This is a genomic window from Nocardia australiensis, from assembly GCF_020733705.1.
GTDB classification, from domain to species: Bacteria; Actinomycetota; Actinomycetes; order Mycobacteriales; family Mycobacteriaceae; genus Nocardia; species Nocardia australiensis.
On record NZ_JAJFZM010000001.1, the window covers coordinates 2,703,849 to 2,934,534 of the forward strand.

Genomic DNA, 230,686 nt, shown 5'->3' on the forward strand with positions numbered 1-230,686 from the left:
TGATGTTCAATGCGATCGCCGACGTCATGCCGAATCTGCGTCAGGTCGAGGAACCGGTGCGGCTGCGCTCGGGCTGGCTCAACGGGATCAAGCGCTGGGAGGTCGCCTACGAGTGAGGGATCGCCCCGGCGAGCGGAGCACGCACGTCCGGGGCGAAGTTCGCAGGGTGCACGGCGGGGCCGTGTCGAACCGATAGGCGAAGCCCGGCTCGGCGCGGGCGCGGAATACCCGTTCTCAGCGCTCGAACTGGGCGCGCTTGAAGTCGCCGTAGGGTTCGTCGCGCCCACGCACCGCCTCGCGGAATCCGACGGTGACGGCGCGAGTCTGGAACGCGTAACCCTCGCGAGGGTGCCGCGCGGCACCGTCGAGCACGGTGCCGATCACGGCCGAGTTGGCCACTCTGGACCAGATCGCGGCCGATTTCTGGGTCCATCCATGACGTTGTCGAAATGGATGTGCCAAGCCGATATCGACGACGGGAACAAGCCCGGAACCATGCGCAGCGAGTACGCCGAGTTGTGCGATGCCCGCCGCCGGATCCGGTTGCTGGAGCAGGAGAACGAGGTGCTGCGGTGCGCCGCAGCGTATCTGTCGCAGGCTCAGATACCGGGAAAAGGCTCTACCGCTCGTGAAAGGGCTTGCCGCCGAGGGGATCCCCGTGGTGGTGACGTGCCGGGTGCTGAAGCTCGCCCGCGAGCCCTACTACCGGTGGCTGGCCGAACCGGTCACCGCCGGCGAGGAAACCGAGGCGTGCGGATCTGCTCGACCAACCGATGGTGGAGCAAATTCGGCAAGTCACGGCGCCGCAAGAACAGCCGCGCCCTGGGGATGTCGCGCAGGTGCAGGCATAGGCGGTCGGCGATCGGGCGGTAGCTGCTGGCGTAGTCAGTACAGCCCTTCGACGGCTTCATCCCAGCGTGGCCCGATACCCAGGTCGCGGGTTCCGAGCAGGTCGGTACAGAAGTCGCACCGGTCCCAGCCGCCCGCGATGGACAGGAGTTCGCGATACTGCGGGTCCAGGCGGGAAACAAAGCGGTCCTCGGCGAAGCGGAGCTGCTGCTCGGTGGCCCCTGTTACGGGCGGTGTTAGTGGATGGCGTTCAGGGGGTCGACAGCGGCCGGGCGACGGTTTCGGCGGTATGCCGGGTTCGAACCATCAACGTCGAGTGATCGCTGGGCCGGGGCCCCAGCGATTGCCGCAGTCCCGCCTCGTCCATCGAAAAACGCCTGATAGCGATGCGTTTCGCAGAAATTCAGGAAATCCGTTGCCAAAAACCTCGACAAAGATTGAGGGCGGTACTGGAACCTACCGGCCAGTACCGCCCTCATTTGTAGCGGGGACAGGATTTGAACCTGCGACCTCTGGGTTATGAGCCCAGCGAGCTACCGAGCTGCTCCACCCCGCGTTGGGTAGACACAACCTTACGCAGGTCGGGGGTCAACAACCTAATCGCCAGGTCAGACGGCTCGATCAACCGAATTCGATGCCTTGGGCAAGTGGGAGTTGATCGGAGTAGTTGACGGTGTTGGTGGCTCGGCGCATGTATGCCTTCCAGGAATCGGAGCCGGATTCGCGCCCGCCGCCGGTGTGCTTCTCGCCGCCGAACGCGCCGCCGATTTCGGCGCCGGAGGTGCCGATATTGACGTTGGCGATACCGCAGTCGGATCCGTCGGCGGCCAGGAATCGTTCCGCCTCACGTTGGTCACCGGTGAATATGGCGGACGAAAGGCCTTGCGGCACCGCATTATGCAGCTCTATCGCGGCATCGAAGTCCTGATAGGTGAGTACGTAGAGAATCGGCGCGAAGGTTTCCTCGCGAACCACCGCCGTCTGCGCGGGCATCCGGACGATGGCGGGGCGAACGTAGTAGGCGTCGTCGCCGAATCCGTCCACTCGCTCGCCGCCGCATACCAGTTCGCCGCCGTCGGCGATCGCCCGCTCCAGCGCGATGCGCATGCCGTCGTGGGCGCGTCCATCGATGAGCGGGCCGACCAGCACGCTGTCATCGAGCGGATTGCCGACGCGCAGTCGCTCATAGGCGCCGGCCACCCGTTGCAGCAGCTGTCCGACGGCATCGTCATGCACGATGAGCCGCCGCAGCGTCGTGCACCGCTGACCGGCGGTGCCCGCGGCCGCGAAAACGATTCCGCGAGCGGCGAGTTCGATATCCGCCGACGGGGTAACGATCGCGCCGTTGTTCCCGCCCAATTCCAGTAGGCAGCGGCCGAATCGCGCGGCGACCTTCGGTGCGACGGCGCGCCCCATGCGCACCGAGCCGGTAGCGCTGAGTAGTGCGACTCGCTCGTCGTCGACCAGCCGCGCGCCGACCTCGGACCCACCTTGAATCAGTTGGTGCACTTCTGGATCCGCGCCGACATCGGCGGCGGCCCGCCGCAGCAGGGTGTGGCAGGCCAATGCCGTCAATGGCGTTGTCTCCGAAGGTTTCCACACAACGGTGTCGCCGCAGACCAACGCGACAGCGGTATTCCACGCCCACACCGCGACTGGGAAGTTGAACGCCGAAATCACTCCGATGACTCCCAATGGGTGCCAGGTTTCCATCAGTCGATGCCCGGGGCGCTCCGAGGGCATGGTCTTGCCGTAGAGCTGCCGCGACAGTCCGATGGCGAACTCGCAGATGTCGATCATCTCCTGCACCTCGCCAACGGCTTCGGCGCCGATCTTGCCCGCCTCCAGGGTGACCAGCTCGCCCAGTCGAACCTTGTGCACGGTGAGCAATTCGGCCAGCCGTCGCACCACGGCGGCGCGTTCGGGCGCGGGCACCGTGCGCCACCGGTGGAATGCCTGTGCGGCGCGGTCGATCGCCGCGTCGACCTCGTCGGTGGAATGGGAGTGCAGCGTGGTGAGCGTTCCGCCGGTGATGGGGGTTCGGGCGGGCAGTGTGCCGGTCGCGGGCAGCTCGGCGCCGAGTTCGCCCAGTAGCGTTGCCGCGCGGGCGAATAGATCCTCGGTGCGGGGGTTATCGAGCGTATGTGTCATCAGTTGTCGCTCCGCCGTGTGTCGTTGGATATCTCTGCTGAGGACTTTCGGGTCTGTGCACGATGCTGTGCTGTTGCGAGCGTGAACGAGTAGAAGCCGTTGCCACGAGCCAGGTCCGCTGGGTTAGCCTTCGCAGATGGCGGATACACCGGCAAGACCCGCACTCGATGACATCGATCGCCTGCTGATTCGTGAACTGATGGCCGACGGTCGGGCCACCCTGTCGAACCTGGCAGAGAAGGCGAGCCTATCGGTCTCCGCCGTGCAATCGCGGGTGCGCAGGTTAGAGGCGCGCGGGGTGATCCGTGGCTATACCGCGCACGTCGATCCCGAGGCGCTCGGTCAGCTGCTGTCGGCATTCGTCGCGATCACTCCTCTCGACCCGTCGCAACCCGATGATGCTCCGGCCGTGCTGCAGCATGTCCCCGGCATCGAGGCGTGCCACTCGGTGGCCGGTGACGAGAGCTACATGCTGTTGGTTCGAGTCGCATCGCCCCGGCATCTCGAGCAGTTGCTGCAGGAGATCAGGGCGACCGCGAACGTCAGGACTCGAAGCACCATCATCTTGCAGACATTCTATGACAGATAACGATTCGCCGTAATTAATACGTTCAGTTGTAGAGATTGCGTAAATATTTACGTACTCTGGCCGATGTGACCCTCGAACTGGACCACACCCGCACGGACGGTGACTCCGCACCGATCACCCCCGCGAGCCGGGTACGCGAGATCCTGTCGTCGCACATCCTTGCCGACGGCTTCGATTTGGTGCTCGACATCGGCAAATCGCGTGGCTGCCGCCTCGTCGACGAACGAGACGGCAGCTCCTACCTCGACATGTTCGGCTTTTTCGCGTCGAACGCACTGGGCATGAACCATCCCGCACTCGCCGATAACGCGGACTTCCGCGCCGAATTGACCACCGCCGCGCTCAACAAGCCGAGCAATTCCGACATCTATTCCGTCGAAATGGCCAGGTTCGTAGACACTTTCGCGCGCGTGCTCGGCGATCCACGGCTACCGCACCTGTTCTTCATCGACGGTGGCGGCCTCGCGGTGGAGAACGCGCTCAAGGTCGCGTTCGACTGGAAGAGCAGGCACAACCAATCCCACGGCCGCCCAACGGAACTCGGCACCAAGGTGCTGCACCTGACCGGTGCGTTCCACGGTCGCACCGGGTACACCATGTCGTTGACCAATACCGACCCGGTCAAGGTGGCCCGCTTCCCCAAGTTCGACTGGCCACGCATCGACGCGCCCTATCTGAGCGACGACCACGACATCGATGCCGCCGAGGCGCACGCTTTGGACCAGGCACGGCGCGCCTTCGCCGAAAACCCGTACGACATAGCGTGTTTCATCGCCGAACCGATCCAAGGCGAGGGCGGCGACCGGCACCTGCGAGCGCAGTTCCTGCAGGCCATGCAGCGGCTGTGTCACGAGAACGACGCGTTGTTCGTGCTCGACGAGGTGCAGACCGGTGTCGGTATGACCGGAACCGTCTGGGCCTACCAGCAACTCGGCCTCGAACCAGATGTCGTCGCGTTCGGGAAGAAGACTCAGGTGTGTGGCGTGATGGCGGGCGGGCGCGTCGACGAGGTACCCGACAATGTCTTCGTGGTCAGCTCCCGTCTCAATTCCACCTGGGGCGGCAACCTCACCGATATGGTGCGCTCCCGCCGGATACTCGAGGTGCTCGAACGCGACAAGCTGATCGAGCGCTCCCTTGCCCCCGGCGCGCATCTGCTACAGCGGCTGACAGAGTTCGCCGCGGCGCACCCCAGCATCACCGAACCGCGCGGACGCGGCCTGATGTGCGCGATCACGATGTCCTCGGCGCAGCTTCGCGACCAAGTCGTGACCAAGCTGCGCGAAGACGAACACGTGCTGATCCTCGGCACCGGTGAACGCGGCATTCGCTTCCGGCCGCCGCTCACCGTCACCGAGCCTGAACTCGACGCGGCTCTCGACGCGCTGGATCGGGTACTGACCGGCCTCGGCTGACTCAGTTCGAATTCGGCCGCAGCCCGAGCCCGCCCTCGACGAATCGACGGACCGAGTCCAGCCCGGACGCCAACGCCGGTTCGAAACCCGACCGGGCCCAACCGGTGACCTCGGCCGTGTCGTCTTCGGTGGGGGTGACGCCGATTTCGGCGACCAGTTCGGCGGTCGTCGGTTCGCACACCGCCCACGAATAGTGGGTTTCGTTGTCCCACTGTGCTGTTCGACGCGCGACATAGTCGGGGTCGGTGATGCCACCCTCGGCCAGCGCCGGGCGGTCATCGATACGGTCGTCGGCGCGCAGTGCGCGCAGGTACCAGGACCCCGCGTTGATCTCGACCGGTTCCATCAGTCCTCGTCCCGGCGGCGATTGCGCCTGTCATGTCCGTGCTCGTGCCGATTGCCGAATAGGAGTGCGCCCGCCAGCGGAATCGCCAGGAACCACAGCCAGCTGCCGGTGGTGAAGAACAGGATGACCGCGACGATCGGGATCACCGCCATCACCCGCTCCGGCCACTCGGCGAGAAACCCGCTGTCGGGTTTGGCCGGCGGGGTGGCCACCGTGTCGGGCTCGGGAAGATCCACGAACACCGTGTCCAGCTCGCCGCGGGTCATCGAGGCCGCGACGATCGCACTGCGCTCGTCGAATTCGGCGACGCTGAGCCTACCGGCGGCGAAATGATCGGACAGTCGCCGCATTGCCTGTTCACGCTCAGCGGTGCCGACGCGGATCTCGGGCACGTCACTCATAGCAGCCAGGCTAGCGTTCACGTAGGGGAGGTCACACTGGTCGGGTGTGGTCGGCGGGGTTAGGGTCGATGCAGGTTCGGGCAATTCGGGATCGACCGGGTTGTCGCCCCAACCCGCAGCGCCGCGGTTACCGGGAGGTCAGCGATGGGGGAGGAACAGTTCGGAAACTACCGGCTGGACCGGATGCTCGGGCGCGGTGGGATGGGGGAGGTGTGGCTCGCGCGCGACAGCGCGACCGGGCGTACGGTCGCGCTGAAGGTGTTGTCGGAGAACCTGCCCGGCGACGGCGAGTACCGGCGCCGGTTCGAGCGGGAGGCGCGGATCGGTTCGCAGCTGCGCAATCCCCATATCGTGCGTATTCACGGTTTCGGCGAACACGACGGCCGCCTCTTCATCGCCATGGAATACATCGCCGGCATCGACCTGGCCGAAATGCTCAGTCGGGTCGGCACATTGAACCCGGACGCGGCCGTGGATTTCATCGGGCAGGTCGCCTCCGGGCTGGAGGCCGCGCACCGGGCCGGGTTGATCCATCGTGACGTCAAGCCGTCGAACATTCTGGTCGGCAGCGGTGGGCACGCCTACCTGATCGACTTCGGAATCGCCAAGGGGTTGGGACAAACCGCTGTCACCGCAACCGGAATGGCGATCGGTAGCTGGCCGTACATGGCGCCGGAACGGTTCAACGGCACCGTCGACGCCCGCTCCGACATCTACTCGCTGGCCTGCGTCCTCTACGAATGCCTGACCGGCCGCCGCCCCTACGGCGACACCGACCCGCCCCGTCAGATGCACGATCACCTGATGGCGACACCGCCGAGCGCGGCCTCGGTGAACCCGGCGGTGCCCGCGGAATTGGACGCGGTCATTGCCGGCGGCATGGCCAAGGACCAGGCCCAGCGCTATCGCAGCGCCGAAGAATTCGCCGCCGCCGCGCGGGTCGCCGTCGGCTCGCCGCAACCGCCGCGGCCCTCGGCCGTTGGTCCGTGGGCAACGGCCGCTGCACCCGGGGCGCTACCTGCCACGGTGCGGGAGCCCAATCAGTCGCAACAGAACGCCCAGCAGCCACCGACACCCCACAAACCGACAAAGTTACTCCCGCAACCGAATCCGTCACCCACACCGGCGCCGCCGCAAGCACAGTCACCGGGAGCCGCTGCCGTGTCCACACCGGAACCTTTGACGCCGACGAAGGTGGCGCCGGAGTCTGGCGCGGAACCTCGGATGCCGACCAAGGTTATGCGGGAGTCCGGTTCGGGTTCGGCGGGCGAACAGTCGCGTTCGTCCGGATCGCAGCCACCGAAGTCTTATGTGCCGACCAAGGTGATGTCGGAGCCGACCCCGACCCCGACGCTGGTCGCGACTCGGATCGCGCCACCGCAGCTTTCGCCGACGCCTGCCAGAGGTGCTGTCGCGCAGCAGGGTTGGCGGGCCGCGCCGACTCGGCGACCGGGTCCGCCGCCCCCGGCGCAACGACCTGCGTACGCGAAGCGTCCACGCGCCACGGCGGCATCGAGGCGCCGGTCGCCGTTACGCGGGCGTCCATGGATCGCCCCGACCGCACCCGCGGTATCTCGTCGCGGACCGCGACGACGCGGCGGCGTGCTCACCAAGGTGATCGGGGCACTCGTGGTGGTATTCCTGACCCCGTTCGTGCTCGCCGCGGGTTGCGTCGCGCTGCTGGCCTCGGGCAGTCGGTCCGGCGCCCCTGATGACGGATCGGCCGGTCCGCCGCCGGCAGCGACAGCCGAGGAGAACCCCGTCCCCGTGGACGAACCAGATATCGTCGCGCCCGCGGGGACTCCGGTTCGTGACGGAAAGCTCGAATTCGTCGTCACCGGCGTCGATTCCGGCCTCCCCCGCATCGGATTCCAGTCCGCCCGTGGCACATTCATGATTGTCGCAATCACGGTGCGGAACATCGCCGACGGACCGAAGCGGTTCCTGCCATTCGGCCAGCGCCTCATCGACACCCAGAACCGCCGGGTCGACCACGACCCCGCCGCGACCATGTGGCAGAACACCCAACAGCGCGACAGCTACTCATTCGACCTGCGCCCAGGCGAATCCGTGACGACCCAGCTCGTCTTCGACATCGCTCCCGACGCCGCGCCGGACCATTTGGAGCTACACGACTTCCCGATATCCAACGGCGTGCGCGTCATGGTGAATTAGTACGGTCACGAACATATTTCGAGTTGCGAAACCGGTGACCGACGCTCGATGGCGGCAATCGAAGTCACGCGGTCATGCGACGCGTGCGACATCCGATAGCGCGGCGTGTACCGCGCCTCTGCCGATCTCGAGCGCCCTGGTGAGCAGATCGGTGTCGCGGGCGGCGCTATCGATGTCGGGTGAGCCCAGCGGGGGATGGATCTGCAGCACCGCGGCACCGAGATCGGCGACGCAGTGGTCCTCGACGGATTGCTGGTCCGGACGCGTCAGCCAGGCCCGGTACGCCCCGGGGGCCCGCATACGCAGATAACCGCCGCCGACGAGTTGGTGCAGACGGGAGGCGGGCGGACGCCGCTCATCGGTGCGGCGCGTGCGCAGGACGAGTGCGTGCGTGGCACCGCCACGGACCGCGGTGCGAATCGGCACGGTTTCGGCGAGACCACCGTCGAGGTACTCGGCGTCGCCGAGCGGTACCGGCGGCCCGGCGAGAATGGGCAGGCCCGCCGACGCGCGCAGGGCGATCATCAAGGTGCGCTTATCGACGATGTGACGGTTCAGGTCGACCGGGTCTCCGGTGCGGACGTCGGTGCCGATGGGGTGAAAGGTGGTGGGGTTGGCCAGGATTGCCGGGAAGTTCATCGGCTCGATGCCGTCGTACACGTGATGCACGAGGTAGTGCAGGTCGAACGCGGGGCGACCACGCAGCATGCGCGCCGGGGCGATAGTGCGGCGCATGATCGCCGGATCGGTCCAGGAGCGCATGCCGGACACCGCGCGACCACACAGCAGCCAGGCGCCGTTGATCGCGCCTGCCGAGGTGCCGTAGACGGCGTCGAAAATCGATGCGAGGCCGAGTTCTTCGAGAGCCTGCACCATGCCGCTCGAATACACGCCGCGGCTGCCACCACCCTCGATAACCAGGGCGAGCCGATGCCCGTCGGCGCGGCTCGACGACTGACGGCGGCCGCGAATGATCTCGGCGACGGCCGGTACAACGGGCGAACTGGTCACCCGAACGACGATACGACAGAGCGGGCGGTGACGTCGGTGTCGCCCGCCCGCTCCGAATCGGTTTTCGCTAGGTGTTTACTTGATCTCCGCGAGAACCGTGCCCTGGGTGATCGCGGCGCCCGCCTCGACGGCCAGGCCGGTGACCACACCCGCCTTGTGCGCGTTGACCGGATTCTCCATCTTCATGGCCTCGAGCACCACGATCAGGTCGCCCGCCTCGACGGACTGCCCCTCCTCGACAGCGACCTTGACCACGGTGCCCTGCATGGGCGCGGTGACCGAGTCACCGGACGCCGCACCGGCACCTGCGCCACCGCGCTTGCGCGGCTTGGGCTTCTTGCGGATCACGCCCGCGCCATTGCCCGCGGCGCCGGCGCCGACGGTGAAGTTGCCCGGCAGCGACACCTCGACGCGACGGCCGCCGACCTCGACGACAACCTTCTGACGGGGCAGGTCCTCGTCCTCATCGGCAGCGACAGCGCCCGCGGTGTACGGCTCGACGCTGTTGACCCACTCGGTTTCGATCCACTTGGTGTAGACGTCGAATTTTTCGCCGTCACCGATGAACGCGGGATCCTCGACGATCGCCCGGTGGAACGGGATGACCGTGGCCAGCCCGTCGACATGGAACTCGGCCAGCGCGCGGCGCGCCCGTTCCAGCGCCTGGGTGCGGTTCTCGCCGGTGACGATCAGCTTGGCCAGCATCGAGTCGAACTGTCCGCCGATCACGCTGCCCTCGACCACGCCGGAATCCACGCGCACACCGGGGCCGCAAGGCTCCTTGTACACCGACACCGGGCCCGGCGCGGGCAGGAAGCCCCGACCGGCATCCTCACCGTTGATGCGGAACTCGAAGGAGTGACCACGCGGGGTGGGATCTTCCTTGATCTCCAGCTCGTGCCCCTCGGCGATGCGGAACTGCTGACGCACCAGATCGATTCCCGCCGTCTCCTCCGTGACCGGGTGCTCGACCTGCAGCCGGGTGTTCACCTCGAGGAACGAGACGGTGTCGCCCTGCACCAGGTACTCCACGGTGCCCGCGCCGTAGTAGCCGGCCTCCTTGCAGATGGCCTTGGCCGAGGCGTGGATGCGGGCGCGCTGGTCGTCGGTGAGGAACGGTGCGGGTGCCTCCTCGACAAGTTTCTGGAAGCGACGCTGCAGCGAGCAGTCGCGGGTGCCCGCGACGACCACATTGCCGTGCTGGTCGGCGATGACCTGTGCCTCGACGTGGCGGGCCTTGTCCAGGTACTGCTCGACGAAGCACTCACCACGACCGAAGGCGGCGACCGCCTCGCGGGTGGCCGACGCGAACAGCTCAGGGATCTCCTCGATGGAATGCGCGACCTTCATACCGCGCCCGCCGCCACCGAATGCCGCCTTGATCGCGACCGGTACGCCGTACTTCTTGGCGAACTCGACGATCTCGTCGGCGTCCTTGACCGGGTCCTTGGTGCCCGCGGCCATCGGAGCCTTCGCCTTCTCGGCGATGTGGCGGGCGGTGACCTTGTCGCCGAGGTCGCGGATGGACTGGGGCGACGGGCCGATCCAGATCAGCCCGGCGTCGATGACAGCCTGGGCGAAGTCGGCGTTCTCGGAAAGGAATCCGTAGCCGGGGTGAATGGCGTCGGCGCCGGATTTGGCTGCCGCATCGAGAATCTTGTCGAACACGAGGTACGACTCGGCCGAGGTCTGGCCGCCTAGGGCGAACGCCTCGTCGGCGAGCTTCACGAATGGGGCATCGGCATCGGGTTCCGCGTACACCGCGACGCTGCCGATGCCGGCATCCTTGGCCGCCCGGATCACGCGCACGGCGATCTCGCCTCGGTTAGCTACGAGTACCTTCGATATCCGTGCGCTGGCATGGCTGGGCACTGAGCCTCCTGTGTGAAATCTTTTTGGTCGCCCCGTGGTCGACAAACTTACGTCTCGGGCGAGTGTAGGCAGTCTGCCAACAGACGCTGCACTCGGATAGCCCTACTCCACAGTAGGTCGCGGATCACACAGACTATGGCGTGTGGCGTAAGCCGCGCCGGGGCGGCGGGCTCAGCGCCCTCGGCGCGTGGCGGCGACCGGCGCCTCGCCGGGTTCGGATCCTCGGGCGATCGGCATCCGCACGGAGTTACCCCATTCGGTCCACGAACCGTCGTAGTTGCGCACCATGTCGAGTCCGAGCAGAAATGTCAGCGTGAACCAGGTATGGCTGGAGCGTTCACCGACGCGGCTGTAAACCACCACGTCGTTCTGCCCGCCGAACGCGCCGTAGACCTCGTCCAGTTCGGAGCGGGAACGGAATCGGCCGTCGGCATTGGACGCCTCGGTCCACGGAATATTCACGGCAGTGGGAATGTGCCCGCCGCGCAGCGCGGAGTCCTCCGGATTGATCGGCGGCTGGGTCAGTTCGCCGGAGTACTCCTCAGGTGCGCGCACGTCGATCAGCGGGCGGCCCAGGTGGTCGAAAACGTCATCGCGGAACGCCCGTGCGGCGGTGTCGTCACGCTGCACGGCCGGGTACTCGCCGGCGACGAAATATGGCAGGTCGAAAGTGGTGTCGCGTTCCTCGGAGATCCACGCGTCGCGACCGCCGTCGAGCAATCGCACGTCCTCGTGCCCGAACAGGGTGAACAGCCACAGTGTGTGCGCGGCCTGCGCGTTGCCCCGGTCGCCGTAGATCACCACGGTGTCGTCGCGTTCGATTCCTTTCGCCCGCATAAGGTCGGTAAAACGCGCGCCGTCGATATAGTCACGCGTGACGGGATCGTTCAGATCGCCACGCCAGTCGATTTTGGTGGCGCCCGGAACATGTCCGATGTCATAGAGAAGGATGTCCTCGTTGGACTCGACGACCTTGAGTCCGGGTGTACCGATGTTTGCCGATAGCCACTCTGTGGTTACTAGTCGGTGAGGATGTGCGTAGGAACTGAATGAGGGATGAGGGTCCGGGACAGCGGGCACGATGTGGGTCCTTCACGCGTGGTAGACGGCGGGTGCAGCGGTTGGGGTCTCACAGCGCTGGTAGGTGTGAGGCAATAGTGACTTCGTTTCAGATCACAAATCGGCTGAATGGGCGAATAAATCGCACCTACATCCGATAAAGTCTCCCGGGAGGAGGGGTAGGCTATGTCCGATTCTTGGCCGCGGCGGCGACTGCTCGCGATCCTACGTGGCGCAACCGAGCCTCTCGATGCCCAGGAACTGGCCAGAATCACCGGGCAGCATGTCACTACCGTTCGATTCCATCTAGATGTGCTGACCAAGGAATCCCTGGTACGGCAATTCCAGCAGCCACCGCGCGGCCGTGGTCGTCCACGCATCGGATACAGCGCGGTGCAGCGATCGGTCGGCTATCAGGAGCTCGCGCAGGTTCTCGCCGACCAGCTCGGTCCGGATTCGAGAAGGCGCTCCGATGCCGCCGTCGCCGCGGGCCGGTCCTGGGGGGCCGGAATCGATGTCGGTGACCACCGGATCGAAACGCTGGACGACGCCAGAGAACTAGCGATGACGGTGCTCTCGGAGCTCGGTTTCGCGCCCGAACGCGATGCGGCCATCGATAACGGCGAGCGCGCCGTTATCCGGATGACAGGTTGCCCGCTGCGTGACCTCGCGCGCACCCACTCCGACGTGGTGTGCAACGTGCATCTGGGGCTGATCAAAGAGGTGCTCGATCGCGGGGGTGCGCACGGAGACATAAACGCCCGGCTGCATCCGTTCGTCGAGCCGGAACTGTGCGTGGCTCGACTGGAGAGGGTCGCCACGCGGCGCGAGCAGGAGATGCGCCGCGAACCCGATGGCGGCCGCGAACCGGCTGTGGTCCCCGTAGGAGCGGAAGCGGGCGCGGCCGACCCGGCGATGGCCGGAAACGAGCCCATGATCGCGTCGTCAGTCGGCCGAATGGCCCCACAATTGCGCAACAGCGAGCCCAACATCGCCAAGCAGTCGGCGCAGCAGTGGTAACCCGATCCCGATAACGCTGGACGGATCACCTTCGATGCGATCGACGAACCAACCACCCATGCCGTCGAGGGTGAATGCGCCCGCTACCTGTAGCGGCTCGCCGGTCGCAATGTAGGCGTCCAGTTCTTCTGGCTCGGGTTTGGCGAAATGCACTGTGGTGGAACTGCAATCGACCGCCTCAGCGGCGACCACCCCGTCCCGCACCCGCAGTACACAATGTCCGGTGATCAGATCCGCACTGCGTCCGGCCATTTCGGCCCAACGAACTCGCGCGACCTCTGGCGTATGCGGCTTGCCCTGTAACCGGCCGTCAACCAGGAGCATGGAGTCACAGCCGACCACAACACAATCCGTGGCGAGATCGGCAATGGTGGCGGCCACCGAACGGGCCTTGGCTCTGGCCAGCTCGACCACCACGCCCTGCGGGGGTGTGCCGTCGGGCAGCGCCGCGGCGACGGCGTCCTCGTCCACATCCGACACTCGCACGACGGGGTCGATACCCGCCGAGCGGAGTACCTCGCGTCGCGCGGGCGACGCGGACGCGAGAACCAAACGGGTTGTATCAGTGGTCGGCTGGCTCACGACGGTTATCAGTCGCGCAGGTGTGACAGCTGTGGGAAGGCGTACGGCGAGAACGGCGAGGTGCCGCGGTGCATCAGGGTCGGGCGACCCCAGCCGTCGGCCGGGCCGGCCGGACCGGTCTGGCCGCCACTGTTAGCGGCTGCCGTCAGTACACATACCAACGCCGCGACGTCCTCATCGCTCGGCGCTCCCTTGATCACTTGGATGAATGGCGCTTCGCCCGTGTCGGCAGCCGGGGCGATCATGCCCACGGTTATCTCGACCTCGACGTCGACCTTTGCGATCGGGTCAACGGTGAGATCCAGTTCGGCGGCGGTCAACACATCTTCTTCTGCCACGGTCGTCACAGTGCCAGATCCTCTCTCTGACTCGATCGGGCTAACTCGATCGGGCGTGTCCTGAGTCGGTGTCGAACGGTGCGGTGATCACCCTCCGGCACCCATTCCGATTACGGTCACCGCAATCCAGTGTGCGCGACTCATGGTGGTTATCGCTCGTTCAGAGCGGGATGTTGCCGTGTTTTTTCGGCGGCAGCGTCACCATCTTGCGCTCGAGCAGACGCAGCGCGGAGACGATCTGGCCGCGCGTGTGCGAGGGCGGGATGACCGCGTCCACGTAGCCGCGCTCGGCGGCGACGTAGGGGTTCACCAAGGTGTCCTCGTATTCGTTCTGCAGCTCGAGCCGCAGCTCATCGACGTTGCCGCCGTTCTTCGCCGCCTCTTGCAGCTGCTTGCGGTAGACGAAGCCGACGGCCCCCGAAGCGCCCATTACGGCGATCTGGGCGGTGGGCCAGGCGAGGTTCACATCGGCACCCATGTGCTTGGAACCCATGACGTCGTAGGCGCCGCCATAGGCCTTACGAGTGATGATCGTGATCTTGCCCACAGTGGCCTCGCCGTAGGCGTAGAGCAGCTTCGCGCCGCGCCGGATGATGCCGTTGTATTCCTGGCCGGTGCCCGGCAGGAAGCCGGGCACATCGACCAGCGTGATGATCGGAACGTTGAACGCGTCGCAGGTGCGCACGAAGCGCGCGGCCTTCTCCGAGGCGTCGATATCCAGGCAGCCGGCGAACTGGGTGGGCTGGTTGGCCACGATGCCGACGCTGCGGCCGTCGACGCGGCCGAAGCCGCAGATGATGTTCATCGCGCGCTCGGCCTGCACCTCGAGGAATTCGTCGTCGTCAAGCAGACGACGGATGACCTCGTGCATGTCGTAGGGCTGGTTCGGCGAGTCCGGGATGATCGTATCCAGCTCGAGGTCCTCGTCGGTGAGGGAATCCTCGATGGCGCCGTTGATCGGGTCGGTGGCCGGGAAGCGCGGTGCTTCGGCGCGGTTGTTGCTCGGCAGATAGCCGAGCAGGTCCTTGACGTAGTCGAGGGCGTCCTGCTCGCCGGAGGCGACGTAGTGCGCCACACCGGATTTCGTCATGTGTGTCTGCGCGCCACCGAGGTCCTCCATGGTGACGTCCTCGCCGGTGACCGTCTTGATGACGTCCGGGCCGGTAACGAACATCTGGCTGGTGCCGTCCACCATCACCACGAAGTCGGTCAGCGCGGGGGAGTAGACGTGGCCACCCGCGGCCGGGCCCATGATCAGCGAGATCTGCGGGATCACGCCGGATGCCTGGATATTGCGGTGGAAGATCTCGCCGTAGAGGCCGAGCGAGACGACGCCCTCCTGGATGCGCGCGCCCGCGCCCTCGTTGATGCCGACCAGCGGGCGGCCGGTCTTGAGCGCCAGGTCCATTACCTTGACGATCTTCTCGCCGTAGACCTCGCCGAGGCTGCCGCCGAACACGGTGACGTCCTGGCTGAAGATGCAGACGTCGCGGCCGTCGATGGTGCCGTATCCGGTCACCACGCCGTCGCCGAGTGGCCGGTTGCCGTCCAGGCCGAAATTCACGCTGCGATGGCGGGCGAGCGCGTCGAGCTCGACGAAGGACCCCTCGTCCAGCAGTGCCAGGATGCGTTCTCGGGCGGTCATCTTGCCCTTGGCGTGCACCTTGTCGACTGCGGCCTCACCCATTGGGTGCTGTGCTTCTTCCAGCCGATTCCGCAGGTCAGCCAGTTTCCCGGCGGTGGTGTGGATATCGGGGTCGCCCGCCGATTCCGGCACGGGCTGCTGCTGGACGCTCGTCATGGCTCGGAGTGTAACGAGTGCCAGTGCCACGCACGAACCCAGTGGTCGCTACCGGTGAGTAGAAAACCGCAGCTAGATTCGCGTCGCACTATGGACGTACACAAGAAAATTCCTGGTCGAATGCCGCAACGAACGCAACCGTCGGTATGGCTTCGCCGACAGGCGAATTCGCCGTTTCGCCGGGGCGAAAATCGGTGGTGCGCGACACCTGTGCCCGATAGCCTCGGGTATCGGTTTTCGGCTCAGGGGAGGAGCGGGGCAATGTGGGCATGGGGTAGAACCGTCGCCGAACGGGCCGCCGCGGCGGCCTGGACAAGCTGGCAGTCGGTGCCGACGCGGCCGACCGTGCTCGACGCGGAAGTTCGGGCCGAGGCCGATGAGGATGATCCCGACCGCGAGGACAACCGCGGAGTCGCACCGGCGCGACATCGGGATTTCGAACTCGCCCGATAGCCGCGACGGCCTTCGGTGCGCACCGCGTAGCCTGCGGTCATGCAAAGACCACCGTTGGACGTGGAGCAGTTGCGGCGCGGTATCGACTCGCCCGGCCTGTCGTTCTTCTCCCACATCGATGTGGTGGAGTCGACCGGGTCCACCAATGCCGATCTGGTCGCACGGGCCGGTGAACCGGACATCGATCGCAGCGTGCTGCTTTCGGAGACCCAGGTGCACGGCCGTGGCAGGCATGCCCGCACCTGGGTGAGCCCGCCGCGCGCGCAGATTTCGATGTCGCTGCTCGTGCGGTTACCCGGTATCGACCCGGCACGGCTCGGGTGGCTGCCGCTGCTCACCGGCGTCGCGGTGGTGGACGCGCTGCGCGCCACCGCAGCGGTGGACGCGGTTCTCAAATGGCCCAACGATGTGCTGATCGATGGCCGCAAGGTCGCGGGCATTCTGGCCGAGGTCGCCGCGTCCGGTGCCGCACCGGCCATCGTGATCGGAGTCGGCCTGAATGTGAGCCTCACCGAGTCGGAACTGCCTGTGCCGCACGCTACTTCGCTGACGCTGTCGGGCGCCGCCGTCACCGACCGCACCGTGCTGGTCGGGTCGCTGCTTACCGAATTCGCCCGCCGGTTCACCGCATGGCGTGCAGCGGACTGGGCGACCACCGACCTGATCGCCGCGTACCGCGATCGTTGCGCCACGATCGGTGCGCGGGTGCGCGCCGAGTTGCCGGGCGGGCAGACGCTGACCGGCACCGCCACCGACATCGACTCCGCAGGACGTCTGCTGATCGGTGATCAGGCGGTGTCGGCGGGCGACGTCACGCACCTGCGCGCCGACAGCTGAAAGCCGGGATCCCTTGCTGGATCCCGGCTTTCGTCCGGATGCCGGGCTCATACCGGCTGGATGATTCCTTTCGCGGCTTCCCGCGCGAACATGCGATCGCGCTGTTCCTCGAACTTCAGCACGTCAGCGGACAACTTCACCAGGAAGGTGTCGAGATTCTCCCGTGCGGCCTCACCGCGTGGCCCGAAGTCGTTGCGCTCGAAGATGTTCCACTTCTTCAGTACTGGTTGCACCACTTCTTCGAGATGCTGGCGGAGATCGTAGATACCGTACTTGGCCATCATCGCGCCGTTGCGGCGGAAGTTCGGCATACCGTAACCGGGCATCACGAAGTTGGTCAGGATCATGGTGATCGCCTCCATCGCCTGATCGGGGACGAGGTCGAGCCCGGCGGCGCACAGATTCCGGTAGAAGATCATGTGCAGGTTTTCGTCGGCGGCGACACGCTGCAACATGCGGTCGGCGACCGGGTCGTTGCAGACCCGGCCGGTATTGCGGTGGCTGACGCGGGTAGCGAGCTCCTGAAAGGTCACGTACGCGACATTGATCAGAAATCCGCCCCAGTTGTCGGGTGAGTGGGCGCCCCTGGTCATGTGGATCATCCTGGCCTCTTCGAGAGCGACCGGGTCGACACCGCGGGTGACCACCAGGTAGTCGCGCATGACGATGCCGTGCCGGTTCTCCTCGGCGGTCCAGCGACCGACCCAGGTGCCCCAGGCGCCACTGGAAGAGAAGTTCTCCGAGATCTCCCGGTGGTAGGAGGGCAGATTGTCCTCGGTGAGCAGGTTGGTGATCATCGCCGCCTTGGCGACCTCGTTCAGCCTCGACTGTTCCGGAGCCCAGTCGGCACCACCCATCGCCGCGAAATTGCGGCCCTGGTCCCAAGGGACGTAGTCGTGTGGGTGCCAGTCTTTCACCATCGAGAGGTGCCTGTTCAGATTCTGTTCGGCCACCGGTTCGAGTTCGGTCAGGATTTCGAGCTGAGTCAGATCCTTGGTCACTTACGCCTCCACGGTCGTAATCGACATTTTGTCTAGCAGGACATGGTATTTCCGCAGGTAGAGCGTTCGTCGCTACGTCGAGCGGACAGAAACAGCATGCGGGTGAAAATCAGGTGCGCGAAACGTCTGCGCGAGGTGACGATTGTGCAGCACGCCGTGCCCTGGTGTCCAGAATCCGGCGTCCGCACGCGGTAGGGTTCGGGCATGGGTTATCCGGAGGAGGTGCTCGCGCCGGACGAGCAATTGATACTCCATCGTCATCCGCATTGGAAAATGCTGTTCTGGCCGGTTGTCACGCTCATCGTCGCCACCGCGCTCGCCGGTTTCCTCGGGGGGCTCGCTTGGCGGAACGCGGAGGAGACCACTCGGTCGATTCTGCTTGTGGTGATCCTCGTCGTTTGGCTTGCCATCCTCGGATGGCGTTGTGTCGCACCGGTTATCAGTTGGAAGTCGACGCATTTCATCGTGACCGACCGTCGGGTGCTCATCCGGCAGGGCGTGGTTACCCACACCGGGATCGATATCCCGATGAGTCGCATCTCGAGTGTGCAGTTCCGCCACGGTCTGTTCGACCGCCTGCTCGGTACCGGCACGCTGATCATCGGTTCGTCTTCGGATGAACCTCTCGAATACGACGACATCCCACAGGTCCAGCAGGTTCATTCGCTGCTGTATCGCCAGGTGTTCGAGCAATCGCAGGGTAATGGCGATCCGCGCTGGGACGACCGCGGTCGTCCGGGCGCCCCCAGCGGCGGCTACCGATGACCTGCCAGGTGGCGGGCGCCCGGATCCGTAATCTGAGGCTATGACCGCAGTACTACTGGCCGAAGACGACGAGGCCATCGCCGCGCCGCTGTCCCGAGCCCTGGGGCGGGAGGGGTATTCGGTGACGGTGGAGCGCATCGGACCGGCCGTGCTGCGCCGCGCGCTCGAGGGCAATCACGATCTGTTGATTCTCGATCTCGGACTGCCGGGCATGGACGGGTTGGAAGTGTGCCGCCAGGTGCGGGCGCGTGGTGCCGACCTGGCCGTGCTGATGCTGACCGCGCGAACCGACGAGGTGGACTTCGTGGTCGGGCTCGATGCGGGCGCCGACGATTACGTCGGCAAACCCTTCCGGCTTGCGGAATTGCTGGCCCGGGTGCGAGCCTTGTTGCGGCGCAGCGGAATCGGTGATGACGTCGTAGAGGTCGGCGGTATCCGGCTCGAACCCGCCGCCCGCCGGGTGCTGGTCAACGGCGTCGAAATCGGTTTGGCCAACAAGGAATACGAACTGCTGAAGGTACTGATCGATCGTGCGGGGCAGGTGGTGGCGCGCGAGACGATTCTGCGCGAGGTGTGGGGGGACGCCGAATTGCGCGGTTCCAAAACCTTGGACATGCATATGTCGTGGCTGCGTCGCAAGATCGGGGACGAGGGGCCGATGGCCGAGCGGCGCATCGTCACCGTCCGCGGGGTCGGCTTCCGGCTGAACACGGACTGACGTGCGCCGCAGAATTCTGCGCTCCATCCTCGCCGTGCTGACCATCACCACGGTGGTGCTCGGCGTGCCCCTCATCTACACCGCCTGGCTGTGGGTCGAAGACATCACCCGCAAAGATCTGGAGAGCAGGCTGGAGCGAATCGCGTCGGAGATCATCTCCCAGGAAGACAGCGATGGAATCGTGCTCGGTGAACTCGATACCCGATCCTTTCGGCCGTTGATACCCGAGGACGGCAAGCTCACCATCATCTACCCGGCTCCGCGTGACAATGCCTCACGTCTCGACATCGGTGCGGACCAGGTGCGGGATCCGTTGGTGGAGTCGCTGTCGATGGGTACCGAGGGATCTTTACGTCTCGAGGTGCCCTCGGGACCGATGCATCTGCGGCAGCAGCAGGCTGTCGGCGTTGTCGGTTTCGCCGTCCTCGCCTCGCTCGGTGCCGCGGTCTCGGTGGCGATGATCACCGCCCGCCGGGTGGCCGATCCGCTGCGCGATGTCGCCGCGAGGGCAGCGCGGCTCGCGATGGGCGATTTTCGGCCGGACCCACGCAGGCATGGCATCTCCGAATTGGATCGAGTCTCGGACGTACTCGATTCGGCGACGGTGGAAATCTCGGGCCGCTTACAGCGCGAACACGCACTCGTCGCCGATGTATCGCATCAACTGCGCAGCAGGCTGACCGCGGTGCGGCTGCGGCTCGACGAATTGTCCACCCACTCCGACCCGGCTGTGGTGCACGAAGCCGAGGAGGCGATGGCGCAGGTCGACCGGTTGACCGACGCGATCGACGATCTGGTCCGCGCCTCCCGGGACGAGGACGCCGCCGATCGCGACCCGGTACCGGTGATGGAGGAATTGCGCGGCGTCGTCGACGAGTGGACGCACCCGTTCACCGAGGCCGGGCGGATACTTCGGCTGGTTGGTGACGACTCGTTGCGCGCGCCGATCACCGGTTCGAGGCTGCGTGAGGCGGCGGCGGTGCTGGTCGACAATGCGCTCATGCACGGTGGTGGCACCTGCACGGTTTCGGTTCGCACCGTGCGCACCGTGAGCGACAGGCAGCCGTTGGTGGTGGTGGAGATCGCCGACGAGGGCGAAGGCGTGCGCGATGAGCTCGCCCCGCACATCTTCGATCGAGGCTTCTCCGCCGGCGGATCGACCGGTGTCGGTTTGGCCTTGGCGAGGGCGTTGATAGAGGCTGATGGTGGCCGGTTGGAACTGCAACGGCGCCGGCCCGCGTTGTTCGCGATGTTCCTCGGATCGAGCGCGTCGTCGCGGCCGTCAAATGGCGCGCAGGTCCCGGAGCCGCGCTGAGATCCGGTTCGGCCGGTGACGTTTCGGTTCAGGTGTGTCCCAGTCGCTCTTCACCGATCAGATCCTCGAATTCCTCGACGATCTGAGTCATTTCGTCCGGGAACACCCAGCGGCGCATCGACCAGAAGCGGAATGCCATCTGCAGGAGATTGCCGATAATGAACGCGCTGACGAAGTCGGCGATGTTCTCGACGGAGAAGCTCACATTCGGCTGCCGCAGATCGAAGACATAACTCGACACCCACAGCGGCACGAAGGCGAGGACCACGCCGATACCGCTGACCACGAAGAACAGCAATGCCTCGTGATGACGCTCCCGGCCGCCGCGATTCTTGAACGACCATTCGCGGTTGAGGATGTAGGACGCGATCACGGCGATAACGCCGGAAATGATCTTGGCCGTAACCGGTTTCGTGTCCAGCACCGTCCACTTCAGGCCGTAGAAAATCCCGCTGTCGATGATGAACGTGGTCGCGCCGACGATGGCGAATTTGATCAGTTCATGGTGCCGGTATGCGATTTCCCGCATCGGCTGGGGCAGGACGCTGACCACGTCGTCGACGAATGACACAAGGTCAGAGTGTACCGGTACCAATGTTTGCCACCCGACATGACAAGATTGCACGACGTGAGGTCCTTCGATCCGTCAGTTATGCCAACCGTCACCATGGTCGGTGGTGGCCAACTCGCGCGGATGACGCACCAGGCGGCTATCGCGCTCGGTCAGCGGCTGCGGGTGCTCGCCGAGAACCCCGACGATCCGGCCGCGCAGGTCAGCCCCGAGGTAGTGCTCGGCAGTCACAGCGACCTGACCGCGTTGCGCAAGGCGGCTGTCGGATCGCATGCGCTGACCTTCGACCACGAGCACGTGCCTACCGAGCACCTGCGGGCGCTGGTCGCCGAGGGCGTGAACGTGCAGCCGCCGCCGCAGGCGCTGATCTATGCGCAGGACAAGCTCGCCATGCGCACGAAGCTGTCGGAGCTCGGACTGCCGGTGCCCGCCTTCACCCAGGTGACGGCACCGGCCGACGCGGTGGCATTCGGTGCCGAGCACGGCTGGCCGATCGTGCTCAAGGCGGTGCGGGGCGGCTACGACGGACGTGGCGTCTGGATGCCGGAGTCCGCGGCCGAGGCCGAGGAGATCGTGACCGATCAACTCGCGCACGGCGTCGCACTGCTCGCCGAGGCGAAGGTGGATTTGCAGCGGGAACTGTCGGCGATGGTGGCCCGCTCGCCCTACGGTCAGGCCGCGACCTGGCCGGTGGTGGAGACGGTGCAGCGCAACGGCCAGTGCGCGGTGGTGATCGCGCCCGCGCCCGGACTATCGGAGAATCTTGCCACCCAGGCCGAAACAATGGCTTTGAACCTGGCGAATGGATTGGGCGTCGTCGGTGCGATGGCCGTGGAACTGTTCGAGACCCACGACGGCACCCTGTTGGTGAACGAACTGGCGATGCGCCCGCACAACTCCGGACACTGGGGCATGGACGGCGCGCGCACCGGTCAGTTCGAACAGCACCTGCGCGCCGTGCTCGACTATCCCCTCGGCGATACCACTCCGCTGGTCCCGGTCACCGTGATGGCGAATATTCTCGGCGCCGCCGAGGCGCCCGCCATGTCGATGGACGAGCGGCTACACCACCTCTTCGCCAGAATTCCCGACGCGAAGGTGCACCTATACGGCAAGAGCGAACGCCCGAACCGCAAGATCGGGCATATCAACGTGCTCGGCGACGATGTCGCTGTGGTGCGGGAAAAGGCTGAGCGTGCGGCACATTGGATGTCGTGCGCGGTATGGACCGACGGATGGGATCCCCACGGTGAGTAACCCGTTAGTAGGCTTGATCATGGGCAGCGATTCCGATTGGCCGACCATGGAGGCCGCCGCGGAAGCCTTGGCGGAGTTCGGGATTCGCTTCGAGGTGGGTGTCGTCTCCGCCCATCGGACCCCGCAGCGCATGCTCGATTACGCGCGCGAGGCCGCGGGCCGCGGCCTGCGGGTGATCATCGCGGGCGCGGGTGGCGCCGCACATCTGCCCGGCATGGTCGCCTCGGCCACCGCCCTGCCGGTCATCGGCGTCCCCGTTCCCCTCAAATACCTCGACGGCATGGACTCGCTGCTGTCCATTGTGCAAATGCCCGCAGGCGTCCCGGTGGCGACAGTCTCCATCGGTGGCGCCCGCAACGCCGGTCTCCTCGCGGTCCGGATCCTCGCCGCCGCCGACCCGGACCTGCGCACGCGCATGGAAAAGTTCCAGGCCGGTCTGGAGGAGATGGTGCGGGAAAAGGACAACGCACTGCGCGCCAAGCTGCTGGGCTAGTCCCGTGGCTCACGATGCGGATGACGCGGCGCGGTTCCGGCTGACCGTGGTGGATCAGGCGCTGCGCTTATTCGCCGAACAGGGGTACGAAGCGACGAGTGTCGATGAGATCGCCGAGGCTGCCGGGATTTCGCGGCGGACGTTCTTTCGGCAGTTCCGGTCGAAAGAGGATGTGATCTTCGCCGATCACGAGTTCCAGTTGGCGCTGGCCGCGGAGTTCTTGACGCAGGCGCGGGGGGATCCGTGGGAGGTCGTGTGCGCCGCGGTGGTGCAGGTGTTCGAGCGGTTCACGCAGTTGCGTGAGATCGCGCAGCGGCGGTATCGGGTGGTGCGGCAGGTGCCCGCGCTGCGGGAGCGCGAGATCGTGACGGTGTTCCGCTACGAGCGGCTGTTCACCGACTATCTGCGCGATCGGCTGCCCGACGCGCCGGATTTGGCGCGGGTGCAGTTCACCGCGACGGTGACCGCGACGCACAACTATTTGTTGCGACGGATGGTGCGCGGTGAATCCGATGCGGGGGCGGCGGACCTGCGGGTCGAGCTGGCCGCGATACCGCGCGGCGCCGCCGGCGGGTCCGGCGCGGATGAATTGGTGGTCGCGGTTTTCCCGAGGGACATGCCGCCGCGACAGATCGCCGATCTTGTGACGCAGCGGCTGGGTAGTCTGTGAACGCCGCCAGCGTGGTGACACTCGGTGCCATGGTGTAACTGCACTTGACGTCGATAGTTGCGCGTATACTCGAAGTCGATCTGGCACTGAGTGCCGACGTGCTGACAGTTCTGGCGAACGCAGCGATCACGACCCGACGACCAGGAGCGTGCCCCATGGCGGGAAACCCCGATTTCAAACTGTTCCAACTCGAGGACTTCCACGACGAACTGCGTGCGGCTATCCGCGGGCTGGCGGAGAAAGAGATCGCTCCGCACGCGAAGGACGTCGACGGCAGCGCTCGCTTCCCCGACGAGGCGGTCGCCGCGCTGACCGCCGCGGGCTTCAATGCGGTGCACGTGCCGGAGGCGTACGGCGGTCAGGGTGCGGACTCGGTAGCCACCTGCATCGTCATCGAGGAGGTCGCGCGTGTCTGCGGTTCGTCTTCGCTGATCCCAGCGGTCAACAAGCTCGGCACCATGGGCCTGATCCTCAACGGCTCCGAGGAGCTCAAGAAGAAGGTGCTGGCGGACATCGTCAACGGCGAAATGGCGTCCTACGCACTGTCCGAGCGGGAGGCGGGCTCCGACGCCGCGAGCATGCGCACTCGCGCCAAACGCGACGGCGACGACTGGGTCCTCAACGGCTCCAAGTGCTGGATCACCAACGGTGGCAAGTCTTCCTGGTACACCGTCATGGCGGTATCCGACGCCGAGAAGGGCGCCAACGGCATCTCGGCGTTCCTGGTACACAAGGACGACGAGGGCTTCGTGGTCGGCCCGCTGGAGCATAAGCTCGGCATCAAGGGATCGCCCACCGCGGAGCTGTACTTCGAGAACTGTCGCATCCCGGGTGATCGCATCGTCGGCGAGCCGGGGACCGGCTTCAAGACGGCGCTACAAACCCTCGACCACACCCGCCCGACCATCGGTGCGCAGGCTGTGGGTATCGCGCAGGGCGCGCTGGACGCCGCGATCGCCTACACCAAGGACCGCAAACAGTTCGGCACCGCGATCGCCGACTTCCAGAACACCCAGTTCATGCTCGCCGATATGGCGATGAAGATCGAGGCCGCCCGCCTCATGGTCTACACCTCGGCCGCCCGCGCCGAGCGTGGTGAGAAGAACCTCGGCTTCATCTCCGCCGCCGCCAAGTGCTTCGCCTCCGACGTGGCCATGGAGGTCACCACCAATGCCGTCCAGCTCTTCGGCGGCGCGGGCTATACCACCGACTTCCCGGTCGAGCGGATGATGCGTGACGCCAAAATTACCCAGATCTACGAGGGCACCAACCAGATCCAGCGTGTCGTGATGTCGCGCGCGCTGCTCAGAGGCTGAGTACCCAAAACCGACGGGTGGTCCGGAAAATCCCCCGGACCACCCTATTTTTTTGGGACCGGACAAACGTTCCTAAGAGATTCAAATCCGTTCGGTTGTTCTATTGTGTCCAAATTGATGCACTTCGGGCATGCGGCTAACAATTGGTAACGCAAATTATGGGGCCGCCAGTTTTGTCAGTGAAGATGGGTAAATGAGTACCGGATTGCCCGAGTGATTCGACATCAGTGATGAGTCAACGCTCTTGAGCTACCTTATCTGGGCTTGACCTGGTCTTATGCATTTCTGTGCTCGAAGATTGAAATTTGTACTCGGATTATTGAACCATTGCCCCGGTGATGCACGTAGCTCATTGCGTATAGGAATCGATGCTACGAGGGTAGATACTTGAACCTCGAGCGTAATGAGGTGAGTTTATGTCCAAGATCATTATTGGACCACAGTCAGGGCTCAAATGGATCCCACTGTCCACTTCTGAAATACCCTGTCCGGATACGAAGGCCACAGTGCACGCGGTCCGGAAGTGGGTCGAGGAGTACCTCACCGCGCCGAGTTCGGACCTTGGGCGCGATGGACCGGTCTGTCCATATTCGGGGCCTTCGATGCGAAAAGACCTGATGTGGGTCGGCCGCATACCCGGTGCGAAACCATGGCCCGACTTCGTCCGGCTCGTAGTCGACGACGCTCTGAACGCGTTGCTCACCCTGGAACCGGTCGAAGGTAACGCGTCCTTGCTGCGCGTCCTGATGACCACGCTGCCCGACTTGCGGGACTACGACCTGATCGACGAACTGCACGCGGAACTCAAGACCAAGTTCGTCGAGCGTGGCGCCATGCTCGGGCAGTTCTATCCGGGATGCGGCCAACCCGGGTTGTGGAATGACAACTTCCATCCGCTTGACGCGCCGATCCCGATGCTGGTCGTGCGAACCATGATGACCAGCGATTTCCCGTTTCTGGTTGGTCGGCCCGAGTGGATGTCTGCCTACATCAAGAAGTTCGCGCCGACGCTGCCCGCGCACATCCGGCGCGAGGTGGTCGGCCGGTTGACCGTCGACGCGACACACGACGCACAGATCGCGAGCGAGCCAATGCCTGCGGGGCGGCACACCTTTGGCTGAACCGGCGGGATCGGTTTATGACACAACGACTTTCGACTGATTCTTTTCCGCTGTCACCGGCCCAGCTCGGCGCGCTGCGGTTCGGATACGCCACCGACCTGTTGGTATCGGCGACATTGACCGCGCCGCTGATCCCCGGCGAACCCATCGGACTCGGAGCACCGCTGCCGGGAACCCCGCTCGCCGAGCGTGCCGCCGAACTCCTGCAAGCCGAGGGCGGCACCTTCGCGGCCATGACCGCCACCGACCTGGAACACCTCTACGCCGACTACCTGCAACTGGTGCGCCAGGTAGCCGACTACCGCGCGGTCCGATCCTGGCAGCGCGCCTGCGGGCGTACTAGGCGACGAGGTCGGCGTATTCACGATGCTCGGCGATGTACTTCTCGACGTACCAGCAGGTGGGGACGACCGTGAAGCCCTCGGCGCGTGACTCGTTGAGCGCGTACTCGACCACCTGGCCTGCCACGCCGAGGCCACGGAACTCGGGGAAGGTCATGGTGTGGTGGAAATCGCGGACCTTTCGGTCCTCGGCCTCGGCGTAATCGGCGTACCCGGCGAGGGTGTCGTCGATATAGATCTCGAAGCGGGTATCGGCGATGTTGTGCTCGAGCCTGGTGGTCATAGTCCGGTGAAACTCCTTCTCGGCCGGGAATGTTCCAGCAGTGTCGGTGCGGTTGTGCCTGGTCTACAGAATCGAGCCAGGATTGAGGATGCTGTGCGGGTCGAGCGCGTCCTTGATACGTCGGGTCAGCGCCATCACGTCGGGGCCGAGCTGATCGGGCAGCCAGGCCTTCTTCAACCTGCCGACGCCGTGTTCGCCGGTGATGGTGCCGCCCAGCGCGATTGCCAAATCCATGATCTCACCGAAGGCCGCGTGCGCGCGTTCGGTCATCGCGGCGTCGGTCGGGTCGTGCACGATCAGCGGGTGGGTATTGCCGTCACCCGCGTGCGCGATGACCGAGACGATCACATCATTTCGTTCGGCGATCGCGGCGACGCCGGTGATCAGATCGCCGAGGCGGGGCAGTGGCACGCCGACGTCCTCGAGCAGCAGCGTGCCGAGTTTCTCCACTGCCGGAATGGCGAATCGCCGTGCCGCGGTGAATGCCGCACCTTCCTCGGGATCCTCGGTGTGGAAGACCTCTGTGGCACCTTCCCGCTGGCATACGGCGACCATGATTTCGGCTTCCCGCCTGGCGAATTCGCCAGGCGCGTCGGAGCGGGCGACCAGCAGGCCGGCGGCTTCGCGGTCCAAGCCCATGCGCATCTCGTCCTCGACGGCGTTGATCGCCACCGCGTCCATGAATTCGAGCATGGACGGCCGCAGCGTCCCGGTGATGGCGAGGATGGCCGTGGTGGCGTCGGTCAGCGTCGCGAACGACGCGACGACGGTGCTCTGCGGCGGTTGCGCGGGTAGCAGTCGCAATGTCAGCTCGGTGATTACCCCGAGGGTGCCCTCGCTACCGACGAACAGTTTGGTCAGCGACAGACCGGCGGAGTCCTTGAGCCGGGGCCCGCCGAGGCGCACCACCGTTCCGTCGGCCAGCACCACTTCCATGCCGAGCACGTAATCGGCTGTCACGCCGTACTTCACGCAGCACAGGCCGCCCGCGTTGGTGGCCGCGTTGCCGCCGATCGAGCAAATCTCGAACGACGAGGGGTCCGGCGGATACCACAGCCCATGCTCGGCAACCGCGCGTTTGACCTCGGCGTTGAGCAGACCCGGCTGGACCACTGCGGTGCGGGTGATGGGATCCACCGTGATGGCGCGCATCCGCTCGGTGCTCAGCACAATTCCGCCGTCGACGGCGGTGGCACCGCCGGACAGTCCGGATCCGGCGCCACGCGGCACGACGGCGATCCGGTGCTGGTTCGCCCAGCGCAGCGTCGCGGCGACATCGGCGGTGCCGGATGCGCGAACGACAGCAAGAGGATTGCCCGCGCCTGGGTCGCGCGCCCAGTCCTGGCGGTATCCGTACAGCAGGTCGGGGTCGGTGATGACCGAGCCGCCGGGCAGCCGGTCGATGAGGTCGCGCACATCCACAGAACTCACGCTACAGCGTGAGGTTCGCCCGTTAAGGCTGGTAGATCGATGGTGTGGATCGCGTCGCAGCGGCTGGTGCCCGCACCGCTTCGGGGGAGACAATGCCACAGCAGGGGGCTTGCTATTCGGGGGCGAGCCGTTTATTGGTCGTACCACAGCTAAGGGGTTGATCGGATGCACGTTGAATCGCACAGCCGCAGGGAATTGGTCGCGGCCATGTTCTCCGGCGATTTCATCGCGGGCGGCATCGATCCCGGCGTGCTGTCTCGCGTTCACGCGGGGGAGCACACCGAATGGCTCACCGCATTGGATCGATCGGGAATGTTCGACAAGCAGACCCTTGCCGAACTGGCCGAGCAGTGGCGTCGCGATCCACGAGTACTACTGGACGCATTGCTGACCGACGCCGACGATGTGACCGTGCGCCGTTGCCTGGCCGGTTGGTCGGCACTCGACCGCAAGCCGCCACGCACCCAACTCGGCTGATCCGACTTGGCTGGCTAGCCCCATCTGACCAGCCGGTTTGCCCGGTGATCACCTGGCGGACACCTGCCGCTGCCATGCTTGCGCCGTGCCCGGCCTCCCGACCACCACCGATACTGTGGCGGACCGATTCACTCGCTGGTGTGAGGCCGTTGTCGCGCGTCTGCCCTGGGGGCTGAATCGTCTTGTCGCGCCGAGTTTCCTCGGCTTCGCGCTGATCAACGGATTCACCTTCGGTGTTGATCTCACTCTGTTGACCATGTGCCACGGCTGGTGGGGACTTCCGGTCTGGTTGTCGGTGACGGTGGCGTATGTTTGCGCGTTCGGATTGAGCTTCGTGCTCAACCGCACCTTCAACTTTCACTCGCACGCGCCGGTCGGTAAGCAGGCCGTGGTGTATGTCGTGGTGGTCGCGATCAACTACGTCGTATTTATCCTCGGTGTCGGCAGCGGGCTGACCGCGCTGGGGCTGGAGTATCACCTCGCGCGGCTGCTGGCCGGTGCCTGCGAGGCGGTCTACATCTACAGCGCGATGCGGTGGGTGGTGTTCCGGCGCGGGGACGCCCAGCTTTCGTGAACCGAATAGGTCTTGCGGCGGCTAGCGCAGAACCTGGACTTCGCCCTCGTCGACCACGATCACCTGGTCGTCGGTGAGCGCCCAATGGGGTGTGCCCTCGGCGCGGTAGCGGGCGGCGAGGCGGTTGCCGTAGCCGTCGGGGTCGGTGGCGGAGTCGATATGCGGAACGATCGCGCGATCGACCAAACCCAGCCCGTCCCACTGTGGTTCGACACCGCAGGTCGGCGCGACCTCGGCGGGGTCGTCCATGTCGTCGAGGCCGTGTAGGTCGGGTGTCATGACGCAGGCGCCCGCGCTATAGCCCGCGTACACCAGTGCGTCGGCGGCCAGTAGTTTCTTCAGTACGAGATCGGCTCCGCTGCGGGCGAATTGGGCGCGCAGCACGAAAGTATTGCCACCGCGCACCCACACCAGCGGGAATTCGGCGAGTGTGCGTTCCAATTCCGTTGTCCGGCCGATGAACTCACGCAGGTCGAGCGTTTCAGGGGTGTAGCCGAGCTGATGCAGCGGCACCGTATCGCTGGTGACAGCGCCCGCCCGAGCGGCGGGCCAAGCGTCACACGCGTTGGGAATCACCGCGACTCGGCCGGGGGTGCCGACCAATGCCGCGAGCCGATCGTAATGCGCGCCGAATCGGTAGCTGGACAGGAATAGTCGCACCGCGACTCAGATCGTGAAGGCCAGATTGCGCACCAATTGATGGCCGAGCTGTTCGTCACCGGTGACGGCGATGTCGTCGAGGTGCTCCTCGGCCGCGGTACGGCCACCGCCGAGGCGAACGAAAAGCCCCGAGTCCAGGCGTATTTCGACGGTGGCGGGCTCGTCGAACGCCTCGACATAGCCCGCGCGGCCTGTCACCTGGATGTGCAGTGTCCGCGCCAGCGGACCGGTCAGCTCGAAGGTGATCCGGGCGCCGTCCGGCGCCTTGCCGCCCTTGACGACCACGCGGGGAATCGACGCAGCGAGTTCGGCGAAGGCCAGCTCGCCACGCCTGCCGCCCTCGTCGACGTGGACGCCGAGGGCATCGGCGATATCGAACTCGTGCATCCAGCAGTCGAACAGTCGCACCCGCATGAACCGGCCGTAGGCGACCTGCCCGATGGGTGAGGGCGTTTCGGCCTGCCATTCGGCATCGCCCATGGCCGCGAGGGCTTTGCGCCTGCGATCGGTGACGTCGCGATAGAGCTCGAGCAGCCGGGCGCCGGGCAGCGGCCGCAACCGGTCGACCCAGATCTCATTGAGTACAGCGGTTTCGTTCCGCACGTGTGCGAGCGTGCGCACGTCGACCTTCTCCCGCGCCGGATCGTGCGCGGGCGGACGCTCGCCGAGCAGCCATGATTCGGTGCCGATGACATGGGCGACGACGTCGAACACCGTCCAGTCGGGCAGCGTGGATGGTGTGTGCCAGCGGTTTTCGTCGATATCCGAGACCAGCGCCGCGATCGCGTCCCACTGTTGCGACAGTGCGGTGGTCAGCTCGGTGCGGTCCAGCGTTGGATCGGTCATCGCTGTCTTCCTTCCTGGGTGTCCAGCGGGCTGCCCGCTCTGAAGGCGCACAGGGGGTCGTCCTCCTGGACCTTCGTCGCCGGAGCCTCACCTGCTGCGACGCGGCAGAAGACGCAGTCGTTCACATCGCCGACCATACGGCGTACGAGCAGGGCGGCGTATCCGGAATCGGCCAGGAAACGGAAATTCCGGCGCAATCCGGCGTGAATGTGTGACGGGCATCTCAGCTAGGCTCACCGCCAGCCGGGTACAGTTGCGAGGATTTGGGAGAACTTACTCTGAAGTAACATCGTCCGGCCATTGACCGGTTGCTTGAAGCTCACCACGAGAAGGAAGTCTGACAAGTGGAGACAACGCAGAGCGTAGGCGATCAGCCGCCGCGCGGAGCGCGTGTCGGAGTCGTTCGCGAGTCTAACGCGGGCGAGCGGCGTGTCGCATTGGTGCCCAAGATCATCCCGAGTCTGCGCAAGCATGGCGTGGAAGTGGTGGTCGAAGCGGGTGCTGGTGGGGGTGCGCTCATTCCTGACGCGGCCTATGTCGAGGCAGGCGCGACGATCGGCGACCCGTGGTCGTCCGATGTGGTGGTGAAGGTCGCCGCGCCGAGTGACGTGGAGGTGGCGAAGATGTCGAGCGGGCAGACCCTGATCGGCTTCCTCGCCCCGCGTAATGCCGATAATCAGATCGGAGCGCTGAAATCCGCTGGGGTGCAAGCCTTTGCGGTGGAGGCGATTCCGCGAATTTCGCGTGCGCAGGTGATGGACGCGTTGTCCTCGCAGGCCAATGTCTCGGGGTATAAGGCGGTTTTGCTGGCCGCGTCGGAATCGACACGGTTCTTCCCGATGCTGACCACGGCGGCGGGCACCGTGAAGCCGGCGACTGTGCTGGTGCTCGGTGTCGGTGTCGCCGGACTGCAGGCGCTGGCCACGGCCAAGCGCCTCGGTGGCCGCACCACCGGTTATGACGTGCGGCCGGAGGTCGCCGATCAGGTGCGTTCGGTGGGTGCGCAGTGGCTGGATCTTGGTATCGACGCCGCCGGGGAGGGTGGGTACGCGCGTGAGCTCACCGATGCGGAGAAGGCCGAGCAGCAGCAGGCCTTGGAGGACGCGATCAAGGGCTTCGACGTGGTGATCACCACCGCGCTGGTGCCGGGTCGTCCCGCACCGCGGCTGGTTACCGCCGCCGCGGTCGAGGGCATGAGGCCGGGCAGCGTGATCGTGGATCTGGCCGGTGAGACCGGTGGTAACTGCGAGCTGACCGAACCCGGTGAGACCGTGGTGAAGCACGGCGTCACGATTGCCTCGCCGCTGAATCTGCCCGCGACGATGCCCGAGCATGCCAGTGAGCTGTACTCGAAAAACATTGCCGCGTTACTGGAACTGATGCTGGTCGACGGGAAGCTCGCACCCGATTTCAATGACCAGGTGCTCGCCGATTCCTGTGTGACACGTGAGGTGGATGCCTGATGTACACCGAACTTCTCGCGAACATCGCGATCCTGGTGCTGTCCGGGTTCGTCGGGTTCGCGGTTATCTCCAAGGTCCCCAATACTCTGCACACGCCACTGATGTCGGGCACCAACGCGATTCACGGCATCGTGGTGCTCGGTGCGCTGGTCACCCTCGGCAACGTGCAGGATCCGTCGGTGCTGACGCAGATCATTCTGTTCGTCGCGGTGGTGTTCGGAACGCTGAATGTCATCGGTGGTTTCGTGGTGACCGACCGGATGCTGGGCATGTTCAAGGGCAAGAAGGCCGCACCGGTGAAGGCGGACAAGTGATGCATACCTTCGACAATGTGACCTACCTGGTCAATGGCCTCTACATCGTCGCGTTCGGCATGTTCATTTACGGCCTGATGGGCCTGACCGGGCCGAAAACCGCGGTGCGCGGCAACCTGATCGCCGCGGTCGGTATGTTCATCGCCGTGGTCGCGACCTTGATTTCGGTGCGCCACACCAGCAACTGGATCCTGATCATCGCCGGGCTCGTGGTCGGTATCGCGCTGGGCGTGCCGCCGGCGAAGTTCACCAAGATGACCGCCATGCCACAGTTGGTCGCCGCGTTCAATGGTGTCGGCGGTGGCACGGTCGCGCTGATCGCCTGGTCGGAATTCATCAATTCCCAGGGCTTTTCGCACTTCGATGAAGAACCGACCGTGCACATCGTGGTCGGCTCGTTGTTCGCGGCGATCATCGGTTCGGTGTCGTTCTGGGGATCGTTGGTCGCGTTCGGCAAGCTGCAGGAGATCCTGCCAGGTCGTCCGATCGGCCTGGGAAGGCTGCAGCAACCGTTGAACCTGCTGCTGCTCGTCGGCGCCATCGCGGCGGCGGTGGTGATCGGCGTCGGCGCGACGAATGACGGTGTGTCACAGGTGTGGATGATCGCGGTGCTCGTGCTGGCCGGTGTGCTCGGTCTCGCGGTCGTGCTGCCCATCGGTGGTGCGGATATGCCCGTGGTGATCTCACTGCTCAACGCGTTGACCGGTTTGTCGGCAGCGGCGGCTGGTTTGGCGTTGAACAACACCGCGATGATCGTGGCGGGCATGATCGTCGGAGCGTCCGGCACCATCCTCACCAACCTCATGGCCAAAGCGATGAACCGGTCCATCCCGGCGATCGTGGCCGGTGGATTCGGTGGCGGTGGCACGGCGCCCGGCGCGGGTGGTGACGGCGAGGCCAAGCAGGCCAAGGCGACCAGCGCGGCGGACGCGGCGATCCAGATGGCCTACGCCAACCAGGTCATCGTGGTGCCCGGCTACGGCATGGCCGTCGCTCAGGCCCAGCACGCGGTCAAGGAAATGGCCGCCCTGCTGGAAGCAAAGGGCGTCGAGGTCAAATACGCCATTCACCCGGTCGCCGGTCGCATGCCCGGTCACATGAATGTGCTGCTGGCCGAGGCCGAGGTCTCCTACGACGCGCTCAAGGAAATGGACGACATCAACGGCGAATTCAGCCGCACCGATGTGGCCCTGGTGATCGGCGCCAACGACGTCACCAACCCTGCCGCCCGCGAGGACGCCAGCAGCCCGATCTACGGTATGCCCGTCCTCAACGTTGACCAGGCCAAGAGCGTCATCGTCTTGAAACGCTCCATGAACAGCGGCTTCGCCGGTATCGATAACCCACTGTTCTACGCCGACCACACCTCCATGCTCTTCGGTGATGCCAAGAAGTCCGTCGGCGCGGTCACCGAAGAACTGAAAGCGCTGTAACAAGCGAGAACGGCCGGTGCGCGGTAGCGTTCGAGCCGCTCACAATCCCCCGGCGCACGAGCTCTCTCAGGCCCGCACCGGGGTTGCCGAAGCCCGCTTCCGTTCGTGGAAGCGGGCTTTCGGCGGGCAAAGCGCCTGCGCGACGCGATCGGCGACAGCTTCACCATGGACTTCACCACGCTGGCGGTAAACGCAGCGCGAACCAGCACCGATCTGAGCGGGTGGATGGTGGAGGACGAGTAAGTCCGAAGCCTGGTCAGCTCTAGCGGATGTGGTGTTCGCGCGACTCGATCGCTTCCTTCGCTTCTCGCAGGCCGGCGGTGGGGTCCAGTTCGCGATAGAGCTTGATCGCCTGAATCTTCTTGCCCTGCTGGATGAGTTCGTCGATTTCGGCGTGTCCGAAGGTCGCGCTCGGGTCGGTAATGCCGAGGTGTTTGATGACCAGGTCGAGCTTGCGCTCGAGGCGTTCGATCTTGCGCTCGAGTCTGTTGTTATCAAACATCTGTCGAACATACCGATAGTTTCGGGGCACCGCGGTGTCCCGCGCGGATGCCGCCGGTGCTCAGCGCTGTTGCGGGGCAACCACACTGGCGTAGCGGCTGCACAACAGCACCGCGACAAGCGGAACGCTCATGGCCGCGGTGAGCGGGATGACGGCGGTGAGCCAGCCGATCACGGCGGGGCCGGCGAGCAATCCGAGGTAGCCGAGCCCGACGACTCGGGACATATCTGTCGCGGGCCGGTCGGAGCCGAGATTGCCTGCGGCGGTGAATATTTGCGGGATGCCACCGGAAAGGCCGAGCCCGGCCAATGCCCAGCCGAGCAGGCTCAGCGGTAACCAGCCGGACACGATGATCAGCCCGATCCCAAGCGCCGCCATCGCGTTGCCGTAGCGGACCACCGCGACGCGCCCGACCGCACCGCTGAGCCGATCGGCCGCGAACCGGCCCGCGGTCATGGTGACGGAGAAGGCGCTGAACGCCAGCGCCGCGGTGGCCTCGGCGACACCGAGGTGCTCACGCATCTGTAGCGTGCTCCAGTCATTGGCGACGCCCTCGGCGAGCAGCATGGCGAAGGCGATAGCAGCCAGCGCCAGCACTTTTCGATTCCGCTTCGAACGCGCGGGTGTCACGGCGGACACCGCCGATTCGTCGGGCACTTCCGAATCGGAGCGGGCGTCGCGCAATAGCCGTGGCACCACGACAAACGTGACGACGAGTCCCACGATCGACGCCAGCGTCAACGTCAATCGAACGTCCCAGCCGGCCCGCAATGTCGCCGCGCCGATCAGCGAGCCGAGTAGACCGCCACCGGAGAACAGGGCGTGGAACGCTCCCATGATCGGGCGTCGATAGGCCCGTTCGACATGTACCGCTTGGGTATTCATCGAAACGTCCAACGCGCCGTTGCCGAAGCCGAAGCAGGCCAACGCGACCGCGAGCGTGATCGCGCCGGTGGCCAGGCCCGGCCCGAGCACGGCGAGCGAGACGATGCCGGCCGCCGCGCCGACCAGCGTCCGACTGCCGAGCCGATCGGCGAGCGGTCCCGCGATCCGCATACCGATAATGCCCGCACCGGCCATCAGCAGAATGAACATGCCGAGTGTGGATTTCGAGACGCCGGTGCGGTCGGTGATGGCCGGGATGTGCACCACCCACATGGACAGCAGGAATCCGTTCAGGGCGAAGACGACGAACACCGCAGCGCGGGCGACGCGGACCTTGGGGGCGACCGTCGAGATTGTCACCGTTCGACGGTACCGACGATCGTTGCCGGACGCGTCGGTCCGCGTATTTTCATCACCCGTCGATGTGCCACCCGCCGGTGGCGGCGCTCTCGCGTGCGGATATTCTGCGAAATCCTTTGGCTCGCAGCCGAGTGTGCGCCGGACCCCGTCGGCGGTCTCGGAGTTCCAGGCTGAGACGGAACATGGTTCAGCGTCTCACCGGCATGTGCATTCGTCTAGTGTCGTGGAGTGGATGTGCTCGCCAGTCTGCTTGAAGGTCCACGCGCCCGTGGTGCGTTCGTAATGTGCTCGCTGCTGGATCCGCCGTGGTCGCTGCGCATCCAGGACGAGGCCGCGCTCACGGTGGTGTCGATGATCCGCGGTACCGGCTGGATCATCGCCGAGCCGGGCGCGCGGGCGGCAGCGCCACGGCGGCTGAACACGGGTGACCTCGCCATCGTGCGCGGACCCGATCCGTACATCGTCGCCGACGAACCCGGTACCGAACCGCGGATCATCATCGATCCCGGCAATGTGACGAAGACTCCGGACGGTGAAATCCTCTGTGAGACACTCGATCTCGGCGTGCGTCAATGGGGCACCGATCCGAACGGCGCGACCATGATGGTTACCGGCACCTACGAAGGCGTCGGTGCGGTCAGCCAGCGGCTTTTACGTGCGCTGCCACCGGTCGCCGTGCTGGCGCGCGGTGATCTCGACACTCGGTTGCTCGACCTGCTCGTTGACGAGGCCACGAAAGACGAGCCAGCGCAGAGCGCGGTGCTCGACCGGCTACTGGACTTGCTACTCATCACGGCGTTGCGCGCCTGGTTTGCCCGCGATGACGCGCCCGCTTGGTATCACGCCTACCGCGATCCGCTGGTCGGCAAGGCGCTGCGCCTGCTGCAGCACAACCCGGCGCACGGCTGGACGGTGGCGAGCCTGGGCGCGGCGGTCGGAGTGTCCAGGGCGGCGCTGGCCCGCCGGTTCACCGATCTGGTCGGGGAGTCGCCGATGGCCTTCCTTACCGAATGGCGGCTCGCACTGGCCGCCGATCTGCTCGCCGAGTCCGACGCGACCGTGGAATCCATTGCGCGGCAGGTCGGTTATGGGAGCGCCTTCGCGCTGAGTACCGCGTTCAAACGGCACTTCGGGGTCAGCCCGCGCGACCACCGCCACGGCGTCACCCCCCGCTGAGCTATCGTCGGCCGGGTGACGCAGCAGTATCCAGTGCTCTGGCCGGTACCGACGCGGTGGGCCGATAACGACCACTACGGCCACGTGAACAACGTGACGTACTACTCGTACTTCGACACCGCCGTCAACGCGTGGCTGATGCGGGCCACCGGCACCGACATCCGGGAACTGCCCGCACTCGGCGTGGTCGCCCAGACCTCCTGCCAGTATCTCGGCTCGCTGAGCTTCCCCGACCAACTCCAGGTCGGCCTGCGCGTCTCCCGCCTCGGCCGCTCCAGCATCACTTATGACCTGGCGATCTTCCGTGAAGACGGCACCACCCTCGAGCTGGCCGCCACCGGCACCTTCGTCCACGTCTACGTCGACACCGAAACCCGCGAACCCATCGAGATCCCCGAGATCATCCGCACCGCCGCCGCCACACTGATCACGGACTGACGCAGCTCGAGGTAGATGTAGCCAGCCAGGGCCAGACGATCGACGAGGCGCCGAGCGATCCGTGAGAGGCGGTTGCGTTGCTCCATCCGGGTGGCCGTGGCTAGTTTCGCAGGGCAGCCTGGAAACGGCGCATGCCGTTGAGCCAGCGGTCGTAGTCGCCGCTCTTGTGACGGTACATTTCGAGGACCTCCGGGTGCGGCAGGATCAGGAAGTGTTCGGCGGACACGCCTTCGATGACGATGTCGGCGACCTGTTCTGGGGCGAGGACCGCGCCCGCGGTGGTGACGGCTTTGATTGCCAGTTCGGCGGCGGCGGTCTCCTCGGGGATTATGCCGCCGCGAAGCAGTTGCGTGTCGACGCCCATCGGGCATACGCAGCTGACGCGAATTCCTTTGTCTCCGTAGGTGACCGACAGCCACTCGGCAAAGCCGACGGCGGCATGTTTGGTGACCGAGTAGGGGGCGGAGCCGATCTGGGTGAGCAGCCCGGCGGCCGACGCGGTGGTGATGAAGTAGCCGCTGCCACGCTCGAGCCAGCTCGGCACGAGGAGCCGGGCGGCGCGTACGTGGGCGAGGACATTGACCTCCAGCGCGGCCGACCATTGTGCCTCGGTGCTGTCGAGCCCGGGGCCACCCCCGATCCCCGCATTGGCGAAATACAGGTCGACCGGACCGAATTCGGCCTCGGCGCGATCGATGAGCCCTTGAATCACCTTCTCGTCCACGACATCGCCGCCGATCCCTATGGCGTCAGCGCCGAGGGAATCGGCAACCGCGGCAACGGCATTCGAATCGAGGTCGGCGAGGACCACTCGCGCTCCGCCGGTGACGAGCCGTCGCGCGAGCGCCGCCCCGATCCCCGCTCCGGCCCCAGTGACGATCGCAACCTTGCCCGAAATCTCCATGTCCGCACCCTAATGGGCGCTGTCGGAAATGGATGTTGCCGGACGTCATCCGGTCAGTGTGAACGTGTGCCGGAATCCGGCGGCCTACTCTAGTTCGATCGAGACAGTCGGTCGAGCAGTGGCGCGGTGCGCGGGCCGACCAGTTGGCGCATGACCAGCGCCATATTGGTGCGTTCCACACCGGGAATCTTCAGGATCTGCCCGGCGATTCGGTACAGGTCATCGGCGTCCCTGGCGACTACCCGGACCGTCAGATCGGTCGAGCCGGTCATACCGCACACCTCGGTCACCTCGGGCACCTCGGCGAGTTCGTCGACCGCCGAATCGAGTTGATGCTGGTCGACGACGACGGCGACGAACGCCGACAGGGGGTAGCCCAACGCGCGGGGTTCGACTCGCCTCTCGAACCCGCCGAGCGCCCCGTTCGCCTCCCAGCGCGACAGCCGAGCCTGCACGGTATTGCGCGACAGGCCGAGCCGGGCGGCCAGCTCTACGCCGGTCGCGCGCGGGTTGGTGGCCAGTTCCAGCAACAATCGCGCGTCGGTGCTGTCCAAGCTGGCATCGACGGGTTCTCCACTAGACATACAACGCAGTATGGCATCGAGTGGCTCTGCCCAATTGGGCATTCTGCTCATTCTCATATTGCGCACTTGCGCAGTCAGCTTTCAGGTGGATGCTGAGTGATGTAGGACACATGCGCCCGGCGTCGCAGCTGAGGAGGCGATCACCGATGTCAGATAGGTCTGACTATCCGGTTCAATTGATCCAGCCCGACGGTCGCCGTGTGTTCGACCGTGAGCACGCCGCCGTGGTCGCCGACATCGGACCCGAACAACTGCGTGCGCTGTATGAAGATCTGGTCGTGACCCGCCGGATCGACGTCGAGGCAACCGCCCTGCAACGCCAGGGGCAACTCGGATTGTGGGCCCCGATGCTCGGACAGGAGGCCACCCAGGTCGGGTCCGCGCGAGCGCTGCACGCCGATGACTACGTTTTCTGTAGCTACCGCGAGCATGCCGTCGCCTACTGCCGCGGCGTCCAACCGGCCGAGCTCACCAGAATGTGGCGCGGGGTCGCGCACTCCAACTGGGATCCCGGCGCGGTGAACATGACCAACCCGAACATCGTCGTCGGCTCGCAGGGCCTGCACGCCACCGGATACGCATACGCCGCACATCTCGACGGCGCCGAGATCGCGACCATCGCCTACTTCGGCGACGGCGCCACCAGCCAGGGCGATATCGCCGAGGCGCTCGGATTCGCCGCGAGTTGGAGCGCTCCGGTGGTGTTCCTGTGCCAGAACAACCACTGGGCGATCAGTTCGCCGGTCCGGGTGCAGAGCGCCACTCCGATCGTGCGTCGCGCCTACGGCTACGGCATCCCCGGTGTTCAGGTCGACGGCAATGATGTGCTCGGGGTACTCGCCGTGACCAGGCAGGCCGTCGCGCGGGCGCGTTGCGGCGGTGGTCCGTCGTTCATCGAGGCGCTGACCTACCGGATCGGCCCGCACACCACCGCCGACGATCCCACCCGCTACCGTAGCGCCGCCGAAACCGAACAGTGGCAGCGCCGCGACCCGATCGACCGGGTGCGCAAGCTGCTGGAGCGAGAGTCGTTGTGGGACAAGGAGTTCGAGCGCAGTGTCGGCGCGCACGCCGACGAGGTAGCCAACCAGCTGCGCCGCGCGACGATCGACATGCCGGATCCAGCGCCGTCACAGCTGTTCGATCACGTCTACGCCACCCCGCATCCGCTGATCACGCAGGAACGCGGGGACTACGCGGAGTACTCGGCCGGTGATCCCGGCGAGTCCGCCGCGCGACTGGAAGGAGTCCGCACATGACCACCACCTACGCGGCCGCGCTCAATATCGGGCTGCGCCGGGCAATGGAGGACGACCCGAAGGTCGTACTGATGGGTGAGGACATCGGTCGCCTCGGCGGGGTATTCCGGGTGACCGACACGCTGCAGAAGGATTTCGGTGACAATCGCGTCATCGATACCCCGCTGGCCGAATCCGGCATTATCGGAACGGCTTTCGGCATGGCACTGCGCGGCTATCGGCCGGTATGTGAGATCCAGTTCGACGGATTCGTATACCCGGCGTTCGACCAGATCGTTTCGCAGGTGGCCAAGGTTCACTACCGCACGCAGGGAAAGGTGCTGGTGCCCATCACTATTCGCATTCCCTTCGGTGGCGGGATCGGATCGGTGGAGCACCATTCTGAATCGCCGGAGGCGTACTTCGCGCATACCGCCGGGTTGCGGGTGGTGACGCCGAGTAATCCGGCGGACGCGTATCTCATGATCCGCCAGGCGATCGCGCTCGACGACCCGGTCATCTTTTTCGAACCCAAGCGGCGTTATTGGGACAAGGCCGATGTCGACTTCGGTGCGCCCGATGAGCCGGCGTTGGACAAGGCGAGAGTGTGTGTCACCGGCGACGATGCCACCGTCGTCGCGTATGGCGGCACCGTGGCCACCGCGCTGACGGCCGCGAAAATTGCTGCCGAGGAAGGTCATTCGCTCGAGGTGATCGACCTGCGCAGTCTTTCGCCGATCGATTTCGACACCATCGAGGAATCGGTCGCCAAGACCGGCAGGCTGGTTGTGGTGCACGAGGCGCCGGTGTTCGCCGGGCTCGGCGCCGAGATCGCCGCCCGGATCACCGAGCGCTGCTTCTATCAGCTGGAGGCGCCGGTGCTGCGTGTCGGTGGGTTCGATATTCCGTATCCCCCGGCTAAGCTCGAACGCCACCACCTGCCCGACGCCGACCGTATCCTCGCGGCGCTCGACCGCTCGCTTGCCGCCTGACCGCTCTGTACGAGGTTCCTGTGGAAGATTCTGCGCCCGTGGACGATTCGGGTCACATCCTGGAATTACGGCTGCCCGATCTCGGAGAAGGACTCAGCGATGCCGAGCTGGTGTCGTGGTCGGTGGGCGTCGGCGACCCGGTGGAGTTGAATCAGACGATCGCGGAGGTGGAGACGGCCAAAGCTGTGGTGGCACTGCCATCGCCGTTCTCGGGGACGGTGGTCGAACTGCTCGCCCAGCCCGGCGACACTGTACCGGTGGGCGCGCCGCTGATCCGGGTACGCGCCGAGCAGGACATCGCGACGACGGCCGAGGTCACGACACCGCAGGACGGAGCCGGGCATGCCTCCGTGCTGGTCGGCTATGGGCCCGAAGGGGAATTCGTCTCGCGCAGGAGTCGACCGGTGTCATCGGAACCCGTTTCTGTACAGGCGAATACAGAGGCCGGCGAACCGCAGACCAGTCGGGTGGCGGCGACTCCGGCGGCACGCAAACTCGCCCGCGAACTGGGTATCGACCTCTGGTACGTCGCGGGGTCCGGGCCCGATGGCGCGGTGACCGTCGACGATGTGCGTGGCGCGGTCCCGCTCTCACAACCGCGAGCCGACGCCACCCGTACCGCAGCCGCCGCGCCGACCAGTGCCGGCGCGCCCGGCGGCATCGTAGCGCCCACCGACCGCGAAGAGCGCACCCCGATCCACGGCATCCGCAAACGCGCCGCGGCGGCCATGGTCGCCAGCGCCCGCACCATCCCGCAGGCCAGCACGTTCGTCACTCTCGATTGCACCGCGTCGATGGAGCTGCTCGACCACTTGCGCGCCACCAAGTCGTTCACTGGTCTCACGCTGACGCCGCTGTCGTTGGTCGCCAAGGCCGTCCTCGCCGGGCTCACGGAATTTCCCGCCATCAATGCCTATTGGGATGAAGCGAATCAGCAGATCGTCACCAAGCGGTATGTGAACCTTGGCATCGCGGTCGCCACCGACCGCGGCCTGCTGGTGCCCAATCTCAAGGAAGCGCAGGCGTTGAGCCTGCGTGAGTTGTGCCGGGAGATCGGGTGGCTCGCCGACACCGCGCGCTCGGGCAATGCCACACCTACCGACCTGCGCGGCGGTAGCTTCACCATCACCAATGTGGGAGTCTTCGGTGTCGACATCGGGGTGCCGTTGGTCAATCCGGGCGAGGCGGCCATTCTGTGCCTCGGTTCGATCCGCAAGCTGCCCTGGGTATTTCGCGACGAACTGGCCATCCGCTGGGTCACCACCCTCGGCATCAGCTTCGACCACCGCATGATCGACGGCGAACTCGCCGCGCGCTTCCTCGCCACGGTGGCGGGTCTGCTCGAAGATCCACTTACCCTGCTGAGCCGCGTCTGACCTGTATGACGGCCGCATCGCTCAGGCGGCGTTGAGCGGTCTTCCCAATGGTCAGTCCTTTCGGTACGCAAGCACCTGGCGGACGACCAATCCGGCGAGCAGAGCCCAGAAGGCGGCACCGATGCCGACGAAGCCGACGCCGGATGCGGCGATCAGGAAGGTGACCGCGGCCGCCTCGCGGTGCTGTTCGGATTTCATGGCGCCGGTCAACGCCGCCGCGAGAGTCGCTAAAAGGGCCAGGCCCGCAACTGTTTCCAGGGTGCCGCTCGGTGCGGTGGCGATGAGTGTGACCACCGCGGCCGAGCCGAGTGCCACGATCAGATAGGTGGCGCCCGCGGTGAAGGTGGCGATCCAGCGGCGCTTCGGATCCGGGTGCGCGGCGGGTGCCGCGGAAAGAGCGGCGCTGATGGCGGCCAGGTTGATCGCGTGACCACCGGCGGGAGCGCTGAGCATGGTGCCGATCCCGGTGACCGTCATCGACGCACGCCACGGCACCCGATATCCGAAGGAACTCATTACCGCGGTCCCGGGAATGTTCTGTGAGGCCATGGTGACGACGTACAGCGGGATCGCGACACCGATGATCGCCTGCCAATTCCAGTGCGGCAGCGTTAGTTCGAGCGAGGGCGTCATCGCCGCGAGATCCAGATGTTTGTGTTGCACGGCGATGCTGATCCCGGCGCCGATCGCGGCGGTGGCGAACGCGGCGATTACCGCCCAGCGTTTGGCCACGCGCTGCAACACCAGCCAGACAACGATCACCGGCACCACCACCGCCGGACTGGTCTGCACCGCTTTCACCGGTGCCAGGCACAGGGGCAGCAGTACTCCGGCCAGCATGGCCTGTGCGATCTCCACTGGGATGGCGGCGACGAGCCCGCCGAGCCGCTGCCACAATCCGGTGATCACGATCAGCACGCCGGTGATGGCGAACGCACCGACCGCCGCCGCCCAACCGCCCGCCACCGCACCCGTACTCGCGAGCAGCGCGGCGCCCGGCGTCGACCAGGCCAAAGTGATCGGCATCCGATACCGATAGCTCAGCAGCATCATGCCGACGGCTGGGATCACGCACAAGGCGAGCAGCCCGGAGGCGGCCTGGGCCGATGTCGCGCCGACTGCGGTCAAACCGCTCAGGACGACTGCGAACGAGCTGGTGAATCCGACTAGCGCGGTGACGACGCCCGCGCCCAACGGGTGCGCGAGCCCGACCTTCGATGGTGTTTCGATATCAGATGTTGACGGCCCAAGGGGTGCTTGCTCGGCTTCGGGCGCGGTAGGCACAGCGGGCACCGGAGAAACCTGAGACATTCCCCGGATATTGCCGTGGCCAGTTGCGGATGTCACCAGCCAGTGCCCCGAAACTGGTCTGAATTCCCCGCCTCGGTGCGTAGGGTGGTGACGTCGATGATCGAGGTGGGAGACTCTGAGGCGAGGAGCTGTGGTGAGCGCGGTACTTATCTCGGCAGGGGGGTTGCGGGAAGCCTTGGCGGACAATCGTTTCCGACTGCTCGATGTCCGCTGGGCACTGGGCGACCCGGACGGTCCGCAGCACTATCTCGACGGTCATATCCCCGGCGCGGTGTTCGTCGATCTGGAGACCGAACTGGCCGCGCCACCGTCACCGACGCGCGGCCGTCATCCCATGCCCGAGCTGGCGCAGCTGGAGAAGTGTGCGCGCAGCTGGGGTATCCGAAACGGCGATCCGGTCGCCGTCTACGACGCCACCGGCGGTATGGCGGCGGCGCGCGCATGGTGGTTGCTGCGCTGGGCCGGTATCGCGGACGTGCGAATCCTCGACGGCGGCCTGCCAGGGTGGACGAACGCGGGCGGCGAGCTCGCTACCGGCACCGAGTCCGACCCCGAAACGGGTGATGTCGAACTCAGCCCGGGCCACCTACCGACCATCGATGCCGACGCCGCGGCGAAGTGGGACGGCGTTCTGCTCGACGCGCGCGCGGGGGAGCGCTATCGCGGTGAGACCGAGCCGATCGATCCGCGCGCCGGCCACATACCCGGTGCCCACAGCGCACCGACCGCGGCGAACCTCGGCACCGACGGCCGATTCCTCGCCGCGAAAGAACTCCGCACCCGTTTCGCCGAATTCGGATCCGGTCCGGTAGCGGTGTACTGCGGCTCCGGCGTCACCGCGGCCCATCAGGTCGCGGCGCTCGCCATCGCGGGCGTGCCCGCCGCGCTCTACCCAGGTTCCTGGTCGCAGTGGTCGAACGACCCGAAACGACCGGTCGCAACCGGCGCCTGAGCGGTCTCACAACCAGGCGCGCGCCAACAGATCATCTTCGGCGACCGTATTCGCGTGTGGCGGGAATCTGGTGGCCGCGATTGATTCGGTGTGCTCGCCGTCATGCCCGATCAGCCATGATCCGCCGCGTTCCTCGCACTCGGCGATCTTGGCGAAGGTGGTGAGTAGGAACGTGATCGCCTCACGAGGATCCATGGTGCGGGCCAAGCGTTGTGATTCACCGGGACGAGTCTGGTCCAGCCACACGTCGCACAGACCGTCCAACCGCATTCCGACGATCGTGGCGGTATTGATAAAGGTGAATTTGCGTCGTTCCCACGGCGTTGTCGGTGTGAAGCTCTGCTCGAGTACCTGGAGCAGAATCGTCATGCTGCTGCCCTCCGTTTCTCGGCCTTCCATTGCAATGACCAGGGGATATCCAAGTATGTTCCGAAATCGCCCACATCGCCAGTTCCTCTCACTTTCGAACCGGCCTATCGCGAGCGGCACATGGTCGAGGGGGCACTCGACGTTTGCCGCATCCAGGTACCGCTCGGCCGCCGGAATCGGGGTGTCGGCGGTGCCTGATTGGATGGGGTGATGCTGCACGGGTTATGGACGCTGGAATCGGGGTTGCTGCTGTGGCAGGAGCCGCCGGTTGTCGCGGTGCCCGAACCGTTGGGCGGGATTCTGGCGGGTTCGCGGTTCCGGCATCGGGCCGATGTGCTTGGTGCCGGGACGACTACCGAGCGGGTGCGTGCGCATGCGATGGCGCCTGCGGCCGCCGCTGTGGCATTGCGGCAACGGTTGCCGGTGGAGACGGTGTCGGGGGACTTGCGGTTTCTCGCTCATGTCGCGCACGGTGTCGAACGCTGGGTGCGGGCGGGGCGGATCGTGCCTGAGCTGCGTCGGGATGACGGTCAGTGGTGGGTGCGATGGCGGCTCGTCGGCGGGGAGCGACAGCGTGCCTGGCTCGCCGAATTGGCGGTCGCCATGCCCGCCGCGCTGCGCGTCGCGGGCAGGCCCGGCGCACTGCTGGACGATATGGTCGGCGAGCTCACCGATCCCATCGCCAGGCAACTGCTGGATCCGCCGCCCACGTCACATCCATTGATCGTGGCGCTGGTCGATGACGCCGCGCTCGACGGCGCGAGCTACCAACTGGCCGAGACGCTGGAGCGCTGGCGAGCAACGCTGACCGGCGACGAGCCGGAATTGGTGCTGCGGCTGCTCGAGCCGGACGGCGAGCTCGGCATCGAGGACGGATCGGTGGCCTTGTGGCGGCTGGAGGTGTGCCTGCAATCCGAGGGAGAGGCTCCGAATCCCGTTCCACTACACGGTGATTCGAGTCTTGTCCGCACTGCGGTGGAGAAGCTCGGTGCGGCGCAGCGCGCATATCCGCGGCTACGTGATCTCCCGGCCGACCCGCGTGCTCTCGACCTGCTGCTGCCGACCGAGGTTGTCGCCGACCTGGTCGCACACGGTGCGTACGCGCTGCGGTCGGAGGGGATTCGGCTGCTGCTGCCGCGAGCCTGGAACATCGCCGCCCCGACCATGCGCATGCGGGTCGACAGCGCCGTGCCCGCCGCCGAAAGCACCGTCGGGATGCGCGGACTCGTCTCCTACCGTTGGGAGCTCGCACTCGGCGACACAGTGCTTACCGCCGCCGAGATGCAGCGGCTGATCACCTCGAAATCCGATCTCGTGCGGTTGCGAGGCGAATGGGTGCAGGCCGACCACAAGGTGCTCGCCGCCGCCGCCCGCTACGTCGCCGCCCACACCGACGACACCGAACTCACCTTCGCCGACCTGATCGGCGAACTCGGCGCCGGCCACGTCGCGAAGGTGCCGATCACCGAGGTCACCGCGACCGGCTGGGCCGCCGAACTCCTCGATCACGCTCGCGAACCCGAGCCGGTGGCCGCGCCGATCGGGCTGAAAGCTCAGCTACGCCCCTACCAGGAACGAGGCCTGTCCTGGCTGGCCACCATGAGCCGATTGGGTTGCGGCGCAATCCTCGCCGACGATATGGGCCTCGGCAAAACCGTGCAGGTGCTCGCCCTCCTCGTGCATGAGCGCGAAGCCGGGGCCCTCTCACATCGTGAACCGGGCGACGACCGCGGCCAACCAAGTGTTATCGGGCCGACGTTATTGGTGTGTCCGATGTCGGTGGTGGGGAACTGGCAGCGAGAGACGGAGCGGTTTGCGCCGGATCTTCGGGTATGGGTTCATCATGGGGTCGGGCGGCTGGCGGGGCAGGAGTTGGATGCCGCGATCGCGGCGGCGGATCTGGTCATCACCACGTACGCGCTGCTGGCCAGGGACGCGGTCGAGCTGGGGCGCCAGCGGTGGGATCGCGTCGTGCTGGACGAGGCGCAGCACATCAAGAACGCGTCAACCAGGCAGGCGCGCGCGGCGCGATCATTGCCGGCGCGACATCGCTTGGCGCTCACCGGAACTCCGGTGGAGAATCGGCTGGAGGAATTGCGGTCGATCATGGATTACGCCAATCCGAAGCTGCTCGGCACGCCCCAGACCTTCCGTGCGCGTTTCGTGGTGCCCATCGAGCGCGAGCGCGACGAAAACGCCATCAGCCGCTTGCGGATGATCACCCAGCCGTTCGTGCTTCGCCGGGTGAAGACCGATCCCACCGTGATCAATGACCTGCCGGAGAAATTCGAAATGACGGTCCGGGCCAACCTGACCGTGGAGCAGGCCGCGCTGTATCAGGCGGTGGTCGACGACATGATGAATAAGATCAAGGATGCGAAAGGCATGGCACGCAAGGGTGCCGTGCTCGGCGCGCTGACCCGGCTGAAGCAGGTATGCAACCATCCGGTGCACTTCCTCGGGGATGGCTCCGGCGTGCTGCATCGCGGCAGCCATCGTTCCGGCAAGCTGGCGCTGGTGGAGGATGTGCTCGATTCGGTACTCGCAGACGGTGAAAAAGCCCTGCTGTTCACCCAGTTTCGGGAATTCGGCGATCTCATCGCACCGTACCTGATCGAGCGCTTCGGCACGCCGATTCCATTCCTGCACGGCGGCGTGCCCAAGAAGCGACGCGACGCCATGGTCACCGGTTTCCAAGAATCGGACGGACCGCCGCTAATGTTGTTGTCGCTCAAGGCAGGTGGCACCGGGCTCAACCTCACGGCCGCCAATCATGTTGTGCACCTGGATCGCTGGTGGAATCCGGCCGTGGAGAACCAGGCCACCGACCGTGCCTTTCGAATCGGGCAGCAGCGCAATGTGCAGGTGCGCAAACTGGTCTGCGTCGACACCATCGAGGAGCGGATCGACGAAATGATCAGCGGTAAAAGGCAGCTCGCCGATCTGGCGGTCGAGGCGGGCGAGAATTGGATCACCGAACTGAGCACCGACGACCTGCGCGAACTGTTCACCCTCGGTGCCGAGGCGGTGGGAGATTGAGCGCGTACACCGATTACAGCAAATTCGGCAAACGTCGCCCGGTGGCCGGCGGCGTCGAAGCACGCAGCCGCCGTGGTGGATTCGGGCGCACCTGGTGGGGTAAAGCGCTGATCGAGGCCGTGGAGGCCATGTCGGAGCCGGGCCGGTTGGCTCGCGGCCGCACCTATGCCAGGTCGGGACAGGTTGTCAGCTACCGGATCGTGCCGGGTGCGGCGACCGCGGAAGTACAGGGCAGCCAGCCGCGCCCGTTTACGGCGGTCTTCACCGTTCGGCCACTGCGCGACGAGGAACTGGCCCTGCTCATCGAGACCATCCGCACCGCCCCCGGCATGCTGGCCGAGATCGCCTCCGGTGCCCTGCCGACCGGGCTCGGACCGCATCTGCTGCCGACCACCGCGGCGGATCTGGATTTCACCTGCACCTGCCCGGACCCCGGCTGGCCGTGCAAGCATGTCGCCGCGTTGTGCTATCTACTGGCCGAACGTCTCGACGAGCGCCCCCGCGAAATCCTGACCCTGCGCGGCCTTGATCTCGACACGCTCATCGCTGGTATCGAACGCGACCCCAACCCCACCGAATCCGACGATCCCTACGGCGACCGAACCGAGCTGCCAAAACTTCCCAAGGTCGAATTCCATTCGGCGATGGATGATTTGGACCCTGTACTGCTGCGACGCGCATTACGGATGATTGCCGAGGACGAAACCATCGCCGCCACCGGGCTCCGGGAGCTCCGGGCCCTCTTCGAGGCGCTCGCGCCATGATCATGCGTAGTAGGCAGGCGATGGTGACCGACGATCTCGGCGCGCCCGTCGCGATCGGCAGGCCGCCGCGCCGGGTGGTCTCGCTGGTGCCGTCGTTGACCGAATCCGTGGCGGCTACCTGTCCGGAAATCCTTGTCGCCGTGACAGATTGGTGTACTCACCCGGATGATCTCGACTGCGAGCGCATTCGCGGGACGAAGAACCCGAACGTGCGCCGCATAATCGAGCTTGCCCCCGACCTGGTGCTGTGCAACCAGGAGGAGAACCGACGTATCGATGTCGAACGGCTGCGAAAGGCCGGAGTACCGGTGTGGGTCACCCGCATCGAAACGGTTCCCGAGGCCATTGCCTCGCTGACGCGCCTGTTCACCGAGGCGCTCGATGTCGATCCGCCGAAGTGGCTACGCGAAGCCGAATCCGCCTGGGCCGCCCCGCCGCCCGGGCGAACCCGCAATGCCGTCATTCCTATTTGGCGCAATCCGTGGATGGTGGTCGGCCGCAATACCTTTACCGAAGATCTTGCCGCTCGCCTCGGCCTGCGCCTGGTGCACGCGGACCGCCCCGACCGATATCCCCGGGTCACCGAGGCCGACCTGGTAACCGACGTCGAGGTGGCGGTCCTGCCCGATGAGCCATACGTTTTCACCGAAACCGACGGACCCGACGCCTTCCCCGGCATCCCTGTCGCCCTCGTCGAAGGACGCGCACTCACCTGGTACGGGCCCTCGCTGGCCACAGCCCGCGCCCAACTCACCGAGCAATTGAATCGCGCCCGCTAGGGTCGGCTCCATCCCATAACTTAACGGGACGTCCGCGACGACCGGTTCGGGTCACCGGTCCCGGTGATGCCCGTGAGGTCGCCGGTTCCGCTGGACGGGACGATGACGAAAGAAGGCGGTGGACCGGTCCGCGCCCGTCGCGGTGGCCGAATGGGCGCGCGCCTGGCTCGAAAATGGCTGCGCGACAACACTTCTCGGCGTCCTCGATTCCTGGGAGATCAGACGTTCCGGCGGTATTGCCCCCCGACCGCGAAAAACGCATCGGTGATCTGTTGCAGGGTGCAGACCCTGGCGGCATCCATGAGAACCTCGAAAATATTCGCGTCCGTGCGGGATACGGCATCAAGGCGGGCCAGCGCGGCGTGCGCCTCGTCATGGTGGCGGGCCTGGAAATCGCGGACGCGACGCAGCTGCGACTTCTTTTCCTCCTCGGTGCCGCGCGCGAGTTCGAGTTCGCGATGTGGTTCGCCGTGTGGATTGCGAAAGGTGTTGACTCCCACTATCGGCAGCGATCCGTCGTGCTTGCGACGCTCGTAGAGCATCGATTCGTCTTGAATACGACCGCGCTGGTACCCCGTTTCCATGGCGCCGAGCACGCCGCCGCGTTCACTTATTCGCTCGAACTCGGTGAGTACCGCCTCCTCCACCAAATCGGTGAGTTCGTCGATGATGAAGCTGCCCTGTAACGGGTTTTCGTTCATCGCGAGGCCCCACTCGCGATTGATGATCAGCTGGATTGCCAGCGCGCGGCGTACGGATTCCTCGGTGGGGGTGGTGACCGCCTCGTCGTATGCGTTGGTGTGCAGGCTATTGCAGTTGTCGTAGATGGCGATCAAAGCCTGGAGGGTGGTGCGAATGTCGTTGAAGTTCATCTCCTGTGCGTGCAGGGACCGTCCCGAGGTCTGAATGTGGTACTTCAGCTTCTGCGACCGGTCACCGGCACCGTAGCGGTCGCGCATGGCAATGGCCCAAATGCGCCGGGCGACGCGCCCGATCACCGAGTATTCGGGGTCCATACCGTTGGAGAAGAAGAACGACAGGTTCGGTGCGAATTCGTCGATGGCCATGCCGCGCGCGAGATATGCCTCCACATAGGTGAATCCGTTGGCAAGGGTGAAGGCCAGCTGGCTGATCGGATTCGCACCCGCCTCGGCGATGTGATAGCCGGAAATCGATACCGAGTAGAAGTTGCGAACGCCGTTGCGCACAAACCACTCTTGGATATCGGCCATCATGCGCAGGCTGAATTCGGTAGAGAAGATGCAGGTGTTCTGGCCCTGATCCTCCTTCAAGATATCGGCCTGCACGGTGCCACGGACCGTGGCGAGCGTCCGCGCACGGATCTCGGTGGCCTCGTTCTCGGTGGGCTCGCGACCCTCGGCCGCCGAGAAACGTTCCAGTGCTTTGTCGATCGCGGTATTGAGGAAGTACGCGAGCAGGGTCGGAGCGGGTCCATTGATGGTCATCGATACCGACGTGGTCGGCGCCGTGAGATCGAATCCGTCATACAGCGCCTTCATATCGTCCAGCGAGGCGATCGATACTCCGGAGGTGCCGACCTTGCCGTAAACGTCGGGTCGTTCGTCGGGGTCGCGTCCGTAGAGGGTGACCGAGTCGAAGGCGGTCGAAAGCCGTTTTGCCTCGGCGTGTTCGGAGAGCACCTTGAATCGCCGGTTGGTGCGGAACGGGTCACCCTCGCCCGCGAACATGCGTGCGGGATCCTCGTTATCGCGTTTGAACGCGAACACACCGGCGGTGAATGGAAAGTGACCGGGCAGATTCTCGGCGCGCAGAAACCGAAGCAGCTCACCGTGATCGGTGAATCGCGGCAGCGCCACTCGCGGAATACGGCTGCCCGACAACGATTCCCGGCGCAGCGCGGTGCGGATCTCGCGATCTCGCACTCGCACCACCCGCTCCGCACCCCGGTATCCTTCGGCGACGCCGGGCCAGTCGGCGAGCAGCGTGGCGTTCTGCGCGGTCAGTTCGGTGCGCGCCTGACCGAGCAGGTTCGCCACCGCGGCATCGTCGGGGATTTCGGCGAGGACCTGCTCGAAACGCTGAACTCGTTGCGCGGCAAGGGTTTGGCGTTCGGTATCGGCGTGATAAACACGCACTGTTTCGGCGATTTCGGCCAGGTAGCGCACCCGGGCAGGCGGGATGATCTGGGCGAACCGGGTGGAGGCCCGGGTGTCGACATGCGGCAGCGCGCCGCGTTCCAGCCGCAGACCCCGTGCGCCGAGCGACTCGGTGAGATGTTGATACAGCGCGGTTACGCCGTCGTCGTTGAATGTCGCCGCGCTGGTCCCGAATATCGGCATGTCTTCCGGACTGGCGCCGAACGCTTCGCGATTGCGCAACAGCTGACGCGCGACATCGCGCATAGCATCCGCGCCGCCGCGGCGTTCGAACTTATTGATCGCCACCACATCCGCGAAATCGAGCATGTCGATCTTCTCGAGTTGGGAGGCCGCGCCGAATTCGGGTGTCATCACATACATCGACACATCCACGTGGTCGACGATCGCCGCGTCGCCCTGGCCGATGCCGGGTGTCTCCAGCACCACCAGGTCATAGCCCGCAGCCTGGCAGGCCGCGATCATGACGTCGATGTTCTGTGGCAGTTCATGATTGCCACGGGTGGCCAGCGAGCGGAAGAAGATGTGATCGCCGTCCAGGGCGTTCATCCGGATGCGGTCGCCGAGCAGCGCACCGCCACCTCGGCGTCGGGTCGGATCGACCGCGAGAATCGCCACCCGCACCTTGTCCTGCTGATCCGACCGCAGGCGGCGCACCAATTCATCGGTGAGCGAAGACTTTCCGGAGCCACCGGTGCCGGTGATGCCGAGCACCGGCACCGATCGGGTCGCCGCCGCGGCGGTAAGGGTGTCGCGATCGGCGGCGGGCAAGTTGTCCGATTGCAGGCAGGTGATGGCCCTTGCCAGCGCGGTCCGGTCGCCCGCGAGGAGCGCGTCGGTCGGCGGAGGATCGGTCGACAGATCGACATCGCACGCGCGCACCAGCTCGTTGATCATGCCCGGCAGCCCGAGTCGCTGTCCGTCCTCGGGCGAGAAGATGGTAACGCCGGATTCGGCGAGCCGCGCGATCTCCTCGGCGACGATAACGCCGCCACCGCCGCCGAAAATGCGGACCTGCCCGGCTCCGGCCGCACGCAGCGCGGTGGCCAGATATTCGAAGTACTCGATGTGCCCGCCCTGATACGAGCTGATCGCCACCCCTTGTGCGTCCTCCTCGACCACAGCGTCGACCACCTCATGCACCGAGCGGTTGTGACCGAGATGAATCACCTCCGCACCCTGGGATTGCAGAATGCGGCGCATGATGTTGATCGCGGCGTCGTGCCCGTCGAACAGAGCGGCCGAGGTTACCAAGCGAACGGGATGGACGGGCGTATGAAGCGCGATGCGATCGGCCACGAGATCCTCCGAGAGTCCTTCTGGCGCCCGATACTAGGACGTCAAACTAATCTTACGGTGATCCCGGTCACACCGCCAGGATTCTCTCGGCCTTTCGGCGGCTGCGTTTCCGTTTGCGCACGCGGATTCCGCCCCGCTCAACGGCCTGTTCGCGGTTGCGTCGGGTGTCCGCGTGAATGGGGCGGTCTCCGGCGGCTTTCTTTCGGGCGATCCTGCTGACCGATGATGCGGGAGTGCGAACGCCGCTCGATCTCGTGCACGCGTCCCGGAGCGGTGGTCGAATCGCGTCCCCAACTCTGGGCGGGTTTCTCGGCAGTGGTGTGCGCCACACCTTTGTCTGTGTCATGGATTTACTTGGACATCCAACTATAGGATGACCGTAAATCGAGCGTGGAGTTCCACGCCGCCGCTGTCGACACCTGAGGACTGGCATGGTTCGCGAACTCACACATTTCATCGGGGGACAACACGTCGCAGGCGGCTCCGGCAAGTTCGGCGACGTTTTCGATCCCAACCTCGGCGAGGTGCAGGCGCGGGTGCCGCTGGCCAGCAAAACCGAGGTCGAGGCGGTCATCGCGAACGCCGCCGAGGCGCAGCAGGTGTGGGCGGCGTTCAACCCGCAGAAGCGGGCACGGGTGCTGATGAAGTTCCTGAGCCTGGTACAGGACGAGATGGATTCGCTGGCGGCGCTGCTTTCGAGCGAACACGGCAAGACCATCCCGGACGCCAAGGGCGACATCCAGCGCGGCCTCGAGGTGATCGAATTCGCCACCGGCATCCCGCACCTGCTCAAGGGTGAGTACACCGAGGGCGCGGGCACCGGCATCGACGTCTACTCGATGCGGCAGCCGCTCGGCGTCGTCGCGGGTATCACCCCTTTCAACTTCCCAGCGATGATCCCGTTGTGGAAGGCCGGTCCGGCACTGGCATGCGGAAACGCGTTCGTGCTCAAGCCTTCCGAACGCGACCCATCAGTGCCGCTGCGGCTGGCCGAGCTGTTCCTGGAAGCCGGGCTGCCCGCCGGTGTGTTCAATGTGGTCAACGGCGACAAGGAAGCAGTCGACACGCTGCTGCACGACCCGCGCGTCAAGGCGATCGGGTTCGTCGGGTCGACCCCGATCGCGCAGTACATCTACGAGACCGCGACGGCGAATGGCAAGCGCGCCCAGTGTTTCGGTGGCGCCAAAAACCACGCGATCGTGATGCCGGACGCGGACCTCGACGATGTCGCCGACCAGTTGATCGGTGCCGGTTACGGTTCGGCGGGCGAGCGCTGCATGGCGATCTCGGTCGCGGTCCCGATCGGTGCGGAGACCGCCGATCGGCTGGTCGCCAAGCTCACCGAGCGGGTGCACAAGCTCAATATCGGTCGCTCCGATGACCCGGGCGTCGACCTCGGGCCGCTGGTCGGCCAGGACGGCGTGAACCGCGTCAACAACTACGTTCAGATCGGCGTCGATGAGGGGGCCGATCTGGTGGTGGACGGGCGCGGCCTGACCGTCGAAGGTGCCGAGAACGGCTACTTCGTCGGCGCATCGCTGTTCGACAATGTGACGGCGGAGATGCGGATCTATCAGGAAGAGATCTTCGGCCCGGTCCTCAGCGTGGTCCGCGCCAAGGACTATGAAGAGGGTCTGCGCCTGGCCAATGAGCACGAATACGGCAATGGTGTAGCGATTTTCACGCGCGACGGCGACACCGCCCGCGACTTCGCCGCCCGCGTCCAGGTCGGCATGATCGGCATCAATGTGCCGATCCCGGTGCCGATCGCGTACTACACCTTCGGCGGCTGGAAGCGTTCCGGCTTCGGCGACCTCAACCAGCACGGCCCCGACTCGATCCGCTTCTACACCAAGACCAAGACGGTGACGCAGCGCTGGCCTTCGGGCTTGAAAGAGAGCAATGCGTTCGTCATCCCCACGATGGACTGAGGCCGCGACCATGTTCACACTCGACGACGACGAACGGGCGATAGCCGACACCGCCCGCTCCTTTGCCGACGAGCTATTGGCCCCCAACGCCCTCGAATGGGATGAGCAGAAGCACTTTCCGGTCGATGCGGTGCGCAAGGCGGGCTCGCTCGGTATGGGCGGCATCTATGTAGGTGAAGACGTGGGCGGCTCCGGGCTACGCAGGCTCGACGCGGTGCGCATCTTCGAGCAGCTGTCCACCGGCTGCCCGGCCATCGCGGCCTACATCTCCATCCACAACATGGTGTCGTGGATGATCGATAGCTACGGCAATGAGGAGCAACGCAACCACTGGTTGCCTCGGCTCACCTCGATGGAGTGGCTCGGCAGTTACGCGTTGACCGAGCCCGGTGTCGGATCCGACGCGGCCGCGTTGAGTACCAAGGCAATTCGCGACGGTGATGACTACCTGCTCACCGGGGTGAAACAATTCATCTCCGGCGCGGGCAGCACCGATGTGTATGTGGTGATGGCGCGCACCGGCGATGCGGGTGCCCGTGGCATCTCGGCGTTCATCGTGCCGGCCGACGCGCCGGGAATCTCCTTCGGCGCCAACGAGAAGAAGATGGGCTGGAACGCGCAGCCCACCCGTCAGGTGATCCTGGACGCGGTCCGGGTGCCAGCCGCCAATCGACTCGGTGTGGAGGGCAACGGTTTTCGAATCGCTATGAACGGGCTCAACGGTGGACGTCTGAATATCGCGGCCTGCTCGCTCGGCGGTGGCCAGGCGGCACTGGACAAAACGGTGTCCTACCTGGGGGAGCGCAAGGCGTTCGGCGCGCGGTTGCTGGACAACACCGCACTGCAATTCCAGCTCGCCGATATGCGCACCTCCCTGGAGGCGGCACGGACCCTGCTGTGGCGGGCCGCGGCGGCACTGGATGCGAACGCCGATGACAAGGTCGAACTGTGTGCCATGGCAAAGCGATTCGCGACCGACGCCGGATTCGAGGTGGCCAACAAGGCGCTGCAACTGCATGGCGGCTACGGCTACCTGGCCGAATACGGCGTCGAGAAGATCGTCCGTGATCTGCGGGTACATCAGATTCTCGAAGGAACAAACGAGATCATGCGGGTGGTCGTCGCCCGCGCGGTGGTAGGAGCGGCATGAGCAGCGAACCCGGCATCCTGATCGACAAACGCGACGGGCTCGGCCTGATCACGCTGAACCGGCCCAAGGCGATCAACGCGCTCAATCATGAGATGGCCCTTGCCATATTGGGTGCCCTGCGCGAGTGGGCGCACGACGATGACGTGCGCACGGTAGTGGTCACCGGGGCGGGTGAGCGCGGACTGTGCGCAGGCGGCGACATCGTCGCGATACACGACGACGCCAAGAACGGTGGCGACGGCGCCGGTTGCGCGACCGCCGCGTTCTGGCGCGACGAATACATCCTCAACGCGCTGATCGGCCGCTACACCAAGCCCTATGTCGTGGTGATGGACGGCATCGTGATGGGCGGCGGTGTCGGCATTTCCGGGCACGGCAGCCACCGCATCGTCACCGAGCGTTCCAAGATCGGCATGCCCGAGGTTGGCATCGGCTTCGTTCCCGACGTGGGCGGCACCTATCTGCTGGCCCACACCCCCGGCGAACTCGGCACGCACGTCGCGCTGACCACGGCCCGGATGAGCGCGGGAGACGCCATCGCCGCGGGCTTCGCCGACTATTACGTGCCCTCGGAAAGCATTCCGGCACTGCTGGATACGCTGCGCACCGAGACCGCCGATATCGCGATCGCCAAATTCGCCACCGATGCGCCGGGATCCGAGCTCCTGGCCAATCAGAACTGGATCGACGCCTGCTACAGCGCGGATTCGGTCGAGGAGATCATCGCGCGCCTACAGGCGAACCCGGCGCCGGAGGCGGCCAAGGCGGCGACCGATGTGCTCGGCAAATCGCCTGTCGCGCTGAAGGTTACGCTGCGGTCGCTGCGTGCGGCCCGCGCCGCTTCGAGCCTGGAGGCGGTGCTGAACGAGGAGTACCGGGTTTCGGTTGCCGCCCTGAGCTCGCATGATCTGGTCGAGGGGATTCGCGCACAGGTCATCGACAAGGACCGCAACCCGCAGTGGTCTCCGGCGACACTTGCCGAGGTCACCGCGGCGCGGGTTGACGCGTACTTCGCCGAATTAGGCGAGCGCGAACTGGGTTTGACGATTCCGGAGGAGCAGCAGTGAGTAAGAAGATCGGATTCCTCGGCCTCGGACATATGGGCGGGCCGATGGCAGCGAACCTGATACGGGCGGGCCATGACGTCCTCGCCTTCGATCCCGTGCCCGCCGCGCGGGAACAGGCGCGCGAGGACGGCGCCACGATCGTCGACACCGCCGCCGCTGCCGCGATCGACCGCGATGTCGTCATCACCATGCTGCCCAACGGCAAACTCGTCCTCGATGTCTACGCCGAGTTGCTCCCGGCCGCCGCTCCGGAAACATTGTTCATCGACTGCTCCACCATCGACGTTGCCGACGCGAAGGCTGCCGCCGAACTGGCGGTGGGCGCGGGCCACCGGCCGCTGGACGCCCCGGTCTCCGGTGGTGTCGCCGGTGCGGCGGCGGGCACGTTGACGTTCATGGTCGGCGGTGGCGAGGCCGAGTTCGCCGACGCGCTCGACGTGCTCGAGGTGATGGGCGGCAAAGTCGTGCACTGCGGCGGGGCCGGGGTTGGCCAGGCCGCGAAGATTTGCAACAACATGCTGCTCGGCGTCTCGATGGTCGCGTTGTCCGAGGCGCTGGTGCTCGGTGAGAAGCTGGGCCTGAGCCACCAGTCGTTCTTCGATGTGGTCTCCACCGCCTCGGGGCAGAGTTGGGCGCTGACCAGTTACTGTCCGGTGCCGGGCCCGGTGCCCACGAGCCCCGCCAACAACGACTATCAGCCCGGTTTCGCCACCGCGCTGATGAACAAGGACCTCGGCCTTGCCGCGAACGCATTGCGCGACAATGGCGTTGACGGACGTTTCGGCCTGCTGGCCGCGGAGACCTACAGCCGCTTCAACCAGACGGACGCGGCCCGGGACTTCTCCGCTATCGTCACCGATATCCGTAACCGTTCCGACCAAGAGGGTGCTTAAAGATGGACGCATCGCGAAGCGATTCCGTGGAGGGTGGCGGTCAGGTGACGGGAGAGCCGGACTTCGAGACGATTCTGCTGGAGCGCGAAGGCCGGGTCGGCTGGATCACGCTGAACCGTCCGAAGGCGCTCAACGCGCTGAACGCGCAGGTCCTCGACGATGTCATCGCCGCGCTTGACGAACTGGAGCGCGACGACGCGATCGGCGCCGTCGTCATCACCGGTTCGGAGCGCGCTTTCGCGGCGGGCGCCGATATCAAGGAGATGCAGCCCAAGTCGTACATGGACATGTTCATGAACGACTACTTCGCGCGCTGGGACCGACTCGCCGAGTTCCGCAAGCCCACCATTGCCGCGGTCGCCGGGTACGCGCTCGGCGGTGGTTGTGAGCTCGCCATGATCTGCGACATCCTGCTCGCCGCGGACAACGCCAAGTTCGGCCAGCCGGAGATCAAGCTGGGTGTCATCCCCGGCATCGGCGGTTCGCAGCGCCTCACCCGCGCGATCGGTAAGGCCAAGGCTATGGACATGGTACTGACCGGCCGCAATATGGACGCCGAGGAAGCCGAGCGCGCGGGGCTGGTCTCGCGCATCGTCCCCGCCGCCGACTTGCTCGCCACCGCACTCGAGGTCGCCGAAACCATCGCCGCCCTGTCGCTGCCGGTCACCATGATCGCCAAGGAAGCAGTAAACCGCTCCTTCGAAACCACCCTCGCCGAGGGCCTGCGCTTCGAACGCCGAGTCTTCCACTCCCTCTTCGCGATCAACGACCAAAAAGAAGGCATGGCCGCCTTCGTCGAAAAGCGCCCGCCGAACTTCACCAACCGCTGACACCGCCCCGATCATCGTCGACCGAGCGGCGCGCGGCTATCCCCGCGCCGGACAGGAGGTCGACGCGATCGGGTAGCCGACCATCGGTGGCGCGGCGGGGCTCCATCATCGGCCCCACAGAACTCCGTCCAGTCCGCCCCGCCCGCGCTCGGGATACGGTGGTGCGCATCGCGCGACGTCCGGTAGTGCCGGCGAGCGTACGTTTGCAGCACTCGAACACATACAGGATCTGTTGTCGGTCAACGGTTCTCAGAATGACCGGCGTGCACGTGCGCGCGGATCCCTTGCACGCCGAACAGGATGAGTAGCTCGACTACTCCGCCGTCGGCGCTGCCCAGCCAGTGTGGCACGGACGTATCGAACTCCGCGGCCTCGCCGGGCGGCACTGTGAGGTCGCGCTCGCCGAGCACCAGCCGCAGGCGGCCGTTGAGCACGTACAGCCATTCGAAGCCGTCGTGAGTCTGCGGCGTCGGTTCTAGGGTTTCCGGGTGGGCGGGAATGATCATCTTGAACGCCTGCACCCCACCCGGCCGCCGGGACAGCGGCACGAAGATCATCCCGGACCGCCGAATCGCCTTCAAATGGATCCGGGGGTCACCGGTGCGCGGGGCGCCGACGAGATCGTCCAGCGGAACGTCGTAGGTGCGGGCGAGCGGCAGCAGCAGCTCGAGGGTCGCCCGGCGCTGCCCGCTCTCCAGCCGGGACAGCGTGCTTTCCGACACCCCGGTCCGCACTGCGAGGTCGGCGAGGGTGATCCCGCGGGCGCGCCGCAGCGCACGCAGCCGCGACCCCACCGCATCGAGCACATCGTCGGTTTCGCGGTCCATGAGCTCATCTTGCCAAAACCGCAAGTTTGCGTGCCAGGGCGTGCTGGGTTCGGAAAGACTGAGTGCGTCCCGACCAAAGGAGCCTCGATGAGCACCGCCGATGCGGTCACGTTCTGGGACGGCGTCTACGCCGCCCGACCGGCGGCCACCAACCCACGGCCGAATTACCTTCTCACCGAAACGGTTTCGAGACTGTCCCCCGGCGACGCGTTGGACCTCGGATGCGGCGATGGTGGCGACGCGCTGTGGCTGGCCCGCCGGGGCTGGCACGTCACCGCCGTCGACATCTCGGCCGTGGCGGTCGCGCGGCTCGCCGACCTCGCCCGCTCACACGGCGTGGGCGACCAGGTTGTCGCCGAGCGGCACGACCTGAGCGAGTCCTTCCCACTGGGCGGGTTCGATTTGATCTGCGCCCACTACCTGCACACTCCCGTGGATTTGGACAAGGCCACCGTTCTGCGCCTGGCCGCGCACGCGCTGCGGCCGGGTGGGCGGCTGTTGGTCGTCGACCATGGCTCGACCGCGCCGTGGTCGTGGAACCAGGATCTTGACGTCGAGTACCCGACCCCACGGGAGGTCGCCGCGGATCTGGCTCTGGAACCGGCGACATGGCGGGTTGAGCGGGTCGACGCGCCCCGCCGGATCGCGACGGGGCCGGATGGGCGCACCGCCGAGGTCACCGACCACGTCCTGCTCATCCACCGCACCGCTCGAGCCGCCCCGACGACGGAGAACACTGTGTCCACCATCCCGCTTCGCAAGCGCCGCGACGATACCCCGCCGCCCCGGACCGGGAGCAGCGAGACCGAAACCCTACGCGCATTCCTCGACTACTTGCGGACCTCGATCGCCGCGAAGGTCGACGGTGCCCCCGAGCCACAGGTGCGAACAGCCGCAGTGCCCTCGGGCACGAACCTGCTCGGCCTGTTGAATCACCTGACCTTCGTCGAGCGCTCGATGTTCCTCGGGGACCCCGTGACCGACTGGCAGGCGACGTTCCAGGCACCACCGGCGGACAGCGTGGCCGTGGTCGTCGGCCGCTACCGCGCCACGGTCGAGCGCGCGAACGACTTCCTCGACGGATGCACCGACCTCAACGCACCGGTCCCTCGAGCGCGGCCGGGTCGCCCCGCTCCTAGCGTCCGCTGGGCACTGACCCACCTGATCGAGGAGACCGGCCGCCATGCCGGCCACGCGGACATCCTGCGCGAATTGATCGACGGTACGACGGGCCGCTGAATCCAATCACCTTCTCCAAGACAGGAATACATGATTACCGCAGCCCGGCCGTCGTCGCGCCGCTTCCTCCGATCCGCGCGTGCGGTGGCGACCGTCACGCTCACCCTCCTGCTCACGATCGGCACCGCGGCCTGCTCAACTCCAGCGACGGACCACCTCGCTCCTTACGCCGCATCAACTCAGGGTGACCCCCGGTTCGCGAGCACCTTTCGACACGAGTTCACCGACGTCGACGGCGTCCGGATGCACTACGTGACCGGCGGCAGCGGCTCGCCTGTGGTGCTGTTGCACGGTTGGCCACAAACCTGGTTCGGCTGGTGGCCGATCATGCCGGCGCTCGCCGAGCACCACACCGTCTACGCGGTCGATCTCCCTGGGCTGGGCGACAGCACCGGCTCTCCGACCGGCTACGACAAGGCCACGCTGGCGCGGTACGTGCACACCCTGATCGCCGATCGGCTCGGGGTGCACGACGCCCGGGTAGTGGGCCACGACTTCGGCGCCGCGGTGGCATTCCAGTACGCCGCTCAGTTTCCCGCGGACACCGAACGCCTCGGCTACCTCGATCTGCCGCTCCCCGGGCCCGCGATCGATGCGTCCACCTATCGCACACTGAGCTGGCACATCACCTTCCACTCCCAACGACGGATCCCCGAGGCGGTGGTCAGCGACCACGTCCGCCAGTACCTGGCCCTGTTCTACCCACAAGTCTCGTTCGGCGGAACGGCTTTCGGCGGCACCTCGGACCGATCCCCGTTCACCGATCCCGAGATCAACGAGTACGCACGGACCTACAGCCGCCCCGAGGCACTGTCGGGCGGCTTCGAGCTCTACCGCGCCCTCGACAAGGACGTCCGCGACACCCTGGCGGCAGCACCGGTCCGCGTCCCAACCCTGCTCATGACCGCCCAGGGACAACTCGACCAGATCCGAGCCACCGTGGTCCCACGCATGACCAACATCGTGCGTGCGGTGGACGTACCGAGTGCGGGGCATTGGCTCGTCGAGGAGAACCCGCGGTTCGTCACCGCGGAGTTATTGTCCTTCCTCGACCGATGATGCTGATCTCGGCCGTCAACCCGGGTCCGCGGACCGCGGTTGCCTCGAGCCGAAAACTCCTCCACCGTCGGAGTTTTCGGCATCACGATCGATATCAGCCGAAAGGGGTTGCTGGGATGCCCGCTACCTCTACGGAACTCGGCGCGGTTCCCCTTTCGGGGGACTGCGCCGAATTGTTGTTCATGGTGAGCAGTCCGGCGATGGTGGCGCCGAGTGCCGCGGTAACCGCTGCTGCGGCGATGAGTTTCCTGCGGCCGATGGTGTCGGAAGTGAAGGCGGCGGGTAGTGATGCGCCGGAACGTATTCGGGCCATGTGGATATCGCCTGCGGGGCGTTCGGCCGCGAGCAGGACGGCGCCGCGCGCGGAGACGTATTCCGGTTCCGAGTCGTAGATGACTGGGAGCTCGGTCATCTCGCCGAGCGCCTCGCGGATATTGGGGTTGCGGGCGCAGCCACCGAGTAACACCAAGGCTTCCGGCGCTACGCCGCTCTCCTCGATGAGCTGGCGGACGAACGATGCCGAATGATGAAGGCTCGCGGCACACAGTTCGGCGAGATCACTTCGAGTGACCACGGCCCGGTCACCGGTGGTGGGATCGGTCGCGGTCACCACCCTGGTGCTGCTGAGCGCTTCCCGATGCCCCCGGCTGGTCAATTTGTCGGTGAGTACGTTCCCGCGGGCGAGTTTCCAGCGCAGCAGCGCGTCGTAGCCGTCGCCGCACAGGACCGTGCTGCGTTTGCTGGACAGGCTGGTGTCGGTGCGGCAGTCGACGTGCGTGATGGTCAGGCCGGAACTGCCGAGGTCATAGAGGATTACCGAGCCGCTCTGGGGGAGTTGACCGGTGAAGCGCAGGTAGCGCAGCTGAGCCAGCGGCTCGTCGACGATCGTCAACCTGCTGCGTCCCGCCGCCGCCCGAATGGACTCGGCGTCCACCGGACATCGGCAGGTCACGGCGGTACTGGTGATCAGTTCGTCACGGCGTTCGGCGGACACGCTCATCTGGCGAATCGCCGCGAAAACGGGTTCATCGACACCGCTGCCGGCGCGTCGTGGTGCCCGGCAGCGGTCGATCGGAGGGAGATGTGGCTGGTCGGAGTGGGTGAGCACCGCACGAGCACCGCCAGCGCCCGCCGATACCCCCAAGACCAGCACCATGGACTCCATGGTGAACCTATTGCGCGCCGCTGCCAAGGCGACGGGGCGGAAGATGTGCTATCTGGATGCCGTACCGTTACCGAAAATTCGCTCAAGAGGAGTACAAACCGACCGGTTCGCGACGAGGGTCAGTATTCGTTCGCCATCCACTGTGCCGTGTTGTCGCCGGCGTCGAAGTCGCCCGCCGCATGCCGGAATTCCGCGAGCAACTGCAGCAGCGTGTGTAGTCGATCTGGGGCGAGCCCGGGTAGCGCGAATACCTTCGCGTTCAGCTGCTCGGTCGCCTGAGCAACCAATTCCCTTCCCGCATCGGTGATTTCGATCAAAGTCGCCCTGCGGTCACTCGGGTGCGGCATGCGCTGAACCAGTTTCGCCGCCTCCAGTCGATCCACGGTATTGGTGACGCTGGTCGGGTGCACCTGCAGCCGCGCACTCGCCTTTGCCATCGGCAGCGCGCCCGTTTTGCTGAAGTTGAGCAGCATGAGCAGTTCGTAGCGCGAGAAGGTCAAACCGGTTGGTTTCAGCGCCTCGTCGACACGGGCCATCACGATTTGCTGGGCCCGCACGAGCGAGGTCACGGCGGCCATGCCATCCGCGACGTCACCCCAGCCGTGGCCGACCCACTGGCGATGGGCCTCCTCGATCGGGTCCTGCGGGAGCGGGCGTGGCCGAGACATGACCTCGATCATTCCATGTCCGCGGCCGACTCTCGGACACATCGGCCGGGGCCGGGCCACGGCAGCGCCTGCACATCTTCGCGCCGACCTGAGAATTGGGCCCGCGCGTTGGGATCGGGCTGTGCGTCGGTTCTGCGCTGGGATCGGGCCGCGCTTTTGAATCGTGCTGAGCGCAACCGTGGCCCTGGCCGACCCCGCGCGGCACTATCCAAGGCGAGGCGGGCGTGGCTGAGTGGTTTAGGCAACGGTCTGCAAAGCCGTTTACGCGGGTTCGACTCCCGCCGCTCGCTCTGTGCAATCAGTGGGCGTCTGCCCGAAATGTCCGACCCGGCGAACGTCACCGCCGGGTCGGGCATTTCGGATCAGGCGGCCGCTTCGAAGGCGACCGCGGTGCCGATCATGTCCAATCGCACGCGCTCGCCCATTGTCGGTGCCGCGACGCTGGCGCGGCGCACCCGTACCGGCTCGTTGTCGCCGTCCAGAGCGATGGTCAGCATGATGTCGGCGCCACGGAATTCCACGTCGCGCACGACGCCGCTACCCTGATCATTATCCGAAACCACCTGGGCGACAAGCTGTTCGGGTCGCATCATGATGGTCGCCTGGCCCGACGGCGCGGATTTCTGCACCGGTACCCGGCCGAGCACGCATTTGGCAACCGCGCCTTCGATCACCGCGTCGAGCAGTACACAGTCACCGAGGAAGCGGGCGGTGAAAAGGTCGGTGGGGGTCGCGTAGACCTCTTCGGGCGCACCGACCTGGGTGAACTTGCCCTGCCGCATCACCGCGACCTGCTCGGCGAACGACAGTGCCTCCTCCTGGTCATGGGTGACCAGGATGCTGGTCATGCCCGCGGCCCGCAGGGTTTCGGCGACGGCCTGGCGGGTAGTGGCGCGCAGTCCGGCGTCCAGGGCGCTGAACGGTTCGTCCAGCAGCATGATATCGGGCTTACGGGCCAGCGCGCGGGCGAGGGCGACGCGCTGTTGCTGGCCGCCGGAGAGCTGGTGCGGACGCCGCTGTGCGTAGGACGCGTCCAGCGACACCATATCCAGCAGTTCGCACACCCGCTGCTTGTCGCCGCGCGGGCCGCGCCAGCCACGGCGCAGTCCGTAGGCGATATTCTGGCCCACGGTCAGATGCGGGAACAGCGCACCATCCTGCGCGACATATCCGACATTGCGTCGCTGTGGGGGTACCGAAAAACGTTCGCGGGTAACGGTTTCCGTACCGATGGATACCGAACCCGAGTCCGGCGACTCGAAACCGGCGATCACCCGCAGTAGCGTGGTCTTACCGCATCCCGACGAGCCGACCACGGCCGTGGAACTGCCATCGGGCACCTCTAGGGTGATGCCGCCGAGTACCCGAGTGTGGCCGAACGTCTTCGAAACGTCGTCCACGACAAGTTGACTCATACGCCCGCCGCCTTCCTGGACTGGCTGAACAATAGGTAGGTCACCGGCACCGCGGCGACGATCATGATCAGTGCGTAGGGTGCTGCCGCCGCGTAATCCAGTTCGCCCGACAGTGACCAGAACCGCATGGCGAGTGTGCGAGTTCCGCTGGGCGCCAAGAGCAATGTCGCGGTGAGTTCGGTGCCGACCGCGACGAAAACCAGCGCGCCGGCGGAGGCGGCGGCGGGTGCGGTGAGCCGCAATGTGACTCGCAGGAAGGTGATCACTCCCGACTGGCCGAGGGATCGCGAGACCTCCTCCAGTCCGATCGGCACCTGCGCAAGTCCGGCTCGCACACTCACCAGCGCGCGAGGCAGGAACATCAGCACATACGCGGCCACCACCATCGTCACCGTTTGGTACAGCGGCGGCGCCCATCGAATGGTGACCGTCACCATGGCCAGCGCTATCACAATGCCGGGCAGTGAGCTGGTGATGTAGTTGGCGCCCTCCACGATTCGCGCGAACGTGGAGGTCGAGCGAACCGCGATCCAAGCCACCGGAAAGGCGCACAGCGTCGCGATCACGGCCGCCATCGCGGCAAGCGCCACGGTCTGCCCGAGTGCTTCGCCGATCTCGCCCAGATCCCATACTTCCGCACCGCCGATGCGCAGCCAGCGCACGATCGTCCACAGCGGCACCCCCAGCGCGCCGACGACGACTGCGGCCAGTACGGCGAGTACCGGAATTGTGCTCGGCCCCAATCGCGCTCGGTTCGCCGCACGCGGTGCGCCGCTGCCGATCCTGGCATAGCGCGCATTGCCGCGGGTGGCCGCCTCGGCCGCGAGCAGCACCAGACAGCACAGCACCAGCACCCCGGCGAGCATGCTGCCTGCCGGGCCGGCGAAGCTGGACTGGTACTGCTCGAAGATGGCGGTGGTGAAGGTGTCGAATCTGATCATCACGAACGCGCCGTACTCGGCGAGCAGATGCAATGAAATCAGCAGTCCGCCACCGAGAATCGCCAGCCGCAACTGTGGCAGCACGACGCGCACGAACACCTCGAACGGTCCGGAGCCCAGCGCGCGCGCGGATTCCTCCACCGAAGGATCCAGGCGGCGCAGCGTAGCCGCCGCGGGCAGGTACACCAGCGGAAAATACGACATGGTCGAGATCACGACACCGGCCGGCAGTCCGTGCATCGTGGGGAAGAGGCTGACCCACCCGTAGCTGTTGACGAACGCGGGAACCGCGAGCGGCGCCGCGAATACCGGTCCCCACCAGGCCGCCCCGGGCACCGCCGTACGTTCGACCACCCAGGCCAGCCCGACTCCGAGTATCACGCAGATCGGCACCGTGATCACTACCAGCCCGGCCGTATTTCGCAGCAGCTCACCAACTCTTGGCCGAAAAACCAAATCGATCGCCTCGCCGAGGCCGGTGGAGAAGACCGTGGAGACGATATAGCCCAGCGGCACGAACGTCGCCGCGACCAGCAGTAGGGCGACGGTCGTGACCAGTGGCCCGGGTCGGCCGACCCGAGACGAAACGACGGCGATCGTGGCAGCCATGGTTAGAGCAGACCCGCCTGGGTCATCAACTCGGTCACCTTCTTGGCGTCGAGCTTGCTCGGATCGACGGCCGGGGCCTGCAGGTCGGCCAGCGGCGGCAGCGCCGGGTTGGCCGCGACATCGCTCGCCACCGGGTATTCCATCGAATCACCGTCGCGCAGGACCTCCTGGCCGGACTTGGCGGTTATGAAGGCGAGGAACTTCTGCGCCGATTCCTGCTTCTTGCTCGACTTCAGCACGCCGCCACCGGACACGCTGATGAAGGCGCCCGGATCCTGGTTCTTGAAGTAGTGCAGCGCGGTGTGGCTGCTGCTCTCCTTGGTCTTGGCCTGGTCGCGGTACCAGTAGTAGTGGTAGATCACGCCGCCGTCAGGCTGGCCGGAGTCGACTGCCTTCATGGTGGCGACATTGTTCGGGAACGCGGTCGCGTTCGCCTTCATCCCGGCCAGCCACGCCTTGGTGGCGTCCTCACCCTTCAGTGCGAGCAGGCCCGCGACGATGGCCTGGAAGTCGGCGCCCGAAACGCCCGCACCCCAGCGGCCCTTCCACTGCGGCTGTGCCAGATCCAGCAGCGACGCGGGCACCTGATCGGTCGGGATCTTGTCCTTGTTGTAAACGAAAACTGTTGAGCGGGCGGCGATTCCGGTCCATTTTCCGGTGGAGGGACGGAACTGTGCCGGCACCTGATCCAGGGTCGTCTTGTCGACGTCGGCGAACAGCCCGGCGTTCTCCACCAGTGCCATGGCGGGGGAGTTCTCGGTGAGGAAGACATCGGCGGGGGATGCGGCGCCCTCGGCGATCAGCTGGTTGCCGAGCGCGGTGTCACCACCCTGACGCAGGGTGACCTTGATGCCGGTTTCCTTGGTGAACGCGTCCACCCACTCCTTGGTGAGGGATTCGTGCTGCGCGTTGTAGACCGTGATCTCATTGGCGTCGTCGGAGGAACTCGAGCAGGCCGTGAGGCCGAGTGTGGCAACTGTAACTGCTAGCCCCGCGGATATCGACTTCCATCTGACCGACACCATTTCTGTCCTTCCAACACGCACATATGATGAGCCTTACCTAAGCAAGGTACAGCGTCCGGCGTGCGCGGATGGGATCGGTCCTGCCGCGACCGGCCAACGATTCGGAGGTCGTGCGCGGCCGATTATCCGAGTCCTGAAAAGTCGCGTAGCACAACGTGATTGCGATCGGCCGAGGTGCCGAGGGTGTAATCCGGGAATAGTCCGAAGTACTCGCCCCTGGTCGTTGCGCTCCAGCGGCGGGCGGCCTCGGTGCGGGTTTTGTAGAAGTTGACCATGTACCCGCCCTCATACAATCGCAGCAGGCTGTAGCCGCCCGGGTACTCCTTCACCGCGGCCACCTCCAGGAATTCCACGGCGCAATTCGCGTCGGGGCGGGTCCGCCGGTTGCGGTGGGTATGCCCGCTGTGCTGCAGAAAAACCCCGGGGGCACGTTCGTAGAGCGCCTGCAACTCGGCGCTATCAGCGCGATTGAGCACAAACCCCGGCCCGGCGGTGTTGGTCAGACCGGACTCGACGGTCACCGGATGGTGGCCGAAGACCAGCGTGGGCCGATCGGGATCGGCGCGCAGCAGTTCGGTGAGCCGGTCGAATTGCGGACGCTCGATGCTGCCGCCGGAGCCATCGAGTTCGCTGGTGTCCAGCCCGATCAGTCGCAGCCCACCCAGTTGGTGCTCGATCAACTGCTGGCGCGGGCTGAATTCCTCGGCCCAGCAATCACGATGGTCCTCGGCCACCACTTCGCAACCCTGATAGTCGACTCCGATATGCGGCCGATCATGGTTGCCGCGCGTGACGAGATAGTCGCTGCCGAACGCGCCCCAGCCGTCCAAACGGGCACGGACCGCACGGGATTGCGTCGCCGTCGCCTCGCTGGTGAGGTCGCCCGCCAGCAGTAGCCGGTCGGCGCCGCGGTCGGGACGGCGCAGATCCTCCAGCATGGCGTCGAGCATCACCTCGGTATACGCCGGCAGGCCGGGGCTTTGGCGGAAACCCGGAGGCAGGTTACCGATGACGAGCCCGCTCACTTCCTCGCCGTAGTGCACATCGTTGGCGAGCGCGAGGGTGTGCAGCGGCCGGCCGGGTGGCGGGACCAGGGTGGTGAATTCGCCGGTGAGCTCCGGACTTCCGGGAGCCAGCGTGGTCAGCGACAGTGCCGGGGTGGCCCGGACGCCATCCGACCACGCCTCGAATCGGTACGTGCGACCCGGCTCGAGGCCATCGAATTCGGCATAGTGGAAAGGGGTGCGCTCAACGCTCGCGTAGACCGTCGCCGGTGCGCGCGGGGAATCAGCGGGGCCGACCCGCAGCTCCGCGCCGGCAGCCACCGGGAGCAGCTGCCCGCCCACATCCGGCGCGACCGAAGTCCAGGTTACGATCACCGACCGATCGGTGATCGTAACCACTTCCAGATCGGTAGCGACCAGCGAATTCGTTTGTGCTCCAGCGGAGCTCGATCGACCGAACATGGTAGACGGCAGCAGCGCGGCAAGCCCGATGGCGCCGAGGACGTTCCGGCGCGACGGTCCGCAGCAGCTCATTCGGCGAGGTTACGGCACGATCGTTTCGGTCTCCCGCAGGGCATCGGCGGCGCGGCGAATGGCACCCGTCAGTTCTCGTCCGATACTGACGCGCACACCTTCCACGTGCCGTCTTCTTTCTTCAGGCGCTCTTCGGTGCTGTTGTCGGTCTGGGCGTCCTCGCCGGCGACCGACATCGTGAACTTGCCGTCGATGTGCGCGGTTGCCCGGTCGCCGTTGATGACGACATTGTCAACCTTGTTGATGGTCACCGAGATATCGGCCGAGTCGTAGGTGGACTTCCCCTCTTGATTCATCGCCTCGAAATCGGCCTTGTCGGCCGCGCACGCTACCGCCGAGGCCGCCGCGAACCCGTCATTGCTGAGGGTGTCGTAGAAATCGCGGATCGCCACCTCGATCTTTTTCTCGTCGGAGGCCAGCGGTGTCCTGCCCTGCACCGTCAATACGACACCCGCGGTGATGGCACCGGCAACGACGAGCACCAGCACCACCAACCCGATGATCAGCCCGGTCCGCTTCTTCTCGGGAGGCTGTGGATTCCCCTGCGATGTATAGCCGGGGGGTGGATAGCCGTGACCACCCTGCGGGGGATACCCGTACGGCTGACCCGGTTGCTGCGGATACCCGGGTTGCCCTGGAACTTGCGGCTGTCCGTATGGCGGTTGCCCGCCCGGCGGATAAGTCATCTCGCGTCTTCCCTGTCCCATGGTGTAGAAGATTGCGGCAGGCCGCACTCCAGCGACGGTAACAAGCCGCCACCCGTGCTGCCCGGCTGGTGCGCGGACGCGCCGCTCGCGGCACGGGTGATGCGAGCGGCCAGCTCGCGGGTGTATTCGATGAGTTCGGCCGGCGCCTCGACGATGTACGGCACACCGACCGCGGCCAGCCTGACCGACAGCCATTCCCAGGAATCGACGCCCGAGACATACCGGCAGCTGGTGTCGTCGATCGCTTCGAGCGCACCTGCTTCGGCGGTCAGCCGCTCGGAAACGACTGCGATCGGTGCGGCGAAATGCACGACGGCGCACCGGCCGGTTATCGGGAGCCGGGCGCGGTCTTGGACGAAGCTCACCGCATCGTCGGTGGGCAATGCGCGGGGAATGAAAGTGGTCCCCGCAGTGGTGATGGCGCCGATTCGGTCGATGCGGTAGGTGCGCCAGTCGGCACGATCACGGTCCCAACCGAGCAGATACCAGCGGTGCCCGAGCACGACCTGCCGATAGGGCTGGACACGGCGTTCGGAGGGGCCGCCGCCGGTGCTGGTGGTGTATTCGAACCACACGTCCTGATGGGTGTACGTCGCGGTGGCCAGCGTCTGCAAAGTTCTCAGGTCCAGGGTTCGGGCGCTGCGGGAGCGGGCTTCGGTGGCGGCAGTGAGCGCCCGTATGCGGGAACGCAGCCGGGTGGGTACCACGCGCTCGAGCTTGCGCAGGGCGCCGTCGGCGGCGTCGGTAGCCCCATTCATTTGCGTGAGGGCGGCAATCCGCAGGCCGACGACCAGAGCAACAGCCTCGTCGTCGGAGAAAAGCAGCGGTGGCATCGCGCGCCCCGCTACCAGCTGGTAGCCGCCGTCCGGTCCGCGTGTCGAGGAAACCGGGTAGCCGAGGGTGCGTAGCCGGTCGAGGTCACGGCGCAACGTCCGAGGTGAGGTGTCCAGGCGGGCCGCCAGTTCGCTCCCCGAACGAATCCGCCCGTTTTGTAGCAGTGACAGCAGCTCCAGCATCCGCGTACCCGGATCCATCATTGCGCCCAACCTACTCGCGATTGCGGTCAGGATCTGGCCACAACCAGCACTAGCGTCCCTCGTATGGCCAACGAGAACACGCGCAGGAAGATTGTCGTCACCACACCCACGGGGCATGTGGGTTCCCGGGTCGTACGCCTGTTGCTACAGGCAGGTATCCGGCCGACGCTGTTGTTACGAGACCCAACCAAGATCGATGCGGCGATACGAGACCGCGTCGATGTGGTGCAGGGCGATCAGGGCGACGCCGACCTGGTAGTGCGTGCGACACGCAACGCGGATGGGCTCTTCTGGGTCGATCCGCCAGCCACGACAGACGGCGACCCGGTTGCGCATTACGCCGAGATGGGCGCCAATGCGGCGCGCGCGGTGATGGAGAACACCGTCACGCGCACCGTGTTTCTCAGCAGTGTCGGTGCGGAAAAACGACACGGCGCCGGCGAGATCGACGGTCTGGCCCGCACGGAGGAGCTGCTGAACGACACGGCGGCGAATGTGCTGCATCTGCGCTGCGGCTATTTCTTCACCAACCTGTTCATGAGTCTGCCCGAACTGCGCGCCGGGGTGTTGTCGACTCCGTGGCCGGTGGATCACCCGATGGCGTGGGTCGATCCCCGAGACATCGGTGAGATTGTGGTCGCTCGGCTGCTATCGGACTGGTCGGGAACCCACGTCCAGGCCGTGCACGGTCCGGAGGATCTGACGTTTTCAGGAGTCGCCGAGATACTGAGCCAGGTAATGGGTCTTCGGATCCGTGCCGAGAGGATCTCCGACGACGCTTTTCGCGGCTCCTTGCGTTCGGCCGGACTCAGCGACGAACAGGTCGAAGGCATCGTTGGGATGTCGGTAGGTCTGCGCGAGAACTTTGTCGCAGCAGACGAGCGCAGCGTCGTCACCACAACACCCACCACCCTTGCCGCGTGGGCATACGCACACCTGCGGCCGGCACGGTAACGAGCCACCGCTGATGCTGCCCGGCCGGTGCGGTCGGGCCTCGTCGACCGCGTGGCTCACCGGCCACCTGCCAGCAGACTGTGATGCGATGGTCGGGTGACTCTGAACCCGCCCCCCGGTTTCCGGATCAAGCGCGTTTACGACGACCCGACCCCCGAGGATGGGACTCGAATCCTGGTGGATCGGCTCTGGCCGCGAGGTGTCAGTAAGCAACGGGCCCACATCGACGAATGGGACACCGGCATCACGCCATCGAACGAGCTGCGACACTGGTTCCATGAGGATCCCTCGGCTCGATACCACGATTTCGAGCACCGATTTCGCGCCGAGTTGGACGCTCCGACCGCACAGGCGGCCCTGGCGCGGCTACGAACACGCGCACAAGCGGGGCCGGTCACCTTGGTGACAGCGGTGCGGGATCTCGAACACAGCCACATCCCGGTTCTGCTGGAAGAGCTGTGTGGTTGAGTGGCAAAAAAAGGAGGCTCTGTCCCAGCTGTGCTGGGACAGAGCCTCCTCTTGTGGTGCCCTCGGCAGGAATCGAACCTGCGGCCTTCTGCTCCGGAGGCAGACGCTCTATCCCCTGAGCTACGAGGGCGGGATAGGACTCGATCGGATCCGGGGGTGGCCGGTCGATCGGGCGGGGAAAGCGTATCGCATCGGACGCGCTGCGCCAAAAGGTGCGCCGGGCCGGGAGGTTTCGCGGATCCGACGCACCCGGCCCTAGGTCAGCGGCAGAGGTGTGGCGCCGCGGGCGGCAAGCATGGTGGTCATCAACTCGGCCTCGCCCTGCTGAGTGGTCTCCATCGTGCTCGCCAGGGTGCGCACCGCGGTGGTCTCGGCGTGCGCGGCGGCGTACTGGAGCATCGAGAGGCCACCCTGGTGATGACGCAGCATCAGCTGTAGAAACAGTGTGTCCAGCGCGGGGCCGGTGGTTTGGCGCAGGGCGGTCATCTCCGCGTTGGTCGCCATACCCGGCATGGTCGACATCGGGCCGGACATGGCGTGCGTCGGCGCCGTGCCGGAGTGGTCGTGCCCGCCGGCCGGGTCGTCGGTCATCCAGCCCATGTAGCCGTCGACGTCCTGCATCGGCTTGCCCCACATCTGCAACCAGCCCTCCATTCGGCCGGCCTGGTTCTGCTGAGTGGTCAGGATGTCGTAGGCGAGCCGTCGCACTTCGTTGTCGGTGGAGCCGATGAGTACGACGCCGGCCATATCGACCGCTTGCGCGTGATGGGCCGACATGTCCTGATTGAAACCGACGTCGACCGCGCTCGGATCGGGTTCGACGTTGTTGTTCAACGGAATCCGGGCCAGCACTCCGATCGCGAAACCGATCAGGAGAATCCCGATCGCGCCGAGCACCACCAGCGAGGTGCGCTGGCGGCGCAACTGGCCGCCCAGTCCCGATTCGGTGTCGTCGTCGGCTTCCGGCAAGGTGTCAGCCGACATCACTGCCCCGCAGCCGGCTGCTGCCCCGGTGCGGGCTGAGTCGGGAGCTCGATGCCGCCGGCGCCGGGCAGACTCGGAACACCGGGTACTCCGGGGAGGCCGCCGGGCAGACCGGGCATGCCGCCCGGGAGACCGGGCATGCCGCCCGGGAGACCGGGCATGCCGCCGGGCAGACCGGATCCGCCGCCGAGTTCGCTCAGGTCCGGTTGCAGCCCCTTACCGTCCATCGGCACCGCGTCCGGTCCGGGCGGAGTCGGGTCGTAGGGCAGCGGGTTGTTGGCGTCGAAGCTCGGGTTGGAGCAACTCGCGCCCACCTCCGGGTAGGCGTACGGGTTGCCGCGCAGCGCGGTGAGGAACTGGTTGACCCGCTTGTCATCCACGTTGTCCAGCTTCAGCTCGTGACCCCACGACTGCAGCGATATCGCCGACGGCAGGCCCGGGTACGGCGACATCATCGTCTGCTGTTTGCCCTCGACCTTCTGCTTCAGCGAGTCGATTCCCGCGGAATCCACTTTGTCCGGGTTGTAGGTGACCCAGACCGCGCCGTGTTCGAGCGAGTGCACCGCGTTCTCCAGCCGGATCGGCTTGCTGTACACCACGCCGGTGCAGTTAGCCCACGCCTGATCGTGCGGACCACCGAAAGGCGGGCTCTGGTCGTAGGCCACCCGCTGAGGCTCCGTCACGTGCAGACCGGCCGGGTAGTCCTTCTTGGTCACACCCTCGATCTGGTCGGACGGGTCCTTCTTCTCCGCGCTCGGCGTGAATTTCTCGAGGTCGGCCTTGTCGATGTACTTCGGCACCAGGCTGTAGGCGAGAACGCCGACCAGCGCGAGGACCACCACGACGGCGCCGATCGCAAGCCAAGGTACCTGGCGTTTCTTCTGCAGTGGGTTCTTGCCGCCCCGCTGGCGGGACGACGATGACTTTCCTGCGGCCTTGACGGTCTTGGCCGATTTGGCGCTGGTCGGGCTCGGCATCGCTCGATGTGCTCTTTCGACGTAACGGATCCGCTGGCGGAGCGGGTGCCCACTCGAGGCGTACACCTGCCCAGACCATAGGATAGAGACTCGTGACTCCAGCTGACCTTGCAGATCTCCTTCGCGCAACTGCGGCGAAGGTGCTTGTCGAACGTGGACTGGACCCTGCGGTCCTGCCTGACGAGGTCAATGTGGAGCGCCCCCGCAATCCTGAACACGGTGACTATGCCACGAATGTAGCAATGCAGGTTGGCAAGAAGGCAGGTACCAATCCGCGCGAGCTGGCGACCTGGCTGGCCGAGACGCTCGCGGCGGCCGATGGCATCGAGTCCGCGGATGTGGCGGGACCCGGCTTCCTCAATATTCGGCTCGCCGCGTCTGCGCAGGGTGCGATCGTCGAGCACGTGCTCGCGGCCGGTATCGGTTACGGCACGTCGGACACCCTGAGCGGGACTCGGATCAATCTGGAGTTCGTCTCGGCCAACCCGACCGGCCCGGTGCACCTCGGTGGTACCCGCTGGGCGGCGGTCGGCGACGCACTCGGCCGCGTGCTCGCCGCGCAGGGCGCCGAGGTGACCCGCGAGTACTACTTCAACGATCACGGCGCGCAGATCGACCGGTTCGCCAAATCGCTGGTTGCCGCCGCTACCGGCGCCCCGACTCCCGAGAACGGCTACGCGGGCGCCTATATCGGTGAGATCGCCGACCAGATCGTGGCCGCGCATCCCGACGCGCCGACGCTGCCGGAGGATCGGCGACTCGAGCTGTTCCGTGCCGAGGGCGTCGAGCTGATGTTCGCCCAGATCCGCCAGTCACTGCACGACTTCGGCACCGACTTCGACGTGTACTTCAACGAGAGCTCGCTGTTCGAGTCCGGCGCGGTCGAGCAGGCCGTAACGCAGCTCAAGGATTCCGGCGACCTGTACTCCAAAGATGGCGCCTGGTGGATCGCCAGCTCGGAATACGGTGACGATCAGGACCGCGTCGTCATCAAGAGCGACGGCAACGCCGCCTACATCGCGGGCGATATCGCCTACTTCCAGAACAAGCGGTCCCGCGGTTTCGACCTGTGCATCTACATGCTCGGCGCCGATCATCATGGCTATATCGGTCGGCTGAAGGCCGCCGCCGCCGCGTTCGGCGACGATCCGGCCACCGTCGAGGTGCTCATCGGGCAGATGGTGAATCTGGTCAAGGATGGTGCCGCGGTGAAGATGAGCAAGCGCGCCGGGACCGTGGTGACCCTCGACGACCTGGTCGAGGCGATCGGCGTCGACGCGTCGCGCTACGTGCTTGTGCGCAGCTCGGTGAACTCGAGCATCGACATCGATCTGGACCTGTGGACCAGCCAGAACAATGAAAACCCCGTCTACTACGTGCAATACGCGCACGCGCGGCTGTGCTCGCTGGCTCGCAACGCCGCCGATCTCGGCGTCAGCGCCGAAGACCCTGACCTCGGACTACTCACCACCGAGCACGAGGGGGAACTCATTCGCACCATCGGCGAATACCCACGGGTGATCGCCAGTGCCGCGACCCTGCGTGAACCGCACCGTATCGCCCGCTACCTCGAGGAGCTGGCCGGCGCCTACCACCGGTTCTACGGCGCCTGCCAGGTGCTGCCCAAGGGCGACGAAACAGCGACTCCGCTGCACACCGCCCGCCTGGCCCTGTGTGAAGCCACCCGTCAGGTCCTCGCCAACGGCCTCGGTCTGCTCGGCGTCAGCGCACCGGAGCGCATGTGAACGGGCCGGAGGGAGTTCCAGACGAGCAGTGTGAGGAAGGAAGGGACAGCGTGAGTGAGCGTAGCGAGGCAACCATTGGCGCAGCCGCCTGCGCGGTCGCGACGGAGCGCAGCGGCAGCGAGGTGCAGTCGTGAGTGTGCACCCGGCTGGTCCCCGGCACGCCGAAATCCCGCACGCACCGAATCTGCCCGAGCGGCCGCGTAATCCGGCGCAGCTGATCGATCTGCCTGCGAATGTCTGGCCGCGCAACGCCACTCGCGCCGCCGACGGTGTGGTGCGGTTGGCCGGTGTGTCGGTGACCGATCTCGCGGAGCAGTTCGGCACACCGCTGTTCGTGGTGGACGAGGACGACTTCCGTTCCCGCTGCCGCGATATGGTTCGCGCGTTCGGCTCGAATGCGCGAGTTCACTACGCGTCCAAGGCATTTCTGTGCGGGGAGATCGCGCGCTGGATCCGCGACGAGGGGCTTTCGCTGGACGTGTGCTCCGGTGGCGAGCTGGCTGTCGCGCTGCACGCCGACTTCCCTGCCGAGCGAATCGCGTTGCACGGCAACAATAAATCCGTGGTCGAGTTGGAGGCCGCCGTTGCCGCCGGGGTCGGCCATGTGGTCGTCGACTCGCTGATCGAGATCGATCGCCTGGAGGCCGTCGCTGGTCGCGCCGGGGTGGTGCAGGACGTGCTCGTCCGCGTCACCGTCGGGGTGGAAGCCCATACGCACGAATATATTTCGACCGCGCACGAGGATCAGAAGTTCGGCTTCTCGATCGCGGGTGGTGACGCGATGGCGGCGCTGGCCCGCGTCTTCGAGGCCGACAATCTCCGTCTGGTCGGACTGCACAGCCACATCGGTTCGCAGATCTTCGAACTCGACGGGTTCGAGATCGCCGCGCGCCGGATGCTCGGGCTGTTGCGCGCCGCCGTCGACAAGTTCGGTGTCGAACGCACCACCCAGATCGCAACGCTGGATCTCGGTGGCGGCCTTGGTATTTCTTACCTACCGAACGATGACCCGCCCCCGCTGGACGAGTTCGCGACCAGCCTGCGCAAGCTGGTCGGTGCGGAAGCGGCGCGTGCCGGTCTGCCCGAGCCGACCATTGCGGTGGAGCCGGGTCGCGCCATCGCCGGACCGGGCACCGTCACCCTCTATGAGGTCGGCACCATCAAGGACGTCTCGCTGGACGGCGGCCTGAGCAGGCGCTATGTCAGCGTCGATGGTGGCATGAGCGACAACATTCGCCCGGCGCTGTATCAGGCCGACTACGACTGCCGCCTGGTCTCGCGTTCCTCCGCCGCCGGTCCCGTGGTTGCTCGCGTGGTCGGGAAGCACTGTGAGAGTGGCGATATCGTCATTCGTGATACCTGGATGCCCGCCGACGTCGGCCCCGATGATCTGATCGCGGTGGCGGCCACCGGCGCGTATTGCTATTCGATGTCGAGCCGATACAACCAGCTGACCCGTCCCGCGGTCGTCGCGGTGCGTGACGGCGTGCCGCGCCTGGTGCTGCGCCGCGAAACGGTGGCAGACCTGCTCAGCCTGGAGGTGTGATGAGCCGAGCGACTGCACTGCCGCTCATCGGGACCGGCCCGATCCGGGTGTCTCGCAAGGAAACTGAGGTGGAATCATGACCAATGCCGCGAACCGAGGCGCCTGGGGAACCGATCATCCGATCGGAGTCGCGGTCCTAGGTATGGGCAACGTCGGCACCGAGGTTGTGCGGATTCTGCGTGACCACGCCGAGGACCTGCAATCCCGAGTCGGAGCGCCGGTCGTGCTGCGCGGTGTCGCGGTGCGCAATCTGGACACCGACCGCGGTATTCCCGCCGAACTGCTGACTACCGACGCGGATTCGCTCGTCGCTCGTGACGACGTCGACCTAGTGGTCGAGGTGATCGGCGGTATCGATCCGCCGCGTCACCTGATCCTCGCCGCGCTGAACGCGGGCAAATCCGTGGTGACCGCGAACAAGGCGCTGCTTGCCGACTACACCGGCGAGCTCGCCGCGGCCGCCGAACGCAGCCGCGCCGACCTGTACTTCGAGGCCGCCGTAGCGGGCGCCATTCCGGTCGTTCGCCCGCTGATCCAGTCGCTGGCGGGCGATCGGGTGAACAAGGTCGTCGGCATCGTCAACGGCACCACTAATTTCATCCTCTCCGGGATGGACGAGACCGGCGCCGACTACAGCGAAACCCTGGCCGAGGCCACCCGGCTCGGGTACGCGGAGGCCGACCCGACCGCCGACGTCGAGGGTTACGACGCCGCCGCCAAGGCCGCGATCCTGGCCTCGCTGGCCTTCCATACCCGTGTCACCGCCGCTGACGTGTACCGCGAGGGCATTTCCAAGATCTCGGCGGAGGATCTGGAAACCGCGTCCGCGGTGAACTGCACCGTCAAGCTGCTCGCCATTTGCGAGCGGGTGAGCGCTGGGCCCGGCGAACCGGGACTCGATGAGGGCGGCAAGGAACGCGTCTCGGTGCGCGTCTACCCGGCCCTCATCCCCCGCAGGCACCCGCTCGCCGCCGTCAGTGGCGCGTTCAACGCGGTGGTCGTGGAGGCGGAGAACTCCGGACGACTGATGTTCTACGGACAAGGGGCCGGTGGTGCTCCGACCGCGTCCGCGGTACTCGGTGATCTGGTCATGGCCGCGCGAAATAAGTTCTACGGTGGTCGCGCACCGGGCGAATCGGTTTATGCTGAGCTACCGATTGCGCCGATCGGCGATACACCCACCCGCTACCACGTGAACCTGCAGGTCGAAGACCGTCCCGGGGTCCTGGCGAAGGTCGCGGGCGAATTCGCCAAGCATGAGGTGAGCATCTCGACCGTCCGCCAGGAAGGGCACGGCAATGGTGCGCGCCTGGTCGTGATCACCCACCAGGCGGTGGAGTCGGCGCTCGCAGACACCGTGACCGCCCTGGCGGAGATGGAGTCCGTCACATCCGTGACCAGTGTTCTGAGATTGGAAGGCACCGAAGAATGAGTACGAATGTGCGGACAGCCGCCGACATTCGAGGCGATATGCCTACAGGTTTCCGGCGCGCACATGCTCCCGGTCCGACGCAGGGAGCGCTGGCATGAATACCGCAGGCGTCGCGCCACAGGCAGGGGTGCATTCCCGCTGGCCAGGTCTGATCGCGGCCTATCGCGATCGACTCGCGGGCGCGGCCGATTGGGAGCCGGTCACCCTGTTCGAGGGTGGTACCCCGCTGGTGCCCGCACCGCACCTGTCCGAGCTGACCGGGTGTGATGTCTATCTCAAGGTCGAGGGTTTGAATCCGACCGGTTCATTCAAGGACCGTGGGATGACGATGGCGATCACTGACGCCAAATACCGCGGGCAGACCGCCGTACTGTGTGCCTCTACCGGCAACACCTCGGCATCGGCCGCCGCCTACGCGACGCGCGCGGGCATGACCTGCGCCGTACTGATCCCGCAGGGCAAGATCGCGATGGGCAAGCTGGCTCAGGCGGTCATGTTGGGCGCGAAGATCATTCAGGTCGAGGGCAACTTCGACGACTGTCTGGAACTGGCGCGCAAGGTGACCTCGGATTTTCCCAGTATCGGACTGGTGAATTCGGTGAACCCGGCCCGTATCGAGGGCCAGAAGACCGCTTCGTTCGAGATCTGCGATGTGCTCGGCAAGGCCCCCGATGTGCACGCGCTTCCGGTCGGCAACGCGGGCAACATCACGGCCTATTGGCGCGGTTACCGTGAGTACTACGCCGACGGCATCACCACGGTGCTGCCGCGCATGCTCGGTGTGCAGGCGGCGGGTGCCGCGCCGCTGGTCAACGGTGCTCCTGTGCAGGACCCGGAGACCATCGCGACGGCCATCCGGATCGGTGCGCCCGCGTCATGGAATGGCGCCATGGAGGCCAAGGAGCAGTCCGGTGGCGTCTTCCGCGCCGCCACCGACGAGGAAATTCTGGAGGCGTACCGGTTGGTCGCCGCCAACGAGGGTGTCTTCGTCGAGCCGGCATCTGCGGCCGGCATCGCCGGCCTGCTCGCCGCCCGCAGGGAGGGTTGGCTGGATTCCGGACTGACGGTGGTCTGCACCGTCACCGGAAACGGGCTCAAGGATCCCGACACGGCGTTGTCGGGGATGCCGCAGGTACAGGCGATCGCGGTCGACCCGGTCGCGGTCGCCGCCGAACTCGAGCTGGCCTGAGTTGGGTTCGCGCGAAAGCCAGTTGATGACCAGGACGCTGCCCGCGGGTATGTCGGTGACCGCGCGGGTCCCAGCGTCCAGCGCCAACCTGGGGCCCGGCTTCGACTCGCTCGGTGTGGCTTTGGGCATCTACGACGAGATCGAGGTGCGCACTACCGATTCCGGCCTGACGATCCGGGTGGAGGGTGAGGGCGCCGACGACGTGCCATGGGGCCCTTCACATCTCGTGGTGCGTGCGATCGAGCGCGGACTGGAATCGGCGGGCGTCTGGGCGGACGGCCTTGATGTGGTGTGCCGCAACGTGATTCCGCATTCGCGTGGTCTCGGATCCTCGGCCTCGGCGGTGGTCGGGGGATTGGCCGCGGGCTGCGCGCTCGCGGCGAAACTCGACCCCCGGTTGGCCACCGACACCGACCAATTGGTCCAGCTGGCTTCGGAATTCGAGGGTCATCCCGACAATGCTGCCGCCAGCGTGCTCGGCGGTGTGGTGGTGTCGTGGACCGAAACCGATCGGCCCGCTGACACGGGTGCGGACGGCACCGCGGCACCCGCGCCGACCCGCGTCTATCGCGCGGTCCGTCTCGACCCGCATCCGGCGCTGCGTGCGGTGGTGCTTATTCCCGAGGAACGCTCGTCGACCGCGCATACCCGTGGACTGCTGCCCGAGGTCGTCGCGCACGGTGACGCCGCGTTCAACGTCAGCCGGGCCGCGCTGGCGGTCGTCGCGCTGACCCAGCGTCCCGATTTACTGCTGCCCGCGACTGCGGATCGGCTGCACCAGCCCCAGCGTGCTCCCGCGCTACCACTGACCACCGCCTGGATCCACCGCTTGCGCGCGGCCGGTATCGCGGCGACGGTTTCCGGCGCGGGCCCCACCGTGTTGGCCCTCAGTACCAGCGAATTCCCCCGGGAACTCCGCGAACTGGCGATCGCAGACGGGCTGCGGGTGGTCGAGCCGGGGCTCGCGGAAGGCGTCTGGACGGACTGACGGCGAGTCCGTCTTGCCGAGGTTCACGGTTGCCAGCTATCCTGGGCAGGTCCGTACATCGTGCGCATCAGACGCCGGTGCTTCATCAGGGCAATCGCTCCAGCAGGCTCCAGGCTCGAGCCTCCAGGCCATGGAGGTGCTGCGTAGCTGCGCAACTGGAATGATCTCTCCCACCTTTCACCATCGGTGGCGAAGCCGCCGGTCCGGCGGGGCAGGTGATACGGCACCATCCGAGTCCGGCAGAGTGCCCGGACTGCGGAACGAACCCTCGAAATAGCACACGGCGCTCGAGGGAAGGAAAGGATTTCCGTGACAGATACGGACCTGCTCGCGACACCCGGGGTGGAATCCAACCCAACGTCCCCGGGCGACCGCGAAAGTGACTCCGGACAAATTTCGAAGATGAGCGAACAAACCGACGTCGCACGATCGGGGCTGACTGGAATGTTGTTGCCGCAGTTGCGCGCGCTCGCGGGGGAGCTCGGTATCCGAGGAACCTCCGGAATGCGCAAAGGCGATTTGATCGCCGCTATCAAAGAAAATCAGGCCGGAAAGTCGGCCAAGGCCGAAAAATCCGCGCGTGGCGAGGTGAAGTCCGACGCGGACACCGCCAAGGCGGTGCAGGCAGGCGGCGAGCAGGCGACCCTGGACGTGACGGCCGCGGCCACCGCCCCGGCGAAAGAGGCTTCCGCTCCGGCGAAAGAGGCTTCCGCTCCGGCGAAAGAGGCTTCCGCTCCATCGAATCAGGCTGCCGCCGGGGCGCCCGCTGTCGCGTCGAGCGAGACGCAGGCTGCTCCGTCGAAGTCCAGTCGCTCCGATCGGACTCGGTCCGACAAAGCCCGGTCTGACAAGCCGCGCGTCGAAAGCGCTCGCGCCGAGAACGCGCAGGGTGATTCGGCGCCGGCCGAAGCCGCGCCGAGCGAGACCACTGAGGAATCGGGTCGCGAGCCAGGTCAGCGTGGACGCGGTAGGCAGCGTCGCAGTCGTGACCAGGGCCGGGCCGGTGGTGAATCCGGATCGTCCGAATCGCGAGGTGACGAGCCCAAGCAGGATCAGGACCAGGGCGAGCGCCGTCGCGAGCGCAATCAGTCCGAGCGTGGCAACCAGAACGGCAGCGGCGGCAGCAGCAGTGGTGGCCGTGACGGCGGCCGGGGTGGCGACAGCACCCGCGGCGGCGACGAGGACGAGGGCGGTCGCGGACGGCGCGGACGGCGCTTCCGGGAACGCCGCCGAGGTCGTGACCGCGATGGCGGCGCGGGCACCGGCGAGGCTCGCGAGCTCGAGCTCCGCGACGACGACGTTTTGCAGCCGGTCGCCGGCATCCTCGATGTGCTGGACAATTACGCCTTCGTGCGCACCTCGGGTTATCTGGCCGGACCGAACGACGTCTATGTCTCTATGAACCTGGTGCGCAAGAACGGCCTGCGCCGCGGTGACGCGATCACCGGTGCGGTGCGTGCCCCGCGCGACGGTGAGCAGAGCAATCAGCGGCAGAAGTTCGATCCGCTGGTGCGCCTGGACACCGTCAACGGTGGCGATGTCGATGCGGCCAAGCGGCGTCCGGAGTTCAGCAAGCTCACCCCGCTCTACCCGAACCAGCGACTGCGGCTCGAGACCACGCAGAACAAGCTGACCACGCGTGTGATCGATCTGATCATGCCGATCGGCAAGGGCCAGCGTGCGCTGATCGTTTCCCCGCCCAAGGCGGGCAAGACCACGATCATGCAGGACATCGCCAACGCCATCGCCATCAACAACCCCGAGGTCTACCTCATGGTTGTGCTGGTCGACGAGCGACCTGAAGAGGTCACCGATATGCAGCGTTCGGTGAAGGGTGAGGTCATCGCCTCCACCTTCGACCGTCCGCCCTCAGACCACACCTCGGTTGCCGAGTTGGCCATCGAGCGGGCCAAGCGCCTGGTCGAAATGGGCAAAGATGTTGTGGTGCTGCTCGATTCGATCACTCGGCTGGGTCGTGCGTACAACAACTCCTCGCCCGCCTCGGGTCGAATCCTGTCCGGTGGTGTCGATTCCACCGCGCTGTACCCGCCCAAGCGGTTCCTCGGCGCGGCGCGCAATATCGAAAACGGTGGCTCGCTGACGATCATCGCCACCGCCATGGTGGAAACCGGCTCGACCGGTGACACGGTGATCTTCGAGGAGTTCAAGGGCACCGGCAACGCCGAGCTCAAGCTGGACCGCAAGATCGCGGAACGGCGGGTGTTCCCCGCAGTGGACGTCAACCCGTCCGGTACCCGTAAGGACGAGCTACTGCTCAGCCCAGACGAGGCCGCGGTGCTGCACAAGTTGCGCCGCGTACTCACCGGTCTCGACTCGCATCAGGCGATCGATCTGCTGATCGACCGACTAAAGAAGAGCAAGAACAACCTCGAGTTCCTGATGCAGGTGAGCAAGACCGCGCCTGGCGCGCTCGACGAGTGAGCTGACCAGCCCTCCGGCGAATTCAACAGCGTACTCAGGGGCTCCGTGCACACGGAGCCCCTGAGTGCTCCCGTGGGCCGGGAACAAACCGGTAGCGGGATGCGTTTTGGGAGCGTAGCGGCAGTTCTGGCATACTGAACGGTCGTTGCGTCTGCTCGGCTGAGTAGACCTCCCGCCTAAGTCGGCTCCGGTTCACGTTCTCCGATTTGTGAGAGCGACCCGGCGGCCAATATCGAGAGGACACCCATGAAGGCAGGAATTCACCCGACGTATGTCGACACCACGGTCGTCTGTGGTTGCGGCAACACGTTCCAGACTCGCAGCACCAAGGAGTCGGGACACATCACCGTCGAGGTTTGCTCGCAGTGCCACCCGTTCTACACCGGCAAGCAGAAGATCCTCGACACCGGCGGCCGCGTGGCTCGCTTCGAGGCTCGCTACGGCAAGCGCGCCACCAAGAAGCCGGCCGAAGCAGACACCAAGTAGCTTCCTCGCCAACGCCCGGTCCTGCCCTCGGCAGGCCGGGCGTTGTTTATTGGCCTCGCGGGTGCATCCCAACAGCTTTGCGTCGAAAGTCTGTGCCGCCCAACGGTGGTCACCAGGGCCACGCCCGCCGCGCCCGCGCGACCGACAACACAAGTAGGAGTTCATCAAATGGCCGAGCGGACTGCCCCATCCGCCATCGACGACATCCTGGCCGAATACGCCGGGCTGGAATCGCAACTGGCCGATCCGTCGCTGCACAACGATGCGGGCGCGGCGCGCCGGGTCGGTAAGCGATTCGCCGAGTTGGCGCCGGTGATGACGACCCATCGCAAGCTGGAGACCGCCCTGGACGACCTCGACGCTGCTCGGGAACTCGCCGCGGATGATTCGGCCTTCGCCGCTGAGGTTCCGGGACTCGAAGCGCAGGTCGAAGAGCTCGAGCAGACTCTCGCGGACCTGCTCGCGCCGCGCGACCCGCACGACGGCGACGATGTAGTGCTCGAAGTGAAATCCGGCGAAGGCGGCGAGGAATCGGCCCTTTTCGCTGCCGATCTGGCCCGCATGTACATCCGTTATGCCGAGCGTCGCGGCTGGAAAGTCGAGACCCTCGACGTCGCCTACTCGGATCTGGGCGGGTACAAGGAAGCGACGCTATCGATCAAGAGCAAAGACGCCACCCGCGATGGTGTCTGGTCGCGCTTCAAATTCGAGGGTGGCGTGCATCGGGTGCAGCGCGTCCCGGTGACCGAATCGCAGGGGCGAATCCACACCTCGGCGGCAGGCGTGCTCATCTATCCCGAACCCGATGAGGTGGAAGAGGTGCAGATCGACGAATCCGATCTGCGCATCGATGTCTACCGCTCCTCGGGTAAGGGCGGTCAGGGTGTCAATACCACCGATTCGGCGGTTCGCATTACCCACCTGCCGTCGGGCATCGTGGTGACCTGCCAGAACGAACGCTCGCAGTTGCAGAACAAGGCGCGCGCCATGCAGGTTCTCGCGGCGCGTCTGCAGGCGCTGGCCGAGGAACAGGCCGACCAGGAGGCCGCGGCGGGCCGGGCCAGCCAGATCCGGACCGTCGATCGTTCCGAGCGCATCCGCACCTATAACTTTCCGGAAAACCGCATCGCCGATCACCGCATCGGTTTCAAGGCCCACAACCTGGACGCCGTGCTCGACGGTGACATGGACGCATTGCTGGATGCGCTCGGCAAGGCGGATCGCGAAGCCAGAATGGCCGCGGAATAACCGAAATTCCGGCAGAGTCGCCTCTATGAGCCGTGAACCATTGCGTCCAGCCATCAATGCGGCCGTCGAGGCCCTGGCGGCGGCGGGTGTGCACAGCCCGAGAGCCGATGCCGAGCATCTCGCGGCCCACCTGCTCGGCGTCGAGCGCACCCGGCTGGCGATGACGCCGCTGGTCGAGCCCGGCCAACTCGAAGCCTATCGCGTGCTGGTGGCCCGGCGTGCGGAACGAATTCCCTTGCAGCACTTGACCGGTACCGCCTCGATAGGCGAGATCGATCTCGAGGTCGGGCCCGGCGTGTTCATCCCCCGCCCGGAAACCGAGCTGCTTTTCGCCTGGGCGCTCGGTCAGCTGGAAGCCCTGCCGCACGACCACACACCCATCGTGGTCGACCTGTGTACCGGCTCCGGTGCGCTCGCGCTCGCCATCGCGCAGGCCCGTCCCGACGCCGACGTGCACGCGGTCGAGATCGACCAGGCGGCGCTGCAGTGGGCGCGGCGTAATGCCGATCTCCGCATTGCCGCAGGCGATACTCCCATCACTCTGTACGCCGACGACGTCACCGATCCGGACCTGCTGACCGAGTTCGATGGGCGCGTCGATCTGGTGCTATCCAATCCGCCCTATATCCCTGACAGTGCCGAACTCGAACCCGAAGTCGCCGAGCACGACCCGCGCATCGCTCTATTCGGCGGACCGGACGGCCTCGATGTCATCCGCGCGATGATTCCCACCATCGCCCGCCTACTGCGCCCCCGCGGTGTCACCGCAATCGAACACGATGACTCCAACGGATCCGACCTCGCCGCTCTGCTGGCAAAACAGGGCGAATTCACCGACATTGCCGAGCACCCCGACCTGGCGGGCAAACCCCGTTTTGTCGCGGCGACTCGCACCTGACGCCGACAGGGGAGCGGGTGGTGGCCGCACTGTCCGTGCGTGACAGGATGGTCGGTGTGAGTACCGTCTACGCCTGCGCGGATCCTGACTCGCGCGCCGCCGGACTGGCCGCGGCAACCAGCACCCTGAAATCTGGACGGCTGGTCGTGCTGCCCACCGACACGCTCTACGGCCTTGCCGCCGACGCGTTCGATTCGTCGGCGGTCAGTTCGTTACTCGCGGCCAAACGGCGCGGTAGGGACATGCCGGTGCCGGTGTTGGTCGGTTCGTGGCACACCATCGATGGATTGGTCTTCTCGGTGCGTCCGCAGGCGCGTGAATTGATTCGCGCATTCTGGCCCGGCGGGCTGAGTCTTGTTGTGCAGCAGGCGCCTTCGCTCGCCTGGGATCTCGGCGATACCCGTGGCACGGTGATGTTGCGGATGCCGCTGCAGCCAGTTGCGCTGGAGTTGTTGCGTGAGGTCGGCCCACTGGCGGTCTCCAGTGCCAACGTCTCCGGACAGTCGCCCGCCACGACGGCAGCCGAGGCTCGTGATCAGCTCGGCGATCTGGTCGGGGTGTACCTCGACGGCGGTCCGGCCGAACATGCCGTTGCTTCCACCATCGTCGACCTCACCGCCGACCAGCCGCGGATTCTGCGCGAGGGCGCGGTGACAGTCGCCGATATCGCGGATGTGCTCGGAATGTCGCCGGAGGCTCTGACCAGTGCCATCGCACGGTGATCGGGGTCTCGCGATGATCGGACGGTGTGATCGTATGGCGGATCAGATAATCGGATGAGTTCCGTAGTTCCTTTGCGCGAGCTGCTGCTCGTGTTGCTTATTTCGGCGACGGTGACCTTCCTTGCCACCGGCGGAATTCGGGTGCTGGCCATCGCTTTCGGCGCTGTCGCGGTACCGCGTGAACGCGATGTGCACGTCAAGCCGGTTCCGCGTATGGGTGGTGTCGGCATGTACATCGGTGTGGTCGCGGCGGTGTTGTTCGCCCACCAACTGCCGGCGCTGCGCCGTGGCTTCGACTATGCGCCGGACATTCCCGCGGTGTTGATCGCGGCCACGCTCATCGTGCTCGTCGGCATCGTCGACGACCGCTGGGGCTTGGACGCGCTCACCAAATTCGCAGGTCAGGTGACCGCGGCGGGGGTGATGGCCGTGATGGGCTTGAGTTGGTACGTCATCTACGACCCGTTCAACGACACCACCGTCGTGCTCGACGCCCTGCAGGGCGGTCTGGTGACCGTGGCGATCACTGTCACTCTGATCAACGCGATGAATTTCGTCGACGGATTGGATGGGCTCGCCGCCGGGCTGGGGTTGATCTGTGCGGGCGCGGTCTTCGTTTTCTCGGTCGGGCTGCTCTACGACCAGGGCGGTTCGGTCGACACTTATCCGCCCGCACTGCTGGCCGCCGCGTTGGCGGGTGCCTGCCTCGGTTTCCTGCCGCACAATTTTCAGCCCGCCAGAATATTCATGGGCGATTCCGGTTCGATGCTGATCGGGTTGATGCTGGCTGCGGTGTCGACCGGTGCTTCCGGCCGAATTCCGTTGAATGGCTATGGACCTCGCGACATCGTCGGTCTGCTGTCGCCGCTGCTGCTGGTCGGCGCGGTGATGTTCATTCCGGTGCTCGATCTGTTGCTGGCGATTGTGCGACGCGTGCGCGCGGGCGTGAGCTTCTCGACTCCGGATAAAATGCACTTGCATCATCGTTTGCTGCAGATCGGGCATTCGCATCGCCGGGTGGTGTTGCTGATCTACTTGTGGGTCGGTGTGCTCGCCTTCGGCGCCGTCGGTACCGCATTGATGGATCGGCGACTTGTCGTGCTGTTGATGGCGGGTGGCCTGGTTTTCGCCCTGGTGGTGACCGCCATCCCCGGCCTGCGCCGCAAGGAGCCCGTCGATCCCTGATATCGGCCCAGGTAAAGTCGCTACCGTGACTTTCGAACCAACACCCATTCCCGGTCCCGACGCACCGCTCAAGGCCGCGCTGCGCTACGGCGTCATCGGGTTGATCGTGCTGGTGGTGCTGTCGGTGGCCATTGCATCGGCCGCCGCGGGCGTGCCCGGGCTGTGGGGTGCGCTGATCGGTGCGGCCATCGGTGGCGGGTTCATTCTGACCACGGCCGCGGTGGTGTTGTTCGGCGCGAAACTCCCGCCGAGCACCGCGGGCCTGGTCATGCTGGTCAGCTGGGTGGGCAAGCTGCTGGTCGCCTTGGTGGTGGTCGCGGTGCTGCAGCGTTTCGATTTCTACGACCGGATGGCGCTGTTCCTCACGGTCGTCGGCGCCCTGCTCATCGTGCTCGGCGCGGAGACGTATGGCATTCTGCGCCAGAAGGTTCCATACGTGACGGTGCCCGACAAGGAGCCCGAATCGCACTCTGCGCAGGAATAAATCCCACCCACCTACACACTGTCGTAGATAACTTGGTAAAGTCTTGGTAAGCAAGCTACCAAGCGAGGGGGGATCACCTCGATCCCACTGAGCGCCGCTATGCTTACTGCCGTGCCGGGCTCCGAGGGGTTCCGGTCCTGCATGTCGACGATGTCGCCGACACACGTACAGACGCCAGGCGGAATCCGCCGCACAGCTGCTGACGAAATTCGAGCCGACCTGAGTCGACCATTGATCGTCAATGTCCGATCGAACCGTGGGTACGACCGAACCTACGGCCCGAACACGGGAGAGAACGCTGAGCGTCACCACTTTGGCGGGCGAGTTCCACGCGCCATCGCTGTCCGACTTCTTCCCTCCAGCAGTGCTGTTCGAGGGTACGCCGTTCGAACTCGATCGACTGATGCTGATCCGTCTGATCATGACGGCAGTTCTCGTCATTGTCATGGTGCTGGCATTCCGGAGTCCCCGCATAATCCCGCGCGGTCTGCAGAACGTCGCGGAAACCGGTCTGGTCTTCGTGAAGGAACAGATTTGCGACGAGGTACTCGGTAAGGAAACCGGCCGTAAGTACTTCCCATTGATCGCAACGATCTTCTTCGCGGTCCTCTTTCTGAACTTCTCCGGCATCATTCCGGGGTTGAACATCTCGTCGAACGCCCGAATCGGCATGCCGCTGGTGTTGGCCGTCGTTGCATACATCGCGTTCAACTACGTGGGTATCAAGAAGTACGGATTCCTCACCTACATGCGCAGCAGCATCGTGGTTCCGAATGTTCCGCCCGCACTGCATGTATTGCTGATTCCGATCGAGTTCGTCTCGACGTTCATACTCCGCCCGTTCACGTTGACGGTCCGACTCATGGCGAACATGCTGGCAGGCCACATCATGCTGGTGCTGTTCTTCAGCGCCACCTGGTTCTTCCTGTTCGACGCCGCCGCGTGGATGAAGGTGTTTTCGCCCTTCGCGCTGCTCGCCGGCTTCGGGTTCACCCTCTTCGAGATCTTGGTCATCTTCCTGCAGGCATACGTGTTTGCGCTGCTGACCGCCGTTTATATCGGACTCGCACAACACGCGGATTCGCACTGACCCGCAACAACTACCGGTAAACCTGCTACATCACGCCGACCGGCGGGTGAGCAACAGAAAGGGAATGGAACTCATGAGCCTCGCGTACCTGGCCCAGGAAGCCGCAACCACACCTGAAAAGTTCAAGGGCTTCGGCGCCATCGGCTACGGTCTGGCCGCCATCGGCCCGGGCATCGGCGTCGGCATCGTCGTTGGTAAGGCGATCGAGGGCATGGCCCGTCAGCCCGAGATGATGGGCACGATCCGCACCAACATGTTCCTTGGTATCGCGTTCACCGAGGCGCTCGCGCTGATCGGCCTCGTCGCCGGCTTCATTTTCTGAGATTGCGATGACCACGCTTACAGTGCTCGCCGCGGATACGGGGGAAGATGTCAACCCCCTTATCCCCGAGACGTACGACATCGTGTGGTCGGTGGTCTGTGTCGCGATCATCGGCTTCGTTTTCTACAAGTACGTAGTTCCGCGCCTGATGAAGGTGCTGGACGAACGTGCCGACAAGATCGAGGGTGGAATCAAGCGGGCCGAGGCCGCGCAGGAAGAAGCCCAGCTGACCTTGCAGCAGTACCAGCAGCAGCTGGCCGACGCCCGGCTCGAGGCCGCGCGCATCCGCGAGGACGCACGCACCCAGGGCCAGCAGATCCTCGCTCAGATGCGGGTGGAAGCGCAGACCGAAAGCGACCGTATCGTCGCCGCCGGCCACAGCCAGCTCGAAGCGCAGCGTCAGCAGATCCTCACGGAACTGCGCGCTGAGGTCGGTCAGACGGCCGTCGATCTGGCGGAAAAGATTATCGGACAGTCGGTTTCGGACGAGGCCAAGCAAGCGGCTTCGATCGAGCGGTTCCTGACCGAGCTCGACAGGTCGAATGCCGGCATCGGGGTCGGAAGGTAGCGACGCGAAAGTGAGAAGCATGTACGCAGCGAGCCGCGAGGCAAGCTCCCGGTCCCGGGAGGCGCTTCGGGCCGCTCTGACCGGAAGCGACAGTGTTGCCGCCACGACGGGGTCGGAACTGTTCGCCGTTGTCGCCGTGCTGGACGACCAGCGTTCGCTGCGTGTGGCGCTCGCGGACGTATCGGTATCCGGTTCGGCGCGCGCCGAGCTCAGTGAGCGGGTCTTCAGCGGCAAGGTCAGCGCTGCCACGCTGGCGGTGCTGACCACCGCGGTGGCCCAGAACTGGTCGCGCACGGCGGACCTGGTCGACACGTTGGTGTTGCTCGGGCAGGAAGCGCTGCTGGAGTCGGCCGCCGACAGTGGCCGGATCGGGGCGGTCGAGGATGAACTGTTCCGAATCGGCCGGATCATCGCCGACAATCCCGAGCTGGAACAGGCTTTGTCGGATCGCGCGAAGCCCATCGAGGCCAAGCGTGAACTGATCGACCGGCTGCTCGCGGGCAAGACCGAGCCCATCACCCAGACCCTCGCGGGCCAGGTGGTGAGCCGGACCACGTCGGGCATCGGCGCGGCGTTCGACGAGTTGTCCGATCTCGCGGCCGCCCGCCGCGAACAGATCGTCGCGCATGTTCATGCGGCGATCGCGTTGACAGACCCGCAGCGCGACCACCTCGCGGCGTCATTGCAGCGCATCTACGGCAAGCCGGTCACGGTGCACGTTCAGGTCGACACGAGTCTGCTGACCGGCGTCGTCGTGCGCGTGGGCGAAGACGTGATCGACGGCAGTGCCACCGGCCGGTTGGAACGGCTGCGCCGGGCATTGGCTTGACGACTCGGCTTGACGCCTCCTAAAACCCCCGACATTCGAGACCAGACAGCGAGAGCAGGAAGACTATGGCGGAGCTGACGATCTCCACCGATGAGATCCGTAGCGCGATCGAGAGCTACACCCAGAGCTACACCCCGGAAACCTCCATCGAAGAAGTCGGTGTCGTCACCGACACCAGTGACGGTATCGCGCACGTCAGCGGCCTGCCTTCGGCGATGGCCAATGAGTTGCTCGAGTTCCCCGGTGGCGTGCTCGGCGTCGCGTTGAACCTCGAGGACCGCGAAATCGGTGCGGTTATCCTCGGCGAGTTCGCCAGCCTCGAAGAGGGCCAGGAAGTTCGCCGCACCGGCGACGTGCTCTCGGTGCCGGTGGGCGACAAGTTCCTCGGCCGCGTGGTCAACCCGCTCGGTCAGCCGATCGACGGCCTCGGTGTTATCGAGGCCGAAGAGCAGCGCGTGCTCGAACTGCAGGCCGCGACGGTGCTGGAGCGCCAGCCGGTCGAGGAGCCGATGGCCACCGGTATCACCGCCATCGACGCGCTGACCGCGATCGGCCGTGGTCAGCGTCAGCTGATCATCGGCGACCGCAAGACCGGCAAGACCGCGGTCTGCATCGACGCGATCCTGAACCAGAAGGCCAACTGGGAGTCGGGCGATCCGACCAAGCAGATGCGCTGCATCTACGTCGCGATCGGCCAGAAGGGCTCCACCATCGCGGGCGTCAAGACCGCGCTGGAGGCGCACGGTGCGATGGAGTACACCACCATCGTCGCTGCCCCCGCGTCGGACTCCGCCGGCTTCAAATGGCTTGCGCCCTACACCGGTTCGGCGCTGGGCCAGCACTGGATGTACCAGGGCAAGCACGTTCTGATCGTGTTCGACGACCTGACCAAGCAGGCCGAGGCGTACCGCTCGATCTCGCTGCTGCTGCGCCGCCCGCCGGGCCGCGAGGCGTACCCGGGTGACGTCTTCTACCTGCACTCCCGTCTGCTCGAGCGTTGTGCGAAGCTGTCCGACGCGATGGGCGCGGGCTCGATGACCGGTCTGCCGATCATCGAGACCAAGGCCAACGACATCTCGGCCTTCATTCCGACCAACGTCATCTCCATCACCGACGGCCAGGTCTTCCTCGAGTCCGACCTGTTCAACAAGGGTGTCCGCCCTGCGATCAACGTCGGTACCTCGGTCTCCCGCGTCGGTGGCGCCGCCCAGACCAAGGGCATGAAGAAGGTCGCCGGTTCGCTGCGTCTGGAAATGGCGCAGTACCGCGAGCTCGAGGCGTTCTCCGCCTTCGCCTCCGACCTGGACGCGGCCTCGCTGGCGCAGCTGGAGCGTGGCGCCCGCTGGGTGGAGTTGCTCAAGCAGGACCAGTACTCGCCGGTCGCCGTCGAAGACCAGATCGTTTCGATCTTCCTGGTCGACGCCGGTTACTACGAGTCGGTCCCGGTTGCCGACATTCGTCGCTTCAACACCGAGCTGATCGAGGACCTGCACCGCACCGCATCCGAGGCGTTCGAGTCGATCACCGGCGGCAAGGTGCTGGCCGGCGATGCGGCCGACGCGATCAAGGTGGCGACCGAGAAGTTCAAGCAGGGTTTCCTTGCTTCTGACGGCACCCGTGTGGTGAACGAGGCGGGCGCGGGCGATCTCGACCACGAAGAGGTCGAGTCGCTGTCGGTGACCCGCAAGCACGTCGAGAAGTAGCGCGGGGCAATCCATGCGTTATGCCGCCAATCAGACATCGCGAATGAAGGGAGAGTGAACCGCTGATGGCAAACCTGCGTGAATTGCGCTCCCGCATTCGTGGTGTGAATTCGATCAAGAAGATCACCAAGGCCCAGGAGCTGATCGCGACCTCGCGTATCACCAAGGCTCAGGCCAGGGTCGCGGCGGCCAAGCCGTACGCGGAGGAGATCACCAAGGTTCTCGGCGAGCTCGCGAGCGCTTCCAAGAGCCTGTCGCATCCCCTGTTGACCGAGCGGGAAAACCCGCGTCGCGCCGCGATCCTGGTGATTACCAGTGACAGCGGTATGTGTGGTGGCTACAACTCGAACGTGCTCAAGCGCGCCGAGGAGCTCATGACCACGCTGCGTGGCGAGGGTAAAGAGCCCGTGGTGTACGCGATGGGCAATAAGGGCCTCATCTACTACACCTTCCGCAACCGGGCGCCGCTCGCGTCGTGGACCGGGTTCTCCCAGCAGCCGAAGTACACCGATGCCTCGGCCGCGTGCCGTCACCTGGTGGACAGCTTCATGGCCGGCTCCGACGGTGTAGTACCGGCCCCGAACGGGACCGGTGACATCGCGGGGGTCGACGAACTGCATATCGTCTACACCCGTTTCGTCTCGATGCTGACGCAGACCCCGGAGGTGCGCCGCTTGGCGCCCATCCAGGTGAGCTATGTCGACGAGAACTTCGACCTGGGTGAGGACAGTCTGTCCGATTCGGCCACCGCCGATGTGCAGGCTCAGTACGAGTTCGAGCCCGACGCCGATGTGCTGCTGGCAGCGCTGCTGCCCAAGTACGTCAACACGCGTATCTACTCATCGTTGCTCGAGGCAGCGGCATCCGAGTCCGCGGCTCGGCGCACCGCAATGAAGGCCGCCACCGATAACGCCAACGAACTTTCGAATGTCCTTACCAGGCAGGCGAATTCGGCACGGCAGGCCCAGATTACGCAGGAAATCTCAGAAATCGTGGGCGGCGTGAACGCGCTGGCTTCGAGCTCGGACCGCGACTAAGCGCAGCGGCATGAGAAACAGGCCCGAAGGAGGCAGCTTGCGTAACCACGAAGGGCCCCTCGAATGCCGCAAATCGACACGGAGAGAAATATGACCGCAGCAGTCACCCAAGAAAGCCGGACGGGCGCGAAAACAGGCCGCGTCGTCCGTGTTATCGGCCCCGTCGTGGACGTCGAGTTCCCCCGGGGTTCGATCCCTGAGCTGTTCAACGCCCTGCACGCCAAGATCGAACTGGCGGCCGTGGCGAAGACCCTGACCCTCGAGGTTGCCCAGCATCTCGGTGACAACATCGTGCGCACCATCTCGATGCAGCCGACCGACGGCCTGGTCCGCGGGGCCACCGTGTCCGACACCGGCAAGCCGATCTCGGTGCCCGTCGGTGACATCGTCAAGGGCCACGTGTTCAACGCCCTCGGCGATTGCCTCGACGCTCCCGGCCTCGGCCGCGACGGCGAGCAGTGGGGCATCCACCGCAAGCCCCCGTCATTCGACCAGCTCGAGGGCAAGACCGAGATCCTCGAGACCGGTGTGAAGGTCATCGACCTGCTGACCCCGTATGTAAAGGGCGGCAAGATCGGTCTGTTCGGTGGCGCCGGTGTCGGCAAGACCGTGCTGATCCAGGAGATGATCACCCGTATCGCGCGCGAATTCTCCGGTACGTCGGTGTTCGCCGGCGTCGGTGAGCGCACCCGTGAGGGCACCGACCTGCACCTGGAAATGGCCGAGATGGGCGTCCTTCCGGACACCGCCCTTGTCTTCGGCCAGATGGACGAGCCGCCGGGCACCCGTATGCGCGTCGCGCTCTCGGCCTTGACCATGGCCGAGTACTTCCGCGACGTGCAGCACCAGGACGTGCTGCTGTTCATCGACAACATCTTCCGGTTCACCCAGGCCGGTTCCGAGGTGTCGACGCTGCTCGGCCGTATGCCCTCCGCCGTCGGTTACCAGCCCACGCTGGCCGACGAGATGGGTGAGCTGCAGGAGCGCATCACCTCGACCCGTGGTCGGTCGATCACGTCGCTGCAGGCCATCTACGTGCCCGCCGATGACTACACCGACCCGGCCCCGGCGACCACCTTCGCCCACCTCGATGCGACGACCGAGCTTTCCCGCCCGATTTCGCAGAAGGGCATCTACCCGGCCGTCGACCCGCTGACCTCGACCTCCCGCATCCTGGAGGCCTCGATCGTCGGTGCCGAACATTTCCGGGTCGCCAACGAGGTCAAGCGGATCCTCCAGAAGTACAAGGAACTGCAGGACATCATCGCCATCCTCGGCATGGACGAACTTTCCGAGGAGGACAAGGTCCTCGTCGGCCGTGCCCGTCGCCTGGAGAAGTTCCTCGGCCAGAACTTCATTGTCGCCGAGAAGTTCACCGGCCAGCAGGGTTCGGTGGTGCCGCTGTCCGACACCATCGAGGCGTTCGATCGCGTCTGCAAGGGCGAGTTCGACCACTTCCCGGAGCAGGCGTTCAACAGCTGCGGTGGACTCGACGACGTCGAGGCCGCCGCGAAGAAGATCGCCGGAAAGTAGTCACCGATGGCGGATATGTCAGTTGATCTGGTCGCGGTCGAGCGACTGCTCTGGTCCGGCCAGGCGTCGTTCGTCGGCGCGCAGACCACCGAGGGACAGATCGGCATCATGGCCGGCCATGAGCCGCTGCTCGGCCAGCTGATCGAGGGCGGCACCGTGACGATCGTCGATACCGACGGTCAGCGGATTGTTGCCGCGGTGCACGGCGGATTCTTCTCGGTCACCGCGACGAGCGTGCGGGTGCTTGCCGAATCGGCGGAGTTCGCTACCGAGGTTGATATCGAGGCCGCACGGCGGGTCCTGGCCGATGGGGAGGCCACCGAGGTAGAGCAACGGGCGGCCCAGGCTCGGGTGCGCGCGGTCGAGCAGAACGCGCACGTTTAGTCACACCCGCACCACCAGTAAGACGTCACTGTCGGCGGCGATACCATTCGCCGCCGACAGTGTTGTTTGTAAAACACGGCCGCCCCAATTTGTAAGATCGGGTCCATGGTTGAATGACGCCAAGTGGTGTGAGCCACGGGCCGGTGGCGGCAGCATCCGCAACCACGGACGGCCCGCTGATACCACTGATCGAATACCGTGTCGCCGACACGGCGGTTGAGCGAAGGGACGTACGGCATTGCAGACCGGGATGGTTCTCCTGATCATTCTGGTGTTGGTGCTCGTTTCCGTGGCATTGGCCTCGACCTACCGCCTGATCATGCTTCGTCGCGGCGGTACCGCCGCGATTCTTCGGGTATTGCCCGCACAAGGCGGACAGGGGTGGCGGCACGGCCTGATCCGATACGACGAGGATCGCCTGGTTTTCTACAAGCTCTCCAGTCTCAAACTCGGCCCCGATTCGACAATTCGGCGTCAGGGCATCGAGATCGGCGATCGTCGCAGCCCACGCGGCGACGAGTTCGACATCATGACCGAAGAAATCCTGGTCACCTCGGTGTCGGGTTCCCAAGGCCACTACGAACTCGCTCTCGACCGCGGTTCGATGGCGGCCTTTCTCTCCTGGGTCGAATCCCGCCCCTCCGACCGCACCCGACGTCTGCCAGGGCTCTGAGCCGCTCGTTACGAAATCGGCGTTTATGAGTCATCCGATGGTGGGACGGGCGTTCTGGGCCGTACAAACATCTAAGGTGGTCGTGTGAGCGTGCACTTGACGCGGATATACACGCGGACCGGGGATGATGGGACCACCGGTCTCAGCGATTTCTCGCGGGTCGCCAAGACCGATCCACGCCTGGTCGCCTACGCCGACTGCGATGAGGCCAACGCCGCCATCGGGGTTGCGCTCGCGCTGGGCAGTCCGGCACCGGAATTGCTCGCGGTGCTGCGTCAGGTGCAGAACGATCTGTTCGACGCGGGCGCCGATCTTTCGACCCCCACTGTGGCGGAACCGAAGCACCCACCGCTGCGGGTTACCCAGCCCTACATCGACCGGCTCGAATCCTGGTGCGATGAGTTCAATGCCGAATTGGCGCCGCTGAATTCGTTCATTCTGCCCGGTGGCACACCGTTGGCCGCGCTGCTTCATACCGCGCGTACTGTCGCTCGCCGCGCCGAACGCTCGGCATGGGCCGCGATCGAAGCACACCCGGACGACACGAGCGTGCTGCCCGCCAAGTATTTGAACCGTCTGTCCGATCTGCTGTTTATCCTGAGCCGGGTCGCCAATCCTGGCGGTGATGTGCTCTGGAAGCCGGGCGGCGACCAGGCGGGTGCATCATGATGGACGCGAGCGCGGACATAACGGGCTCGACTTGTCGCGGCTGAGCCAGGCACCTACCGCCGGCCCGCAACGTAACTATCGTGACACTGAATATTGCGCTGAATACCCGGAGAGGCGGGACTGAGAGGCGGCATGGAACGGTTTTTGGTTACCGGCGGGAATCGACTCGTCGGTGAGGTCGCGGTTGGGGGTGCCAAGAACAGCGTCCTCAAGCTGATGGCGGCTGCCCTGCTGGCCGAGGGCACGACCACCATTACGAACTGCCCGGACATCCTCGATGTCCCACTGATGGGAGATGTACTGCGCGGCCTCGGCTGTGACGTGACGATCGACGGTTCGGTCGTCACTATCAATACGCCCGCCGAGCCGAAGTACCACGCGGATTTCCCCGCCGTGACGCAGTTCCGTGCGTCGGTCTGTGTGCTCGGCCCACTCATGGCCCGGTGCAAACGCGCCGTCGTCGCGTTGCCGGGTGGCGACGCGATCGGCTCGCGTCCGCTGGACATGCACCAGGCGGGCTTGCGTCTGCTCGGTGCGACCAGCGAAATCGAGCACGGTTGCGTCGTCGCGCGCGCGGACGAACTGCAGGGCGCGCGAATCAGGCTGGATTTTCCGTCGGTCGGGGCGACCGAGAACATCCTCATGGCGGCGGTGCTGGCCGAGGGGGAGACCGTCATCGACAACGCCGCACGCGAACCCGACATCGTCGACCTGTGCAACATGCTGGTCCAGATGGGTGCCCGGATCAGCGGTGCGGGCACATCGGTATTGACCATCCAGGGCGTCGAGCGGTTGTCGCCGACGACGCATCGGGTGATCGGCGACCGAATCGTGGCCGCCACCTGGGGTATCGCCGCGGCGATGACCATGGGCGATGTCCGAGTCACCGGCGTCAACCCGAAGCACCTTTCGCTGGTGCTGGACAAGCTACGTTCGGCCGGCGCGCGAATCTCGTTCGAACCCGACGGATTCCGCGTCATCCAGGCCGACCGCCCCCGTGCGGTCAACTTCGCGACGCTGCCCTTTCCCGGTTTCCCGACCGACCTGCAGCCGATGGCCATCGGCCTGGCCGCGATCGCCGACGGCACGTCGATGATCACCGAGAACGTCTTCGAGGCGCGCTTCCGATTCGTCGAGGAGATGATCCGGCTCGGCGCCGACGCCAGGACCGATGGCCACCACGCCGTGGTGCGCGGGATTCCGCGTTTGTCGAGTGCGCCGGTGTGGTCATCGGATATTCGAGCCGGTGCCGGTCTGGTACTTGCGGGACTGGTTGCCGATGGCGTCACCGAGGTACACGATGTCTTCCATATCGACCGCGGCTACCCGAACTTCGTCGAGCAGTTGCAAGCACTGGGCGGTCAGGTGGAGCGGGTCGGTGCGGCGGAATGACCATGTGTCCTCGAAAACCGTTACTGACCAGGCGATTTGACATCGTGTACGTAGCCACGTAACTTTATTCGAGTCAGAGCGACACGGACACCGACCCGGGGCCGAGAAGCTGAGCGGAAACGCTGAGCGAAGGACCAGGGAAACGAGGTAGGACGTCGAGCGCCTGGCGATCACACTGGCTTGATTAGAACCCCGGTTTGCGCTTGGGTTTGCGACTGAGCTAAGCTTGAAAAGTTGCCTCACCGGTCAATCAGAGTTTTCTGGGCGATGGTTTGTGCGTGTGTTCTTTGAGAACTCAATAGTGTGTCGATGAATGTCAGTGCCAATTTTTATTGGTTCCGGCTCCTCAAACCCCCGTTTGGGTGGGTCGGACATTTAGTCAGCAAAGTTTTTTGCTGGCGTTTTGTTTTGCTGGGTTTTCGGACTCTAGTTTAGATATTTCTGATTCGCTCCTTTTGGGGTGTTTCGAGAGTCTTCAACGGAGAGTTTGATCCTGGCTCAGGACGAACGCTGGCGGCGTGCTTAACACATGCAAGTCGAGCGGTAAGGCCTTTCGGGGTACACGAGCGGCGAACGGGTGAGTAACACGTGGGTGATCTGCCTCGCACTTCGGGATAAGCTTGGGAAACTGGGTCTAATACCGGATATGACCACGGATCGCATGGTTTGTGGTGGAAAGATTTATCGGTGTGAGATGGGCCCGCGGCCTATCAGCTTGTTGGTGGGGTAATGGCCTACCAAGGCGACGACGGGTAGCCGACCTGAGAGGGTGACCGGCCACACTGGGACTGAGACACGGCCCAGACTCCTACGGGAGGCAGCAGTGGGGAATATTGCACAATGGGCGAAAGCCTGATGCAGCGACGCCGCGTGAGGGATGACGGCCTTCGGGTTGTAAACCTCTTTCGACAGGGACGAAGCGTGAGTGACGGTACCTGTAGAAGAAGCACCGGCCAACTACGTGCCAGCAGCCGCGGTAATACGTAGGGTGCGAGCGTTGTCCGGAATTACTGGGCGTAAAGAGCTTGTAGGCGGTTTGTCGCGTCGTCCGTGAAAACTTGGGGCTCAACCCCAAGCTTGCGGGCGATACGGGCAGACTTGAGTACTTCAGGGGAGACTGGAATTCCTGGTGTAGCGGTGAAATGCGCAGATATCAGGAGGAACACCGGTGGCGAAGGCGGGTCTCTGGGAAGTAACTGACGCTGAGAAGCGAAAGCGTGGGTAGCGAACAGGATTAGATACCCTGGTAGTCCACGCCGTAAACGGTGGGTACTAGGTGTGGGTTTCCTTCCACGGGATCCGTGCCGTAGCTAACGCATTAAGTACCCCGCCTGGGGAGTACGGCCGCAAGGCTAAAACTCAAAGGAATTGACGGGGGCCCGCACAAGCGGCGGAGCATGTGGATTAATTCGATGCAACGCGAAGAACCTTACCTGGGTTTGACATACACCAGAAACACCTAGAGATAGGTGCCCCCTTGTGGTTGGTGTACAGGTGGTGCATGGCTGTCGTCAGCTCGTGTCGTGAGATGTTGGGTTAAGTCCCGCAACGAGCGCAACCCTTATCTTATGTTGCCAGCGCGTAATGGCGGGGACTCGTGAGAGACTGCCGGGGTCAACTCGGAGGAAGGTGGGGACGACGTCAAGTCATCATGCCCCTTATGTCCAGGGCTTCACACATGCTACAATGGCCAGTACAGAGGGCTGCGAGACCGTGAGGTGGAGCGAATCCCTTAAAGCTGGTCTCAGTTCGGATCGGGGTCTGCAACTCGACCCCGTGAAGTTGGAGTCGCTAGTAATCGCAGATCAGCAACGCTGCGGTGAATACGTTCCCGGGCCTTGTACACACCGCCCGTCACGTCATGAAAGTCGGTAACACCCGAAGCCGGTGGCCTAACCCTTGTGGAGGGAGCCGTCGAAGGTGGGATTGGCGATTGGGACGAAGTCGTAACAAGGTAGCCGTACCGGAAGGTGCGGCTGGATCACCTCCTTTCTAAGGAGCACATCTCCATGACGCCTCACATAGGTGAGTGTGGTTGTGGCAGAGACCGTTTAGTTCTCATTCGTAGGACTGCGGACGCTCATGGGTGGAACACTGACAAGTTTCTCGTATTCGGGGCGGTTACATGACCGGCTCGCGAGGATATATCGGCACACTGTTGGGTCCTGAAAGAACACGCGAGTGTTTCTTTCGAGGTAATACGACGATCCGCTCGGATTTTCTGTTCATACCGGGGAGGCTGGAAGGTCTTCTGCTGGTGCAGGTGTGAGGTTTGAGTGGGTGTGTTGTTTGAGAACTGCACAGTGGACGCGAGCATCTTTGTTAGTAAGTGTTTAAGAGCGTACGGTGGATGCCTTGGCACCAGGAGCCGATGAAGGACGTAGGAGGCTGCGATAAGCCTCGGGGAGCTGTCAACCGAGCTGAGATCCGAGGATTTCCGAATGGGGAAACCCAGCACGAGTGATGTCGTGTTACCCGCATCTGAATATATAGGGTGTGTGGAGGGAACGTGGGGAAGTGAAACATCTCAGTACCCACAGGAAGAGAAAACAATAGTGATTCCGTGAGTAGTGGCGAGCGAAAGCGGAAGAGGCTAAACCAGGAGCGTGTGATAGCCGGCAGGCGTTGCGTTTTTGGGGTTGTGGGGCTCATTTTCTTGGTTCTGCCGGACTGAGCGGGAGTCAGAAAAGAATGCGTTAGTCGAAGTGGTCTGGGATGGCCTGCCGTAGACGGTGAGAGTCCGGTAGACGAAAACGTGTTCTCTCTTGTAGTGAGTACCCGAGTAGCAGCGGGCCCGTGAAATCTGCTGTGAATCTGCCGGGACCACCCGGTAAGCCTGAATACTCCCTGGTGACCGATAGCGGACTAGTACCGTGAGGGAAAGGTGAAAAGTACCCCGGGAGGGGAGTGAAATAGTACCTGAAACCGTGCGCTTACAATCCGTCAGAGCTTGTGCACAGTTTACTGTGGTGGGTGATGGCGTGCCTTTTGAAGAATGAGCCTGCGAGTTAGTGGCATGTGGCGAGGTTAACCCGTGTGGGGTAGCCGTAGCGAAAGCGAGTCCGAATAGGGCGTTTTCAGTCGCGTGTTCTAGACCCGAAGCGGAGTGATCTACCCATGGCCAGGGTGAAGCGACGGTAAGACGTCGTGGAGGCCCGAACCCACTTAGGTTGAAAACTGAGGGGATGAGTTGTGGGTAGGGGTGAAAGGCCAATCAAACTCCGTGATAGCTGGTTCTCCCCGAAATGCATTTAGGTGCAGCGTCACGTGTTTCACGCCGGAGGTAGAGCTACTGGATGGTCTAGGGGGCCTACAAGCTTACCGAAATCAGCCAAACTCCGAATGCCGGTGTGTGAGAGCGTGGCAGTGAGACTGCGGGGGATAAGCTTCGTAGTCGAGAGGGAAACAGCCCAGATCGCCGGCTAAGGCCCCTAAGCGTGTACTAAGTGGAAAAGGATGTGGGGTCGCGAAGACAACCAGGAGGTTGGCTTAGAAGCAGCCACCCTTGAAAGAGTGCGTAATAGCTCACTGGTCAAGTGATCCTGCGCCGACAATGTAGCGGGGCTCAAGTACACCGCCGAAGCCGCGGCATTCACGCGTAACACCGATTTTCTTCTGCGGGAGATTATCCAGTGGTGTGGATGGGTAGGGGAGCGTCGTGTAGCCAGGGAAGCGGCGGAGTGATCCAGTCGTGGAGGCTATGCGAGTGAGAATGCAGGCATGAGTAGCGAAAGACGAGTGAGAAACTCGTCCGCCGAATGACCAAGGGTTCCTGGGCCAGGTTAATCCGCCCAGGGTGAGTCGGGACCTAAGGCGAGGCCGACAGGCGTAGTCGATGGACAACGGGTTGATATTCCCGTACCCGTGTATCCGCGCCCATGATGAATCAGTTGTGCTAATTGTCCTGAACCTCCGAGAAGACCTTCGGGTCTCGGGTGAGGGGATGCACGAGACCCCGGCTGGTAGTAGTCAAGCGATGGGGTGACGCAGGAAGGTAGCTGGGCCAGTCAGTGGTTGTACTGGTGTAAGCCTGTAGGGCGCAACATAGGTAAATCCGTGTTGCATAAGCCTGAGAGGTGATGCGTAGCCGATTGAGGCGAATTCAGTGATCCTATGCTGCCGAGAAAAGCCTCTAGTGAGTTGGTGCACGGCCCGTACCCCAAACCGACACAGGTGGTCAGGTAGAGAATACTAAGGCGATCGAGAGAACTGTGGTTAAGGAACTCGGCAAAATGCCCCCGTAACTTCGGGAGAAGGGGGACCCGATCTGGTGATGGAATTTACTTCTGGAGCTGGGTTGGGTCGCAGAGACCAGAGAGAAGCGACTGTTTACTAAAAACACAGGTCCGTGCGAAGTCGTAAGACGATGTATACGGACTGACGCCTGCCCGGTGCCGGAAGGTTAAGAGGACCGGTTAGCTGCCCTTGGGTGGCGAAGCTGAGAATTTAAGCCCCGGTAAACGGCGGTGGTAACTATAACCATCCTAAGGTAGCGAAATTCCTTGTCGGGTAAGTTCCGACCTGCACGAATGGCGTAACGACTTCTCTGCTGTCTCAACCACAGACTCGGCGAAATTGCATTACGAGTAAAGATGCTCGTTACGCGCGGCAGGACGAAAAGACCCCGGGACCTTCACTATAGCTTGGTATTGGTGTTCGGTACGGTTTGTGTAGGATAGGTGGGAGACTGTGAAGCATGCACGCTAGTGTGTGTGGAGTCGTCGTTGAAATACCACTCTGATCGTATTGGACCTCTAACCTCGGACCATGATCTGGTTCAGGGACAGTGCCTGGTGGGTAGTTTAACTGGGGCGGTTGCCTCCTAAAATGTAACGGAGGCGCCCAAAGGTTCCCTCAGCCTGGTTGGCAATCAGGTGTCGAGTGCAAGTGCACAAGGGAGCTTGACTGTGAGAGCGACAGCTCGAGCAGGGACGAAAGTCGGGACTAGTGATCCGGCACCGGCAAGTGGAAGCGGTGTCGCTCAACGGATAAAAGGTACCCCGGGGATAACAGGCTGATCTTCCCCAAGAGTCCATATCGACGGGATGGTTTGGCACCTCGATGTCGGCTCGTCGCATCCTGGGGCTGGAGTAGGTCCCAAGGGTTGGGCTGTTCGCCCATTAAAGCGGCACGCGAGCTGGGTTTAGAACGTCGTGAGACAGTTCGGTCTCTATCCGCCGCGCGCGTTAAGAAACTTGAGGAAGGCTGTCCCTAGTACGAGAGGACCGGGACGGACGAACCTCTGGTGTGCCAGTTGTTCCGCCAGGAGCACTGCTGGTTAGCTACGTTCGGAAGGGATAACCGCTGAAAGCATCTAAGCGGGAAGCCTGTTCCAAGATGAGGTTTCTCACCACCTTCGAGTGGTTAAGGCCCCCCACAGACCATGGGGTTGATAGGCCAGAACTGGAAGCCCGGTAACGGGTGTAGGTGACTGGTACTAATCGGCCGAGGACTTACCAACAAAGAAGCTACGCGTCCACTGTGCAGTATCTGAAACAACACACAGACACTGCAGTATCAAGTTGATCCTTCCGATAGAGGAATCTATCGGGGTGGGGTACTGATGCTGCGGGTGTGGATAGTTTCATAGAGTTACGGCGGCCATAGCGGCAGGGAAACGCCCGGTCCCATTCCGAACCCGGAAGCTAAGCCTGCCAGCGCCGATGGTACTGCACTCGACAGGGTGTGGGAGAGTAGGACACCGCCGGAACATCATTCGCGAAAGCCCCCAACACTGTTGGGGGCTTTCCGCGTATCCAGGACTACACTGACCACACCGCGCGAACTGGTTTCGCAGCAATTTCGCAGAGAACAATCAGAGTACGCAGAGCCTCGGCGGTGATCATGGAGACTGACACCATGGAGTAGGAAATACTCAGTGCTGTCGACGCCGAGACAATGGAGGTGTTCGTGGTCGTTGCGACTACGCCGGTCGACGAGGGATCGGTTGATCCCGGCTCGCCGACCCGTTCCCGATGGTGGTGGCCGCGGTTGCCGGCAACCTCCGGGTATCTGAGCGTTCTCGTCATCGTCACGGCGGTCTTCACCGCGGTAGGGGAATCCACTCGGTCCAGGGTGGTGTTGGATGCCAGTACGAACCTGAACAACCTGCTGGACGGCCGCCTAGGCACACTTTTCGCGAGTGCTCTGGTGATCGGTGATGTCGGCGTCGCGTGGATGATCATTCCACTGTTGGGATGCCTACTTGCCTTGGCGGAACTGCGGTTCGGCGCGATGCGATTGATGCATGTGTTTCTGGCGGGGCATATCGGCGCGACCTTGCTTGTCGCCGCTGGGCTTTGGGTGGCTGTGACCGCAGGATGGCTGCCCGCGAGCATCAGCTGGGCAGAGGACGTCGGGATCAGCTACGGCGCGATGGCGCTGGTGGGTGCGCTCATTGCCGCCATGCCGCCCCGGTGGCGAATCGGTTGGGCGGGGGCGTGGTTCGTTGTCGGGGCCGGGGGCATCGTGCTGGGACAGACCTTCACCAATGTCGGACATCTTTTGTCGCTGTGTATCGGGTTGACCGCCGGGTACGGGATGATCCGAGCCAAGGCGGCGTCGCCACGGAGACTTACTCGGGTGGAATGGGCATTGCTCGCCACCAGCATTGTTCTTGCTGGTGCGGTGTTACTGGGCTGAAGACAGCGCGACCCGGCGCTCGGCTGTTGTGTTCGCTCACCTACAGTGCTGTGGTGCGCCTAGTGATTGCTCGCTGTCAGGTCGACTACGTGGGGCGACTCACCGCCCATCTGCCGATGGCTCGTCGGTTGCTATTGATCAAGGCCGACGGTTCGGTCCTTGTGCATTCCGACGGCGGTTCGTACAAGCCGTTGAACTGGATGAGCCCGCCGTGCTGGCTGGAGGAGCGCAGCGGTGAGGTTGCTGCCGCGAGGGCCGATTCCGCGTTACCCGACGGAGCCAAGGCGCTGTGGGTAGTCACCAATAAGGCAGGCGAAGAGCTCCGCATCACCATCGAGGATGTCGAGCACGACACCTCGCATGAGCTCGGTGTCGATCCGGGTTTGGTGAAAGATGGTGTCGAAGCCCATCTTCAGGAACTCCTCGCTGAACACGTGCAGACCCTCGGGGCCGGTTACACACTCATCCGCCGCGAGTATATGACTGCGATCGGACCGGTTGATCTGCTGTGCCGGGACGCCGACGGCGCCACTGTCGCGGTCGAGATCAAACGACGCGGTGAGATCGACGGCGTCGAACAGTTGACTCGCTATCTCGAACTGCTGAACCGCGACCCTTTGCTGGCCCCGGTCGCTGGCGTGTTTGCCGCTCAGCAAATCAAGCCGCAGGCACGGACCCTGGCTGAGGATCGTGGGATTCGTTGCCTGGTCCTCGACTACAACGCTCTACGTGGCACGGAGAGCAGCGAATTCCGCCTCTTCTAAGGGGGACCTCTGGCTCGACACCGAACTGGCCGAGCGGCCTAGGAGATCGGCCGCAGCTCGGCCCAAATGGCGGTGAGCTGGGCAGCCTAACCGTCTCGCCGAGTGATTGCCTTGCCGATGCGTGGCCGTACGCCTGGTATAGGGAGTACGGGTGCTCGGCCTACTGTGGCCTGTGTGCGGGCGCGGCCGAGTGCTGTCGTGTGCGCATATAGGCTGGTGAGTATGCCTCGTCGGAAGCCGCGTGCCGATCGCCGGGCGGGTCCGTCCGCAGGCGGCGGTTTCGGTGACGTGTTCGGTCGTACCGAACCGGGCCCCGACAGTGACGACCTGTACACGGTTCGGACGATTCCCGGTAGTCGCGCAATCAAGACCTATCGCTGCCCGGGTTGTGATCACGAGATTTCGCCGGGCGTAGCCCATATCGTCGCGTGGCCGGCGTACGGCGGTGAAGATGAACGAAGGCACTGGCATCGCGGCTGCTGGAACGGCCGCCAAACCCGCAGAATTACCCGTCGTTGGTCATGAATACTGTGCGTAAGCCCGAGACCCAGTGAGCGCTTCATTGGGCACCCGCTGACTACTGTTCAGATCGGATGCGCGACTTGCGAATTGGACTTGGAATGAATTGTGGCTCGTCGGGTAACGCGGGTTAGATGGGGTGCGCGGTTCGTGACGCTGGTTCTGGAGCGCGCGTTGCCGTGACCTGACAGTTGATTTCCTAAGTGTGCAGTTAGATCTCGATCAAGACGGATTCTCCGTACGCGCTGTCAGGTTTTTGTGATTGCTTGCGGCAATTTCGGCATTCGTGAAGTGCAGTGGTATCAAGAGCGCAAATCGGCTGTGTAGCAATAGCTTTCGTTGTTTCAGTTGGCTTTCCTGGTCGCTGCACGACATCAGTGCAGGTGGGTCGTCACCGGATGTCTGGGCAGCAACGGCGTATATCAAGGCGTGGCAACTGATTTCGTGAGCACATGGGTTACTCGCCGGGTGCGCACAAAACTCAACCGCCATTTCACGTGGGACCTAGACGCGGATTTCTCGACACCCAACTTGTATGGCCTGAATACGCGGAGAGGTAGGTGGGTGTGGCAATAGAGAAGGCCGCCCCGGATGGGGCGGCCTCTGGTGTGCATTTTGTTGTTTCGAGCCGCGTGTCGCCGCGTAGCCCGAGGTCAGTTCGTGCTGTCGGCGTTCTCGCGTTCCTCGTCGACGATGTCGTCGTCTTCGGTGGCAGCCTCGGGGATGGCCTTGGTGCGGGAGCCGGTCACGGACTTGGTGTTGTTGCCGATCGACTTCCGCTGCTGATCCGGAACCCCGTCCAGCAGTTCGCTTTCGCGGTTGACGGCCGCCAGCATGGCGGGCACGGAGTCGAGCTGGCCGCGGATGCCGAGCAACTGGGCGAGGACCCGGCCGCGCAGTACGCGCATCTCCTCCGCCAGTTCCTTCGCGTGCGCGATCTTGCGCTCGGAGGTCTGGGTGGCGGAGGTGATGAGGCGGTTGGACTCGTCGGTCGCGTCCTTGATCCGCTGTGCGGCCTCGGCGCGGCTGGTGGCCTCCAGCTCTTCCATGGCGCGGGTGAGCTTGGTTCGGCGCTCGGCCATGGTGACCTCGAAGTCCTGCTGGGTCGCCTTGCGCTTGGCGTCGGCTTCCTTGCCGAGGCGATCAGCCTCGGCCTGGGCGGCTTCGATGATCTTCGCGGACTCGGTACGCGCGTTCGCCAGGGTCTGCTCGAACTCGATCTCGAGTGCTTCGCGCTTTTCCTTGGTCTCGGCCAGCAACGACTCGTACTTGCCACGCATTTCGGTGGCCTGCTGCTCCGCGATCGACACCATTTCCGCGGCCTCGGCCTGCGCCAGGGCGCGGACCTCGGATGCCTCGTCGGAGGCCAGCCGGAGCATGCGGGAAATGCGGTCGGACATGCCTTCCGCGGTGGTCGGCGGAACCGAGAGCCGGTCGACCTCCTTGCGGAGTTCGTCGATCTCGTCCCGCGCGTCCTCCAACTGGCTCGCGAGGTTACGGGCTTGTGCCGCAGCAGCATCGCGGTCAGTGGCGGTGACCCTCAGCTCTGCATCGAAGCGGTCGAAGTAGTTGCGTACCTCGTCTTGCGCGTAACCCTTGCGCACAACGGTGAAGGGCAGTGCAACGAAGCGATTGCGATCGGACTCAGGTGACGACATGGCCAACAAACTACAGCCTACCGGGACGTCATGGTGACTCGACTGGGAATGTGATTCAGCCGAGACTTTTCGACCCGATCTCGGGCCTAGTGCGCAACTTCCGCGTTCGGTTCGACCAACTCGACTAGCACACCGCCAGCATCCTTCGGGTGGATGAAATTGATGCGGGAATCGGCCGTTCCGTGCCTGGGGGCTTCGTACAGCAAACGGACGCCGCGATCACGTAGAAACGTTGAGACGGCATCGATGTCGGTGACGCGGTAGGCCAGCTGCTGCAGACCGGGTCCGCTGCGGTCGATGAATTTGGCGATCGTCGAGTCGGCGTTGAGGGGCGCCAGCAACTGCAGGGCAGTCGCACCGTCCGGTGCACCGGGCAGCGACAGCATGGCCTCGTGCACGCCCTGGCTGTCGTTGACCTCGCGATGGGTCTCGATCATGCCGAGATTCTCTGCGTACCAGGCGATTGCGGCATCCAGGTCGGGCACGGCGATGCCGACGTGGTCGATGGCGACGACGTAGTCACCGGGGATGAATTTCGAAGGATCCATAACATTGCTCACCACTCGAACGTAGCGCGTGTACCTGGCAGCGGTCGCCCGAGCCGGACAAGCTACCGTGGAGCACATGACTTGGCGTCGCGTCGGGGCTTCGTGAGATGACCCGATCGCTGGCGATCAACGCATGTTGCTCGAGGAAAGAGGGCTCGTCGTGACCACATCCGTGATCGTTTCCGGTGCGCGTACCCCGGTTGGCAGGCTGCTCGGGGGACTCAAGGGGTTCAGCGGGTCCGACCTGGGCGGTTTCGCGATCAAGGCGGCACTCGAGAAGGGTGGTGTCGCGCCCGAAAAGGTCGATTACGTAATCATGGGCCAGGTGCTGACCGCGGGTGCGGGGCAGATCCCGGCGCGGCAGGCCGCGACGGCCGCGGGCATTCCGATGGATGTTCCCGCGCTGACGGTGAACAAGGTGTGCCTCTCGGGCATCAATGCGATCGCGCTCGCCGATCAGCTCATTCGTGCGGGGGAGTACGAGATCGTCGTCGCAGGCGGTCAGGAATCGATGAGCCAGGCGCCGCATCTACTCGAAAAGAGCAGGGAGGGCTTCAAATACGGCGATGTGACGATGCGGGACTCGATGGCCTACGACGGGCTGTACGACATCTTCACCGATCAGCCGATGGGCGCGCTCACCGAGCAGCGCAACGACACCGAACCGGTGAGCCGTGCGGATCAGGACGCGTTTGCCGCCGCGTCGCATCAGCGTGCGGCGCAAGCGTGGAAGAACGGGCTGTTCGACGACGAAGTGGTTCCGGTCGCGGTTGCGCAACGCAAGGGTGACCCGGTGCTGGTGAGTGCCGACGAGGGGATTCGTGCCGAAACCACCGCCGAGTCGCTGGCCAACCTGCGCCCGGCCTTCCGTAAGGACGGCACCATCACGGCGGGTACCGCCTCACAGATTTCCGACGGTGCCGCCGCTGTCGTGGTGATGAGCAAGGCCAAGGCGCAGGAGCTCGGGTTGAGCTGGATCGCCGAGATCGGCGCGGCGGGTGTTGTCGCGGGCCCGGATTCGTCGCTGCAGGATCAGCCTGCGAATGCGATCGCGAAGGCCTGTGCGCGCGAAGGTATTTCGCCCGCCGAGCTGGATCTGGTCGAGATCAACGAGGCGTTCGCCGCGGTCGGTATCGCGTCCACCCGCAAGCTGGGCATTGACCCGGAGAAGGTCAACGTCAACGGTGGCGCGATCGCGCTCGGGCATCCGCTCGGCATGTCCGGCGCGCGCATTCTGCTGCACCTCGCACTGGAGCTGAAGCGGCGCGGTGGTGGTATCGGAGCCGCTGCCCTGTGCGGTGGCGGCGGTCAGGGTGACGCGCTGATCGTCAAGGTCTAGGCGGCGGCCTCGCCTCCGCTCGGGCCGGCGCTTCCTGCGGCGGTGTCGCCTCTGCTCGGGCCGGCGCTTCCTTCGGCTGCGTCGCCGCCGGTTGCGCGGGGCGTCGTTGGAACTGTCCCAAGTGTGACGGGTTCAACTACGGTCCGTCGTAGGCGTCCGGCACAATGGTTGCTATGGGCAACTTCTTCGACCTGAGCACCGTCGCCAAGCGTTTCCGCTTCATTGCCGTCCTGGAGGCCATTTCCTGGGCCTTCCTGATCGTCGGCATGGTGTTCAAGCGCCTACCGGAGCCGGTGACCTGGCCGGTCCGGGTATTCGGGATGACGCACGGCATCATTTTCGTGGTGTTCGTGATCGTCGCACTGCTGGCGGCACGTGAGCTGGGCTGGAACGTGAAGACCGCGGCGCTGGCCCTGGTGTCGAGCATCCCGCCGTTCTGCACGGTGCTGTTCGAGATGTGGGCGGTGCGTTCGGGCAAGCTCGGTGAGCTCAGTGCCGCCGGTTCCATCGACGCCGGGGCACCCGCGTCCGCCACGTCGTGACAAACTGGAAACTGTGACTCGACCTGCTGCCCGCCGTCCTTCGCCCGCCGTCGCTGCCGCAATGTCCGGCGCGGTGGATTTGTCCAGCCTGAAGCAGCCGCCGGCAGGCGCGCCCAGCGCGCCCGGTGGCGATTACGCGGTGAACGAGACGGATTTCGAGACGAAGGTGCTACGCCGCTCGATCGCCGTCCCGGTGGTCGTCGCGCTGTACTCGCAGCGCAGCCCCGGCAGCATCGAGCTGGTCAAGCTGCTGGAGCGGCTTGTCGCCGAAGACGGTGACAGCTGGGTGCTGGCGACCGTCGAGGCCGAGAGCAATATACGGATCGCGCAGGCGTTCGGGGTGCAGGGCATTCCAACCGTGATCGCGGTCGCGGGTGGTCAGCCGCTCGCGGACTTCCAGGGCGCGCAGCCGGAATCTCAGGTTCGGCAGTGGCTCAACGCGGTCATCGACGCGGTGTCGGGCAAGCTTGAAGGTGGCGAACAGCAGCCGCAGCCCGCCGAGGACCCCCGGTTCACCGCCGCCGAGTCCGCGTTGGAGAACGGCGATCTGGCGGGGGCCGAGGCCGCCTACGAGGCGATCATTGCCGCCGAGCCGGGTAACGAGGAGGCCAAGAGCGCCTTGCGTCAGCTGCGCTTCCTGGCTCGCGCCCAGGAGATCCCGGACTCCGTGATCGCGACCGCCGCCGCCGACCCCACCGATGTGGCTGCCGCCCTAGATGCCGCTGATCTGGAAATGCTCAATCAGCGGCCGGAGGCATCCTTCGACCGCCTGATCGCACTGATCAAGCGCACGGCGGGCGATGACCGGACGACCGCGCGCACGCGGCTGTTGGAACTGTTCGAACTGTTCGACCCAGCCGAGCCGTTCGTCATCGCTGCCCGGCGCAAGCTTGCCGCCGCGCTTTACTAGACGCTAACCGGCGCGGCTGAGTCGGCGGCATGGATACGGTGCGCCGGGCGGGCACAGCTCGAACTGCTGCCTTCCCGGAGCGCGGCGTGGTCGCCGATACGAACCGACTATTCCGGCGCGAGCCAGATCGCACAGTTCGGTGGGAGGGTGACGACTGCGGAAGCTGGACGGCCATGCCAGGATTCGGAGGTGGCGATGACCGATCCGAGGTTGCCGATACCTGACCCGCCGTACTCGATCGCGTCGGTATTGAGGATTTCGCGCCAGCGACCGGTAGCGGGCAGGCCGATTCGGTATTCGCCATGTACCGCGCCCGAGAAGTTGTAGACGCAGGCGACGATCGAGCCGTCGGAGCCGTAGCGCAGGAAGGCGAGGACATTATTGGTCCGGTCGTCTGCCTCTATCCAGGAGTAGCCGCCGGGAGCGGTGTCCTGTGTCCACAGCGCGGGGTGCGCGCGGTAGACCGTGTTGAGGGCGCGAACAGCGACCGAGATGCCCTTGTGCAGGGGGTTGTCCAGCTCCTGCCAGTCCAGGCCACGGTCGTGTGACCATTCGCGGAACTGGCCGAAGTCTTGTCCCATGAACAGCAATTGTTTGCCGGGATGGGCCCACATATAGGCCAGCAGTGCGCGCACGCCCGAGGCCTTGGCGAAATCATCACCGGGCATCCGGGTCCACAGTGTGCCCTTGCCGTGCACGACCTCGTCGTGACTGATGGGCAGCACATAGTTTTCGCTCCACGCGTAGACCAGCGAGAAGGTGATCTCGTTGTGGTGCCAGGACCGGTGGATCGGGTCTCGGCCGAGGAAGCCGAGGGTGTCGTGCATCCAGCCCATATTCCATTTCATGGTGAATCCGAGCCCGCCGACATCGGTGCTCCTGGTGACGCCGGGCCAGCTGGTCGATTCCTCGGCGATCGTCACCGCGCCGGGATGGTGGCGGTGCACCGCGGCGTTGAGATCACGGAGGAACTCGACGGCTTCCAGATTTTCCCGGCCGCCGTGCACGTTCGGTTCCCAGCCCCCTTCGGGGCGTGAGTAATCCAGATACAGCATGGAGGCGACGGCGTCGACGCGCAGGCCGTCGATGTGGAATTCCTCGATCCAATACCGGGCGTTGGCGACCAGGAAGTTGCGGACCTCGTTGCGGCCGAAATCGAAAACGTAGGTGCCCCAGTCGAGTTGCTCGCCGCGGCGCGGGTCGGCGTGTTCGTAGAGTGCGGTGCCGTCGAAGCGAGCGAGTGCCCATTCGTCGCGCGGGAAGTGGGCGGGTACCCAGTCCAGTAGTACGCCGATTCCCGCGTCGTGCAGGTGGTCGACGAAAGCGCGGAAGTCGTCAGGGGAGCCGAAGCGAGCGGTGGGCGCGTAGTACGAGGTGACCTGGTAGCCCCACGAGCCGCCGAAGGGATGCTCGGCGATGGGTAACAGTTCGATGTGGGTGAAACCGGCCTCGCGCACGTAATCGGCGAGCTGACTCGCCATTTCGCGGTAGTTCAGGCCGGGTCGCCAGGAACCGAGATGCACTTCGTAGACGCTCATCGGCGCTCGGGTGGGGTCGGTGCGCTCGCGGTGCTCCACCCAGGCGAGATCGCGCCAGCGGTACCGACTCTCGGTTACCACCGAGGCGGTGGCGGGCGGTGTTTCGGTCGCGAAGGCGAGTGGATCGGCGTGATCGACGGTCCGTCCGTCGGCACCGTGGACCCGGTATTTGTATTTGGTGCCGACGCCGACGCCTGGCACGAATACTTCCCATACACCGGCGCTCCCGAGCGCGCGCATCGGCGCGGAGTTCCCGCTCCAGGAGTCGAAATCGCCTATGACGGTGACGCCGCGGGCATTCGGCGCCCACACCGCGAACGAGGTGCCGTCCACGTCCCCGTCGAGGGTGGTGTAGTGGCGCGGGTGCGCGCCGAGCACGTCCCACAACCGTTCGTGGCGGCCCTCACCGATCAGGTGCAGGTCGAGTTCGCCGACAGTCGGCAGGAAGCGGTAGCCGTCGGCGATGATGATGGTCTGCCCGCCGGGGTAGGTGGTCACCAGCCGGTAGTCCATCAGGTCCGGATAGGGCAGTACCGCACCGAATATGCCGTGCCCCAGGGATTTCAGTGGATGATCGACACCGCCGACGCGCGCCGAGACGGTGTCCGCGTGTGGCCGCAGGGCGCGGACCGCGGTGCCGTCGGGGTGCGGATGCGCGCCGAGCACGGTGTGCGGATCGCTGTGGGTGCCCGCTGCGAGCAGGAGCAGGTCGCGACGTTGGATGCCGGTGACTTCGCTCATCGGAACGTTTTCCGGTATGACAGTTCGGCCCGCACCCGCTGCGGCACCGGGGGCAGCGTCAGGATATGAGCGACCGCCCTCGACGGGTCCAGGCGCACGTAATTGGTTTGGGCCCAGTGGTATTCCTCGCCGGTGACCTCGTCGTACACGACGGGGTGGTCATGCCATTCGCGTCCGATGGCGGGCAGGTCGAGTGAAACCATGCCCTGTTCGGCCCCGAAGGGGTTGAGATTCAACACGATCAGCACCGCGTCGCCGCTGAGTGGGTCGATCTTCGAGTAGGCGATCAGCGCGTCGTTGTCGACGTGATGGAAGTGGATGCATCGCAGTTGCCGCAGCGCGGGGTGTGCACGGCGGATCTCGTTGAGGCGAGTGATCCACGGCTCCAACGATTCTCCGCGGGCCAGCGCCTCGGCGAATGGGCGGGGACGCAGTTCGTACTTCTCCGAATCGAGGTACTCCTCGCTGCCGGAGCGCACCGCCTGATGTTCGAACAGCTCGAATCCGGAGTAGATGCCCCAGGTCGGGGCGAGGGTGGCGGCAAGGGTCGCACGGATGGCGAACATGCCCGGCCCGCCGTGCTGCAGGCTCTCGTGCAGGATGTCGGGGGTGTTGGTGAACAGGTTGGGCCGGGCCTCGTCGGCCTTGGCGGCCAGCTCGTCGCCGAACTCGGTGAGCTCCCATTTGGCAACGCGCCAGGTGAAATACGTGTAGGACTGGCTGAATCCGCGCCGGGCCAGACCGTACAGCCGGGCGGGGCGGGTGAATGCCTCGGATAGGAAGATCACGTCGGGGTCGGTGTGCCGCACAGTCGCGATCAGCCACTCCCAGAAGTCGGCCGGCTTGGTGTGCGGGTTGTCGACCCGGAATATCTTGACGCCCAAGGTGATCCAGTGCCGCACCACCCGCAGCACTTCCGCGTACAGGCCATCGGGGTCATTGTCGAAATTGACCGGATAAATGTCCTGATACTTCTTCGGCGGGTTCTCGGCGTAGGCGATGGTGCCGTCCGGCAGGGTGGTGAACCACTCCGGATGCGCGCGCACCCAAGGATGGTCCGGCGCGCATTGCAAGGCCAGATCGAGCGCGACCTCGAGGCCGAGTTCGGCTGCGGCGGAGACGAAGTCGGTGAAGTCGGATTCGGTGCCCAGCTCCGGGGCGATGGCGTCGTGCCCGCCGTCTTTCGACCCGATCGCCCAGGGTGAGCCGACATCGTCGGGTTCGGCGACCAGCGAATTGTTGCGGCCCTTGCGATTGATCTCGCCGATGGGGTGGACGGGTGGCAGATAGACCACGTCGAAACCCATGGCAGCAATGCGGGGCAGCTCTTTTGCCGCCGTAGCGAAGGTGCCGTGAATCGGTCGGCCCTCGCTGTCGCGGCCGCCGGTCGAGCGGGGAAAGAACTCGTACCAGGAACCATAGAGCGCGCGGTGCCGCTCTACGTGCACGGTGTGCTGTTGGCCGCGGGTGAGCATGTCGCGCAGCGGGGTGTTGCGCAGGATCTCGGCGACGTCTTCAGCGAAGGCGGGCGCGACGCGGGCGGGCAGTTGTTCGCTGCCGCGCAGTGCGGCGGCGACTGCTCTGAGTCGCTCGAACTGCTGCTTCGGGACGGCCTGCGCGGCACGCTCGAAGAGTCGGGCGCCGATTTCGAGGTCATTGGCGAGGTCGTCGGCGCTCTGTCCGACCGACAACTTCGCTTCGACAGCCGCCCGCCAGGTGGCGATCGGATCGCTCCAGCCCTCGATGCGGTATGTCCACGCGCCGGGCAGGTTCGCGACGAACGTCGCATTGAAGACATCGGGCTCGAAGTCCGCGGCCATCCGGATTCGCGTCAGCCGCGACGATCCCGGCGCGCGGATCGCCAGGGTCGCTGCCACGGCGTCGTGCCCTTCGCACCAGACGACGGCCCGCACTGGGAAGACCTCGCCGACGACGGCCTTGGCGGGCCGACCGCCTGCGATGGACGGGGCAGTGTCATCGATAGCGATGCGGCCGGTCACGGAACCAACCGTACCGTTATGACACGCCGAAACGGTGATCGGCGGGGCGACCCTGGTGGTTCAGTCGAGCCCGAAGTATCGGGTGATCGCCGCGTCGAGTCGGGTCATGTCCGCATACGAGAGATGTCCCACCGGCTCGCCTTTGAGGTACTCCACGTCGATGGACCTGATCTGCTCGATAAGCAATCGTGTCGGTACACCCTCGATTTCGATGTCAACTCGTGACGGTGACGGTGCGGCCCCGGTGGAGGTCGGGACGATCGTCACGATGTTCCAGTCCGTGCGGGACAGGATGACACCGTAGCGGTGACCGCGCTGTTCGTGCCCGCGATCGGCATCACCGAGATCGACCCGGTGAACCAGGCCCCGGATCACCAAGAGTCCGGTTCATCAGCAAGGTTTTCGCCGCTGGTGACGATTCGATCGGCGGCGGCCTGCATTTCGTCGTGCCAGCGTTCACGCTCGAGGACTCGTAGGGCGCGACGCAGGACATCGGATGCGGTCTCGCCGGGCTCGGCAAGTTGCTGAACCAGGTTCCGGTCGGCGTCGGTGGCCCGGAAGGCGATCGTACTCATGACGCCAAGTTTAACAATTGTTAAACGCCCTTGATCGGGGTTGGAGATGGCCGTGTAAGTTCTACGTGGTGAAGGCACTTCGTCGATTCACCGTCCGTGCCCATCTGCCTGAGCGTTTGGCGGCGCTGGGTGAGTTGTCTACGAATCTGCGCTGGTCGTGGCATTGGCCGACGCAGGATTTGTTCGCGGCGCTGGATCCGGAGTTGTGGGCTGTGCTCGGCCATGATCCGGTCCGGATGCTGGGGGAGGTGCCCGCGGCGCGGTTGGACGCGTTCGCCGCGGATGCTGACTATGTCGCGCGGGTGGATGCCGCGGCGGCGGACCTGCGCGATTATGTGTCGCGGCCGGGCTGGTTCCAGCGGCAGACCGATGAGCTCGGGGTGCGCGGCATCGCGTATTTCTCGATGGAGTTCGGTGTCACCGAGGTGCTGCCGAACTATTCCGGTGGACTCGGCATCCTCGCGGGCGATCACCTCAAGTCCGCATCGGATCTGGGGCTGCCGCTGATCGGTGTCGGTCTGCTGTATCGGTCCGGGTATTTCCGGCAGTCGCTGTCCGCGGATGGCTGGCAGACCGAGCATTATCCGGCGCTCGATCCGCAGGGGCTGCCGCTGCGGCTGCTGACCGTCGACGGGGCGCCGGTACTCATCCATGTGGCCATGCCCGATCAGCGGGTGTTGCGCGCCCGGGTCTGGATCGCGCAGGTCGGGCGGGTGCCGCTGCTGTTGCTCGACTCCGATATCGCGGACAACGATCCGGAACTGCGCGCGGTCACCGACCGGCTCTACGGCGGCGATCAGGACCACCGGATCAAGCAGGAGATTCTGGCCGGCATCGGTGGGGTGCGTGCCGTGCGGGCCTATACCCACGCGTCCGGGTTGCCCGATCCGGACGTTTTCCACATGAACGAGGGGCACGCCGGGTTCCTCGGTGTCGAACGAATTCGCGAATTCATTTCGGCCGGACTGGATTTCGATACCGCACTGGCGGCGGTGCGGGCCGGGACGGTTTTCACCACGCACACGCCGGTGCCCGCGGGCATCGACCGGTTCCCGATGCCATTGGTGCGCAGGTACTTCGGCGGCGCGCACGGCGAATCAGAATCCGCGATGCTGCCCGGACTTTCGGTGGATCGCATCGTCGCGCTCGGCCGGGAGGCCGACCCGGCCGTGTTCAATATGGCGCATATGGGTCTGCGTTTGGCACAGCGAGCCAACGGCGTCTCCAAACTGCACGGTGAGGTCAGTCGCGAGATGTTCGCGCCGCTGTGGCCGGGTTTCGATGCGACCGAGGTGCCGATCGGTTCGGTCACGAACGGGGTGCACGCCCCGACCTGGGCCGCGCGCGAATGGTTCGACAAGGCTCGTGAGCATATCGGTCCCGAACTGGTCGAGGAGGCGCGCGGCTGGGAAAAGCTGCGCGATGTCGATCTCGGTGAGCTGTGGTCGACCCGAAACTCCTTGCGCGCCACCCTCGTTGCCGAGGTACGCCGCCGAGTGCGGGCGTCGTGGCTGGATCGTGGCGCGGCATCGGCCGAATTGGATTGGGTCGATCACGTTTTCGATCCGGACGTACTCACGGTGGGATTCGCCCGCCGGGTGCCGACCTACAAACGGCTGACCCTGATGCTGCGCGATCCGCAACGGCTGCGTTCGCTCCTGCTGGATCCACAGCGGCCCATGCAGTTGGTGGTGGCGGGTAAGAGTCATCCCGCCGATGACGGCGGCAAGGCGCTTATCCAGCAGGTCGTTCGCTTCGCCGATGATCAGGACGTGCGCCACCGCATCGTCTTCCTGCCCGACTACGACATGTCGATGGCCCGCTACCTGTATTGGGGTTGCGATGTGTGGCTGAACAATCCCCTGCGGCCCCTCGAAGCGTGCGGTACCTCGGGGATGAAGTCGGCCCTCAACGGTGGTCTCAACCTGTCCATCCGCGACGGCTGGTGGGACGAGATGTACGACGGGGAAAACGGCTGGGCCATCCCGACCGCCGACGGCGTCAGCGATGAACACCGTCGCGACGACCTCGAGGCCGCCGCCCTCTATGACCTGTTCGAACGATCCGTGCGCCCGCGCTTCTACGATCGCGGCGCGGACGGCATCCCGGTGCGCTGGGTCGAGATGGTGCGCCACACCCTACAGACGCTGGGCCCGAAGGTACTGGCGTCGCGTATGGTTCGCGATTACGCCGTCGAGTACTACACCCCGGCCGCGGCCGCGTACCAGCGGGTCAGCGCCGACGAATTCGCCGACGCCCGCGCAAGCGCCGAATATCGGCGCCGGGTAGAGGCCGCTTGGCCGTCGGTGAAGGTGATCCAGGTCGACAGTGCCGGTCTGCCCGACACCCCCGTGATCGGCGCCGAGCTGTCACTGTCGGCCCGCGTCGACCTGGGCGGCCTGACTCCCGGCGAGGTAGTCGTGCAGGCCGTCCTCGGCCGTGTCTCCACCGCCGACGACCTGTCCGACGTAACAGCCATCCCGATGACACACGTCGGAACCGATTCCGGCGCAGAACTTTTCACCGTAGACACCCCCGTCGCGATCTCCGGCGCAGTCGGCTACACCGTGCGTGTCCTGCCACACAACGACCTACTGGCCTCCGACACCGAACTCGGCTTGATCGCCGTACCGAGCGCCTGATAAGCGCGGCAAATAACGAGGTGGCCACCTGATGGACCGCCGAACCTTCGGCTAACCTGCCAGCGAATCGCTATTCGACTGGAGAGGGCATATGGCCGCCGACGTACTGACCCGTGCCCGAGGTCGCATCGACACCTACTTCGGAATCAGCTCGAATGGGTCGACGATGAAGCGGGAATTGATGGCGGGGACGATCACGTTCCTGGCGATGTCCTATGTGCTCGCGGTGAATCCGTCGGTGCTCGGCGATGCGGGGCCGCTCGGGGACAAGGGCATTCCCATGCAGGCGGTATTCACCGCGACGGCCGTGGCGGCGGTGTTCGGCACGCTGGTCATGGGGCTGTGGGCCAAGTATCCGATCGCGCTCGCGCCGGGTATGGGGCTCAACGCGTTCTTCGCCTATTCGGTGGTGCTCGGAATGGGGATCCCGTGGCAGGTGGCATTGTCGGGGACCTTCCTGTCGGGTGTGATTTTCTTCGTGCTCGCGATCACCAAGGTGCGCGAACGGATACTCGATGCGATTCCGATGCAGATGAAACTGGCCGTCGGCGCGGGTATCGGGATGTTCGTGGCGTTTCTCGGATTGAAAAATGCCGGCATCGTCGTCAATAGCGACGCCACCCTTGTCATGCTCGGTGATTTCACCAAGGGCACCACGTTGCTCGCGCTGTTCGGTCTCGTGGTGACCATCGTGTTCCTGGTGATCGGCTGGCACGGTGCGGTGCTGTACGGCATCGTGCTCACGGCACTGGTTGGCGTTATCAGCGGTTTGGTCGATCTGCCCGACAGCGTGGTGGAAATGCCGAAGGGGCTCGAGCACACCTTCGGCCAGGCGATCATTCATCTACCCGACGCGTTCACCGGGCAGATGGCGGTCGTCATTCTCACCATGCTTTTCGTCGATTTTTTCGACTGCTCCGGCACCTTGATCGGAGTGGCGAATCAGGCCGGACTGCTGGACAAGGACGGCAAGCTGCCGCGTGCGGCGAGCGCGCTGGCCGCGGACTCGGTTGGCACCATGGCCGGCGCGGTCATCGGCACCTCCACCACCACCGCCTATGTCGAATCCACGGCGGGCGTCTCCGCGGGTGGCCGAACCGGAATGACCGCGGTGACCACGGCCGGCTGGTTCTTGCTCGCCATGTTCTGCTACCCGATCTTCGCGGTGGTCGCGGGCTCCGCGTCGATTACCGCGCCCGCGTTGATCGTGGTCGGCGTGCTGATGTCGCGCGCGCTCGGGGCGATCGACTGGAACAGGCTGGAGTATTCGATCCCGGCCTTCATCACCGTCATCATGATGCCGCTGACGTACTCGATCGCGAATGGGCTCGCCATGGGGATGCTGTTCTATCCGATCGTCATGGTTGCCAAAGGGCGCGTCAAAGAGGTGCATCCGGCGATGTGGGCGCTGATGGTGATGTTCCTCGGGTACTTCTTCTTCCTCGCGGACTGAGTCCGGAAGCGAGCCGGCACGACCACTCAAGTGGGTGTTGTGACGAGCCGCTCCAGCGCCTTCGTCACCACCTCTGGGTCGGAGGTCTCCCAGTACGGCGGCAGTGAGGCACGTAGGTAACCCCCGTAGCGGGCGGTGGCCAGCCGGGAATCCAGGATCGCCACCACGCCGCGATCATCGACGCTGCGCAACAATCTGCCGGTGCCCTGGGCCAGCAGCAGCGCCGCGTGGTTGGCCGCGACGGTCATGAAGCCATTGCCGCCGCGTGATTCGACCGCCCGCTGCCGCGCGGTCAGCAGCGGATCGTCGGGGCGGGGGAAGGGAATGCGATCGAGGATCACCAGGCTCAGCGACGGACCGGGCACGTCGACGCCTTGCCACAGCGACAGCGTGCCGAACAGCGAGGTCTCCGGATCGTCGGCGAACTTTCGCACCAGAGCACCGGTCGAGTCGTCCCCCTGGCACAGCACCGGTGTGTCGAGACGGTCGCGTAGCGCCTCGGTGGCGGCCTTGGCGGCGCGCATCGAGGAGAACAGTCCGAGTGTGCGACCACCAGCGGCCCGGATCAGTCGCTCGATTTCATCGAGATACGAACCGGCGAGCCCGTCGCGGCCGGGCGCGGGCAGGTGTTTGGCGACATAGAGGATGCCGGACTTGGCGTGGTCGAACGGCGATCCGACATCCAATGAGCTCCAGCGCACGGTCTCGTTGTCCGACGGTGCCTCGGCGCCGTTCGCGGTCGCGGTGTCGGTGCGTCCCGCCGACTGCGCGGGCAGTCCCCAGGTGATCGCGAGTCCGTCGAAGGAACCCCCGATCTGTAGCGTCGCGGAGGTCAGCACGACGGTGGCGGTGCCGAAAAGCCTGCTGCGCAACAATCCGCCGACCGATAGCGGCGCCATGCGCAGTGTGCGCCGGACGGTGCCGCGCATCTCGTCGGCCGCGAGCCAGATGACATCGCGTCGCGCCGCCGGATCCGGTTCGTCGAACGCGGTCAGGGCGCGTACCGCGCTGTCGTGCACCTCATCGATCGCGGCGAGCGCCTGAGTGCGCGCGACGGCGGACTCAGGGTCGCCCTGGGCTGTCGTGCCGCCCTGTGGCGCCAACGCGGTGCGGGCATTCCATGCGGCGTCGCGGACCAGGGCGAGGACCGGGGCGACACCATCGGGCAGGGCGTCCCAGCGTGCGCCGGGCAGGTCGTCGAGCACGTTGTGCCAGGCTTCGGACGCGCCCTCCAGGCGGTCGACTTCTTTTTCATCGATGAGTTTCGCGCAGCGCCGTGCGGCGGCGCTGATCGCCGAAGGGGCCAGTTCGGCGGTGGCCACACCGGTGACCCGGTCGACCAGTTCGTGTGCCTCGTCGATGACGACCACATCGTGTTCGGGCAACACCTGAATGCCGCTGATCGCGTCGATCGCCAGTAGCGCGTGGTTGGTCACCACCACATCCGCCTGTGCCGATTCGGCCCTGGCTCGTTCGGCGAAACAATCCTGGCCGAAGGGGCAGCGCGACTTGCCGAGGCATTCCCGCGACGACACGCTGACCTGACGCCAGGCCCGATCGGTGACGCCGGGTGCGAGCTCATCGCGATCCCCGGTCTCGGTGTCGGAGGCCCACTCGTTGAGTCGCTGCACCTCCCTGCCGAGCCGGGAGACGGCGAACGCGTCGAACAGTTCCGCCTCGGCGGGCTCGTCCGGGATCACGCTATTGATCTTGTTCAGGCACAGATAGTTGTTGCGGCCCTTGAGAATCGCGAACTTCGCCGCCCGCCCCAATGGCTTGCTCAGCGCGTCGGCCAGCCGTGGCAGATCCCGATCCACCAATTGTCGCTGCAACGCGATCGTCGCGGTCGACACCACCACGGTCCGCCCCGTCCGCACCGCGTGCCGCAAACTCGGCACCAAGTACGCCAGGGACTTACCGGTTCCCGTCCCGGCCTGCACCGCCAGATGCTCATTGGTATCGATCGCGTGGTCGACGGCCGCCGCCATGGTCACCTGCCCGCCCCGCTCCTTGCCGCCGAGCGCCTGCACGGCAGTGGCCAAAAGATCGGAAGTCGGTGGGAGTTCGGGCACCCGCAGAGCCTACTTGTCGGCACCGACAACACCACACGGTCGTCGGCTTCCGCGACTACCCCGCGACAACGCCCTCGAGTTCGACGCCGGCCGCGCGCAGGCGCTCCAGCGCGGTTGCGGTGGTCGCGGGGGAGACACCGGCGGTGAGTCCGAGCAGGACACGGGTGTCGAAACCCTCGGACTCGGCGTCGAGCGCGGTGGCTCGGACACAGTGATCGGTGGCGATGCCGACGACGTCCACCGCATCGATGTCGCGGGAGCGCAGCCACTCGGCGAGGGGGGTGCCGTCGGAGGCGGCACCTTCGAAACCTGAATAGGCAGCGGCGTATTCACCTTTGGAGAAGGTCTCCTGGATCGGTGTCAGCTCCAGGTTCGGGTGGAATTCGGCGCCGGGGGTGCCGACGCGGCAGTGCGGCGGCCAGGTGTCGAGGAAATCCGGGTTTTCGGAGAAGTGTGCCCCCGGATCGATGTGGTAGTCGCGGGTGGCGACGATCGCGGCGTAGTCGCTGGCGGCCAGGTGGTCGCTGATGCGGGTGGCGACCGCGGCGCCGCCGCTGACGGCGAGCGATCCGCCCTCACAGAAATCGTTCTGTACGTCGACGATGATCAACGCGCGGTTCATGTCGAGCTCCTGTGGGCGAGGATGCGAAGCGGACTGTTCACCGATTACATTCTGCCGCCGATCAGCCTGCCGCCGATCAGCCGAGGAATGTCGTCGGGATTGCTGGGTCGCCACCGGAGAGCTTCAGCCCCTCCCATGGCAGGCTGACCAGTCCGAGCGAGACCAGTGTGCGACTTTCGGCGAGCGTCGGCAACCCGTCGACGACCTTGCCGTCGCGCACCAGTGGGGCCAATAACTCGCGAACCTCGAATCCGTTTGCGACGGGCACGGTTTCAGTGGACGGGTAGACGATCTCCTCGACAATCGTGCCGGTGGACCTGGCCAACCGGACCGCCTTCTTGGTGCCGCCGCGCGATTGTTTATGGCTGCTGCGTTTGGCCACCGGCACGCCGTCGACCTCGACCAGCTTGTACACCATGCCCGCGGTGGGTGCGCCGGATCCGGTCACCAGCGAGGTGCCGACGCCGTAGACGTCGACCGGTTCGGCGCGCAGCGCGGCAATGGCGTATTCGTCGAGATCGCCGGACACCACGATGCGGGTCTCGGTAGCGCCGAGTCCGTCGAGTTGGTCGCGCACCTGTCTGGCCAGCACACCGAGATCACCGGAATCGATGCGCACACCGCCCAGTTCGGGTCCGGCCACCTCGATGGCCGTCGCGACACCCCGGGTGATGTCGAAGGTGTCGACCAGCAGTGTCGTGCCGACTCCGAGCGCGGCGATCTGGCCGCGGAACGCCGCCGCTTCGTGCGCGCCGTCGGCGGCGCTGTGCAGCAGCGTGAACGCGTGCGCGCTGGTGCCCGCGCCGGGGACGCCGTAGCTACGCACGGCCTCCAGATTCGAGGTGGCATCGAAACCGGCCAGGTAGGCGGCGCGGGAGCTGGCCGGCGCGGCGAGTTCGTGGGTGCGTCGCGAGCCCATTTCGATCATCCGGCGCCCTGCGGCGGCGCTCACCATCCGGGCCGCGGCGGAAGCGATCGCGCTGTCGTGATTGAGGATCGATAGCGCCAGCGTCTCCAGCATGACGCACTCGGCGAAGCTGCCGCGCACCGAGAGGATCGGAGAGCCGGGGAAATACAACTCACCTTCGGGGTAGCCGTCGATGTCGCCGCTGAACCGATACTCGCGCAGCCAATCGACGGTCTTCGCGTCCAGGAATCCGGCGGCGATCCGCAGTTCGGGCTCGCCGAAACGGAAGTTCGACAGTGCCTCGAGCAGTCGGCCGGTGCCTGCGACCACGCCGTAGCGGCGGCCGTGTGGTAACCGCCGGGCGAATGCCTCGAAGGTGCACTGCCGATGCGCTGAACCGTCGGCGAGCGCCGCCGCGAGCATGGTCAGTTCGTACTGGTCGGTCAGCAGAGCGGTGCTGCTGACGCCGTCGCGGATGTCCACGTTTGTCACTCTAGACACGAGCGCCGGGCATGATAGCCACGCGTTCGTGGGATGGCCTGGGGAATGGCGAAATTCCGGTGCGCGGGTGTTGTGTATTCGAGGGCGAGTCGTACCCTGAGAGTCATGGGCTTGTGCGAGATGAACGCGACACAGTCGGCGGCACAGGCGACTCCGGAGGCGGTCGAGTACACCGAAGTCCTGGAGGCCGAGGACCGTCCGTGGGTCACGGTGGTCTGGGACGACCCGGTAAACCTGATGCACTACGTCGCCTACATTTTCCAGAAGCTTTTCGGCTACAGCAAGGCAAAGGCGAACGAGTTGATGCTCAAGGTGCACAACGAGGGTAAGGCTGTGGTGTCCTCGGGTTCGCGGGACAAGATGGAGCAGGACGTGCGCAGGCTGCACGCGGCGGGGCTCTGGGCAACCATGCAACGGGACGACTGACCGGTTCGACTACGCTGACGTCAGTGCGAAAGTGGAGCCGAAAGAACTCGCTGAGCGGCCTCAAATTGCGATCCGAGATGGACGCGCGTGAGGCGAGCGTGTTGCGTTCGCTGGTCGGCTCGGTCTCGGGCCTGCTGACCGAACGGGCTAATTCCGCCCCTGAGGACGATCTTGCGGCGCTGACCGGATTGCGCACCGGCAACACCACACCGCCCGACGACCCTCGGTTGCATAGGTTGCTGCCGGACTTTCACCGCAGCGAACCGGGATCCCCGGACGCCGACCGCGCCAACCTCAACAGCGCGCTACGTGGCCTGCACGAGCCGGAGATCATCGACGCGAAGGTGGCCGCCGGTTCGGTGGTGCTCGAGACGGTGCCCGTCGACGGTGGCCGAATCCTGTTGACCCCGGAACAGGCGGACGCGTGGCTGACCGCGCTCACCGACGTACGGCTAGCACTCGGCACGGTCCTCGGTATCGACGCCGAGACACCGGATGAGCTGGAACCGGGCGATCCGCGCGGCCCGCATCTGGATGTGTACCACTGGCTGACCTGGATGCAGGATTCTCTGTTGCAGGCGTTGGCGCCCTGAGCGACATCCGCTGCTGCCGGCGGTCGTGTTCGCACTGAGCCGCACTCGGCAAATACGGCCGGCGCCGTACCCGGCAGACTGGAGTAAGTGTATGAATGCCCGAGCCGGACAACGTAATTCGCTCACCGACGTGCCCGGGCTATTGGTTGGGCACCATCATGTGCTCGATCCGGACGCCGTGCTCGGCGCGGGCGGTGCGACGGGATGCACCGTCGTGCGCGCGCCCGGCGGCGCGATCGCCGCGGTGGATGTGCGCGGTGGCGGGCCCGGTACCAGGGAAACCGATGTGCTCGATCCGGCGAACACGGTGCGTCAGGTGCATTCGATCCTGCTCACCGGCGGCAGCGCGTACGGACTCGCGGCGGCCGAGGGCGTGATGCGCTGGCTGGAGGAGCAGGGCGAGGGCGTCCCGATGGATCCGGCCGACGCGAGCCGGGTGGTTCCGATCGTGCCCGGCGCGGTGATCTTCGATCTTCCGGTGGGGGACTGGGACATTCGACCCACCGCCGAGTTCGGATACCGGGCTGCCGCCGATGCTTCGGTCGAGTTCGCGCGCGGCTGCGTGGGGGCCGGAGTCGGTGCGCGCGCCGGTTCTATCAAGGGTGGCGTCGGCAGCGCGAGCATTGTGCTCGGTCCGGGGCCGGCGGAGGGCGTCACGGTGGCCGCGCTGATCGTCGCCAATCCGGTTGGGTCGGTATTCGATCCGCGCACGGGGTTGCCGTGGGGGACCGGCACCGATGGCCCGGCGTATTTCGGCTTGGCCCAGCCGAGTCCGGAGCAGCTGGCCGGCGCGAACGCGCTTCCGGTGAAGGGGTCGGTCCTCAATACGACGATCGGCGTGGTCGCCACCGACGCACCGCTCGACCCGTCGGGCTGCCGCCGCATGGCGATGACCGCGCACGACGGCCTCGCCCGCGCGATCCGTCCCGCCCATTCCCCGCTGGATGGGGACACACTGTTCGCGCTGGCCACCGGCACGTCCTCGGCCGCTGGGAACATTCCGATGCCACCGGCGTTCCCGCAGGACCTGCTACTGCTCGACCAGGTGTGCACCGCCGCCGCGGTCTGTGTGGAACGCGCGATCGTCGACGCGATTCTCACCGCGCGGACCGTCGCCGGCATTCCCGCCTATTCGGACCTGTTCGCAGCGCCGGGGGAATAGCCGAATACCCTGGCTCGTTGTCGAGGGCGGTAGGTCGGCACAGCGGTGCCGAATTGCGGAAGGGTTTGACTCGTGCTGGTGATCAGGACCGAACTTGTCGAGGCGATGGTGGCGCATGCTCGCGCCGATCACCCCGACGAGGCGTGTGGCGTGATCGCCGGACCGGAGGGGTCCGATCGTCCGGAGCGCTATGTGGCCATGGTCAATGCTGAGCGCTCGCCCACCTTCTACCGGTTCGATTCCGGTGAGCAGCTGAAGGTGTGGCGGGAAATGGATGATGCCGATGAGGAGCCGGTGGTCATCTATCACTCGCATACCGCGACCGAGGCGTACCCCAGCCGTACCGACGTGTCCTACGCCTCCGAGCCGCACGCGCATTACGTGCTGATCTCCACCCGCGATCCTGAGCAGCACGAGCTGCGCAGTTATCGGATCGTCGACGGCGAGGTCACCGAGGAGCCCGTGCGAATCGTCGACGGGTACCAGCCCGTTTAGCGGTGTCCGCCCGAGAACAGCCCCCACGTTTGTCGAAATCGAGGAGTCCCCATGTCGGTAACCGTATCCATCCCGACGATCATGCGTGGCCTGACCGGCGGCGAGAAGCGCGTCGCGGGCAGCGGCGCCACGCTGTCCGCACTGATCGATGATCTCGAGGTCAACCATCCCGGCCTGGCCGAGCGGCTGCTCAAAGATGGCAAGCTGAACCGCTACGTCAATATCTACGTCGACGACGAGGATGTGCGTTTCTCCGGTGGCCTCGCGGCCGAGGTGCCCGAGGGGGCGACCGTGACCATCCTGCCCGCCGTCGCTGGCGGTTGAGCTACCCGTGGCACGTTATGAATCGCTGATCGCGACACTGGGCAACACCCCGCTGGTCGGGCTGCGCAACCTGTCGCCGCGATGGGATGGCGAAAATCCGGTGCGGCTGTGGGCCAAGCTGGAGGACCGCAACCCGACCGGGTCCATCAAGGACCGGCCCGCGCTGCGCATGATCGAACAGGCCGAGGCCGACGGCCTGCTGACGCCCGGTTGCACGATTCTGGAACCCACCAGCGGCAATACCGGAATCTCGCTGGCGATGGCGGCCAAGCTCAAGGGGTACCGGCTGGTGTGCGTGATGCCGGAGAACACCTCGGTGGAGCGTCGGCAGCTGCTGACCATGTTCGGTGCCGAGATCATCGATTCGCCGGCCGCGGGTGGTTCGAATCAGGCCGTGGCCAAGGCCAAGCAGATCGCGGCGGAGCATCCGGACTGGGTGATGCTCTACCAGTACGGCAATCCCGCGAACGCGCTGGCACATTACGAGACGACCGGTCCGGAGATCTTCGCCGACCTGCCCGAGATCACCCACTTCGTCGCTGGGCTCGGCACCACCGGAACGCTGATGGGGACCGGCCGCTACCTGCGCGAGAAAGTGCCCGGCATCGAGATCGTCGCCGCCGAACCGCGCTACGGCGAACTCGTCTATGGATTGCGCAATATCGACGAGGGCTTCATCCCGGAGCTTTACGACGAGTCGGTGTTGACGACCAGGTTCTCGGTCGGACCGTACGACGCGGTCAAGCGCACGCGCGAATTGGTCTTGGAGGAAGGCATTTTCGCCGGTATCTCGACCGGTGCGATCCTGCACGCGGCACTCGGTGTGGCGCGTAAGGCGCTGAAGGCGGGTGACAGGGCCGATATCGCGTTCGTGGTCGCCGATGGTGGCTGGAAATACCTGTCCACCGGTGCCTACGACGGCACTCTCGAAGAGGCGGAAGAACGGCTCGACGGCCAACTCTGGGCCTGAGGACTGCTCGACCCCCGGTACCCTCGAACAGACAGGGGCGTGCGCGCAACCGAAGGAACACCCGTGCGATGCCCTGCTCGACGAGGAGGTTGCGATGACCGGTGGTGCGGGAATCGGGTCGCCGTTCGACCCGGATCGGATCGCCGCGCTACGAGCGCAGCTGGGAAACCCGGTCGGGACGACACCACCGAGCGTACCGCCCGGACCGACACCGCCCGGCGCGCCGAGCCCGGCCAAGAGGTCCGACAACCTCGGCGCCGTCAAGCAACTCTGGATGCGCGCCGGGATTCTGATCGCCGGGTTCGTCGCGCTGCTCTATGGCATCGAAGGCGTCGACACCGTCAGCGATCACGACCTCGATCGAGCAGGCATCGAGCCGCGCCAGGCCGACGGGCTGTGGGGAATCCTGTGGGCGCCGGTACTGCACGCGAACTGGGAACACCTGATCGGCAATACCGTCCCGGTGCTGGTGCTGGGGTTCATGGCACTGCTGGCAGGCATCGGGCGCGGGCTGGCCGCCACCGCGATCATCTGGGTTGTCGCCGGCCTCGGTACCTGGCTCACCGGAGCCTCCGGCTCGGTGCATCTCGGTGCGTCCTCACTGGTATTCGGCTGGCTGACGTTCCTGATCTCGCGCGGATGGTTCGCCCGCAATATCACCCAGATCGTCATCGGGCTGGTGGTTTTGGCCGTGTACGGGTCGTTGCTGTGGGGTGTATTGCCCGGCCAAGCTGGAATCTCTTGGCAGGGACACCTTTTCGGGGCGGTGGGTGGAGTGCTCGCGGGCTGGGTACTCTCTGGTGATGAACGACGGAACCGCCGCGAGAATCGCGCCGGAATCAGTGCGTCACCACGGTAATCGTGCGGCCAGTCGAGAGATGGGGGGATCCTTTCTTGAGCGAGAAATCTTCGTGGCAGCATGAGGGAATGCGCCTTACCGTCCTCGGGTGCTCGGGCAGTGTGTCCGGCCCGGACTCCCCAGCGTCGGGATACCTGTTGACCGGACCGGATATGACGCCGGTGGTCATCGATTTCGGACCGGGCGTGCTCGGCGCATTGCAGCACCACGCCGACCCCGGTGAGGTCGATATCTTCCTGACCCACCTGCACGCCGATCACTGCCTCGATCTGCCCGGACTGCTGGTGTGGCGGCGCTACCATCCGTCGCCACCTGTCGGTCGGGCGATCGTGCGCGGTCCCTCCGACAGCGCGCAACGCATCGGCAATGCCTCCGCCGAGGTCGGTGGCGAATGTGACGATTGGTCGGACGTAATCGATCACCGTGTGTGGGGTGAGGGCGAGCAGATCGAATTCGGTCCGGGGCATACGGTGGCGGCGCGGCGGATGTTCCACCCGCCGGAGTCCTATGGGCTGCGCATCGTCACCGCCGCGGGACGGACCTTCGTCTACACCGGCGACACGGCGATGTGCGATGCCGTGCAGGAACTGGCGGACGGTGCTGACATTCTCATGGCCGAGGCGTCCTGGACCCACGATCCGGCGAATCGTCCTCCCGGGATTCATCTTTCGGGCACGGAGGCGGGCACCATCGCGGCCCGGGCCGGGGTGAAGGAACTGCTGCTCACCCACATTCCGCCGTGGACCTCGCGCGAGGATGTCATCGCCGAGGCGAAGGCACAGTTCTCCGGCCCGGTACATGCCGTAGCACCGGGTGAAACCTTCGACATCTGACCGGTCCACTAGGCTGTGCCCCGTGTCAAGACGAGCCGATGGCAGGGCGGACGATGAACTCCGCGAGGTACGGATCACCCGTGGATTCACCGGGCATCCAGCCGGTTCCGTGCTGGTGGAGTTCGGTCAGACCCGCGTGATGTGCACCGCGAGCGTCACCGAGGGCGTGCCGCCGTGGCGGCGCGACTCCGGACTCGGTTGGCTCACCGCCGAATACGCGATGCTGCCCGCGGCAACGCACACCCGCAGCGGGCGCGAGTCGGTGAAGGGCAAGGTCGGTGGCCGGACCCAGGAGATCAGCAGGCTGGTCGGCCGGTCGCTGCGCGCCTGCATCGACCTGGCGGCCCTCGGTGAGAACACCATTGCGATCGACTGCGATGTCCTGCAAGCCGATGGCGGCACCAGGACCGCCGCGATCACCGGCGCCTACGTCGCGCTTTCGGACGCGGTGACGTATCTGGCCGCGGCAGGCAGGCTCAACGATCCGCAGCCGATCTCGTGCGTGATCGCCGCGGTGAGTGTCGGCGTGGTGGACGGTCGAGTACGGCTCGATCTGCCCTACGAAGAGGATTCACGCGCCGAGGTCGATATGAATGTGGTCGCCACCGACACCGGCACCCTGGTGGAGATCCAGGGCACCGGCGAGGGCGCCACCTTCCCGCGCTCTACTCTGGACAAGATGCTGGATTCGGCGCTGGCCGGCTGCGAGCAATTGTTCGTGGTGCAGAAAGAGGCACTGGCACTGCCGTATCCCGGTTCGCTGCCCGAGCCCGCCGAATCGTCGAAGCGCAAATAATGGCGCGTCGAGTTCTGGTCGCGAGCCGTAATGCGAAAAAGCTGAACGAGCTGCGGCGCATTCTCGATGACGCCGGTATCGCGGGCATCGAGATCATCGGCCTCGATGATGTGCCCGCCTACGACGAGGCGCCCGAGACCGGTGCGACATTCGAGGAGAACGCGCTGGCCAAGGCGCGTGATGGCGCGGCGGCTACCGGGTTGGCTTGTGTCGCGGACGATTCCGGTATTTCCGTGGACGCCTTGAACGGCATGCCGGGCGTGCTGTCGGCACGCTGGGCTGGTCGCCATGGTGCTGACGAGGCCAACAATGTGCTGTTGCTGGCTCAGCTCGGCGATGTGCCCGATGAGCGGCGCGGGGCACAGTTCGTTTCGGCGTGCGCCCTGGTGGTGCCGGGTGGTGCCGAGACGGTGGTGCGCGGTGAATGGCCCGGCGCGATCGCGCGCAAGCCCGTCGGCGAGGGCGGTTTCGGTTATGACCCGCTGTTCGTTCCCGACGGCGGCGAGGTTTCCGCCGCGCAGTTGACGCCCGCCGAGAAGAACGCGGTCTCCCATCGCGGGCGCGCACTGACGCGGTTGGTTCCGGTACTCGCCGCGCTCACGGACTGAGACCGCGTCCGGTCAGATGCTGAAGTCCTGTTTGACCTTCTTCGCATTGACATGCTCGACGAAGAAGGACAGCAACGGGATGGTGCCCGCGATCAGGGTGCCGACGGTACGCAGCACCGGCCAGCGAACCTTGACCGCGAGGTCCGCGGTGACCAGCAGGTAGACGAAGTACACCCAGCCGTGCACGACCGCGATCCAGCCCGGGGTGTGTACACCGAAGCCGTACTTGGCGATGATTTCGGCGGTCAGCAGCAGCAGCCACAGGCCGGTGAACCACGCGAGTGCCCGGTAGCGCTGCAGGGCTCCGGTGATCTTGCTCAGGTCGGTCGGAGGCTTGGCGGGCTGGGCCTGCGTTGCGTCGGTGGATGTCTCGGTCGAGTTCTCGCTGGTGGTCAACCGGCGCTCCGTTCGGTGTGGCGGGCGGGCAGACCCGCGGTGCGGATTTGCTCGTCGAGGTCGTTGGCGTGCAGCTGGGCAAGATAGCTGTTGTACTCGGCGAGCACGGGGTCGTCGTGTCGGACGGCCTTCGGGCGCTCGGGCAGCAAGCCTTCCGGTATCTCGCGCAGCGCAACGGTTTTCGCGGAGCGTTCCGGCTTCGCGGTGTTGTGCTCCGCACGGTCGTTGTCCTCGGACTCGCGTTCCAGGCGCACGAATCGGAAATACGCGAACACCGCGAAAGCCGCGAACAGCGGCCACTGCAGGGCATAGCCCAGATTTTGGCCAGTGCCGCTGGAGGACTCGAACCGCTGCCACTGCCACCAGCTGAGCGCCAGGCAGCCGAGGGCAGCGACAATCACCAGCGCGATGAGGGCCGGGCGATTGTGTGCCGGGCGGTGAGGTGGAGCGGACACGGCTACCACGGTACCCGTCTACTACACGTCACGTAGGAGCAGGTCCGAACGCACAACCATCGCGACCCGGCAGACCACGGCCAGGTGACGAGATCATCGGACATCGGCGAAGACGCCACCCGAGGCGATCTTCGAGAGGAAAATGATCTCATCGGGCAGCTCGACGAGCAGCTGGGAGGCAGCCGATGAGTTCCGATAGTGGCGTCCTCGTCGAGGGCATCGAGAAGTCGTTCGGCGCCGTCACCGCGCTGCGCGGTGTCGATTTCGCGGCGGCACCGGGGGAGGTGCTCGGCATTCTCGGCCCGAATGGGGCGGGCAAGACGACGATGGTGAATATCTTGTCGACCCTGATCGCTCCGGATCGGGGGCGGGCGTCGGTCGCGGGACACGATGTCGTCGCCGACGCGGCGGCGGTGCGCCGGTGCATCATGCTGACCGGGCAGTTCGCCGCGCTCGACGATATGCTCACCGGCTCCGAGAATCTGGTGCTGTTCGGCCGGTTGATGGGGCTGGGCAAGAGCGTCGCCAGGGCGCGGGCGGGCGAACTGCTCACCGAATTCGACCTCCTCGATGTGGCGGGACGCCGGGTCGGTACCTACTCGGGTGGTATGCGAAGGCGCATCGATATCGCGTGCGGCCTGGTGGTGCGGCCGGATGTGGTGTTCCTGGACGAGCCGACCACGGGTCTGGATCCGCGCAGCAGGCAGGGGGTATGGGACCTGGTGGACAGTTTCGGGCGTAATGGCATCACCACCCTGCTCACCACACAGTATCTGGAGGAGGCCGACGCGCTCTGCGACCGTGTGGTCGTAATCGATCGCGGTGTGGTGATCGCGCACGGCACCGCCGACGAGCTGAAGTCGCGCACCGGTGGTAGTTACTGCGAGATAGTGCCGCTGGATCTGAAGGATCTCGCCGCCGTCGCGTCGGCGCTGGACTCACTGCTGCCCGCCGACATCCGCACCGCGCTCACGCCCGATTCCGATCGCATCACCATCCCCGCCCCCGACGGCGCCAAGACCCTCGCCGAGGCACTGCGCCGGCTGGACGCCGCGGATATCGAAATGGTCGAAATCGCACTACGCAGACCTTCGCTCGACGACGTATTCCTCCAGATCACCGGCCATCTGGCCGCGGCGGATGGTGCGCGGGCGACATGAGCGCGGGCACCTGGCTCAGCACCGCACGCGCCGCACCGGCGAGCGTGCGACAGTGGTGGGTGCTCACCTCGCGGCTGATCGTGCCGTCGCTGAAGACCGGCGAGATACTCAGCTCGGTGGTCGCTCCCGCGGCATTCACCGCCAGCTTCTACCTTCCGCTGAAGAACGTAATGACCTTCTCCGGCAACGGTTTCAGCAGCTACGCGCAGTACATGATGCCGTTGGTGATCCTGCAGGCGGCGTCGTTCACCGCGATCGCGGCCGCGTTCCGGTCCGCGACCGATGCCGTCGCCGGGCTCGATCGGCGCTTCGGCGCGATGCCTATCGCCGTGCTGATACCCGTCGCGGCCCGCATGTCCGGCAATGTCTTCCGACTGGGTATCGCGCTGGCCGCCGCCATCATGTGTGGCCACATCATCGGCTTCCGGTTCCGGCTCGACGCCGTGCATACGCTCGGTTTCCTGGCTTTCTCGATCGTGGTCGGCATCGGTCTGACGCTCGGCGCGGATGTGATCGGAATGCTGGCGAAGAGCCCCGAGACGGTGACGCAGATGCTGATACTGCCGCCGTTGATATTCGGCCTGCTGTCGACGGGGCTGGCTCCGGCCAGCCAATTCCCGCACTGGGTACAGCCGTTCGTGCGCAACCAGCCGGTCTCGCAGTTCGCGATCGCGCTACGGGCCTTGGCGGGGGACACCAAGGGCAACGCGGGCGAAGTGACATGGTCACTGATGGGACCGCCGCTGCTGTGGGCGCTCGGGCCGCTGGTTCTCTTCGTGCTGCTGGCCTTTCGGCTTGGTTCGAGGAGGGCGTGATGACCTTGTTCGTTTCGCCTGCGATTCGCGATTCGGAGACATCGACTGCCGTGCTGGTGCGCCACACTCTGTTGCAGACTCAACGGCTGTTGTTGCGTTCGGCGCGCAACCCGGTCGCTCTGCTGGAGACGTTGATCGTCCCCTGTCTGCTGCTGGTGATGCTCGATACCGTCATCGGTGGTCAGATCCAAAAGTTCACCGGCGGCGACGCGCTCTATGGTTCCGTGCCGATGGTGGCCATCGTCGGTGCGCTCTCGGGTGCGGTGGCCAGTGGTGTCATGCTCGGCCGCGAACGCGAGGCCGGGTTGCTCGCCCGATTCTGGGTGCTTCCGGTGCACCGGGCCTCCGGTCTGGCGGCCAGAATTCTCGCCGAGGGCTGTCGCATCCTCGCGGGAACAGTCACGGTTGTCCTGGTCGGCTTCCTACTCGGCTTCCGATTCGAGAACGGTGTCTTCGCCGCAGTCGTATTCTTGTTGCTGCCAGTGCTTTTCGGACTCGCCTTCGCGACCTTTGTCACCGCGATCGCCGTCTTCACCGCGAAAGTGACCCTAGTGGAAGCCATTGCGGTCCTCACCCCATTGCTGATGTTCTTCAGCACTGGCTTCGTACCGCTGGCCGCCTACCCCACCTGGATCCAGCCGGTCGTGCGCAACCAGCCGCTCTCGATCGCGGTCGATGCGATGCACGCCCTCGCACTGGGCGGCCCGCTGGCACATTCGCTCATCCTGACCGTCATCTGGGCACTCGGCGCGATCGTCGTGTTCGCCGTCCCCGCCGCGGTCGGCTACCGTCGCGCGAGCCGCGGATAACACCTGCGGCGGCGCCGTTGCGGGCAGAACTCGCTTCCGGTCAGAACTTGTAGGAGATCCCAGTCATCCGCTCGGATTCTTCCCAGAGCCGCCGCTGCAATTCTCGGTTCTTCGACAATTTGGTGGACGGTGCGGCCTTGACCGGTCCCCGGCTCTGAAATAAGCGGGTCGGGCCCCAGTAGGTGTCAGGGTCGGCATCGGGCATCGTCGCCGCGAACAGCATGGAGTGGGCGGCCTTGGCGGGCGCGTGGCCGATCAGCCGGATGAACGGCTTACTGATTCGATCGATCGGGGTTTCGGTCCTGGCGAACAGGTCGGTCGCCGAGACGCCAGGGTGTACCCCGTAGGAGCGCTTGCCGGAACCGGATTCGGCCAGCCGGTGTTGGAGTTCCCTTGCGAACATCAGGTTGGCCAGCTTGGACTGGGCGTAGGCCATATTTCGCTGGTAGCGGCGGTTTTCGTAGTTGAGATCATCGATCCACAGCTTGGGGGTCTGCTTGTGGGCGATGCTGGAGATGGATATCACCCGGTCACGCATGCGGTCGAGTAGCAGGCCGGTCAGCGCGAAGTGTCCGAGATGGTTGACGCCGAACTGTGTTTCGAACCCGTCCTTGGTACGCGAGAACGGAATGTTCATCAGCCCGGCGTTATTGATCAGCACATCGAACTCACCGGTGGCGTCGGCGAACGTGCGCACCGATGCCAGATCCGCGAGATCCAGCGACGCGACGCGGACGTCACCGTAGATCCCGGCAGCGATCGTCTCGGCCTTCTCCGCATTGCGGCAGGCCATGATCACCGTGGCGCCCTTGGCCGCCAGCATCGTGGTGGTCTCGACGCCGAGACCGCCATTGGCTCCGGTGACGATGAAGATGCGCCCACTCTGATCGGGAATTTCTGTCGGTTTCCACGCCATGAGCCGACCTTACTCTTGGGTAAGTTTGCTGGGAAGAGTGAATGACAGTTTGGCTCTGGATCGTTTCAGACGCAAAAATTCATTGCGCCGATTGTGCGGCCCGGCTGTTTGCTGACGCGGCGATACAGGTGCGTCAGGTGAGCATGCCCACTAGCGTCCGAGTGCGGGAAGGTCGCCGCAGCTCGCCCAGACCCTTGGCCTCGATCTGTCTGCCCCGGGATGATCGCGGGCAGCCAGATGGTTAGCCTCAGATTTGCCATGCTATCCGTGTCGCACGCGACCCGTGCACGGAATCGACACATACTGGCCAGATGACCGGTGTAGTTGCTGTCGCCGAGAAGCCCGGGCCCGCACCATTGAGTCGAGCGCGGACCAACATCGTGTTCGGCACCATCGTGCTGGGCATGCTGATGGCGGCCCTCGATCAGACCATCGTCTCCACCGCATTGCCCACGATCGTCGCCGATCTCGGCGGCGCCGGGCATATGGCCTGGGTGATTACCTCCTACTTACTCGCCGAGGCGGTGGCGACGGCACTGGCGGGCAAGCTCGGCGACCTGTTCGGTCGCAAGCTGGTGTTCCAGCTCAGCGCGTTGATTTTCATCGCGGGCTCGATGGTCGCGGACTGGCCAATGGCATGCTGCTGCTGATCATCGCGCGAGCCGTGCAAGGTGTCGGCGCGGGCGGGTTGATGGTCACGGCGATGGCCCTGATCGCCGACATCATTCCGCTACGCGAGCGCGGCAAATACCAGGGTGCGCTCGGCGCCGTCTTCGGCGTCACCACGGTGATCGGCCCGACGCTCGGCGGATTGTTCACCGACCACGCGAGCTGGCGCTGGCGGGTTTGCTGGTGACGTCGATCATTTCCGGACAGGTCGTCGGTAAGACCGGCCACTACCGGTACTTTCCGATCGCGGGTACGGCGGTGATGGCGATCGGGCTCGGCCTGATGTCCACGATGGGGCGCGGCACCAGCATCTGGCTCGAGTCGTTGTACATGCTGATACTCGGTCTCGGCATCGGCCTGGCCATGCAGGTGCTGACCATCGTTGTGCAGAACACCGTGCCATACGCGCAATTGGGTACGGCCACTTCGGGAGTCACCTTCTTCCGTACCCTCGGCAGCGCCTTCGGGACCGCGATATTCGGCACGCTCTACACCAACCAGCTCGCCCCGAACCTGACCGCCGCGCTGACCGAGACGAAGGTGGTCCCGCCCGAGGTCGCGGCGAATCCGCAGGCGCTGCGATCGCTGCCGCCGGAGCTGGCCGCCCCGATCATCGACGCTTACGCGAAGACCATCGACCATGTCTTCCTGTGGGTGGTGCCCGTTGCGCTGGCCGGCTTCGTGATCGCCTGGTTCTTGCAGGAAGTACCACTTCGCGACAGCATCCGTCCCGCGGCTTCCGATGTGGGCGAGGGCTTTTCGGTGCCGGATTCGCCGGACCGGGTCGTGCTGCTGGAGCGGGCGGTGTCGGCGGCGATGCGTAAGGCGCGCGCTGAGGGGCCGGTCGGGCCGCGCATTGTCGCGGAGTCGGGGACCCAGCTGAGCGACGGTCAAGCCTGGGCGCTGGGTCAGGTGTACGTGCATAGCCGGGGCGGTGGCGTGGCCACGCTGGATGCCATCGCGTACGCGCACAAGGTCCCCACCGAGGTGATCGGTCCGGTATTCGATCGGCTGATCATCGACGGCTACCTCACCGAAGATCCGAGACGACTGGAACTTACCGATTCGGGCCGTATCGAGGTCGACCGGATCAAGGCCGCCTGGCGGCGCTGGCTCGACAGCCGCATAGACGACTGGGATTCCGATGACCCCGCCGATCGTGCGTTGTTGTCGCGCGCCCTGGAGAACATCGCGACCAAGCTGCTCGACGAGGACGCCCGGGAGCGCGAACCTGTTCACGCCTGACCCCTTGTGCCCCGATACTCGTAGACGTATATTCGTATACGAGTAATCGGAGGTGGTTATGGCGACGAAGCGCAAGGTGAACAACCTGCTCGCGCTGGCGGTGCTATCGGTGATGATCGAACGGCCGATGCATCGCTACGAGATCGCCTCGACGTTGAAGTCGCACGGCAAAGACCGCGACATGGACATCAAATGGGGTTCGCTCTACACCGTCGTGCAGAACATGGCGAAAGCCGGATTCCTCGAGGTCGTCGGCAGTGAACGCGACGGCGCCCGCCCGGAGCGGACCGTCTACCGGATCACCGATGCCGGTCGCGCCGAAATGGCGGACTGGACAAGGGAATTGATCGCCACGCCGGAGCCCGAACATCATCGGTTCGTCGCCGGGCTCTCGGTACTTTCGGTGTTGCCTCCCGATGAGGTGGTCGAGTTGCTCGGTCGGCGCATCGAAGCCCTGAATCAGACCATCGAAGCCACGCGCCGAGAATTCGGCAAACTCATCACTACCGGATTGCCACGACTGTTCGTCATCGAGGCCGAATACGGTTTGGCGATGGCCGAAGCCGAGGCCGCGTGGGCGCGTTCATTCCGCGACGAAATCGCCTCCGGAAGTTTTCCCGGCGTCGATTGGTGGCGACAGATCCATACCGACGGCATCGAGGTCGCCGAGGTCATCAAGCAGGTAGAAGGGGGGATGACGCCGGATTCGACACCTTCGTCGGATACCGGATCCCGGCGACCGCCGGGCTGAGATAACGAACGCTGAGGTAACAAACGCTGAGATAACGAACATCGAGACCGGGCCCGGTGCGGTGCTGCAACACCGCCACCGAGCCCGATGTAACCGTCTCGAACCGTGCCCGCGCAAGCGCACCCGGCCACGAGGTTGGCAACCACAGGATAACTGGGTGAGCGGTAGGCGAGTCGGTTCGGGGATCGAACACCAATCCGCATCGCATAAACCTGGAGACACCCATGTCCACAACACGCACGGCACTCGTCATCGGCGGCGGCATCGCCGGTCCCGTTACCGCGACCGCGCTGCACAAGGCGGGCATCGAAGCCCGCGTCTACGAGGCGTACCCCGGCCCCACCTTCGGTATCGGCAGTGGGCTCGCGCTCGCACCGAACGGTGTTGCCGCCCTTGATGTCATCGGCGCGGGTGACCGCATTCGCGAGATGGCCGCCACCATAACGGCCATGGAAATGTCGGTCGGCGACAAGAAGTTGAATATGCCGGGATTGCCTGACGCGGTGCTGCAACTTGTCGACCGCAACGAGCTGCATCAGGCATTGCACGACCACGCGGTCGTCGCGGGCATCCCCTTCGAATACAACAAGCGCCTGATCGGGGTCGACGAGCACGCCGAAGGCATCACCGCGCATTTCGCCGACGGCAGCTCGGCGACCGCCGACGTGCTCATCGGCGCCGACGGTATTCGATCGACCGTGCGCAGTCTCATCGACTCGAACGCGCCGGGACCGGAGTACACCGGCATGCTCGGCTTCGGCGCCATGATCGACAGCGATCTCGATATTGCCCCGGGGACAATGACTTTCGCCTTCGGCAAGCGGGCGTACTACCTGTACGGGGCGACCGAACCCGGCCGGATCATGTGGGGCGCCAATCTCCCGCACCCGGAATACCTGTCACTGTCCGAGGCGCGGGCAATCCCGGCCGAACACTGGTTGCGGGTACTGCGTGAGACCTACGCCGAGGACACCCCTGGCGGCGAATTCGCCCGCAACACCACTGCGGACGCCCTCGAAACTACTGGCGCACTGCACATTATGCCGCCGGTGCCGCACTGGTATCGGGGTCGGATGGTACTGGTCGGCGATTCGGTGCACGCGCCGTCGAACAGTTCCGGCCAAGGCGCGTCGCTGGCCATCGAGAGCGGTATCCAACTGGCACGCTGCCTGCGTGATCTGCCTGCCGTCCCGGCTGGCGACGACCCGTCCGCCTTCGCCGTCTACGAACAATTGCGCCGAACACGAGTGCAGGGCATCGCGGCCCGCGCCGCGAAAGTCAATCACAGCAAAACCCCCGGCCCGGTGGCGCGCAAGATAATGCCGCTGATGATGCGCCTGATGGTCCGGTTCATGGATATGGAGAAGACCATGGGCGCCGAGCAGCGATACCGAATCGACTGGGACGCAACGGTTCAACGAGAGTTGGCGGCGGCTTAGATTGTTCGGCCGGGTCGTGATTGATGATCGCGCCCGGCCGGCGTCGCCTTTGGTCGACGGCGCCACGAGCTGACGTGGATGGATGGCCGACCCGCTACCAGCTGTCTTCTTCCGCCTCGCGGAGGCGTTGGGTGACGCGGTCTATCCAGGTGGTGAATTGGGTGGTGAGGTCGGTGGGGGCGGTGGGGCGGACGGTGATGTGCTGGCCGCGTAGTTCGGTGTAGCGGCCGTCATTGGTGATGTCGTGCCATTGCACGGTGGTCAAGGGGTCGGCGAGGGTGTTGACGCCGCCGGTGTAGAGCAGGGCGGAGCCGCCGCCGTCGGCGGGGCGGTGCAGTAGGCGTTGGTAGCGTTCGCGGGGGGAATTGTGGGTGACGCTTTCCATGTGGCCGTTGCGGTTTCCGTATACGTCTTCGGGGTGGAAGGTGCTGGATGGTTGATTGCCCGGCTTGCAGCGAGGCAGGGAGTTGACCAGCTCGGATGGAAGATGCGCGACGGGGAACAGTCGGCAGCGGATGGGGCCATTGGTGTCGGCGAAGGTGGCTTGGGCCAATGACACTGCGTGATAGTCGGTGCGTGCGCCGACAATGCGATAGCTGCGAGTGCCGCCGTTTGAATTCTTGTGTTGGGTTGTGCCGCCGAATATTTCGATGCGCATGGTCGATTCGGACAGGGTGTTGAGGGCGAGCTGGATTTCTTCGAGCTCGTCATGGGAGTAGCGCTCGCGCATGGTTACCCGGTGTAGCTCGAAGTCGTCGCGGTAGGCGAAACGGCTGGTGAAGCGGAGTGGATTGGGGAACCGGTCGTTCGCCGGACTGAACCATAGTGCGGCGAAATCGTCGGGCTCCCAATTCCATTCAGCCATCAGGGGGTATCCAATCGGGTTGTGCTGGGTGGGTCGTGTGGTCCGAGCGAGGTGCGTGGCGGGTTCGCCCGTCGCGGACAGGTGCTATCCATGACGATGCTCGGTTGCCGAGATGGTAACTGCGACATGCGTTTTGCCGATGCGACGACCGGCCGCATCCATGCGCCGTGGCGTCAGCCGCGGGCCGGTGGCGGCATAGGTTCGGGTTCCTCGCCGATCACGCCGCCCGGGACGGTGCGCGGCATTTCACCGAGCAACTCTTCGGTGTTGGCGGCGTTGATGAGGTAATCCGGTATCTCGTGGGTGCCTTCCTCGGGCTTGCCCTTACCCGCCCCAGCACCCATTCCGCCCATACCCGGCATACCGGATCGGCCACTGCCGCTCGCGGCGGCATTGGTAGCCGCCGCTGCCGCCCCGACCCCTGCGGGAATGCCGGTGACGCTCTTACCCGGAGTAGGCGAGCCCGACCCGCCTGGCGAACCGGATCCGCTCGGTGATCCCGATCCGCTGGGCAAGCCCGATCCACTCGGAGACCCGGAGCCAGCTGGGGTGGTGGGGGAGTCCGGCGTGGACGAGCTGGGTGTGGTCGGTGTGGAGGAGCTGCTCGGATTGGTCGAGTCCGAGGAGGTCGGCTGATCGTTCGACGTGTCGGAGGAATCGTTCGAGGTGGGGTCCTCGGTGGTCGGGGTGGTCGGCTCCTCGGTCGAATCGCCGCCATTTCCGGTGTCGTTGCCGGACCCGTTGCCGGACCCGTTGCCGCCCTTGCCGTTACCGCCGTCGTCTTCGCCGTTACCGCCACCGATCGGCCCGGGGATATCCAAGGGATTCGTCGGATTGAGCCCTGTTGGCAGGACGGGCACGTTTCCATCGAAGGAGGCGAATTTGTTCACATAGTTTTCGAGCATGGCGTTGCGGGCGCCGGCGGTGGCTTCGTTGCGGGTGCGTTCTTCTTCGGAGGCGCGAGGGGGCCAGACGTTCGCGGTCCAGGAGTGGTGATTGGCTTCGGGGACTGAGTCGGCGACTTTGCGGACTGAGTCGGCGGCGGCCTGCATGTCGTTGGATATCTGTGTGATCAGAGGCGTCAGGGTGTGGGCGTCAGTCACGTAGCGGGTGATCGCATTTTTGGCGCTTTCCGCGGCCGAACCTTCCCATGACTCGGCGATCGAGCCTTGAACCGAACGAGCGAAGGTCTCCAGCCCTTGATCCCAGTAGGTTGCCGCGTTGGAATAGCTCGCGGCGGCGGAGTGCGCGTTCTTGGGATCGAGTGGCTTGAACGCATCTTCGATGTCGGTGCGTTCCCAGCTGAATACGTTCTCCCCGTGCGGGGGAATTTGGGTGGACTCGTTGCCGGTCAACTGATCGCCCTTTCTTACAGACCTGGCCAGGAGAAGATCTTTGCCGTGGCAGGTGCCTGCTGCGGCAAGGTCGACTCCAACTGGGTGTAGCGGGCCGCTTGGTCGGCGTCGACGCTGGTTATGCGCTCGCGGACGGTGCGGAACAAGGTCTGGAAGTCTTCGATGATCTTGTAGTGGGACTCCATCACCGCGTAGACGCTGTTGTCCGAGCCCTGAGACTTCTCGCGCCAGCGTTTGACCATCGTCTTGCTCGACACTAGATCCCGGCTGTCTTGTGGTTGGAATGTCTCACCCAAACCCCAATCCTGCATGGCAGAGATATCGGTCATGGTTCCTTGAATCAGACGGATGACACCTTTGAAGTACTCACAGTCGCGGTCAACATAGACGAATTTTTCGAGGTCCATTCGCACTGATAGTCGGCCCCCATGGGCTTCAGTGATCAGATTCGCTAGCGGGCCCGCTGCCGCCGTGTCGTCGGTTGCCATATGTGTCCTCCCCAGACTGGTCTGTGATGTTGCGGTCAGGCGTTGGCAGGCAGGGTTGGAGTGACCTTTTCCGCTAAGCCGCGAGCGAATACACAGGAGTCGGTACTGCCGGTGTCGCGATTCGACGGGGGATTGTTCAGATTGAACTCGAGGCTGCCGCCCTTCATTTCGACGTTCACCGTGCATGCCTCGTTTATGAAGGGGCCGTCGAACTGACGTGTCGAGATCGCCCGCCTGCCGCCGATGGTGAACTCGGTGGTCTCGGGGTAGTTGCGGCTGCGGATTAGGTCGATGGTGAGGTTCGTTGTCCGGATACCTACCGAGTATCCGTTTGGTCGAACCCATCGACAGCCGCGCCACTGGACCCCGCCGGTGGCATCTCCATCAGCGGAAATGTGCATACCCAAATTTTCGGAGTCCAGCACACTTTGCGGAACGTCTTTGCACGGCGCATAGCTGTTTGGTGCTGCAGCCGCCAACGTCGCCCCCGCACTCGTCGTACTCCCCGCAGGCTTGGCATCCCCATCGGTCGACGACCCACACCCGCCCACCAACACGACAGCACCGATCGCGAAAACCGCACCACGCACCGCGTTCCCCCTGCTGGCCATGTGGTTCCTTCCGATCGTCGACTGCTGTCGAGGTTATCGAATCGGGCCGGCCCGGCTCCCGCCCCCTGTACAGCTCGGCTCGACGCTACCGGCCGGTTGACCAGCACGCAAGCGTTCGCCGAGCTGGCGCCCATTGACCAATCAGGTCCTTGGACATGGGTTTTCGACATTTGGAAACGTGTCGCGATCGAGCCGTCTTCTCAGCAGCAGCCGCGTCAACCAGGGCCGGATCGAGAGCCAGTTCTATGCAGGCGTGTCGTATTGCCGTCGACCCGCGAACTCAGCTCGACACCGAGCCGGCGCAGATCATCGATCTGCGCACAGGTCAACGTGCCCGACCGATACCCCACTCGGCATGAACTGATCCACGAACCGAGCCGCAATCCCTCTGGCGTCACATACCTTTGAGCAGGGTTGGCATGCCCGTACTCCGCACGGAAGGCGGCGAGATCCTCGAGGTGCCGACGCCACCGCCGCTCAACCCAGCGCTGTTCATCGAGATCGACACCTGCGGTGGCTAATTCGGTGATCTGTTCAATGGGCAATGTTCCGGCGCGTAACCCCGCGCGCCGACGCCACAGCCACTTACCGAGCCGGAACCCGTCGGGCCCGATATATCCGGTCGGCACATTCGTATCGCCGTATGCCGCCCGGTAGGTATCGAGTGCGCTCATCGCCGTTCTCCATCGCGTCGTACGACGACTTCGGGCCGGATCCCATTCGACGCCAAGCGATTCCATCATGGCGACCCGCGCCGCCGACAACGTGCCTGCCTGATATTGCTCGCGCCGTTTGCGCAGCCAGCGCCCCAGTTCGAAGCCATCGGCGGTCACATGTGAGACCGTGACACATCCATGCCCGCGAGCGGCGTGGAACTCGCGCAATGCCGTGATCCCGCGCTCCCATCTGGTGGCGGGCGAATCCCATTCGACCCCAACGGTTTCCAGCTCGTCCACTTGTGAGGCGGGCAGCGTCCGGGCGCGATACCGACTGCGGCACTGCGTCAACCACTCACCCAGCCGATAACCGTCCGGCGCTCGGTAGCCGGAGGCGACGTGCGCGTCGCCGTGTTCGGCTCGGTATCGGCGCAGTGCGGCGATGCCCGCCGCCCATCTGGTCGCGTCCGGATCCCATTCCACACCAAGAGCTTCCAGCTTGGCGACCCGGTCGGAACGCAGTGTCGCGGCCCGATATTCGCGTCGGCAACGCCCAAGCCACTGACCCAATGGATAGCCCTCGGGAGTGCGATAGCCGTGGCTGACCCGGGTGTGTCCGTGCTCGGCGTGAAAGGCCACCAGGGCGCCGTAATGCTCCCACCATGGTGAGGTGGTCGTCGCCACCGTGCGCAGCAGGATCGCGCGATGGAACTCGTCACTGATGCGCGCGGGTGCGCCGTTGACGTGCAGCCAGGCGGGCGGGTAGCCGCTCGCCCCGCAGGGTGTGTCGGTCGGCGGCCGGCGTCGCTGGTCGAGGTAGTCGGCGATCCGTTCGTCGTGCGCACGTAATGCCCGGACTATCCGCCAAACGGTGTCGAAGTCCGAACCATCGAGCGCCGCAATCGGATTCTCCCCTTCGGCGAGGAAGATCGGCACGATGATCGTCGCGACTTTCCCTGTCTCGCCGCCGCGCCGCAGGGCCCGCCCGACAGCCTGCACCACGTCGGTGGCCGAGCCGCGTGGATCGGCGAACATCACCGCGTCCAGGGCCGGAACATCTACGCCCTCGGCAAGCACCCGCGCGTTCGACACCACGACAGTGGCATTGCCGGGTCGTCGTAACGCGGCCAGCGCCGCACGACGGTGTCGTGGTGCCGTATCCCCGCTGACCCAGTGGGCGCGCACCTCCCGTTGCGGCCTGTCATCCTCGGACAGCAACTCGATCGCGGCCGCGAGTCCGGTGGCGAAGCGGGTCGCCGCGAGGACCCGGCCGTGATAGGTGATCACACGGCGTAACCCGTAGTCGCGCACGGCTTTAGCCAACGCGACCTGCATGGCGAGCGTGCGCGCCGATACCGCGCGCCCATCGACACTCACCATCTTGTGGGTGGCGGCCAGCTTCGCCACCTCGCCGTCGGTAATCGTCACAACCGCAACGCGATAGTCGGCGAGCAACCCGGACTCGATCGCGGTCGCGAATGGCAGGTGGAAGACATGTCGGCCGAATACGCGCGGGTCGTCCATGCTCACGCTGTCGGCGCCACCAACGGTCATGATCCGCGGTGTCGCGGTCAGATACAGTCGCCGCGCGGCAGGCACCAGCCGATCGTCGTGGATCTGCGCCCACCGGCGCCGCATTCCGGCGGTGCGATGGGCCTCGTCCACAATGACCAAACCCCAACGCGCCAGCCCATTCTGAGCGTGCGCGGCCACTATGACCGGCAGACTCGCATAGGTGGCGAACACCGTGACCCGCCCGCCGCGCCCAGTGAAGCCGGCGACCTCGACAGGGTCGGTACTGACCGGCACGTGTAGACCGGACATATCCGCCCGCAGTCCGGCCACCGAATCCGTCGCCTGTTTGTCGCCGCACACCGCCGCGATCGCACCGGCCGCGGAACCGAGATGATGTGCATAGGAACGCGCGGTCTGCGCCAACAACTCCAGGGTCGGCACCACGATGAGTACCGAGCCATCGGGAACCAGGCGTGTGGAGCACTCCGCACCGATCAGTGTCTTTCCGGTCCCGCACGCGGCGACCGCTGTGGCCCGGCCTCTTTCGCTCAACTCGGCGCAGATCTTCTCGACAGCCTCGAGCTGGTGCGGCCACAAATCGTTGCCCGGCAGTTCATCCGGCAACGAAGTCCCCGACGGCGCCCCCATCACGACCTCAGCCAGGCATCGATCTGTTCCAGGCTGCCGCTGTAGATGCGCTCGTCGTCCTCGGCGTCCAACAGAATCCAGCCATAGGGCGGCTGTTGGTTTCGGACGAGTCGATATCCGGCGCGCTCGGCGCGGGCCTCGAGGAAACGCGCTTGTGCCGCAATCGAATCCGGATGTCGCGGACGACTTTCGTTGTCGTTCACCATGGCTCTCCCCACAGGCGGTGTCGGCGTGCGGAATCGGGGTGGATGCGTCCGGCCGCCACCAGTGCGTCGAACGCGGCGCGCTTTCGGGCGCAGTCGTGGTCGCGGTGCAGTTGCATCGCCTGATGGGCGTCGGCGAGGGTGAACGGCCGACCAGGTGGGCCGCATGTCCACGCCGGCGGCCACTCGACCGGTCGTAGCGGGCAGCGAGATGTGACGGGCCGGTTCCGGCGTGGTTGATTCATCGGCCACACGCACGCCACCCCGGCGACGGCGACCGCGCCGCCACCGAGAACCGCGAGGACACCGTGCACCATTTGCCATGCGCCCATGGGCTTTTCACCTCCCGATGCCCTCGCCCGGATAGATCGGCGATTGCGCTAGTTGCGCGAGCCCATCGAGCACCTGCTGGAAGGTACGGAGTTCGGATCCGCACGCGGCTCGGCTGTGGGCGGAGTCGGTCGGGAAGTAGACACCGCGCCGATGTGCGCGCTCGCGCGGGCTCAATCGCTGCGGTGCGATCCGGCCGTGATGCACCAGCGTGTAATAGGCCACCCACTTCCACGCGCACCGCTCGATCCCGCACCGGCGGTGTCGCCGCATCTGCCGGTGCGCCAACTCGATTTCGGCGGCATCGCAGATAGTCGGCGGGGTGATCAGGGTGTCTTCGCACCTCATGCGGCCCCCGTATCGAGGCGGTGGACAGGCTGTGCTGAACGTGCCCACTTGCCGGGCGGGCAAACGGTTTCCAGATCGAACCCCGCGTCGCAGATCAACGCGGGACGGCAGTTCACCTGCTCGAGGCCGAATACGACGATAGTTTCGACGCCGAGCCCAGCCGCGATGGCGAGGGTGTATCCGATCGAGTCGTCGATGCCGTCGGGCGGCCGCACCGTGTAGAGGTACTGATAGCCGAGCGTGCGCGCGTGCCGCTGCACCGCAGTGGCGTGCCGCTCGGCGTCGAGGCCGGATACGTCATTGCGGACGAGCCCAATGGCTTTCGGTCTCGCGCTCGTCACGACCGAAGGCGGTGGGTCGATGGTGCGGGTGTTCATGATCCTCCCCAGAAAATTGTCGGTGTGCTGGTTTACAGTGCGTTCTGGTGACCGGCGAAAACGATCGCTATGTTTGGTCACAGGGGTGGGGTCCGATCCCACCGATGCGCATAGCTGAAGTTGTTGTGGTTGCGGCAGTTCGACGAGGCTTCGAGGCTTCGACCTGCGATGTCACCCGAACGTGCGACCTAGAAAACCACGAGATCAGGTAGTGACTGGGCCATTCGCACGGCCCAAAGCCCATTCGTGCAAACACCCAGGAAACGGTTCGCAGACGGCGCGCAATTCGGTTCGCGTTCGATGCTCGATTCGATCCGCTTTTGCAGAGGATGAAACAACTATGACCAGCGACGATAAACCATCGACCCTGCCCCGGCGGCAACTCGGGCGCTTCCTGCGCGAGGAACGCGAGGGGAGCGGCCTGTCTCTCGACAGGGCCGCTCATCTCGTGCAACTGAGCAAAGCGGCGCTACAACGCATCGAGACCGGCGGTGTGAAGAAGTACCGCGTCCGCGACATACAGGCGCTCTGCGAACTCTACGAGGTGGACGCCGAAGACACCGCCCGCGCACTCGAGCTTGCGAAGCAGGCGCGAGTTACGTCGTGGTACACGGCCTTTGGCGGGCTGTATAGCGATGCGACATTCAATATGTATGTCGAGTTGGCACCGGCCGCACGTCGGCTGATTGCCTATCATGAGATCGTGCTTGGCCTGCTCCAGACCGCCGACTACGCGCGGGCACTGATCGGCGCGTTCTACTGCGATAGCACTCCGGAAGACATCGACCGTCGGGTCGAACTGCGACTGAAGCGGCAAACTATCGTCACACGCAAGGCAGATCCAGTGAAACTCGAACTGCTGCTGCATGAATCGGCGCTACACCGCGTTGTCGGCGGACCCCGTGTGATGGCAGCGCAGTTGCGGCACTTGGCCGAGATCGGCAAGCTGCCGAACATCTCGCTGCGCGTGCATCCGCTCCAGGCTGGATGCGTCTGGGGAGTGCTGCATGGACCGTTCGAGATTCTTGATTTCGGCACCGACGCCAGGGGGCGCGTGGTGGAGCCTCCCCTGGCCTATTTCGAGGGAAATGGTAAGCCTGACTTGTATCTCGAGCATGCCGATGACGTGCGGCGCTACCATGAGATTGCATCGGCTATACGGAGTGCAGCACTGGATGAGACGCAAACGCGAGATCTGCTCAGACGGGCAGCAAGGAGTTACGCATCATGAGTAATGAACTGTCCAGATTGAATTGGTTCAAGAGTAGCTACAGTGGCGGTCAGACCTCTTGTGTCGAGGTTGCGTGGGTCGAAGGCGGCGTTGTGGGCGTGCGTGACTCGAAGAACCCGACCGGGCCCGCTCTGGTGTTTTCGCCGAGTGCGTGGGATGCGTTCACCGCTGGCGTAGTGGGCGGGGACTTCAAACAACAAGCCTGACTTGTCGCAACCGAATTGGCATAACGTCTGCCCCGGCGGCATATGCCAGTTCGGATTGCGATCTCGTGGTCAAGCGTTGTCGGCCCGGCTGGGCGCAACCTTCCCCGCAAGCTCACGAGCATCGACCCTGCCGGAACCCGGTAGGTCGGCTCGATCTGCGGCCCGCTCGGGTCGTTGGGCCGATCAGCGGCACCGCCCGCGCCTACACCCGGCGCACCCCGTCGAAGGGCACTAGCCGGTCCCGGTGCGTCTGTTGTGTAGTCGCTCAGCAGAGTTCATTTCAATGCGAACTCGTCGTGCGTCCTCCGCTCTGATCTCACGCTCACGAGAAAGTGAGGCCGAAACGTGCGCCCAGACGGTTGAGTGCTTCCGGATTCCCGAAAATGGCTTCGCCATTGAGGTCCTCGTCGCATGGATCAACGTCACAGAAACGCTCGGATGGGCTTGCGGCCAATCCGGACAGGTATGAGGCGAAGGTGAGTGAGGCTTCGAAATGCTCATCCGGGTCGCCGGCGGATACCGGCCACGATATGGTCTCCTGGTTCCAGTCGAAATGGAGCGCCCATTCCGCGTCGATCTCGACCAATCGCACGTTGGTGACCGTTACCAAGCCTCGGGTGCAGGAGGCGATGGACTCCAACTCGTCCTGATACCACCGCAGCCGGTCATCGTGGTCGGCGTCGCCGATGCCACGGAATGTCTTGTAATCCAATGTGTATCGGATCTCGAGCTCGCTGAGGAGTGCGAGCACGGCCTCGTGGGCGGTAAAACCGTAGTAGCTCAGCGGCTCGTCGAGTTCGTCCGGCTCCAGCTTCTGTCCGGGTGTCGATGGGTCAACAAGACCTAGTTCGACGATCAAGTCCACCACCTCGCCGATGGTGCATTCGGAACCCAAAACTCTCCTCCGGCTTCATCTTCGAGCAACCGCTGCTGGCGGAGCGTACCGAAATATCGAGGTACTTTCCTGCTCGAACCTGTGCCCATCGCTGGGGGCATATTCGCCTCGGCTTCGAACGGCTCGAGCAAGACGTCCCCGATTTTGGGCTCAGGCGGCGAGGAAGTTGCGGATCTTGCCGCTGATCGCCGGCCAGTCTTGGCCGAGCCAGATGAAGTGGCTGTCGGCCTGACTCTCGACAAGGCTGCTGTGTTGGATCGCGGAGGCGAGGGCCTCGGCGTGGTCGAACGGCACGGAACCATCGTTGCGGCTGGCGATCACAAGGGTGGGCTGGGTGACCTCGCCAGCACTGCCCGCAACAGCGGCGAGGTCGTTGCGGAAACCGCGACCGGACCGCATTCTCGAGAACAGCTCGATCAACAGCCGGCGGTTTTCGGCGGACAACGCGGCCACGACCTGCCGGGCAGGGAGAGCGGCGAGATCACCCAGCAGCATTCGCAGGCCGAGGTCCGGGGCGGTACGCATGATCACGCGTACTGCCGACCACGTAATGCGCTCGGTCGCGGCGGCGAATACGAGCCGAGCGGCCATGCGGGTCCGTTCGTCAGGCCATGGAAGCGGGCCGACCGCGCTTTGGAAGATGACTCGCTCCACCAGGTCCGGGTGGCGAGCGGCGGTCGCCATCGCGGTAGGTCCCCCTGCCGAAATGCCGACGACGGCAGCGACACGGGTGATACCGAGATGGTCACACAGCGATCGGGTGACATCTGCGAATCCGTCGGCCGTCATGCCGGTCGACAGCGGTGTGCGACCGTAGCCGGGCCGCGAGGGCACCAGCACCGAGTATCCGGCGTCGACGAACACGTCCTCACCGAGTGCGAGTCCGGCGTTCATATGCCCGCCGTGGAACACCACAACTGTGGTACTGCCGCGCTGGTCGAACCGATACTCGACCACGCCGCAATCCAATTCGGCGGTCATGGTGGAACGGGCAACACTGGTCATGCCCATCATGATGGTCCACAGGCACCCCGACGATCCAGCCGGCTGGCGTCCGCGCTGCCCCATCGTGTGCATCTCCGCGATCAGCTGGTCGGATCACTGCGTTATCGGTTGGCGGATAATGATCGGCAGCTCAACCAGCTTGGATTGCGCGCGGAGCTTCCGCTCCGCTCTGCGCCGCACCGCAGCAACAACGACTGGACTCGGAATGCCAGCGTTCGGCTCCATCTCCGGAAGAACCTCTGCCCCATGAAAATTAAGTTCAGTGAAGGGCTGCGGCGTGGCCATCGAACAAGATCGACAATAGCTTCGACGAAGCGTGTATCAAACACCCTTCAGAACACGATCAAGTGCCGCCCGGCCTGCGGGTCCCCAGTGCGGCTTGCCGCCGCGAAGTCCCCGATCTCCGTTCTGCCCCATGAGCATCAGGAAGAGGCTCTTCATAGCGGCCAACCCGCGAGCGCGCCGGATCGCCGCCTCGTCCGCATACGCGTACATGTCGAAAAACCGTGAGGCCGTGCCCGCGGGTAGCAGCACCCATGCGGCGGCGAGGTCCCACGTCGGATCGCCGGCGAACATGTCACCGAAATCAACGATGCCCGAGAGCGTTCCGTCCGAGACGACGACGTTCGCGGGATGGAGGTCGCCGTGCACCCACACCGGCGGACCCTCCCATCCCTGCGCCGCAACGGCGTCAGCCCAGACGGCCCGGACGTCGGCAGCGATGTCGTCGGGAGCGATGTCGTCGGAAGCGACGGCCTGGAGGATGTTCTCGAAGCCGTCCGTGCAGTTCCTGGGATGGGCTCCGCGGTCCGTGGCGGTCGGCGCCTCGGCGGGTGCCTCCACATGGAGCGCCCTGAGGAAACCCGCCAGTGTGTCGGCCGCGTGGGCGCCGCGGCTGATCGAGCTTTGGTCAAGCGGCTTGCCGGGAACCCACGTCATCACGGTCCAGTGTTTGGGGAAGCGCTCGGACGGTTCGCCGAACCGCACCGGGGTCGGCACCGGGAGCGGCAGGAGCGGGGCAAGCACAGGTAGCCACCGCCGTTCCTTGAGCTGGAGCTCTGGAGTGGGGTCCATGTGCTGCATTCGCACGGCCAAGTCGTTCCCGAGACGCCACATTTGGTTGCCCCAACCGCCCGCCACCTCGCGGATGGCCAGCCCGGCAAGGTCTGGATGTTGGTCCCGCAGCAGGCCGCGGACCAGGTCTGCGGTGATCTCGATCTCGGTGTCGGCCATACGAAGTCACAGTACCGAGGCGGCAGACCGCGCGGACGCCTCGTCTCTCACTACGTGGAGTCGTCGCGTGGAGATTGTGACGTAGAGTGCGGTTCCGGGGGACAAGCCGGGACAGCCGTCGGGTGCGGTCCCGGACCGACCTCCTGCCCGCTCCGGAGGCCGCCGGCACGACCGCGTGGTCATGGCTGAATCGAGGTCGGCGCCCGCATGAAGGCCGCAGCGAATTCCCTTGACGCAGTGACGTCCTGTTCACCTGACGCGCCGACGACCCGCGACATGTCGCGCTCGGCGCGCCTGCACGTCCACAGCGCCGTCTCCACAGCCCTGGCGCTGCACAGCGATCACGCGTTGCGCGAGCTCGTGGACGCGGCCGCACCGCTCGGCGCCGGTATCGGCGGGAAGTCGGCGCTGCTGCAGGTCGCCGGAACCCCGGTCTTCGTGAAGCGAGTACCCCTCACCGACCTGGAACGGCAGCCGCAGCACGTCCGGTCCACGGCGAACCTGTTCGACCTGCCGCAGTTCTGCCACTATGGCGTCGGCCTCATCGGCGGGCCGGGCTTCGGGGCCTGGCGCGAGCTCGCCGCGCACATCATGACGACGAATTGGGTGCTGGCCGCCGAAGGTGAGGGCTTCCCGCTGATGTACCACTGGCGGGTGTTGCCGGACACGACGCCGCTGCCGAAGGAGCTCGCCGACATCGACCGCGCCGTCGCCTACTGGGACGGCCGACCGCAGGTACGCCACCGGATCGAGGCGCTGCGGGACTGTTCTGCGAGCATCGCGCTGTTCCTGGAGTACATCCCGCAGAACCTGCACGAGTGGCTGAACGTCCAGATCGAGGCGGGCGAGGAGGCCACCGACCGTGCCTGCGCCACGGTGGAGCGGGAACTGGCGGCCGGCACCGCGTTCATGAACAGCCGTGGGCTGCTGCACCTCGACGCGCACTTCGAGAACATCCTGACCGACGGTCAACGCTTCTATTTCGGCGACTACGGCCTCGCGCTCTCCTGCGGGTTCGACCTCTCGCCGGCCGAGGCCGCGTTCTTCGGCCGGAACCAGAGCTACGACCGCGGCTACACCGCCACCTACCTGGTGAACTGGCTGCTCACCGCCCTGTACGGGCTCCGGCGCGAGGACCGGGAGACACGCGCGGCGATGGTGCGCGCCATCGCCGAGGGCAAACCGCCGGAGGGCATCCCCGAGGAGGCCACCGCGCTCCTCACCCGGCACGCACCGATCGCCGCGGCGATGTCCGCATTCACGCGTGCGTTCCAGCAGAAGAGCCGGAGCACCCCATATCCGGACCATGAGATCCGCCGCCTGCTGGACGGCCAGGCCATTCGGAGCCCCGACGTTAGGTGACCCACCGCATCCTCGGTGCCACTTGACGCCGCGAGAACACCGCTACGCAACGCCGCGGATCACACATCGCCCGCCGCCGCGCTACCCGACCCAGCGAGGAATACCGCACACCCACCGACACCGAATGGGATGCCTTCCTCGCCCACTTCGAAAAACGCAAGGTCTCGGTCGGAACCTGCGCCCGAGCATTCGCCACGGCCTGCGTCCATGAGCACGCCTGTGTCAGATGCTCGCTCCTCAGGCCGGACCCCGCCCAGCGGCCCCGGCTCGAAGAGATCCACGACAACCTCGAAGCCCGCATCGTCGAAGCCAAACGCGAAGGCTGGCTCGGCGTAGTTCGGCGCACCTCGATCGGCGTTGAAAGCGACTGTGGCCGTTTCGAACCGCACACTGTGCGGCATTGCAGGACGGGATTTCCGTCGACATCCTCGATCTTGTGTCACCGTTCGCAGTGGACTTCTTCGCGTACCCGCTCAGATCGGTCAACGGCGCACCCGATAGCGCAGGTGAAGCACCCGGTTACCCTGAATAACCACGTCAGGATCCTCCAACAGGTGCTGCGCGTGGACCGACCCGAAGTAGCGCTTGCCGGACCCGAACACGACGGGTACGACGTCCATGCGCACCTCGTCGATCAGGCCCGCGGCAAGCACCTGGCCGCCGACGTCGCCAGCGGCGACCTCGACCATGCGGTCACCCGCAAGCTCCTGCGCCTTGGCCACGGCTGCCTCGACGCCGTCGACGAAGTGAAACGGCGCCTCGGGGTCCCAGCCCTCGGGCTCCGGCCGGTGCGTCACGACGACCACGTGGTCGATCCCGCCCGGAGGCTTCCCGTCCCAGCCGTCCGTCATGTCGAAGACGTGGCGGCCGACGAGTGTCGCCCCGATCTGGTCCCAGTACAGCCGGGTGTAGTCGTAGGACGTCTGCGACACCTTCACCTCGCCGCTCTCGTCCAACGGGACGTCACCGCTGGACAACCAGTCGAACAGCGGTCCGGGCTGGTCATTCTCGTCCGCGACGAAGCCGTCCACCGACACCGAGCTGTACATGACCACCTTGCCCACGGGGCTCTCCTCTGCTTTGGGGTGCCCCCAAATTAGCGTGTCGTGAGCTGTCGCTCTTGTAAGAAATCAATCGGCAGGCAGCGGCCAGCCGTCCAGCGCGTTGCCGGGATGTTCGCGCACGAACCGCCGCCGGACTTCGACGTACCGGGTCGGCGTGAGCCCGGTGAACGCCCGGAACTCGTGGCCGAAGTGGGCCTGGTCGAAGTAGCCTGCGCCACCGGCGAGGTCGCCCCAGTCGATCGGTCCGGCGGGGTTGATCGCGAACACGGTGGCGGTGAAGCGGTAGGTGCGGGCCAGCCGCTTCGGCGTGACGCCGATGAGCTCCTTGAACCGCTGTGCCAGATGAGTGCTGCTGACACCGGCTGCCACGCTCAGGTCGCCGATCGCCACCGCCCCGCTGGTCGCCGCGATGACGCTGCTCGTATGGCAGACCAGCCCCAGGCCGGCGGTCTCGCACAGCCGTCGCATTAGCTCCTCCTCGAGCAGCGTCAGCATCTCGTGCGGTCCGTCCGCCGTGGCCAGCCGGTCTCGCAGCTCAGCAATGGCGGGCCGGCCCCAAACCTGCTCTACCGTCACCGGCCGGTCACACAGCTCGGCCGCGGGCATCGGCAGGAACGGCGCCAGCCCCCACGGCTTGAAGTGCACGCCGACGGACCGGGTCCGGAGTGGGTAGCCGAACTCCAACGCGCGGGTGGGCATGGTAACCACGCAGCCGTCGGCGTACTCGGCCGTCTCGATGTCGGTACCGGCGCGGATGCGGAACGGCGCCCCGAGGTTGACGATGAGCAACGCCGACGGCATCGGCGGCAGCGTCAGCCGGGCGTACGGCGGCGCACCCTCCAGGTAGTAAAGGTCGTCGATCAGCCCGTCCAGCGGCGGTCGCGGCACTCTGGACACGTACTCCACGCCCACAGCATCGTCGACGCCCCGCCGGCATCGCGCGCCGGGATGGTCCAGCCGCGCTGACGCCAGCATCGAGCCGGCGCCGATCCCGGACGAGCGCCCGGCCGCGGACATTTGCGTGGGATACGCGTGCTGCGTGAGAGATGGAGGATTCTCGGCTTTCCAGTGTCGCCCTGCATGAGGGAGGCGCTAAACCACCCTCTGCTGCGTTACCGTGCCCTGCTACGCGGCCCGCAAACACCCTGAACTCGGCAGAAGGGTCCGTTCGGGCGACGCGGGGATGGGCATGGCCAGTTAGTTCAGAGAAGCAGACGTGTTCGGCAGAGCGGGCCGTCTGGGTTCGGCGGCTGACGGAGCGGCGGCAACCGCAGCCGATACAGGTCTTCAGGTTCGCCGGGGCGGTGATGAAGCAGTTGGCGCAAACCGGCCTGCGGTGCTCATCGCGTGTCACCGGTTCACGGCGGGCCCGGCCGCGTGCATACGCTCGATGAACCGCGAAATAACCCGCAACGGCGCGCGGGGCCCGCACCGGTCAGCAGGGGCAGCGGAGGGGTGTTCCCACCACATCCTCCCGTGCACGTAGTCCCAGACGAGGGCAGGGACGCATCAATCCGGCTGAGTGGACATGGGGCGCCCACCGATGGCGTTTCTGTCGAATCACAATGGGTGTCAACCGGATTCGCTGTCGGGCGGGTGGTGTTGGTGTGTGAGGTATTCGTCGGGGTGGTGGTAGTGGTTGATGCGGGCTCGTTGGTTGGGGTCGATGGTTTTTGGTGGGATCCATTGGGTGCGGCCGGGTTTCGGGCATGTAGTGGGGGTTGCGGTGGTAGTCCAGTGGCGGGGGCCTTTGCCGATGAGGTGGTGGTGGGGTTCGCAGGTGAAGGTGAGTTGGTCGGTGTCGGTGGTGCCGCCGTTGGACCATTGGTTGTGGTGGTGGGTTTGGCATAGGTAGCCGGGTTTGGTGCAGCCGGGAAAAGTGCACCCGATGTCGCGGGCATGCAACATGATGCGTTGGTCGGCTGAGGCGATGCGTTTGGTGCGGCCGAGGTAGAGGGGGCGTCCGGTGGTGTTGTCGAACAGGGCGAGGTAGTGGTGGGCGTGGGCGGCCATTCGGATGAGGTCGTGGATCGGTAGGAGGCTGCCGCCGCCGGTGACGACTGGTGGCCCGGATGCGGTCAGTCGGCCCGAATGTGTTTGCTCGACAGCGTTTTGCAGCTGTTGAATGGTGGCGGTCGCGATCACTGTGACGGGTAGTCCTCGGTGCTGTCCGAGGTCACCGGAGGTGAGCATCGCGCGTGCCAGCGTTTTCAGGGCGTCGTGTTGACGTTGCCCAATGTTGCGGTCATCCCGCTCGACTGCGTCGGGATCGGGTTCGCCTGCTACACGTACTGGGGCGGGGCCGGGTTCGCTTGTCACTTGTGTCGGGGTGGGGTTGTCGGGGTTGTTGATGCCGGGTTTGGCGAGTTTCGCGAAGCAGGCTTCGAGGTAGGCGCGTAGTTCGGGGTCGGCGATGAGGGTGCATTTACTCATCAGGTCGGGGCCTTGGCGACCCATGGTGAACGAGCGGCGGCGGGCGCGGTCGGTGTCGTCGAAGGTGCCGTCGGGGTTGATGTAGGCGTCGAGGCGTTGGGTGACTTTGCGGAGTTGGTCGGGGCGTAGTTGGCGTGCGTGCCCGGCTAATTCGGTTTCGGCGCGCTGGCGGGTGGGGGTGTCCACACACGATGGGAGGTGGCGGAAGAATTGTTGCACCACCTGTACGTGGGCGACTCCGATCGCGCCTTCGCGTTGCGCGGCGGCGGTCGCGGGGAGTTCGGGTTCGAGTATGTCTCCGTCGAGTCTGGGGCGGTGTGCCAGCTCGAGCGCTGATCGGTAGCGTGCTCGTGCTTCTGCTGGGCTGATCCGCAATCCTGTCGCGAGGGTTTCGGACATGTTGTGGGTGGCGAAATCCTGGTTGCTCCATTGCGCGTCGATTTGCGCGATCAACTCCAACCCCAAACCCGGTAGTGCGCGCGTGATTGATTCGATCCGCTGCAATACCCGCAACCGGTCCCGATTCGACAAGCAGTCGGTGCGCACTTTCATCACCTGGGCGAGCCCCGCCTCCGCGCTGCACAGTGCCGCCTCCACCGACGGATCGGCAACGGGGGCGGGGTTCGAAGGCATGTTCGAATTCTATCGTCGAATCTATTGTTGGACACCCCTTTTCACATTCGAGAAGCAGGCGGCCAAGTTTGGGCCTGAGTAGGCTTTCAGCGCGCCGCCCGGTTATCTGAGCGGGAGTGTGAGCATGAGAAAATCGGTCCGACCGATTTTGTCCCTCACATATTCGGCGCCGGAATATTCCGGCGTGCGTTGCTGGTTTATCCGTTATCGATAGGAGTGAAACGGCGTACAAAATAATAGATGTGAGCGATATGGTTGCGAACACCGCGCAGTAAACCGCCATTTCACTGCCCTCGCCGTGAAAGCTGTTGTCTTTACAGCCCGTAACGTAACCACAACCAGTCGACCACGCTGGAAGCTGTGTGCCTGCTTACCCAGGCTGCGGAAGACCAAGCCGGGTACCCCCCTCGACGTGCCCAGCACTGCCCGGTACAACCCCGGCAGGCAAACCACACTGGAAGTCTCCCAAGCACATCCACACACATGCACCCCGCTCAGCACCCTCCCCGGAACGCCGCACTGCACCCTCCCGGAACGCGGCACGGCCCCCATCCAACGAGGAGCCCGGTTCAACGACAACAATGGCGAAACCCAGAACCCATTCCGCTGCCACCGGCTACTGCCCGCAACGCAACCCGCTGCCAGTCGACCACGCCCAGAACCGGCGAGCAGTCGCCGACATCGACTGCCGCCCCAAGAATCCTCCACCCGCGATCCCTGATGTCCGTACCCTTACCAGCATGATCGGTGGCAGCCACCGTCCAAGTAACGCCGTCAGCTCGCCAAGCGGCTACGCCTCGAACACCAACGCATTCCCGGCCGCGTCACGCGCTCCGATACCGGATTCGATTGCCTTGGCAAGCTCGGCGACCTTGGTCCAAGTCCGTGGGGCTTCGGCGTCGAAGTTGCCGATGGTGTACCAGGTTTCGGTGCCGCGATAGCGGACCAGGCCTTTGCCGGTGTCGTCGATGGACACGTCGAGCTCGCCGGATACCGTCCCTTCCTCTTCGGTCAGGACGGCTGCCTTGGCGGAAATCTCGATGATGTCGCTTATTTGAACTCTCCTCGACGGACGCAGTCATCGACTGCGTTGCGCAGTGCGGTGTGTTCGGCGGGATCAACGGTCAGTGCGTATTTTATCTTGATCTTGACGTATCGATCGAGATAGCCACACCGGTAATTTCCCGGCGGCAGATAGGTCGCGACGTCCTGGTCACCCTTGGACCTATTGGCGGACGGGTCGGAAGCGACCAGGTTGACGGCATCGTTGGCGATGTGGCGGCGAGTATCGTTGTCGAACTTGTCGGCACCCGAGCGCCATGCTTCGGCCAGGGCGACGATGTGGTCGGCGTCGACGCCAGACGGATCGGTCATCCATTTGTATGGCTTGAGTTGCCCGGTTTTGGAGTCGATGAATCCGTATTGGTCTTGCCAGCCGCCATCTTTACCGACCGTGAATTTGCAGGTCCTCGGGTCGAGGGTCACGTTGCCGGTGGCATCGCGCAACATCATGGCGTCGCGGCTGGTGCAGCGGCTGTACTGCGCGTAGTCGTCGCCGAAACCATGGTCGGGCTTGTTGGTGTCCCAATGCGGGAACTTTTCGCGGCTGTAGCCGGTCATCGGCGATTCGGGTGCTTCGGTGAGCTTCCCGACCAGGTCGCTGACGTCCTTGCCGGAAACCGTTGCGGCGTTGGCCGTGCCCGGTCCCTTCCCGCCCGCGCCGGGCAGATCGTCGACGTACTCGTAGACGATGGCAACGACCACGGCGAGCAGGATCGGCGCGCCGACGGCGAACACCCGGCGGGTGCCGCGCGAGGAGAACAATTTCGCAAGTGTCGAGAACTGCACCGAACTTCCTAACGTCAACGCCAACGCTGAACCGAACGGGCGTCAAGCTACCTGCTCTCGGTGTGAACGGAAGTCATTGCCGATTATGACATTCGGCACATTCGCGAACGTAAACCAACCCCCGAGTCGCCGTGCCGGCGCCGACTCGGGGGTTGGCCGATCACGATCGAGCCGATCCATGTTTCGTGCGACGTGCGCGGTTCGGTTGTCCAGACCGGGGTGCCGCGTCGGGCATTCGAAGCCGATGAGGGAGGCCTCGACTGCCGTGTCGCACGGGTGGCTCGCCGTGACGATTACGGGTAGGACGCGCGATGTCGAGTATTGGCCGTTGGCGACCGGGCTCGAAACCCCCCACTTCCTACGTGACAAGATAGTAGATGGAGAACTATCTCTATGCAAATACGTTACTTGGCATACGGATTCGCTAATGCCAGCTCTGGGAAGTTGAAATTCATACTGCTCCAGTACGGAGTGATGCGCATCACGATATGACGCGCGGAGAAATGCTACATCGACCTCGGTACCGGCGCGGACCCGGTCGGGTTCCGGCACGGCGACCCCACCTCATCGCACCTATGGCGCAACGTGATTCCGCACGTCGTCGACGGAAATCGGGTGCTGGCACCGGATTTGATCGGCATGGGGGCGTCCGGAAAGTGACGGTGCGTGCCGATTCACCGACCACGTCCACCATCTGGATGCCTGGTTCGACGCGCTCGACCTCGATGAGGTTGTCATCGTCGGACACTACCGAGGCGGCGCACTCGGTATGGATTGGGTCGCACGCCATCGGTGTCAATTGCCTGCTGAACCCGCGCAGGCGAACCCCGCAGGAAGCGGCGCGGCTCAGTCTCGACGCCTACGGGGAAGTCGAGTTGCTGACGGCCGAAGTGCGTCTCAATTGCAGCCAAGCCATGTTGCGATACCGCGATTTTCATCGCTGGACTGAGGGTGGCGATCCTCGGTCAACGTATTCACGCGGCTGCTCGTGCTGGGCGCAGGAGGTTGCCGGTGAGTACGCCGCGGGCGGTGTTCGTCGCGACCAGCAACCAGGCACCGACCAATAGGAGGTACAGCGCCACCGCGGAAACCGCGAAAAGGTATGCGCCGGTGTGGGTGTAGAGCACGGTGCTGCCGGTGACGCAGGTGCCGACGGGGAAGGTGAACCCCCACCAGGTGAGGTTGAACTTCAGCTCACGCGCGCGGGCGGTCCGGATGGTGACGGCGAGGGCGAGTGCCAGCCACAGCATGGCGAAACCCCAGGTGGCGACGCCGTAGATGACGGAGAACACGGTGAGTCCGTTGACATAGTTGTCCGGCAGTGCGCCGGGCGCGGCGTCGGCCAGTAGACCCGCGGCGGTGACGGACTGGCCGAGCGGGCCCAGCACCAGCCACAGCGTCGGTACTTTGCCCGCCTCGGGGATGCCGTGGTGCACCAGTCGCGACCAGATCATGGTGGTGATGATCAGGGCGGCGATCAGGCTCACGCCGAACATGGCCAAGCACAGCAGCATCATGGTCAAACGCGGCTGGCCCTCGGGCAGATGGGGGATAAGAAGCGCGCCGAGCGCCGCCGAAACCATGGGAGGTACGACGGGCATGAGCCAACCACCGAAGGCGGCGTCGGGATCGACCCGGTGGCGGGTGAACATGCGGTAGGGGATGGTGAACGCGGTGAGCAGCCCGAGTGCGCTGCCCACCGACCACAGCACCCAGTCCACCGCCAGCGCGGCAGGCAGGCCGATCACGTCGCGGCCGAGCAGCATCGCCCCCGCGCCGACGGTCAGCATCGCCATTGGCACGGCGCCGAAGAACTGCGACATCACCGGGTGCCCGCGGTGCTCGCGCGCGGTCTCCGGATAGCGCATCCAATGCAGCGCCCATGCCACGCTCAGCACGACCAGCAGCAGCGCGGCCAGCGCCCACATCACGGTGGCCGCGGCGCGCAGTCCGGGGAACTGCAACGGCAGAGTGGCCGCCGCGTTCGCGACAATGCCGGTGCCCATGACTGCCGCGAACCAGTTGGGTCCGAGCAGGCGCAGCGTCGAGCGGGGTATGTCCACGTCCCCGGGCGCGGTGGTGTGATCGCGTCCGGCGAATAGACGCCGCGCACCGGTGGGGCGGGTATTCAGTGTGGCGGCCATGTCTCCAGCATTGTCCCGGTGCGGCATGTCGAGTAGGCACCTATTTCCTATGTGTGCATAGACTCGTTCTATGCCCCTATCGCCGCGTGTTCCCGATCTGGCCGCCCTCGACCTGCTGCTGTCGGTGATCGAACTCGGCAGCCTCGGTCGCGCGGCGCAGGCGCACGGCATCAGTCAGCCCTCGGCGTCCTCACGTATTCGCTATTTGGAGAAGCTGGTCGGGCTGCCGGTGCTGGAGCGGACCACACTCGGTTCGCGGCCGACACCCGCCGGTTCGCTGATCGCGGTGTGGGCTCGCGCGGTAGTCGATGCCGCCGGGCAATTGGACGCGGGCATCGATACATTGCGCGCCGAGCGTAATTCGCATCTACGTGTCGCCGCCAGTCAGACCATTGCCGAATACCTGTTTCCCGGCTGGTTGATGGCACTGCGCACCGCGGCGCCCGACACCGCTATCGCGCTGGAATCCGGTAATTCGGTCGAGGTGGTCGACGCCGTGCGCGATGGTAGGGCCGCCATTGGATTCATCGAGAGTCCGCGCGTATTCCACGGCGTCGAAAGCCATGTCGTGGCGCGTGATCGGCTCGTCGTGGTGGTGGCGCCGGAGCATCAATGGGCCCGGCACGGCAGCGTCGACCTCGGAGAACTCGCCGAAACACCGCTGATCCAACGCGAAATCGGGTCCGGCACCCGCACCTGGTTCGAGCACGCGGTATCCAAGGCCATGTCGGACTGGCGCCCAGCCGTCGCCCTGGAGCTGTCCTCGACCACCGCGATCAAAACCGCGGTCGCCTCCGGTGTCGGTCCAGCGGTGCTCAGCTCCCTCGCGGTTGCCGCCGAGATCGCCGCGGGCACCCTCGTCTCACCGGCGGTGACCGGTCTCGACCTCGATCGGACACTGCGCGCGATCTGGCCCACCGCCGCCCGCCTCCCAGGGCCGGCACGGGACCTCTACACCATTGCCTGTCGCACGCGATAGGACAGGCATCCCGAATGGTGCGGGCGTCGGCGAATCTTGGTCAGCTGCGGGCTATTCGGCGTCGCTCGATTGCGCGGTGGGCGGAATTCCGGTGTCCAGGAAGCGAATCAGCTGATCGATCCGGCCGGTGTGGTCGACACAGCGTTCCAGGTTGTTGCCGACCAGAGCGATATCGATCGATTGGTCGGTGGGGTGGGTCCAGCTGGGGGCGGCGAGGGCCGAATGTAGTTGCTGGTGTAGCTGTTGCATGGAGATCGCGCTGGAGTCCTGTTGTTCGACCGGCTGATGCCCGGTGGCGACGGCCTGGCCCGCGATGGCCGTGTAATGCGCGGTGAGGCGTCCCATCGCGACGAGAAGTTCCATGATCGGCTGGGGCGCAACGGGTTCGGGGTGGGATTTGTATACCTGGTCGGCGGCGCGGCTGATCGAGGTCGTGATCCGGGACAGCTCGCCCGCGATCTGGATGGCGGTGACCACGTGGCGCAGGTCGCGGGCGACGGGCGCCTGTAGTGCGAGTAGTACGACGGTGCGAGCCTCGCAGGCGCTGTACATCTTCTGCAACTGCTCATCGAGGGCGAAGACCTCGTATGTCGCGGTGAGGTCGGCATCGACGAGCGCGTCGGTGACTCGCTCGGCGGCATCGCGGGCGAGCGTGCACATCAGCGTCAGGTCATTGGTCAACGCGACGAGCTCGCGAGTGAACTGGGTCCGCACCGGCAAATTGTCGCCTATCGGTGCGACATCGAGTGCACTAATCCCGTCTCGACCGCCCGTCTCGGCCGGAACCCGCAGGCCACGGCGGCGAGGTCGTCGTCAACACCATGCGCGTGCACGCGGCCGTCGACCGATGGCAACGGCAGGGATCGAGTCTCGCTCTTCTAGAGCATGACGGCGGTCGTTCGGTGCTATTGTCGGCGGGTGCCGAACAAGCGCGATATCCAGCATCGAGCTGTGACGACATTGCAGCATTGGGTTGTCAACCCGCTGCGACGTCGCAGGCCCACGCAGCAGTTGTTGGAGACGGTGGGGCGGGTCAGCGGGGAACCGCGCGTCACACCGATCGGCGGACGCCGCATCGGCAACGAATTCTGGCTTGTCTCCGAATTCGGTGATCGTTCGCAGTACATTCGAAATATCAAGGCGAACAACCGGGTTCGGTTGCGTCTGGACGGTACCTGGCTCACCGGCACCGCGCACCCGCTGCCCGATGATGACGCGCATGCCCGGCTGCGGACCCTGCCCAAGGGCAATAGCGCGGTGGTCCGGCTGGCCGGGACCGACCTCATGACCGTCCGTATCGACCTGGACAACTGAACCAGGGACCTCGGTGCGTGTAACCGTCAAGTAGTCGGCAGCAAATATTCGGCACTCCTCTTATGGTGGCTTTCACCTGCGCTGACGCGTTCGGTGAAAGATCATCTTTCGTTGCGCAACCTTCGGTAGCCTGCCCTTGGGGCGAGCAATTTCGTGGCGGTCTACTCGAACGGAGGCGGTGCGATGGTGGATTCCGGCGGTGCTCCGCCACCCGATCGCGGTCCCGACAACACTCGTATTCTCGCTATTTCGGCCGTGCTCGTCTCCGTGCTGACGCTGGTGGTGGCGATCGGGCTCATCCTGCGTTCGAACCAATCGACCGACAATGACAAGCTGCCGCCGTCGTCGTCGTCGACTACCTCGACCGCCCCGTCCACCGCGACGAGCGAGCGGCGGACCACGCAGGGCCACTCGGTCCCGCCGTCGGTGTCACAGCCGATCCGCTCGCCGAGTCCGGTGCCGCCACCATCGCAGCCCGCGCACACGGTCGGTGCGGACTGTTCGTACGGCAATGTCGTCGCCCGATGGGACCTGCGCGATAGGCAGTGGGTGTGCGTGCCGCAGGAACGGGGCGGCGCGGAGACGACGACCGTGCCGGGACCGGCAACGCCCCACGCGCCATAGATGCTCGAGCTCGGGTGAATGTCCTCGAAATTCGTTGGACAGTGCTGAGATGCTCGAGCGGTGATCGTTGTTCCGGAATTCTTCGCCCAACGTCTCGTCACGATGGAATCCGCTGCTGCCGACTGGGTGGATCGATTGCCCGAACAAGCCGCCGAATACGCCCAGCGGTGGCGGCTGCGCATCGTCGGTGACCCGATGCATGGGTATGCCGGTCTGGTACTTCCCGTCATCCGGCACGATGGCATCCCCGCCGTGCTGAAACTGAGTTATCTCACCCCCGAGACGCGCGACGAGCCCGTCGCGCTCGCCGCCTGGCAGGGCCGCGGCGCGGCCCTACTGCTCGACAGTGACATCGAATGTGGTGTCCTGCTGCTGGAACGTCTGGACCCGGGCCGGTCGCTGGTCGACGAACCGATCGCGCAGGCCGTTTCGACGATCGCCACCCTGCTGCGTCGCCTCGCCATCCCGGCTCCGCCTGGCATCTCACGCGACCTGCGCGATGAATCCGAACGGTGGATCGAGGAACTGCCGAAGGACTGGGAGCGCCTGGGGTCGCCGTTCCCGCGCCGGATGCTCGACGCGGCCGTTGACGTGTGCCGCCAATTCGGCCCGAGCGCGGACCGCCTGCTGGTGAACGAGGATCTGCATTTCGAGAATGTGTTGCGCGGCACTCGGGAACCGTGGCAGGTCATCGACCCGCAGCCGTTGATCGGCGATCTCGAGTTCACCATGCTGTCGATGCTGTGGAACCGGCGTAGCGAATCCGCCCTCGACGACCGCTTCGCCGCCGTGGTCGATATCGCGGGCCTCGATGCCGAACGGGCCCGCGCCTGGACGCTGGTTCGTGCCGTCCAGAACTGGCTCTGGTTCGTCGAGGACGAAGAAACCCAGGATTTCGGCTGGCCCGCCGTCCAAGCCATCGCGCCGTGGGCACTGGGCTGATTCGCTGTTATGAAGCGCAGAATGTCCCGGCATAAAACCCGCCCCGCGCCCGCGCCGTCCCGAAATCGTCGGCGGGCCAAGGCGATAGTGACCAGACCACCCGACCGGCCCACTGCCCGCCGCCGGTTCTGGTGAACCCGGCCACTTCCCGCCCGAGTCGCTCACTGCCGGAAGGACAGGATCTCGGCCTCACTCGCTGGTTACTCAGAACCCGGCGATCCCGGCGAACTGACCGATGCCGTAGGTGATGGCCATGGCCAGCGCGCCACCGATGACCACCCGCAATACCGCCCGGCCGCGACGACTACCACCGAGTCCCGCGCTCACCGAGCCGGTGAGCGCCAAGGCCACCAGCACCGCCGCGAAGGTCACCGGAATGCGAGCGGTGGTCGGCGGCAACAGGATTGCCAATAGCGGCAGCAGCGCACCGAGGGTGAACGAGACCGCCGAGGAGAATGCGGCCTGCCAGGGGTTGGTCAGTTCGTGCGGATTCAGGCCGAGCTCGGCCTCGGCGTGCGCGGTGAAGGCGTCGTGTGCGGTCAGTTCGGCGGCGACCTGGCGTGCGGTGGTCTCGGACAGTCCCTTCGCACGGTAGATATCGGTCAGTTCGGCCAGTTCGTAATCCGGTTCGTCGCGAAGTTCCCTGCGCTCCTTGGCCAGCAGCGCCCGTTCCGAGTCACGCTGGGTGCTGACCGAAACGTATTCGCCGACCGCCATGGAGATCGCGCCCGCGGTCAATCCCGCGATGCCGGCGGTGAAGATCGCCGACGAGTCGGTCGTCGCCGCGGCCACCCCGACCACCAGTCCGGCCGTAGAGACGATGCCGTCGTTCGCGCCGAGCACGCCTGCCCGCAGCCAGTTCAGGCGGGACGCGAATCCGCCGCCGTGCGGCTCGTTCGGATGCGGTTGGATGGTCGAGTCGTCCATGAGCCGCACAATATGTCAAAGTCGGGACTCATTCTTATCCCGTGCCGCGGTGGCGGCGGGCGGTGTCAGCAGCGCGAGCATCGCCACGATGAGTGTGATGCCCGCGGCGACGATCAGCGCGGCGTGGTAGCCGTGGACCAGTGCGCGCGGCGCACTGTCGTCGGTGCGGGTCGTGATCGTGCCCGCGACGGTTGTGAGGGCTGCCAGGCCGATGGCGCCACCGACCTGGCGTGCCGTATTGACCAATCCGGAGGCGAGCCCGGCCGATTCGGGCTCGATACCGGCGGTGGCGATATCGGTGACGGGCAGGCTCATGACGCTGATGCCGCATGCCCACAGCACGGTCGGGCCGAGGATCTGTGCGAGGTAGTCGGCTTCTGCGGGCAGTGCCGCCATCCAGAGCAGTCCGACTGTCGTCAGCGCGGCCCCGCTGACCAGTAGTTTTCGGGCTCCGAGCCTCGGTAACAGCGTTTTCGAGGTGATCGCGCCGATGACGATGACGACGCTCATCGGTAATAGCGCCAGGCCGGTGCGTAGCGGGCTGTAGCCGAGAACCTGCTGTTGGTATATCGAGAGGAAGAACATGGTCGCGGTCATGATTGTGCCGAGCAACGCCATGATCGTGTTCGCGATGACGATATTGCGGCGCCGGAAGATGGCCAGCGGGATGAGCGGTGCCCGACTCCGTGTTTCCACGACGACGAACATGCCCACAAATACGGCGGCGGCGAGTAGGGCGATGACAACCGGTGCCGATCCCCACCCGTGTTCGGTGGCTTGTGAAATGCCGTAGACGAGCGACCCGATGCCGAGAGTTACCGTGATCGCGCCGGGAAGGTCGAGGCCGGTTCGTCCGGTGGGCGGTGCCGATCGCAAGGACCAGCCCGCCGCCACGAACAGGATCACGCCGATAGGGACGTTGATGAACAGCACCCATCGCCATCCAAGCGTGTCGGTGATTATTCCGCCGATTACCAGGCCGATGGCGCCGGCCGAACCCGAGGTGGCAGCCCAGATGGCCAGCGCGTGCCTGCGCTGGTGTGTCTCGGTGTGCGTCGAGGTGATCAAGCTCAGGCTGCTCGGTGCCAGGGCTGCGGCACCCACGCCCTGAACAGCGCGCGCGACCAGCAGCAGCCAACCATCCTCAGCGAAACCGCCGATCAGACTGGCCAGGGTGAATACCGCGAGACCGGACGAGAACATCCGCCGGTGGCCGACCAGGTCGGCCGCACGCGCCGCGAACAGGAGCAATCCGCCGAATGCGATCAGGTACGCGTTGACGATCCACTGCTGGCCGGCCACCGACAGCCCTAGCTCCGACTTCATGTCCGGTAGCGCCACATTCACGATGAGGCTGTCCAGGACAACCATGAACTGTGCCCCGCACGCCACCGCGAGGATGAAACCTAACGGCGCTGGGCGTTTGGCGACTTTCCGTTGGTAAACAATGTTCACCACATGGACGCTAGAGCCTGGTTCGCGCTCTCGTCAACCCGACATTCCGAACCCGGGCCGCCCGCCCCGGAAAAGGTCGAGGCTAGGCTCGTATTCGATGGTCAAACGCGGATTGAGCCCGGACCGGCTGGTAGCGATCGCTCACGAATACGTCTCGGCCAACGGGCTGGACGCGCTCACCATGCGCCGGTTGGCGGCGGCGGCAGGGGTGACACCCGGTGCGTTGTACAAACATCTGCGCGACAAGAAGGATCTCCAGCGGGCGATGGCCGACGCGATCTTCGCCACGATCGACCTCGCCGACATCGACCTCGCTGACCCGACCGTCGATCAGGTGATCACCTGCTGTCAGCGAATGCGCGACGCGATGCTGCGATTCCGCGACGGCGGGCGCATAATCGCGGGCTCATACTCGCCGTTCGCCGCGACCTTGAAACTGTCGGGCACGCTGCGCACGCTACTGCGGGCGGTCCTGCTGCCCTCGTTCGACCCTGGCGTAACCGCTTTCGTATTACGTTCCTACGCAACCGGTTTCGTGATCGATGAACAGGCATACCTGGCGCTGGAGAGTGCCGACGAGTGGGAGCCCCTGGTGCGTGCCATCTCCGCGAGTGGCGCCACCCGGGTGGCGGGCACCGCCGACGTCGCCGCCATCATGACCGGCGACCGCGATCAGCAATTCACCGCGGGAATCATGACAATTCTGGCCGGAACCATTCGCGTCGATGACTGAAATATTGCCCGTGCGTCATTCGGCACCACGGATGCTCTCCGAACTCCGCCACCGTGGCCAGGAGAGTCGCGTAGTCCTGCGGGGCGAATCACCGACATGTCGCCAAGACATCAAATACATGTCGCGCAAAGTCAAGAATCTGCCTGGAAACCGTCCCACACTGGAACCATGACCGAGACCGCCGCAGCTCCGGAGTACCTCGACGTCGTGATCGTCGGCGCGGGTCTATCCGGCATCGGCGCCGCCTACCGGCTGCAAACAGAGTGCCCGGGTAAGACCTACGCGGTGCTGGAGGCGCGCGCCGCATTGGGCGGCACCTGGGATCTGTTCCGCTACCCCGGGATTCGCTCGGACTCGGACATGTTCACCCTCGGTTACCCGTTCAAACCGTGGCGCGACGCCAAGTCGATCGCCGACGGACCGTCGATCCTGCGCTACGTCCAGGAAACCGCGACGGAGTTCGGCATCGACCGTCACATCCGCTACGGCACCAAGGTGGTCAGGGCCGATTGGTCCACCGATACCGCCCGCTGGACGCTCACCCTCGAGCATCGCGCCGCCTCCGGTGCGGCCGAACAACGCACGCTGACCTGTGGCTTCCTCTACAGCTGCGCCGGCTACTACAACTACGACCATGGGCATGCCCCGGACTTCCCCGGCATCGACGCATTCTCCGGTACGGTCGCGCATCCGCAGTTCTGGCCCGAGAATCTTGACTACGTCGGCAAACGGGTCGTCGTGATCGGCAGCGGCGCGACGGCGGTCACCCTGGTGCCCGCGATGGCCGAGCAGGCGGAATTGGTGACGATGCTGCAGCGCTCGCCGACCTGGATCAGCCCCGTCCCCGGCCGCGACAAGCAAGCCGACAAGATTCGTGAGTTGCTGCCGCCGAAGCTGGCGCACCGGCTGATCCGAACCAAGAACATCCTGTTCAATATCGGCTTCTATCAGTACTGCCGCCGCCGCCCCGAGTCCGCCCGCAAGCTGCTCACCGGCCTGACGACTCGGATACTGAAGGATGAGAACACCGTCGCCGAGCACTTCACGCCGACCTACAACCCATGGGATCAGCGACTATGCGCCGTTCCCGACGCCGATTTCTTCAAGGCCATGAAGAAAGGCAATGTCGAGGTTGTCACGGATCATATCGAAACCTTTGTGCCCGAAGGGATTCGGCTGAAGTCCGGTCGAATCCTCGCGGCGGATGTCGTCATTACCGCGACGGGCCTGCAACTGCTTGCCTTCGGTGGTATCGCTCCGAGCGTCGACGGGCAGCCGGTGAACCTGACGGACCAATTCGTCTGGCAGGGGGCAATGCTCACCGGTATCCCCAATTTCGCGGTCTGCATCGGATATACCAACGCCTCATGGACGCTGCGTGCGGATCTGACCTCGCGACTGGTCTGCAAGGTGTTGAATCACTTGGACCGCAACGACTATGCCGCCGTGGTGCCGAAGCCGGGCGGCAAGTTGGAGCAGCGACCGCTGCTGGATCTGGCCTCCGGCTACATCCAACGCTCGATCGCCGATTTCCCCCGCCAGGGTGACCGGCATCCATGGAAGGTGCGACAGAACTATCTGCTGGATTCCGTGACGACCATGCGAACCAGCCTGCGCAAGTACCTGGCGCCGACCCCGAAATCGGCGGTGCGACAGCGTGATCTGACGCGGACCGGCTGATAGGGCAGATCGACGACTCAGTGCGGTTGATTTGCGATCCGGGGCCCCGCCGGCACCCCGATGGTTATCAACTCATCCAGCTGCTCCCGCCGCAACGACGCCGCTCGCCGCACCCCTCCGCGATATAGCCACGCAATCGATCGGCGTGGGCTGCATGCGACGCATGTCCCGATATGTAAAGAAGTATGTCCCTGTGGGGTAAGAAATTCTCGTTGCGCACACCTACTGTTGGTTGCATCACAGGGAGTTGGTCTCGGAAGGAGGGCTTGCAGTGGGTTCTCACGCTCGCCTCGATTTTCCCCGACGCTCGCTTCGTGCAGGCAAAGCACCGATGGTCACGTCAGTGGTCGATGTTTCGCACGTGCACATGCTGCCCGATGTCTCGGTTGATGTGCCGAGCGGGCCGCGAACCCAGTCGTTCCATGGGCCGATTCTCGGTCCTGATACATGAGGAGATGTTCTGTGGCACAAGCTGTTCGCTTCTACGAGGTAGGCGCTCCCGAGGTTATGCGCTGGGAGGACGTCGAGGTCGGTGATCCGGGTCCGGGTCAGGTTCGGATCCGCCATGAGGCGGTGGGTTTGAACTTCGCCGACACCTATTTCCGGACGGGGCTGTATCCGGCGCCGTTGCCTGCGGGTATGGGCGTGGAGGCGGCAGGAGTCATCGAGGCGGTCGGGCCCGGAGTCACCGGTTTCACCGATGGGGATCGGGTCACCTATACGGGCAGCCCGCTGGGTGCCTACAGTACGGAACGAGTAATGGGGGCCGAACATCTGATTCGGTTGCCGGAAGAGATCGCCTTCGATACCGCGGCCGCGATGACTATGCGTGGTCTGACGACCGCATATCTACTGCGGCGAATCCATGAGCTGCGGCCGGGCGATACGGTGCTGCTGCATGCGGCCGCCGGCGGCGTCGGGCTGATTTTCACCCAGTGGGCAAAACTGTTGGGTATCAACGTGATCGGTACGGTCTCGACCGATGTGAAGGCCGAAATCGCCCGTGCCCATGGTTGCGATCATGTGGTGATCTATACCCGCGAGAATGTGGCGGAACGCGTTCGTGAGATCACCGACGGCGCCGGTGTCGTCGTGGCGTACGACAGTATCGGCAAAACGACGTTCGAATCATCACTGAACTCGCTGGCGCGGCGCGGATTGCTGGTGTGCTTCGGAACGGCCTCTGGTCCGATACCTCCCATCGACGCAATGCAATTGGCGGTCAAGGGATCGGTATTCGTGACCCGTCCCGCACTGGCCGATTACATTGCCGATCCGGTCGAACGCGCCGATCTTGCCGGTGAGTTGTTCTCGCACGTGGCGGCGGGACGGATTCAAATCGAGATCAACCAGCGCTATGAGCTTGCGGATGCGGTTGCCGCGCACCGTGATCTGGAGAAGGGCACAAGCGTCGGCTCCTCCGTATTCACCGTGTGAGACTCGGCGTCCATTTCGCGGCGCCTTCTCACCATCTCCCGAGAGAGGATTCTCATGACAAGCGTTCTTCCCGTGGACATCTCGACGAGATCCGGGACTTTCGATGTGCAGCCGCTCACCTGCTCGATCGGAGCCGAACTGCACGGTGTCGATCTGGGCGAGGTCTCGCGCAGCGACGAACTGTTCGCCGGGCTGAAGGAACTGTTGCTCGAGCACAAGGTGCTGTTCTTTCGGGATCAGGACATCACCCGCGCCGAACATGTCGCTCTCGCACGACGTTTCGGTCCGCTCGAGGACCACCCGGTGCTCGGCAGTGATCCGGACCATCCGGGTTTGGTTCGCATCTACAAAGATCTCGACAGTGCTCCAGAGCACTATGAGAACGCCTACCACTGCGATGCGACCTGGCGGGAGTCGCCTCCGCTGGGGTGTGTGCTGCGGTGCGTGGAAACGCCTGCGATAGGCGGCGACACGATCTGGGTGAATATGGCCGAGGCCTATCGCCGGCTGCCGGAATCGGTGCGGGAACAGATCGCGGGATTGCGCGCGCGGCATTCGATCGAAGCCAGCTTCGGTGCGATGCGGTCGGTAGAGGAGCGTCATCGCTTGCAGGCGCAATTTCCGGATGCGGAACATCCGGTGGTGCGCACCCATCCGGACACCGGTGAAGAGATCCTGTTCGTCAATGCGTTCACCACGCACTTCGTCAATTATCACACCCCGGAGAACGTGCGGTTCGGCATCGATTACGCGCCCGGTGCCTCCGAATTGCTCAACTATCTGATTCGTCAGGCGAGTGTGCCCGAGTATCAGGTGCGGTGGCGCTGGAGCAAGAACAGCTTCGCTATCTGGGATAACCGTTGCACGCAGCACTATGCGGTCCAGGATTATTTCCCCGATGTTCGCAAAATGGAGCGTGCGGGCATCATCGGTGACAAACCGTTCTAATTCCTTATTCTGTAATGTAATTCGATTCCGATTGGAGTAGATTCATGATTTTTCACGATGATGCGTTGTTCCCGGAGAACCAGGAGAAACTGGTAATCACGTGCGCGCCGTACGGGCCCGAGTGGGAGCCGGACGACTTCCGCGAGGATCTGCCGCTGACGATGGAGGAGCACATCCAGCAGGCGGTCGACTGCTACGAGGCCGGTGCCACCGTCCTGCACATCCATGTGCGTGAGCTCGACGGTAAGGGCTCCAAGCGGCTGTCGAAGTTCAACGAGTTGCTCGCCGGGCTGCGTAAGGCCGTTCCCGAGATGATCCTGCAGGTCGGCGGATCGATCTCGTTCGCACCGGAAGGTGAAGGCGCCGACGCGAAATGGCTGTCCGACGACACCCGCCACATGCTGGCCGACCTCGATCCGAAGCCGGACCAGGTGACCATCGCGATCAACACCAGCCAGATGAACATCATGGAGTTGATGACCGCCGACGATATCGCCGGTACATCGATGCTGCGTCCGGAACTGGCTGATGCTTACCGGGAAATGACCGTGCCCGCCGGCCCGGCGTGGGTCCAGGAGCACCTGCGTCGTCTGCAGGCTTCCGGTATCCAACCGCACTTCCAGCTGTCGAGCATCCCGCAGCTCGAGACCGTCGAGCGGTTGATCCGCCGCGGTGTGTACACCGGCCCGCTGAACCTGACCTGGGTCGGCATCGGTGGCGGGTTCGACGGTCCCAACCCGTACAACATCATGAACTTCATCAATCGTGTGCCCGATGGCGCCTGCCTGACCCTCGAAACCCTTATGCGGTCGGTCCTGCCGGTCAACACCATGGCGATCGCCATGGGCCTGCACCCGCGCTGCGGCAACGAGGACACCATCTGGGGTCGCAAGGGCGAGAAGATGACCTCGGTCAAGCAGATTCAGCAGCTGGTCCGCATCGCCGGCGAACTCGGCCGTGAGGTCGCCACGGGCAAGGAGGCCCACGAGATCTATCGAATCGGCGAAACCTACGCGAACGCCGACGAGACCCTCGCCAAGCTCGGCTACGCACCCAATCGGAAACCGGGTCAGGTCGGGTTCACCCACCACGCCTGATAACCGCACCGACTGAACCCGCAGCCGGGCCGATCGCATGGGTGGTGGCCGGGTGTACTCAGCCCAAACTCACTGAAGGAGTTGCCGCACAGTGGAATCCGCCATCGAACCGACAGTAGTGATCGTGCCCGGACTGCGGGACCATGTCCCAGACCATTGGCAGACCGTGCTTGCCGCAGAACTCGACCGGGTGCGTGTCGTGCCCCCGCTCGAGCGCGACAAGCTCAGTCTTGCCGCCCGGATCGCCGCCCTCGACAAGGTGGTAACCGAAACGGACGGTCCGATCGTGCTGGTCGCCCACAGCGCCGGTGTGATGATCTCCGTGCAGTGGGCACAGCAGGCGACGCGGGCCGTGCACAGTGCTCTGCTTGCCACCCCGGCGGACGTCGAAAATCCCTTCCCGCCAGGGTATCCGACTACCGAGGAATTGGATCTGCACGGCTGGAATCCGATTCCCCGGCGTCGGTTGCCCTTCCCGAGCATCGTGGCGGCGAGCACCACCGATCCGCTGGCCTCGTTCCGGCGCGTGGCCGGTTTGGCGGAGGCGTGGGGAAGCAGGCTCGTCGACCTGGGCGATGTCGGGCATCTCAATCCCGCGTCGGGCTACGGTCCCTGGCCGCAAGCGCAGAGCCTGCTGCGCGAGGCTATCGACATGACCGCTCGCTCGGCCGATGCCGTAGAGGGCGCGCGATGAACAAGGTGTTCGAATCCGCGACGGCCGCGGTCGCCGACGTGGCCTCCGGATCTTCACTTGCTGTCGGTGGATTCGGATTATGCGGTATCCCCGACGCATTGATCGAGGCGCTCGCCGCCGCCGGACCCGACAACCTCCAGATCGTCTCCAACAACTGTGGAACCGACAAGCATGGTTTGGGAATCCTGCTGGCCGACAAGAGGATCCGACGGGTCATCGCCTCCTATGTCGGGGAGAACGCCGAGTTCGCTCGGCAATATCTTTCGGGCGAGCTCGAGGTCGAACTCACTCCGCAGGGGACGCTCGCGGAGCGGCTGCGGGCCGGGGGAGCGGGTATCGCGGCCTTCTACACACCCGCCGGAGTGGGTACACCGGTATCTGATGGCGGGATGCCGTGGCGTTTCGGTGCGGACGGCACCACGGCGCTGGCGTCTCCGCGGAAGGAGGTGCGAACCTTTCCAGGGCATTCCGGGCTGAAACGCTATGTGCTGGAAGAGGCGATCACCACCGACTACGCGCTGGTTCACGCGCTCGTCGGTGACACCGAGGGCAATCTGGTTTTCAACAAGTCGGCTCGCAATTTCAATCCGCTGGCCGCAACGGCCGGAAGAATCTGCATTGCCGAGGTCGAAACACTGGTTCCCGCAGGCGATCTCGATCCCGACCGGGTTCATTTACCTGGAATATTCGTCGACCGTGTCGTGCACACGGGGCGAGGGCCCGAGCTGATCGAGAAACGCACTGTGCGTATTCCGGAGGAGTCGAAATGAGCACCGCACCGACGCGGCCAGGCTGGACCAGGTCGGCGATGGCCGCCCGTGCGGCGCGGGAGCTGCATTCGGGCGAATACGTCAACCTCGGTATCGGCTTGCCCACCCTGATCCCCAATTATCTGCCCGCCGACATCCGAGTCACGCTGCATTCGGAGAACGGGATCCTCGGTACCGGTCCCTATCCCACCGAGGACCGCGTCGACCCGGACCTGATCAATGCGGGCAAGGAGACCGTGACGGTGCTCGCGGGTGCGTCGTACTTCGACTCCGCGGCGAGCTTCGCGATGATTCGAGGCGGTCATATCGACACCGCGGTACTCGGTGGAATGCAGGTGTCCGCGACCGGAGATCTCGCCAACTGGATGGTTCCCGGGCACATGGTCAAGGGCATGGGCGGGGCGATGGATCTCGTGCACGGCGCCCGCCGGGTGATCGTGCTGATGGAGCACACCGACAAGTCCGGTGCGCCGAAAGTCCTGAGCCGCTGCACATTACCGCTGACCGGCGAAGGCGTGGTGCATCGGATCATCACCGACCTCGCCGTGCTCGATGTGACCGAACTCGGACTGGTGCTACGCGAATGCGCACCGGGTGTGACCGAGGAACATGTACTGGCCGCGACAGACGCGCCGGTTATCACTGAACGCTAAGGACAAGACAGTGCTCAATCTTGCGATGCTGCTGGAGGATTCCGCGCGACGCTATCCCGATGTCGACGCCGTGCGGCTGGGCGGTGAACGAATGACATACGCGGAGCTCGACGCTCGCGCCAACCAGGTCGCGAACCTGCTGGTCGCGTATGGCGTGGAACCCGGCGACGCCGTGGCACTGTCATGTCCGAATGTCCCTGAATTTCCCGCTGTCTACTACGGGATCCTCAAGGCCGGTGCGATCGCTGTGCCGCTCAACATCCTGCTCAAATCCTCCGAGATCGCTTATCACCTAGCCGATTCCGAAGCCGAGGTGTACTTCTGTTTCGAAGGCGTCGCCGGACTACCGATGAGTGAGCACGGATTCGACGCTTTCACCGATACCCCCGGGTGCCGTGAGATGTTCGTCATCACCACCGATCCCACCGCGCCGTCACCGCACGGCGGTGTCGAGACACTCGACCGTGCCCTGGCGGCTCAGCCGCAGACCTTCGACACCGTCGCCCGGCAACCCGACCACACCGCGGTCATCCTCTACACCAGCGGTACTACGGGAAAGCCCAAGGGCGCCGAGCTGACTCACGCCAATATGGTCCTGAACGCGCTGACCGCGAATCGACTGTTCGACAGCAAGCCGGAACGACGCGATATCCATCTGGTAGCGCTACCGCTGTTTCACACGTTCGGGCAGACCATCGATATGAACTCCGGTCTGTCCACCGGGGCGACGTTGGTGATGATGCCACGCTTCGACGCCGCCACCGCGCTACGGCTGATGGTCGAGGAACAGGTCACGTTCTTCGCCGGTGTGCCGACCATGTATTGGGGTCTGCTCCACGCGATCGGAGATGGGGTCGACGCGGGCCGGATCGCCGCGACGCTGCGGCGGGCCGTATCGGGCGGCGCCGCGCTACCGGTGGAGATCCTGTCGCGCTTCGTGGAGAGTTTCGGGGTACAGATACTCGAAGGCTATGGCATGTCGGAGACCTCGCCGTTGGCGATCTTCGCGGATCCGGAACGTGAGCCTCGGCCGGGATCGATCGGTGTGCCGGTGTGGGGGATCGAAGCCCGGCTCATCGACCAGGAGTGGAATACCGTCACCGGAATCGGAACCGTCGGGGAGATCGCGATACGGGGCCACAATGTGATGAAGGGCTACCTCAACCGACCGAAAGAAACCATGGAGACGATCCGCGGCGGATGGCTGCGCACCGGGGATCTGGCCAGACGTGACGCGGACGGTTTCTATTACATCGTGGACCGAGCCAAGGACATGATCGTTCGTGGCGGATTCAACGTCTACCCCCGCGAAATCGAGGAAATATTGTTGACCTACCCCGGCGTCTCGTTGGTCGCGGTAGTCGGTGTACCCGACGATCACTACGGCGAGGAAGTCGCGGCATTCGTTGTGCCCGAGAAGAATTCGCAGCTCGATGCTGACGAAGTAATCAGCTGGTGCCGGGAACGAATGGCCGCATACAAGTATCCGCGCCGGATCGAGTTCACCGACGCACTTCCCATGACGGCGAGCGGAAAGATCCTCAAACGCGAACTTCGGGTGGACGACGCCGCTCACCGTCGTGCGGGTGCTTCCGGCATACCCAGTCGCTGATCGGCCGCTACGCCTGTCGATCCTCATGCGGGTTCGGTATTTGCTGTCCAGCAGCGTCTTTCGCGGCCGCGCGTCGCCATTGACTCGGGCTGCACCCGTGCTGTGCGCGGAACCAGCGCGTGAAGCTGGCCGGGCTGGAGAAGCCGAGTAGTTCGGCTATCTCGGTCAGCGAACGCCCCTGATTCGCCACCACCCGTCGTGCCAGGTCCGCTCGGGTCGTGTCGACGATTTCGGTATACGTGCAACCTTCGGCGGCTAGCTTGCGGTGGACCGTGCGACGGTCTATGCCGAGGCTACGGGCGACTTGGTCGGCCGAGCATCGACCAGTGGGGAGCAGCAGCTCGACAAGTTCCTGGACCCGATCCCGCACCGTGGCTTCGTGTGCGGTGTCCACCGAATCGAGAAGATGCTGAGTGTAAGAACGCAGTAGCGGGTCCGACATCGGGTTAGGGGTGTCGAGATCTGTTGTGTAGAGCGTCATTCCAGTGAATCTGTGATCGAATTTCAAGTGGGTTCCGAACAGCCTCAGGTGCGTGCTGCGATCCCGTGGAGCGGAATGGATGAAGGTGGTCTCGACCGGCTGCCAGCCGGCGCCGAGGAAACCGCGCAGGATCCCGTGCAGCGCGCCGGCCGCGAGCTCGGTGGCTTGCCGGGTGCTGCGGAGTTCCCCGGTATCCAGATGCAGGCGAACCGTGGCGACGCCGTTGCGTTCGGCCAGCCGGATATGCAGGGATTCGTTATAGGTGTGTTGGTGGCGAACCATCAGTTTGAGTGCGCTGCGGACGTCCGGTTCTTCGCGGATGACCAGACTGAGCGGGCCCAGGTTGGACAGTCGTCTCCGTTCGGCGAGCAGTAGCCCGAAATCCTGGCGGCCCGATTCCACGGCGGATCGTTCCAGTAGCTCGGTGATGGCCGAGGCGGGTACCCAGCGATCCTGCAGACTCAAACTGGCTGGATCGAGGCCGGTTTGGCGGACCAATCGGCCCGGGTCGAGGCCGAGGGACTGTCCGAGGTCGATGTAGTCGTTCAGTGCCGCATACCGCGCCAAAGGCTTCATGAGCACCCTTCTACGTCCCAAATTGTGCATTATTATGTCCCGTCAAGTAAAGCATGGGACATTGTTCAGCCCTACTGTTGTCTCCATCACATCGACCTCATCGGAAGGAGCGTCGTAACCGGTGAAACCACCCGGCCGAGTTGCCTTCCGAATACTTTGTTCCCGGTAGGCGGGTACGCGCTCCAGAGCCGGTGACCCCCGGTCTCGGGCGAACACGGTCGATGGGCCGCATCCCGGAAGTTCCGAGTAGCTATTCGGGCCGGGCGCGCCGTTACGAAATGCCGGCCGGTTTCGAGCTTGGCAGAAAGGAAGAAAGAACTTATCATCGCTCCGGCTCGCGGTTTCACCCGTCGGCCGGGTTCGTAGGAGCGCCAATGCAATTGAATACAACCGTCGGCAGCGTAGCGGCGGATAGCTCGACAGGCAGGCCGGAAGGAAAGAACGGACGTTCGCGGAATTATCCCTGGCTGGTCTTTGCCCTCGCCTTCGGGCTGTTGCTTGCCGACTACATGTCTCGTCAGGTGCTCAGTGCGATATTCCCTTTTCTGAAGACCGAATGGGGTCTGTCGGATTCAAAACTCGGCTCACTCAATAGTGTGGTGGCGCTGATGGTGGGCCTGCTGACGTTGCCGCTGTCACTGTTGGCGGATCGGTGGGGGCGCGTTAAAAGCCTGGTTCTGATGGCCACGCTCTGGAGTATCGCGACGTTGTTGTGTGCGATCGCATCCAATTACCAGGAGATGCTTGCTGCCCGCTTTCTCGTCGGCGTTGGAGAGGCCGCCTACGGCAGTGTCGGAATCGCGGTGGTGCTGGGCGTATTCGCGCCCCGGGTCCACGCGGCACTGAGCGGTGCGTTCATGGCAGGTGGCTCCTTCGGCTCGGTACTCGGTGTCGCTGCAGGCGGTGCGATCGCCGTTCACCTCGGCTGGCGTTGGTCGTTCGTGGCCATGGCGGTGGCCGGCCTGCTGCTGGCTGCGCTGTTCCGGGTTCTGGTCACCGAGGCAAAGCTTGCCCGGCACGCCGACGCGCCACCGCCGCAACAGCGGCTGTCTCCCACCTTTCGCGCACCGGTGTCGACCTTGTTCACCAACCCGGCCGTACTGTGCGCGTACGTAGGTGGCGGAGTGCAGTTGTTCGCTGCCGCAGTACTGCTGGCGTGGACGCCGAGTTTCTTCAATCGCGAATACGGTCTGGCTCCGGACAAAGCCGCGGTTGCCGCATCGGGCATCGTGCTACTGGTCGGTACCGGAATGGTGTGCTGCGGCATCATCACCGACCGGATCGGGCGCCGTGATCTGTCCCGCAAGTGGCTGACCGCAATGGTCTACTGTGCGATCTCGCTGGTATTTCTCACTCTCGGATTCAGCATCGAACATGGTGCGGCGCAGCTGATCCTGATCGGTATCGGCGCGTTCTTCTCCGGCGGGGCGTCGGGCCCGACTGCCGCGATGGTCGCAAATCTCACCCACCCTTCGGTGCGTGCCTCGGCTATGGGCACGCTCACGCTGGCCAACAGCCTGCTCGGTATGGCGCTGGGTCCGTTCCTTGTCGGTTTGCTCGCCGATCACTACGGTCTGACGACGGCACTACGTTTGGCGCCGCTGGCCTACCTCGTGGCGATCACCGCGCTGGGGTTGGGTATGCGCCTGTATCCGGCTGGACTGCGCAAGCTTGCCACGGTCGGTCCCGCATCGACCCAATCCGATCCGCTCTGAAAGCAGTCGCTGCCCGCATCAGGGCAGTCAAAGCTTCCGGCGCCAACGGGGCGCCGGATTCGGGATTGTAGGAGTTTCCATGTTCAGCTCACCAGAGTCTTTGTCTACACCGACCGTCGATCACATGCGTGCCAGCGGAAGCTGGAATCCGTTGTGGGATCAGCTCTGCGAATGGGATCCGGAATGGACAGAGCGGTTCATGGCGATGAACGCCACCCCGATCAGAAGGGAAATATTTCCACCGCAGTTTGTCGAGCTACTGAGCATCGCCATCGATGCCGCGTGTACCCATATGTATTCCCCAGGGGTTCGACGGCACATTCGGGCCGCACTCGAGCTGGGAGTTACGCCGAAAGAAATTGTTACTGTCCTGGAAATGGTCAGTGTTCTCGGAATACATGCCTGCAATATGGGCATTCCCGTTCTTGCGGAGGAACTCGAGGAGTTCACACGGAGGTCGCAGAATCGGTCGGGCGGTATGACGGAGAGTGGGTCGGGGGATGCGACAGCGGGCGCCTGACGGTCGTTTGGGCTTCGCAATGTCATAGGGGCTTCTGCGGAATTCTGTTCAGGGGCGATGGACCGGCCCGTGGGAATCGGCGCAATGCAGGTCCGCGGACGCTGGATCCGCGTCTGAGCTGTGGTCGACCTGCAGGGTGGTGTGTGCCAGTCCGAATTCGTCGTGCAAGCTCGACTCGATGGTCGAACGGAGTGCGTGGCAGTCGGCCGAGTCGGCGACGAGGATGTGCGCCGACAGTGAGGGTTGACCCGAGGTGATCTGCCAGACATGCAGGTCGTGCACCTCGTTGACCTGGGGGATGGCGACGATTCGGGCGCCGATGGCGTCGGGGTTCAGGTGTGCGGGCGCGGCCTCGAGGAAAATCCGTCCGGACTCGCGGACCAGTGACCAGCCTGCCTTGGCCATCAGGACGGCCACGAGCAGGGCGGCGATCGCGTCTGCGCGGGCAAACCCGGTCAGCCACACCACCGCACCCGCGACGGCGGTGCCGATGAACGCGTAGAGGTCATTGAGGATGTGCTGGAAGGCGCCTTCGATATTGAGGCTGGTGCGGTTGGCGCGACTGATGCTCCAGGCGGCGACGATATTGACCGCGATACCGACCAGTGCGGTGATCAGCACCAGCGGGCCGGAGACATCCGGCGGTTCGATCAAACGGCGGATGCCCTCGTACACGAACCACACGGCGAGTAGCAGCAGGGTGATGCCGTTGGCCTGGGCCGAGAGGATCTCGACGCGCTTGAACCCGTAGGTGAACCGTCCCTGCGCGGGGCGGCGGGCCAGTCGGATCGCGATCATGGCCAGCACGATCGAGGCGGCGTCGGTGAGCATGTGCCCGGCATCGGTGATCAGGGCCAGCGAATGCGCCAGCACGCCGACGATCACCTCGACAGCCATGAAGGTGAGGATCAAACCGAGCGCGATGGACAGCCAACGCGGGTCCGAATTCGCCGAAACGCCATGGTCGTGGCCGTGTGAATCGTCATGGGAACGGCCGTGCTCGATTGCCGTGCCATGGTCGTGGTCGGTATGGACGACCGCCGCGACCGACCTGTCCGGTGACACGCACTGTTCTCCCACAGTCCAACGCCCCTTCCGTTTGGTATGTCTTCCGCAGCACAGCGTAGCCTACTTTGCATACATGCGCATGTATGAATGCATAGAACTCGACGTCCCGGCTACTATGCGGGCAGCACCGTTCGGGTGATCACCACAACAGCACCCGGATGGGGCGGGCCGGCGCGGAGTCGGGCGGGTCCGACAGTGAGCACAGAGGGGTATTCGATGGAGAGGCCGTCATGGGCGCCCGAGGGCGTGGATATGCGACAAGTGAGCCCGGCGCGAATGTATGACGCCCTGCTCGGTGGTTCGCACAACTTCGAGATCGACCGCGAGGCCGCCGAGATGGGTAAGCGATTGGTGCCGGATCTGCCCCGGCTCGCGCTGAGCAACCGCGCCTTCCTGCGGCGGGCCGTGCGATTCCTGGCCGACTCGGGCATCAGGCAGTTCCTCGATATCGGTTCGGGAATTCCGACCGCGGGCAACGTGCACGAGGCCGCGCAGGCTATCGACCCGGCGTGTCGAGTGCTTTACGCGGACATCGATCCGGTCGCCGTCGAGCACGCGCGGGTCATCCTGCATGGGAATGACAACGCCGCCGCCATCGAGGCGGACCTGCGTAAACCGGATGAACTGCTGGCCAGGGTCCGCGATACCGGCATGATCGACTTCGACCAGCCGGTCGGCCTGTTACTGGTCGCGGTGCTGCATCTGCTCTCCGACGACGACCGGCCCGCCGAGATGGTCGCCGCCATGCGTGCGGCCGTTCCTATCGGCAGTTATGTCGCAATCTCGCACCTCACCTCCGCGCTGCGCCCCGAGGACGCAGGCAAGCTGGGCACGAACGCCGCCGACGTGTCGCGAGTGGGTATCCAATTCCGCTCCCGGGAGGGCATCAGGACTATGTTCGACGGATGGGAGCTGGTCGAACCGGGCGTGGTCGAGTTGCCAGCGTGGCGGCCGGAGTCCGAACGCGACTTGCACGAGGCGCCGGGCCGATCGCTCGGTCTGGCCGGCGTTGGTCTGAAAGTCTGACAGGGCGAACAAAACCGGCAGGGGGTTAGCGGCGTGGGGTTGCGTGAGCTGGCGGTGCGATGGGCCGATGCGCTCGACGGCGTCGTGGCGCCCACGCTCACGCGAGGTGAGATCGAGGATATGCTCAGCGGCCTCACCGCGACCATGGTCGCGGCGGTTCAAGGGACGCTCGATGTCGCTGTCGCTTACGATGCCGCCGCAGCGCTGGTCGCCGCCAATTACCGAGGCGCGGCGGCCGTCAGCCGCTCGATCCGATGGATCTGCTATGACCTGGCCGACGAACTCGGCCCCGTTGGTGCGCCGGAGCACGAGCAGGTGCGCGATCGCACCGTCGCTATCGCCGCCGAGTTCGCCGCGGGCTTCACCGCGGCCTTGCGCAACGCCGCGCTCGGTGAACACGAAACCACGCTGGCCGCCGCGCTGGCCGCGGCGCACGATGCCGAGATACGCAGGCAGTTGTCGGAGGCGAGGTTCGAGGCGGTCTTCGCGGGCGCTTCGGTTGGTATCGGAACCGTTGATACCACGGGCAAGGTGCTCGACGTGAATGCCGCGATGGCCGACATGCTCGGCCTCGACGCCGACACCATGGTCGGTCGGTCGGTCGCCGAGTTGCTCGGTCCGGCGAATACTGGTGCCGCGTACACCGAGCTACAGCGACTGATCAGCGGCGATTCCGACCGATTCCGGATCGAGACCGACAACGTGCGCGGAGACGGCACGGTCACCAATATCGATCTGTCGATGTCGGCGGTGCGCGACAGCGACGGGCGGGTCCAGTTCCTGATCGGCGTCGCGGTCGATGTGACCGAACGAAAGAAGCTCGCCGATCGGCTGTGGTACGACGCGAACCACGACAGCCTCACCGGGTTACCGAACCGGGTGCTGTTCTTCGACAAACTCGCCAATGCCGTTCCGCCCGTGGGTGTTTGCTATCTGGACCTGGACGGATTCAAGGAGGTCAACGATGTCTGGGGGCACACCGTCGGCGACCGGGTGCTGCGCGATGTGGCCCAGCGTCTGGAGTCTTCGGTGGCGGCGGTCGGCGGACTTGTCGCGCGTATCGGTGGCGACGAATTCATCGTCCTCGTCGAGAAGTGTTCAGGTACAGAGAAATTGGTGACGATCACCGATCTCTTGCTGCAGGCGCTGGACGCGCCGATCGAGGTTGCCGGACAGCCGGTCGTGGTCGGCGCGAGCATCGGCACCGTCCTGGTCGAGGACCGGCCGACCGAGGTGGACGAGCTGATGCAGGCTGTGGACACCGCGATGTACCGGAACAAGGCGGCCGGGGGAGCCCGGTCGTCGCGAGAGCATCCGATACCGCCCGACCGGGAGTGAGCGTGTTGCGTCAGTGCTTCGGAAGTGCGACCGGCACACCGTGTTCCAGTTCAATCGATTCGGTCAGCGTGCTCGATCCGGCGGTAGCGATCACGGATCCGAGCTCGCTGACCAACCATTGACCGCACACGCAGCGCAGGTAGTGAACGGAGCCGTGCGACGACACGAGAGTGGGCGAGGGCCAGGAGCAGGACGGGCAGGTGGCGATCATGTCTCCAGCCTGATGTAATGGGTTAGTGCATTTCAACCCTTACGGAGGCGCGGCCGCCGAACTCGCGGCCAGACTGGTGAACGCGGGCCCCGATCAGGATCTGCTCGCATTGCTCGACGCGTCCGGCTACCAGCCGCTCAACAGCCCCGATGCCGAGCAAACGGCCGAATTGCGGCGCTGGATCATCCGGCTCGGCCAAGTCTTCACCGCCCCCAGTGTGGAACTGCTCAACGACCTACTGGCCGCGACAACGAGCCAGCCCTACATCTCCACCCACGACGGCAGGCAGCCGCACCTACACTACGCACGGGAGACCGCCCCGCTCGATGAACGAGTCAAGGCATACACCGCGGCGGGCCTGGCACAACTGTTCTGTGAGGACCCGAATCGAATCGGCCGCTGCGCCCGGGATGGCTGCGGCCTCGTCTTCGTGGATACCTCCCGCAATGGCAGGCGCCGCTTCTGCTCGACGCGCTGCTCGAATCGCGTGCACGTCGCCGAACACCGAACTCGACGCTGCGCCTGAGGACCCGGCCCGGCAATGACAGCTGCCCCGGTCGCGGTAGTGCGACCGGGGCGGCTGCGGGTTCGGCTGCTCGGTTCGGATCAGGTGGCGGAGATGATTCCGCTGTAGACCGAGAAGCTGTGGCCCTTGGACTCACAGGTGAAGCTGCCGTGGAAGCCGGATTCGCACTTGGCTCCGGCGTGCTCGAGGATCGATCCCCACGTCCCCGTGCCGGTCTTGACGTCGGACAAAGCGGGGTTTCCGCCCGGCAGCATGTGTGGCATGCCCGAGGAGAAAGTGGGGTGCGCGGGCAGCCACTGCTGGTCGATCGCGATATCGCGCACCGGGAAGAGGAACGGCATGAATGTGTAGCTGATCTTCATCGAATCGGTCAGATCACAGCCGATATTGCCGCCGCCGTCGATCGAGCACTGCATGAGGCCGTTGCTGAAATGCACGGTGTCGCCGTCGTCGGCGTGTGCGGTACCGGCCATTAGAACCGGCACCACGCCCACTGCTGCCAACACGCCGGCGAACTTCTTGATGATCTTGTTCATGCACGCTCCTCGATGTTTCGACATTGGGGACCAACGAACCCTCGCCGGCTTGTCGGTCCGACCGAGGTATCCGTTTCAACCGATCGCCGCACATTAGCGCTACCCAAGAGTTGCGCCCGCTGCCGGGGCTGGGTCGGGAGCCATAGTGCGGGCTGGGTTTCCGCCCGGGGGCGCGCATGTCGGCGCAATCGGCTCGACGGCCGCGGTCGGATCGATGTTGTCGAATTGTGACGTCTACTCCGCCCCTGGTGTCGCGCATCGGCATATGTTGTTGCCCACAACATATTAGCGCGACGCGGTGCCGGAGTCTTCCGACAAGGTCGTCGGTTGTTCCAGGAAGGTTCCTCCAGATGTGGACGAAAAGCCAGCACTCGCCGGGAAATATCGGGCACGGACGGGTGCGGATCGGGATCCGTCACGCAGGAATGGCAGTCGGTTTGGTGGGGGTGCTCGCGCTGAGCGCGTGTGGGGCGAACTCCTCGCGTGACGACGGCGGGAGTGCGGGCAGCGGCGGCGGTGGGAAGAACGGGACAATCGGGGTGATCCTGCCGGAGACCGCAACCTCGGCGCGGTGGGAGGGCTTCGACAAGCCGATGCTCGAAAAGGCATTGGGAGCAGCTGGTTTCGATGCCGACGTGCAGAATGCGCAGGGCGAGGTGCAGAAGTTCACGACCTTGGCGGACGGGATGATCGCCAAGAACGTGAAGGTGCTGATCATCGCGGCCATCAACAGCGAGGTCGGCGGGGCGGTGGCGGCCAAGGCGAAGAAGGCGGGCATTCCGACCATCGACTACGACCGGCTCAACCTCGGTGGGTCCTCCGACTACTACGTCTCGTTCGACAACGTTCGGGTCGGCCAGTTGCAGGGCCAAGGGGTCGCGGACGCGCTGAAGGACAAGCAGGGCGGGCAGGTGGTCGAGATCGAGGGAGCGCCGACCGATAACAACGCCACGCTATTCCACGACGGACAGCGCAAAGTGCTACAGCCCCTGTATGACTCGGGCGCGCTGAAGTTGGTGCAGAGCCAGCCGATCGAGGGGTGGAACAACCAGAAGGGCGGCACCACCTTCGAGCAGATCCTCACCACGAACGCGGGCAAGGTCGATGGCGTGGTCGCCGCGAATGACGGACTCGCGGGCGCGGTGATCACCGTGCTGAAGAAGAACGGGCTCAACGGCAAGGTTCCGGTCACCGGTCAGGACGCGACCGCAGAGGGATTGAAGGCGATTCTGCGTGGCGATCAGTACATGACGGTATTCAAGCCGATTCAGCAGGAAGCCGAAGCGGTGACCAAACTCGCTGTGGCGCTGGCCAATGGCGACAAGGCGGCGGCGGACGCGCTCGCTACCGGTACGAGTCAGGACTCGAAGGGCAATCGCGAGGTCAAATCCGTTCTGCTGGAGCCGTATTCGGTGACCAGGTTCGACGTCAAGCGGGTCGTCGCCGAGGGGTACGTGCCCGCGCGCGAGATCTGTGGCGGCGACCTGGCCGCGGCCTGCACCGAACTCGGCATCTCCTGAAGGCGCGCCGAATATGAGTGAGCCGCTACTTCAGATCACCGGTCTCAATAAGAGTTTCGGGCCGGTGCATGTCCTGCACGATGTGAACTTCACCGCGCCTGCCGGGGAGGTCACCGCACTCGTCGGTGACAACGGCGCCGGAAAGTCCACGCTGGTGAAATGCATTGCGGGCATTCATGGTTTCGATTCCGGGACGGTGAATTACCGGGGTGCGCCGGTGCATATTCGTGGTCCGAAGGACGCGGCCGAGCTCGGTATCGAGGTGGTGTATCAGGATCTCGCGCTGGCCGACAATCTCGACATCGTGCAGAACATGTTCCTCGGCCGGGAACGTGGACGCCCGTGGCTGCTCGATGAGGCAAGCATGGAGGAGGCGGCGCGGCAAACCCTGGCCTCGCTGTCGGTGCGCACCGTGAAGTCGGTGCGCACCCCGGTTTCGGCTTTGTCGGGCGGGCAACGGCAGACGGTGGCCATCGCGAAATCCGTGCTGTGGAACAGCAATCTGGTGCTGCTCGACGAGCCGACCGCCGCGTTGGGCGTCGCGCAGACCAGGCAGGTGCTCGATCTGGTCCGGCGCCTGGCCGAGCAGGGCCTCGGCGTGGTGCTGATCAGCCACAATATGGCCGACGTCTTCGAGGTCGCCGACCGGATTTCGGTGTTGTATCTCGGGCGGATGGCGGCTGAGGTGCACACCAAGGACGTCACCCACAGTCAGGTCGTCGAGCTGATCACCGCGGGCCGCAGCGGCGATCTCGGGCTGGCGCGACCGGAATCGGCCGTGCTGTGAGTAATAAGGCCGTGAACGAGAAAGACGTTGCGATGACCAATATTTCGGCCGCCCCGGTGCCGACGGCGGTCGCCGATTTCGGGATCGACACCACAACCCAATCCACCGCGGATGCGGCACGCGAGTATCTCGCTCGGCTGCGAGGGGGCGATATCGGCTCGCTACCAGCGCTGTTGGGTCTGGTGGCGCTGGTCGTCATGTTCTCGTCGCTGTCGGATGTGTTCTTCTCGCTCAACAACATCGCGAATCTGCTGGCGCAGGGGGCCGGGCAGACAATCATCGCGATCGGCATCGTTTTCGTGCTGCTGATCGGGGAGATCGACCTGTCGGCGGGCACGGCGTCCGGCGTCGCGGGCGCGGTGCTGGCCCTACACTACGTCGAGAACGGAAACCTCCTCGCGGGCATGGGTTCCACGGTGTTCATCGTCTTCGTCGCGATGCTGGTATTGGCCGCTGTGCTCGCCGGATTACTGCGGATCTGGCCCGGTGTCGCGATGTCGCTGCTCGGGCTGGCGCTGACAGTGTCTGGGCTGGAGGCGAATCCGTGGATCGAGATGCTGCTCGCGGTGTGTGTCGGCACCGCGATCGGCTGCATCACCGGGTTCCTCATCGCCAAAATCGGCATGCCGTCGTTCGTGGTGACGCTGGCCCTGTTCCTGGCTTGGCAGGGCGTCATTCTGCAGCTCATCGGTGAGGGCGGAGTGCTCGGGATCAGTTCCTCGAGGGTGCTCGACCGAGTGGCCAACGGGAATCTGTCGACGGTGGGCAGCTGGGTGCTTTTCGTCGTCGGGGCCGGGGGATACGCGGCGCTCACGATCGGAAGGCACGTGCTGCGACTGCGGCGAGGTCTGGTCGCGCAGCCGACACCGCTTGTGGTGGTGAAGGTTTCGGTGCTCATGGTGCTGGCCGCCGTCGCGACCGCGTTGCTCACCGTGAACAGGTCGCGCAATGACGCGATCGAAATACGCGGCGTCCCTTATGTTGTGCCTATCGTGCTGGTGCTGCTCGTCTTCGGAACCTACGTGCTCAATCGCACCAGCTACGGCAGACACATCTACGCGGTCGGCGGTAATCGCGAGGCCGCCCGGCGCGCCGGCATCAACGTCACCCGGATTCGGGCGAGCGTTTTCGTGGTGTGCTCCTCGTGTGCCGCCGTCGGCGCTATCGTCTACTCCTCGAAGGTCGGCTCCGTCGATCCACAGGCGGGTGGGCTCAATACGCTGCTGTTCGCCGTCGGTGCGGCGGTAATCGGTGGCACCTCGCTGTTCGGCGGTAAGGGCCGGGTCGCGGACGCGGTCATCGGCGGCACCGTGCTTGCCGTCGTCGCCAACGGACTCGGATTGCTCGAACAACCCGCCGCGGTCGTCGCCATAGTCACCGGTTTGGTGCTGTTGCTGGCGGCCACGGTGGATGCGCTGACCCGCCGTCGAGCGGCCGCGGCGGCGGGCTGAGCGCGGGTGATGGTATCCCTGAGGGCATGACCAGCCCAGCAGTCGCCCGCCCGGACGAATTGCGTCGATTCAACCGGGCGAGCCTGCTGCGCCGATTGCACGCGGGTGGTCCGGCGACCAGAGCCACATTGGCGACCGAGCTCGGCCTCAACCGCTCCACCATAAAAATGTTGGTGGACGGGCTGGCCGCGACCGGGGTGGTCGAGGAGCGGGTGCCGCGCCTCGCGCGCGGTGCGGGCAGGCCGTCGCTGCTGGTGCTGCCGCAGGCGCAGGCGGTGGTGGTGCTGGCGGTGGACGTGCAGGTCGAGCATGTCGGGATCGCGTTGACCGGACTCGGCGGACAGATCCTCGGACGTGACAGCTGGAATCTACGCGGTAGGCAGCGCCACGCCGACGAGGTCCTCACCCACGTCGCGGAATCCGCGGCACTACTCGCCGGAGACCTCGGATTGCGACCGGCCGCCGCCGGAGTCTCGGTGCCGGGGGTGGTCCGACGATCCGACGGACATGTGCACGACGCCACCAATCTCGGGTGGCGCGACGTCGCACTCGGCGAGCGGATGCGCACGCTACTGGGGATTCCCGTGGTCGTCGGCAACGACGCGGAGTTCGGTGCGTTGGCCGAACATCTGCGCGGCGTCGGCCGGGGAGTATCGGACGCGGTGTTCGTTTCCGCGGATATCGGAGTCGGCGGGGGACTGATCGCCCAGGGCGCGCTGCTGCGTGGCGCGGCGGGATATCTCGGCGAGATCGGGCACATGACCATCCGGCCGGGCGGGCGAAAATGCCACTGCGGTAACGAGGGTTGTTGGGAGACCGAGATCGGCGAGGCGGCACTGACTCGCGCACTCGGCCTCGCCGCCGACAGCCCGCGCGGTGCGATCGTCGCGGAATTGCGGGAGCTGGAAAGAAATTCGAATGCGATCGATCGGCTCGGCGAGTATATCGATTGGCTCGCAGTCGGTTTGGTGAATGTGGTCAATATTCTCGGGCCCGAGCTCGTCGTGCTCGGTGACCTGCTGACCGCCCTTCCCGATGCCGTGGTCGTACGGGCCGCGGATGAGGTGCGCCGACGGAGCATGGTAAGTCGGGCATTCGGCGGGGTCCGGGTCGAAAAGTCCTCGCTCGGTGCCGATTTGAAACTGCTAGGCGCCGCCGAAGCGGCATTCGAGGGTGTACTCGAGACGGTGTGAGCCCATCGGCCAGAGCGGACGCTTGGGTTGGTTGACCTGCGTCTTTACTGGAGCCGAGATTCGTGTCATGCTTGCGCGATTCGATCGCGGGGGTCGCGGTCAGGGGTGAGGGGGTTGGTTGATGGACAGACATCGCGTTGGTTTGTCGCGGGCGCCGAGGACTGAGCCGCCATTGCGGCCCTGTCACCCGACACGGCACCGGGGACAACCCGAATCCGAGCCGCCCGCGTCACGGATCTGCCGCACCGGTCGGACCGGCACGACAAGGCCGCCGGCCGATCGGCACACCGCAGCGGATTCGGCCGCACAGCAATTCGCCGAACGGGCGCTGCGACTGGCACTCGAGATATTCGACCATCGTCGTCCGGTCACCCATCTCGCCGCTCTCGCCGAGCCCACGGTGGTTTCTCGGGTCCGCACGCTCGTCCGAGCCGATCTTGCGCCGGGACGCAAAATAGGCGCGGCAACGCTGGCGCGCGTCCACGTGGTCGCGACCGACGCGTCGAACGCCGAGGTATGCGCCTCGTATGTCCGTGCCGACCGGCATTTCGCCGTGGCCGCCCACATCGTTCACACTCGGGTGAAGGGATGGCGGTTGAGCGCATTGCGACTGTTCTGAAGGTAACCACGCGGGCGCATGTCGCTTACTGGAACCTCTGGGGCAGGTCGCCGACAGCTCAGCTCAGCGCGCTGCCCTCGAGCCACTGATCCCACGGCAGACCCCAGTCACCGTTCTGCCAGACATCGAGCGGGGCGCCGCCGGTATTGCGGACCTCGACCACATCGCCTGGGACGGCGAAGTTGAAGAACCACTGGGCATTCGCCGGGCTGAGGTTGAGACAGCCGTGTGAGGTGTTCGTATTGCCCTGGGCCCACACACTCGAGGCCAGTTCGTGCAGGTAGATGCCGTCGGTGCTGATCTTGGTCGCCCAGTTGATGGTTTCCTTGTAGCCCAGGCGAGAGTTGACCGGCAGGCCGAAGGTCGAGGAGTCCATGATCACCGGGTTGGCCTTGTCCATGACCGTGTAGATGCCGGGCTGGGTCCAGAAGGAAATGGTCTTACCCGCGACGGACTCGCTGCCTCCCATGCCCATCGAGGTCGGCATGGTGCGGATCAGGTTGCCGTTCTCGAAGACCTGCACCTGCTTGGTGTTGTCATCGGCTATCGACACGTGCGAGGGGCCGATGGTGAAGGAAGTCTTGCTGTCCTCCTGACCGAACAGGCCCTCGCCCAGCTCGGCGCCGAAGATATTGGCCGCGACGCTCACCTTGGTGCCCGGCGCGAAGTATTGCTGCGGACGCCAATGCGCATTGCGGTCGTCGAGCCAGTACCACGAGCCCTCGACGGGCGGGTTGGTCGTTACGACCAGCCGCTTCTCGGCGGCGGCCTGATCGGGAATGTCCTCATCGAAGTGGGCGACGATGACAGTGCCGACGCCGAAGGTGCCGCCGTCGGTCAGCGAGTTGCCCGCGGTGGTCGTGAAATATGCCTTCGTCTGGTTGGGCGGGGTCAACGTGGAGAAGGTCGCGGTCGTCGGGCCGGTGCGGCCGGTGACGGTGAGGCCATCGGCGGACACCGTGTAGGTGTGCCCGTATCCGAGCGATTCGGCCGGTTTCCATGCCGTCTTATCCGGGGTCAGGATGCCCTCGACCGACTTGCCCTGCTCGTTGGTCATGCTCACCGAGGTCAGGATCCCGTCGTTCGCGGTCACGTTCACCGGACCGAGCGGATCGACATTGTTCCCCGCTCCGGGGCTGATGGAAATCGCGGGCGTCGCCGGTCCGGCGGACCCGGCCGCCGGTTTCGGCGTCGACGAAGAGCAGGCTGCGACGACCAAAACCGTCACAAGCGCACAACCCGCGGCAATGCTCGACCGGAAGCGGCGACTCGACATGGATCTCCTATGTTTCGCCGTGCGTTCCCAGCGGCGCGCAAACTCGTGATGTCCCGTCGGATAGTTTACCGGCCGTATGGCACTGCCTTAACCGTCAACGCCTGACCCGCGTAAATGATCTAGTTCACACAGGGCACGGTGCTGCCGATGGTGGTGGCGACCGGTTTGCCCGAGTCGGGGACCGGCATATCCGGTGCGGTTGTCGGCGATGTCGATGTCGAGGTGGGGGACAGTTCGGTGGGCATGGTGAAGTCGCCGCCGATCACGACAGTGATGTGCCCCGGCTGGGTCGCGCTCGACGCGGTAGCGGTGAGCCCGAGCGCCTCGGCCAGTTGGGCGGCGTCGGCGTCGGCACCCGGCCCGTAACTGACGGTGGACGCGGAGCCATCGGCGTAGGTGCCGTTGCCGACCGCGCCGGGACGGTAACCGCGGGTGGCGAGCGCGGCGGAGAGCTTGGCGGCCTGACCCGTCTGACCGCCCGCATTGTGGACGTCGACCGTGCTGGTCGGGATGTGGACCGAGGCGGGCTGGGATGCCTCGAAGCCGAAGGCCGCCCGGACCTCCTTCTTGATGGCCGCCGGATCGACGATATTGACGTCCTGTCCGTCGACATTGTCGTAGCGCAGCACCGGCAGGGTCCGGAACTCCACCGACATCGCGCCCGCCGAACCGAGGTTGCGGGCGAAGTCGAGCAGGTTCCAGTTATCCGACAGCACCACGTCGCGGTGTGCCACATCCATCAACTGCGAGAGCTTGCCGATGTTGGTCAGCGTGCCGGTGTCCTTGAGTGATTTGGCGACCGAGGTAAGAAATGCCTGCTGCCGATGGGTGCGATCGAGGTCGCCGTTCTCCAGGCCGTGTCGTTGCCGTACGAAGGCCAACGCGTCGGAGCCGTCGAGGTGTTGCGGTCCGGCCGGGAAGGACGCGCCTGAGTAGTAGCTGTCGTCGACCGCGTGATTGAGACAGACATCGACACCGCCGAGCGCGGTCGCGAGGTCGTAGAAACCGGCGAGCGAGATTTCGGCGAAGCGGTCGATCGGCACACCCACCAGATTGCGGACGGTCTGCACGATCGAGGCTCGGCCGGCTTCGCGGCCCTGATGTTCGAGTGTGACCTGGTCTGTTTCCCCGTTGCTTATCAGCTTGGCTTGTGTGGCGGCCTTCTTCAGCCCGTAGGACTCCTTGATCTTGGCGTGGTCGTAGCCGGGTATGCCGGATACCGCGACATAGTCGTCGCGCGGAACGGAGAACGCGACGATCTTCTGCATATCCGCCGGAATATGCAGCAGGATCAGCGAATTCGCGTTGTACCCGCCCTCTTCGCCGTCACCCGCGTGCAATTGGTCGAGGATTGCCTTCGGCAGGTCGTTGCCGTCCTGATCTTTGCGGCTGTCCAGGCCGATCAGCAGGATATTCATATCGCCGCCGAGCGAGTGTGGCGCGTCGGCACCGATCGCGTCGGTGCGGGTGAAGCCATGATCGAAGTCGCTCTTGGCCGACCAGGCGAAGCCGGTTCCGGTCAGCACGGCGATCGCGGTCGTGGCGACCACCAGCCGGGTTGCCAGCCGCGCGGCACGACGTTTCGGTGACGGGTCGGTGCGGCGCCGAGTGGTGGTCGGCTCGCGCCATTGTTTCGGCGAGGGAGCCGCCGCCCGTCGGTGCCGAGCTCGCGGCGCACTGTCGGAGTCACGCGGTGCACGATCGGCATCATGTGGTGAACGATCGGACCTGCGTCGGCGCTCGGGATGACGGCCGTCGATTCGCCGCAGCGGAGTGGTGTCGTCGTCCATTATCTGTTGTCAATCATCGTCTGTTGTCAATCATCGAGGCAGCCTTCAGCCCGCATCATTCCTTGCCGCCTCATTCTCTCGACTCGAGTCGTCGTCGACACTGCCCACCAGCGGTCCGCCCGCCGTACCCATGGTTGCCACATCCAGTCGCTCCAGTGATACCGCGCGCACGGACAGCTGGCAAGAATCGGACACGAACCCGCCGGGCGCGACGACCGCTCCCGTCCTCGAGGTGTTCTCGGGAAGGACCTGTGTGGCGGCCTTCGTCGCGGACATCGGCGTCCGGGGCTGACCAGGGCCACCAGCGCAAGGGCCAGGCCCTGCCCGGAATGCGCGGTCTGAAAGAATGGCCACCGAAGACTCGGGCGACGCGTCAGGAAACCGGTGTGAATCCGGTACGGTCCCGCCACTGTGACCGGGCTGCAGCAGCCCGGAAGCCAGACACTGCCGCGCCGCCTTCTCATGCAACCCAGGGGACGAGGACATCCCCCGGAAAGGCTCGGCCATGCCCCACATCCGCCATGTACTACTCGCGCTCATACCGCTGCTCCTGCTGCCGCTCACCGGCTGCGGCTCCGGCACAGACGGCGAGGACGAGGCAGAGGCCGCACCGGCCGCCGACGGTTTCCCCTACACGGTCACCAACTGCGGTACGAGGACGACCTTCGACGCCCCGCCGAAGCGGGCCGTCACCATGAACCAGCACGCCACCGAGGTCATGCTGGCACTCGGGCTCCAGGACCGGCTGGCCGGGACGGCCTACCTGGACGACAGCATCCTGCCGAAGTACCGGTCCGCATACGCCGAGACCAAAGTGCTCGCGAAGGAGTACCCCTCCAAGGAGGTGCTGCTCGGTGCCAATCCCGACTTCGTATACGGCGGGTACAACAGCGCCTTTGACAAGGCCAAGGGCCAGGACCGGGCGGGGCTCCAGAAGGACGGCATCAACACCCGGCTGAACATCGAGAACTGCACCAAGGGCAACGTCGGGATCGAACAGCTCGCCACCGAGATCACCCAGGTCGCCCGAACCTTTGGCGTACCGGAGCGGGGCGAGAAGCTGATAGACGAGGAGCGACAGAAGATCGCGACGGTCGAGGCAGAGCTCGAGGGCTCCGCACTTCCCTCGGTGTTCGTGTACGACTCCGGCGACAGCTCCGCGTTCACAGCGGGCGGCAACGGCATCGGCAACGAGATCGTCCGGCTCGCCGGGGGCAGGAACGTCTTCACGGACCTCGACGCCACCTTCGGCCACGTGTCCTGGGAGCAGGTCATCAAGCGCAAGCCCGAGGTGGTCGTGATCTACGACTACGGAGGCACCACGGTGGAGGCCAAGAAGAACCGGCTGCTGAACGATCCGGCACTCGCGGACGTGCCAGCGATCAAGAACAAGAAGTTCGCGGTACTCCCGCTGTCCTCGGCCGTGCTCGGTGTCCGGGTCGCCGACGCCGTGCAGGACCTGGCCAGGCAGCTGCACCCCGGCACTCCGTGAGCGCGGAGTCCGCCAGCCCCGGCCCGAAGTCCATCCTCCGCTCGACCCCCGTCGTGATCGGCGTCCTCACGGTGCTGCTGCTCGCGGCGGCGGTGGCAGGCCTGGTGCTCGGCCCGGTACGGATTCCGCCGGTCGATGTATTGAGTACGGTCCTGGGCGGTGAACGCACCGGTGCGTACCCGACGATCGTGTGGGAGGTACGACTGCCCAGGGTGCTGCTCGGGGGCGTTGTCGGCGCCGGGCTGGCCCTGTCGGGCACGGTGCTCCAGGCACTGGTGCGTAACCCGTTGGCTGATCCGTTCCTGCTGGGCGCCTCGTCCGGGGCATCAGCGGGTGCCGCCGTCGTCGTCGTGCTGGGGGTCGGCGCCGGGGCGGCCACCGACGTGGCGTTGCCCATTGCCGCGTTCGCCGGGTCCATGGCCGCGCTGGTCGCCGTCTACGCGATGGCCCGGCGCGGTGGCACTATGACAACGGGCCGACTGATTCTGGCCGGTGTGGCGATCCAGTACGTGCTGTCCGCGTTCACCAGCCTGATCCTGGTGCTGTCTTCCCGGGCCGAACATGTGCGGGCGATCCTGTTCTGGACCCTGGGCGGCCTGGGCGGCGCCCGCTGGGACCAACTGGCGCTGCCCGCCGTGGTACTGGGCATCGGGATCGTGCTCCTGATCAGCCTGGCCCGTCCGCTGGATCTGCTGCTGACCGGAGAGGAAGGGGCCCGCAGCCTCGGCCTGGACCCCGGGCGCTTCCGGGGAGGAGTCTTCGTGCTGGTGTCACTGATCATCGGCGTGCTGGTCGCCTACAGCGGGGCGATCGGCTTCATCGGCCTGATGATTCCGCACGCCGCCAGGCTGGTCGTCGGCGCGTCCCACCGCAGACTGCTGCCGGTGACCGCGCTCGGCGGGGCCGTCTTCCTGCTGCTGGCCGATCTGCTGGCGCGGACCGTGGCAGTCCCGGAAGAGATTCCCGCCGGGGTGATCACTGCCCTGGTGGGCGGCCCCTTCTTCCTCTGGCTGCTGCGCCGCTCCAGCCGTACCGAAGGGATCACCGGATGAGCCAGGCACCGTCCCCGACGGCGCTCGCCGCCGACGGGATCAGCTACGAGGTGGCCGGCCGTACCCTGCTCGACGGGGTCTCGCTGGAGGCCGCCCCCGGCGAGACGGTCGGCCTGGTCGGGCCGAACGGCAGCGGCAAGACCACCTTTCTCCGCTGTGTATACGGCGCGCTGCGCCCCGCAGCGGGTCGGGTCCTACTGGACGGAGCGGACACCGCGGCCCTCGGTGTGAAGGAACGGGCCCGCCGCGTCGCCGTCGTACCGCAGGACAGCCCCGGCACCTTCGGCCTGACCGTGCGCCAGGTCGTGGCGATGGGCCGAAGCCCGCACAAACGGTTCTGGGAGCAGGACGACGCCGACGACGCCCGCCGCATCGACCAGTCGCTCCAGCGCGTCGGCGCGGCGCCCCTGGCGGACCGGCGGTTCGAAGAACTGTCCGGCGGTGAACGGCAACGGGCCCTGATCGCCCGTGCCCTGGTCCAGGAACCGGGGCTGCTGGCGCTCGACGAACCCACGAACCATCTGGACATCCGCTACCAGTTGGAGATCCTCGGCCTGGTGAGGACACTGGGCACCACCAATCTGCTGGTGTTGCACGACCTCAACCTGGCCGCTTCTTACTGCGATCGGCTGTTCGTCCTCAGCGCTGGACGGGTGGTGGCGTCCGGCTCCCCGCACGCGGTACTGACGGAAGAACTGCTGGCCGAGGTCTACGGGGTGCGGTCCCGGATCGGCGCCCACCCGGTCACCGGCTCTCCCAACGTCGTCTACCTCCCGCTGCCGTGAGCGATAACACGTCCCCTGCCTGGACGCCCCTGCCGCACGGGCCACGCTGGCAGGTCACCGAGGGCGAACCGTCCGCAGGCGAAGCAGGACCGTGGCTGGCAGCCGAACGACTGGCCGACTCGGCGGGCGCGGAGCTGTCCAGGCTGCTGGAGAGTGAGCGCGCAGGCAGCGGCCACCGCACCGGCCATGCGACCGCGCTGACCCTGATGGCGGTGTACGCGGGCTGGGTCACCGCTGCCGCCATGCTCCACTGGGCGCTGTACGACGAGGTCCCTGACATGCGGTCCGGTAATGTCCTGGTGCGCCCCGCCACGCACGGGATCGGCGGAGTCAGGGTGCGCAGAGCCCGGCTGCTGGTGCCCCGGGCCGGGGAGGACCCCGTACGGCTGCTGCACCGCGCCGTGCTCGACGAACATCTGCTGCCCATCGCCGATGCGCTGCACCGCCATACCCGCGCCGGGGCCAGGCAGTTGCGCGGCGGTATCGCCCATGGCTGCGCCACGGCGCTGTGCGCGTACGGCGCACAGGCGGATCTGCTGGCCGCCCGCTGGCGGCAGTTCGCCGACATCGCCCCCGGAGGACTCGCGACGCTGGGCGAGGTGGTACGGCTCCGACAGGCGCCGGACGGCCAGGAGCGGCTGGTCTATCTGCGCAACACCTGCTGTCTGTACTACACAAGTGCAGAGGCGGTGCGCTGTGCGAGCTGTTGCCTGACAAGCCGCGAGGAGCGACTGCGGGCTTACATGAGGTCGAAGTAGAACCAGCGGGCTCTCCGGGGAGCCCGCCGCCTCCAGCGAAAAACGGCGCGCGGACCCGCCGGACGACCACCGGCTACCGCATCCACGCCGACTCCTGGGACGGCGGCCGGTGGCTGGCCCGAGCGGTCGTCGGTGGGCTGAGTCAGCCTTGCAGACCGACCTCGATTTCGAGGGTGAGGGTGATCTTGTCGCCGATTACGGCGCCGCCGTCGGGCAGGGGCATATCGATGGTGATGCCGAAGTCTCGGCGGTTGATGACGGTTTTGGCTTCGAAACCGGCGACCGGGCCCTGGCCCATGCCAGGGTTGGCGCCGAGGAACTCGACATCCAGCGAGACCGGCTTGGTGGTGCCGCGGATGGTGAAGTCGCCGTCGACGACGAAGTCTTCGCCGTTCACCCGGAATCCGGTGGACTTGAAGGTGGCGACGGGGAACTCTTCGGCGTGGAAGAAATCCGCGGTGCGCAGATGGTTGTCGCGCTGCTCGTTGTCGGTGGTTACCGAGTCGACCCGGATTTCCACCTCGGCCTGTGCGGTGCCGTCCGCATTGATGACGAGTTTGCCGGAGAAGTCGGCGAACCGTCCGCGAACTTTGCTCACCATGAGGTGGCGCACGGAAAAGCCGAGGGTGGAGTGAGCCGGATCGATGGCCCAGGTACCTGCGGTCAATGCGTTGGCGGTGCTGGCGGACATTGGCGTCTCCTCAAAGGGTTGTTGATGAAGGGGTTGTTGATGCTTCCGAATCGTGGGCCGCGACGAGCGCCGCGTGCGTGGGTCCGTCGGGAACATGCGCCGGGCGCAGTGCGTCGAACTCCTTACGCAGTACCGGGATTACCTCCTCGCCGAGTAGATCCAGCTGCTCGAGCACCGTCGTCAACGGCAGGCCCGCGTGGTCGAGCAGGAACAGTTGTCGCTGATAGTCGCCGAAAGATTCGCGGAAGGTCAGGGTCTTGTCGATGACTTGCTGCGGGCTGCCGACGCTCAGCGGCGTCTGGTCGGTGAAGTCCTCGAGTGACGGGCCGTGCCCGTAGACCGGTGCGTTGTCGAAGTAGGGGCGGAACTCGCGCACCGCGTCCTGGGAGTTCTTGCGTATGAACAGCTGTCCGCCCAGGCCGACGATCGCCTGGTCGGCGCTACCGTGACCGTAGTGCTCGAAGCGGCGCCTATACAGCTCGACCAGCTGCTGGAAGTGTTCGGTCGGCCAGAAGATGTGGTTGGCGAAGAAGCCGTCGCCGTAGAAGGCTGCCTGCTCGGCGATTTCGGGGCTGCGGATCGAGCCGTGCCAGACGAACGGCGCAACATCGTCGAGGGGGCGCGGCGTCGAGGTGAACGATTGCAGCGGCGTACGGAATTTGCCCTCCCAGTCGACCACGTCTTCGCGCCAGAGTCGGTGCAGCAGATGGTAATTCTCGATAGCCAGCGGGATGCCGTCGCGAATGTCCTTGCCGAACCAGGGGTAGACGGGAGCGGTATTGCCGCGTCCGAGCATCAGATCGACCCGGCCGTCGGCCAGATGTTGCAGCATCGCGAAGTCCTCGGCGATCTTCACCGGATCATTGGTGGTGATCAGGGTCGTCGAGGTCGACAGCAGCAACCGCTCGGTCTGTGCGGCGATATAGCCGAGCATTGTCGTAGGGGACGACGGTACGAACGGTGGATTGTGATGCTCACCGGTGGCGAAGACATCGAGGCCGACCTCTTCGGCCTTGCGCGCGATCGTCACCATCGCCTTGATGCGCTCGTGTTCGGTCGGAGTCCGACCGTTGGTCGGATCGGTGGTCACGTCCCCGACCGTGAAGATTCCGAACTGCACGACACCTCCTGTGGCCAAGTCTGACATCCATTTGGTGGATGTGGCAACCAATGGAACGGGTGGAGTCGCCGTTCTATTCCGGGGCCCGCCGGAGGCGGTGCTTACGCGCCCGACGCCTCGCGCCGTACCTGCCTCGACGGCTGGGTGCTGGGTGGACTCGGATGCTGTGCCGGTCCGGCCCGTAGTCGCGACTCGAGACCGTCCATGACGCACAGCAGCCCGAAGTCGAATGCCACGGCGCGACCGCTGGAAAGGTCGGCCGGAATCGCCTTGCGGTATTCGTCGAGCATCTCGGGGTATTCGTCGCGGTAGGGCTCCATCATCTGCATCAGGTAGTCGATGTCGTAGTCGTCGTCGTTGTAGACCTTTGCCAGGGTTATTTCCGGAACGACCTGGCCGAGTACATAGCTGGTCACCGTGCCGGCGGCAAGGTAGACATCCACGCCGGTGAAGCCCGCCTGGGTGAGGGTGCGGCGCAGGCGGTCCGACAGCCGGAATGCGTTGGGTCCCATGCTCGGCAACTGCCCGGATAGGATTGCCGCCCACGGGTGCGCCAGGAGGGTCGCTCGGAGGTTGTAGCCGTAGGTCGTCACGACCTCTCGCCAGGACGCTTCCGCTGGATCGGGGGTCTCGACAAGGCCCCAGATCTCGTCCAGCGTCAATTCCAGCAGTTCGTCCTTATTCGCGACGTACCAGTAGATGCTGGTCGCGCCCGCACCGAGTTTGGCGCCGAGTTTGCGCATGCTCAACGCGTCCAGACCCTCGGCGTCGAGTAATTCGACCGCGGCGGCGACGATCTGCTCGAGACGGAGGCCGGTCGTTTTGGGCTGGCGCGGCTCACGCGTCCATACCGAGGTGAACTGCTTGGTCATCGGACTACTGTAAATCCCTCGCACACTGTTCTATTCTATCGTACGGTGTGCGAGTGAAATCTGACGTCGTCGTACGCGACCCTCGCCGCTGGTGGATCCTGGGGGTCCTCTGCCTGTCCTTGCTGGTGCTGATGATCGACGGCACCGTGCTAAATATCGCCATCCCGTCCCTGATCCGGGAGCTCGGCGCGAGCCCGTCGGACGTGCAATGGATCCTGGACGCCTACGTCCTGGTCTTCGCCGGACTATTGCTCACCTCCGGCAGTCTGTCGGACCGATTCGGCAGGCGGCGCATGCTCATTGTCGGCCTGGCCGTGTTCGGTGCCGCGTCGCTGCTGGCCGTCCTGGCCAGCGAACCATGGCAGGTGGTCGGCGCCCGTGCGGCCATGGGCGTCGGCGGTGCACTGCTCATGCCTTCGACCCTGTCCATCCTGATGACCACGTTCGACGAGGATGAGCGGCGCAAGGCGATGGCGGCCTGGGCCACCGTCTCGATGGTCGGTATCGTGCTCGGGCCGACGCTGGGCGGCTTTCTGCTGCAGCACTATTGGTGGGGATCGGTGTTCCTGCTCAATATCCCGGTCGCACTGATCGCGATCGTGGCAGCGCTGGTGCTGATGCCCGAATCGAAGGGGGAACAGCGTCCGGTCGACCTCGTCGGCGTGCTGTTGTCCATTACCGCGCTAGGTTCGACGGTTTACGTGATCATCGAGCGCGAGTGGAATATCGGGATGATCGTGCTCGCGGTGGCGGCGTTCATCGGGTTCGCCTTCTGGGAGAGCCGATCCGAACATCCGATGCTGCCGCTGGCGGTGTTCCGCAATCGTGACTTCAGCGGCACCGCGCTCACGCTGTTGCTGATGGTGTTCGGAATGGGCGCGCTGATGCTCATGCTCACCCAGTACCTGCAGTTCGTGCTCGGCTACGGGCCGATGAAGGCAGGTCTCGCGCTGCTGCCGTATGCCGTCGCCGCGGCCGTATTCAATGGTCTCGGTGCGACATTGGGGAAAAAGCTCAGCAATAAGACGCTGATTGTCACCGGTCTGTTCGTCATGGGTGTCGCCTTCGCCATCCTCGCCCTCGGCACCGGTTATCTCACGGTGCTGATCAGCATGCTGGTGATGGGAGTCGGTGGCGGCCTGGCCGGGCCCGCCGCCTATGCCGCGATCATGAGCGCCATACCGCTCGAGCACGCGGGTGTCGGATCGGCGATGAACGACACCCTGCAGCAGGTCGGTATGGCAATCAGCATCGCGCTGCTCGGCAGTGTGCTGGCGGGTGTGTTCACCTCGAACATGCCCGATGACGCGCCCGAGGCCGCACGCGAATCCATCGGTGCCGCCTTCCAACTCGGCTATATCGAACCCGCCAAGACGGCGTTCACCACCGCTATGTCCACCGGCGCTTGGATCAGTTCGGGCTTCAGCATCGCCGCAGCGCTGCTCGGGCTGGTCCTGCTGCGTTCACGCAAACCGGCCGAGGAAGACAACCAGGTGGAGGTACCGGTCGCCTAACGGCACCACGTGCGCTCGACCGCGCATGTCAGGGTGGCCGCACGCTATTTGTGCGGCCACCTCGCGGTCGGCATCGCCTCGGGTGTCGCGCGTCGCGGGTGCTTCTGCTCACCACTACGTGCTGTGGTTCCCGAAAGCGGTTGCGTCACAACAGCAAGAGTCGCATAGGCGGTGGCGAGTGCGGTGCGGCTGGGTTGACCGAGTTGCATACATCGAACCTAGCGAGCGTCCGATCAGCGCGCGCTCGCGCGGCCACTGACGCTGCCGCACGTACCCTGAACTCCATGTCGGAACACGTGCGACCGGAGGCGGACCTCAACCGGCTGCTCGAGCTGCTGCGCGGCCACCGGCTGGCAGTGCTGACGGGCGCCGGTGTCTCGACCGACAGCGGTATCCCCGACTATCGCGGCCCCGGGTCGCCGCCCCGCAACCCCATGACCTACCAGCAGTTCGTCGGCGATTCAGCCTTCCGGCAGCGGTACTGGGCGCGCAATCACATCGGCTGGCGTGCCATGGACGGGGCGCGTCCCAACTCGGCGCATCGCGCTCTCGCCCGGCTGGAATCGATGGGCATCGTGACTGGCTTGATCACTCAGAACGTCGATCTGCTGCACACGAAGGCGGGTCACCGGCGGGTTATCGATCTACACGGCACTTATGCCCGGGTGCGCTGTCTGGGCTGTGAAACGCTCATCTCGCGCATGACGCTTGCCGAACGGTTGGAGGCCGCGAACCCGGGTTTCGCGGCCGACGCGAGGGCCAGCGGGGTTGAGGTGGCGCCCGACGCCGATGCCGTAATCGCCGATACCGGCAGTTTCCGCATGGTCGATTGTGCTCGGTGCGGCGGCATGCTCAAGCCGGACATCGTCTACTTCGGTGAGAGCGTCCCGAAGGATCGTGTCGCCGCCGCGTTCGACCTGGTCGACAGTGCCGACGCACTACTTGTCGTCGGATCATCCCTGACTGTCATGTCGGGCCTGCGTTTCGTCCGGCACGCCGCGAAACACGCACGGCCCGTGGTGATTATCAATCGCGGCCGAACCCGGGGCGACGAATTGGCCACCCTCACCGTCGATGCCGGATGCGGTGGGGTGCTCGCGGCGCTGACCGACGCACTCGCCGCGCCCGTTGCGGCCCGGTAGCACGGCCGGATCGTTGTCGCCGAAGCGGCGATCTCGGCGAACACGCCCGTATGTCGGTGCGTTAGCGTCGATGGTATGCGGCTTCACGTGGGATGTGCGATGTGGACGCACGCGGCTTGGCGCGATCGGCAACCCGTCGCGGCGGCGCGACTGCGATCGTATGCCGAGTGGTGCAATGCGGTGGAGGGCAACACCACGTTCTATGCGACGCCGCAGCGGAGCACGGTGCAGGCATGGGCCGCGCAGACCACACCCGAATTCCGGTTCGTCGTCAAACTACCCAAACCGATAACGCATGAGTACCGACTGGCCGGTGGCGAGGCGGAACTCCGCGCATTTCTGAGCGCCATCGAACCGCTCGGCCCACGCACGCACGCATTGTGGGTGCAACTGCCGGGCTCCTTCGGGCCGGCCGATCTCGGCGCGCTAGCGAGATTTCTGCGCCGGCTGCCGACCTCATACCGTGCCGGCGTCGAAGTCAGGCATCCCGCCTTCTTCGAGGATGAGCGAACCGCGCAGCAACTGGACAGCGTGCTCGGCCGGGTCGGTGCCGAGTGGATACCTTTCGACACGACAATACTTTTCGACGGACCGTCGAGCAGCTCGGCCGAGGCCGAGGCCCGGTCGAAGAAACCACGGCTGCCGCGCCGAACCCGTGCCCTTACGGAGTTTCCAATCGTTCGCTACCACGGCCGTGACGCGGCCGAGCGCACGATCGAGGGCTGGCGGCCGTGGCTGGATACGGTTACACAATGGCTGCACGAGGGCCGATCGCCGACCGTATTCATCCATACCCCCGATAACGCGGGCTCCTTGGATCTCGCGCGCCGCTTCCATGATGAGGTCCGGGCACGAGTTCCCGAACTGGAGCCACTGCCCGAACCGCTGCCGACCGAGCCGATGACGCTGTTCTAGCTGGCGCGCGCAATATTCGATCCAGGTGGCACCGAGGGCTTGGACGCTGCGGTCAACGCCTACCGGTTCGACACCACGGACGCCGAACCGGTCGCGTCACATTCAGGGCTTCGGATCGCCCAGACAGAACGTGGTCTTAGGGTCCGTGAGGGTGATCACCTTGTCGGCATCCTCGCCGCACAACTGCTCGTCGGACTGGCCGTCGATACGCTGTGTCACGCGGAAGTCCGCTTCGGACGCGGCGCAATCCACGTACTTGTAGCCGGTCATCATGCCGTCGTTATAGCAGCTGCCCTGCTTGAAATTCGGCGCGAGGCACAGGAACGCTCGGGTGCCGCCGTTGAGGGTCTCCTCGTAGGAGGTGTAGTCCTCATGGCAGTCGGCCTTCTCGTCGAAGACCTGCGCCACCTTGTACACGGCTTTTTCCGATGAGCAGTCGACCGGCTCGGTCTCGGAGTTCACCACCGATGCCGAGATGACATTGATGCAGTCACCGACCTTCGCGCGGGCGGTATCGGACTTGCCCGCGTCCTGGACGGCCTGGGTGCCCTTGTCCACTGCTTCCTCGACGGCCGAACAGCCGACCACACTCAGCGCGGCTACTGCCATGAGCGCCATCGGAAGGCGCGAGAACAGCTTGGTGCCAACGAAACTCATTAGAATCAACTTTCTGTCACTACTGGCCGCAGACACGGCGAAGCCAGATCGGCCACCTCGAGAGGTCGGGTTACCGACGTCGAACACCCAACCGCAGAAACGGACATACAGCATCCGGGAAACCACGGGATTTGCGAGTGATCCCGTGCGGCGCGTTACCCTCCAACGGGTCGTTCGCGGCCTATTCGCTGGTGCATGAGGTGCGGAGGGACATGTTCGAGCGCTCATTCGTGGGACGTGGCGACGACCTGCGCGCTTTGCGCAGCACCTGCGGCGAGGCCGACCCGCCGTGGGTGTTGCTGGTGGAGGGACCGGCCGGTATCGGCAAGTCGCGTCTCGCCGACGAGTTCGCCCGCGAGATCGGCGAGCGCGGCATCCGGGTGGTTTCGGTCACCGCCACCGAATACGAGCAAGCCGAGCCGCTGCATCTGGTCGGAGACATTGTCGAGCGCCTGTCCGACATCGACGCCGACGTGGCCGACGAGGTGTTGGCCGACGGGGATGTCACCGAGTTGGGGCGGCAACTGCGCCGCAGATTCGCCACCACTGAAACCCTGTTGGTCGTCGATGACGTGCACTGGGCCGATACGGAGTCGCTGCGGATCCTGGAGTACCTGATCAGGAATCGTCCCGGCGGCTCCCTGCGGCTGCTGCTGTCCTACCGTGAAGGGCAGTGCCCGGCCTCGATCGCGCGGCAGTTGCGGGCGACCAGGGCGCAGACACTGCACCTACGGGTGCCGCCGTTCACCGAATCCGATGTTGCCGATCTGCTGCCCGATACCGCGCCGGAGCGCCGCGACCGCCTGCTGAGTGCGTCGCACGGCAATCCGCTGTATCTGCTATTGCTGGCCGAGCTTTCCGAGCCCGAGTTGGAGCGCGCCGTGCGCGGCGAGAATCCGGAACCATCGTCGAACGATTACGCCGCGCTCGATCGCACCATTCGCGCCGAATTGGCGCAGTTGCCGCGGCGGGAGCGCCTTGTCGCGCAGGCCGCCGCCGTGTGCGGGGTACACGCCGACGTGGAGTTGCTTTGTGCCACTGCGCAATTGCCGGGCACGGCGGTGACCGCCGCGCTCGACGATCTGGCCGGACGTGGAGTGCTGACGGTCAGCGGTGGCGCGGTGGCGTTCGGTCATCCGCTGCTGCGCACCGCCGCCTACCGGCTCGCCGGGCACGGCTGGCGGGCCGAGACCCATCGGCGTGCCGCCGAGGTCTTGCGAAAACGTGAGGCGCCGTTGCCGATTCGGGCACGCCATCTCGAAAGCGCCCTGCTCGGAACCGATGAGATCGCCGCGCGGGAGTTGATGCGCGCGGCCGAGCAGGTCCTGGCATCGGCGCCCGCCACCAGCGTTCGCTGGATCTGCGCGGCCATGCGCGCGGCGCCGGGCCGATCGTCCGCCGACCCGGTGGATGGTGGTAGGTCGGAATCCGGCGCTGCCCTGGACGGCGGCCCCTCGGCGGCTGCCGGCCGCACTAGCGACGCGCTGCTGCTCGGCCGGGCGCTGCTGCTGTCGGGCTCCGCGGAGCGAGCGGGCGAGGTGCTCGGGTCGGTGAGTGCGCAATCCGGCCCGCACCGGCTGGAGGCACTGCTGTTGTCGGCGCGCTGCGAGCGCATTCTCGGCAGGGTCGACACCGCTCGAACACTGCTGGCGACCGCCGCGTCGCTGCCTCGACGGCCCGGGGACGGACCGGTTCAGCTGGAATTGGCCATCCTCGAAATGCAGGACCACCGGGACGCGGAGGGCGGCGCGCGGCTGAACACGCTGTTCGCCTCCGACGCGATCGATGATCCCGCCGTCCGGGTCGCCGCCACCGCACTGCGCTGCCTGAGCCTGGTCGCCGACCTGCGGATCACCGAGGCGATAACGAGCTATCGACAGGCCGAACGCGATTTCGGGCTGCTCACCGATGTGCAGTTGCGTGAGGTCGTGCACGCGGTCCCGGCGCTCGGGTGGGCGGCGTTCTTCCTCGACGATGATCGCAAGGGCGTCGCGCACCTGGAACGTGCCATGCGGGTGAGCCGTCGGTTCGGCCGCAGTTACGCACTACCGGAATTGCAGACCGTGCGCGCGTATTCGCTCGCAAAACTCGGCAGGCTCGCCGATGCGGTCGCCGCCGCGGAAGACGCCGACGAGTCGGCGCGCCAATTCGGGTACGGCGACCTGCTTTCTTTCGCCGGTGCCGTCAAACTGCGGACCTTGCAGTCGATGTCGTCGCGTGCGGAGGTACTCGAGCAATGGCATGCGGTGGCGGCCTTGCCCCGGCCGGTCATGGGGTGGTGGCGTGAGGTTGTCGAAACGACGCTGTCGGATGTCGGTGGATGGTTGGGCGTCGCCGAAGCCGACCACGCGCGCTCGCCCATCGATGATCGCCCGGGCCCCTTGCACGCCACGCAGCTCGGACGGTTTGCCCACATGGCGCTGGCTGATGGGGATCTCCCGGTCGCACTCGACGCGGTGACGGCGGCCGAAGCCGCCGCCGAACTGATCGGAAGGCCTGGCCAACAGGCCGCTGCGGCGTTGGCACGAGCCGAATATGCCTGCGCGACTGATGATTTGATCGCGGCCGAGTCGGCCGTGCTGATGTGCATCGAGAAATTCGGTGCCGCAGGCATGCCGGTGAACCGGGCGCAGGGGGTCCTGCTCGCGGCAACCATCGCCGGACGACGCGGCGCTTTCACACTGGCAACCGCCCGGCTCTCCGAGGCGCGTGCGGTTTTCGCCGACGTAGGCGCCCACGCATTGCTGAGCGAGACCACCACGATCCAGCGGCGGCTCGCGGGCAGCCAGACGGTGCGCGGCGCGACCGCACTGACTCGACGCGAACGCGAAGTTGCTGAACTAGCGGCATTGGGCTGCGCGAACAAGGAAATCGCCGCCCGACTGTATGTCAGCCCGCGCACCGTCGAGGATCACCTCAGTCGCATCCTGCGTAAGCTCGGTCTGTCCAGTCGCGCGGGCATTGCCCGCCGGCTCGCCGAACTCGACGCGGGGAGCCGGGCCGGTGACGATGCGGTTGTGACGGGGATCGGCTGGATGGAGGAAGCATTGTGCGGGACGAAAGGATGGACGAGTCAGCGATGAGGCGATACGACTTGCGGCGGACTACCGAATACACCCCGAATTCTGATACCGCGGTGATCGTTTCGTAGTTGAGCTGTGCTGAATTCACGTCCACTGGAGCTGGCGCGTAGCTACCGGACCCCACTCGTACTTGCCATAACCGCTGTGCTGGCGGTAGTGCTCGTTTTCACTACTGTCGATCCCTGGCTGAACAGAGCGGGCATTCTGGCCGGCGGTCTCGACGTACATATCTACCGGGACGGCGCCTGGCGAATCCTGCATCATCAACCCCTCTACACCGAGTCGACCGTGCTCGGGCTGCTGTATACCTACACGCCGTTCTCCACGCTCGCGTTCATACCGCTGGCGATGTTGGCCTGGTCGTGGGTCACGAATACGTGGCTGGTGTTGAACCTCATCGTGCTCTTCGGCTGTGTACTGATGTCGTGGCGGCTACTCGGCTACCGCATCAACGCCCGGCTGCTCGCGGTCAGCGCGCTACTGGCCACCACCTGCGGTTTCATCGAACCCGTCCGCACCACGCTGTTCTATGGACAGATCAACCTGGTGCTCATGCTGCTGGTGCTGTGGGATTTCTCCCGGCCCGAGTCGAGCAGGTCGCGAGGGATAGGTGTCGGCTTGGCCGCCGGTATCAAACTCGTCCCGCTCTATTTTGTCGTCCAGTTCGCCGCGCTGCGACAATGGCGTTCGGCCGTTACCGCGGCACTGGTCTTCGCGACGACCATCATTGTCAGCTGGGTCCTACTGCCCGTCGATTCCCGTGAATACTGGACCTCGACGTTCTTTCAGTCCAATCGGATTTCCGACGATATGCACCCGTCCAACCAATCCATTCGCGGCGTTATCGCGCATCTGATGCACGGGCCGGCGCCGGTGTGGCTGTGGGTACTCATCGCGGGCGCTGTCGCGCTTGTGAGTTTGGTTGTCACCGTGGGGTTGTACCGGCACGGCGAACGTCTGCTCGCCATCACACTGGCCGGACTCACCTCGTGTGCGGTATCGCCGTATTCGTGGGGACACCACTGGGTGTGGTTCATCCCGCTGCTGGTTTATCTCGTGCACAAGGCCCAAACCAGCCCACGCTGGTGGTTCGGGGCGGCGGCGCTGTGGTTGTGGATCGGCGCGTGGGCTTATCACTACAGCGAGAGCTATGTCTCCATCGGGCTTTTTCTGCTGCCACCGTGGTGGCTGGTCGCACCACTGCTGATCAACGGTTATGTCATCGCGTACGGCATTGTCCTGGTCGGAGCGTTCGTGGTGCTGGCAGGTCTGCGTCGCGACGACGGTACGGCACGGATCAGGCAGCCCTGATTGCCGTAGCCTCGGGCGCGCGTGCTGCCGACGTCGGTCGGTAACGCTGCTTTCGCCTCGCCCGAGGCTCGGACGAGGTAGGTCTGCTAGTCGGATGTCAGATTACGGGGTGGCGTAACCGATGAGGGCGCCGATGCCCGCACCGATCGGGACCGTGACGAGGGCCCCGACACCGCCGAGGAAGAAGCCGATTACCGCGCCGATTCCGGCGCCGACGATGGCGCCGATCCCGGCGTTGTGCTGCTTGCGGGCCAAGGTGTCTGCCGCCTCGTCGACAAACTGCGTGCCCTGCTGGTTGTCGACGGCCGCGACCGGTGTCAGCGTCAAACTGCGCCCCGCATCACCGATCTGCGGTGTCAGCCCGAAACTCTGTCCCGAAACCTGCACCGCCAATGGAAGTGTCACCACCACATTGCCCGCCGCGTCACTGAGTGTCACCGCATCCGCGGCGCTGGTCAACGCGAAGCTTCCCGCATCGACAGTGGTGATCACCCCACGACCATCGGCCGCGGGCGCGGCCACATACCCGACGCCCTGCTCCACCCCGCGCACACCAACCTCGGCAGCGGGCGCCGGTTGCGCATTCACAACCCCCGCACCGACTCCCGTAGCCCCGATCGCGAGTAGTGCAGTAATCGCAAACTGATTGAGTCTCATCATGCTTCCCCACTTCTGCATTCGGCCTGTTCAGCCGATACGTCCCCAAGGACCGGATCTCGGCCACGTCCATTTTCGCCTGGTTACGGGTTCGGCGCTACAGTTTGGCCTTTCCGGTGCCGCGGCGGCGCGCCTGGACCTGCCTGGCACACAAGGGGTTCCGCAGCCTCATGATCCACAGGGCTCGACTTATCCACAGGCGGGCTGTTTGTACTGCTGATGCGAGGGGTGGGCGATGGGGGACACGGGATGCTGTGGCTATGCGACCAGGGTTGAAGCAGGTGCGGGACAGTCAATTCGGTGCGTTCACCGCATGGCAGGTGGCGTGTGAGTACAGCCGTGCCGAGATGCGAGCTCGGATCGATCGGGGGGAGTGGGTGCGGGTTTTCCATGGTGTTTATCGGGAGGCGAATACGCCGTTGTCGCCGGTACTGCGGGTCGAGGCGGCACGGTTGTCGATCGGGGCGATGTCGCTGGCCGCCGGATATCACACCGCCGCGGAGCTGCATGGCTTCGCTGTTCTCGACGGGCAGGCGACACATGTGCTCGGCATGCAGCATTCGCGGTCGAAACAGATTGTGGTGCACCGTGATCGGGTCGAACCGGCGGAACTGGAGGTGGTCGGCGGTGTCCTCGCGACGGATGCGGCCCGGACCGCGGTTGACGTGGCTCGGGTAGCGAGCCGAGTGGACGCATTGGCGACTCTGGATTCGGCGATCTGTACGGGGTTGACGAGGGAGGCATTGGTTGCCGAGGTCAGCAGGCACATGGGGCGGCGCGGCTATCAGCAGGCCACTGAGTTGATCGAATTGGCAGACGGCCGAGCCGTATCCCCGATGGATTCGCGAGCCGGAGCACGCTGTATCGACACCCATTTCACTGCGCTCGCGAGCAAACCGGCGTCAGCGCGTCGCGCGCGATGTGCTCGGTCTCCTCGACATACGGCCAGTTCCGGAGGATGAACGCGTCTACACCTGGGTTCGTTTATCGACGGTGGCGGATATCTGTGCGACGAGTTGCCACGGACGGCCGGTATCGGTTGTCGCTTTGCCACTGGTCAGGATCGCGCCGGACAGCCCACGTGCCGGATCGGCCCAGCCGTACTGTGTCGTCAATCCGCTACGGCCGAAGTGTGACTGGGTGTTCCGGCCGAACTTCGACCGCTGCCCGCCGAGCTCGAAGCCGCCGCGGCTGACCCGCCCGGCCAGTCCGGGAATACGGTTCGCGGGCTGCACCGCGCGCCGCAACGTGTCCGGTTCGATAATCCGGATGCCGTCCAATTCGCCACCCCTGGCGAGGATTTCGTAGAACCGCGACAGCTCGTAGGCGGTCGTGACCAAATTGCCCGAAGGCAGTTCGGCGGTGAGGAACGACTCGTTCGCGGATTTGGACACCGATCCATCTATCCGTCCGCCGAGTGCCTTGCGCGCCAAGAACATCGATAAGCGCGACGGCGGCGGCCCGGTCTTTACGCTCGGCACGACCTTATCGACATCAGCCGGGTCGACGCCGAAGTTGGTCCAGCGGAATCCCAATGGTTCGAGCACCTGCTTCGACAGATGTTCACGCATCGGTGCTCCGGTCGCCCGCCGAACCAGCAGTCGTTGAATCAGCCCACTGGTCAACGCGTGATAGACCCGGAACCGGCCCGGACGCCAACTCGGCACCAGGTCGGTCAACGCTCGCACGGCCAATTCTTCGTCGACCACTACCTCGAAACCCCGGTACGGCGGCGTCATGAACGGCACACCCGCCGAATGCGACAGCACATCGCCGATCGATATCGTTTCCTTGCCGTTGGCGGCGAACTCCGGGATGTATTGGCACACAGGATCATTCAGATCGAATGCGCCCTGCTCGATCAGCATGAAAAGCACGGTCGTCGCCACGCCCTTGGCCGTCGAAAACCCACAGAACGGCGTCTGCGGCGTCGCGAGCACCTTGACGGCGTCCGGTTGATCACCCGGTGCATTCCCCCAACCGTGCCCGATGGTCCGGTTCAACACGATCTTCCCGTTACGCCGCAGGCACGTCTGAATCGCCGGGGTCGTTCCCATCCGATACCAATCCCGCACCGACCCCCACAGCCGCTCGACATCGCCGCGCGTCAGCCCGGCATCCGATGGATCATCCTCATGTCCGAGGGTCGTCACCGCGTCCAGATCCTCGGCGATCGTTACCAACGTGCCAGGAAGTACTTTCATTCGGCCCAGCGTATCGGCCCTAACTGATAGTCCGCTGAGCTGCGGAGCAGGCTCGATACCGCGGCCGATCGTGATGCCGATGTGCCAGCGCCGATCAGCTCGGCGAACCCGCCCGCGACTGGCTTCGCCGAGCTGTGTGGCGCCGGTTTTCAGACCTTCGATGCGACGGGCTGCGGCTGCTCGACTGTGGCCGCGACAGCTCGCCGGGCCGGAATGGTCAATGTGATGAGTGCCGCAACCAGTGCGACGCCGCAGCCTAGGAGCAGGCCGGTGCGGAAGCCATTCTCGGTGGGCAGGGTGTGGCCGCCGAATTGAACGCTCATCTGGGCAAGCACGACGCCGACGACGGCGGCCGATATCGAGGTGCCGATGGAGCGCATCAGGGTGTTGAAGCTATTGGCGGCGGCGGTTTCCGATTGCGGCACCGCGCCCATGATCAACGCCGGCATGGAGCCGTAGGCCAGGCCGACACCACCACTGCAGATGCAGGTCAATACGAGCAGGCCCCAGGTCGAACCGAGCAGCACTGTCGAGGACGCGTAACCAAGCGCGATAACAAGACTGCCGACAAACAGCGTCACTTTCGGGCCACGTGCCGCCGACAGGCGCGCGCCGATCGGCGACACGACCATCATCATCAGCCCGCCCGGCGCCATCCACAGCCCCATGGCGAGCATCGATTGGCCGAGGCCGTATCCGGTCTCCTTCGGCAGCTGCATCAGCTGCGGAATGATCAGCGCCTGGGCGTACATCGCGAAACCGATCACCACCGAGGCCGCGTTGGTCAGCAACACTTGCGGTCGCGCGGTAACCCGAAGATCGACAAGCGGATTGGTGATACGCAGCTCCCACCAGCCCCAGGCGGCGAACGCGGCGACGGCGGCGGCGAACAGACCGAGCGTGGTGCCGCTCGCCCAGCCCCAGTCCGCGCCCTTGGATACCGCGAGCAGCAGGCATACCAATCCCGCGCCGAGTCCGAGCGCGCCGAGGAAGTCGAAAGAGCCTGTCGCGCCGGAGCGTGGTGTGGCTGGGATGAACAGCCAGATCAGTGCCGCGACCGCGGCACTCAGCACCGCGGCGCCCCAGAACAGCACATGCCAGCTGGTGTTTTCGGCGACCGCGGCGGCAATGGGCAGCCCTAGGGCGCCGCCGATGCCCATGGATGAACTCATCAGCGCGATGGACGAACCGAGCCGCTGGGGTGGCAGCAGATCGCGCAGTGCGCTGATGCCGAGTGGCACGATGCCCATCCCCATGCCTTGCAGGCCGCGACCGATGATCATCGGGGCGACGGAGGTGGCAAGCGCGCAGACCACTGAACCCGCGATGAGTGGCACTGTCGATGCCAGCAGCATGGTCCGCTTGCCGTAGAGATCGCCGAGTCGTCCGGCGATCGGAGTGGTGACGGCCGCCGCGAGCAGGGTGGCGGTCACCGCCCATATGGCATTCGAGGCCGTGGTGTCGAGCAGTCGCGGTAGGTCGCCGATCAGCGGAACCACCAGGGTTTGCATGAGTGCCGCGACGATGCCGGCTGCTGCCAGTACGCCGAGGACGCCATTGGGACGGACAGTCGATGTCGACGGGTCCACGGGTCTCCATTCGTTGTGCAAGAGCTGAGCGTGTGTAGTACACGGCATGTGTACGATACACATCACGGGTACCGTACATGCAACGTGCGTGATACACGCTGTGGTATATCTACTGGCAATGGAGAAGCCCATACGTTCGATCGAATTCGAGACCATGCTGCTGTTGCGCTACAGCCTCGCGTCTCGATCCCGGCGTGGGGGTATCCGTCTCGATCGCAGCGCGTACACGCTGCTCAGCAGACTTCAGGGTGAGGGGCCGATGTCGATCGGCCAGCTCAGCGACGCACTGGTGCTGGAGGCGTCGACGCTGCGTCGTCAGACCGCGGCCATGCGCGGCGCCGGACTTGTCGAGCGGATCCCGGACCCGGACGGCGGCATCGCGCGCCGTTTCCGTATTACCGCCGAGGGCGAACGACGGCTCGATGAAGAACGCACCGACAGCGTGGCGGCTCTCGATGCGATCATGGCGGACTGGACGGCTGACGAGGTCGCCGCCTTCGCCGCGTTTCTCGAACGCTTCAACAGCGACATCGAGCGCTTCCACGGCCGTCCGTGGCCGCGCCCTTCGTGTCTACCCGACGCGTAACCAGTTGAACTGTGGCACAGCGGATTCCGACGGCCCTCCGCGCGGCGAGTCGGTAGCGATTCGGATGTTGCGGCCAGCGGTGTCGTTCATCAGGCCGGTGCGCCGACCCAGGTGGTAAGCGCTTCGGTCAGACCGGCGTTGCCGGGTTCGTCGCTCACCCACGCGGCGTAACCGTCGGGGCGCAGCAGGACGGCGGCGGGGGCCGGAATGTCTCCCACGCCAGGGATATTCCAGAGCTCGGCCGCGCTCGCGGCGCGCACGATATCGATTCGGTCATGCCACTGCGGCACCAGAGGGGCGTCGTTGCCGTTGAGTACCAAGAGGATCGGTCGTGCCGTGCGCAGCAGTTCGCACACTCGGGCGTCGCCGCCAGGGGTGGTGAGCGCGATGTCGGGAACTCGGCGGCCGGCCAGCGGGTGATCGCTCTTGGTGTCGTAGCGGATATCGAGTGCGGTGATCATGAGGCCGAGGCGGTGACGCACCTGGTCGGTGTCGATCAGGTCGCTCATGATGTCGCGTAGCGCGTCGGTGTGTGGCCCAGGGCGCGATATCGCCGTCTGCGCCCGGGTGTTGTGCAGGACGCGGGCCGCGATCGGATGGCGCTCGGTTTCGTAACTGTCGAGCAGGTCGTCGGATGCGGTGCCGCGCACGGTGGCGGCGAGCTTCCAGCCCAGGTTGACCGCGTCCTGTACGCCCAGATTCAGTCCTTGGCCACCGGCGGGGTAGTGGATGTGGGCGGCGTCCCCGGCCAGCAGTACCCGGCCGACGCGGTAGCGGTCGGCCTGGCGGGCGGCGTCGCTGTAGTGGGTCACCCAGCGCGGGCTGTGCATACCGAAATCGGTGCCCGCGAGCTCATGGAAGTTATCGCGGAAGTCCTCGAAGGTCAGGTTGCTGCCACGCTCGAGGACCCGGTCGTGGCGCTGCACGATCAGCCGGTACCAGCCGGGCTCGAATTGCCAGACCGAGAAGTCGCCCGCGTCGCTGCGGTGTCCGAAGAAGGGCTGTGCGGGCGGATCGGTCAGTTCGACATCAGCGAGCATTCCGGTCACGGTGGCATCCGTCCCGGCGAAGTCGATGCCGGTGAGCTTGCGCACCGCGCTGCGTCCGCCGTCGCAGCCGACCAGGTAGGCGGCGCGGATCCGGCGGGTGCCGTGCGGCTCCCCGACCTCGACCTCCACCCCCGCGTCATCCTGCCTGATCTCGGTGATCGGCGACGACCACTGCACAGGAGCACCCAATTCTGTTGCGCGCCTGTCTAGTTCGCGCTCGATCACCGACTGTAGGACCGCCAGTGCGTAGGGGTAGCGGGTGTTCAAATCGCTGAAGTCGAGGCGGAGCCCGCCGAAGTGTCCGGCCTGTACGGGGCGTCCGAGGGGAAGCAGGTTTTCGAGCAGTCCGCGCTGGTCGAAGATTTCCATGGTTCGGGCGTGAATACCACCCGCCCTCGATTCGCCGGTGCGCGCGGGCAGGCCGTCGAGCAAAGTGGCCCTGACACCGGCCAGGCGCAGTTCGCAGGCCAGCATCAGTCCGGTCGGTCCGCCGCCGGCGATCACTACGTCTGTCTTCTCCATGACGGTCTCCTTAACAACGTTAAAGTACTTAACGATGTTAAGGAGACCAGAACGTTGTTAAACTGTCAAATAGGTCGAACGTGAGGAGACGTCAGTGAAGCTTGATGCCGAGGTCATCGCCGATGCCGCGCTTGGATTGCTCGACGAGGTCGGCCTCGACGGGCTGACCATGCGCAAGGTGGCCGCGGCTCTGAATGTGCAAGCGCCCGCACTGTATTGGCATGTCAAGAACAAGCGCGAGCTGCTCGACGCGATGGCGCGGGCGGTGTTCGTCTCCGCGGTCGTCGGAGTCGAGGCGCCTCGGCGCGGGGAACTGTGGCAGGACTGGATCATCGCGCTGGCCGGGCGGCTGCGCCGGGCCATGCTGCATTACCGGGACGGGGCGAAGGTGCTGGCGGGCACCTACACAAATGACGAATCAGTGTGGCGCACAGTGGAATTGACCTTGCGCACACTCGAGGACGCGGGCTTTTCGGACGCCGAGGCGGAGCGAGTTTTCCCGATCGTGCTGCATTACACCGTTGGCTTCGTTATCGAGGAGCAGTCCCGCTCCGCCGCCGAATACGCCGACGATAATCCCTACCGGACCGAGCGTATCGAGCGCGCGGTCGACGCAGAACGCTATCCGCGAACCGCGCGACTGGTGGTCGGCATCTTCGCCGCCGACATCGACGCGCAGTTCGACCACGGCTTACGCGTAATCCTCGCCGGCATCCTCGCCACCCGAGCCGGGTCGTCCTGACAATTGATCGCTGAACCGGTCAGTCGGGGAGTTGGCGCATCTCCAGCAGCGTCAGGCCGAGGTTATCGAAACGGGCGAGTATGCCGCGCATGGCGGTCGGGTCGGGCACCGGCCCGAACAGGGTGGTGGTCCCGCTGATGGGCAGCTTGGCGCGCAGTTCGGGGAAGGCGGCCAGCGCGCGCTCGGACAGTTCGCCGTCGATAGTGAACTGGTATCGGGTTGTGACCGGCACAATCTCCTCCCTACCGTGATTGCGGGACTGCGTTCGGATGGTGGTGCGAGACCGCATCAGATCGAGTATGCCCAGAGCGTGTGGGCGGCGTCCTCATTCGGTTCGGGTGAAGCCGGTCGACTCCCCGCCCGGTCTCAGAGCAGTCCGATATGCCTCGCCTCGGTCAGCGCGTTGTTTCTGGAATTCGTGCCGAGTTTCGAGTAGATACCGCGCAGATGGGTCTTGACGGTATTGACTGATACGCCGAGATCCGTGGCGATCTGCTGGGCCGTCCGTCCGGACGGGAGTTGTTTGAGGACGGTCAGTTCGGTTCCGGTCAGCGTTGGCTGGGAGGTGCGGTGATGGGCCGCGGGATGGTTGCGGATCTTATCGGCGAAAGCGTCATCGTGACCGAACCGTCCGGCATACGAGTCGAGTAATCGAATTCCGTCCGGAACATCGAGGAAGGGTCGAATCAAGCTGTCCGGCGCGGCTATTCGCAAAGCGTTTGCCAAACTTCGCGTCGTCTTGACGGCCGAGCCGTCTCTGTCTTGCTCGGCCGCAAGCAGCAACCATCCGGTAATCGCGGTGACGGGATGCAGTGTGCCCGCATCGGTGAGCATCGGTTCGACCAACGCCCGCGCGGCCCTCGGCTTGTTCGCGTCCAGCGCGAGGGCAGCCTGAGCGAGAATCAGATCCGAGTTTGTGTCACCTAGAGCCCGCTGCGCGAGGTTGACCAGCAGTCGCGCGGTGTGGTGCTCGCGAACCCGCAACAGCGCCCAGATGACATGCGGGATGAGCCCGCCGGTCGTCGCGGCAACGGGGTGCTGCTCCAGCAGCTCTACCATGCTGCTGCGCAGCGCGTCGGTGGCGGCGTACTTGTCGGTGCTGGCATCGCAGGCGAGTAGGCGGCCGACGACATGGGAGTGCCAACCCGCGGTGGGGCTGGTCGAACCGTCGCGGTCGAGGTGACCGATCAGCATGTCGGTGACCTGTTCGACATCCCATTCCTCGCCCTTCAGGTACGCGGCCATCGCGGCCATCGCGACCGCTTGCCCGGTATCGGGTGACTGATATAGACCGTGTTCGGCGGCTACCTCGAGCGCCCTTTCGGCCCGCCCGCGCATCGAGGTAATAGTTCCGCTGATGCCGGCCGCGATGGCCAGACGAGTGATCGCCCGCAGGCTGAGGCGCGGATGGCCCACGTGTTCGGCCAGCGCGAGGGCGCTGCGAAGTTGTTCTTCGCCGCGGACGACGTCACCGCGAACAACGATTGCCGTCGCGGTCTGAATGGCCGTGTAGCAGTCGATGTCCGGTTGACCGGTGGCCGGAATCTGGTCTGGAATGACCAGCTCACCGAGTGTGACACCGGTTGTCACTGCGGTATCGGCTGTCACGGCGAGCAGCAGCGATCGCAGCCAGGTGCCCGGAACAAACGATTCGGCCTCGGTGTAGCGGGCGCCGATGAGATCGAGATAGGCAAGCGCATCGGTCATGTCGCCGTGGATCAGCGCGTTCACCGCGCGCAGCAGCCAGATGAACGGGTCATCGGAAATGTTCGGTGCGTCTCGGGTGATCTGGTTCAGCAATGCTGTGCCGTCACCGGCGAGGACGATGGCCGGTCCAGTGTCGCGAAGGAATTCGAGCAGATGGCTGCGGTCGGGGCCGATCAACAGATGCGGTAGCGCGGCTAGTGCCCGGCCCGCGCCGCAATACCAACGGGCGCTGCGTAGGTGCAGTTCGGCCATCAGGTCGCCGTCGAGCCGCTCGGCCTCGGCCAGCAGATATGAGCGCAGCAGCGGGTGGTAGCCGAACCACAGGTTTTCGCCGTCGGTCGTGTAGTCGATGGGGAAGCTGAGTCGTTCGAGGTCGTCCAGGGCGACGGTGGCATCGGGGCCGGCCAGCTCCTGCGCCAGCTCCACGGTGAAGGAGGCCGGAACGCTGGTTCGCCGCAGGAACCGGCACGTGGATTCGGAGACGGCGGCGATGAGTTCACCGACGAGGAAATCCGTCACCGCGTGCGATGGCCGGGCCAGCCCGGCGATCGCGGCGGCCCGATCGTGCTGATGGGCCGCCAGATAGGTGGCCGCGATCCGGACCAGAACCGCCCAGCCTCGGGTGAGGTCCATGAGCGCGTCGAGTTCGGTGTCGGTCAGTTCGCAGCCATGCTGCGCGCACAGCATCGCTGTCTGTGCCCGGTCCAGGGCCAGCTCGGCGGCACCGATTCGGATGAGGCTTTCGCCCAGATCCAGCGTGTGCCAGCGCACGGGCGGGTCGAAACGTCCCGAAATCACGACGCTGACGTTCGGCGGGGCATAGTGCAGGAATTCTTCGAGCCCGGCCAATGCGAACTGGTCGGTGACGAGATGAGCGTCGTCGATGACGAGAACCGTCGGTATCTTGGCGGTCGACAAAGCCCGCGCCAGGTCGGCGGCCTTGGCCATGGGTGTCGAGAGTCCGTCGCGGCCCACCGTTGTGACGCCGAGTTCGGCGCTGAGCTCGGCCCACATCGTGGCAGCGTCGTCGACGCCGTCGATGGCGGTGTGCCAGGCAATCCGGACGCGGGGAAGAGTCCGGCTGACGTGTCGGCGCACCCAGTCGGCTAGTAGCACGGTCTTCCCGCTTCCGGCGGGCGCGCACACCAACAACACGCGAGGGCGGCGTGGCCTGCGGGTCGCGTCGAGGCGGCTATATATTTCCGGCCGTGGAATCGGAGGAAACGGCAGCTCGGGTATTCGGGAAGATGTCGCCGTTTCCCGCGTTGTGGTGGAGCGAACTTCGTAACTACCTGAGGTGGTCACCGTGCCTCCTCTTACCGTGTGCAATCACGTCACTACCGCGCTGACTTATCGACAGCTCGAGCTCTGGGACAGCCGGGTACTCGAAAGCTCTGTATCTGGAACTCCGGTAGTTGGAAAACTACCGGATAATCCGTCCGAATCGGAGTGCCCTGTCACGTTTGCTGCTGGACAGAGATCCCCACGCCCCGTTGGTTGACAGCTCGAAGTCATCCCTTTCGGATGAAGCGCAGCGAAGGTAAAGGGAGGAGATTCGTCGCGACCCATCCCATAAGAAAGGGTTCATGATGACGACTCCGGATACCGGACACCCGGTGCGCCAGGGATTCGCGTTCGGCATCACTTTCGGCGCCGCGATCCTGTTGCTCACAGTCGGCGTGCTCTCGATCCTGCAGGGCATCTCCGCTGTAGCCGAAGACAACATATTCGTTGTCGGCCTCGAATACACCTACAAATTCGACACCACCGCATGGGGTTGGATCCACATCGTGCTCGGCATCCTGCTCGCGATTTGCGCGGTCGGCCTGATGCTGGGATCGGCCTGGGGCCGGGCCGGCGCCGTCATCTTTGCCGCGCTATCGATCATCGCGAACTTCCTGTGGCTGCCCTACTATCCGGCGTGGTCGATCCTGGTCATCGTGCTGGATGTCGTCGTTATCTGGGCGGTCTCTACATGGCATCCGAAGACCATCTGAGCGCTGGAATCCGTTGCGCCGAGTCGCGACTTCACCCCTGACGGATGACGACGTTGTTGCGCGGTCGCGACATGCTCGCACCGAATCCGAGTCGAAAGGTCAGTCGCCGATATGTCTCTTGATTACACCGATCGCACGGATTTCGATGATGCCGAGCGCGGATTTGTTGCCGCGTTATCGCCCGCGATCATCACCGGCGCGAGTGGAGCGGTGGTATTCGACGCGGACGCCTTCGGCTTTCTGCAAGAGCAGGCGCCGCCCACCGCGAACCCCAGCCTGTGGCGGCAGGGACAGCTGTGTGCGAAACACGGTCTGTTCGAGGTGACCTCGGGGATCTACCAGATTCGCGGTATGGATATATCGAATATGACGATTGTCGAGGGCGATAGCGGCATCGTCGTCATCGATCCGCTGATTTCGATCGAGACGGCGGCGGCCGGGCTGGCGCTGTATCGCGAGCATCGCGGCGACCGCCCGGTCACCGGTGTGATCTACACCCATTCACATGGCGACCATTTCGGTGGCGCGCGTGGGGTGCTCCCGCATGGTCACACCCCGGTACCGATACTCGCTCCTGTCGGTTTCCTCGAGCATGCCGTCAGCGAGAACGTGTACGCGGGTGGCGCGATGACTCGTCGTGGCCAGTACATGTATGGCGCTTCATTGCCGAAGAGCCCGACCGGGAGCATCGGTTGCGGCCTCGGGATCGCGACGTCCTCGGGCACGATCTCACTGATCCCGCCGACCGTGGACATTACGCGGACCGGTCAGGAGGAAGTGATCGACGGCGTCCGGATCGTCTTTCAGCTGACACCCGGCACCGAGGCGCCCGCCGAGATGAACTTCCTGTTCCCCGACCGCCGCGCGCTGTGCATGGCGGAGAACGCGACCCACAATCTGCACAATGTGCTCACCCTGCGGGGGGCGCTGGTGCGCGACAGCCGAATCTGGGCGCGCTATCTCGACGAGGCGATCGCGATGTTCTCCGATAACGCCGATGTCGCCTTCGCCTCGCACCACTGGCCGACGTGGGGTCGGGAGAACTACGTCGCGCTGCTGGCCGCGCAACGAGATATGTACGCCTACCTGAACGACCAGACTTTGCGACTGGCCAACCAGGGCTACACGGGGGCCGAGATCGCCGAGGAATTGGAACTGCCGCCCGCGTTGGCGGACCTGTGGGCCAACCGTGGCTACTACGGCTCGGTCAGTCACAACATCAAGGCCGTCTACCAGCGGTATATGGGTTGGTACGACGGTAACCCCGCGCACCTGTGGGAGCATCCGCCGGTTGAGATGGCGCAGCGTTACGTCGCGGACTATGGCGGCCTCGACGCAATCGTCGCCAAGGGACGCAGCTATGCCCACGCCGGCGATCTGCGTTTCGCCGCGACACTGCTCAATCACGCCGTCTTCGCCGAACCCGGCAGTTCGACGGCGAAGGAGGCGCTGGCCGAGGTGTACGAACGGCTCGGTTACGGCGCCGAGAACGCGACATGGCGCAATTTCTATCTGACCGGTGCGCACGAACTGCGCGGTGGCCCTCCGTCCTCGATGTTCGATATGACCAATCCGGAAATGGCGACAGCATTGACTGTCGAGATGATCATCGATTCCCTGGCCGTACGTATCGACGGCCCGAAGGCCGCCGACCAGGGGATGGTCATGGATTGGAAGCTCACCGACGAGAACCGGGTGGTCCGGCTGACCCTCTCCAACGGCGCGCTCACCCATCGGACGGCCACCCCGGCGGCGCCACATCTCGGCGCGGCCGATCTCACGATCACCCTCACCAAGCCACAGCTACTCGAAATGCTTGTCGGACATGGGCTTACGGGCATCGACATCGATGGCGACCCGCACGTGCTCTCGACACTGATCGGGCTGCTGGACGCCCCGAACCCGAATTTCCCCATCGTGACCCCCTAGGTGCCCCGTTCAGTCCGGCTGCTCGAATTGGGTGCGCTTCCAGTCGCCGAACGGTTCGCGCCCTGATCAGCGCCCTGCTCAGCGCAAATCCGGCGCAGGCTGCCCGTGCGGGGCGCTGGAGCTTATGTCGAATGCGAGCGATGCCATGCCGAATTACGTAGCAGGCGTAAGCCATTGAGGCCGACGATAATGGTGGAACCTTCATGTCCGGCCACTCCGAGGGGCAGCGGGAGGTGTCCGACGAGGTCCCAGGTGGCCAGGCCGGTAATGAAGGCGCCTGCGATGACCAGGTTCGCCAGCACCACGCGCCGCGCCCGCCGCGACAATGCGATGACGGCGGGAACCGTGGTCAGATCATCGCGGACCACGACGGCGTCGGCGCTCCGCAAGGTCAGGTCCGCGCCTGCCCTGCCCATCGCTATTCCGGTGTGAGCGACGGCGAGTGCCGGCGCGTCGTTGATGCCGTCGCCGACGACGGTGACCCGTGCGCCACCGGTTTCCAGATCCCGAACCGCGGCGACCTTGTCCTCGGGCAGCAGCCCGGCGCGGACTTCCTCGATGCCGACCCGTGCCGCCAAACCGGTTGCGGCAGCATGGTTGTCGCCGGTCAGCAGCACCGGATCGGCGCCGGTCAACCGCCGGGCTTCGGCGACAGCCTCGACGGCTTCGGGACGGATCTGGTCGGTAATGCCGAGCACGCCGATCGCGCGATCGTCGCGCCACACCACGACGGCGGTCTGCCCGCGCTGCTCGAACGCCTCGGCGGCCGTCGCCGCCGCGGTCTCGTCGTCGGCGTGCCGCAGCGTCACGGGGGACTCGACTCGGACGCGGTGGCCATCGACTCGGGCAACTACTCCGCGACCGGGTTGGGCCGAAAAGTCCTCGGCGACAGTGATTTCGAGGCCACGTGCATGCGCGGCGCGCACGATCGCGGCAGCTAGGGGGTGCTCGCTCGGATACTCGGCGGCGGCGGCCAGTCGCAGTATCTCGTCATCTCGGTCCGTGTCCGCGAGGACGTGGATGTGCGCGAGTTCGGGTGCGCCTTTGGTGAGGGTTCCGGTTTTGTCGAACGCGACCAAGGTGGTGGCGCCGAGTCGTTCCATCACCACGGCGGACTTCACCAGGACGCCGTGACGTCCGGCATTGGCGATCGCCGCCAGCAGCGGCGGCATCGTGGCAAGCACCACCGCGCATGGGGACGCGACGATCATGAACGTCATGGCGCGCAAGAGTGAGTCGTCGAGGGTGTCGCCGTAGAGCAGCGGAATCACGAACAGCGCGAGCGTGGCGGCGACCATCCCGATCGAGTAGCGCTGTTCGATCTTTTCGATGAACAGCTGGGTGCGGGCCTTGGTCTGGGCGGCCTGCGCCACGAGTGCCGCGATCCGGGCGACAACCGAATCCTCGGCGCGGCGCCCGACGCGTACCCGCAGCGAACCGGTGCCGTTGATCGTGCCCGCGAATACCTCGTCGCCCACGGTTTTGTCGGCAGGCAGCGGTTCCCCGGTGATCGTGGCCTGGTCGACCTCGCTCGCGCCCGCGGTCACCGTGCCGTCGGCCGCAACACGCTCGCCCGGCCGGATCAGGATTGTGTCCCCGATTTCGAGGTCGCGGGCTCGGATGGTCCGAAAGTCATCGTCCGCGGCGAGCACGGTCGCGGTTTCCGGGGCAATGTCGAGCAGCCCTCGAATCGAGTCCTCGGTCCGTGCCGTAGCCAATGCTTCCAATGCTCCGGAAGCGGCGAAGATGACGATCAACAGCGCGCCGTCGGTGACCTGTCCGATCGTGGCCGCACCGATCGCGGCGACCACCATGAGTAGATCGACATCGAGGGTCTTCGCACGCAGCGCTCGCAGCCCCGCCCATGCCGGCTCCCAGCCTCCGGTGGCATAGCAGGCCAGATACAGCGCCCACCACAGCCAGGAGGGGCCGCCGAGTAGCCGGGTGATCGTTCCGAGCAGGAATAGCGCCAATGCCGCTGCAGCCCAGCGCATCTCGGGCAAGGCGAACATCTTGCCCCGGCGCGCCGACGCATCGATCGAGCGGGCGAGGTCGGGACGGGCGAGGTCGGGGCGGGCGGGCGTAGCAGTGGACGAGGCCACTTGTACCTCCGGGTCGGGAATGGATAGCCCGACAATAACAGAACAAATGAACACATATTCATGCGTGGGTGGGAGTCTAGAATCCGGCTATGGGACATGGGGTGCAGGGTCGTGATCGGCCCGTCGCGCGGCTGGACGCCGAGGCCGCCGCGCATGTGGCGACGACTTTGCAGGCGTTGGCGACCCCCAGTCGGCTGCTGATTCTGACCGAGTTGCGGCAAGGTCCTCGTCCGGTCACGGAATTGGCCGAAGCCGTGCGGATGGAGCAGTCGGCGGTCTCACACCAACTGCGTCTATTACGCAATCTGGGCCTGGTCACCGGAATCCGCTCGGGTCGCAGCATCGTCTACAGCCTTTACGACAGTCACGTTGCCCAGCTGCTGGACGAAGCCGTCTACCACAGCGAACACCTGCGCCTCGGTTTGGCCGACGGTGAGGCGAACGCGTGAAGCGGCTCCGTGATATCGGGTAGCGGAGGCCGCGCCGCGCGGTGATTCGCGCGGGACCTCGACGGGCTATCGTGGGGTTGTGGGCGTTATCGGTGAACTCTTCTCGGATAAGAAGCTGACCGACGAGAGCGGCCAGGACAGTGACGGTCAGCCGCACCGGCCGCGCGTCGAACTCGATCTGGACGCCGGCGTGGTTCGGCTGTCGAGTCCGGCCGAACGGCCTACCGACGAATCGGCCGAGTGATCACGCGGATGTGATCGCCGCACAGCTCAATCGCGTGCCGGGATCGCACATCCGTCCGGCCCGCACACATCGGCTCCGCCGATCGTCTGGATAGCGGGCTCGCGTTCGGTCCGCGAGCACGGCGCGCACCTGTATTTCATCGAGTCCGGCGTCGATGGCGAGTCCGACGAGCCGCTCATACAGGTAGCCGACTACTCGCGACTTTCTATCGACGCAACAGCAGAATCGGACCTCGACAAGCGGAAACTGTTGCCGGTGATGGGAGTCTGGATGTCGAGTTCCCGAAGGGTCTTGTCTTTCGCCGCGCCGGGCGAGCCGCCATTGCGGGGTTGCCGGTCGGCGCGCTGTGGATCGGGTCGGTGTGCCGCATCGGACTCGATTACGCGGGGCGCGCGCCGTTGCTGTCGATGTGGTGGTGGGAGACGCGGAAACAGTCGAGCGACACCTCCGGACTGAGACGGTTCTGGGCGCTGCGTCATGGAGGCTCGTGGCGACGCCGGTTACGTCAGTTCGTCGCGGGACCGTTTGATCGTGTTCGTGCGCGGACGAATTCGCTACCTGGCAGAGCGATACGCGAGATCTACCTCAGGGATTCGCTAACTCGGCGGTCTCTGCTTTGCGCGCCGGTAGCACCTGGCGGTTCGCGGCGAACCAGGTCGTGTAAAACGTGAAGGCCACCGCCGCGAGGGTGCCGAGGATCGTAATGCCGAACGGGAACGGGTATTTCGCCATCGAGACGGCACAGTAGCGGGTGCACAGGAGTATCCCGGTGAACGAGGTGATCCCCAGGGCCACCATTCGGACTCGGGCAATGTCCCAGCCGCGATCGGGTTCACGCAGCACCGACTCGATTGTCATGCACAGGATCGCGCCGACGACGAGGTCGATGCCGTAATGGGCGCCGAGACCGAGCGTCGCGGTGACGGTGCATACCAGCCAGAACACCCCGCCCCAACGCAACCAGCGCGGCCCGCGCCGCGAGTGGATGAACAGTGACAATGCCCAGGCCGTATGCAGTGACGGCATACAGTTGCGCGGTGTGATGGTGTCGAAAGGCATCGATTGGACCGAGGATGGCAGTGCCGGAACGACATTCGGCCACACGTCGGCGATTTCGAAGCCGTGCCCCTGCGGACCGAACGCCAGCACCGGACCGACCACCGGGAAGATCACGTACCAGATCGGTCCGATGAGGCCGAGCGCCAGGAAGGTTCGCACCAGGTGGTGCCGCGGCCAGGCTCCCGTGGTCACGCCGCGCAGTTGCCAGATCGCTACCACGATGGCCGCGACCGGAAGTTCGAAATACACCCAGCGCACCAGCCCCAAAGGCGCGGGTCCCGCCACATCCAGGGCATGGCCGACCAGCCATGCCGGGTTGCCGAGCGCCCGATCGGCCAGTTGCACATACGGATCGAGGACCTGCGGGCATGACCACGCGGTGATGTCCAGCCAGATCTCGCCGACCTTCGTCGCGAGAATCAGCAGCGCTCCGAGCGCGGCGGTGCGCAATGCCGTCTCGCGACGTACGCCGGTCCAGCGCACAGCCACGACCACCGCGAGCACGGTCAGCACAATGGTCGGTCCATTGCCGACCGTGAACGGCCGGCCGTCGATCGTTCGGACGGCCACGAAGATCAGGTCAAGGGCGATCGCGGCGGCGAGGGCCCGCACACGTATGCGGGCCGTGACGCCGACCAGCGCGAGCAGAAAGCCCGCCCACGGTGTGGTCGCGGACTTGGGGGTTCCCGCGTAGTCGCGGAAAAGGCTGGTCAGCGGTCCGAGGGCGTCGATGTGGTAGGCCATGAGCTCGCCAGCGACGAGGACGAACACCGCGGCGGCAATACCGGACCATACGACGACCGGCCGAAAGCGACGCTCCTGGACCTCAGCCGCACCCACTAGCTCGCCAGGTGAGGCCGAACTTCCTTGCGCGTCGATAAGCATTCGGACATCGTAAACACCATATGAACGCGACCATACGGGCCGATTATGGGAAGACGACGCCGTGGGCGCGGTGAAAAACCAGGGCCCGTCCGCACTTTCGGGCATGCCGGGACCCGCTCGCTTCGCCGCCGAGCGTGGACTACGTATCGAAACACCGGTCGACCTGCCCGTCACCAGGGTTGGGGCGGCGGCAGTGTGAGATTGCGGCCAGGATCTGGGGTGGCGGCCGGCTCGCCGCTGGTGATGGTGGTGTCCGCCAACGGGTTACTCGGAATGTCGGCAAGCGAGATATGACACCGGGTCGGTGTCGGCAATATCACTCCCCGGAATCCAGTAGCCCCACCACTTTTCGCGAATGGTGCGAGAGCGTGCTCGCGCCGGCCATTTTCGCCGGAGTTCGCTGAGCGGTTCGAGCGACCGGCGCGGACGCTGCGGATTCCGGCATGACGGGCCTGCCGCACCATATCCGAGGTATGTGAACCGGTTTCGCCTGACGGAAACTGTTCGGCCGGATAGGGGTTCGGATTAGAATCGGCACGATGAGGCGGGACCAGTTGGTGGGATGGTCGAAGATGCTGCGTCTCGCCGTGATCGTCAGTGTCGCAATCGTTGTCGTGGTGTTCGCGATAACGGTGTTCGCGGGCGGCGGGTGGTGGCGCGGCGACTCCGCTGACAGCAGCGTCGCCAGCGGCTCGACCGGTACTCCGGCTCTCCGTCCGGCGGACACGACTCCCGTCGCGGCGGTCTGGGCCGTTCCGAAAGTCTTTCTGGGCGAATGGAAAGTAATCGCCGCCGATCCCGTCTCATTCGACGTTTCGCTCACCATCCGCTCCGGCAAGAACGCGGAAGAGGTCGCGTTCTCCTCCTACACCGACAGTGTCTCCGGCGCCCGCTGCGAACGCGCCGAACGCCTGGTCGCCGCCACCGAAACCGAGCTCACCCTCGCCGCCCGGCTGACCGGCGGCCTACGTTGCGCCGACCCTGCCACATCATCGACGGTCGAGCTTCGGCCGGACGGCTCCATCACCTACGTCGTCGACCGCCCGGGCGGTGCTATCACCAGCACTCTGCGAAAGTCCTAGTCGCACGTTCTGCCGAGTCCGAAGCCCGAATTCTGTACTGTGCCAGACACATTCGGTTGTTACTCCAGGTCGTACCCGTGCGCCAGAATGCTGAGATCACATATCAGGCGGCGCATCTGGAATCGAAATCCGCTTCAACAGCAACAGTTCCGGATCCCTTGCACGACGCAAGGCCGTCGGCGTCGACCGGCCGTCCCTCAACGGAGGTTGATATCCCGCCTAATGGCAGCCGCCGCGCGAGATACTGCCAGCGCCCATCTTCCCGCAGCAACCACAGATCGCCGACGAGAACCTCACGCTGTGGCGCCTATATACAAGACCTCGATCGGCCACAGCCGTACGGTCGGGGAAGTCGACCAATGGGAGTGAAATTCAAATGACTGGATACGTGGCCACCGCGGAAACCGACATCAGCGCCTCACCGGAACAGGTTTGGGCCGTGCTGATCGACCCCGAGCAGATTCGCCGATTCATGTTCGGGGCCGAGGTGCGGACCGATTGGCAGCCGGGTAGCCCGATTGTCTGGAAAGGCGAATACGAGGGGCGGTCATACGAGGACAAAGGCGAGATTCTTGCCTTCGAGCCGGGCCGGTTGCTGAAGGTGACCCACTACAGCCCGCTCAGCGGTCAGCCGGACATGCCGGAGAACTACCACACGCTCACCTACGAGCTGACCGGAACCGCGGCGACGACCCACCTTTCGCTCAGTCAGGACAACAATGCGAGCGAAGATGAGGCCGAACATTCCCGGGGTATGTGGGAGGTGCACGTCAGTGGCATCAAGGAGGCAGTTGAACGCGGTTAGGGCCGCCACTGACACCCGCGCCCGGGTCGATGATGCCGCGCGCGATCCATGTTTCGTACCCGTCCTGGGCCCGGTATTCACCGGCCGCCGGTAGGCAGACGCGCTCCAATTCGACGTGCACCGGGACTCGGTATTGCACAGCTGACGGTTCCCGGTTCGGAACAGGGCTCTCACCTTGATCGGCGGGGTAACCATCGGGTTACCCCGGAAAGCTCTTTGCGCCATCCCTTGAATCTTGTAGACGCATCGTATACAACTGGTACACCGCCCCTTGGTGATCGGCCTCACAGCCGGCGCCGGGGCGGAGAACTGAAGCGGCTCGGTGGTTGCGCCAACAACCACCGAGCCCGGCAGCACCATCCGCATAACCGTTAAGCAGCGCTCTACGTCCAGGTAGAACGCGGGGCATGTGGATCGTCAAGCAGCGACGATGCGACCAGGAGTCGACATGGCAACCGCCACGGATAAATCTATCAATCGCAGATCCCATACGAGTCTGCCCGTTATCGCAGGATCGAGTCTCGCCGGTACCGCCGTCGAGTGGTACGACTTTTTCCTGTACGGAACAGCCGCCGCGCTGGTCTTCAACAAGCTCTTCTTCCCGGCGAGCGATCCGCTGGTCGGGACCATGCTCGCGTTTGCGACATACGCTGTCGGGTTTCTTGCCCGGCCGCTCGGTGCCGCGGTTCTCGGCCACTTCGGTGACGTGAAAGGGCGTCGAGCGACGCTCATCGCGAGTCTACTGCTGATGGGCGTCGCGACATCGCTCATCGCACTGCTCCCCACCTACGCCACGATTGGGGTCGCCGCGCCGATCATGCTGGTGCTTTTGCGTCTGGTGCAAGGTTTCGCACTCGGCGGCGAATGGGGCGGCGCTGTCCTGCTCGTCTCCGAGCACGGAGACGCCAAGCGCCGCGCGTTCTGGTCAGCGTGGCCGAATC

General features: G+C 65.1%; 215 protein-coding genes, 3 tRNA genes, 3 rRNA genes, 4 pseudogenes and 1 riboswitch (2 of these 226 only partly in view). Of the genes and pseudogenes, 137 read left to right on the top strand and 88 right to left on the bottom strand.

Translation table 11 applies throughout. The features are described from left to right. Positions 1–116, top strand: partial view of a cytochrome P450 gene (locus LKE06_RS12170; protein ID WP_227998721.1) — the end only. 1,111 nt of this gene lie to the left of the window's left edge; the window shows 116 of its 1,227 coding nt (coding positions 1,112–1,227); the start codon falls outside the window, past its left edge; its stop codon occupies positions 114–116. Positions 117–234: 118 nt separating this feature from the next. Here the strand turns inward: LKE06_RS12170 and LKE06_RS12175 are convergent. The 3 genes and pseudogenes from LKE06_RS12175 to amaB form a co-directional block, all read right to left on the bottom strand. Further along, positions 235–402 (bottom strand): annotated as a pseudogene (locus LKE06_RS12175) (crotonase/enoyl-CoA hydratase family protein); the annotation flags it as partial. 929 nt (positions 403–1,331) lie between these two features. Further along, positions 1,332–1,405, bottom strand: a tRNA-Met gene (locus LKE06_RS12180). A 65-nt stretch (positions 1,406–1,470) separates the two neighbouring features. After that, positions 1,471–3,000 carry an L-piperidine-6-carboxylate dehydrogenase gene (gene amaB / locus LKE06_RS12185; RefSeq protein WP_227998722.1) on the bottom strand — a complete coding sequence of 510 codons (1,530 nt, stop codon included), beginning with the start codon at positions 2,998–3,000 and terminating at the stop codon, positions 1,471–1,473. Positions 3,001–3,136: 136 nt separating this feature from the next. Between amaB and LKE06_RS12190 the strand changes: the two genes are divergently transcribed. Together LKE06_RS12190 and lat are read left to right on the top strand one after the other, a co-directional pair. After that, complete coding sequence (locus LKE06_RS12190; RefSeq protein ID WP_227998723.1) at positions 3,137–3,589, top strand: Lrp/AsnC family transcriptional regulator; 453 nt, start codon at positions 3,137–3,139, stop codon at positions 3,587–3,589. Positions 3,590–3,654: 65 nt separating this feature from the next. After that, on the top strand, positions 3,655–5,004 hold the full coding sequence (gene lat, locus LKE06_RS12195; protein WP_227998724.1) for an L-lysine 6-transaminase: 1,350 nt from the start codon (positions 3,655–3,657) through the stop codon (positions 5,002–5,004). A gap of 1 nt (position 5,005) precedes the next feature. Here the strand turns inward: lat and LKE06_RS12200 are convergent, their stop codons facing one another. Both LKE06_RS12200 and LKE06_RS12205 read right to left on the bottom strand, forming a co-directional pair. Further along, complete coding sequence (locus tag LKE06_RS12200) at positions 5,006–5,350, bottom strand: hypothetical protein (RefSeq protein ID WP_227998725.1); 345 nt, start codon at positions 5,348–5,350, stop codon at positions 5,006–5,008. Further along, positions 5,350–5,751, bottom strand: coding sequence for a DUF1707 SHOCT-like domain-containing protein (locus LKE06_RS12205; RefSeq protein ID WP_227998726.1), 402 nt, complete (start codon positions 5,749–5,751; stop codon positions 5,350–5,352). The genes LKE06_RS12200 and LKE06_RS12205 overlap by 1 nt, the downstream gene beginning before the upstream one ends. Positions 5,752–5,895: 144 nt before the next feature. Between LKE06_RS12205 and LKE06_RS12210 the strand changes: the two genes are divergently transcribed. Then, on the top strand, positions 5,896–7,926 hold the full coding sequence (locus LKE06_RS12210; protein ID WP_227998727.1) for a serine/threonine-protein kinase: 2,031 nt from the start codon (positions 5,896–5,898) through the stop codon (positions 7,924–7,926). A gap of 72 nt (positions 7,927–7,998) precedes the next feature. Here LKE06_RS12210 and LKE06_RS12215 read toward each other — a convergent pair whose 3' ends face one another. From LKE06_RS12215 to LKE06_RS12225, 3 genes are all read right to left on the bottom strand, one after another. Continuing rightward, complete coding sequence (locus LKE06_RS12215) at positions 7,999–8,937, bottom strand: patatin-like phospholipase family protein (protein ID WP_227998728.1); 939 nt, start codon at positions 8,935–8,937, stop codon at positions 7,999–8,001. 75 nt (positions 8,938–9,012) lie between these two features. Further along, positions 9,013–10,809: an acetyl/propionyl/methylcrotonyl-CoA carboxylase subunit alpha gene (locus LKE06_RS12220; protein WP_227998729.1), complete on the bottom strand. Its 1,797-nt coding sequence runs from the start codon at positions 10,807–10,809 to the stop codon at positions 9,013–9,015. A 171-nt stretch (positions 10,810–10,980) separates the two neighbouring features. Beyond that, on the bottom strand, positions 10,981–11,889 hold the full coding sequence (locus LKE06_RS12225) for a sulfurtransferase (protein ID WP_227998730.1): 909 nt from the start codon (positions 11,887–11,889) through the stop codon (positions 10,981–10,983). A 165-nt stretch (positions 11,890–12,054) separates the two neighbouring features. Between LKE06_RS12225 and LKE06_RS12230 the strand changes: the two genes are divergently transcribed. Next, positions 12,055–12,888: a helix-turn-helix transcriptional regulator gene (locus LKE06_RS12230; RefSeq protein WP_227998731.1), complete on the top strand. Its 834-nt coding sequence runs from the start codon at positions 12,055–12,057 to the stop codon at positions 12,886–12,888. On the opposite strand, the gene LKE06_RS12235 is transcribed toward LKE06_RS12230, so the two are convergent. From LKE06_RS12235 to LKE06_RS12245, 3 genes are all read right to left on the bottom strand, one after another. Then, on the bottom strand, positions 12,814–13,470 hold the full coding sequence (locus LKE06_RS12235; protein ID WP_227998732.1) for a nucleoside triphosphate pyrophosphatase: 657 nt from the start codon (positions 13,468–13,470) through the stop codon (positions 12,814–12,816). The genes LKE06_RS12230 and LKE06_RS12235 overlap by 75 nt on opposite strands. An 8-nt stretch (positions 13,471–13,478) precedes the next feature. Further along, on the bottom strand, positions 13,479–13,817 hold the full coding sequence (locus LKE06_RS12240; protein WP_227998733.1) for an acyl-CoA carboxylase subunit epsilon: 339 nt from the start codon (positions 13,815–13,817) through the stop codon (positions 13,479–13,481). A gap of 151 nt (positions 13,818–13,968) precedes the next feature. Beyond that, entirely contained in the window at positions 13,969–15,609 is a 1,641-nt protein-coding gene (locus tag LKE06_RS12245; RefSeq protein WP_227998734.1) for an acyl-CoA carboxylase subunit beta, read from the bottom strand. A gap of 261 nt (positions 15,610–15,870) precedes the next feature. On the opposite strand from LKE06_RS12245, the gene LKE06_RS12250 reads away from it, so the two are divergent. Both LKE06_RS12250 and LKE06_RS12255 read left to right on the top strand, forming a co-directional pair. Further along, the gene (locus LKE06_RS12250) at positions 15,871–16,062 is read left to right on the top strand and encodes a hypothetical protein (protein ID WP_227998735.1); all 192 of its coding nucleotides are present in this window, start codon (positions 15,871–15,873) and stop codon (positions 16,060–16,062) included. A 39-nt stretch (positions 16,063–16,101) separates the two neighbouring features. Next, on the top strand, positions 16,102–16,899 hold the full coding sequence (locus LKE06_RS12255; RefSeq protein WP_227998736.1) for a biotin--[acetyl-CoA-carboxylase] ligase: 798 nt from the start codon (positions 16,102–16,104) through the stop codon (positions 16,897–16,899). Positions 16,900–16,946: 47 nt separating this feature from the next. On the opposite strand, the gene LKE06_RS12260 is transcribed toward LKE06_RS12255, so the two are convergent. After that, complete coding sequence (locus tag LKE06_RS12260; protein WP_227998737.1) at positions 16,947–17,900, bottom strand: acyl-ACP desaturase; 954 nt, start codon at positions 17,898–17,900, stop codon at positions 16,947–16,949. Positions 17,901–18,104: 204 nt separating this feature from the next. Between LKE06_RS12260 and LKE06_RS12265 the strand changes: the two genes are divergently transcribed. From LKE06_RS12265 to LKE06_RS12275, 3 genes are read left to right on the top strand one after another with little or no spacing between them, the layout of a single operon-like run. After that, on the top strand, positions 18,105–18,665 hold the full coding sequence (locus LKE06_RS12265; protein ID WP_227998738.1) for a PH domain-containing protein: 561 nt from the start codon (positions 18,105–18,107) through the stop codon (positions 18,663–18,665). 40 nt (positions 18,666–18,705) lie between these two features. Continuing rightward, on the top strand, positions 18,706–19,383 hold the full coding sequence (locus tag LKE06_RS12270) for a response regulator transcription factor (protein WP_227998739.1): 678 nt from the start codon (positions 18,706–18,708) through the stop codon (positions 19,381–19,383). Position 19,384: 1 nt separating this feature from the next. After that, positions 19,385–20,698, top strand: coding sequence for a sensor histidine kinase (locus tag LKE06_RS12275; protein WP_227998740.1), 1,314 nt, complete (start codon positions 19,385–19,387; stop codon positions 20,696–20,698). 28 nt (positions 20,699–20,726) lie between these two features. Here the strand turns inward: LKE06_RS12275 and LKE06_RS12280 are convergent, their stop codons facing one another. Then, positions 20,727–21,269: a GtrA family protein gene (locus tag LKE06_RS12280; protein WP_227998741.1), complete on the bottom strand. Its 543-nt coding sequence runs from the start codon at positions 21,267–21,269 to the stop codon at positions 20,727–20,729. Positions 21,270–21,350: 81 nt separating this feature from the next. On the opposite strand from LKE06_RS12280, the gene LKE06_RS12285 reads away from it, so the two are divergent. The 5 genes from LKE06_RS12285 (at position 21,351) to LKE06_RS12305 (ending at position 26,126) form a co-directional block, all read left to right on the top strand. Further along, positions 21,351–22,526 carry a 5-(carboxyamino)imidazole ribonucleotide synthase gene (locus LKE06_RS12285; protein WP_227999420.1) on the top strand — a complete coding sequence of 392 codons (1,176 nt, stop codon included), beginning with the start codon at positions 21,351–21,353 and terminating at the stop codon, positions 22,524–22,526. Between the two features lie 19 nt (positions 22,527–22,545). Next, on the top strand, positions 22,546–23,019 hold the full coding sequence (purE, locus tag LKE06_RS12290) for a 5-(carboxyamino)imidazole ribonucleotide mutase (RefSeq protein WP_227999421.1): 474 nt from the start codon (positions 22,546–22,548) through the stop codon (positions 23,017–23,019). A 4-nt stretch (positions 23,020–23,023) separates the two neighbouring features. Beyond that, positions 23,024–23,689 carry a TetR family transcriptional regulator gene (locus tag LKE06_RS12295; protein ID WP_227998742.1) on the top strand — a complete coding sequence of 222 codons (666 nt, stop codon included), beginning with the start codon at positions 23,024–23,026 and terminating at the stop codon, positions 23,687–23,689. A gap of 155 nt (positions 23,690–23,844) precedes the next feature. Continuing rightward, on the top strand, positions 23,845–25,005 hold the full coding sequence (locus LKE06_RS12300) for an acyl-CoA dehydrogenase (RefSeq protein WP_227998743.1): 1,161 nt from the start codon (positions 23,845–23,847) through the stop codon (positions 25,003–25,005). A 416-nt stretch (positions 25,006–25,421) separates the two neighbouring features. Next, positions 25,422–26,126 carry a DUF6875 domain-containing protein gene (locus tag LKE06_RS12305; RefSeq protein WP_227998744.1) on the top strand — a complete coding sequence of 235 codons (705 nt, stop codon included), beginning with the start codon at positions 25,422–25,424 and terminating at the stop codon, positions 26,124–26,126. A 53-nt stretch (positions 26,127–26,179) separates the two neighbouring features. On the opposite strand, the gene LKE06_RS12310 is transcribed toward LKE06_RS12305, so the two are convergent. From LKE06_RS12310 to LKE06_RS12320, 3 genes and pseudogenes are all read right to left on the bottom strand, one after another. Further along, positions 26,180–26,491, bottom strand: a complete 312-nt coding sequence (locus LKE06_RS12310; RefSeq protein WP_227998745.1) for a hypothetical protein — start codon at positions 26,489–26,491, stop codon at positions 26,180–26,182. Continuing rightward, a pseudogene (locus LKE06_RS12315) lies at positions 26,466–26,759 on the bottom strand (GNAT family N-acetyltransferase); the annotation flags it as partial. The gene LKE06_RS12310 and the pseudogene LKE06_RS12315, both read right to left, overlap by 26 nt. Before the next feature lie 54 nt (positions 26,760–26,813). Further along, the gene (locus tag LKE06_RS12320) at positions 26,814–28,172 is read right to left on the bottom strand and encodes an FAD-binding oxidoreductase (RefSeq protein WP_227998747.1); all 1,359 of its coding nucleotides are present in this window, start codon (positions 28,170–28,172) and stop codon (positions 26,814–26,816) included. Between the two features lie 174 nt (positions 28,173–28,346). On the opposite strand from LKE06_RS12320, the gene LKE06_RS12325 reads away from it, so the two are divergent. Beyond that, positions 28,347–28,658, top strand: coding sequence for a hypothetical protein (locus LKE06_RS12325; protein WP_227998748.1), 312 nt, complete (start codon positions 28,347–28,349; stop codon positions 28,656–28,658). Positions 28,659–28,743: 85 nt separating this feature from the next. Then, positions 28,744–29,232, top strand: coding sequence for a GtrA family protein (locus LKE06_RS12330; protein WP_227998749.1), 489 nt, complete (start codon positions 28,744–28,746; stop codon positions 29,230–29,232). Positions 29,233–29,253: 21 nt separating this feature from the next. Here LKE06_RS12330 and LKE06_RS12335 read toward each other — a convergent pair whose 3' ends face one another. Next, positions 29,254–29,892 (bottom strand): Type 1 glutamine amidotransferase-like domain-containing protein, encoded by a 639-nt coding sequence (locus LKE06_RS12335; RefSeq protein WP_227998750.1) that lies wholly within the window; start codon positions 29,890–29,892, stop codon positions 29,254–29,256. 6 nt (positions 29,893–29,898) lie between these two features. After that, positions 29,899–30,738: a maleylpyruvate isomerase family mycothiol-dependent enzyme gene (locus LKE06_RS12340; RefSeq protein WP_227998751.1), complete on the bottom strand. Its 840-nt coding sequence runs from the start codon at positions 30,736–30,738 to the stop codon at positions 29,899–29,901. A 344-nt stretch (positions 30,739–31,082) separates the two neighbouring features. On the opposite strand from LKE06_RS12340, the gene LKE06_RS12345 reads away from it, so the two are divergent. From LKE06_RS12345 to LKE06_RS12360, 4 genes are all read left to right on the top strand, one after another. Then, a complete protein-coding gene (locus LKE06_RS12345; RefSeq protein ID WP_227998752.1) occupies positions 31,083–32,201 on the top strand; it encodes a Re/Si-specific NAD(P)(+) transhydrogenase subunit alpha in 1,119 nt (372 codons plus the stop codon). Then, a complete protein-coding gene (locus tag LKE06_RS12350; protein ID WP_227998753.1) occupies positions 32,201–32,515 on the top strand; it encodes an NAD(P) transhydrogenase subunit alpha part 2 in 315 nt (104 codons plus the stop codon). Before LKE06_RS12345 ends, LKE06_RS12350 begins: the two co-directional genes overlap by 1 nt. Before the next feature lie 17 nt (positions 32,516–32,532). Beyond that, on the top strand, positions 32,533–33,948 hold the full coding sequence (locus LKE06_RS12355) for an NAD(P)(+) transhydrogenase (Re/Si-specific) subunit beta (protein ID WP_227999422.1): 1,416 nt from the start codon (positions 32,533–32,535) through the stop codon (positions 33,946–33,948). A gap of 105 nt (positions 33,949–34,053) precedes the next feature. Continuing rightward, positions 34,054–34,191 (top strand): hypothetical protein, encoded by a 138-nt coding sequence (locus tag LKE06_RS12360; RefSeq protein WP_227998754.1) that lies wholly within the window; start codon positions 34,054–34,056, stop codon positions 34,189–34,191. Positions 34,192–34,210: 19 nt separating this feature from the next. On the opposite strand, the gene LKE06_RS12365 is transcribed toward LKE06_RS12360, so the two are convergent. Together LKE06_RS12365 and LKE06_RS12370 are read right to left on the bottom strand one after the other, a co-directional pair. Continuing rightward, positions 34,211–34,450 (bottom strand): hypothetical protein, encoded by a 240-nt coding sequence (locus LKE06_RS12365; RefSeq protein ID WP_227998755.1) that lies wholly within the window; start codon positions 34,448–34,450, stop codon positions 34,211–34,213. Positions 34,451–34,510: 60 nt separating this feature from the next. After that, a complete protein-coding gene (locus tag LKE06_RS12370; RefSeq protein WP_372477363.1) occupies positions 34,511–35,689 on the bottom strand; it encodes an MFS transporter in 1,179 nt (392 codons plus the stop codon). Between the two features lie 234 nt (positions 35,690–35,923). Between LKE06_RS12370 and LKE06_RS12375 the strand changes: the two genes are divergently transcribed. Further along, entirely contained in the window at positions 35,924–36,871 is a 948-nt protein-coding gene (locus tag LKE06_RS12375) for an AraC family transcriptional regulator (RefSeq protein WP_227998757.1), read from the top strand. Positions 36,872–36,886: 15 nt separating this feature from the next. Next, entirely contained in the window at positions 36,887–37,309 is a 423-nt protein-coding gene (locus LKE06_RS12380; RefSeq protein WP_227998758.1) for an acyl-CoA thioesterase, read from the top strand. A gap of 100 nt (positions 37,310–37,409) precedes the next feature. Here the strand turns inward: LKE06_RS12380 and LKE06_RS12385 are convergent, their stop codons facing one another. Both LKE06_RS12385 and LKE06_RS12390 read right to left on the bottom strand, forming a co-directional pair. Further along, positions 37,410–38,213: an SDR family oxidoreductase gene (locus LKE06_RS12385; RefSeq protein ID WP_227998759.1), complete on the bottom strand. Its 804-nt coding sequence runs from the start codon at positions 38,211–38,213 to the stop codon at positions 37,410–37,412. Positions 38,214–38,302: 89 nt separating this feature from the next. Continuing rightward, complete coding sequence (locus LKE06_RS12390; protein WP_227998760.1) at positions 38,303–38,797, bottom strand: Lrp/AsnC family transcriptional regulator; 495 nt, start codon at positions 38,795–38,797, stop codon at positions 38,303–38,305. Positions 38,798–38,943: 146 nt separating this feature from the next. Between LKE06_RS12390 and pdhA the strand changes: the two genes are divergently transcribed. Genes pdhA through LKE06_RS12405 form a run of 3 tightly spaced genes read left to right on the top strand, consistent with a single transcriptional unit; the run spans position 38,944 to position 42,403 of the window. Continuing rightward, the gene (gene pdhA / locus LKE06_RS12395; protein ID WP_227998761.1) at positions 38,944–40,056 is read left to right on the top strand and encodes a pyruvate dehydrogenase (acetyl-transferring) E1 component subunit alpha; all 1,113 of its coding nucleotides are present in this window, start codon (positions 38,944–38,946) and stop codon (positions 40,054–40,056) included. After that, positions 40,053–41,027 (top strand): alpha-ketoacid dehydrogenase subunit beta, encoded by a 975-nt coding sequence (locus LKE06_RS12400; RefSeq protein ID WP_227998762.1) that lies wholly within the window; start codon positions 40,053–40,055, stop codon positions 41,025–41,027. Before pdhA ends, LKE06_RS12400 begins: the two co-directional genes overlap by 4 nt. 38 nt (positions 41,028–41,065) lie before the next feature. Further along, positions 41,066–42,403: a dihydrolipoamide acetyltransferase family protein gene (locus LKE06_RS12405; protein WP_227998763.1), complete on the top strand. Its 1,338-nt coding sequence runs from the start codon at positions 41,066–41,068 to the stop codon at positions 42,401–42,403. Between the two features lie 51 nt (positions 42,404–42,454). On the opposite strand, the gene LKE06_RS12410 is transcribed toward LKE06_RS12405, so the two are convergent. Beyond that, positions 42,455–43,714 carry a benzoate/H(+) symporter BenE family transporter gene (locus tag LKE06_RS12410; protein ID WP_227998764.1) on the bottom strand — a complete coding sequence of 420 codons (1,260 nt, stop codon included), beginning with the start codon at positions 43,712–43,714 and terminating at the stop codon, positions 42,455–42,457. A gap of 133 nt (positions 43,715–43,847) precedes the next feature. On the opposite strand from LKE06_RS12410, the gene LKE06_RS12415 reads away from it, so the two are divergent. Then, positions 43,848–44,666, top strand: coding sequence for a sulfurtransferase (locus LKE06_RS12415; protein ID WP_227998765.1), 819 nt, complete (start codon positions 43,848–43,850; stop codon positions 44,664–44,666). 6 nt (positions 44,667–44,672) lie between these two features. On the opposite strand, the gene LKE06_RS12420 is transcribed toward LKE06_RS12415, so the two are convergent. Continuing rightward, positions 44,673–45,035, bottom strand: a complete 363-nt coding sequence (locus LKE06_RS12420; RefSeq protein ID WP_227998766.1) for a hypothetical protein — start codon at positions 45,033–45,035, stop codon at positions 44,673–44,675. Between the two features lie 210 nt (positions 45,036–45,245). Between LKE06_RS12420 and LKE06_RS12425 the strand changes: the two genes are divergently transcribed. The 3 genes from LKE06_RS12425 to LKE06_RS12435 are packed head-to-tail and all read left to right on the top strand — an operon-like array spanning position 45,246 to position 49,617. Continuing rightward, positions 45,246–48,074, top strand: a complete 2,829-nt coding sequence (locus LKE06_RS12425; protein WP_227998767.1) for a DEAD/DEAH box helicase — start codon at positions 45,246–45,248, stop codon at positions 48,072–48,074. Then, a complete protein-coding gene (locus tag LKE06_RS12430) occupies positions 48,071–48,838 on the top strand; it encodes an SWIM zinc finger family protein (RefSeq protein ID WP_227998768.1) in 768 nt (255 codons plus the stop codon). The genes LKE06_RS12425 and LKE06_RS12430 overlap by 4 nt, the downstream gene beginning before the upstream one ends. Next, positions 48,835–49,617 carry a helical backbone metal receptor gene (locus LKE06_RS12435; RefSeq protein ID WP_255648545.1) on the top strand — a complete coding sequence of 261 codons (783 nt, stop codon included), beginning with the start codon at positions 48,835–48,837 and terminating at the stop codon, positions 49,615–49,617. The genes LKE06_RS12430 and LKE06_RS12435 overlap by 4 nt, the downstream gene beginning before the upstream one ends. Positions 49,618–49,835: 218 nt before the next feature. Here LKE06_RS12435 and icmF read toward each other — a convergent pair whose 3' ends face one another. Next, entirely contained in the window at positions 49,836–53,054 is a 3,219-nt protein-coding gene (gene icmF / locus LKE06_RS12440) for a fused isobutyryl-CoA mutase/GTPase IcmF (protein WP_227998769.1), read from the bottom strand. A gap of 431 nt (positions 53,055–53,485) precedes the next feature. Here icmF and LKE06_RS12445 point away from each other — a divergent pair, with 431 nt between their 5' ends. From LKE06_RS12445 to LKE06_RS12465, 5 genes are read left to right on the top strand one after another with little or no spacing between them, the layout of a single operon-like run. Continuing rightward, complete coding sequence (locus LKE06_RS12445) at positions 53,486–54,985, top strand: CoA-acylating methylmalonate-semialdehyde dehydrogenase (RefSeq protein WP_227998770.1); 1,500 nt, start codon at positions 53,486–53,488, stop codon at positions 54,983–54,985. A 10-nt stretch (positions 54,986–54,995) separates the two neighbouring features. Continuing rightward, complete coding sequence (locus tag LKE06_RS12450) at positions 54,996–56,135, top strand: acyl-CoA dehydrogenase family protein (protein ID WP_227998771.1); 1,140 nt, start codon at positions 54,996–54,998, stop codon at positions 56,133–56,135. After that, positions 56,132–57,202 (top strand): enoyl-CoA hydratase/isomerase family protein, encoded by a 1,071-nt coding sequence (locus tag LKE06_RS12455; RefSeq protein ID WP_227998772.1) that lies wholly within the window; start codon positions 56,132–56,134, stop codon positions 57,200–57,202. The genes LKE06_RS12450 and LKE06_RS12455 overlap by 4 nt, the downstream gene beginning before the upstream one ends. Continuing rightward, positions 57,199–58,095 (top strand): 3-hydroxyisobutyrate dehydrogenase, encoded by an 897-nt coding sequence (gene mmsB, locus LKE06_RS12460; RefSeq protein ID WP_227998773.1) that lies wholly within the window; start codon positions 57,199–57,201, stop codon positions 58,093–58,095. The genes LKE06_RS12455 and mmsB overlap by 4 nt, the downstream gene beginning before the upstream one ends. Before the next feature lie 2 nt (positions 58,096–58,097). Further along, entirely contained in the window at positions 58,098–58,925 is an 828-nt protein-coding gene (locus tag LKE06_RS12465; RefSeq protein ID WP_227998774.1) for an enoyl-CoA hydratase, read from the top strand. Between the two features lie 239 nt (positions 58,926–59,164). On the opposite strand, the gene LKE06_RS12470 is transcribed toward LKE06_RS12465, so the two are convergent. After that, positions 59,165–59,752 (bottom strand): helix-turn-helix domain-containing protein, encoded by a 588-nt coding sequence (locus LKE06_RS12470; protein ID WP_227998775.1) that lies wholly within the window; start codon positions 59,750–59,752, stop codon positions 59,165–59,167. An 87-nt stretch (positions 59,753–59,839) separates the two neighbouring features. Between LKE06_RS12470 and LKE06_RS12475 the strand changes: the two are divergent. From LKE06_RS12475 to LKE06_RS12485, 3 genes and pseudogenes are all read left to right on the top strand, one after another. Next, positions 59,840–60,310 (top strand): annotated as a pseudogene (locus tag LKE06_RS12475) (class I SAM-dependent methyltransferase); the annotation flags it as partial. A 189-nt stretch (positions 60,311–60,499) separates the two neighbouring features. Further along, positions 60,500–60,991: a DinB family protein gene (locus LKE06_RS12480; protein ID WP_227999424.1), complete on the top strand. Its 492-nt coding sequence runs from the start codon at positions 60,500–60,502 to the stop codon at positions 60,989–60,991. Between the two features lie 30 nt (positions 60,992–61,021). After that, positions 61,022–62,050, top strand: a complete 1,029-nt coding sequence (locus LKE06_RS12485; RefSeq protein WP_227998776.1) for an alpha/beta fold hydrolase — start codon at positions 61,022–61,024, stop codon at positions 62,048–62,050. A gap of 94 nt (positions 62,051–62,144) precedes the next feature. Here LKE06_RS12485 and LKE06_RS12490 read toward each other — a convergent pair whose 3' ends face one another. Next, complete coding sequence (locus LKE06_RS12490; RefSeq protein ID WP_227998777.1) at positions 62,145–63,206, bottom strand: DUF7159 family protein; 1,062 nt, start codon at positions 63,204–63,206, stop codon at positions 62,145–62,147. Between the two features lie 128 nt (positions 63,207–63,334). Further along, positions 63,335–63,883 carry a MarR family winged helix-turn-helix transcriptional regulator gene (locus LKE06_RS12495; RefSeq protein WP_227998778.1) on the bottom strand — a complete coding sequence of 183 codons (549 nt, stop codon included), beginning with the start codon at positions 63,881–63,883 and terminating at the stop codon, positions 63,335–63,337. A gap of 218 nt (positions 63,884–64,101) precedes the next feature. Between LKE06_RS12495 and LKE06_RS12500 the strand changes: the two genes are divergently transcribed. Continuing rightward, positions 64,102–64,173 (top strand) — tRNA-Cys (locus LKE06_RS12500). 72 nt (positions 64,174–64,245) lie between these two features. Here the strand turns inward: LKE06_RS12500 and LKE06_RS12505 are convergent. The 6 genes from LKE06_RS12505 to LKE06_RS12530 all read right to left on the bottom strand — a co-directional run bounded on the left by LKE06_RS12505 (position 64,246) and on the right by LKE06_RS12530 (position 71,155). Then, positions 64,246–65,298 carry an ABC transporter ATP-binding protein gene (locus LKE06_RS12505; RefSeq protein WP_227998779.1) on the bottom strand — a complete coding sequence of 351 codons (1,053 nt, stop codon included), beginning with the start codon at positions 65,296–65,298 and terminating at the stop codon, positions 64,246–64,248. After that, the gene (locus LKE06_RS12510; protein WP_227998780.1) at positions 65,295–66,848 is read right to left on the bottom strand and encodes an ABC transporter permease; all 1,554 of its coding nucleotides are present in this window, start codon (positions 66,846–66,848) and stop codon (positions 65,295–65,297) included. The genes LKE06_RS12505 and LKE06_RS12510 overlap by 4 nt, the downstream gene beginning before the upstream one ends. Before the next feature lie 2 nt (positions 66,849–66,850). Then, positions 66,851–67,870, bottom strand: coding sequence for an iron ABC transporter substrate-binding protein (locus tag LKE06_RS12515; RefSeq protein ID WP_227998781.1), 1,020 nt, complete (start codon positions 67,868–67,870; stop codon positions 66,851–66,853). A 125-nt stretch (positions 67,871–67,995) separates the two neighbouring features. Continuing rightward, complete coding sequence (locus LKE06_RS12520; RefSeq protein WP_227998782.1) at positions 67,996–69,411, bottom strand: metallophosphoesterase; 1,416 nt, start codon at positions 69,409–69,411, stop codon at positions 67,996–67,998. A 68-nt stretch (positions 69,412–69,479) separates the two neighbouring features. Next, positions 69,480–70,097 (bottom strand): Rv0361 family membrane protein, encoded by a 618-nt coding sequence (locus LKE06_RS12525; RefSeq protein WP_227998783.1) that lies wholly within the window; start codon positions 70,095–70,097, stop codon positions 69,480–69,482. After that, the gene (locus LKE06_RS12530; RefSeq protein WP_227998784.1) at positions 70,094–71,155 is read right to left on the bottom strand and encodes a helix-turn-helix transcriptional regulator; all 1,062 of its coding nucleotides are present in this window, start codon (positions 71,153–71,155) and stop codon (positions 70,094–70,096) included. Before LKE06_RS12530 ends, LKE06_RS12525 begins: the two co-directional genes overlap by 4 nt. 63 nt (positions 71,156–71,218) lie before the next feature. Between LKE06_RS12530 and LKE06_RS12535 the strand changes: the two genes are divergently transcribed. After that, a complete protein-coding gene (locus tag LKE06_RS12535; RefSeq protein WP_227998785.1) occupies positions 71,219–72,109 on the top strand; it encodes an NmrA family NAD(P)-binding protein in 891 nt (296 codons plus the stop codon). 96 nt (positions 72,110–72,205) lie between these two features. Further along, a complete protein-coding gene (locus LKE06_RS12540; RefSeq protein ID WP_227998786.1) occupies positions 72,206–72,577 on the top strand; it encodes a DUF488 domain-containing protein in 372 nt (123 codons plus the stop codon). A 54-nt stretch (positions 72,578–72,631) separates the two neighbouring features. On the opposite strand, the gene LKE06_RS12545 is transcribed toward LKE06_RS12540, so the two are convergent. From LKE06_RS12545 to LKE06_RS12555, 3 genes are all read right to left on the bottom strand, one after another. Then, a tRNA-Arg gene (locus LKE06_RS12545) sits at positions 72,632–72,707 on the bottom strand. A gap of 125 nt (positions 72,708–72,832) precedes the next feature. Continuing rightward, positions 72,833–73,561, bottom strand: a complete 729-nt coding sequence (locus LKE06_RS12550; protein ID WP_227998787.1) for a DUF305 domain-containing protein — start codon at positions 73,559–73,561, stop codon at positions 72,833–72,835. Then, on the bottom strand, positions 73,561–74,538 hold the full coding sequence (locus LKE06_RS12555) for a thioredoxin-like domain-containing protein (protein WP_227998788.1): 978 nt from the start codon (positions 74,536–74,538) through the stop codon (positions 73,561–73,563). The genes LKE06_RS12550 and LKE06_RS12555 overlap by 1 nt, the downstream gene beginning before the upstream one ends. Positions 74,539–74,630: 92 nt before the next feature. Here LKE06_RS12555 and argS point away from each other — a divergent pair, with 92 nt between their 5' ends. The 29 genes from argS (at position 74,631) to LKE06_RS12700 (ending at position 107,034) form a co-directional block, all read left to right on the top strand. Continuing rightward, positions 74,631–76,283: an arginine--tRNA ligase gene (gene argS, locus LKE06_RS12560; RefSeq protein WP_227998789.1), complete on the top strand. Its 1,653-nt coding sequence runs from the start codon at positions 74,631–74,633 to the stop codon at positions 76,281–76,283. 130 nt (positions 76,284–76,413) lie between these two features. Beyond that, complete coding sequence (gene lysA / locus LKE06_RS12565; protein ID WP_227998790.1) at positions 76,414–77,829, top strand: diaminopimelate decarboxylase; 1,416 nt, start codon at positions 76,414–76,416, stop codon at positions 77,827–77,829. A gap of 76 nt (positions 77,830–77,905) precedes the next feature. Beyond that, positions 77,906–79,261, top strand: a complete 1,356-nt coding sequence (locus tag LKE06_RS12570; protein WP_227998791.1) for a homoserine dehydrogenase — start codon at positions 77,906–77,908, stop codon at positions 79,259–79,261. Positions 79,262–79,355: 94 nt separating this feature from the next. Then, a complete protein-coding gene (gene thrC, locus LKE06_RS12575; RefSeq protein ID WP_227998792.1) occupies positions 79,356–80,450 on the top strand; it encodes a threonine synthase in 1,095 nt (364 codons plus the stop codon). Positions 80,451–80,475: 25 nt separating this feature from the next. Beyond that, positions 80,476–81,438 carry a homoserine kinase gene (thrB, locus tag LKE06_RS12580; protein ID WP_227998793.1) on the top strand — a complete coding sequence of 321 codons (963 nt, stop codon included), beginning with the start codon at positions 80,476–80,478 and terminating at the stop codon, positions 81,436–81,438. 402 nt (positions 81,439–81,840) lie between these two features. Beyond that, entirely contained in the window at positions 81,841–83,880 is a 2,040-nt protein-coding gene (gene rho, locus LKE06_RS12585; protein ID WP_255648549.1) for a transcription termination factor Rho, read from the top strand. A 246-nt stretch (positions 83,881–84,126) separates the two neighbouring features. Next, the gene (rpmE, locus tag LKE06_RS12590) at positions 84,127–84,366 is read left to right on the top strand and encodes a 50S ribosomal protein L31 (RefSeq protein WP_227998795.1); all 240 of its coding nucleotides are present in this window, start codon (positions 84,127–84,129) and stop codon (positions 84,364–84,366) included. A 168-nt stretch (positions 84,367–84,534) separates the two neighbouring features. Beyond that, complete coding sequence (prfA, locus tag LKE06_RS12595) at positions 84,535–85,614, top strand: peptide chain release factor 1 (RefSeq protein ID WP_227998796.1); 1,080 nt, start codon at positions 84,535–84,537, stop codon at positions 85,612–85,614. A 25-nt stretch (positions 85,615–85,639) separates the two neighbouring features. Beyond that, the gene (prmC, locus tag LKE06_RS12600) at positions 85,640–86,512 is read left to right on the top strand and encodes a peptide chain release factor N(5)-glutamine methyltransferase (RefSeq protein ID WP_227998797.1); all 873 of its coding nucleotides are present in this window, start codon (positions 85,640–85,642) and stop codon (positions 86,510–86,512) included. 56 nt (positions 86,513–86,568) lie between these two features. Beyond that, a complete protein-coding gene (locus LKE06_RS12605; RefSeq protein WP_227998798.1) occupies positions 86,569–87,234 on the top strand; it encodes an L-threonylcarbamoyladenylate synthase in 666 nt (221 codons plus the stop codon). A 54-nt stretch (positions 87,235–87,288) separates the two neighbouring features. Next, positions 87,289–88,419, top strand: a complete 1,131-nt coding sequence (locus LKE06_RS12610) for a glycosyltransferase family 4 protein (protein ID WP_227998799.1) — start codon at positions 87,289–87,291, stop codon at positions 88,417–88,419. 25 nt (positions 88,420–88,444) lie between these two features. After that, the gene (locus LKE06_RS12615) at positions 88,445–88,903 is read left to right on the top strand and encodes a Cg1360 family ATP-synthase-associated protein (RefSeq protein WP_227998800.1); all 459 of its coding nucleotides are present in this window, start codon (positions 88,445–88,447) and stop codon (positions 88,901–88,903) included. Positions 88,904–89,144: 241 nt separating this feature from the next. Beyond that, positions 89,145–89,993, top strand: a complete 849-nt coding sequence (gene atpB, locus LKE06_RS12620) for a F0F1 ATP synthase subunit A (protein ID WP_227998801.1) — start codon at positions 89,145–89,147, stop codon at positions 89,991–89,993. A gap of 73 nt (positions 89,994–90,066) precedes the next feature. Then, positions 90,067–90,315, top strand: coding sequence for an ATP synthase F0 subunit C (locus LKE06_RS12625; RefSeq protein WP_227998802.1), 249 nt, complete (start codon positions 90,067–90,069; stop codon positions 90,313–90,315). 7 nt (positions 90,316–90,322) lie between these two features. Next, positions 90,323–90,883: a F0F1 ATP synthase subunit B gene (locus LKE06_RS12630; RefSeq protein WP_227998803.1), complete on the top strand. Its 561-nt coding sequence runs from the start codon at positions 90,323–90,325 to the stop codon at positions 90,881–90,883. A 19-nt stretch (positions 90,884–90,902) separates the two neighbouring features. Then, on the top strand, positions 90,903–91,712 hold the full coding sequence (locus tag LKE06_RS12635; RefSeq protein ID WP_227998804.1) for a F0F1 ATP synthase subunit delta: 810 nt from the start codon (positions 90,903–90,905) through the stop codon (positions 91,710–91,712). A 65-nt stretch (positions 91,713–91,777) separates the two neighbouring features. Then, positions 91,778–93,415: a F0F1 ATP synthase subunit alpha gene (gene atpA, locus LKE06_RS12640; protein ID WP_227998805.1), complete on the top strand. Its 1,638-nt coding sequence runs from the start codon at positions 91,778–91,780 to the stop codon at positions 93,413–93,415. 65 nt (positions 93,416–93,480) lie between these two features. Continuing rightward, the gene (locus LKE06_RS12645) at positions 93,481–94,452 is read left to right on the top strand and encodes a F0F1 ATP synthase subunit gamma (RefSeq protein WP_227998806.1); all 972 of its coding nucleotides are present in this window, start codon (positions 93,481–93,483) and stop codon (positions 94,450–94,452) included. Between the two features lie 90 nt (positions 94,453–94,542). Continuing rightward, a complete protein-coding gene (gene atpD / locus LKE06_RS12650; RefSeq protein ID WP_227998807.1) occupies positions 94,543–95,985 on the top strand; it encodes a F0F1 ATP synthase subunit beta in 1,443 nt (480 codons plus the stop codon). Between the two features lie 6 nt (positions 95,986–95,991). Further along, entirely contained in the window at positions 95,992–96,369 is a 378-nt protein-coding gene (locus LKE06_RS12655) for a F0F1 ATP synthase subunit epsilon (RefSeq protein WP_227998808.1), read from the top strand. 250 nt (positions 96,370–96,619) lie between these two features. After that, on the top strand, positions 96,620–97,042 hold the full coding sequence (locus LKE06_RS12660; protein WP_227998809.1) for a DUF2550 domain-containing protein: 423 nt from the start codon (positions 96,620–96,622) through the stop codon (positions 97,040–97,042). Between the two features lie 84 nt (positions 97,043–97,126). Continuing rightward, a complete protein-coding gene (locus LKE06_RS12665; protein ID WP_227998810.1) occupies positions 97,127–97,711 on the top strand; it encodes a cob(I)yrinic acid a,c-diamide adenosyltransferase in 585 nt (194 codons plus the stop codon). A 132-nt stretch (positions 97,712–97,843) separates the two neighbouring features. Continuing rightward, positions 97,844–99,103 (top strand): UDP-N-acetylglucosamine 1-carboxyvinyltransferase, encoded by a 1,260-nt coding sequence (gene murA / locus LKE06_RS12670; RefSeq protein WP_227998811.1) that lies wholly within the window; start codon positions 97,844–97,846, stop codon positions 99,101–99,103. A gap of 475 nt (positions 99,104–99,578) precedes the next feature. Next, positions 99,579–101,095 (top strand): 16S ribosomal RNA (locus tag LKE06_RS12675). Between the two features lie 331 nt (positions 101,096–101,426). Beyond that, positions 101,427–104,564 (top strand): 23S ribosomal RNA (locus LKE06_RS12680). A gap of 132 nt (positions 104,565–104,696) precedes the next feature. Then, a 5S ribosomal RNA gene (rrf, locus tag LKE06_RS12685) occupies positions 104,697–104,813 on the top strand. The 16S, 23S and 5S rRNA genes sit together here, the layout of an rRNA operon. A 200-nt stretch (positions 104,814–105,013) precedes the next feature. Beyond that, positions 105,014–105,745 (top strand): rhomboid-like protein, encoded by a 732-nt coding sequence (locus LKE06_RS12690; RefSeq protein ID WP_227998812.1) that lies wholly within the window; start codon positions 105,014–105,016, stop codon positions 105,743–105,745. 53 nt (positions 105,746–105,798) lie between these two features. Next, positions 105,799–106,509 (top strand): endonuclease NucS, encoded by a 711-nt coding sequence (gene nucS, locus LKE06_RS12695; RefSeq protein ID WP_227998813.1) that lies wholly within the window; start codon positions 105,799–105,801, stop codon positions 106,507–106,509. A gap of 222 nt (positions 106,510–106,731) precedes the next feature. Continuing rightward, positions 106,732–107,034, top strand: coding sequence for an Rv1322 family protein (locus tag LKE06_RS12700; protein WP_227998814.1), 303 nt, complete (start codon positions 106,732–106,734; stop codon positions 107,032–107,034). A 647-nt stretch (positions 107,035–107,681) separates the two neighbouring features. Here LKE06_RS12700 and LKE06_RS12705 read toward each other — a convergent pair. After that, positions 107,682–108,686: a coiled-coil domain-containing protein gene (locus LKE06_RS12705; protein WP_227998815.1), complete on the bottom strand. Its 1,005-nt coding sequence runs from the start codon at positions 108,684–108,686 to the stop codon at positions 107,682–107,684. A gap of 86 nt (positions 108,687–108,772) precedes the next feature. Further along, positions 108,773–109,234, bottom strand: a complete 462-nt coding sequence (mce, locus tag LKE06_RS12710; RefSeq protein ID WP_227999425.1) for a methylmalonyl-CoA epimerase — start codon at positions 109,232–109,234, stop codon at positions 108,773–108,775. A gap of 160 nt (positions 109,235–109,394) precedes the next feature. On the opposite strand from mce, the gene LKE06_RS12715 reads away from it, so the two are divergent. From LKE06_RS12715 to LKE06_RS12725, 3 genes are all read left to right on the top strand, one after another. Beyond that, positions 109,395–110,573, top strand: a complete 1,179-nt coding sequence (locus LKE06_RS12715; RefSeq protein ID WP_227998816.1) for an acetyl-CoA C-acetyltransferase — start codon at positions 109,395–109,397, stop codon at positions 110,571–110,573. 173 nt (positions 110,574–110,746) lie between these two features. Beyond that, entirely contained in the window at positions 110,747–111,115 is a 369-nt protein-coding gene (locus LKE06_RS12720; protein ID WP_227998817.1) for a DUF3817 domain-containing protein, read from the top strand. A 61-nt stretch (positions 111,116–111,176) separates the two neighbouring features. Continuing rightward, positions 111,177–112,025, top strand: a complete 849-nt coding sequence (locus tag LKE06_RS12725) for a tetratricopeptide repeat protein (RefSeq protein ID WP_227999426.1) — start codon at positions 111,177–111,179, stop codon at positions 112,023–112,025. Positions 112,026–112,132: 107 nt separating this feature from the next. Here the strand turns inward: LKE06_RS12725 and glgB are convergent, their stop codons facing one another. The 4 genes from glgB to LKE06_RS12745 are packed head-to-tail and all read right to left on the bottom strand — an operon-like array spanning position 112,133 to position 116,879. Continuing rightward, positions 112,133–114,304, bottom strand: a complete 2,172-nt coding sequence (glgB, locus tag LKE06_RS12730; protein WP_227998819.1) for a 1,4-alpha-glucan branching protein GlgB — start codon at positions 114,302–114,304, stop codon at positions 112,133–112,135. Then, a complete protein-coding gene (locus LKE06_RS12735) occupies positions 114,301–116,304 on the bottom strand; it encodes an alpha-1,4-glucan--maltose-1-phosphate maltosyltransferase (protein ID WP_227998820.1) in 2,004 nt (667 codons plus the stop codon). The genes glgB and LKE06_RS12735 overlap by 4 nt, the downstream gene beginning before the upstream one ends. Positions 116,305–116,364: 60 nt before the next feature. Further along, the gene (locus tag LKE06_RS12740; RefSeq protein ID WP_227999427.1) at positions 116,365–116,679 is read right to left on the bottom strand and encodes a type II toxin-antitoxin system PemK/MazF family toxin; all 315 of its coding nucleotides are present in this window, start codon (positions 116,677–116,679) and stop codon (positions 116,365–116,367) included. After that, positions 116,676–116,879: a hypothetical protein gene (locus LKE06_RS12745; RefSeq protein WP_227998821.1), complete on the bottom strand. Its 204-nt coding sequence runs from the start codon at positions 116,877–116,879 to the stop codon at positions 116,676–116,678. Before LKE06_RS12745 ends, LKE06_RS12740 begins: the two co-directional genes overlap by 4 nt. Before the next feature lie 68 nt (positions 116,880–116,947). On the opposite strand from LKE06_RS12745, the gene glgP reads away from it, so the two are divergent. Further along, positions 116,948–119,521: an alpha-glucan family phosphorylase gene (gene glgP, locus LKE06_RS12750; protein WP_227998822.1), complete on the top strand. Its 2,574-nt coding sequence runs from the start codon at positions 116,948–116,950 to the stop codon at positions 119,519–119,521. A 91-nt stretch (positions 119,522–119,612) separates the two neighbouring features. Beyond that, positions 119,613–120,974, top strand: a complete 1,362-nt coding sequence (locus tag LKE06_RS12755) for an NCS2 family permease (RefSeq protein ID WP_305082798.1) — start codon at positions 119,613–119,615, stop codon at positions 120,972–120,974. A gap of 26 nt (positions 120,975–121,000) precedes the next feature. Here LKE06_RS12755 and LKE06_RS12760 read toward each other — a convergent pair whose 3' ends face one another. The 3 genes from LKE06_RS12760 to LKE06_RS12770 all read right to left on the bottom strand — a co-directional run bounded on the left by LKE06_RS12760 (position 121,001) and on the right by LKE06_RS12770 (position 125,058). After that, entirely contained in the window at positions 121,001–123,046 is a 2,046-nt protein-coding gene (locus LKE06_RS12760) for an ATP-dependent DNA helicase (RefSeq protein WP_227998823.1), read from the bottom strand. Between the two features lie 55 nt (positions 123,047–123,101). Beyond that, positions 123,102–123,668 carry a nicotinamidase gene (locus LKE06_RS12765; RefSeq protein ID WP_227998824.1) on the bottom strand — a complete coding sequence of 189 codons (567 nt, stop codon included), beginning with the start codon at positions 123,666–123,668 and terminating at the stop codon, positions 123,102–123,104. Between the two features lie 76 nt (positions 123,669–123,744). Next, entirely contained in the window at positions 123,745–125,058 is a 1,314-nt protein-coding gene (locus LKE06_RS12770; protein WP_227998826.1) for a nicotinate phosphoribosyltransferase, read from the bottom strand. A gap of 123 nt (positions 125,059–125,181) precedes the next feature. On the opposite strand from LKE06_RS12770, the gene clpS reads away from it, so the two are divergent. The 10 genes from clpS to rdgB all read left to right on the top strand — a co-directional run bounded on the left by clpS (position 125,182) and on the right by rdgB (position 132,142). Further along, the gene (gene clpS, locus LKE06_RS12775) at positions 125,182–125,502 is read left to right on the top strand and encodes an ATP-dependent Clp protease adapter ClpS (RefSeq protein ID WP_372477329.1); all 321 of its coding nucleotides are present in this window, start codon (positions 125,182–125,184) and stop codon (positions 125,500–125,502) included. Between the two features lie 23 nt (positions 125,503–125,525). Continuing rightward, positions 125,526–126,095: an oxidative stress transcriptional regulator AosR gene (gene aosR / locus LKE06_RS12780; RefSeq protein ID WP_227998827.1), complete on the top strand. Its 570-nt coding sequence runs from the start codon at positions 125,526–125,528 to the stop codon at positions 126,093–126,095. Between the two features lie 91 nt (positions 126,096–126,186). Next, on the top strand, positions 126,187–127,257 hold the full coding sequence (locus tag LKE06_RS12785) for a P1 family peptidase (protein ID WP_227998828.1): 1,071 nt from the start codon (positions 126,187–126,189) through the stop codon (positions 127,255–127,257). A gap of 72 nt (positions 127,258–127,329) precedes the next feature. Then, complete coding sequence (locus LKE06_RS12790; protein WP_308188354.1) at positions 127,330–127,752, top strand: M67 family metallopeptidase; 423 nt, start codon at positions 127,330–127,332, stop codon at positions 127,750–127,752. Between the two features lie 51 nt (positions 127,753–127,803). Further along, positions 127,804–128,076 (top strand): MoaD/ThiS family protein, encoded by a 273-nt coding sequence (locus LKE06_RS12795; protein WP_227998830.1) that lies wholly within the window; start codon positions 127,804–127,806, stop codon positions 128,074–128,076. 7 nt (positions 128,077–128,083) lie between these two features. Next, the gene (locus tag LKE06_RS12800; protein WP_227998831.1) at positions 128,084–129,046 is read left to right on the top strand and encodes a PLP-dependent cysteine synthase family protein; all 963 of its coding nucleotides are present in this window, start codon (positions 128,084–128,086) and stop codon (positions 129,044–129,046) included. Between the two features lie 94 nt (positions 129,047–129,140). Beyond that, positions 129,141–129,905: a rhomboid family protein gene (locus tag LKE06_RS12805; RefSeq protein ID WP_227998833.1), complete on the top strand. Its 765-nt coding sequence runs from the start codon at positions 129,141–129,143 to the stop codon at positions 129,903–129,905. A gap of 68 nt (positions 129,906–129,973) precedes the next feature. After that, positions 129,974–130,738 (top strand): cyclic nucleotide-degrading phosphodiesterase, encoded by a 765-nt coding sequence (locus LKE06_RS12810; RefSeq protein WP_227998834.1) that lies wholly within the window; start codon positions 129,974–129,976, stop codon positions 130,736–130,738. 22 nt (positions 130,739–130,760) lie between these two features. Then, positions 130,761–131,534 (top strand): ribonuclease PH, encoded by a 774-nt coding sequence (gene rph / locus LKE06_RS12815; RefSeq protein ID WP_227998836.1) that lies wholly within the window; start codon positions 130,761–130,763, stop codon positions 131,532–131,534. Continuing rightward, positions 131,534–132,142 (top strand): RdgB/HAM1 family non-canonical purine NTP pyrophosphatase, encoded by a 609-nt coding sequence (gene rdgB, locus LKE06_RS12820; protein WP_227998837.1) that lies wholly within the window; start codon positions 131,534–131,536, stop codon positions 132,140–132,142. Before rph ends, rdgB begins: the two co-directional genes overlap by 1 nt. A gap of 12 nt (positions 132,143–132,154) precedes the next feature. Here rdgB and LKE06_RS12825 read toward each other — a convergent pair whose 3' ends face one another. Together LKE06_RS12825 and LKE06_RS12830 are read right to left on the bottom strand one after the other, a co-directional pair. Next, positions 132,155–132,538 carry a DUF3817 domain-containing protein gene (locus LKE06_RS12825; RefSeq protein WP_227998839.1) on the bottom strand — a complete coding sequence of 128 codons (384 nt, stop codon included), beginning with the start codon at positions 132,536–132,538 and terminating at the stop codon, positions 132,155–132,157. Then, positions 132,535–132,993, bottom strand: a complete 459-nt coding sequence (locus LKE06_RS12830; RefSeq protein WP_227998841.1) for a transcriptional regulator — start codon at positions 132,991–132,993, stop codon at positions 132,535–132,537. The genes LKE06_RS12825 and LKE06_RS12830 overlap by 4 nt, the downstream gene beginning before the upstream one ends. 185 nt (positions 132,994–133,178) lie before the next feature. Between LKE06_RS12830 and LKE06_RS12835 the strand changes: the two genes are divergently transcribed. The 3 genes from LKE06_RS12835 to LKE06_RS12845 are packed head-to-tail and all read left to right on the top strand — an operon-like array spanning position 133,179 to position 135,777. Beyond that, on the top strand, positions 133,179–134,153 hold the full coding sequence (locus tag LKE06_RS12835; protein ID WP_227998842.1) for an ATP-binding cassette domain-containing protein: 975 nt from the start codon (positions 133,179–133,181) through the stop codon (positions 134,151–134,153). Further along, complete coding sequence (locus LKE06_RS12840; RefSeq protein ID WP_227998844.1) at positions 134,150–134,968, top strand: ABC-2 transporter permease; 819 nt, start codon at positions 134,150–134,152, stop codon at positions 134,966–134,968. Before LKE06_RS12835 ends, LKE06_RS12840 begins: the two co-directional genes overlap by 4 nt. Further along, the gene (locus LKE06_RS12845) at positions 134,968–135,777 is read left to right on the top strand and encodes an ABC transporter permease (protein ID WP_227998845.1); all 810 of its coding nucleotides are present in this window, start codon (positions 134,968–134,970) and stop codon (positions 135,775–135,777) included. The genes LKE06_RS12840 and LKE06_RS12845 overlap by 1 nt, the downstream gene beginning before the upstream one ends. A 40-nt stretch (positions 135,778–135,817) precedes the next feature. On the opposite strand, the gene LKE06_RS12850 is transcribed toward LKE06_RS12845, so the two are convergent. Further along, positions 135,818–136,693: an oxidoreductase gene (locus LKE06_RS12850; RefSeq protein WP_227998847.1), complete on the bottom strand. Its 876-nt coding sequence runs from the start codon at positions 136,691–136,693 to the stop codon at positions 135,818–135,820. 311 nt (positions 136,694–137,004) lie between these two features. On the opposite strand from LKE06_RS12850, the pseudogene LKE06_RS12855 reads away from it, so the two are divergent. The 3 genes and pseudogenes from LKE06_RS12855 (at position 137,005) to LKE06_RS12865 (ending at position 140,797) form a co-directional block, all read left to right on the top strand. Further along, positions 137,005–138,607, top strand: a pseudogene (locus LKE06_RS12855) (MDR family MFS transporter). A gap of 58 nt (positions 138,608–138,665) precedes the next feature. Next, complete coding sequence (locus LKE06_RS12860) at positions 138,666–139,358, top strand: PadR family transcriptional regulator (RefSeq protein ID WP_227998848.1); 693 nt, start codon at positions 138,666–138,668, stop codon at positions 139,356–139,358. A 224-nt stretch (positions 139,359–139,582) separates the two neighbouring features. Next, complete coding sequence (locus LKE06_RS12865; protein WP_227998849.1) at positions 139,583–140,797, top strand: FAD-dependent oxidoreductase; 1,215 nt, start codon at positions 139,583–139,585, stop codon at positions 140,795–140,797. Between the two features lie 94 nt (positions 140,798–140,891). Here the strand turns inward: LKE06_RS12865 and LKE06_RS12870 are convergent, their stop codons facing one another. The 9 genes from LKE06_RS12870 to LKE06_RS12910 all read right to left on the bottom strand — a co-directional run bounded on the left by LKE06_RS12870 (position 140,892) and on the right by LKE06_RS12910 (position 148,193). Further along, on the bottom strand, positions 140,892–141,662 hold the full coding sequence (locus LKE06_RS12870; protein WP_227998850.1) for an ESX secretion-associated protein EspG: 771 nt from the start codon (positions 141,660–141,662) through the stop codon (positions 140,892–140,894). A gap of 173 nt (positions 141,663–141,835) precedes the next feature. After that, complete coding sequence (locus LKE06_RS12875) at positions 141,836–143,017, bottom strand: WXG100 family type VII secretion target (protein WP_227998852.1); 1,182 nt, start codon at positions 143,015–143,017, stop codon at positions 141,836–141,838. A 14-nt stretch (positions 143,018–143,031) separates the two neighbouring features. Next, a complete protein-coding gene (locus LKE06_RS12880; protein WP_227998854.1) occupies positions 143,032–143,346 on the bottom strand; it encodes a hypothetical protein in 315 nt (104 codons plus the stop codon). Between the two features lie 194 nt (positions 143,347–143,540). Next, positions 143,541–144,116 carry a DUF3558 domain-containing protein gene (locus tag LKE06_RS12885; RefSeq protein ID WP_227998855.1) on the bottom strand — a complete coding sequence of 192 codons (576 nt, stop codon included), beginning with the start codon at positions 144,114–144,116 and terminating at the stop codon, positions 143,541–143,543. Positions 144,117–144,331: 215 nt separating this feature from the next. Next, a complete protein-coding gene (locus LKE06_RS12890) occupies positions 144,332–146,911 on the bottom strand; it encodes a DEAD/DEAH box helicase (protein WP_227998858.1) in 2,580 nt (859 codons plus the stop codon). 23 nt (positions 146,912–146,934) lie between these two features. Further along, positions 146,935–147,138 (bottom strand): hypothetical protein, encoded by a 204-nt coding sequence (locus tag LKE06_RS12895; protein ID WP_227998859.1) that lies wholly within the window; start codon positions 147,136–147,138, stop codon positions 146,935–146,937. Beyond that, the gene (locus LKE06_RS12900; protein ID WP_227998861.1) at positions 147,135–147,470 is read right to left on the bottom strand and encodes a hypothetical protein; all 336 of its coding nucleotides are present in this window, start codon (positions 147,468–147,470) and stop codon (positions 147,135–147,137) included. The genes LKE06_RS12895 and LKE06_RS12900 overlap by 4 nt, the downstream gene beginning before the upstream one ends. A gap of 7 nt (positions 147,471–147,477) precedes the next feature. Beyond that, the gene (locus LKE06_RS12905) at positions 147,478–147,816 is read right to left on the bottom strand and encodes a hypothetical protein (RefSeq protein WP_227998863.1); all 339 of its coding nucleotides are present in this window, start codon (positions 147,814–147,816) and stop codon (positions 147,478–147,480) included. Further along, entirely contained in the window at positions 147,813–148,193 is a 381-nt protein-coding gene (locus LKE06_RS12910; RefSeq protein ID WP_227998865.1) for a hypothetical protein, read from the bottom strand. The genes LKE06_RS12905 and LKE06_RS12910 overlap by 4 nt, the downstream gene beginning before the upstream one ends. 340 nt (positions 148,194–148,533) lie before the next feature. Between LKE06_RS12910 and LKE06_RS12915 the strand changes: the two genes are divergently transcribed. Further along, a complete protein-coding gene (locus tag LKE06_RS12915; protein ID WP_227998866.1) occupies positions 148,534–149,424 on the top strand; it encodes a helix-turn-helix domain-containing protein in 891 nt (296 codons plus the stop codon). Then, the gene (locus LKE06_RS12920; protein WP_227998867.1) at positions 149,421–149,630 is read left to right on the top strand and encodes a DUF397 domain-containing protein; all 210 of its coding nucleotides are present in this window, start codon (positions 149,421–149,423) and stop codon (positions 149,628–149,630) included. Before LKE06_RS12915 ends, LKE06_RS12920 begins: the two co-directional genes overlap by 4 nt. Before the next feature lie 322 nt (positions 149,631–149,952). Here LKE06_RS12920 and LKE06_RS12925 read toward each other — a convergent pair whose 3' ends face one another. The 3 genes from LKE06_RS12925 to LKE06_RS12935 form a co-directional block, all read right to left on the bottom strand. Beyond that, positions 149,953–150,525 carry a hypothetical protein gene (locus LKE06_RS12925; RefSeq protein WP_227998868.1) on the bottom strand — a complete coding sequence of 191 codons (573 nt, stop codon included), beginning with the start codon at positions 150,523–150,525 and terminating at the stop codon, positions 149,953–149,955. Between the two features lie 150 nt (positions 150,526–150,675). Beyond that, complete coding sequence (locus LKE06_RS12930) at positions 150,676–151,530, bottom strand: alpha/beta fold hydrolase (protein WP_227998869.1); 855 nt, start codon at positions 151,528–151,530, stop codon at positions 150,676–150,678. Between the two features lie 321 nt (positions 151,531–151,851). Continuing rightward, positions 151,852–152,763 carry a phosphotransferase gene (locus tag LKE06_RS12935; protein ID WP_227998870.1) on the bottom strand — a complete coding sequence of 304 codons (912 nt, stop codon included), beginning with the start codon at positions 152,761–152,763 and terminating at the stop codon, positions 151,852–151,854. A 207-nt stretch (positions 152,764–152,970) separates the two neighbouring features. On the opposite strand from LKE06_RS12935, the gene LKE06_RS12940 reads away from it, so the two are divergent. After that, on the top strand, positions 152,971–154,125 hold the full coding sequence (locus LKE06_RS12940; RefSeq protein ID WP_227998871.1) for a protein kinase family protein: 1,155 nt from the start codon (positions 152,971–152,973) through the stop codon (positions 154,123–154,125). Positions 154,126–154,184: 59 nt separating this feature from the next. Here LKE06_RS12940 and LKE06_RS12945 read toward each other — a convergent pair whose 3' ends face one another. The 7 genes from LKE06_RS12945 to LKE06_RS12980 all read right to left on the bottom strand — a co-directional run bounded on the left by LKE06_RS12945 (position 154,185) and on the right by LKE06_RS12980 (position 162,247). Then, positions 154,185–154,526 carry a hypothetical protein gene (locus tag LKE06_RS12945; protein WP_227998872.1) on the bottom strand — a complete coding sequence of 114 codons (342 nt, stop codon included), beginning with the start codon at positions 154,524–154,526 and terminating at the stop codon, positions 154,185–154,187. Between the two features lie 81 nt (positions 154,527–154,607). Beyond that, the gene (locus LKE06_RS12950; protein ID WP_227998873.1) at positions 154,608–155,189 is read right to left on the bottom strand and encodes a dihydrofolate reductase family protein; all 582 of its coding nucleotides are present in this window, start codon (positions 155,187–155,189) and stop codon (positions 154,608–154,610) included. 66 nt (positions 155,190–155,255) lie between these two features. Beyond that, entirely contained in the window at positions 155,256–156,206 is a 951-nt protein-coding gene (locus LKE06_RS12955) for a helix-turn-helix domain-containing protein (protein WP_227998874.1), read from the bottom strand. Positions 156,207–156,761: 555 nt separating this feature from the next. Then, positions 156,762–158,255, bottom strand: a complete 1,494-nt coding sequence (locus LKE06_RS12960; protein ID WP_227998875.1) for an HNH endonuclease signature motif containing protein — start codon at positions 158,253–158,255, stop codon at positions 156,762–156,764. Positions 158,256–159,045: 790 nt separating this feature from the next. Then, complete coding sequence (locus LKE06_RS12965; protein WP_227998876.1) at positions 159,046–159,231, bottom strand: hypothetical protein; 186 nt, start codon at positions 159,229–159,231, stop codon at positions 159,046–159,048. Positions 159,232–159,305: 74 nt separating this feature from the next. Next, complete coding sequence (locus tag LKE06_RS12970) at positions 159,306–160,103, bottom strand: HNH endonuclease family protein (protein WP_227998877.1); 798 nt, start codon at positions 160,101–160,103, stop codon at positions 159,306–159,308. A gap of 974 nt (positions 160,104–161,077) precedes the next feature. Beyond that, positions 161,078–162,247, bottom strand: coding sequence for a TDT family transporter (locus tag LKE06_RS12980; RefSeq protein ID WP_227998878.1), 1,170 nt, complete (start codon positions 162,245–162,247; stop codon positions 161,078–161,080). A 70-nt stretch (positions 162,248–162,317) separates the two neighbouring features. Between LKE06_RS12980 and LKE06_RS12985 the strand changes: the two genes are divergently transcribed. After that, complete coding sequence (locus LKE06_RS12985) at positions 162,318–163,226, top strand: LysR family transcriptional regulator (protein ID WP_227998879.1); 909 nt, start codon at positions 162,318–162,320, stop codon at positions 163,224–163,226. 51 nt (positions 163,227–163,277) lie between these two features. Here the strand turns inward: LKE06_RS12985 and LKE06_RS12990 are convergent, their stop codons facing one another. Next, positions 163,278–163,940, bottom strand: a complete 663-nt coding sequence (locus LKE06_RS12990; RefSeq protein ID WP_227998880.1) for a phosphate signaling complex PhoU family protein — start codon at positions 163,938–163,940, stop codon at positions 163,278–163,280. A 171-nt stretch (positions 163,941–164,111) separates the two neighbouring features. On the opposite strand from LKE06_RS12990, the gene LKE06_RS12995 reads away from it, so the two are divergent. From LKE06_RS12995 to LKE06_RS13005, 3 genes are all read left to right on the top strand, one after another. After that, entirely contained in the window at positions 164,112–164,540 is a 429-nt protein-coding gene (locus LKE06_RS12995) for a nitroreductase/quinone reductase family protein (RefSeq protein WP_255648565.1), read from the top strand. 183 nt (positions 164,541–164,723) lie between these two features. Then, a complete protein-coding gene (locus LKE06_RS13000) occupies positions 164,724–165,164 on the top strand; it encodes a hypothetical protein (RefSeq protein ID WP_227998882.1) in 441 nt (146 codons plus the stop codon). Between the two features lie 60 nt (positions 165,165–165,224). Continuing rightward, complete coding sequence (locus LKE06_RS13005; RefSeq protein WP_227998883.1) at positions 165,225–166,106, top strand: aminoglycoside phosphotransferase family protein; 882 nt, start codon at positions 165,225–165,227, stop codon at positions 166,104–166,106. Between the two features lie 204 nt (positions 166,107–166,310). Here the strand turns inward: LKE06_RS13005 and LKE06_RS13010 are convergent, their stop codons facing one another. Then, positions 166,311–167,033, bottom strand: a complete 723-nt coding sequence (locus LKE06_RS13010) for a VIT1/CCC1 transporter family protein (RefSeq protein WP_227998884.1) — start codon at positions 167,031–167,033, stop codon at positions 166,311–166,313. 15 nt (positions 167,034–167,048) lie between these two features. Continuing rightward, the gene (locus LKE06_RS13015; RefSeq protein WP_227998885.1) at positions 167,049–168,488 is read right to left on the bottom strand and encodes an MFS transporter; all 1,440 of its coding nucleotides are present in this window, start codon (positions 168,486–168,488) and stop codon (positions 167,049–167,051) included. Between the two features lie 97 nt (positions 168,489–168,585). On the opposite strand from LKE06_RS13015, the gene LKE06_RS13020 reads away from it, so the two are divergent. From LKE06_RS13020 to LKE06_RS13060, 9 genes are all read left to right on the top strand, one after another. Further along, positions 168,586–169,221 (top strand): TetR/AcrR family transcriptional regulator, encoded by a 636-nt coding sequence (locus LKE06_RS13020; protein ID WP_227998886.1) that lies wholly within the window; start codon positions 168,586–168,588, stop codon positions 169,219–169,221. A gap of 168 nt (positions 169,222–169,389) precedes the next feature. Continuing rightward, positions 169,390–170,901, top strand: a complete 1,512-nt coding sequence (locus tag LKE06_RS13025) for a flavin-containing monooxygenase (RefSeq protein ID WP_227998887.1) — start codon at positions 169,390–169,392, stop codon at positions 170,899–170,901. Positions 170,902–171,363: 462 nt separating this feature from the next. Then, positions 171,364–172,338, top strand: coding sequence for a quinone oxidoreductase family protein (locus LKE06_RS13030; protein WP_227998888.1), 975 nt, complete (start codon positions 171,364–171,366; stop codon positions 172,336–172,338). Positions 172,339–172,392: 54 nt separating this feature from the next. After that, positions 172,393–173,286, top strand: coding sequence for a TauD/TfdA dioxygenase family protein (locus LKE06_RS13035; RefSeq protein WP_227998889.1), 894 nt, complete (start codon positions 172,393–172,395; stop codon positions 173,284–173,286). A gap of 44 nt (positions 173,287–173,330) precedes the next feature. Further along, positions 173,331–174,383 carry a beta-keto acid cleavage family enzyme gene (locus tag LKE06_RS13040; protein ID WP_227998890.1) on the top strand — a complete coding sequence of 351 codons (1,053 nt, stop codon included), beginning with the start codon at positions 173,331–173,333 and terminating at the stop codon, positions 174,381–174,383. A 91-nt stretch (positions 174,384–174,474) separates the two neighbouring features. Next, complete coding sequence (locus LKE06_RS13045; RefSeq protein ID WP_227998891.1) at positions 174,475–175,077, top strand: RBBP9/YdeN family alpha/beta hydrolase; 603 nt, start codon at positions 174,475–174,477, stop codon at positions 175,075–175,077. Beyond that, complete coding sequence (locus LKE06_RS13050; protein WP_227998892.1) at positions 175,074–175,847, top strand: CoA transferase subunit A; 774 nt, start codon at positions 175,074–175,076, stop codon at positions 175,845–175,847. The genes LKE06_RS13045 and LKE06_RS13050 overlap by 4 nt, the downstream gene beginning before the upstream one ends. Next, positions 175,844–176,500 (top strand): 3-oxoacid CoA-transferase subunit B, encoded by a 657-nt coding sequence (locus tag LKE06_RS13055; RefSeq protein WP_227998893.1) that lies wholly within the window; start codon positions 175,844–175,846, stop codon positions 176,498–176,500. The genes LKE06_RS13050 and LKE06_RS13055 overlap by 4 nt, the downstream gene beginning before the upstream one ends. A 10-nt stretch (positions 176,501–176,510) precedes the next feature. Continuing rightward, the gene (locus LKE06_RS13060; protein WP_227998894.1) at positions 176,511–178,112 is read left to right on the top strand and encodes a long-chain-fatty-acid--CoA ligase; all 1,602 of its coding nucleotides are present in this window, start codon (positions 176,511–176,513) and stop codon (positions 178,110–178,112) included. A gap of 7 nt (positions 178,113–178,119) precedes the next feature. Here LKE06_RS13060 and LKE06_RS13065 read toward each other — a convergent pair whose 3' ends face one another. Beyond that, positions 178,120–179,169, bottom strand: coding sequence for an AraC family transcriptional regulator (locus tag LKE06_RS13065; protein ID WP_227998895.1), 1,050 nt, complete (start codon positions 179,167–179,169; stop codon positions 178,120–178,122). A 374-nt stretch (positions 179,170–179,543) separates the two neighbouring features. On the opposite strand from LKE06_RS13065, the gene LKE06_RS13070 reads away from it, so the two are divergent. Together LKE06_RS13070 and LKE06_RS13075 are read left to right on the top strand one after the other, a co-directional pair. Further along, positions 179,544–180,884: an MFS transporter gene (locus tag LKE06_RS13070; protein WP_227998896.1), complete on the top strand. Its 1,341-nt coding sequence runs from the start codon at positions 179,544–179,546 to the stop codon at positions 180,882–180,884. A 79-nt stretch (positions 180,885–180,963) separates the two neighbouring features. Beyond that, positions 180,964–181,404, top strand: coding sequence for a carboxymuconolactone decarboxylase family protein (locus LKE06_RS13075; RefSeq protein WP_227998897.1), 441 nt, complete (start codon positions 180,964–180,966; stop codon positions 181,402–181,404). Positions 181,405–181,452: 48 nt separating this feature from the next. Here the strand turns inward: LKE06_RS13075 and LKE06_RS13080 are convergent, their stop codons facing one another. Next, positions 181,453–182,409 (bottom strand): cation diffusion facilitator family transporter, encoded by a 957-nt coding sequence (locus LKE06_RS13080; protein WP_308188369.1) that lies wholly within the window; start codon positions 182,407–182,409, stop codon positions 181,453–181,455. A 279-nt stretch (positions 182,410–182,688) separates the two neighbouring features. Here LKE06_RS13080 and LKE06_RS13085 point away from each other — a divergent pair, with 279 nt between their 5' ends. The 3 genes from LKE06_RS13085 (at position 182,689) to LKE06_RS13095 (ending at position 185,573) form a co-directional block, all read left to right on the top strand. After that, positions 182,689–183,498 (top strand): SAM-dependent methyltransferase, encoded by an 810-nt coding sequence (locus LKE06_RS13085; RefSeq protein ID WP_227998899.1) that lies wholly within the window; start codon positions 182,689–182,691, stop codon positions 183,496–183,498. A 33-nt stretch (positions 183,499–183,531) separates the two neighbouring features. Then, on the top strand, positions 183,532–184,836 hold the full coding sequence (locus tag LKE06_RS13090) for a sensor domain-containing diguanylate cyclase (RefSeq protein ID WP_227998900.1): 1,305 nt from the start codon (positions 183,532–183,534) through the stop codon (positions 184,834–184,836). A 236-nt stretch (positions 184,837–185,072) separates the two neighbouring features. After that, positions 185,073–185,573 (top strand): CGNR zinc finger domain-containing protein, encoded by a 501-nt coding sequence (locus LKE06_RS13095; protein ID WP_227998901.1) that lies wholly within the window; start codon positions 185,073–185,075, stop codon positions 185,571–185,573. An 80-nt stretch (positions 185,574–185,653) separates the two neighbouring features. On the opposite strand, the gene LKE06_RS13100 is transcribed toward LKE06_RS13095, so the two are convergent. Then, a complete protein-coding gene (locus LKE06_RS13100) occupies positions 185,654–186,109 on the bottom strand; it encodes a hypothetical protein (RefSeq protein ID WP_227998902.1) in 456 nt (151 codons plus the stop codon). A gap of 350 nt (positions 186,110–186,459) precedes the next feature. On the opposite strand from LKE06_RS13100, the gene LKE06_RS13105 reads away from it, so the two are divergent. The 5 genes from LKE06_RS13105 (at position 186,460) to LKE06_RS13125 (ending at position 191,679) form a co-directional block, all read left to right on the top strand. Further along, positions 186,460–187,629 (top strand): sugar ABC transporter substrate-binding protein, encoded by a 1,170-nt coding sequence (locus tag LKE06_RS13105; protein ID WP_227998903.1) that lies wholly within the window; start codon positions 186,460–186,462, stop codon positions 187,627–187,629. A 13-nt stretch (positions 187,630–187,642) separates the two neighbouring features. Then, a complete protein-coding gene (locus LKE06_RS13110) occupies positions 187,643–188,416 on the top strand; it encodes an ATP-binding cassette domain-containing protein (RefSeq protein WP_227998904.1) in 774 nt (257 codons plus the stop codon). Positions 188,417–188,427: 11 nt separating this feature from the next. Next, positions 188,428–189,867, top strand: coding sequence for a sugar ABC transporter permease (locus LKE06_RS13115; protein ID WP_227998905.1), 1,440 nt, complete (start codon positions 188,428–188,430; stop codon positions 189,865–189,867). A gap of 26 nt (positions 189,868–189,893) precedes the next feature. Then, entirely contained in the window at positions 189,894–191,060 is a 1,167-nt protein-coding gene (locus LKE06_RS13120) for an ROK family protein (protein ID WP_227998906.1), read from the top strand. A gap of 121 nt (positions 191,061–191,181) precedes the next feature. Then, positions 191,182–191,679, top strand: coding sequence for an Rv3235 family protein (locus tag LKE06_RS13125; protein ID WP_227998907.1), 498 nt, complete (start codon positions 191,182–191,184; stop codon positions 191,677–191,679). Positions 191,680–191,737: 58 nt separating this feature from the next. On the opposite strand, the gene LKE06_RS13130 is transcribed toward LKE06_RS13125, so the two are convergent. Continuing rightward, positions 191,738–192,742 (bottom strand): L,D-transpeptidase, encoded by a 1,005-nt coding sequence (locus LKE06_RS13130; RefSeq protein ID WP_372477330.1) that lies wholly within the window; start codon positions 192,740–192,742, stop codon positions 191,738–191,740. Between LKE06_RS13130 and LKE06_RS33140 the strand changes: the two genes are divergently transcribed. Beyond that, positions 192,735–193,004, top strand: coding sequence for a hypothetical protein (locus LKE06_RS33140; protein WP_372477331.1), 270 nt, complete (start codon positions 192,735–192,737; stop codon positions 193,002–193,004). The genes LKE06_RS13130 and LKE06_RS33140 overlap by 8 nt on opposite strands. A 70-nt stretch (positions 193,005–193,074) precedes the next feature. Here LKE06_RS33140 and LKE06_RS13135 read toward each other — a convergent pair whose 3' ends face one another. Next, positions 193,075–194,745 (bottom strand): LCP family protein, encoded by a 1,671-nt coding sequence (locus LKE06_RS13135; protein WP_227998909.1) that lies wholly within the window; start codon positions 194,743–194,745, stop codon positions 193,075–193,077. Between the two features lie 317 nt (positions 194,746–195,062). Beyond that, positions 195,063–195,211, top strand: a riboswitch (cobalamin riboswitch). Between the two features lie 39 nt (positions 195,212–195,250). Here LKE06_RS13135 and LKE06_RS13140 point away from each other — a divergent pair. Genes LKE06_RS13140 through LKE06_RS13155 form a run of 4 tightly spaced genes read left to right on the top strand, consistent with a single transcriptional unit; the run spans position 195,251 to position 198,832 of the window. Continuing rightward, entirely contained in the window at positions 195,251–196,237 is a 987-nt protein-coding gene (locus LKE06_RS13140) for an ABC transporter substrate-binding protein (RefSeq protein ID WP_227998910.1), read from the top strand. After that, on the top strand, positions 196,234–197,289 hold the full coding sequence (locus LKE06_RS13145; protein ID WP_227998911.1) for a FecCD family ABC transporter permease: 1,056 nt from the start codon (positions 196,234–196,236) through the stop codon (positions 197,287–197,289). The genes LKE06_RS13140 and LKE06_RS13145 overlap by 4 nt, the downstream gene beginning before the upstream one ends. Beyond that, entirely contained in the window at positions 197,286–198,074 is a 789-nt protein-coding gene (locus tag LKE06_RS13150; protein ID WP_227998912.1) for an ABC transporter ATP-binding protein, read from the top strand. The genes LKE06_RS13145 and LKE06_RS13150 overlap by 4 nt, the downstream gene beginning before the upstream one ends. After that, positions 198,071–198,832, top strand: a complete 762-nt coding sequence (locus LKE06_RS13155; RefSeq protein ID WP_227998913.1) for a (2Fe-2S)-binding protein — start codon at positions 198,071–198,073, stop codon at positions 198,830–198,832. The genes LKE06_RS13150 and LKE06_RS13155 overlap by 4 nt, the downstream gene beginning before the upstream one ends. Positions 198,833–198,974: 142 nt before the next feature. Here the strand turns inward: LKE06_RS13155 and LKE06_RS13160 are convergent, their stop codons facing one another. From LKE06_RS13160 to LKE06_RS13170, 3 genes are all read right to left on the bottom strand, one after another. Continuing rightward, positions 198,975–199,523 (bottom strand): YceI family protein, encoded by a 549-nt coding sequence (locus LKE06_RS13160; protein WP_227998914.1) that lies wholly within the window; start codon positions 199,521–199,523, stop codon positions 198,975–198,977. A 10-nt stretch (positions 199,524–199,533) separates the two neighbouring features. Beyond that, a complete protein-coding gene (locus tag LKE06_RS13165) occupies positions 199,534–200,643 on the bottom strand; it encodes an LLM class flavin-dependent oxidoreductase (RefSeq protein ID WP_227998915.1) in 1,110 nt (369 codons plus the stop codon). Positions 200,644–200,744: 101 nt separating this feature from the next. Further along, positions 200,745–201,515: a TetR/AcrR family transcriptional regulator C-terminal domain-containing protein gene (locus LKE06_RS13170; RefSeq protein WP_227998916.1), complete on the bottom strand. Its 771-nt coding sequence runs from the start codon at positions 201,513–201,515 to the stop codon at positions 200,745–200,747. Positions 201,516–201,568: 53 nt separating this feature from the next. Here LKE06_RS13170 and LKE06_RS13175 point away from each other — a divergent pair, with 53 nt between their 5' ends. The 3 genes from LKE06_RS13175 to LKE06_RS13185 all read left to right on the top strand — a co-directional run bounded on the left by LKE06_RS13175 (position 201,569) and on the right by LKE06_RS13185 (position 205,086). After that, on the top strand, positions 201,569–203,029 hold the full coding sequence (locus LKE06_RS13175) for an MFS transporter (RefSeq protein WP_227998917.1): 1,461 nt from the start codon (positions 201,569–201,571) through the stop codon (positions 203,027–203,029). Between the two features lie 284 nt (positions 203,030–203,313). Continuing rightward, the gene (locus tag LKE06_RS13180; protein WP_227998918.1) at positions 203,314–204,171 is read left to right on the top strand and encodes an NAD-dependent protein deacetylase; all 858 of its coding nucleotides are present in this window, start codon (positions 203,314–203,316) and stop codon (positions 204,169–204,171) included. Between the two features lie 75 nt (positions 204,172–204,246). Next, positions 204,247–205,086, top strand: coding sequence for a DUF72 domain-containing protein (locus LKE06_RS13185; RefSeq protein ID WP_227998919.1), 840 nt, complete (start codon positions 204,247–204,249; stop codon positions 205,084–205,086). A gap of 102 nt (positions 205,087–205,188) precedes the next feature. Here the strand turns inward: LKE06_RS13185 and LKE06_RS13190 are convergent, their stop codons facing one another. Next, positions 205,189–205,743: an LppU/SCO3897 family protein gene (locus LKE06_RS13190; protein ID WP_227998920.1), complete on the bottom strand. Its 555-nt coding sequence runs from the start codon at positions 205,741–205,743 to the stop codon at positions 205,189–205,191. A 212-nt stretch (positions 205,744–205,955) separates the two neighbouring features. Here LKE06_RS13190 and LKE06_RS13195 point away from each other — a divergent pair, with 212 nt between their 5' ends. Together LKE06_RS13195 and LKE06_RS13200 are read left to right on the top strand one after the other, a co-directional pair. After that, a complete protein-coding gene (locus LKE06_RS13195; protein WP_227998921.1) occupies positions 205,956–208,826 on the top strand; it encodes an AAA family ATPase in 2,871 nt (956 codons plus the stop codon). A gap of 75 nt (positions 208,827–208,901) precedes the next feature. Further along, positions 208,902–210,137: a glycosyltransferase 87 family protein gene (locus LKE06_RS13200; RefSeq protein WP_227998922.1), complete on the top strand. Its 1,236-nt coding sequence runs from the start codon at positions 208,902–208,904 to the stop codon at positions 210,135–210,137. A 102-nt stretch (positions 210,138–210,239) separates the two neighbouring features. Here LKE06_RS13200 and LKE06_RS13205 read toward each other — a convergent pair whose 3' ends face one another. Next, entirely contained in the window at positions 210,240–210,725 is a 486-nt protein-coding gene (locus LKE06_RS13205) for a DUF8020 domain-containing protein (RefSeq protein ID WP_227998923.1), read from the bottom strand. A 329-nt stretch (positions 210,726–211,054) separates the two neighbouring features. Between LKE06_RS13205 and LKE06_RS13210 the strand changes: the two genes are divergently transcribed. Beyond that, complete coding sequence (locus LKE06_RS13210; protein WP_227998924.1) at positions 211,055–211,756, top strand: type IV toxin-antitoxin system AbiEi family antitoxin; 702 nt, start codon at positions 211,055–211,057, stop codon at positions 211,754–211,756. A gap of 6 nt (positions 211,757–211,762) precedes the next feature. Here the strand turns inward: LKE06_RS13210 and LKE06_RS13215 are convergent, their stop codons facing one another. Continuing rightward, positions 211,763–212,998, bottom strand: coding sequence for a serine hydrolase (locus LKE06_RS13215; RefSeq protein ID WP_227998925.1), 1,236 nt, complete (start codon positions 212,996–212,998; stop codon positions 211,763–211,765). 149 nt (positions 212,999–213,147) lie between these two features. Further along, positions 213,148–214,635 (bottom strand): MFS transporter, encoded by a 1,488-nt coding sequence (locus LKE06_RS13220; RefSeq protein WP_227999431.1) that lies wholly within the window; start codon positions 214,633–214,635, stop codon positions 213,148–213,150. Positions 214,636–214,705: 70 nt separating this feature from the next. Between LKE06_RS13220 and LKE06_RS13225 the strand changes: the two genes are divergently transcribed. Continuing rightward, complete coding sequence (locus LKE06_RS13225) at positions 214,706–215,173, top strand: MarR family winged helix-turn-helix transcriptional regulator (protein ID WP_227998926.1); 468 nt, start codon at positions 214,706–214,708, stop codon at positions 215,171–215,173. 89 nt (positions 215,174–215,262) lie between these two features. Here the strand turns inward: LKE06_RS13225 and LKE06_RS13230 are convergent, their stop codons facing one another. After that, positions 215,263–216,744, bottom strand: coding sequence for an FAD-dependent monooxygenase (locus LKE06_RS13230; RefSeq protein WP_227998927.1), 1,482 nt, complete (start codon positions 216,742–216,744; stop codon positions 215,263–215,265). Between the two features lie 94 nt (positions 216,745–216,838). On the opposite strand from LKE06_RS13230, the gene LKE06_RS13235 reads away from it, so the two are divergent. Further along, entirely contained in the window at positions 216,839–217,486 is a 648-nt protein-coding gene (locus tag LKE06_RS13235; RefSeq protein WP_227998928.1) for a TetR/AcrR family transcriptional regulator C-terminal domain-containing protein, read from the top strand. A 19-nt stretch (positions 217,487–217,505) separates the two neighbouring features. Here LKE06_RS13235 and LKE06_RS13240 read toward each other — a convergent pair whose 3' ends face one another. Together LKE06_RS13240 and LKE06_RS13245 are read right to left on the bottom strand one after the other, a co-directional pair. Then, a complete protein-coding gene (locus LKE06_RS13240; protein ID WP_227998929.1) occupies positions 217,506–217,775 on the bottom strand; it encodes a DUF8691 family protein in 270 nt (89 codons plus the stop codon). Between the two features lie 77 nt (positions 217,776–217,852). Beyond that, complete coding sequence (locus LKE06_RS13245) at positions 217,853–220,498, bottom strand: winged helix-turn-helix domain-containing protein (RefSeq protein ID WP_227998930.1); 2,646 nt, start codon at positions 220,496–220,498, stop codon at positions 217,853–217,855. A gap of 281 nt (positions 220,499–220,779) precedes the next feature. Here LKE06_RS13245 and LKE06_RS13250 point away from each other — a divergent pair, with 281 nt between their 5' ends. Together LKE06_RS13250 and LKE06_RS13255 are read left to right on the top strand one after the other, a co-directional pair. Further along, positions 220,780–221,190, top strand: a complete 411-nt coding sequence (locus tag LKE06_RS13250) for a DUF7144 family membrane protein (RefSeq protein WP_227998931.1) — start codon at positions 220,780–220,782, stop codon at positions 221,188–221,190. A gap of 111 nt (positions 221,191–221,301) precedes the next feature. Continuing rightward, positions 221,302–223,119 (top strand): alkyl/aryl-sulfatase, encoded by a 1,818-nt coding sequence (locus tag LKE06_RS13255; protein ID WP_227998932.1) that lies wholly within the window; start codon positions 221,302–221,304, stop codon positions 223,117–223,119. A 122-nt stretch (positions 223,120–223,241) separates the two neighbouring features. Here LKE06_RS13255 and LKE06_RS13260 read toward each other — a convergent pair whose 3' ends face one another. Further along, the gene (locus LKE06_RS13260) at positions 223,242–225,221 is read right to left on the bottom strand and encodes a heavy metal translocating P-type ATPase (protein ID WP_372477332.1); all 1,980 of its coding nucleotides are present in this window, start codon (positions 225,219–225,221) and stop codon (positions 223,242–223,244) included. Between the two features lie 89 nt (positions 225,222–225,310). On the opposite strand from LKE06_RS13260, the gene LKE06_RS13265 reads away from it, so the two are divergent. Together LKE06_RS13265 and LKE06_RS13270 are read left to right on the top strand one after the other, a co-directional pair. Continuing rightward, complete coding sequence (locus tag LKE06_RS13265) at positions 225,311–225,670, top strand: ArsR/SmtB family transcription factor (RefSeq protein ID WP_227998933.1); 360 nt, start codon at positions 225,311–225,313, stop codon at positions 225,668–225,670. A gap of 79 nt (positions 225,671–225,749) precedes the next feature. Then, positions 225,750–225,914 carry a hypothetical protein gene (locus LKE06_RS13270; protein ID WP_227998934.1) on the top strand — a complete coding sequence of 55 codons (165 nt, stop codon included), beginning with the start codon at positions 225,750–225,752 and terminating at the stop codon, positions 225,912–225,914. 585 nt (positions 225,915–226,499) lie between these two features. On the opposite strand, the gene LKE06_RS13275 is transcribed toward LKE06_RS13270, so the two are convergent. Further along, positions 226,500–227,858 (bottom strand): phosphatase PAP2 family protein, encoded by a 1,359-nt coding sequence (locus tag LKE06_RS13275; protein ID WP_227998935.1) that lies wholly within the window; start codon positions 227,856–227,858, stop codon positions 226,500–226,502. Positions 227,859–228,397: 539 nt separating this feature from the next. On the opposite strand from LKE06_RS13275, the gene LKE06_RS13280 reads away from it, so the two are divergent. The 3 genes from LKE06_RS13280 to LKE06_RS13290 all read left to right on the top strand — a co-directional run. Beyond that, positions 228,398–228,940 carry a hypothetical protein gene (locus tag LKE06_RS13280; RefSeq protein WP_227998936.1) on the top strand — a complete coding sequence of 181 codons (543 nt, stop codon included), beginning with the start codon at positions 228,398–228,400 and terminating at the stop codon, positions 228,938–228,940. 376 nt (positions 228,941–229,316) lie between these two features. Next, positions 229,317–229,745 carry an SRPBCC domain-containing protein gene (locus LKE06_RS13285; RefSeq protein WP_227998937.1) on the top strand — a complete coding sequence of 143 codons (429 nt, stop codon included), beginning with the start codon at positions 229,317–229,319 and terminating at the stop codon, positions 229,743–229,745. Between the two features lie 448 nt (positions 229,746–230,193). Further along, positions 230,194–230,686, top strand: the start of a protein-coding gene (locus LKE06_RS13290; protein WP_227998938.1) for an MFS transporter. Its footprint extends 878 nt past the window's final position; the window shows 493 of its 1,371 coding nt (coding positions 1–493); its start codon is at positions 230,194–230,196; the stop codon falls past the right edge of the window.

Excerpts from the sequence above, each read along its gene's own strand:
- amaB (WP_227998722.1), bottom strand. The coding sequence starts at position 3,000 with ATGACACATACGCTCGATAACCCCCGCACCGAGGATCTATTCGCCCGC.
- LKE06_RS12190 (WP_227998723.1), top strand. The coding sequence starts at position 3,137 with ATGGCGGATACACCGGCAAGACCCGCACTCGATGACATCGATCGCCTG.
- LKE06_RS12200 (WP_227998725.1), bottom strand. The coding sequence starts at position 5,350 with ATGGAACCGGTCGAGATCAACGCGGGGTCCTGGTACCTGCGCGCACTG.
- LKE06_RS12205 (WP_227998726.1), bottom strand. The coding sequence starts at position 5,751 with ATGAGTGACGTGCCCGAGATCCGCGTCGGCACCGCTGAGCGTGAACAG.
- LKE06_RS12210 (WP_227998727.1), top strand. The coding sequence starts at position 5,896 with ATGGGGGAGGAACAGTTCGGAAACTACCGGCTGGACCGGATGCTCGGG.
- LKE06_RS12230 (WP_227998731.1), top strand. The coding sequence starts at position 12,055 with ATGTCCGATTCTTGGCCGCGGCGGCGACTGCTCGCGATCCTACGTGGC.
- LKE06_RS12245 (WP_227998734.1), bottom strand. The coding sequence starts at position 15,609 with ATGACGAGCGTCCAGCAGCAGCCCGTGCCGGAATCGGCGGGCGACCCC.
- LKE06_RS12250 (WP_227998735.1), top strand. The coding sequence starts at position 15,871 with ATGTGGGCATGGGGTAGAACCGTCGCCGAACGGGCCGCCGCGGCGGCC.
- LKE06_RS12255 (WP_227998736.1), top strand. The coding sequence starts at position 16,102 with ATGCAAAGACCACCGTTGGACGTGGAGCAGTTGCGGCGCGGTATCGAC.
- LKE06_RS12265 (WP_227998738.1), top strand. The coding sequence starts at position 18,105 with ATGGGTTATCCGGAGGAGGTGCTCGCGCCGGACGAGCAATTGATACTC.
- LKE06_RS12270 (WP_227998739.1), top strand. The coding sequence starts at position 18,706 with ATGACCGCAGTACTACTGGCCGAAGACGACGAGGCCATCGCCGCGCCG.
- LKE06_RS12285 (WP_227999420.1), top strand. The coding sequence starts at position 21,351 with ATGCCAACCGTCACCATGGTCGGTGGTGGCCAACTCGCGCGGATGACG.
- purE (WP_227999421.1), top strand. The coding sequence starts at position 22,546 with ATGGGCAGCGATTCCGATTGGCCGACCATGGAGGCCGCCGCGGAAGCC.
- LKE06_RS12300 (WP_227998743.1), top strand. The coding sequence starts at position 23,845 with ATGGCGGGAAACCCCGATTTCAAACTGTTCCAACTCGAGGACTTCCAC.
- LKE06_RS12305 (WP_227998744.1), top strand. The coding sequence starts at position 25,422 with ATGTCCAAGATCATTATTGGACCACAGTCAGGGCTCAAATGGATCCCA.
- LKE06_RS12325 (WP_227998748.1), top strand. The coding sequence starts at position 28,347 with ATGCACGTTGAATCGCACAGCCGCAGGGAATTGGTCGCGGCCATGTTC.
- LKE06_RS12340 (WP_227998751.1), bottom strand. The coding sequence starts at position 30,738 with ATGACCGATCCAACGCTGGACCGCACCGAGCTGACCACCGCACTGTCG.
- LKE06_RS12350 (WP_227998753.1), top strand. The coding sequence starts at position 32,201 with ATGTACACCGAACTTCTCGCGAACATCGCGATCCTGGTGCTGTCCGGG.
- LKE06_RS12365 (WP_227998755.1), bottom strand. The coding sequence starts at position 34,450 with ATGTTTGATAACAACAGACTCGAGCGCAAGATCGAACGCCTCGAGCGC.
- LKE06_RS12385 (WP_227998759.1), bottom strand. The coding sequence starts at position 38,213 with ATGGAGATTTCGGGCAAGGTTGCGATCGTCACTGGGGCCGGAGCGGGG.
- LKE06_RS12390 (WP_227998760.1), bottom strand. The coding sequence starts at position 38,797 with ATGTCTAGTGGAGAACCCGTCGATGCCAGCTTGGACAGCACCGACGCG.
- pdhA (WP_227998761.1), top strand. The coding sequence starts at position 38,944 with ATGTCAGATAGGTCTGACTATCCGGTTCAATTGATCCAGCCCGACGGT.
- LKE06_RS12400 (WP_227998762.1), top strand. The coding sequence starts at position 40,053 with ATGACCACCACCTACGCGGCCGCGCTCAATATCGGGCTGCGCCGGGCA.
- LKE06_RS12410 (WP_227998764.1), bottom strand. The coding sequence starts at position 43,714 with ATGTCTCAGGTTTCTCCGGTGCCCGCTGTGCCTACCGCGCCCGAAGCC.
- LKE06_RS12420 (WP_227998766.1), bottom strand. The coding sequence starts at position 45,035 with ATGACGATTCTGCTCCAGGTACTCGAGCAGAGCTTCACACCGACAACG.
- LKE06_RS12425 (WP_227998767.1), top strand. The coding sequence starts at position 45,246 with ATGCTGCACGGGTTATGGACGCTGGAATCGGGGTTGCTGCTGTGGCAG.
- LKE06_RS12435 (WP_255648545.1), top strand. The coding sequence starts at position 48,835 with ATGATCATGCGTAGTAGGCAGGCGATGGTGACCGACGATCTCGGCGCG.
- LKE06_RS12445 (WP_227998770.1), top strand. The coding sequence starts at position 53,486 with ATGGTTCGCGAACTCACACATTTCATCGGGGGACAACACGTCGCAGGC.
- LKE06_RS12450 (WP_227998771.1), top strand. The coding sequence starts at position 54,996 with ATGTTCACACTCGACGACGACGAACGGGCGATAGCCGACACCGCCCGC.
- LKE06_RS12455 (WP_227998772.1), top strand. The coding sequence starts at position 56,132 with ATGAGCAGCGAACCCGGCATCCTGATCGACAAACGCGACGGGCTCGGC.
- LKE06_RS12465 (WP_227998774.1), top strand. The coding sequence starts at position 58,098 with ATGGACGCATCGCGAAGCGATTCCGTGGAGGGTGGCGGTCAGGTGACG.
- LKE06_RS12470 (WP_227998775.1), bottom strand. The coding sequence starts at position 59,752 with ATGGACCGCGAAACCGACGATGTGCTCGATGCGGTGGGGTCGCGGCTG.
- LKE06_RS12485 (WP_227998776.1), top strand. The coding sequence starts at position 61,022 with ATGATTACCGCAGCCCGGCCGTCGTCGCGCCGCTTCCTCCGATCCGCG.
- LKE06_RS12490 (WP_227998777.1), bottom strand. The coding sequence starts at position 63,206 with ATGGTGCTGGTCTTGGGGGTATCGGCGGGCGCTGGCGGTGCTCGTGCG.
- LKE06_RS12495 (WP_227998778.1), bottom strand. The coding sequence starts at position 63,883 with ATGTCTCGGCCACGCCCGCTCCCGCAGGACCCGATCGAGGAGGCCCAT.
- LKE06_RS12505 (WP_227998779.1), bottom strand. The coding sequence starts at position 65,298 with ATGAGTCAACTTGTCGTGGACGACGTTTCGAAGACGTTCGGCCACACT.
- LKE06_RS12510 (WP_227998780.1), bottom strand. The coding sequence starts at position 66,848 with ATGGCTGCCACGATCGCCGTCGTTTCGTCTCGGGTCGGCCGACCCGGG.
- LKE06_RS12520 (WP_227998782.1), bottom strand. The coding sequence starts at position 69,411 with ATGAGCTGCTGCGGACCGTCGCGCCGGAACGTCCTCGGCGCCATCGGG.
- LKE06_RS12525 (WP_227998783.1), bottom strand. The coding sequence starts at position 70,097 with ATGACTTATCCGCCGGGCGGGCAACCGCCATACGGACAGCCGCAAGTT.
- LKE06_RS12530 (WP_227998784.1), bottom strand. The coding sequence starts at position 71,155 with ATGATGGATCCGGGTACGCGGATGCTGGAGCTGCTGTCACTGCTACAA.
- LKE06_RS12535 (WP_227998785.1), top strand. The coding sequence starts at position 71,219 with ATGGCCAACGAGAACACGCGCAGGAAGATTGTCGTCACCACACCCACG.
- LKE06_RS12550 (WP_227998787.1), bottom strand. The coding sequence starts at position 73,561 with ATGTCGGCTGACACCTTGCCGGAAGCCGACGACGACACCGAATCGGGA.
- LKE06_RS12555 (WP_227998788.1), bottom strand. The coding sequence starts at position 74,538 with ATGCCGAGCCCGACCAGCGCCAAATCGGCCAAGACCGTCAAGGCCGCA.
- LKE06_RS12570 (WP_227998791.1), top strand. The coding sequence starts at position 77,906 with ATGACCAATGCCGCGAACCGAGGCGCCTGGGGAACCGATCATCCGATC.
- thrC (WP_227998792.1), top strand. The coding sequence starts at position 79,356 with ATGAATACCGCAGGCGTCGCGCCACAGGCAGGGGTGCATTCCCGCTGG.
- thrB (WP_227998793.1), top strand. The coding sequence starts at position 80,476 with ATGACCAGGACGCTGCCCGCGGGTATGTCGGTGACCGCGCGGGTCCCA.
- rho (WP_255648549.1), top strand. The coding sequence starts at position 81,841 with ATGAGCGAACAAACCGACGTCGCACGATCGGGGCTGACTGGAATGTTG.
- rpmE (WP_227998795.1), top strand. The coding sequence starts at position 84,127 with ATGAAGGCAGGAATTCACCCGACGTATGTCGACACCACGGTCGTCTGT.
- prfA (WP_227998796.1), top strand. The coding sequence starts at position 84,535 with ATGGCCGAGCGGACTGCCCCATCCGCCATCGACGACATCCTGGCCGAA.
- prmC (WP_227998797.1), top strand. The coding sequence starts at position 85,640 with ATGAGCCGTGAACCATTGCGTCCAGCCATCAATGCGGCCGTCGAGGCC.
- LKE06_RS12610 (WP_227998799.1), top strand. The coding sequence starts at position 87,289 with ATGAGTTCCGTAGTTCCTTTGCGCGAGCTGCTGCTCGTGTTGCTTATT.
- atpB (WP_227998801.1), top strand. The coding sequence starts at position 89,145 with ATGTCCGATCGAACCGTGGGTACGACCGAACCTACGGCCCGAACACGG.
- LKE06_RS12625 (WP_227998802.1), top strand. The coding sequence starts at position 90,067 with ATGAGCCTCGCGTACCTGGCCCAGGAAGCCGCAACCACACCTGAAAAG.
- LKE06_RS12630 (WP_227998803.1), top strand. The coding sequence starts at position 90,323 with ATGACCACGCTTACAGTGCTCGCCGCGGATACGGGGGAAGATGTCAAC.
- LKE06_RS12635 (WP_227998804.1), top strand. The coding sequence starts at position 90,903 with ATGTACGCAGCGAGCCGCGAGGCAAGCTCCCGGTCCCGGGAGGCGCTT.
- atpA (WP_227998805.1), top strand. The coding sequence starts at position 91,778 with ATGGCGGAGCTGACGATCTCCACCGATGAGATCCGTAGCGCGATCGAG.
- LKE06_RS12645 (WP_227998806.1), top strand. The coding sequence starts at position 93,481 with ATGGCAAACCTGCGTGAATTGCGCTCCCGCATTCGTGGTGTGAATTCG.
- atpD (WP_227998807.1), top strand. The coding sequence starts at position 94,543 with ATGACCGCAGCAGTCACCCAAGAAAGCCGGACGGGCGCGAAAACAGGC.
- LKE06_RS12655 (WP_227998808.1), top strand. The coding sequence starts at position 95,992 with ATGGCGGATATGTCAGTTGATCTGGTCGCGGTCGAGCGACTGCTCTGG.
- LKE06_RS12660 (WP_227998809.1), top strand. The coding sequence starts at position 96,620 with ATGGTTCTCCTGATCATTCTGGTGTTGGTGCTCGTTTCCGTGGCATTG.
- murA (WP_227998811.1), top strand. The coding sequence starts at position 97,844 with ATGGAACGGTTTTTGGTTACCGGCGGGAATCGACTCGTCGGTGAGGTC.
- LKE06_RS12700 (WP_227998814.1), top strand. The coding sequence starts at position 106,732 with ATGCCTCGTCGGAAGCCGCGTGCCGATCGCCGGGCGGGTCCGTCCGCA.
- LKE06_RS12705 (WP_227998815.1), bottom strand. The coding sequence starts at position 108,686 with ATGTCGTCACCTGAGTCCGATCGCAATCGCTTCGTTGCACTGCCCTTC.
- mce (WP_227999425.1), bottom strand. The coding sequence starts at position 109,234 with ATGGATCCTTCGAAATTCATCCCCGGTGACTACGTCGTCGCCATCGAC.
- LKE06_RS12720 (WP_227998817.1), top strand. The coding sequence starts at position 110,747 with ATGGGCAACTTCTTCGACCTGAGCACCGTCGCCAAGCGTTTCCGCTTC.
- LKE06_RS12725 (WP_227999426.1), top strand. The coding sequence starts at position 111,177 with ATGTCCGGCGCGGTGGATTTGTCCAGCCTGAAGCAGCCGCCGGCAGGC.
- glgB (WP_227998819.1), bottom strand. The coding sequence starts at position 114,304 with ATGAGCGAAGTCACCGGCATCCAACGTCGCGACCTGCTCCTGCTCGCA.
- LKE06_RS12745 (WP_227998821.1), bottom strand. The coding sequence starts at position 116,879 with ATGAGTACGATCGCCTTCCGGGCCACCGACGCCGACCGGAACCTGGTT.
- LKE06_RS12755 (WP_305082798.1), top strand. The coding sequence starts at position 119,613 with ATGGCCGCCGACGTACTGACCCGTGCCCGAGGTCGCATCGACACCTAC.
- LKE06_RS12765 (WP_227998824.1), bottom strand. The coding sequence starts at position 123,668 with ATGAACCGCGCGTTGATCATCGTCGACGTACAGAACGATTTCTGTGAG.
- clpS (WP_372477329.1), top strand. The coding sequence starts at position 125,182 with ATGGGCTTGTGCGAGATGAACGCGACACAGTCGGCGGCACAGGCGACT.
- LKE06_RS12785 (WP_227998828.1), top strand. The coding sequence starts at position 126,187 with ATGAATGCCCGAGCCGGACAACGTAATTCGCTCACCGACGTGCCCGGG.
- LKE06_RS12795 (WP_227998830.1), top strand. The coding sequence starts at position 127,804 with ATGTCGGTAACCGTATCCATCCCGACGATCATGCGTGGCCTGACCGGC.
- LKE06_RS12805 (WP_227998833.1), top strand. The coding sequence starts at position 129,141 with ATGACCGGTGGTGCGGGAATCGGGTCGCCGTTCGACCCGGATCGGATC.
- LKE06_RS12810 (WP_227998834.1), top strand. The coding sequence starts at position 129,974 with ATGCGCCTTACCGTCCTCGGGTGCTCGGGCAGTGTGTCCGGCCCGGAC.
- rdgB (WP_227998837.1), top strand. The coding sequence starts at position 131,534 with ATGGCGCGTCGAGTTCTGGTCGCGAGCCGTAATGCGAAAAAGCTGAAC.
- LKE06_RS12835 (WP_227998842.1), top strand. The coding sequence starts at position 133,179 with ATGAGTTCCGATAGTGGCGTCCTCGTCGAGGGCATCGAGAAGTCGTTC.
- LKE06_RS12840 (WP_227998844.1), top strand. The coding sequence starts at position 134,150 with ATGAGCGCGGGCACCTGGCTCAGCACCGCACGCGCCGCACCGGCGAGC.
- LKE06_RS12845 (WP_227998845.1), top strand. The coding sequence starts at position 134,968 with ATGACCTTGTTCGTTTCGCCTGCGATTCGCGATTCGGAGACATCGACT.
- LKE06_RS12850 (WP_227998847.1), bottom strand. The coding sequence starts at position 136,693 with ATGGCGTGGAAACCGACAGAAATTCCCGATCAGAGTGGGCGCATCTTC.
- LKE06_RS12860 (WP_227998848.1), top strand. The coding sequence starts at position 138,666 with ATGGCGACGAAGCGCAAGGTGAACAACCTGCTCGCGCTGGCGGTGCTA.
- LKE06_RS12865 (WP_227998849.1), top strand. The coding sequence starts at position 139,583 with ATGTCCACAACACGCACGGCACTCGTCATCGGCGGCGGCATCGCCGGT.
- LKE06_RS12870 (WP_227998850.1), bottom strand. The coding sequence starts at position 141,662 with ATGGCTGAATGGAATTGGGAGCCCGACGATTTCGCCGCACTATGGTTC.
- LKE06_RS12880 (WP_227998854.1), bottom strand. The coding sequence starts at position 143,346 with ATGACCGATATCTCTGCCATGCAGGATTGGGGTTTGGGTGAGACATTC.
- LKE06_RS12885 (WP_227998855.1), bottom strand. The coding sequence starts at position 144,116 with ATGGCCAGCAGGGGGAACGCGGTGCGTGGTGCGGTTTTCGCGATCGGT.
- LKE06_RS12900 (WP_227998861.1), bottom strand. The coding sequence starts at position 147,470 with ATGGGCGCATGGCAAATGGTGCACGGTGTCCTCGCGGTTCTCGGTGGC.
- LKE06_RS12905 (WP_227998863.1), bottom strand. The coding sequence starts at position 147,816 with ATGAGGTGCGAAGACACCCTGATCACCCCGCCGACTATCTGCGATGCC.
- LKE06_RS12910 (WP_227998865.1), bottom strand. The coding sequence starts at position 148,193 with ATGAACACCCGCACCATCGACCCACCGCCTTCGGTCGTGACGAGCGCG.
- LKE06_RS12915 (WP_227998866.1), top strand. The coding sequence starts at position 148,534 with ATGACCAGCGACGATAAACCATCGACCCTGCCCCGGCGGCAACTCGGG.
- LKE06_RS12920 (WP_227998867.1), top strand. The coding sequence starts at position 149,421 with ATGAGTAATGAACTGTCCAGATTGAATTGGTTCAAGAGTAGCTACAGT.
- LKE06_RS12930 (WP_227998869.1), bottom strand. The coding sequence starts at position 151,530 with ATGACCAGTGTTGCCCGTTCCACCATGACCGCCGAATTGGATTGCGGC.
- LKE06_RS12935 (WP_227998870.1), bottom strand. The coding sequence starts at position 152,763 with ATGGCCGACACCGAGATCGAGATCACCGCAGACCTGGTCCGCGGCCTG.
- LKE06_RS12940 (WP_227998871.1), top strand. The coding sequence starts at position 152,971 with ATGAAGGCCGCAGCGAATTCCCTTGACGCAGTGACGTCCTGTTCACCT.
- LKE06_RS12945 (WP_227998872.1), bottom strand. The coding sequence starts at position 154,526 with ATGCCGCACAGTGTGCGGTTCGAAACGGCCACAGTCGCTTTCAACGCC.
- LKE06_RS12955 (WP_227998874.1), bottom strand. The coding sequence starts at position 156,206 with ATGTCCGCGGCCGGGCGCTCGTCCGGGATCGGCGCCGGCTCGATGCTG.
- LKE06_RS12960 (WP_227998875.1), bottom strand. The coding sequence starts at position 158,255 with ATGCCTTCGAACCCCGCCCCCGTTGCCGATCCGTCGGTGGAGGCGGCA.
- LKE06_RS12980 (WP_227998878.1), bottom strand. The coding sequence starts at position 162,247 with ATGGCCGCCACACTGAATACCCGCCCCACCGGTGCGCGGCGTCTATTC.
- LKE06_RS12985 (WP_227998879.1), top strand. The coding sequence starts at position 162,318 with ATGCCCCTATCGCCGCGTGTTCCCGATCTGGCCGCCCTCGACCTGCTG.
- LKE06_RS12995 (WP_255648565.1), top strand. The coding sequence starts at position 164,112 with ATGACGGCGGTCGTTCGGTGCTATTGTCGGCGGGTGCCGAACAAGCGC.
- LKE06_RS13000 (WP_227998882.1), top strand. The coding sequence starts at position 164,724 with ATGGTGGATTCCGGCGGTGCTCCGCCACCCGATCGCGGTCCCGACAAC.
- LKE06_RS13010 (WP_227998884.1), bottom strand. The coding sequence starts at position 167,033 with ATGGACGACTCGACCATCCAACCGCATCCGAACGAGCCGCACGGCGGC.
- LKE06_RS13020 (WP_227998886.1), top strand. The coding sequence starts at position 168,586 with ATGGTCAAACGCGGATTGAGCCCGGACCGGCTGGTAGCGATCGCTCAC.
- LKE06_RS13025 (WP_227998887.1), top strand. The coding sequence starts at position 169,390 with ATGACCGAGACCGCCGCAGCTCCGGAGTACCTCGACGTCGTGATCGTC.
- LKE06_RS13035 (WP_227998889.1), top strand. The coding sequence starts at position 172,393 with ATGACAAGCGTTCTTCCCGTGGACATCTCGACGAGATCCGGGACTTTC.
- LKE06_RS13040 (WP_227998890.1), top strand. The coding sequence starts at position 173,331 with ATGATTTTTCACGATGATGCGTTGTTCCCGGAGAACCAGGAGAAACTG.
- LKE06_RS13050 (WP_227998892.1), top strand. The coding sequence starts at position 175,074 with ATGAACAAGGTGTTCGAATCCGCGACGGCCGCGGTCGCCGACGTGGCC.
- LKE06_RS13055 (WP_227998893.1), top strand. The coding sequence starts at position 175,844 with ATGAGCACCGCACCGACGCGGCCAGGCTGGACCAGGTCGGCGATGGCC.
- LKE06_RS13065 (WP_227998895.1), bottom strand. The coding sequence starts at position 179,169 with ATGAAGCCTTTGGCGCGGTATGCGGCACTGAACGACTACATCGACCTC.
- LKE06_RS13070 (WP_227998896.1), top strand. The coding sequence starts at position 179,544 with ATGCAATTGAATACAACCGTCGGCAGCGTAGCGGCGGATAGCTCGACA.
- LKE06_RS13075 (WP_227998897.1), top strand. The coding sequence starts at position 180,964 with ATGTTCAGCTCACCAGAGTCTTTGTCTACACCGACCGTCGATCACATG.
- LKE06_RS13085 (WP_227998899.1), top strand. The coding sequence starts at position 182,689 with ATGGAGAGGCCGTCATGGGCGCCCGAGGGCGTGGATATGCGACAAGTG.
- LKE06_RS13100 (WP_227998902.1), bottom strand. The coding sequence starts at position 186,109 with ATGAACAAGATCATCAAGAAGTTCGCCGGCGTGTTGGCAGCAGTGGGC.
- LKE06_RS13105 (WP_227998903.1), top strand. The coding sequence starts at position 186,460 with ATGTGGACGAAAAGCCAGCACTCGCCGGGAAATATCGGGCACGGACGG.
- LKE06_RS13110 (WP_227998904.1), top strand. The coding sequence starts at position 187,643 with ATGAGTGAGCCGCTACTTCAGATCACCGGTCTCAATAAGAGTTTCGGG.
- LKE06_RS13120 (WP_227998906.1), top strand. The coding sequence starts at position 189,894 with ATGACCAGCCCAGCAGTCGCCCGCCCGGACGAATTGCGTCGATTCAAC.
- LKE06_RS13125 (WP_227998907.1), top strand. The coding sequence starts at position 191,182 with ATGGACAGACATCGCGTTGGTTTGTCGCGGGCGCCGAGGACTGAGCCG.
- LKE06_RS33140 (WP_372477331.1), top strand. The coding sequence starts at position 192,735 with ATGCTCACCGAGGTCAGGATCCCGTCGTTCGCGGTCACGTTCACCGGA.
- LKE06_RS13135 (WP_227998909.1), bottom strand. The coding sequence starts at position 194,745 with ATGGACGACGACACCACTCCGCTGCGGCGAATCGACGGCCGTCATCCC.
- LKE06_RS13140 (WP_227998910.1), top strand. The coding sequence starts at position 195,251 with ATGCCCCACATCCGCCATGTACTACTCGCGCTCATACCGCTGCTCCTG.
- LKE06_RS13150 (WP_227998912.1), top strand. The coding sequence starts at position 197,286 with ATGAGCCAGGCACCGTCCCCGACGGCGCTCGCCGCCGACGGGATCAGC.
- LKE06_RS13160 (WP_227998914.1), bottom strand. The coding sequence starts at position 199,523 with ATGTCCGCCAGCACCGCCAACGCATTGACCGCAGGTACCTGGGCCATC.
- LKE06_RS13170 (WP_227998916.1), bottom strand. The coding sequence starts at position 201,515 with ATGACCAAGCAGTTCACCTCGGTATGGACGCGTGAGCCGCGCCAGCCC.
- LKE06_RS13180 (WP_227998918.1), top strand. The coding sequence starts at position 203,314 with ATGTCGGAACACGTGCGACCGGAGGCGGACCTCAACCGGCTGCTCGAG.
- LKE06_RS13185 (WP_227998919.1), top strand. The coding sequence starts at position 204,247 with ATGCGGCTTCACGTGGGATGTGCGATGTGGACGCACGCGGCTTGGCGC.
- LKE06_RS13190 (WP_227998920.1), bottom strand. The coding sequence starts at position 205,743 with ATGAGTTTCGTTGGCACCAAGCTGTTCTCGCGCCTTCCGATGGCGCTC.
- LKE06_RS13195 (WP_227998921.1), top strand. The coding sequence starts at position 205,956 with ATGTTCGAGCGCTCATTCGTGGGACGTGGCGACGACCTGCGCGCTTTG.
- LKE06_RS13210 (WP_227998924.1), top strand. The coding sequence starts at position 211,055 with ATGCGACCAGGGTTGAAGCAGGTGCGGGACAGTCAATTCGGTGCGTTC.
- LKE06_RS13215 (WP_227998925.1), bottom strand. The coding sequence starts at position 212,998 with ATGAAAGTACTTCCTGGCACGTTGGTAACGATCGCCGAGGATCTGGAC.
- LKE06_RS13220 (WP_227999431.1), bottom strand. The coding sequence starts at position 214,635 with ATGCCGTGTACTACACACGCTCAGCTCTTGCACAACGAATGGAGACCC.
- LKE06_RS13225 (WP_227998926.1), top strand. The coding sequence starts at position 214,706 with ATGGAGAAGCCCATACGTTCGATCGAATTCGAGACCATGCTGCTGTTG.
- LKE06_RS13230 (WP_227998927.1), bottom strand. The coding sequence starts at position 216,744 with ATGGAGAAGACAGACGTAGTGATCGCCGGCGGCGGACCGACCGGACTG.
- LKE06_RS13240 (WP_227998929.1), bottom strand. The coding sequence starts at position 217,775 with ATGCGGTCTCGCACCACCATCCGAACGCAGTCCCGCAATCACGGTAGG.
- LKE06_RS13250 (WP_227998931.1), top strand. The coding sequence starts at position 220,780 with ATGATGACGACTCCGGATACCGGACACCCGGTGCGCCAGGGATTCGCG.
- LKE06_RS13255 (WP_227998932.1), top strand. The coding sequence starts at position 221,302 with ATGTCTCTTGATTACACCGATCGCACGGATTTCGATGATGCCGAGCGC.
- LKE06_RS13265 (WP_227998933.1), top strand. The coding sequence starts at position 225,311 with ATGGGACATGGGGTGCAGGGTCGTGATCGGCCCGTCGCGCGGCTGGAC.
- LKE06_RS13275 (WP_227998935.1), bottom strand. The coding sequence starts at position 227,858 with ATGCTTATCGACGCGCAAGGAAGTTCGGCCTCACCTGGCGAGCTAGTG.
- LKE06_RS13280 (WP_227998936.1), top strand. The coding sequence starts at position 228,398 with ATGAGGCGGGACCAGTTGGTGGGATGGTCGAAGATGCTGCGTCTCGCC.
- LKE06_RS13285 (WP_227998937.1), top strand. The coding sequence starts at position 229,317 with ATGACTGGATACGTGGCCACCGCGGAAACCGACATCAGCGCCTCACCG.